Source organism: Bacillus sp. FJAT-27986 (genome assembly GCF_001685035.1).
GTDB lineage: Bacteria > Bacillota > Bacilli > Bacillales > Pradoshiaceae > Pradoshia.
The window spans coordinates 288,358-474,659 of record NZ_MAYV01000014.1; the positions used below are offsets into that span (position 1 = coordinate 288,358).

The window sequence follows — 186,302 nt, forward strand, 5'->3', positions numbered from 1 at the left end:
TAGTAGTAAACCTTCCCATCCAAGTCCTATAACAATTAAAGCTCCCAAAAGAAATGCTGCGAGAGCACCGGATTTACTCAGAGCTTTAAGCCGATATGCCCCGTAGGAGCCGACAGCAACAGCGCCGTAAATAATTAAGTTACCCACAATTTATTACCCCTTGTTCTGTGAATAGATAGTCGACAGGGATGTCGAACTCTTCTGTATGGATATCATCTCTTATTTGCATCATAAACGCCAGCGAAAGTTTGATTCCATAAAATGATGCCAAATAACGATCATAATAGCCGCCGCCAAATCCAATCCGATATCCAGTTGTTGAGAATAGGAGTCCCGGAACTACCATTATATCGATTTGGTCGGATTCTATCTTTTGTGTTTTATCCGGTCTGGGCTCTTTTAAACCACTATAAACTGACTCAAGTATCGTATTTGGACGATAGTCATAAAATTCCATATGCTTTGTGTGTGGATAGCATTTTGGAATCACGATATTCTTTTTCTCTTTCCACGCTCTCTCGATAATCTCTTTCGTTTCAATCTCAGGATGCCGAGAAATTGTGATTCCGATTGTCTTTGCATTCTTCCATATGTCATGACTAAATAAGTATTCAACAATTTTAGATGTATATGTATCCCGCTCGTATGACGGAAATTCCGCTAATAAACTCCGATAAGTCGATCTTAATTCTCCCTTTAACATTGCGTTAAATCCCCTTAAATTCTATATAATCCCAAAAAAAAACAACAGGAGAGAACCTCCTGTTGTTTTATTTTGTTTCGCGGTGTGCAGTTGTACGCTTCTCTCTTGGGCAATATTTTTTAAGCTCAAGACGATCAGGATTATTACGTTTATTTTTTGTGCTGATATAATTACGCTCACCGCACTCTGTGCAAGCTAAAGTAATGTTTACACGCATGTGAGTCCCTCCAGTTCATTCAAAACTTCATTTTATACGACTTTTCTATAATATCACCTTTCACTAATAAATGCTAGTCTGATTTTTGACCAAGTAATCAAACAGCATGACTTCCTCTTTATTCTTGCCTGTAATTATCCAATTAGAAACCCCCATTTTCACTCCGGGCTCCACTAGAAGCTTGTACATCGTTGTACAGACAACTAGACCTCTGGCTAAAGGAGAGTGGATAATTTGGCCATTTTCCATTAATTCGTACACCGCTTTTTTATGTTTTCGTTCCATTATCGATATAGATGCACAATCATTTCCATTTAATAAGCTTATCGTATTCTTACCATATAAATAGATTAAAGAATCCGCAGGACTATAAAAACTTGCTGATACTTCACTAAAGGCCTCATGAACAAAAAATATCTTAATTTCAAGTGGTCGATCCCCATCATTTTTGCAGACTACATCTACTCTATCGAAATAATCATTATTTGTTAACTGTACTGCAGCAGATATCCCCTCTTGATCTTGATCGTTTTTGCACCAAAGATAGGGTACGATTAATCCGGATTTATCATCAACAAGCCTTTTACAGCTGGCTTTTTTAGTACTTTTATTTAAAGAGTCTAACTGGTCCATGCGGTACCACCCCTTTCATTTATCTTACCTGCTTTAGCGAGCCACTAATATCTTCCATTAAATCCTAACACTCCCTGAACTAGATGACAATGAACGCATATTGTCGAAGAACCACTACCTACTTCCAAATTATGAGCAACACTTCCTTTTTCATATATTTTTACCAAAATCCAGTGAAAATTGTTGTACAATAGGGATTGTAATTTAATTTGGGAGGGTATTCATGATAATCATTTTGATTTGTTTATTTTCTCTATCTGCCTTACTGTTCTTACTATCGTTATTTTATAAAGGACAGGAAACTAAAGTAGAAAAAGAGATTGAACAGCTTTCATTAGAGCATGTACAAGAAATGTATATAATTAAAAAACGAATTCGTGCACTTGAGGAGGAAATCCTGCACGAGGAATCGTTTTCGGAGGTATCTTTTTTAACTAATTCCTCGCCCATACACGAGGTTATTCAAAATCAGGTCATTCATTTGTACAAACAAGGATTATCGATTGAACAAATTTCCAGGCAATCTGCATTATCAAACAATGAGGTAATTAGGAGCCTTGAAAGTCAGGGAGGCGATCTTCATTGAACCGACTATACATATCTGGAGCAGCTGCAGGTATTTTTTTAGCCACAAGCGTATTTACGGCATATTATCTTGCCACAGATGAATCAGCAGCTAAAAAGGTGCCCCTTTCAAGCGAGGACGCTCAAAAAACTCTACAGGAGGATGGTTATCATGTTTTATCAAAAAGTGAGTGGGATGACTATCAAAAGAACCTTCAATCTATTAATCAACTAAAAACAGAAAATCAACAAAGTAATAAAGAAGAAACTGTAGCCATTAGATTATCGATTAAGCCTGGAATGGCTTCCGACGAGATTATCAGCCTATTAAAAGAGGAGCGCGTGATTGAAGATACCGATAAGTTTTCTACCTACTTGAATAATCGGGATCTCACAAAAAAGATTCAGACTGGGACCTATACAGTTTATAAAAACATGGACTATGCTGCCTTATCTGCCATTTTAACGAAGGGTAAATAGTGCATCAAAGTGGCAGCTTTTAAACTGGGATGACCTTTGCAATAACATCCCAGATTTTTCTGTTTTGATCAATACTCTCTTCCCCTGAATCGATAATATCGGCCTTTTCAATTAAATTATTCATCGCATGATCAACAAAGCCGGGTAAAGGCAGTTCTTTTATAGCTTTGGCCATTTTTTCTGGATAAATATGACCATAGATTTCAATAGCCATAGAGAGCTCAGATACCGATAATTCCCTTCCGTATTTCTTTTGATAGTTTGCTTTCAGTTTCCTTGCCAGCTTAATGGCTGTTTTAGGGTTTGGGATGATGGATTCCAATTCTTTATTATTGTCTATATGAACAGCTTTTTCACTCAGAAAATAGGTTATAGGTACTCCGTCCACTTCTACTGTCTCTTTTTCCTTCATTCTCTAATCCCCCTTTTATTAATAAATGTTATTTTCTTATATCCAAGTCACCAATTTATAAACCTCTTTAAGGATTGTCCGTTAGTCGGATAAAGCTAGAATTTTAATTAAACGCTTTTTACAACCTCAATAAAACTGTTATACATACTTATCCACTTTTCTTCATAATATGTACAAGTTACTAATACATAAGAAGATGGAGTGAAAGCGTGAGCGGACATATTATGTTTAGTTATTTTTTGTTAGGAATAACATTGGCGGCACCCATTGGTCCGGTTAACTCAGCCCGAATTGATAAGGGGATCAAAAACGGTTTTTTACACGCCTGGGTAGTAGGCGCAGGATCTATGATTGCGGATGGAATATTCATGTTATTGGTCTATTTGGGTTTTGTACAATTTATTACGATTCCATATGTCCAGATTTTCCTTTGGCTCTTTGGAGGATTTGTTCTTATTTATACCGGAATTGAAAGCATTTTGAGGGTCCATACACTTTCATTGGAAGATTATCGTACGAAAGACTCGTTATCGAAATCTTTTTTAACTGGATTTATAATGTCCATTACAAGTCCATTATCCATCCTCTTTTGGATAGGAATATATGGGTCGGTTCTCGCTAAAACAGTTACTTCGTACGGTACAAGCTCTCTTCTCGTGTACAGCTTGATGATTTTTCTCGGGCTAACTTTTTGGGACATTACCGTTGCCTTTCTAACAACTGGGTTCAGAAGATTTCTGAATGACACTAGCTTGAAAGCTATTTCAGCCTTTTCTGGAATTTCTCTGGTCGGTTTTGGAGTATATTTTGGTTTTCAGGGCATAAAGACATTATTTTTTTAAGCATTAAAAATAGGCACAAGAAAAAATGGAGTTCCCTATATGGGAATCTCCATTTTTATTATCACAATTCTATTCATTTAAATGATAGTGTCTTCCTTTAATCATATAAAGGGTTTCTTCCGCCATATTAGTTATATGATCGCCTATTCTTTCATAGTGGCGGACAATAAACAATAACTGAGAATTTTCGTTAACCGTAGCAGACTCAGGATGCTTCATTTCAAGTATTTTACGGATTTCCTGTCCATATAAATCATCCACTGTATCATCGAGCTCTGCAAGTTCCTTAGAAAGGACAATATTTTCCTCCATAAAGGATTTATTGAACATATCAAGCATTTTCATACAAGTAGCGTGCATTTCGCCTACAGCCTCATTAACAAAGGGCTTTTCTTCCTTTGATAATCTAATCGCAGTTTTGGCAACATTCTTTGCATAATCACCAACCCGTTCAATTTCAGAACCGATTTTAATAGCTGAAACAATATGCCTTAAATCCGTTGCAACAGGCTGCTGCTTTGCAATCATCAAGATAGCCAGTTCATCAAGCTCTTCTTCCATTTTATCAAGCTTTTTATCATCCTCTATAACAGAAAGTGCTAGCTCTACATCATTTTTCAGCAATGCTTGGTACGATTTATTCAAGGCAGATGAAGCAAAACGTTCCATATCTATTACTTTAAGCTTTAATTCCTTTAGCTCGCTCTCGAATTTTTCTCTTAAAACCATTTTTTATTCTCCCTTCAAAATGATCTGGCTTATCCGAAACGTCCTGTTATATAATCTTCTGTTCTCTTATCATATGGGTTTGAGAAAATCTTATCTGTCTTGTCATATTCAATGACTTCACCATTCAAGAAGAAGGCAGTTTTGTCAGATATACGAGCTGCTTGCTGCATATTATGCGTAACGATAATAATACTGAATTTCTCTTTCAACTCTTGTACGAGTTCTTCAACCTTTAATGTTGAAATTGGATCTAATGCGGAAGTCGGTTCATCCATTAATATCACATCAGGAGAAACGGCAAGGCATCGTGCCAAACAAATACGTTGCTGCTGTCCGCCTGATAGTCCGTTGGCGTTTGTATGCAATCGATCCTTAACTTCGTCCCAGATTGCTGCACCACGCAAGCTTTTTTCTACAATTTCATCCAATTCTTTTTTGTTTTTAATACCATGTATTTTAGGTCCGTATGCTACATTTTCATAAATAGACTTTGGAAAAGGATTTGGCTTCTGAAATACCATTCCAACTTTTGTCCGTAATTCTTCCACTTGAAAATCTTTATCAAAGATATTCTGTCCCCGGTAAAATATATCACCAGAAGTACGAACACTTGGAATAAGTTCAATCATTCTATTTAATACTTTAATATAAGTAGATTTCCCACATCCAGATGGGCCAATAATGGCTGTAACCTCATTTTCATTAATGGCAAGATTAATATCCTTTAAAGCATGGTGATCACCATACCACAAATCCAAACCCTGTGTATCGTAAACAAGTTTACCAGACTTTTCCGTATTAGCCGGGTTGGCTTCTTTTAATTCTATCATCTCAATTTCCCCCTTGGTAATGGTGATTTCACTTAAGACACAGATGCCTTTTGTTTTGTTTTACTTTTGCCGCCTTCAAAATGTTTTTGGATAATTTTTGAGAATAAACGTGCAAGGAGATTAAAGATTAATACCATTATAATCAATACTGCTGCTGATTTAGTCGCGATTGCCGTTGCATCCGGAACAATTCCTTCAGAATTTAATTTCCAAATATGAACAGCCAATGTCTCTGCAGGTCTGAATATATTAAAAGGATTAACCGGACTTGTTAGATCGGCTGCTGTATTCAAGATTGGTGTTGTCAATCCTGCTGTAAAAATTAACGCTGCTGCTTCACCAAAAATACGACCAGCTGCCAGGATAACTCCCGTTATAATTTGAGGCATTGCTGTAGGAAGAGCAATTTTTACAATTGTCTGCCATTTGGTAGCCCCAAGTCCCAGACTGGCTTCTTTAACACCGGCTGATACCTCTGTAATTGCCGCTTCACTGACACGTGTTAAACTCGGTAAATTCAGAATCGTAATTGCTAGTGCCCCTCCGATAATGGTGTACCCCCAACCTGTAGCTGTGACAAATACCAATAAACCAAATAAACCAACTACAATGGACGGGAGAGAGGCCATCGTATCAATGCATAATCGGATAAACGTTAATAACTTTCCGGGTTTGGCATACTCCGCCAAATAAATACCTGCGCCTAAGCCAAGCGGTACAGAGATTATCAGAGTAATAATTAACATATAGAAAGAGTTAAATAGCTGATATCCGATTCCCCCACCAGCATCCATATTGCTAGAACGACCAGTCAGAAAAGATGGGTCCCAGAAACCCCAGCCCTTTTTGAGTATTTCAAATACTAAATAACTCAATAAAATAATGACAAAAATAGCAACGATATAGAAAATACCCGTCCAGATTTTATTTACTGTTCTAGCGCTCATTTCTGTGCCCCCCTATTCCCGATAAAACGAATAATCATGATGAATAAGAATGACATGATTAAAAGTATTAGCGCGAGGCTCCATAATGCATTATTCCATGCAGTTCCATTCATTGTATTAGACATGTCCATCGTTAAAATTCCAGTTAACGTTGCCGTGGGATCATTTAAGCCAGTCGGCAATTTAACCGTATTTCCGATAACCATCTGAACGGCAAGTGCTTCACCAAAAGCACGTGCAAGCCCCATAACGATTCCTGTAAAGATGCCATTCTTTGCGGCAGGAATGATTACTCGGCTGATTGCCTGCCATCTCGTGGAACCGAGCCCATAGGAGGCTTCCAGAAGCTGTGGCGGGACATTTTTTAACGCATCTGTTGCCAAGCTTGCAATAGTCGGTAATATCATGATACTAAGTACAATTATCCCGGCTGTTAAACTGAATCCTACTCCGCCGAATGTGTTTCTAAGTAGGGGAACTAATAAAGTCACACCTAGCAAACCATAAACAACGGATGGAATACCAACCAGCAATTCCAAAACCGGCTGCAAGACCTTTTTTCCGAATTTCGGGGAAATAAAGTTCGTAAATATTGCTAGAGCTATTGCAATAGGTGCACTGATAACAATGGCACCAATTGATACAAGTATAGAACCGATGATAAATATCAAAGCTCCATATTTCCCATCATTGGGACTCCAGTTTGTTGAGGTCAACATCTCCACTATAGAGATATTACTGTTTGTAAATGACTGAATACCCTTTCCTGTAATAAAAACGATAATAGCCAAAGTTGTTACAACGATTAATAGTCCACATAATGTAACAAGAATCCGTCCGATATATTCACTTTTCCAATAGTTGATTGGTTTATGATCATTCAAGCCTTTTCGCTCCTTCCGGCAAACAGATGATAACCAGGCTGTTTGACTTCCTGTTTACTTCATCCTTGGAATTATTCTTTATTTTCTAGCTCTAACATTGGAATGTATCCCATTTTCGTAACGGTTTCGGCAAACTCATCACTCCTAATGAAATCCATATAACCTTTAACAGCTCCGCCTATTTCGCCTTTCGTTACCATATATTCATAGGACCAAAAAGGGTAGCTGTCATTTACCACATTCTCAATTGTGGGTTCAGCCCCATTAATAGTTACCGGTTTTAAGGATGAGCCTTTCCCCTCAGCGAGGTAGCTCATAGCCAGATAACTAATAGAACCAGGTGTGGAATTAATCGAGTTTTCTACAGCACCGTTAGAATCCTGAGTTGTTCCAACCCCTGTATTCATGCTGACATCCTTCATGATTGTTTTTTCAAAGGCATATCGGGTACCTGATGATTCTGGTCTGTTCACGACATTTATTTCTGAATCAGCTCCGCCAACCTCTTTCCAGTTTTTAATTTTTCCGGAGAAGATTCCTTGGATTTGTTCAATTGTTAAATTATCTACATTGGCATCATCATTCACCACTATGCCAAACGCAATACCGGCTACTTTATAATCGACCAGTTCTTCTGCTAATTTCTCATCTTCAATTTTATCTGCTGAAGGTAGATCAGAGTTTCCGATATTGACTGCACCACTCGCCACTTGATTTATACCTGTTCCGCTTCCACCGCCTTGAACAGTAACCGATACATTTGGATTTTTCGCCATAAATTCAGTTGCTGCTTCATCTGCCAATGGTAGTAAAGCTGTAGAACCAGCTGCATTTATGATTCCTGTGTATCCTTCTTCTTCAGAGCCGCTTCCCGCCTTTGCTCCTCCTCCATTATTACTGGTACAAGCTGCCAGCAATCCGATTATAAGTATCAAAGTAATCATAAATGCTGTTTTCCTTCTACGCATTTCCAATCCTCCCATATACTTTGGCTATTTATTTGTAATTTTTAATTTTCACCCTTTACATTTTCTATAGTAAAGATAAAGTTTAAATACTGTGTTAAAGAATTGTAAACGTAGTGTAAAAAATCAAAAGTTTATTGTAAAGATGACTGCAAAATCCTAGAAACCGCACTATTTATTTGTAATAATAATCCAAAAGAATGATACTTACCTAAATTATGCTGGCAGTAAATAAAAAAAGGTCTGCCCCATAAATCAAGGCAGACCCAATTTTCTATTAATCTTTTATTTTTGTTTAGCTCGTTCTTCTTTTAATTCATAATATTTTTCATAAACTTCTTTTGCGATTTCGAGGTTCATTTTATGTCCTGACGAATTTTGGTAAGCCCATGGTACTACTACACTCATGGCAATTTCCGGGTTATCGGCAGGAGCATAGGTAACAAAGGTTATATTATAGGTTTCTGGCTGTACAGTACCCTTTTCCCATTTAGGTCCATCATAAAAGGCTTCCGCTGTCCCTGTTTTACCTGCTGGTTTATAGTCAGCATTTCCAAAATAAGAGTAGGCGGTTCCTCCGGTGGATTGGGTAACTTGTCTAAATCCTTCCTGGACACGTTCAATCCATTCAGTTTTCATTGGAAGAGTATTCATCACTTCTGTTTTAACCTCTTTAATAACCGGTCCAAGCGTATTATCTTCATCATCATCCACTGGCTCACGGACTTGTTTTAAAACATGCGGTTTTATACGGTTACCTCCATTTGCAATGGTAGAAACATATTGAGCCAACTGCAATGGAGTATACGTATCGTATTGGCCAATGGAAAAGTCCATTAATAATCCGGCACCCTGCGAGGATCCTTTATAGCCGATTTGTTCACCAGGTAAGTCTATACCTGTTTTAACACCTAAGCCAAATTGACTGTAATAATTCCTCATTGTGCTGAATGCTGAGTTATTAACTTTCAGAGAGCCTCCCGGAACATAGTTTCCTTTACCAAGAGCAATCGCTGTTTTAAACATGTAGACATTGGAGGATACTTTCAGTGCTTCAATGTCACTAATATTCCCAAAATTCTTCCATGATTTTTTAATTGGCGTGGCTTTAATCTTCATTGGTCCATCATAAATGACTTGTCCAGGTTTTATTGCACCGGTCTGGTATCCCGTTAAAATAGTTGCTCCTTTAACTGAAGAGCCCATGGCATAGGATGAAGTAAAAGTTCCCAATGCCATATCATTCATTTGCATTTTTCCATTATCATCGGCTGCATATTGTTTACCAGCCAGAGTTAGGAGTTCACCAGTATTAGGATTCGTTACAACAACAAAAGCACGATCGAGATATTTTGTATTCCCGCTTGCTTTCTTTTCCTTCAATTGCTTTTCAATAATTTCTTCTGTGGCTATTTGAAGATCCATATCAACTGTTAATACAAGATCCTTACCTCTTTGTCCTTCAGAAATAACCTCCGTGCTGACAATATCGCCGGATGTATTCGTTACATTTCTAATTTTCTCCTGTTGACCGCGTAATAAATCTTCATATTGCTGTTCTAAGTAGGAGGTTCCAACTCTATCATTTCGACTGTAGCCCCGAGCTAAATAATAACTTGTTTTATCAGAGGGCAATCCTTCGCTGGCACTTGATACTTTACCTAAAACAGATTTAAGCGTATCGCCATACGCATATTTACGTTCCCAATCTGTTGTTGTATCAACGCCTGGAAGAGATTCAATCTGCTCATTAACTCTCGCTACCTCTTCATATGTCGTTCCTTTATTTTTCACAATTTGCGGAGTTAAATAGTAACCGGCAATAAACTTGCTATAGATCGCCAGCACTTCCAACTCACTTTGACTGTAATCTATTTCTTTTTCAGTAATTCGCTCAAGCTGTAATTTGTATATATCATCATCTGTCAGCTTTCCATCACTTAATTGCTGATATTCTTTTTCTGTTACTTTCTTTTTAGCAGCTTCTGGGTTATTTAAAATCCAAAAGTCTTTCATATCCCTTTCACGAACTTTATCAGTATCAACCTCAATTAGCTTGGAAAGTTTTTCAGCAGTTTCAAGCATCTCTTTGCTTGAGGTTTTTTGTGTACGTGTGTAAGTTATCGCATATAAAGGTTGATTATCAACGATGATTTTTCCATTTCGATCATATATTTTTCCCCTCGGCACAGAATTGCTCACAGTTACATCCTCTGTCCGCTCTATTTCACGCTTATAGTCATCTCCATATACAATCTGAACAATTCCTAAACGGAGTATTAATGCAGAAAACATTACAAATACTGCAAAAAACAGTAGATTCAGGCGAACAGGTACATGTTTTTTCTTTTTCTTTTTTCTGACTTTCACTGTCCCCATCCCTTCTAATACACATTTCTTATCATTTTATTATCAATTTTTAAAGATTAACAGAAGTAAAAGATTCCAGCAACTTTTAGTTTCTTACATCTTGATGTCTTTTACAAAATAATAAACAAACAGATGTCCGGACCCTAATAATAATAGCAATATTTTGATGCCGGTACTCTCCGGCAAAATTTTAATGAACAATATAAACATAAGAATCGATGCGGCTCTTCCCATATTTAAAAATAATTCCCGGATTACCACATATTCGATACGATGTTCCCCCGCTTCCCAGGATCGTCCTATTACATCATACGTGACAGACATATAGGGGACAAGCAATAAGGGATAAGCTACTGCAAGAATAGACGCATATGTAAGCAGTTTAGTGAATGACACTTGATATATCAGAAAAAAGATTGAACCATAAAGGAAAATGGCCCCCACCAGCATCGACCATTTTCGGTAACGAACCTTTATATATCTGCTGACTAAAAAATAAGCAATAAATGATACCCCTGAACTAATTAATCCATATGTACCTAAAGCCATTTCGCTACCCGTTTCGACAAATACAAAAACGGAAACAACAAAGAGAAACGTCCCTTCCCTTAGCCCCTGCGAAAAATTAGCATACGTAATTCTTCTCCAATCTTTATTATTTTTTCTTTCATCAAGAATACGCTTCAGCATATACTTCCCATTAGCTGCTCTGCTTTTTAATAAGAAACTGACAAGTACTGCCACGATAAACAAACACAGGGAAACTCCAAAAATGAACAGATAACCATTGTTATCAGTCAAAACCGTAATAATATATCCCGCAAAAAAAGGACCAATCATTCCGCCGATAGACCCAGTTATCCCTTGGAGCCCATTAAATGTATCTCTAGTTTCAGGTTCGGTAATTTCGAATGTCATGAGATTATATGCAAGCCAATAGAATCCATATCCTATTCCAAGTAAACCACCAATCAGAACAAGATAAAGGTGAGAGGTAGAACTGAATGTCAGGACCGCTATATAAAATGCAGCTAAAAACAAGATTCCAATCCTCAGTACAATAATACGATCTATGCGTTTAGCCAATTTCCCAGCTAAAATAAAGGTAACTCCCTGTAGGATTACAACGGACAGATTATAAATCCCCAGATTGATCAATGCCTCAGACTGTTTCCATAAATAGATATTGACAAAAGTATTGGAAAGAGCCGTACTCAATGAATAAAGTGCTCCAATTAACAAAAGGATATAAAGTTCTTTATTTGTTTTTATTTTATTGACAAATTGATTATCCATTTTCATAAAAACTCCCCTTCACTTCCGGTTAGTTTTCCTGTAGATAATCCTCTTATGTAGAATTAAATCATTTGGTATTTGTTAACAGCACAATCCTTTATTTTTTGCACAAAAAAAAGATACAGGAAACGAATCGGATTCATTTCCTGTACCCACACTTATTATACGATTATTTTGCTGCTGCGTAGCGCTTAGAAACTTCATCCCAATTTACAACATTCCAGAAAGAATTAATGTATTCAGGACGACGGTTTTGGTAGTTTAAGTAGTATGCATGCTCCCAAACATCAAGACCTAGGATTGGTGTTTTACCTTCCATTAATGGAGAATCCTGATTAGCAGTGCTGGAAAGTTCTAACTCACCATCTTTAACAGTAAGCCAAGCCCAACCGGAACCAAAACGAGTTGTAGCAGCTTTCGCAAACTCTTCTTTAAAGTTTTCAAAGCTTCCAAATTTAGCTGTTAGTGCATCAGCTAATTCACCTTCTGGTTGTCCGCCCCCATTAGGAGATAGAATATTCCAGAATAATGTGTGGTTAGCATGTCCACCGCCATTGTTTCTAACAGCAGTACGAATGCTTTCAGGTACAGAGTCGATGTCAGCTAAAAGATCTTCCAAGCTTTTTGCTGACAATGTTTCCTGTCCTTCTAAAGCATTGTTTAAGTTAGTCACATACGTGTTATGATGTTTTGTGTGATGAATATTCATTGTTTCTTTGTCGATATGAGGCTCCAACGCATCATACTCATACGGTAATTGTGGTAAAGAATAAGTCATAATTCTCTCCTCCTAATAATTGTAAGAATAAGTACTTTCGGGCAATTCTGTAAGTTCGTGTGTTACGAAAGTCTTTATCTTTAGATTAGCAATTGAAACCGTTTATTTCAACCTTTATGCCTTATCAAAGCACTCGGATAAAGAAATACACAATCATAATGGTCTGAATGATAAATTTGGTTATCACACTGCCGACAAATCCAACGACAGAACCCATACCAATTTTCACTGCATTTTTTAGCGACTGTTTATGTACCAACAATTCAGCTATGACTGCACCTAAAAACGGCCCCAGTATAATACCAAGAAAAGGAATAACAAACGGTCCAATCAGCAATCCTATCGTACTACCCCAAACACCTGCTTTTGAACCCCCAAATTTCTTAACACCAAAAAGATTAACCAAATAATCTGCACCAAACAAAAGTAAAACAAACATTCCCTGTACAATCCAAAAAAACCACGAAAACGGTTCAAATGAAAAGAATACCCCATATAAAAGCATTCCACCTACTATAAATAGAACGCTTGGAATAATAGGATATATCAATCCTACAAACCCAATAATAAATACCAGCCAAATAATAAGCCAATTCATCCAATCCATCTTCGACACTCCTCTCAAATACCCTAATTCAATACACACTTAACACTTTTTCGATTTGTTTCGCTATAATAAGCAGAACTTTCTTGTCTTATCGACATAAGCCAGATAGAATAAAGAATGAATTTAAAAAAAGGTGTTGTAGCCCATGAATATATTCTCACAATTTATTAAAAGTCTATACTCGCCAAAGCATATTGCGTCCTTTCGCTTTCAGGGTATAGGGAAAGCCATCCTCTATGCTTTTTTATTATCTCTAATAACTATTTTACCATCATCGATCTATCTTACAAATGCAATCCTAGATGGGGCAGATCATATGGCAAAAACATTAACAACAGATTTTCCTGAATTTGAAATTAAAGATGGCAGACTTCATTCAGATGAATCATTACCTGTCATTATTAATGATGATGTAGCTACGTTCCATTTTGACAGCACCGGTAGTTTGAATGCAAATGATATCACCAGCCCTACCGGAGTAGACTTTGGAATTCTAAAGGATGAATTTGTCATTGCTGCAGACGGGGAATCACAAACAATTCCTTATTCTATGATACCCGGTCTTGAATTAACCAATGAAAAGGCCAGCGATTATATTAAATCTGCAAAAACATCTTTATACATAATAATCGGTCTATGTATGTTAGTCATGTATCTATTTACAACAGCAATATTCTTCTTGGAGATTACACTTCTAGCCTACCTTACCGGCTTATTTGTAACTTCCATGAACAGAAAAGCTACTTTTGGACAGCAGTGGAGGATAGCCACTTACAGCTTTACATTAGCCGTAACGTTCTTTACGTTTATGAATTTTATTCAGGTTCCTGTAATAGGTGATGTTTATGTCAAATGGTTTATTACACTAATGATGATCTACCTGACTATTAAAGAAATGCCTATTCCAAAAAGTAAACAAAAGACCATACAATCATAAAGTGTAGCCCTTCCGAATTTCTGCGGAAGGGTTTATCTTTAGCCTCTAGTATTAAATGCGGGTCATCCAGGTCAACATTTCCTCTATTCTATCTAAACGTTAGCTCTAAAAAAATCCTTCAAAATCAATTCTATTATCTCTACTAACTTCATATACTCTAGTAAAAGATGGAGGGAGTGCTAAAAGAGATGAAAAGAATAATCCTGTTTATCGGCTTTTGTATAGTAGCTTACTCGATATATTTTGATATAAGTGTAGGCACCCTTCCTGCCTACTCCTCCGAGAATATGGATAAAATGAATGAAAACTACTATAATATAAAAGTAGAGCCGGGAGATACCGTTCTTTCTATAATAGAGAAAAATGAAGGTACTATCCCAGTACCGATTGATCAAATGATTGAAGACTTTTCTTTATTAAATAACGGAATGAAACCGGAAGAAATAGAAATCGGACAAACTTACCGATTTAAAAATTACTAAAGCCAATTCATAATCAACTTTATTGTTATTTTAGCTAAAACGCTGATACAATAATTTAGAAGATAATATATTTATTGGTATTGAGGCAAACAGCCTAAAAGGAGAGAATGACCAGTGAGTGAACTAATACATCGTACAAAAACCCGCCCCGTAAAAGTGGGACCACTGACTATCGGTGGCAACGATGAAGTTATAATACAAAGTATGACGACAACGAAGACACATGATGTAGAAGCAACAGTCGCGGAAATAAATCGTTTAGAAGAAGCGGGCTGCCAAATTGTACGTGTAGCTTGTCCTGATGAACGGGCTGCTCATGCAATTTCTGAAATAAAAAAACGCATTAATATACCTTTAGTAGTTGATATTCACTTTGACTATCGTCTTGCTTTAATCGCGATTGAAGGCGGAGCTGATAAAATCCGTATTAACCCGGGCAATATTGGCAGACGCGAAAAAGTGGAAGCCGTTGTAAAAGCAGCTAAAGCGAAAGGGATTCCAATTCGTATCGGGGTCAACGCAGGATCTTTAGAACGTAAAATCCTTGAAAAATACGGTTACCCAACTGCAGACGGTATGGTTGAGAGTGCTTTACATCATATAAAAATTCTAGAAGACTTAGACTTCCATGACATCATTGTATCAATGAAAGCATCTGATGTACGCTTGGCAATTGAAGCCTATGAAAAGGCAGCACAGGCCTTTGATTATCCACTTCACCTTGGAATCACAGAATCCGGCACGTTATTTTCAGGAACGATTAAGAGTTCTGCCGGCATAGGTGCCTTATTAAGTAAAGGTATTGGGAATACTTTGCGTATTTCTTTAAGTGCTGATCCGGTTGAAGAAGTCAAAGTAGCCAGAGAGCTGTTAAAAGTATTTGGTTTATCAGCCAATTCCGCTACCTTAATATCATGTCCGACGTGCGGACGTATAGAGATTGATTTAATTTCCATTGCTAACGAAGTGGATGAATATATTCAAAAAATTAAAGCTCCAATTAAAGTGGCGGTATTAGGATGTGCCGTTAACGGACCTGGCGAAGCAAGAGAAGCAGATATCGGCATTGCTGGTGCTCGCGGAGAAGGTCTATTGTTCCGCAAGGGTAAAATCGTTCGTAAAGTACCAGAAGAAATAATGGTTGAGGAACTAAAAAAAGAAATCGATATCCTTGCTGAAGAGTATTACGAAAAACAAAGAATTGAAAAAGAAAAAGCAAGCATGTCTTAAATTAAGCAGAAGCAATTCAGGTTCGAACCAAAAACTTTAAACTTTATTAAAGGTATGAGAATTTATTCTTTTGCCTAGTATATGTAAACAAAGAACTTCAAAATAATAATTATTTTGAAGTTCTTTGTTTTATATCTGTTATTTATGATTGGAGGGATTGGATAAAAATCCAATCCCTAAACTATTTGAGATTTGAAAGCCCATAAACGATAGCAGGCCTACTGTATTAGAAAAAGGGATATACCAAAAGACCAGCAACAACAGAAAATACACCAATTACTATTGCTGCTATCCCCATCATACGCGATTCAGTTTTCATCGCAAAAATCCCTGCGACAATGCCAATTGTTCCAAAAATCACCGGCATAAAAAATAGAGAGGCAATTGACAAGGCTAACGCCACTATACCAAAGCTGCTAGCTTTAGAAGTGGTCTTATTATTATTTCCTGTTTGACTATGACGTCTGTATTCAGCAGAATCCATAAATTCTGCTCCGGTCTCCTCATGATAATTTAGCTTTTGACACACGACTTCATTTTTAAATTTATCTCTTTTATTTCTTGCATTCCAATGTCTTTTTGAGGCTGACAATAGCATTCCCTACCTTCCTTTATTGAAGCCTTCCTAGTTTGCTCCATAAAAGGCTTACTCATAAGCAGAGATTGTTGCATGAATCTACAAAATTTAGAAAAGCAATTTGTCGCATTTTGATGTAAACTACATACAAACATATTTTGGAGGAAATGCTTCATGTCAAAACCTAAACGTTTTGGAATAGATATTGATGGTACCATCACTACACAGGATTCCATGCTTCCTTATATCAACAAAGCCTTTCGCTTACAATTAACATTAGAGGATATTAACCAATATGAATTTTATCCGTTTGTAAATGTTCCGGAGCATGAATTTGATCTTTGGTTTCAAAAACACGAACCCATCATCTATTCTGAATCACCTATGGCAAAGGATGCCAAACGAGTTTTACAGGAATGGAAAGAAATATATGAACTGTTTTTCATCAGTGCCAGAAATCAAACTTTATTGCCGGTTACAAAGGAGTGGTTCAGTAAAAACGATTTACTGTATCACCACATCGAATTAATCGGTACGCATAATAAAATTGCAACGGTAAAAAAACACGAAATCGATCTTTTCTTTGAGGATAAGCACGATAACGCTGTTGCAATTGCTGAAGAATGTGAAATTCCAGTCATCTTATTTGACGCACCTTATAATCGAATGGCTATCCCAAACAATGTGATCAGGGTGGAAAATTGGGCAGAAGCCTATCAGTGGGTAAACCATTGGACTAAGGAAAATCGGTAATAAAAAGGAGCCACTCTCCAATCGCAGAATGGCTCCTTTCTAGTTACTTTGTTGTATATTCTCCTGCAAACAATCTGGACATCTTCCGTATATTTCAAATTTATGTCCTGAAATATCATATCCTTTAAAATCCTCTGTTATTTTTTCCATTGGACATAACTCTACATTACGAGTTTTTCCGCATTCCATACAAATGAAATGATGATGATGATGATTTCCAACACAAGCAAATCGGAATCTTTTTTCACCAGATAACTCAGTGGTTTCTAGAATCCCTAAGTTAGCATACAAGGATAAATTTCGGTATATCGTGTCATAGCTCATACCTGGGTACGAACTTTTCAATTTTTCAAGGACTTCTTTGGCTGTTAAATAACGATTGCTCTTCGAAAAAAGTTCAAGCATGTCTTCACGCTTCTCAGTGTATTTGTAGCCCTTATCTTTCAAGAGTTGTATTGCTTCTTTAACATCCATCTTCAGATACCTCCTTACGCAGTCATTCTCCATTTCTTGATAAAAATTGTGATTAAAAGAATGATAATTGCCAATACAACGATTGTACCACCCGGAGCAAGATTTAAGTAATAGGATGTGAATAATCCGCCTATTACAGCCAATTCTCCAAACAGAATGGAAATAAAAATGGTTTGTTTAAACCCCTTCGCTACTTTTAAGGCAGCCGCTACCGGTAAAGTCATTAATGAAGAAACAAGCAGGACACCCACAATTCTCATAGAAATGGCAATGACCAAAGCAACGAGCACGATAAAGATAAAGTGAATCGCTTTAGCCGGTATTCCGGAAGTTTTAGCATGCTCCTCATCAAAGGATAAAAGGAATAATTCTTTATATAAGAATATAACAATTGCGATAACAGCAATACTGATTGCCAAAACAATCCATAAGTCTGTCCGACTTACCGCACTGACACTCCCAAATAAATATCCAAATAAATCAGTCGTGAAGCCATTAGCGAGCGAGATAAAAATCGCTCCCAACCCTACTCCTCCGGAAAGAATGATTGGAATGGCAAGTTCCTGATAATGTTTATAGACTGAACGCAGTCGCTCTATAAAAAGCGATCCCGTTACCGAGAAGGCCATCCCCATATATAAAGGGTTGATAGGACCCAGTGCAGGCACTTCCTTACTTAGTAACAAACTGAATGCAATTCCAGTCAGGGTTACATGGCTAAGGGCATCTGCAATTAAGGAGAGTTTTCGAACTACAATAAATACACCCAACAGCGGAGCAATAATACCAATCACAATCCCCGCTAGAAAGGCATTTTGTAGAAATTCATACTGAAACATTGATAACATACTACTTCCTCCAAATTAATGATCATGTGTTAATGTATAAACATCATGGCCATAAAAAGCTGACATATCCTTATCATCTAAATGTTCATATTCACATGTATTCCCGTGAAAATGCAATTGTTTATTTAGACATGCAATATGAGTGACCTTTTCTGTAATGGTACCAGTATCGTGAGTAACCAAAATAAGTGTCAATCCAAGGTTACGGTTTAAATCGTAAAGCAGGTCATAAAAATTAGTAACATTCTTTACATCTACACCAACTGTAGGTTCATCCAGTATTAACATAGCAGGATCGCTGACCAGTGCTCTTGCAATGAATACCCGTTGTTGCTGACCGCCCGATAATTCTCCAATTGGTCTTTTGATGAAATCCTGCATTCCTACTTCTTTGAGCGCTTTCACCACTTTTTGGCGATGAGTTTTATTATAGAAACGAAAAAGTCCTATTTTCTTCGTTAATCCGCTTGCTACAACTTCTTCCACTGTAGCTGGGAAACCACTGTTAAAGGAATTGGCCTTTTGTGATACATAGCCAATTTTCTCCCAATTTTTAAATTTGTTTATTTTCTCACCGAATAAGAAAATTTCTCCTTGCTGTACTTTATTTAATCCAAGCATCAGCTTCAGCAATGTTGATTTGCCAGAACCGTTCGGTCCGACAATAGCTAGAAAATCTCCATCCTTGACGGATAAATTAATATCTTCCAGAACGTTTTCTCTCTCATATTTATAAGTAACATGTTCAATTTTAATTAAGTCATTATTCATAATCGGCCACCTGTTAATAAGAATGATTACGATTTACCTCAAGTAGTATACAGGACAATTTCAGTAAAGTAAACACATTTACTTAATATTGTATAATTTAGTTCATTTTTTTCTGTCCTTTTCATATGGTAAACATGGGGTGGTAATTTGAAGCTATTTGAAAGCATTGTTAACTTAAAAATCAATCGTATCACTGCCAGTGAATTGCTTGATTTTGCCGGGCAGAATGGTTTAACTTTAACAAAAACGGAAGCTGAGGAAATAACCAAACTAATCCGGGGGAAATCCGTTAATATTTTTGATCAGACTGAACGAAAACAGCTTTTAAAAAATATCGAGAAAATTACCGGTGCTGAGAAAGCGCAGAAAATCGAGAAAATATTTTATAGCATGATCGGAATTTAAAAAGGAAGCAGTACATCTGTACTGCTCCCCTTCTCTTTATACCGTTTGTCCAAGCATGGAAGCTTGAAAATCTACCCAAGCTCCATCTCTTAGCATATCAATTTCATGTTTATACGGTGCTTTTTTGTTTGTTTTATCCGTACCTACAAATGGAGTCTCCAATATTTTTGGTACAGAGCTTAATTGTGGATGATGGACAATGTAATGAAGTGGCTGAAAACCAATCTTTCCATACCCGATATTTTCATGTCGGTCTTTTCTCATTCCACATTCATTTTTACTGTCATTAATATGCAGCACTTTAATACGATCTACACCGACAGTTTTATCAAAATGATTTAAAACGCCATCAAAATCATTCACAATATCATAACCCGCATCATGCGTATGACAAGTATCAAAGCAAACACTCAGCTTATCATTGTGTGTAACTCCATCGATAATCATCGCTAATTCTTCAAAACTTCTTCCACACTCTGAGCCCTTGCCGGCCATCGTTTCTAATGCGATTTGGACTTTTTGATCAGGGGTAATGACTTCATTTAATCCCTCGATGATCTTTTTAATACCTACTTCTGAACCTTCTCCGACATGAGCACCTGGATGCAATACAATTTGGTAGGCCCCCAGAGCTTCCGTCCGTTCGATTTCCGAACGAAGAAAATCAACACCCAATTGGAAAGTAGCGGGATTTACTGCGTTACCGATATTGATAATATAAGGAGCATGGACAACGATATCGCTCATTCCATTTTCCTCCATATGCAATAGGCCTGCTGCAATATTTAAATCCTCGATTTTCTTTCTTCTTGTGTTTTGAGGAGCGCCTGTATAAATCATAAATGTATTGGCACCATAAGAAGCTGCTTCTTCACTTGCGCCTAAAAGCATTTTCTTTCCGCTCATGGAAACATGTGATCCAATTTTAAGCATCCATTTGCCCCCTTTTATCTTTTCTTTAAGCGTCTTTCTCTCTTTTTGATTTTTTCTACTTCTGCTTTAACTTTCTTTTTATAGCCAGGCTTTACTTTACGTAAATGCTTAGAGAATTTACCATAATTCTTTACCTCACCGGCTGCTTTAGGTGAATTTTTACGTTTTTTACGCTTATTGCGGTCATCAATTTCAACCCATTCACCTTTTACTACGTCACGGTTGCTGAATGTTACACCCATGGATTCGAGTTTATTCAGAGCTTGATCATCCTTCTCTTCATAAAGGGTAACAGCGACTCCGGACATACCTGCGCGCGCTGTACGGCCACAGCGATGGATATAGAAATCCAAGTCCTGAGGAAGTTCATAGTTAATCACATGACTTACACCTTCAATATCAATACCTCTTGCTGCTAGGTCTGTCGCTACAACATATTGATATTTAAGAGCATTAATCTCTTTCATAACCCTTTTTCTTTCTCTTGCCGGTAAGTTACCGTGTAGTCTTCCTACCTGCAATCCCTTTTCAAGGAGGGCATCTGCCAGCTCATCTGCGTTTTGCTTTGTGTTAGCAAAAATAAGCACAAGGAAAGGATTTTGAAGTTCAATAATTGACTTAACCAATTGAACCTTGTCTCGGTGTCTAACAGGAACGAGAATGTGCTCCAATTTTTCTACAGACACTTTTGTCGGATCCACATGGATATGTTTCGGATTGTTCATATACTTTTTCAAGAATGGCTGTAGCTTTTCTGGAATTGTCGCAGAAAATACTAGCATTTGCAGCTTAGGAGCCATCCTTGAAGCGATTTTATCCACATCTTCCATAAATCCTAAATCAATCATTAAATCAGCTTCATCAACTACTAAAATATCGGCAGAAAAAACACTCAACGCATTTTCTTCCGATAAATCTTTAATACGACCAGGTGTACCGATCACAAGCTGTGGTTGAACGGTGAGCTTGTCAATTGAACGTTGTTTATCTGTTCCACCTACATAGCTTTTTATATGAATTTGTTTATCTTCAGGAAATTTCTCATTCAAAGAAACAGCAGCTTTATAAATTTGGGCCGCTAATTCTCTCGTCGGTGCCGTAATTACAGCCTGTACTTCCATCTTTTCCTGATTGATTTTAGCCATGATCGGCAATAGAAAAGAATGGGTTTTTCCAGTGCCAGTTTGTGACTGCCCTATAATACTCTTACCGCTAAATACAGCTGGAATGACTCTTTCCTGTATGATTGTCGGCTCCTTAAATCCTACCTTCTCAACAGCTTCCAATACATATTCGGGTAACTTAAACATTTTAAATGAACTCATTTTTTACCAACTTTCTGACATGCTTACAAGCTTTTTAGCAACTATCCTTCTCATATTACCTTATGTGAAGGACTAATAACAAGTTTTTGTAGATTAAAAGCCTATTCTTTCATATATTCGCACTTTACCGTCCCTAACTGACATATTCTATTATGGGAACTTAAGTAAAATATTGAATAGAAAGGAGGGTTAAATATGCCGCCTATGAGACCACCCATTTTCGGCCCGCCACGAGGACCAGGCTTTATCAGAGGTTCTGCCCCACCACAATTTAATACAAGAGGATTATTCGGTCCACCTATGCCAAGGAGAGGAATTCCTTTTGGAGCAGCAAGTGCTCCCAAGCAAGGAGGAGGATTTCTGGCTTCTTTGTTTGGCAGAGGAGGAGGTTCCGGCTTGGCACAGGGTGCCGGTACAGCTGCTAAAGCTGCCGGAGGAGGTTCCACTTTAACAAATTTTATGAACAGTACGCAAAAGGTGTTAGCAGCAGGGGAACGTGTGGTACCAATGGTTCGCCAAGTTCAGCAATATGGACCTTTAATTAAAAATTTACCATCCATGTGGAAAATTTATCGGGGATTAAATGCAACTACAGCAGAAGATCAAGAAGAAGCTATCGATCAGGTCGACTTAAACATTTTGGAGTCATCCAACCATATAGAATCTTCAGCTTCTCTTAAAAGCTCTAAAAAGGAAAAGAATGATTCTAGCGAAATAGACTATTCACACGAGCTTCCTGGAAGCACAATAATAAAATCGAAACCTCAAAATGTGAAACCATCCCTGCCAAAGCTTTTCATCTAACTATACAGCGCCCCTAAAAGGAGCGCTTTTCTACATATGCAATATCTCCCGAAGGATTTCTTTTTGTAAGTTTTTAATCACTCGCTTATAATATAAGAAACACTCCATCTGTCAAACAGACATGGAGCAAGGAGGTTTTTTTGAATTAATGAAAGTAGTTAAAATTTCCCCAAGAGGATATTGTTACGGCGTTGTTGATGCGATGGTTATCGCCAGAAATGCCGCTTTAGATAAAACTTTGCCACGCCCTATTTATATTCTGGGTATGATTGTTCATAATCAGCATGTAACGGAAGCGTTTGAACAAGATGGGATTATCACCCTCGACGGCAAAGACCGTAAAGAAATAATCGAGAAGGTTGATTCCGGCACTGTCATCTTTACTGCTCACGGTATCTCACCTGAAGTAAGAGAAATTGCCAAACAAAAGGGGCTTGTAACGATTGACGCAACCTGTCCGGATGTAACAGCAACTCATAATTTAATTGAAGCAAAAGAAAAAGAAGGATATGATATCATTTATATCGGTAAGAAAGGCCACCCGGAACCTGAAGGCGCCGTTGGTGTAGCCCCGGATATCGTCCATCTCGTTGAGTCCAAACAAGATATTGATGACCTCACAATTGAAAACGAGAAAATCATTGTGACCAACCAAACAACTATGAGTCAGTGGGATGTTGCCGACTTAATAGATGAAGTTAAGAAAAAATATCCTGCAGCAGAAATTCATAAAGAAATTTGCATGGCTACTCAAGTCCGTCAGGAAGCTGTTGCTGAGCAAGCAAAAGACCTTGACGTTCTTATTGTAGTTGGAGATCCTAAGAGTAATAACTCAAACAGATTGGCACAGGTATCGGAAGAAATCGCCCATACAAAAGCCTATCGAATTGCTGATGTCAGCGAGTTGGAAATAGAATGGATTAAAGATGCTCAAGTAGTTGGTGTAACAGCTGGAGCATCCACACCAACACCTATTACCAAAGAAGTCATTACATTCTTGGAACAGTTCGACCCGGCTGATTCATCGACATGGAAAACGGAAAAGAAAGTACCTCTTTCCAAAATATTACCTAAAGTGAAAGTGAAATAATGCAATAGCTACAAAGAAAAAAGGACCCAGGGGTCCTTTTTTCTTTTTATTACTCTATCTTCAGGCCTTAACCGCTCGAGTCATCATAAGACAGGACGTTTTGGTCACAAAGACGTTGCCACACAACGTGGCGTTCTTAGTCTTTGTTCCTCAACCAATCGTCTCAACTTTTTAGTCAATCCAGCTTCGACGGCTAGAAGCTCAGGACATAAGCATGACCTCTACAGGAGGAAAGAACACCTCCTTCCGAGCCCCTGTCTTATGCTCCTCGCGGGCCTACAGGATGTAGGTCATGAAGACGTTGCCACAGGACGTGGCGCTTTTAGTCTTCGTTCCTTTTACAGCCCTTCAGCTTTTTATTTAATCTAGCTTCGACTCCTAGTCCCTCGAGTCATAAGGATAGCCTCTGCGGGGGAGGAACATCCCCTCCGAGCCTCTCTCTTATGCTTTTCGGAGGCCTACAGGATGTAGGTCTGGCGTTCTTAGTCTTTGTTCCTCAACCAGTCGTCTCAGCCTTTTAGTCAATCCAGCTTCGACGGCTAGAAGCTCAGGACATAAGCATGACCTCTACAGGAGGAAAGAACACCTCCTTCCGAGCCCCTGTCTTATGCTCCTCGCTTCTGGGCAAGCCGCCTCAGCTTTTTAGATTACCTGGAATGGGTTTGTGTCTATTTGAGATGCTATGAATTCTATTTCATAGCCGGAGTTTTTGCATAGGGATGTCATTTTTTTGGCGACGCCCTGTTTCATAATTTTTTCAACATTATGGCCAGGGTCAATGATATTCATGCCTTCTTGTTTAAAATCAACGGCTGTATGGTAATAAATATCTCCAGTAATAAATACGTCAGCACCAGCAAATTGAGCTGTTCTTACAAATTTATCACCGTCTCCGCCTAAAACAGCTACCTTCTTCACTATCGCGTCCAGATTCCCGATTACACGAACAGAAGTTACATCCAGTGCCTGTTTGACATGCTCTGCATATTCTCTTAAAGACATAGCCTCTGAGATAGCACCTACTCGACCTAAACCAAATTCCTTACCTGACTCGTTTTCAAGAACATACAAATCGTAAGCGACTTCTTCGTAAGGATGAGCTTTGAGCATTGCTTTTACGACTTTGTTTGTAATAGATTCCGGAACAATTACTTCTATTTTTACTTCTTCTACGTGTTCAAACTCGCCAGAAGACCCAATATACGGATCTGCCTCTTGATTTGGCTTAAATCTACCCGTGCCTGATAGGGTAAAACTGCAATGACTGTAATTGCCCAAATTGCCTGCACCAGCTTTTCCTAATGCTTCACGCACTTCAGTTTCAGCTGAAGTAGGCGTATATACGGCTAATTTGTAAAGTTTTTCTCGATGGGTAACCTTCAAAACAGAAGTATTCTCTAGTCCCAATGCATCAGCAAGCATATCATTGACCCCGCCCTCCGCGATGTCTAGATTCGTATGCGCTGCATACAGAGCAATATCATTTTTAATTAATTTTTCAATCGTTCTCCCTGCAGGCAGATCAGGGATGATTTTTTTTAATGGCCGAAAAATTAACGGGTGATGTGCAATTATTAAATCTACACCTTGATTTACAGCTTCATCAACCACTTCTTCCGTTACATCCAATGCCACAATAACTTTCTTTACTTTTTTAGCAAGACTACCTACCTGCAATCCAATTGGATCTCCATCCTCAGCTAAATATTTGGGAGAAAAGCTTTCAAAAAGCTGGATGACTTCATAACCATTCGGTGTTTTCATTATTGAAGCGCCTCCTCTACCAACTCTATGGATTTTTGGATTTCTTCTTTCTTTTCCTGAGTCCGTTCGTTTTCACTGGACTCTATTTGTTTCAAAATCTTATTCCAATGCTTTAACTCCATTGTCCACTTTTTCATAAAGATAGGATTCTTTTCTTTCAATAAAAATGGCCCCATTAATTCTGCTGCTTCAAAAGGTAATTCTCGATAAGACTTCAATGGCTCTCCTTTTTCCGCTACTAAAATTTCATATATTTTTTCGTCCTCTTCCAGGATTTCTTCCGCTTTCAATTCCCAACCCTCGGCAATCAGCCATTTCCGGATAAACTGAGCACCAATATTGGGTTGAAGAATTAAGGTCTCCCGTCCTGATAGTTTAGATTTTCCGTTTTCTAAAATACTCGTTATTAAAGACCCACCCATACCGCATATTGTAATGGATGTTACTTCTCCATGAGATATGACTTCCAGCCCATTTCCTTTACGAACGGATATAGAGTCTTCTAGCTTAGATTCCCTCACCTGGCTTAACGCAGATTGAAACGGACCTTCCACTACTTCTCCTGCAATAGCTTTTTGCACGATGCCTTCTTTAACTGCATAGCAAGGCAAATAAGCATGGTCAGATCCAATATCAGCCAAAACACTGCCCTTTGGCACATAGGAGGTTACTCGCGTTAATCTTTTTGATAATTTATCTACATTCATTACTTCATACTCCACTCTTAATAGGAATTCATTTATTTCTTTAGTATAAGAAAACTCATCCCCTATTGCAAAGGACTTTCTTCAGAACATATTTTTCAGCCAAAATATTCCTCCTTGTTTCAATATTTTGGTTTAATAGAGATAGGAACGTGAAAACTGAAACTATATCAACATCCAAACTATAGTAAAGCAGGTGCGTAAATGAGAAAAAGGTGGGTAACCGGTACAATCCTTATCATTAGTTTACTGACAACGTTTCTATTACTCGTTGGCTTTATTCAGGGTACCAGGGCAGTTATAAACCCTAAGGAGATTAATCAGTATAAAACGGTAAAAGAGAAAGAGCCGCTTACTAAAAAAGACACCACAAAATTGTCTATTGTTGCTCTTGGCGATTCTTTAACTCGAGGTGTTGGCGATGATAGCGGAGATGGATATGTAAAAAGATTAAGCACCAAATTAACAGAGGACTATAATCAGAAGATTAGCTTGTCCAACCTCTCAATCAGCGGAGCTAAAACAACCGATTTACTAACCCTTCTTGATACTTCAGGCACCAAGCATACTCTTAAGAATGCTGATTTAATAGTTATGACAATTGGAGGAAATGATCTCTTTCCCGGTGTCGAAACATTAACAACCAACCTCGCTGAATATATACCAGATACAAATACTTTTGTTAATAACAGCAAGAAAATTATCGAGATAATCCGGTCAAATAATGCGGATGCACCTATCTATTGGATCAGCCTGTACAATCCCTTTGAAGAATTCAAGGAATTAGGGGACACGTCTAAGTTTGTTATTGACTGGAATCACCAGCTGCAAACATTAGCTACCCAATACCCCGAATTACATATCATTCCGGTATTTGACTTATTTCAGGGTCAAGGAAAAAACTTTTTGTACACGGATCATTTTCATCCAAATAAAAAAGGCTACGAGGCTATATCAGAACGATTAATCCAGTCCATCGCAAGCCAACAACAGTTGGGAGGGGATTGATTAATGAGTCAATCTGTATTAAAAGTAGATCATTTAACCAAAGTCATTAAGGGAAATCACCTTGTTGAAGATATCAGCTTTGAAGTGAAGCATGGAGAAGTTTTTGGTTTTTTAGGGCCTAACGGTGCAGGTAAGACAACTACCATCCGAATGCTGGTCGGTTTAATTAAACCAACAAAAGGAACCATTACAATTGCTGGTTACAACCTGCGAACATCATTTAAGCAAGCCATGCGCCAGGTAGGCTCGATTGTAGAAAACCCCGAGCTCTATACGTATCTGACAGGCTGGGAAAATCTCAAACAGTTTGCCCGGATGCTCGGAGATGTCCCGGATAACAGAATCGAGGATATTATAAGGCAGGTAAATCTTGAAAGCAGAATACACGACAAAGTTAAAACTTATTCTCTTGGGATGAAGCAACGCCTTGGAATTGCCCAAGCGTTACTAGGAAATCCGCAATTATTAATATTAGATGAACCTACTAATGGCCTTGATCCATCGGGAATACGGGAATTACGTGAATTTGTCCGTTATTTAGTTGAAACAGAAGGTATCAGCGTATTTATATCCAGTCACTTATTAAGTGAAATCCAATTAATGTGTGACCGGGTAGCCATTATCAATAAAGGAAAAATGATCACCGTTTCTACGGTTAAGGATTTACTTGATCATTCCAGAGACAGGGTCGAGTGGAAGGTCACTCCTATAAGAGAAGCATATGACCTATTGAAAACAAAAGAAAACATACAAGATCTACAAATAAAAGATAATCTGCTGATTTGCAGTTTACAATCGGATTTAATCAGTACATACAATCGATTATTGATTGAAAATGGGATTAACGTACATTCTGTTTATGAAAAGACATTAACCTTAGAGGATCTATTTATGGAGCTGACAGGGGGAATCAATCATGATTGAGTTCGGTAAACTCGTATTTAACGAAGCAGAAAAAATAATTAAAAAGCGGCGTATTGCGGTTATCATCCTAATCCTGTTAGTTCTGATTCCAATTTTCCTTTATGCTCAAAACCAACAGACAAAAGAAACTGAGAAACGGATGGGTACAGATGACTGGCGCGTTGTTCTTCAGCAGAGAATTGTCGAAGGTCAGAACCGCCTTAGCAGTACCGGGATATCAGAAGAGTGGAAACATTATTTAAGCATTCAGGTTAAACAGCAACAATACTATTTGGAGCATGATATTAATCCAAGCTCTCCGGGTGCTCCAACATTTGTAAGGGAGTTCCTAAAGCAGGGAATCGGCATGTTTATACCTTTACTCGTGATGATAGTGGCGATTGATATAATCAGCGGAGAGCGCAGTGACGGCACAATAAAATTATTGCTAACCCGACCTGTGAAAAGGTGGAAGATTCTTTTAAGCAAATATGTGACACTGCTCCTATTTATTTCATTAATTGTTTTAATTGTTATAGCTATGGCTTATTTGTTAGCTGGAATATTCTTTAATTTTTCGGGCTGGAAATTACCGATAGCGACAGGGTTCGAATATGCTAATGGCAACTTGATTACTGATTCCATCCGGCTCATTCCACAGTGGCAATATATTTTAATGTCAGCAGGACTCGTTTGGTATGTCAGCGTTATCGTAGGTACAATCGCTCTTATGGTCTCTATACTGATTCGTAACACGCCTGGTGGTATGGGGGTTATGTTTGCTTCCCTTATTGCAGGCGCTATTTTAAAAGGATTTGCAACGGCCTGGGATGGGGCAAAATATATTTACAGTGTGAATATGGAATTAATCGACTATCTATCAGGTAGTATGCCCATGGTTGATGGAATGACTTTACCTTTCTCCTTGTCCATTTTAGCAATATGGGGACTTGGCGCCCTGCTTGTTTCCTTTATTGTATTTACCCGACAGGATATGCTTAGCTAATGTAAAGAACTTTCCACTTAAGCAAGCTTATTCTCAAATAACAGAAAAAGACAAAAACAGGCTAAGGAAAACGAAATCGTTTCCTTAACCTGTTTTTAAAATAGGGAACCTCTTTTAGAGTCCCGCTCGTATACTTATTTTAAGCCAGCTATAAACTCAACCATATCGTCAACTTTGTCTTCTGGGACAAGTCCGCCAGGCATCATGCCTTTACCATTTACGATACGATCTTTAATAAGCTCTTTATCCGTAACCCCAGTTAGCTTCGGACCTGCTCCACCTTCATAATTACCGCCATGACAAGATAAGCATTGTGCTTTATAAATGTCTTCAGGTTTATCAGCACTTGCTGTTTCTTCTGTTTTTCCACCTTCTTCTTTCTCCTTGGCCATTTTATCAGCATCCCCAAGGCCCTTAATGGATAAGAAAAAGACTAGTGTAAGACCAATCACCATAATTAAAATGTATGGCATAAATGCATTGTTTTTCATAGTAGTTCCCCTCCCCTATGTAAATACTAATTAACCATCAACTTACATTTACCCTTCTTTATTTTACTGTAAAAACCAATTTTGGAAAAGTTATAACTTGCATTTTCTTCAAAGTTTTCCATAGTTTCTACAATTCAAATCAATTTTCGGGATAACATTCCCAGTCAATGACATGGTATTTCTCTATATTCCACCCCACTGAAAACTCTTTACATACACTCCCCTAAGCCAGTTTATTGATTTCAAACAACATTAATATGTACTGATAAACCGAACCACTCGAGGTCAAAATGAAAAGGTCTACTTTATTACAATAAAAAAACAGCTCTACTTAGAAAATCCAGTAGAGCTGTTTTATTTTCAAACCAATTTATGGTATATTCTATTCTAAGAAATCCTTAAGACGTTTACTGCGACTCGGATGGCGTAATTTACGAAGAGCTTTCGCTTCGATTTGTCGAATACGCTCACGTGTTACACCAAATACTTTACCAACCTCTTCCAATGTACGGGTTCTGCCATCATCTAACCCAAAACGTAAACGAAGAACATTCTCTTCACGGTCTGTTAAAGTATCCAATACATCTTCCAGCTGTTCTTTCAATAATTCATATGCTGCATGATCAGAAGGAGATGTGGCATCCTGGTCTTCAATGAAATCTCCCAGGTGAGAGTCATCTTCTTCACCAATTGGTGTTTCTAATGATACAGGTTCTTGAGCAATTTTTAAAATCTCGCGAACTTTTTCCGGTGTTAAGTCCATTTCTTCAGCTATCTCTTCTGGAGAAGGCTCGCGTCCTAAATCTTGAAGGAGCTGTCTTTGGACCCGGATTAGTTTATTAATGGTTTCTACCATATGCACCGGAATACGGATTGTTCTGGCTTGGTCAGCAATAGCACGAGTGATAGCTTGTCTGATCCACCATGTTGCATACGTACTGAATTTGAAACCTTTACGGTAGTCAAATTTCTCAACTGCTTTAATTAACCCCATATTACCTTCCTGAATCAAATCAAGGAACAACATGCCGCGTCCTACGTATCTTTTCGCAATGCTGACAACGAGACGAAGGTTAGCTTCCGCCAGACGTCTTTTCGCTTCTTCATCGCCTTCTTCTATACGCTCTGCCAAAACAATTTCTTCTTCAGCAGATAATAGATCAACACGACCAATTTCCTTTAGGTACATGCGTACAGGGTCATTAATTTTTACACCTGGAGGAACACTTAGATCATTTAAATCAAACTCTTCTTCTTTTTCAAGTTCCTGAGTCCCTGGATTATCATCAGCATCACTTTCATTCACTATATCAATACCCTGTTCTCCAAGATATTCATAAAATTCATCCATTTGTTCTGAATCAAGCACGAAGCTGGAAAGTCTCTCTGCTACATCCTCATAGGTAAGGCGGTTTCGCTTTTTCCCTAGCTCTGTAATAAATTCTTTTACCTGATCTAATGTCATTTCTGTGTTGTTATCTACTTCTTTTTCTTTGGAACGTGCTGACTTTTCAGCCATTTGTTCCCCTCCTTCTCAATCCACTTCTTATTTAAAGTCATAAAGAATTTCTTAACGAGATGAGCTCGATTCCTAATTCGACAGCACGGCTTGTGTCCTGTCTTCTTGTGGCCTCAAGTAGCTCTGCCTCTTTTTCCTTAATGACTAATAATTTTTGATATTTAGTGATTTGGTGGACATAATCATTTAATTCCTGTTCACTCGGATCGTGATTATAGGTCATCATTTCGATTTCTGTTACAATCTTACGTAAATTTGGATCCGGAAGAAAATGCAGAAACAAACTTGTATCAGCTTCGTGGTCTTCTTCATAAAAAGCAAATAAATACGTAATAATGGCCTGGTGATCATCCACTATCATCTGATTTTCTCCAAGCATTTTTTGAATACGAAATGCAAGTTCACGATCATGGAGCATTAAAGCCAGCAAAGTCTCCTCTGCTTTTATATAAGCAGGTTTCATCCGATTATCCCTACGCACAGTAGCAAATGCTTGCATTTGGTTATTCGGATTAGGAGAGTTTTTTGCCTTCTTATTATGTTTACCCACTTTGCTCTGTTGATTAAGCAAAGAATCAAGAGAAAGTGTGAATTCTGTAGCAATTTGCCTCAAATAAAATTCTCTTTCCACTTCACTATCAAGCTTTGCTGTTTCACGAAGGACTTGATCGATGTAGTCCATCTTATCTCCTTCGTTTGCAAAGTTCTTCCCTCTTTTATGGTAAATCATTTTAAAAGAGATATACGTATGAGCGGCCCCTATTATATCATTTTGGAATTTTTCTTCTCCAAATTCCTTGATATAGTCATCGGGATCATACCCATTAGGCATGACTGCAATTTTCACCTGACAGCCGCTCTCCCGGATCAAATCAGCCGTTTTATTTGCTGCCTCTATCCCCGGGGCATCCGAATCATAACAGATGATAATGGTATCTGTACTTCGTTTAAGCAATTGAAGGTGCTGTTCCGTTAATGCTGTACCCATCGTTGCAACACCATTGTGTACCTCTGCACGATCTGCAGATATACAATCAGCAAATCCTTCAAACAAGATAGCTGCGCCTTTTTTTCTTATAAACGGGCGAGCCAGATGATAGTTATATACTATTTTGCTCTTGTTAAATAGAGGTGTCTCAGGACTATTTAAATACTTTGGTTCATCACCGGCTGCAAGCGCTCTTCCAGAAAAAGCAATTGTTTTACCTTGCCTGTCAAAGATCGGAAACATAATTCTATTTCGGAATCGATCGAAATAATTCTGTCCGTCTTCCCGTTTAACCAGCAAACCTGCTTTTTCCATACGTTCGATTGAAAAGTTTCGCTTCTTTAGGAAATTATGCACATAATCCCAGGAATCCAATGAGTACCCTATCTGAAATTTTTCTATGGATTCCATTGTAAATCCACGACTCAGCAGATATTCCAGGGCGTCCTGACCCTGTTTTGTATTTACAAGCAAATGATGGTAAAATTTCCTTAACAGCTCATGTGCTTCCTTCATATCATCGAGTTCATGACGGGGCTTTGTCCCATCCGAAGATTCATTTTCATGAATATCTAATGGTATATTGGCCCTCTCAGCCAAACTTTTTGCAGCTTCTGTGAAGGAATATCCTTCTATGTCCATTAAAAATGTAAATACATTCCCTCCGGCACCACATCCAAAACAATGGAAGATTTGTTTATCAGGGGCTACAGAAAATGATGGACTGTTTTCATTATGAAATGGACATAGACCAAAGTAGTTTCGACCTTGTTTTTTTAGCTGAACATATTCACCAACGACATCAGCGATATCATTTTTATTGCGAATTGCGCTCACTGTTTCTTCTGGTATTAATTGGTTTTTCAAATTTTAACACCTGTTTCATAATAAGCATGAATAACTTAATTCTATATCGGTCCCTGAAATCCTTCAATTTTCGACAATATTTTTTGTAATGCTTCCGAAAATTTATTTTTATCAAGGTCCTTTATTTTCCTTGGCCCTTTTTCATACTTGCCGGATCTCCTTGCTTTTGCATTCAAATGCCTGGTTTCAAGAAATGAATCAATTTCATTATCTGTTATCTCTTTACCTCTTGATGTTAAGACGTAAGCATGTTTAGCAAGACATCCTGCAGCCAATCCTATATCTTCAGTAATTACAATATCATGCCGCTTTAAATGATTTAATATATATAAATCTGCCGCATCTCTTCCCGGTTCTACCCATTTCCAGGTAACATCAGGATAACGGTCGGTAGTATTGGTATAGGCTGCCACAAAGTTAATATCTACTTCATATGGTTTGCATACGCTCAAAACCTCTTCTTTAACCGGGCAGGCATCCGCATCTACAAAAACCGTTAAACGACTCTTCCTTTGTATTTCTACATCTCTCATCTTAATCCTTCTTTTTTCCAGGCTGATTATCCATTTGTCGAATTATTTTTTTTAGGACTTCTTGACTTTTTGTTTTTTAAAAGCTTATTCTAGTTTATTCCTTTATAAATAACTCTAAACCTGATGAAAGGTATTTTATCACGATTTTTTATTATAAAATAAATCTTGTCAAATTGCCACACTTTTCACTCGTATAACATAATCCTATATTTTACATGTAAAAAACATGCTTCCGCATGCCTTTTTTATTGTTGTTTATTTACGATATTAACAATAATATTTGCAGTTTCTTCTACGGCCTTATTAGTTACATCAATAACTGGGCAATTTAATTTATTAACAATTGCTTCAAAGTAAGCTAATTCTTCTTTTATGCGATCCATATTTGCATAAACCGCACTATCATTCAATCCAAGAGACTTTAAACGTTCTTTTCTGATATTGTTTAATTTTTCACTGCTAATCGCCAATCCAATGCACTTATTAGGATTTATCTTGAATAATTCTTCAGGAGGTTCAACTTCTGGAACAAGCGGGACATTCGCCACCTTAAATCGTTTATGTGCCAAAAATTGAGATAAAGGAGTTTTTGAGGTACGTGATACACCCAATAGTACAATATCAGCCTTGACAATTCCTTTTGGATCTCTTCCATCATCATATTTCACTGCAAATTCAATTGCCTCAACACGCTTAAAATAATTTTCATCCAGCTTTCTAACCAATCCAGGTTCATTTAAAGCTTGTTCTCCAAACTTATTTTCAAGCGTATCGATGAAAGGTCCAATTATATCAAAGGATACGATCTCTTTTTCTGCAGCTTTTTTAGCCATATACTCGCGTATTTCCGGCTTTACCAATGTATAAGCAATAATTGCATTATCCATTTCAGCTAAGCTCAATACCTCATCAATGGTCGATATATCTTCCACGAATGGTATTCGCTTAAGCGTGATATTATGATTACTAAATTGACTCACTGCTGCCTTTGTCACAAGGTCAGCTGTTTCACCCACTGAATCCGAAACCACATATATGATAGATTGATTCATTGTCTCCTCCAGTAATGAATAATTTCTCTTTTATCTGAATTGGTTAATGGTCGTCTCTCGCCAAACCAACAAACGCCTTTGTAATGTTTGTTTTAGTTAACCGACCTGTGACTTCAAAGCCTTTTGGACTCTTTTTAACAACCGGTAGGGCATCAATCTGCTTATCGATTAATTTCTCTGCCACATCAATCAGCAAATCTTCTTTCGTACATATCGTAATATTAGGCATCCTTGTCATAATAATATGTACCGGAATACTGCTTAATTCCTGTTGACCGAGACTAGCTCTTAACAGATCTTTCCTGGAAAGAACACCAACAAGAAGCGACTCTTTATCCACAACAAATAAAGTACCCACATCTTCCAAAAACATGGTGCATATTGCATCATAAACAGATACACCTTCACTGACAACAATCGGTATAGACTGATAATCTCCGACCAATAGCTTTTTAAGATTATCCGTGAGCAATTGGGTTTCCGTCCTGCCTGTGTAGAAATACCCTACACGCGGCCTTGCATCCAAATAACCAGCCATTGTCAGAATCGCTAAGTCTGGGCGCAATGTTGCACGTGTTAAATTTAATTGTTCGGCAATATTTTCGCCTGTAATCGGCCCATTATCTTTAACAATTTGAAGGATCTGTTCTTGTCTTTTGCTTAGTTCGATCTTACTCACCACCCTAAAGTGCCCATATACTTAAATTATATAATTTAATTATAAACTATTTATCCATGAAGTGTAATAAATCCACTTAATTTAAAATAAGCCTGCCCAATAAGGGGACATCGCATTCCTTATTGAGCAAGCTTTACCTTAAAATTTAATTTTTGCTTGTAAAAAGGCTGGAAGTTCTTCGATACTGATACGAGTTTGCTCCATTGTATCACGGTCACGTACAGTTACTTGCTTATCCTCAACTGAATCAAAATCATATGTGATACAGAAAGGTGTTCCAATTTCATCATGACGACGATATCGTTTACCGATAGAACCAGCTTCATCATAGTCTACCATAAAGTCCTCTGACAGTTTGGCAAATACTTCTTTTGCCCCCTCAGAAAGCTTTTTGGACAACGGCAATACTGCAGCTTTGTATGGCGCCAGTGCCGGATGAAGATGCATTACCGTACGGGAAGTACCATCTTCAAGCTGTTCTTCTTCATATGCATCAATTAAGTAAGCCAATGTAACGCGGTCTGCTCCCAGAGATGGCTCAATACAATAAGGAATATACTTTTCGTTTGTCTCAGGATCCAAGTAGTTGAAGTCTTCTCCTGAATACTCCATATGTCTCTTTAAATCAAAGTCTGTACGAGAAGCAATCCCCCAAAGCTCTCCCCAGCCAAATGGGAATTTATATTCAAAATCAGTGGTTGCATTACTGTAATGAGATAGTTCTTCCTCCTCATGGTCACGAAGGCGGAAGTTTTCCTTTTTCATACCTAATGATAACAGCCAGTTTTCAGCATAATCTTTCCAATATTGGAACCATTCCAGTTCAGAACCTGGTTTGCAGAAGAATTCCAATTCCATTTGTTCAAATTCACGTGTACGGAATGTAAAGTTACCTGGTGTAATCTCGTTACGGAAGCTCTTACCAACCTGAGCAATACCAAAAGGCAATTTCTTTCTCATTGTACGCTGTACGTTTTTAAAATTAACAAAAATACCTTGTGCTGTTTCAGGACGAAGGAAGATTTCATTTGTACTTGTTTCAGTAACACCCTGGAATGTTTTAAACATTAGGTTAAATTGTCTAATTTCCGTAAAATCCTTTGCTCCACAATCTGGACATGCAATATCATTCTCTTGAATCAATTCTTGCATTTTATCAAAAGATAAGCCATCCACGATCATTTCTGTACCTTTAGCTTGCAATGCATCCTCAATCAATTTATCCGCACGATGACGAGCTTTACATTTCTTACAATCAATCATTGGATCATTAAAGTTTCCGATATGACCGGAAGCCTCCCACGTACGTGGATTCATTAATATTGCAGAATCAAGGCCCACATTGTATGGTGATTCTTGAATAAACTTCTTCCACCATGCTTTTTTAATATTGTTTTTTACCTCTACGCCAAGAGGGCCATAATCCCACGTATTCGCAAGTCCTCCGTAGATTTCGGAGCCGGGAAAAATAAATCCTCTATGTTTCGCGTGTGACACAATTTGATCCATTGATACTGTCATATTCGTTCTCTCCTTTGTACAAATTAAAAAAACTCTCGTCTCTATGCTTTTTAAGAGCATAGGGACGAGAGTTAACCCGCGGTTCCACCCTATTTGCCGGTTTTCCGGCCACTTTGTATGCGTTACTCCAGACTGCCTTCTTTGGTTGATATGTTCCGGCTTACACCAGCCCCGGACTCGCTTGGCATATCGTAATCCAAATACTACTTTCCTTCACTGTAACTACATATTAATTTATCTCACATTCTATACAATAACGACCTACATTGTCAATACAATCATATAAAGGAAATGATTAAAAATTCCCTTTAAATTTATTCATTTGATTTAAAAAACGCTTTGCCTTTAATTCTACACCTAAGTACTCGCCATAGTACGCATCCAGGACTTTTCGGATTTCCTGTTTGGTCTCATCTTTAATAGATATGGTACCAAGGCGATTTAAGTCCATGTAATACAAGATACGCAAAATCCTAACGACAGCCGGTGATATCTTAATTTTATAAGGATCAATATGCTCGCATCGATGACATAATAACCCGCCTTCTCTTACAGAAAAGGAAAATGTACCGTCCTGTGCTCCACAATTCACGCATCGGCTTAACTCAGGTCCGAATCCAAAAACGTTTAACATCTTCAATTCGACTATATTCATAATGACTTCCGGATCATATTCCTCATTGATATAATGGAGCGATAAATAAATTAGGTCATATAAGGATGGGTGAGGTTTTCTCTCCTCTGTTCCTTTATCCAGTAATTCAGCGATAAAGGCAGCATAGGCAGTTAAGAAAATATCCTCACGAATGGAACGGAAGGATTCTTTGGTCTCCGCTTGCTGTAATTGACCCAGCCCACGGCTCGCCTGAAATAAATATGTACCATAATGAAACAACTGAGTGACAGCTGAGAAGCGGCTGTTTGGCTTTTTCGCTCCTCTAGCCATCACTCCAATTTTTCCAAATTCTCTGGTATATAACGTAATAATTTTATTTGTTTCACCATAGTCAGTACTGCGAATGACAATTCCTTCGCACTTTGTTAGCACGTCACTCACTCCAATATGACGGCAAGATTATTAAATTATAGGGATTTCCATTTCTTCGTGATCCTCTTTAATCACATCAGGTTGGCCTTCATTCTGTCTTTCAAGTTCCTTAAAAAGAAGATAAGTATCCACACTGCCGGTTTGTCTAAAAACATTCCAGGTAAAGCTAATCATACTTATTCCACCTTTCGTTCATAGAAACGCTAATTGTCTCCCCTTACCTAACATTAGCTTCACCAACCTGAAAAAAATCATGTGATTAAAAATTTACTAATTCCGTTTCCCTATATTGCCGAATAAAATTATTTTTCAATGGAAAAGCCTGAAGGAAGCAGGTTATGAAGACTTGGCCACAGGATGTGGCGTTTTTAGTCTTTGATCCTTGATTCAGACCCTACGTCCTGCTTTTTACGCAATTGAGCTTCGACTCCTAACTCCTCGAGTCATAAGTGTAGCCACTGCGGAGGCCTACACGATGTTGGTCACAAAGACGTTGCCACACGATGTGGCGTTCTTAGTCTTTGATCCTTGATTCAGCTCCTACGTCCTGCTTTTTATGCAATCGAGCTTCAGGGCCTAGGAGCTCGAGTCATAAGCAAATACTCTACGGGAGAAAAATCCTCCCTCCGAGTATTCGTCTTATGCTTGTCGCGGGCCTATAGGAAGTAGGTCATGAAGACGTTGCCACAGGACGTGGCGTTTTTAGTCTTCGTTCCTTAATTGAGCCCTTCAGCATCTTGGTTAAAATCGAGCTTCGACGGCTAGGAGCTCAGGACATAAGCATAGCCACTGCGGGGGAGAACCTTCCCCTTCGTGCCTCTGTCTTATGCTCCTCGCTCCTGACCAAGCCGTCTCAGCATCTTAATAATCATCTTCCCTAAATCCTATGTCCCTTAAGTGGGAGGCTTTGTTTCTCCAGTCTTTTTGGACTTTTACCCATAGTTCTAGGAATACTTTGGAGCCTAGTAGGTTTTCGATGTCTGTGCGGGCGCGTTGTCCTATTTCTTTTAGCATCGCGCCTTTTTTTCCAATAATGATTCCTTTTTGGGAGTCACGTTCTACAATGACAGTTGCCATAATGTGGACGGTCTCTGATTTTTCTTTTCGCTCAATTTTATCAATCACTACTGCAAGGGAATGTGGGACTTCTTCTCTTGTTAAATGCAGCGCTTTTTCACGAATCATCTCTGAAATAATAAAACGTTCTGGGTGATCTGTTATTTGATCGGCTGGATAATATTGCGGTCCCTCTGGCAAATAAGCATTAATTTGCTTTAATAAAGTTTCTATGTTATTTCCTTCAAGAGCAGAAATAGGAACAATTTCAGCAAAATCGTATTTCTCTTTATACGTATCTATGATGCTGAATAATTCATCGGGATGAATCTGGTCAATTTTATTAATGACAAGGAAAACAGGTGTCTTACATGTTTTTAACTTTTCAACAATAAATTCCTCACCGCGCCCAAAGCCCTCCTCGGCGTTTACCATAAAGAGAATAGCATCAACTTCCTGCAACGCAGTTGAAGCCACTTTCATCATAAAATCACCAAGCTTGTGCTTTGGTTTATGAATTCCCGGTGTATCAATAAAAATGATTTGACTTTCATTTGTTGTTAATACACCTTGAACTTTATTACGTGTGGTTTGCGGTTTATCGCTCATAATGGCAATTTTTTGCCCAATAACTCGGTTGATAAAAGTCGATTTACCCACATTTGGTCTTCCAATAATAGATACAAATCCTGATTTAAATGGTTTATTAGTTTGATTAGTCATGCATTTCCTCCGGTGTAAGGCTCCGGATAACAGCTCCTGATCTTTCAAATCCTCTTTTGTCACACCTTGTATTAGCTTAAAATTACCTACCGGCAGCTCCACAAGAAGTAACAGGATGATCAGTATCAGCTGCTATCGCCAATTTTTTTATATTTGGTTAATCCATGAGAAAAAGACTGAAAAAATGCTTCTTGCACAGCCATACATAGAATAAGCTGCACTTTTATGTAACAGCAATGAATCAGTCACCTTTTCCGGCATCTGCTTCCAATAGGGTTAGTGCATATATCTTACCGCGCTTTTTACTCAATAATTAAACCTTGATTATCCATATCTTACTTTCTCTTCTTCAATTAAACAAGCATGCTCCAGATCTTAGGCAGAAAAATTATAAAACCGATAATAGCCGAAAGAATAGCATACACCAATACTGCTCCGGCAGCTAAATCTTTTGCTGCCTTTGCTAGCGGATGATATTCTCCTGTTACTAGATCCACCACTTTTTCTATCGCTGAATTAATAAGCTCTAACGTCAGCATACCGCCAATCGCAATAAGGACAAATAACCATTCTATTTTTGTAATAGAGAAGTAAGAAGCCGCTATACAAACAACTATAGCGGCAGTCAAATGGAACTTGAAATTTGCTTCTTTTTTTGCTCCATAGAGGATTCCCTGCCAAGCATAATAAAATCCTTTAAAAAAACGGTACAATGGTTTCTTATCTTGTGAGTCCATACTGTTCCAACAATTCTCTTTGTCGTGAAAACATTACTTTTTCGTCCTCTTCATTCATATGGTCATAGCCCAGCAAGTGAAGGAATCCGTGGATTGCTAAAAAACCAAGTTCACGTTCATAAGAATGGCCATATTCTTCAGCCTGTTCCTTCGTACGGTCAATAGAAATAATAATATCCCCTAAGACTGCCGGAACGTCCTCTCCGATAATTTCAATTTCTCCCTCTCCCATTTCTTCCATAGCAAATGAGATAACATCGGTTGGCGCATCTTTTTGACGGTACTCTTTATTAATTTCATGAATACGTTCGTTATTTACAAAAGTTAGAGAAACTTCGCTGCCTTCTGTCACCTTTTCCTGAATAGCTGCAAATTCAAGCAATTTTGTGACGAGCTCCTGTTGTTCTGGAGTTACTTGCTCCGTTTCATCTAAGATATCAATGGTTAAACTCATTTCTTTCACCTACTCTATTCTTTTTCTAATTCTGGATATTCAATGCGATTATGAAATATACCAGCTAACGTTTCACACAAAGACTGACTTACTTTATTCAATTCCTTAAACGTTAAATCGCACTCATTCAACTGTCCATCATTTAGTCTATCAGCAATTATGGACTTTACAAGCTTTTCGATTGTAGCCTGCGTAGGAGACTTTAAGGATCGCACAGCTGCTTCTACACTATCCGCTATCCCAATAATTGCTGCTTCCTTCGTTTGTGCTTTCGGCCCTGGATATCGGAAGTTTTCTTCCTTAACCTCGCCCCCTGCTTCACATGCTTTGTGGTAAAAGAACTTTAGCAGGGTTGTCCCGTGATGCTGCTCAACAATATCGACAATCTCTTTCGGCATTTTATATTTTTTCACCAACTCAGCACCATCAGTCACATGGGAAACAATAATTTTTGTACTTTTCTCCGGTGATAGATGATCATGCGGATTTTCAATATTGACCTGATTCTCGATAAAATAATACGGTCTCTTCGTTTTCCCTATATCATGATAGTAACATCCAACCCTCGCAAGCAATCCATTGGCTCCAATCGCTTCACAAGCTGCTTCAGCAAGATTAGCAACCATCACACTATGATGATAGGTACCGGGAGCCTCCGTTAATATTTTTCGCAAAAGCGGATGATTCGGATTTGATAATTCAATCATCCTCATAGAAGAGAAAATACCAAACCCTGTTTCAATAAAAGGAAGAATTCCAATCGTAAAGACAGCAGAGATGACCCCTGAGGCAATCGCCGCGACAAGAATCATAATGTGATTAATACCGTTTCCGCCGATCCAGATCAGGCCTAATACCACTATCAAATTAATAATTGCATTAATCATACCTGCTCTTAATATGCTAGTACGCGCTATCCCTTGTTTTAATAGAAGGATTCCCGAGATGCCGCTTACAAGAATATAAATCCCCATCGTCACATGTACAGTTCCCGCTAATTCCTCTTTAAACATTATACTGCCGATAACGGAAAGGACAATAGTTATTCCCACAGCATAGCGCTCTCTCATGAGGATTGTTACAAGCATTGCCGCCATCGCTGCGGGAAAGAAATAAGCGATTGATTCCTGGCTTAACCCAACAAATATATGAATTATCTTCATAAGTAGTAATGCCAGCAGATAAACAATACTGAAGATGAATAGATTATCCCGATAGTCTTCATGTTCTTCGTTTCTGATTGTATTACCAAACATTACATAGACACCAGCAAAAACTAACACAATGACTGCAGCCAATCCAACATACGGAAGAAGGGAATCCTCACTATTCAGAAGACCAACTAGCTTTAATTGGCGATAAACATCTGCGTCAATTAAATATCCTTCCTCGGCAATGATCTGTCCCTGAAGAATCCTGACAGGTTCAACGGATTCACTTGCATTTTCCCTTGCTCTCTCTGTTGACTCAGGATCAAAAAACACGTTTTGAATGATTGCATACCTTCCTAAATCAATCGAAGCAGATTTTAATCGAACAGGGAGACTTGAGTATTTTATCCCCTCTTCGACCTTCATCTTGGCATTTTCCACCTCATTTGCCCTTATGCCATCCTTCATGGTTTCATTAATGCTGGTCATCGTAATATCCTTAGCTATCGATAAGTCAGATAAGGATGATCCCAGTAGATTAATCAATGTTTCATCAGTTAGATCTTTATTAACATTATCAGATAATTTCCCTCTTAAATCAGATACATAATCTGATGGCTTCAAGAGTGTTTGTGCCGTATTTTTCTCATCTTTCTCCACCTCTTGATTTTTCAAACCGGCACTAACCACACTCTCTGCCGATGTATAGATTTCATTTATTAAATTAACTCTCTTTTTCACATATTCTTTATTAACTGTATAAACATCCTCAACACTATTAACTGCTTTTTGCTGCTTTTCTTTTGTTTCGACTGGATCTTCTATTGTCTTCGGAGACCGAATTGTCGTTTCAGCAACATTGTAAAGTTCAACATTAAGTTTTTCCGGTTTAACACTGTCAAACAAAAAAATAAAGGAAATGAACGCCATTAATAAAAGAACACCTATCTGCGAAACTGGTTTGGATACCCAATTTTTAAAAGAGCTGCCTATGGTTTTGAATTTCATACGTTTCCCTTTCCGGCGGAGGATTTTATTTATATATAATTTTCTAACACTTTCTGTAATAATAACAGGTTTTATTGTTCCTTTCACTTACAATTGTAAGAATAACAAATTTATAATAAAAAAAGCCACAGTTGATTCTGTGGCATGTTTCTTAACTTTATTATCACTGTTGAGTTGGTCCAAAATTTTCATATGCCTGAATGATTTTTGCAACAAGCGGATGCCTGACCACATCAGTTTGATCTAGGTGGATAAACTTAATGCCTGAAACATCTTTTAATATTCGTTCAGCTGCCCTTAACCCTGATTGGACACCACGTGGCAGATCTATTTGTGAAGTATCACCCGTAACAACTATTTTAGAGCCAAATCCCAGTCGAGTTAAAAACATTTTCATTTGGGCCTGTGTTGTATTTTGAGCTTCGTCCAGGATTACAAATGCATCATCAAGCGTTCTTCCCCGCATATAGGCTAAGGGAGCTATTTCGATTGTGCCACGCTCAATCAGCCTGGTTGTTTGTTCTAATCCTAAGATGTCATGAAGAGCATCATAAAGAGGTCGTAAATATGGATCCACTTTTTCTTTTAGATCTCCCGGTAAAAAGCCCAAGCTTTCACCTGCTTCGACAGCTGGCCTTGTTAAAATAATTCGTTTAACATGTCCATTTTTCAACGCAGTCACAGCCATAACAACAGCTAAATACGTTTTTCCTGTTCCGGCAGGTCCAATTCCAAATACTAGATCTTTTGCTCTAATAGCAGAGATGTATTCTTTCTGGCCCAATGTTTTTACACGAATTGATTTACCTTTAGCGCTTCTGGCAATTTCCTCATCATATAAATCAGAAAAATACTCCAATGTACCGCTATTGGATAAATTTATGGCATAAACAACCTCACGAGGTCCGATTTTAATTCCTTTTCGTATAATGACTAAAAGCGTTTGCAGAATCTCATCCGCTTTTTCTAAGTTCTCAGGATTACCGGACACACTTATTGTTTCGCCCCTGGAAACAATACTGACTCCAAGCTCGCTTTCCAATATCTTCAGATTACTATCATGTACACCAAATAGTTCAACTGCCTCATTTGGTGATTCCAATTGTAAATTAATCAATTTAGACTTCTCTGACATTCCTTAGTCTCCTTGAATCATCGGTTGTCCGATTGCAATATTTTCTAAAACTTTATAATGTATAGTCATTTTAACTTTACCATTGTCAAGCTGGTTTTTCAAAATTTTTTCATTCAAAATAGTTGCATCATCAGGGGCATTCTTTAGAACATCCTTTTTCCCCATATTCATCGCCTGCTTCTCCGCCTCGATTTTTGTATAGATCCGTGTCACCTTTTCTTTACTGCGATAGATCTTTTTATGAAAGGCAATAGGAACCTCCCACTTCAAAAATTTAAATGTTTTTTCATCCTCTTCCACTTCATATTCTTTGAAGTTATGTTCACCAAATCCCCATATCGGCACATGGGCATTTCCAAAACTTAGACTGTATTTATTTTTAGCATCACCATTAAACACATATAAATTCGTTTCGAGCGGAACCTCCACGCTTGTTTTATACCAGGCTTCACCCATGACCTTTCCTTTAGCTCCTACAAATTTTTGATTATCCTCTTTACCAATAAAACCGCTAACCAGGATTTGCCCCTTGCTGACAACCTGATGCTTTTCTACTAAGCCTTGTCCTCTTTCAACCATCGTTTGGACAATGGTCGCTTTTTTTGCGGAAATGAGATTCACATATAAATCAGCAGAATTCTTTTTAGGCTGCTTTTTTTCAACAACCTGAAAATGAAAGGTCGTCCCTTCCAGCTGTACGCCAATCCAGGTAATGGACGGTACCCGTTCACTGAGCTCCTTTTGTATATCTTCCATATCCCCAACAGCAAACTGGAGCTTCCCAACTTTTATATTCATATCATCCAATTCTTTACTGATTTGATGTTCAATTGCCGGACTGGCTCCTTCTATTTTTATCCCCCAAATCATATTGGATAGAATAAAAATGATCATAAAAAACATCATCACACCGACCACGAGACCACTGTACCTTTTCAGCTTTAAGGCAAAAAAAGGCCCTCCTCTTCTTTCTAAAAAAGAGACCTTACAGCCGCTGTTTCTTACTGCCTTCCTCAATTGAGGAACGTCAGATAGCTTCATATAAAAAACAACTGTTTCTGTGCCCATATTTTTCGCATCCCAAACTTGAATACCCTCTTTAAGCATTCTGTTTATAAATCGTTCTGTACCTTGTCCCTTTATTTTCACTTTAATATAGCCAGTAATAGTATTCGTCCATTGGTTTTTCATAAGAACCTCCTATTAGGTTATTCTTCGAGGAATATAACTTGATCAATTTTCCCTTCAAGTAAGATTTCTTCCGGAAGAATAGTTTTTAATACAAAAGCCTGACCTTTGACAAGGAGTTGTCCGTTCTTAAGCAGCAATCTTAATTCCTGGTCTGAAAATGTAAGTAAGCCTTTATGATTCTCTATGTAAATATGAATTTGACCCACCATCGTAATCCTTGGCAAATCCATCATGATATCCTGGGGCAGGTCCATTGCGGCCGTGACCCACCTCTTCAAACGATACCCCCATGCACGAGCCATAAGGAAACCTCCCTTTCCGCCGGTTAATATCTTCGTAATCGTTACAGGCTGTTCTGTAAAATCACCTCATAATCATACTTATTCGTTAAGAGGTCATTAAATGCTTAATTAAAACGTTCCGTTATCAATAATCTGACGGAGAGAAGACGTTGTTATCATTTATAATCCGATGTACATTCTAACGTTTACTTGATTAGCAAATAGTGTTGTAGAGTTTGATTGGTCAGATTTCATCTGTTTAAATCAATCAAGTAAAAGCTATGACCAATTACCATAGAAAGAATTGGGATTAAATGTTAAAATATTTTGTAAAAGTTAATTCAGACTATTCAATTAAATAACCTAAATCATGTAAAAGTGGACTTTCAACTATATAATTGAGGGTAAATAAAGGAGCTGACCGGAATGCCAAAATCTAATGCAAGACCTAAAATACACATACCGAAAACAAAAAGTGAGAGGATATGGGATACTATTGGTTATTCATGTTATATTGGATCTTTACTTTTTTTAATCTATATTTGGGGTGAACTTCCAGATAAAGTACCAGCTCATTTTAATGCTAAGGGCGAAGTTGATCGTTGGGGTTCAAAACTAGAACTTCTTATTTTGCCTATTATAGGTGCATTTCTTGCTGTATCAATGCATTTTGTCGAGAAATTTCCAGAATCACATAATTATCCTCAACGATTAAACAAAGAGAACGCTAAAGAATTTTATTTAAATAGCAGAAAAATAACAAATCAATTAAAAGCTATTTGTCTCATTATTTTTACATTAATTATTATTGAATCCGTTTCAATCGCGTTAGAATGGGGCGACGGACTTGGAGCATGGTTCTTACCAGTATTAATAGTGGGTGTTTCTATCCCCATCATATTAGGCATAATTAAACAAAGTAAGATTAGATAGCCAAATTCTCGATTTCCCTTATTCTTGATAGACGCCAAACTCTCTGCGTTGATCTATGTAATTCTGGAAAAGTTTCATTTTTAACAATAAAAAAACTGCAGACGAAAACTTCAAAAAGTTTCTGTCTGCAGGCACTATAAGTAACTTTTATCTAATCTGTTTCCTTTTTGAACGGGGAGGACCCAATATTTCTGACATAACAAACGCTTCCTGCAGGTTGATATTCCGTACATCAAATCCCTGTTTAGAAGGCTTGACATGTCTTTCTGTTGCTTGTTTTACTGCTTTTTGAACTATTGGCTTGAATTCCCTCGGGACAATTACATCAACCGGGGTTTCCTTTATAACAACCGGCTTCTCAGCTTGCTGTACTTTCTTCTTCTGAGCTTCGTACTGCTCCTTTATTGTTTGAGCAAGAGAGGTTGCTTCTCTTTGCAAATCAGGATGCCCGCTTAATTTCTTTTTAATTTCTCTTTCGCGTTCCTGGATTTTTTTCCGGATATCATCATCCTGTTTCCCCCCAATAGGTTGTGATTGTCCCTTAACAGGTTCACTTTTGTTTTTTGGAGGAGATGTATATTTTCTATTTTGCGTTTCATCAGGCTTCTCTGTACCTTTATCCCTTTGAAAGAACCAGCTTATTAAAGTTATAATCAAAAACAGGATAATGGGATTATCCCATATAGCTCCCATACTCATGGGCAGGACCTCCTTTCCCAGCAATCAGATAGGGAAATTATTCATCATCTGTATTTCGATCATCCTTGTTGGCTTTGCTTATGGATTCTCTCATATGTGTATCAGATGCAAGGTTTTGATAGTTCATATAATCCATAACGCCCATATTCCCCGCTTTGAAAGCTTGAGCCATTGCAAGCGGTACTTCGGCTTCAGACTCAACAACTTTTGCACGCATTTCTTCTACTCTTGCTTTCATCTCTTGTTCTTGTGCAATCGCCATAGCACGGCGCTCTTCAGCTTTTGCTTGCGCAATTTTTTTATCTGCTTCTGCTTGTTCTGTTTGCAGCTCTGCACCAATATTTTTGCCGATATCCACATCAGCTATATCAATAGATAAAATCTCAAATGCTGTTCCGGCATCCAGACCTTTACTTAAGACAGTTTGAGAGATACGTTCCGGATTTTCCAACACAGTTGTATGACTTTCACTGGAACCAATGGTGGAGATTACACCCTCACCAACCCTCGCGATAACAGTCTCTTCACCTGCACCCCCAACCAAACGCTCAATATTGGCACGTACAGTGATTCTAGCCTTTGCTTTAACCTCAATCCCATTAATAGCAACACCCGCAATAAACGGCGTTTCTATGACTTTAGGGTTAACACTCATTTGTACAGCTTCCAGCACATCACGTCCTGCAAGGTCAATAGCTGCACAACGTTCAAATGTCAAATCAATATTGGCACGATGAGCCGCAATTAGCGCATTAACAACCCGATCTACATTACCACCGGCTAGATAATGACTTTCCAGTTGATTCGTTGTTACATTTAGACCTGCTTTTGACGCTTTAATTAAAGGATTGATAACACGGCTTGGAGATACTCGACGCAATCTCATCCCAATCAATGTAAAGATGCTTACTCTCACTCCTGAAGCGATTGCTGAAATCCAAAGCATAACTGGTACAAAAGTGAATAGTACTGCCAATAAAATGATAACTAAAGCAATGCCCACAAGAGCAAAAATAGATGCTGATGTTAATACCATTTGTTTATAACTCCCTTCATACTTCTAATTATTATGAATCTAATGGTCGTACTACTATACGGGAACCTTCTGTTTTAATTACTTTGACATGCGTTCCCTTCGTTACAAAACTACCTTCACTTACCACGTCAATTCTTTCCCCTTCAAGCGAGAGTGTTCCAGAAGGACGCAGGTCAGTGACAAGAACACCTACTTTTCCAACTAAATCATGACGATTAATATTGGAAACATATCCACTCTCCGTATTCGTAGAATCTGTGAGTATAATCCTATTAAAGGCTGTCATTTTCTTTCCAAATACTTTAATTAATATCACACTTGCTATAAATCCTGCAATCAATGCAATTAATATTGCGATTGCCATATGCTCCACATCCCCCGCAGCAAGAAAGAAGCTTGCTATAATTGCCATAAAACCAATAATTCCTACAATACCGCCAGGAAGGAATAATTCCAGTAATAGGAATGCTATTCCAACTATAAATAAGATTAACGGTTCATATCCGGCCAGACCTGATACCATATGTCCATAAAAAAACAATAACAGAGACGTAATACCGGCAAAACCAGGTAAGCCAAAACCAGGTGAATAAAGCTCAACGACAAGACCTATTGTGCCAATCGACAATAAAATAGGAATCACAATAGGATTCGTAAGGAAACGGGCTACTTTATCAGCAAAGCTTTCACCAAATTGAATTAATTCAGCTTTTTCATATCCCAGCGTTTTTAATAATTCCTTTTGATTTCCAACTGTACCTTCACTATAACCAACCTTTACAGCCTGGTTTGCTGTCAGCGTAAGCAGCTCTCCTTTTTCCGCTCCATACTCTGGCAAATCAATATCCTCATCAGCCATTGCTTTAGCATATAACGGATCTCTTCCACTTGATTCAGCAGCCTTTTGCATATTTGCAAGCCAATAGGATTGCGCTTTTTTATCAGCTGCATTACCATCAGATGTTATGACAGCAGCTGCACCCATTGTTGCACCGGGTACCATATAGATCTCATCAGCATTTAAAGAAATAAATGCACCGGCAGATAGGGCTCGGTTATTAACAAAGGCTATTGTTTTTAATTTAGTATTTGCAAATGTTTCACCGATCTCATCTGCTGCATCTACCGCCCCGCCAGGTGTATTAATATCGAATATAATCGCTTCTGCCCCATCCTTCTCAGCGGTTGCTATTGCTCTTTTCAGGAAGTTAGATAGACCTTTTTCCACCTCATTTTGCAGAGGGACTATGTATACTTTATCAGTATTCGCATTTCCTGACGGCGGACCTGCAATTCCAATTAAAAAAAATGCAAAGATGATCATAATTGACCACCATCTTTTCCTCATACCTGTTCACCCCTCCTTTCTTCTCCATTTTTGACGTCTTAATTCATTATACGTTATTTACATGCATAAGTTTCACAATACTTTGATATTCATCATATAATTAATTTACGGGATATAAAAAACCCGCAATTAAAATTGCGGGTTTTAAACGTCTTATTTTGTAAGATTTTGCAGTACAAGTTTATTGACTAAAGATCCATCAGCTTTACCCTTCACTTTTGGCATGACTGCGGACATTACTTTGCCCATGTCAGCCTTGGAAGTGGCATTCGTCTCGGCAATCGCTTGAGTAACAATCGCATTTAACTCATCCTCGGATAATTGCTGTGGCAAATATGCCTCGACAATCTCGATTTCTGATTGAAGCTTTTCGACCAAATCTTGGCGTCCTGCTTTATCAAATTCCTGGAGGGAGTCTTTGCGTTGCTTTAATTCGCGAGAAAGTACGGTTAACTCTTCATCTTCGGATAATTCTTGTTTACCAAGCTTTATTCCTTCATTTTGAAGAGAAGCCTTCACCATTCGGATGACGGAGAGCTTGTCTTTTTCTCTGTTCTTCATAGCTTGTTTCATATCGCTGTTTAAACGCTCAACAAGACTCATTTAAGGGCACCTCTTTTAGAACTTGCGTTTTCTCGCAGCTTCAGACTTTTTCTTACGTTTTACACTAGGTTTTTCATAGAATTCGCGCTTTCTTACTTCCTGCATAGTACCTTGCTTGGAAACTGTGCGTTTGAAGCGTCGAAGAGCATCTTCAAGCGATTCGTTTTTCTTAACGACTGTTTTAGACATCTCTTTCCCTCCCTCCGAGCACAACAACTCTAATTTCCTACACATAGAAGGAAACCATGTACCTTCAAATTATAATATATGTGTCGTTCAAGGTCAACTGTTATTCCTATAATCGTGTAGGTTAATTAAATGATATTTATAATACAGATTTAAACTCTCCAATCTTCCTATCTATATATACCTCATTTTAAAAAAATAAAAACGGGCTGATGCAATCTGCACCAGCCCCACTGCCTAATATTATGAATTAACTACAGCTTGTTCGACTATATCATCCATCACACGGACAAATTGTCCTTCATTGTATGGATATCCGGCTTTTGTAATTTTTACTTTCACAATCTTTCCAACCATATCTTCCGTTGCAGGGAACACGACTTTCAAATAGTTATCTGAATATCCTTGATAGAGTCCTTTTGTCTCTCCATCTTCATATAGTTCCTCTGGAATCACTTCTAGAACTTCATTTTCATAGCTGGAAGCATATTCTTTCGCAATTTGCTCAGATAGTGAAATCAAGCGATGCACTCGATCGTTTTTAACATCCTCATCCACTTGATCTTCCATGCGGGCAGCTGGTGTACCAGTACGTTTGGAATAAGGGAATACATGCAGTTCAGAGAAACGATGATCTTTTATGAAATTATATGTTTCCATAAACTCTTCCTCTGTTTCACCAGGGAACCCAACAATCACATCTGATGTAACCGCTAAGTCAGGAAGTACTTCACGCAATCTTTCCAGTCTTTCTGCAAAGAATTCAGTAGAATACTTACGACGCATACGTTTAAGGACCGTATTAGAAGCTGATTGTATCGGAATATGCAAGTGAGGCACTACTTTATCAGACTCACGCAATACTTCAATCACTTCATCTGTTATTTGAGAGGCTTCAATGGATGAAATACGAATTCGTTTCAAACCTGCCACTTTTTGATCGAGTTCTCTCAATAGCATAGCGAGATTATAATCCTTCAAGTCTTCACCATAACCACCTGTATGAATACCTGTCAGGACAATTTCTTTATAGCCCGCTGCGACAAGCTGCTGAGCTTGACGAATAACTTCCTGCGGATCACGGGAGCGTAGCAATCCGCGCGCCCAAGGAATAATACAGAATGTACAGAAGTTATTACATCCTTCCTGAATTTTCAGGGAGGCACGCGTACGATCTGTAAAAGCAGGTACATCCATTTCTTCATAAACTCTCGTTTTCATGATATTTCTTACGCCATTAATAGGCTGTCTTTCAGTTAAATACGTATCGATATAACCTATTAATTTATCACGGTCCTGCGTTCCAACAACTATGTCCACTCCTGGAATCGCCATAATTTCTGCCGGTGAGGTTTGTGCATAACAACCCGTTACACAAATAACAGCATCAGGATTCTTACGCACTGCCCTGCGAATAATCTGCCGGCTTTTTTTATCTCCTGTATTCGTAACAGTACATGTATTAATAACATAAACATCCGAGCGTTGTTCAAAATCGACTCTTTCATATCCTGAAGCTTGAAACAGCTGCCATATCGCTTCTGTCTCATAATGATTCACTTTACATCCTAATGTATGGAACGCTACAGTTGCCATTCCCTTCACCTCGCTAATTCTAATTGATAAGATATGGCTGACAATGCGTATAAAGGAGCAGTCTCTGTACGTAAAATACGCGGTCCAAGACTGCATGTTTGAAAGCCATTTTCTAAAAGTTGATTCACTTCCGCGGTATCCAAGCCGCCTTCAGGGCCAAATACCATTAAAAGAGACTGCCCTGGTACCATCCCTCTAATTGTTTTCGCCAATTGCGAAGATTCCCCTTGCTTAGCGTCTTCTTCATAAGCAACTAGCTTATAATCATAGCTTTCAGCAAGATCTAACAATCTGCGAATATCTACAGGATCGTAAACACTGGGTATTTCAGTACGATGGGATTGTTCTGCAGCTTCCTTCGCTATTTTCCGAAGCCGTTCTGTTTTCTTTGCAGCTTTTTTAGAATCCCATTTTACAATAGAACGAGTTGCATTAAAAGGGATAAAGGTATTTGCACCCAATTCTGTCCCTTTTTGGATAATCAATTCTAGTTTATCCCCTTTAGGCAAACCGTTCACAATGGTAACTTGAATGGGCAGTTCTTTTGTTCCTTCTATCCAATCAATAATGCGGCCAGTCAGAGCTTTATCTTGAATGGATTCAATTTTGACGATCGCCGTTTTTTTATCAATAACTCCATAAAATGTATCACCTGGATTCATTCGCATGACCCGGGTCATATGGTGAAAATCATCTCCGGTTATCGTTACTTCAAATTGATTTTCTAATTTCTCAATAAAATATCTCTGCATGGCCTGCACCTTTCTATCCTTAAAATCAATAACGCCTAAAGCATTATTGCGGCGGAAAAACGTTTAGGCTCCTGCCTAATAATCCCTTACGAAATTCCGGTCTTCCGCTAGAGTCCTTAACTTAAGTAAGTGGGAGTTTGAACTCCCACTATACTCTAACATCCACCTTGATGTGGTGATTTCACTTAAAACAAGTAAAACTTATAATTTACGAGCTGTAATGGAGACCCAGTCTTCCATTGTCATGACATCCTCAATTACAAGTCCGGCTTTCTGAATAGCTTCTTCCACTTCCCGGCGTTTTTGCTGGATGATGCCGGAAGATATAAAGGTTCCGCCTGGTTTAAGCACTCTGGCTACATCTTCTGTACAACGTACAATAATTTCAGCCAAAATATTGGCTACAACTATATCTGCTTCAAATTCAATTCCTTTTAAAAGGTCATTTTGTTTAATTGTAACTTTATCATGTACCTTATTTAATTTACAATTCACCCTGGCACTGTTCACAGCTACCTCATCCAGATCAAGCGCCAAAATAGACTCGGCGCCAAATTTAGCAGCAGTGATTGTAAGTACCCCTGAACCAGTCCCTACATCAATGACCTTCATCCCAGGTTTGACTGTTTTCTCAAGTGCTTGAATACAAAGTACAGTTGTAGGATGTGTACCTGTACCGAATGCCATGCCTGGATCCAATTCAATAATTTTTTCATCTGTATGAACCGGAGTGTATTCCTCCCACGTCGGAACGATTGTGACTTGTTCCGAAATCTTTACTGGATGGTAATACTTTTTCCATGCAGTAGACCATTCTTCCTCATTAACCTCACTGATGGTTACTTTATTATGACCTAGATCGATATCATATTTTATTAGATTATTGATAAGGTCCTTAATGCCATCTACTGTGTCACCAAGGAAACTTGTGACAGGGAGATAAGCTTTAATAAGTACGCCTTCTTCAGGAAAATCAGCAGGATTAAGTTGATAGATTTCTCCGAATACATTCTCCCTTTCACGAACCAATTCAAGCGGATCTTCAATCACTACCCCGCTTGCACCAGCCTCATGTAATATATTCGATATTGGTTCGATCGCTTCATTCGTTGTATGAATACATAATTCGGACCATTTCATTTTCTACCAACTCCTACCTGTTTATTCACCTTTTATTGCTCTTTTAACTTTCGAAAAAAAACCTTCATCATGTTCATCTAATTGTCCTTGACCACTGATTTCAGCAAATTCGCGAATTAATTCTTTTTGTTTATCGGATAATTTGGTTGGCGTTACAACTAAAATACGGATGTGCTGATCACCTTGACCATATCCTCTAACATTAGGAACACCTTTTCCTTTTAAGCGGAAGCGAGTACCTGTTTGTGTTCCAGCCGGCACTTTCAGTTTCACTTTACCATGCATGGTTGGAACTTCAATTTCATCACCCAATGCAGCCTGTGCAAAGGTAATAGGCATTTCACAGTAAATATCGTCACCATCACGCTCAAAGAATTCATGCGGTCTGATTTGGAACACAACAAACAAGTCTCCCGGAGGGCCGCCATTAATACCAGGTTCACCTTTACCAGGAACACGTAATTGTTGACCATCATCAACACCTGCAGGTACTTTGATTTGAATTTTATTCCGTTTTTTCACAGAACCTTTACCGTGACAGGTAGCACATTTCTGCTTAATAATTTTTCCTGTACCACTGCAATGTTGACATACTCTGCGGTTCACAATTCGTCCGAATGGAGTATTTTGTTCTACATTTAATTGGCCTGTACCATTACAGTGAGAACATGTTTCCGGTTTTGTGCCAGGTTTTGCTCCTGACCCTTTACATGTATCACACTCTTCCTCTTTCGGTATTTCAATGGTCGTTTCTGTACCAAATACAGCTTCATCAAATGATAATGTCATTGTATATTGCAGGTCTGCACCTTGACGGGGAGCATTTGGATCTCTTCTTCCCCCTCCGCCAAAGAAAGAATTGAATATATCTTCAAAACCACCGAAGCCTTCGAAACCAGCTCCGCCTCCACCAAATCCCTGTGTTGGATCTTCGTGGCCAAATTGATCATATCTCGCTTTCTTTTGATCATCGCTTAACACTTCATAAGCTTCCTGGATCTCTTTAAATTTTTCCGTAGCATCTGCTGCTTTATTGAGGTCAGGATGATATTGCTTGGAAAGGCGGCGATATGCTTTTTTTATCTCATCCTTCGAGGCATTTTTGCCAACCCCCAACACCTCATAATAATCCCGTTTGCTCATTCCTCACACTCCTGATTCTATATAATCCGTCGTTTCACATAAAAATCATTGTACCACTTGACTAAGCTGCGGCGCAATATAAACAGAAAATGTCCAATTTGTTAAAAAAAGTCAAAGTCAAGGAGATCCTGACTTTGACTTTTTTACGTTCAATCATTATTTTTTGTCGTCGTCAACTTCAGTAAATTCTGCATCTACGACATCATCAGCCTTGCCCGCACCATCTTGACCTGGTTGTTGTTGCGCAGCTTGAGCAGCTTGCTCATAAAGTTTCACGCTAAGAGCTTGCACAATTTCCTGCAATGCTTCTTTTTTCTCTTTCATTTCAGCAAGATCATTCTTCTCAATTGCTGCTTTTAAAGCATCTTTAGCTTCTGTTGCTTTTTGAACTTCAGCTTCTTCTACTTTACCTTCAAGATCTTTTAATGTTTTTTCTGTTTGGAATACTAAAGCATCAGATTCGTTACGTAATTCAGCTTCTTCCTTACGTTTTTTATCTGCTTCTGCATTTTCTTCCGCTTCTTTAACCATGCGATCGATTTCTTCATCGCTTAAGCTTGTAGCTGATTGAATCGTAATCGCCTGCTCTTTATTTGTACCAAGATCTTTTGCACGTACATTAACGATACCGTTATTATCAATATCGAACGTTACTTCAATTTGCGGGATTCCGCGTGGTGCCGGTGGAATATCAGTCAATTGGAAGCGACCAAGCGTTTTGTTATCTGCTGCCATTTGACGTTCCCCTTGAAGAACATGGATATCTACTGCTGTTTGGTTATCAGCTGCTGTAGAGAAAATTTGAGATTTGCTAGTTGGGATTGTTGTATTACGGTCGATTAAACGAGTAAATACTCCACCCATTGTTTCAATACCAAGAGATAAAGAAGTTACATCAAGTAATACAACATCTTTAACGTCACCGGAGATAACTCCACCTTGGATTGCTGCACCCATAGCAACAACTTCATCAGGGTTTACCCCTTTATGAGGCTCTTTACCAGTTTCTTTTTTAATTGCTTCCTGAACAGCAGGAATACGAGTAGAACCACCAACTAAGATAACTTTATCAATCTCAGCCGGAGACAAGCCTGCATCACGAAGAGCTTGGCGAGTAGGTCCCATTGTTCTTTCTACTAAAGAAGCAGTGATTTCATCGAATTTCGCGCGTGTTAATGTTAAATCCATGTGCAATGGACCTGCTTCACCCGCAGTGATGAACGGCAAGGAAATTTGTGTAGATGTTACACCTGACAAATCTTTTTTCGCTTTTTCAGCAGCGTCTTTCAAACGTTGAAGAGCCATTTTATCTTTAGATAGATCGATTCCATTTTCTTTGCGGAATTCTTCGATTAAATATTCCATTACTGCGTTATCGAAGTCATCTCCACCCAAACGTGCGTCACCAGCTGTTGAGCGTACTTCGAATACACCGTCACCTAGCTCAAGGATGGATACGTCAAATGTACCGCCGCCAAGGTCGAATACAAGGATTTTTTGATCTTCTTCAGTTTTATCCAAACCATACGCTAATGCAGCAGCAGTTGGTTCGTTGATAATACGTTCTACTTCTAAACCAGCGATACGGCCAGCATCTTTTGTTGCTTGACGTTCAGCATCGTTAAAGTAAGCAGGTACTGTAATAACAGCTTTTGTTACTTTTTCTCCCAGGTATTCTTCAGCATAGGATTTTAAATATTGAAGAATAATCGCAGATACTTCTTGTGGAGAGTAATCTTTTCCTTCGATATTTACTGAGTAATCTGTACCCATATGGCGTTTGATGGAGCTGATCGTATTCAGGTTTGTGATAGCTTGGCGTTTCGCTACTTCCCCAACTTGACGTTCTCCGTTTTTAAATGCAACAACAGATGGAGTGGTTCTATTACCTTCTGGATTTGGAATAACTTTTGGTTCTCCGCCTTCTAATACGGATACACAAGAGTTGGTAGTTCCTAAGTCAATACCAATAATTTTACTCATTTACTTTTTACCTCCCATTAATTATGTAGCCTATGTGTTTGATTACTGATTCACTTTAACCATTGATGGTCGAATAACCCGGTCTTTTAATTTATAACCCTTTTGGAATTCTTCCACAATGATATTTGAACCGTATTCTTCGTTATTGTCCTGCATAATCGCTTGATGAACATGAGGGTCGAATTCTTGACCTACTGATTCGATTACCTCTACACCTTCTTCTTTCAAGGCAGATAAAATACTTGTTAAAACCATATTCATTCCTTGAAGAAGCGGTTTTGTTTCATCTGTTTCAGTTGTACTATTTATCGCCCTATCAAAATTATCTAAAGCAGGCAAAAGATTTGTTACAAGAGATTGAGCTCTATATTTTTGCGCTGCTTCAGCATCCAATTTAACACGGCGGCGATAGTTATCAAAATCTGCATAAAGACGAACATATTTTGCTTCAGCTTCCTGCAATTTCTTTTCTAGTTCAGCTACTTTGCTATCCCCATCATTTTCGGAAGCTTCCTCAACAGGTTCACTTGTTTCAGTGGTTTCCTCAGAGGCTGTATCATTCATTTTATTTTCTTCTGCTTCATCAAATATTTCTTCAATATTATCTTGATTTTTTTCAGACACTGCTTCTCACCTCCCTGAAAGTGTTGTTCTATATACGTTAAAGCAGTATTACTACTATTACCGTTACTTTTTATTTTGATACTGTTTTGTCAGCATCTCAGTTAAGTCATTCGCAAAAAATGACAATAAACTCATCACTCTGGAATAATCCATCCGAGTAGGTCCAAGAATAGCTATAGTTCCAAGATTCTCGTCTCCAATGGAGTAGGTAGTGCTGATAATACTGCAGTTTTCAAGCGCCATATTATTATTTTCGGTGCCTATTTTCACATTGATTCCTTCATGTGTTTTACTGACCAACTCATACAAGTCTCTTCCCTGTTCCATGATTTTAAAAATTGCCTTTACTTTTTCAATATCATGAAATTCAGGCTGGCTTAGCATATTCGCCTTACCGCCAAAGAAAAGTTTCTCGTTCTCCGGCAATTGCAGAGATGTTGCTAGCATTTGCAGAACCATATCATAATTTGTAATATGCTGTTTTAATAATACAGCTACTTCCCTGAAAATCTTATCTTTAAGCTGCACCAATGGTACACCGCTCAAGCGATCATTCAGGATATTTACCACTCTCTCCATTTCATTCATATCAAATCCTGGAGGAAGATAAATCATTTTATTTTCAACATGACCAGTATCCGTCACGATGATAGCAATTGCCTTATTTGTATCAAGCGGTACAATTTGGATTCGACGTAAGTGATTTTCTAAAACAGCAGGTCCAAGCATAATCGCCGTATAATTCGTAATTTCGGATAGTATGCCGGCAGAACGTTGCACTATCTTCTCTAACTCAAATAATCTCTCTTTAAAAACAGATTTAAGCTTAAGAACATCATCCTTTTGCAGCTGCTGAGGTGAAACAAGATGATCCACATAGTACCGATACCCTTTTTCAGAGGGAATACGCCCTGAAGAGGTATGTGTTTTTTCGAGATACCCCATTTCCTCTAAATCAGCCATTTCATTTCTGATTGTGGCAGAACTTAGCGAAATGCCTTCTTTTTTGGAAATATTTCTGGACCCCACAGGTTGGGCGGTAGAAATAAAATCATCGATGATCACCTGTAAAATTGCCAGTTGTCTATTTGTTAACATCGATAATCACCCCTGTTAGCACTCTTTACTACTGAGTGCTAAGTCTATAAATAAAGTAACAAAACCGTCGTTATGTGTCAACGGTTATGATTATGTTTTCTCTCTCATTTTTAAACTATAATAAAAATGCCTGGAACACTTCGTTCCCCATTAATTTACCCGGATGTGTCAGTCGGACTCTTCCGTTTACCAACTCCAATAACCCCTCTGAAACCATTCTTTTTATTGTTTCCCCAAATACGTCATTTATGTTTACAGAAAATCTCTTTTGGAAATGTTCCAGAGAAACTCCCTCCATTTTTCTAAGCCCCAAAAACATCTCTTCTTCCATTTGTTCCTTTCGCGTAACGGTTGCTTGCTCAACGATCGGCTTCCTGCCATCCTGAATAGCATTCATATATTTCTTCAAGGGTCCATGATTATGATAACGGACAGCATCGAGGTATCCATGAGCACCAGCACCAAGACCATAGTATTCTTCATTGTTCCAATATACGAGGTTATGCCTGCTTTCAAATCCTTTTTTTGCAAAATTTGAAATCTCATATTGATTGTAGCCCACTTCTACTAAACGTTCCATGACATATTCATACATAGTAGCCTCAGCATCCTCACCCGGTAAGGATAATTTACCTTTATTGAGCATGATATAAAACACAGTCTTCGGTTCAATAATTAAAGAGTAAGCTGAAAAATGCGGAAGATTTAATTGTAAAGCGCGATCTACTGTATCCTCTAAATCACTGAGTGTTTGACCGGGCAAGGAATAAATCAAGTCAATGCTAATGTTGTCAAAACCTTCTTCTCTTGCCATATCAATGGTCTCATACACATCTTTGACATTGTGCGCACGGCCAATCTTTTTCAATAGTTCTTCGTTGAATGATTGAACACCCAGACTTAATCGGTTGACGCCTGCTTCCTTCATAATTCTCAATTTATCCTTTGACAAATCACCTGGATTGGCCTCAACTGTGTATTCATACCCTGGCGCAAGCGTAACTTTTTCTTTCATGGAAAATAACAATTGTTCCAGCTGCAGAGGTTCTAAAGCAGATGGAGTACCTCCCCCAATAAAAACAGTGGATAAGGGTTCATTTTGAGACAGATTATATAAATCCATCTCAGTCAATAATGTTTGGATATATTCATCCACCGGCTGGTTCTGAATAAAAAATTTATTAAAATCACAGTAGTGACATATTTGTGTACAAAATGGAATGTGGATATATAAACTTTTAACCAATTCCAACACCCCTTTCTAAGATCGAAAAAAAACGTTATATCTATCATAATAAAATAGAGGCCAGAACAAAAATGTCTGGCCTGCTTTTCTTACTATTTTATTTTTTTGAATTGGAGTCATCCATCTTCAGAACTGCCATAAACGCTTCTTGCGGAACTTCTACAGAACCAACTTGTTTCATGCGTTTTTTACCTTCTTTTTGTTTCTCTAATAGTTTACGTTTACGTGAAATATCTCCACCGTAACATTTTGCAAGTACATTCTTCCTCATTGCTTTAATCGAAGAACGTGCAATGATTTTATTGCCGATTGCTGCCTGTATAGGCACCTCAAATTGTTGTCGAGGAATAAGCTCCTTCAACTTTTCTACAATAATTTTTCCACGCTCATATGCAAAGTCTCTATGAACGATAAAGCTCAATGCATCAACGGTTTCACCGTTTAATAAGATGTCCATTTTAACCAGTTTAGATTCTTGGTAGCCAATTAACTCATAGTCAAAAGATGCATATCCTTTTGTATTTGATTTTAATTGGTCAAAGAAATCATAAACAATTTCGGATAATGGCAGTTCATAAATGATAGTTACGCGGTTCTCATCAGCATATTGCATATCGATGAAATTCCCACGCTTCATTTGACAAAGCTCCATAATTGCACCGACAAAATCATTTGGTGCCATCAAGGTAGCTTTTACATATGGCTCCTCAATACTTTCAATCTTTTGCGGGTCAGGCATGTTAGATGGATTATCGATATTAATCTCACTGCCATCTGTCATCTTAACCTTATAAATTACGCTTGGTGCCGTTGTAATCAAATCAATATTAAATTCACGTTCAATTCTTTCCTGGATAATTTCCATATGCAATAATCCAAGGAATCCGCAACGGAAACCAAATCCAAGCGCCTGAGAGGTTTCTGGTTCATATTGCAAGGAAGAATCGTTTAGCTCCAGTTTTTCAAGTGCTTCACGTAAATCGTTAAATTTTGCTGTATCAATTGGATATAGACCGCAATAAACCATCGGATTCATACGGCGATACCCCGGTAATGGTTCTGTTGCTCCATTTTTAGCATTGGTGATTGTGTCCCCGACTTGTGTATCGCCGACATTTTTAATGGCAGCTGTCAGGAATCCAACATCTCCTACTGTTAGTTCATCGCATAGAGTTGCTTTTGGAGTATGGACACCCACCTCGAGAACTTCAAATTCCTTACCTGTCGCCATCATTCTGATCTTATCACCCGGTTTTACCGTACCCTCCATCACTCGAATGGATACGATGACTCCACGATATGCATCATAGATTGAATCAAAAATCAATGCTTTCAGAGGAGCTTCGGGATCTCCAGTTGGAGCAGGTACTTTTTCCGCAATTTGTTCGAGGATTTCTTCAATCCCGATACCAGCTTTAGCAGAGGCAAGAACAGCTTCAGATGCATCCAGCCCAATTACATCTTCAATCTCACCACGAACGCGTTCCGGGTCAGCACTAGGCAAATCTATTTTATTAATGATTGGCAAGATCTCCAAATCATTGTCTAATGCCAAATAAACATTGGCCAAAGTTTGCGCTTCGATTCCCTGTGCAGCATCGACCACTAGCACAGCACCTTCACAAGCTGCCAAACTTCTGGATACTTCATACGTGAAATCCACGTGTCCCGGAGTATCAATTAAATGGAAAATATATTCCTCGCCGTCTTTCGCCTTATATTTCAATTGAACAGCATTCAATTTGATTGTTATTCCGCGCTCTCTTTCCAAATCCATGGAATCAAGAAGCTGGTCTTTCATCTCTCTGGAAGTAAGAGCATTCGTTTTTTCTAATATTCTGTCCGCTAATGTCGATTTCCCATGGTCAATATGAGCAATAATCGAAAAGTTACGGATTTTACTTTGTCGTTTTAGCCGTTCCTGATTATTCATTCTGTTCACTCCTGTTACTTTCAAAACACAGATATTACTGATTATAGCAGAAATAAATTCAAACCGTAAACGGTTTAGGAGAAATGAGGGAATTAAATAGATAAATAAAGAAAGCTCGCGGAGTTTTAATCAGCTCCGTACGAGCTCGCTTGGATTATATTATTCATCTGAAATCATTCCTGCCATCCCTTTAAATAAACTTGTTAAGGTATCAGATATGCCTTTCCCTGCACTGGATAAAACATTAAATGCCTTCCATTCTTCCATTTCCTTTTTCTTTTCCTCCAGGTCAGTTGTCGAAACCTGATTTCCGAGAACCGTAGCGTTAATGTCTCCGTCATCCTGTTTATCAATTGTAAAGGCTTCATACATTTTTGGATCATCATATCCCTGCATTTTTTTCATATTTTGATTGGCCAGCTGCATTCCCAGGATGACCCCAAAGAGAAGGAGGAAAAGAAGCATACTTATTTTTAAAATAAATTTACCCATCTTGGCATTCTCCTTTATTTATTTCTCACTCTGCAGCATTTCCCTGTACTGGCTCGGCATCCCAATAATGCTCAGCTAATACATCAGCTAACACTTCCATTGAAGCATTTAATTCGTCCAATGTATTATCCACACCGCCAGCTTCAACTAACATGGCATTTCCGGATAAATCTTGATTAAACTTCCCATTCGTCCCCGCACCTCTTTTTTCAAAGACACCGCGACTTAAACCAGGATATTTTTCTGAAATTTTCTTGTGCATCTCCTCTGCCAACTTTAAGTTCTGTTCATAATTTGGATTTTCACCACCAATAATGAAGCATAATCTAGCATAAGCTTTTCCGTTAATTGAAATAGTCGTCACTTTTTTTCGCTGCGAATCACGGTGAACATCAATAAAATATTTCAAGTTTTTGTCGTTAGCCATAACCTCTTGGACAAGACTTCGCGATTGGCTGTATGAACTGCCATATTGCAGCCCTTTCTTGTTCAATATGGCATTAACATCTGTTTTATCTACCTTTGTCCCAATGCCTTTCGCTTCAAGCGACTTCTTGAGCTTCTCACCGACAAGCGTGACATTTGCTTTTGAATGAAAGGCAGAATTAGGATTTGTCACACCTTTTAATAAAGGAAGATACGATTCCCTTGTATGTGAGAAATAGATGTACATCACTTCTTCTTTCGTTTTCTGAGTACCAGCCTGTTCTGGTTTAACAGGTTCTTCTTCATCCACGATTTCCTCAGTCTCTGTATCTTTTTCCATAGCTTCCTCTGATGGAGGAGACTCAATTGGCATATTTGTGTAATTAGTACCCTCACCTGCCACTAAAATCTCCCCATCAAACAAGGAATATCCCGGTAGCTCATGTCCCAATAAACTCCGTGGATCATTTAATGAGATATTTGTCAGTGATTGGAAAATCTGCCTCGAAACAGACTCTGTCTCCTCTTCGGGGAATGATTGCAAAAAGTACTTATTCCCTTGCCCTAAATACTTATATAAAATTTTACCGGGAACTTGTCCAGTCGCTTCATTCACCGAATCTGAACTTGGTCGAAATTCTGGTTTAAGCGATGTCAATAATCCGGTTATCAAAAATATAAAAACCATCGTAACAAGTATAATCAGTATGAAACGAATGATGGTGGCTGCTTGAAGTGCAACTACAACAAAACTAGGTTTTTTTGCTTTCATGGTTCCACCCTTTCAGAAGCATTCTAGTAAAATGTATGCTTTGATAGAGTAACTAGAACCATACTCGGAGATTAATGTGTGTAATAGCCTGTATTATCTTGATTTATGGCCTCATGCAGAGCTGCATTCATACCATTGGCTATCAAGTTTGCCATTTCCTCTATGAATACATCCACTTCCTTAGGCGTAACCATTAAATTATGTCCCAAAGGAGCGAGCACTTCACGAATCAGCATTCTCTTTTCCTCATCGGATAGTGTGCCTACAATACCAAGAAATGTCTTTTTGTGCTCTTCTTCCGGTAAGTCTTCTTCTGTTAATTTACGTTTCTTTCCAAATGTCATCCCGGCCGGAGCAAGAGCTCGGCGAGGACGGTCTCCCTCTTTTAATTCACGTCCAAAATGCTTCAATATATAATCAATTGTATCAGAGGTAATCGATACAGCATCCACCACTGTTGGTACACCAATCGAGATAACTGGCACTCCCAATGTTTCCTTACTAAGTTCTTTCCGTTTATTGCCCACACCAGATCCAGGATGAATTCCGGTATCTGTAATTTGAATGGTAGTATTTACACGTTCAATAGAACGAGCTGCCAGTGCATCAATAGCAATGATGAAATCAGGATGAATATTGTCTACGATTCCTTTAATAATATCGCTGGTTTCAATTCCCGTCACACCCATAACCCCTGGTGAGATGGCACTGACCGGACGAAATCCTTCAGAAACAGATTCAGGCTGAAATTTAAACAGATGCCTAGTTACGATTAAATTATCCGTTACCGTAGGACCAAGAGCATCCGGTGTTACATGCCAATTTCCCAATCCTACAACAAGACAATGTGCATCTTTTTTTAATCCAACTCGGTCTATTAGATAGGCCAGTTGTTTAGCAAACACAACCTCGACTTTTTTTTGCAGCTCAGAATCCTGCTCACGAATTCCTTGAACTTCCAGTGTTATGTAAAAGCCAGGCTTTTTTCCTACCTGTTTTTCGCCTTCTTTCGTTATTTCAACATGCGATAATTTAATCCCATCCATCTCTCGCTCTTTAAAAATTACACCTTCGATATTCGATGTGTCCGGTGCGTCAGATAGCGGAATAGCCAGTTCCCTAGCCTCAATAGCCAAATCAGTCCTTATTTGATACTGACTCATATCTAAATCTTTATTCAAATGATTACCCCCATGAAATGATCTTTAGGAGCTATTTTCCCCGTATTTCTTTCTTCTCATTCTTTTAATATGTAAAGAGCTTTGTTTAAACAGAAAAAACTACTTATCACTATGGTTTTTTTTGATTTGATGCATCTGAGTATTGCATAAAGACATACATTTTGATAGAATATCATATGTTGTGAATGTTATTTGATTAGAATATCGAGTTGACATAATCTCGGTTCTTCTGGAGGTGAAAAGAATGGCTAATATCAAATCAGCTATTAAACGCGTTAAAACTAACGAAACTGCTAGAGCTAACAATATTGCTCAAAAATCTGCTGTACGTACAAACGTTAAAAAAGTAGAATCTGCAATTGCTCTTAACGATGCTACTGCTGCTAACGAATCTATCGTTGCTGCTGTTAAAGGACTAGATAAAGCTGCAACTAAAGGCTTAATCAGCAAAAATGCTGCTGCTCGTAAAAAATCTCGTCTTATGAAAAAAGTAAACAAGTTGAACGCTTAATGAAACGTACCCTCTAGAGGGTCGTTTTTTTTTGTGTGATTTATTATGAGAATATGGATTATTTCATTGATGGGAAATCACTTTAGAGATGATTACCAGTTGAATTTTGGGAGCTTGAACGAAATTAGTACACAACAGAAAGCTGCAGGAGCAGCATTGCAGCTTCCATTTTAACTTTTATAAAGACGAACCCTGTATAACACCCTCACTTTTTCAGGCCTAAAAAAAAGGAGCCTGATAGCTCCTTCCGATAAAAACTCTATTTAGCCTTCAACACTGTCTTCTACAGTATCTGTTTCCGGTTGCTTTGCCTGCATATATATTACTGTTGCACAAACTAGTAATAAGATTCCAATTAAGCTAAATTGCGTGGATATAGAAGCTGGTATTAATCCGAGACCTGATGATCCGGCAACAACCCCTAATGAAAATAACGCATAAAAATATCCATATGCCTTCCCGCGCATCCTTTTAGTAGTCGATTGAACCAATAATGAATTTACGGCAGGAAATAAGAAAGCAAACCCAATCCCGTATAAAACCATTATAGAATAAAGAACCATTAGCTCACTTGATTGCCCCAGTAAAACTTGGCTGATCCCCATACATGCTAATCCAATCGAAAAGCTAACCAAGGGCGGAATTCGATCAAAATATTTATTCGTCGGCAGAATAAATATAGCAACAGCAACCAATCCAAATATACTCATTAAAGTACCGCTTAATCTTGAACTATAACCTAATACATCAATGTGCAAGGGCAGCAAATACGCAAGTGCCCCTTGTGAAAACATTAAAAAGAATGCTCCGGTGTAGGCTTGGAGTATCCCTTTATTAAAGATAAGTTTTCCCCTCTTCTCCGTCTTATGCTGTTTCGATTCAGAATGAGTTCTCAAAAACAACAATGTTGCAAGCAAAAGAATAATTCCACACGCAGCAATGGTCGTAAAAACAAATGGCACAGATGTCCTGCTAGCCATAATACCGCCATATGCAGGACCGCAAATAGCTGCGATTCCAATAAATGAACCTGTCACAGCACTTTGGCTGCCTTGCTTCTTACTATCCATTTGGTTAGCTAAGTACGTAAAAGCAGCAGGTACAATTAATCCACCAAGGAAGCCATGGAGGAAACGTACGATGATCAGTTCAGGTACATCATTTACAAAATTATAAAGCAGTAAAGAAATGCTCGTCATAAGCAAGCCTGTACAAAGTACAATAAAAGATCCATATTTATCCGTAAAAATCCCAGACAATATATTCCCAAAAGTATTCGTCAATGAATACATTCCCACAACAACCCCTGCAATCATTACACTTGCGCCAAGCGAAGTAGCATATGTACTCATAACTGGTAGCTGTGTAAATAAATCGATAAACGTAAACATGATAATGGCATATACAATCCACAGCTTCGGTAAGGGTTTTACATCGTACAATGATTGATGCTTTTTCAGCCACACATCAAAACAAAAATTACCGAATGGGATGAAAGCAACAAGGAAGGCTAACAGAGACCAGCCTATTTTCCACTGTATTCGAATTTGAGTATAAATAATGGAAGCTATATATCCAATAAATATCCCACCGTGGATTGAACCCGCAAGAGTAACGGCAAAGGGTAAATCTGCCCAGTATTTAAGCGGCATGGCTATGCCCAATAATAAAAGCAGTGAGATACCATCCAGTATTCCCGTAATCCGTAGTATGGTAATGGGATGCAATCCCTTATACTTCTTATTTAACACAATTTCACTCCTCTATGATGCAACAAACTTCACATTTAAATTATAGTCTATTTTTTATACCAAATTAATTCGAATAGCAAACTTCCATGTTCTAAATATGAACAAATAAAGAACTTTCTATTTTATCCTCTTGCATAGACCAATATCCATTTTGGTTATTCTTATTCCTTCCTCTACATACATTTAATATAATTAGCCACCGAAAGGAGAAAAGAAATGCAAATACATGTTGTCAGACAAGGAGAGAGTATCTATTCCATTGCGCAGACCTTTAATACTACTCCTGAACAAATTATCTCTTCAAATCAATTAGAAAATCCAAATGATTTGGTTATAGGTCAGGCACTTGTTATTCCGATTACAGGGAGCTATTACTTTGTGCAACCAGGAGATAGCCTATATACAATTGCCCGGAGGTTTGGAAGAACTGCTCAAGAAATTGCAGAAGTAAATAATATTTCATTAAACACACCATTAACTGTAGGATTAAGGCTGTATATCCCTCCAATCCCTAGACGTGAAGCTGAATTTAATGCCTATGTGGAACCAAGAGGAAATACTGTTTCTCCCAATCTGGAACGAGAAGCAAGAATTGCAGTACCTCACCTTACATACTTATCACCGTTCAGCTATCAAGTTCAACGCGACGGTACGCTAAAACCGCCTCTATTAGGTGAATTTCCGGCCATAGCCAGGAGCGCGAACAATGTACTGGTCATGGTTGTGACAAATTTAGAGAATGATGCGTTCAGCAGTGAACTCGGGGAGGTTATTTTAAACAATACGGATATCCAAAATAATTTGCTTTCCAACATTGAAGATACTGCCAAAGCTCAAGGATTTAGAGATATTCATTTTGATTTTGAAAGTCTTAGAGGGGAAGATCGGGAGGCTTATACAAATTTCTTACAAAAAGCAAAGGAAAGATTTTCACCGCAAGGCTGGCAGGTTTCAATTGCGCTGGCTCCAAAAACAAGCGCCACCCAAACGGGCAAGTGGTATGAAGCACATGATTACAAAGCACAGGGTGCAGTTGTAGATTGGGTCCTCATTATGACCTATGAGTGGGGTTACAGCGGTGGGCCAGCTCAGGCTGTATCTCCTATAGGACCTGTTCGCCAGGTGCTTACCTATGCGATTTCAGAGATTCCATCACGTAAAATTATGATGGGGCAAAATCTGTATGGCTATGATTGGACACTCCCCTTCGTACAGGGTACTACAGCCAGAGCGCTCTCCCCTCAGCAGGCCATTGATCTGGCACGACGTAATAACGTACCAATTCTTTATGACAATAATGCTCAGGCACCCTATTTTAGATACAGGGATGCCGAAGGAAGAGAACACGAGGTATGGTTTGAGGATGCTCGCTCCATACAGGCAAAATTTAATCTACTAAAGGAATTAAATCTTCGGGGGATGAGTTATTGGAAATTAGGATTATCGTTTCCGCAGAACTGGCTCCTAATAGAAAACAACTTCACAACCATTAAAAGATAGGATTACAAAAAGGTATCATGCACTCGCCATGATACCTTTCGTTTTACCAGGTACTGTTATGATTTTAATATAAATAGCTCTAAAAGGATTTCTTTGTCTCCGGCACCGCTCTTCATTTTATAGTCCAGCTCTGCCAATTCAGAGAGAGCACGCATCAATTTCATTTCTGTAAAATCATTCACACGCTTCAGTGCAAGTTTTACCGGATAAGGGCTCATTTTTAATTTAGATGCTATTTGCTGGGCATTGTAGCCCTGTCCTGATAGTTTTTTAACCTGAAGTATAATCCTGTATTGCCGTGCAATGGCTGCTAATATACGAATTGGCTCTTCCTTTAAAATCAGAAGCTCTTTATATAACTGGATAGCTTCTTTTTTTTGGCCATTCATAATATAATCGACCAAATCAAATACATTTTGGTCAAAGGTCTTGGGAACAAGTTTATTTACCATTGCCTTGTCAATTTCCTGTTCGACCGTCGCATACAAAGCGAGCTTTTCTAACTCACTTGCAGCCATCATTAAGTGATTCCCCGTCAGAGATAATAAAGTTTCTACCGCCTCAGGTGTAATTTTCACTCCTAAGGATTTAGCGTTGGCAGTGATCCATTTAGATAATTCCTTTTCGTATAGCGGTTTCGCTTCCAAGACTGCAGAATTTCTCTTTAATTCCTTCGTTATTTTCTTACGCTCGTCCAGCTTTGGATATGGAGCTATAAAGATGGCAATTGATGTCGGTGAAGGATTAGCCAGATAGCTTTCCAATCTTTTTAGATCATGCTCAACCTTTTCCTTCTTTCTTTCGGCTGTCAAAAATATGGGATTATGTAATATAACAACCCTGCGCTCCCCGATAAACGGTAAGGTTTCCAATTCCTCGATTGCCAACTCTACAGGTGTTTCCTCCAGATCAATAGTAGCCAAATTAAACTCTGCTTCATCCTCTGATAAAGCATGCTCGCAGATTAAAGCCTTTGTTTTTTTTATAAAATACTCTTCTTCGCCAAATAAAAGGTAGACAGGACTAAACCGTTTACTTTTAATTGTATTCCATAAATCCATTACCAATATAATCGCCTCTGTTTATAAATTCCTTCTTTCATCCTAATCCCCACCATCAATTTTGACAAGTCTTTCAAGAGGAACCGGAAAAAATAACCGGTTCCCAGAATCTATATCAACGCCTTCTTGCCGGACCCGGGATACCTAACAAAAAAGCGAAAAAGCGCTATAGATCAGTTACCATTTAAATGACTCTTTCATGTACTGAAATGTTTATTTGGAAAATAGCAGGATAATAATTATATAAATTTGGAGATTGTGGATTTTTTTTACTAAATGTTCTATGATAAAAGAGGTCGGGGGGTGGATTAATGAACGAGTTTGAAAAGAATGTACAATCAAAAACAAATGACGTATCAGATTCCATCATGGGATTTGTTGTATCATTTGGTTTTTTCGCTACCATGTTTATTATTGCCATGGTCATCCAATTAATCGGTGCATAGTTCATTTTTTCAAGCGGCCTCATGGCCGTTTTTCATTTCTTACACATACTATGGACTTTGAATAGAAATCGTTCCATCTTTTTTGTTCGTATACGTATATTGAATACTGCCCTGTAAATCTGTTCTGTAAATAATAATATTTTCTTTATCAAGCAAATGAATGACTTCCTCATGCGGGTGGCCAAAACGATTATCTCTTCCCGATGAAATGACAGCTATTTTAGGATCTACCTCTCTTATAAAATCTATTTGGGAAGAGTTTCTGCTGCCATGGTGTCCCACTTTTAAAATATCAGCCCTTAGGTTCATTTTATTTTGCAAAAGCTTGTCTTCTCCGAGTTCACCTAAATCTCCAACAAATAACCAATCTACCTGATTAATACTTGCTTTTATAACAATTGAAGACTCATTCTTTTCCTCCACTTTCTCTACTGGCGATAAAATGGTAAATTTAGCATCTCCCGCAGTCCACCCCATTCCTGCTTGAACCTCTTTAACGGGGATTTTCTGATCAATCGCTTCCTTTATTACTTCCGTCTCTCTAAACTCCTTACGCTGTTCAAATGGTATCAATATCTCACCAATCTTCAATTCCTCAACAATGGCTCTTGCTCCTCCGACATGGTCCTGATCAGCATGCGTAAGGATTAGTTTATCAATGACTTTAATTCCTTTACTTTTTAAAAATGGTAATATAGTATCTTTTCCAGGATCGAACTGGCTATTATGTACTGCCCACTCCTCCTTTCCAAACAGAGTGGCTCCACCTGTATCAATAAGATATGTTCCATTATCACCAGGTAATTGAATGAACGTTGAATCCCCCTGCCCTACATCTATAAAGGTTATCTCTCCATTTCCTGAAAAAAACTGACTGTTATATTGATAAAAGAGCATTAAAATCGTGATTAGACACGTATTAAACAGGTGTTTCGAGCGGATTTCTATTCCAATAAGAATAGAGATAAAACAAACCACAATACATACCATTACCAGTTTGGATGGCTTACCAAATATAAGAGTGGAGGAGGGCAAGGCAGACATAAGCTCTGTAGATTTCTCCAATAAAGAATAAATAAAATTGAGCATCAGCAATCCCGGCTCAACAAGAATTTCAAGGATTATCAGCAAATAAACACCAATGGTTAAAGGAAATAATAAATAAGTAAACAACGGTACATAAAGTAAGTTAGAAATAAAACTAATGAGGGAAATTTCATAAAAATGATAGATGATGATTGGCGTGGAGATGATTTGGCATATTGCCGTCATAATAAAAAGACTGAAAACAGGTGAATGCGGCGATTTTTGAAGGATTTTTGTTGAAAGTATTAACCCATAAGTCAGCAAAAAGGATAACTGAAAACCGATATGGAAAATTTGATACGGATTAATAAGTAGATATCCCATTAGACAAATCGTTATTGTTTTAAAAGCTGTCAACCGCAGTCCGATAAACTGACCAAACATAAATATGGAAGCCATCATGCATGCTCTGACAATCGAAGCAGACAATCCGGTGATGACCGCATAAAAAGGAAGTAAACAAGCTAGCAGCAAAAAGGTTTGCCTCCGAGTAAAGCCGATTCTTAAGAATCCATAAAATAAAATAGCAGCCACTAATGCAACTTGCATCCCTGACAAAGCCAAGATATGGACAATCCCCAGTTTCTTAAATTGGTTATACATATCCTCTGATATACCACTTTGTTCACCAAATATGAGTGCTTTAGTAAAGCTGCCAGCGGTTCCTAAGTATAAATGATCAATCCGCTTAATTTCCCGCTCTCTCATTTGTGCCAGTTTTACAAACAAATTGCGGCTATCTTTGGATATATCTTCTTTATTTTCGATTTCCAAAATCCAATGCGCTCTATTAAACCTTAGATAGGTTCGAAAATCAAATCCATTCTCGACCGTTGCACGAGTTGGTTTTGTCAGATTTCCGTTTACGCGAAAGGACTTTCCCGTTAGAATCGTATTTTTTAAGACATTTGCCTCCTCTTCATTGTTAATCCGGTAAGTAATCCATATTTTCTCGTTATCTGAGAGTTCAGCAAGACCACTAACCCGGTCCCCTTTAATCTGGGGATAGGATGTAAAATGGATTAAAAGCTGAGTTTCAGCCCCGGTCAACTGGCTGGTATTTGAACGATCCCAAAAAAAGCTATGGACACAAAATATTGAAAAGATAATATACAGGAGAATCGATTGCTTAATTGGAAATTTGTTTAGAATGTAACAAAATACGAGGACTATTAGCAGAAGAAAAGTTTTACTTAAGTAAATGGGTGCTGTAATCCCTGAAATAGCAATTACAGCACTATAAAATAAAAATCGGTTGCTCATATCAGTCAAATTGCGGAAATAAACTTGCTGCATCTTTCAGATAGCGTGCAAGATCAGATTCAGAAGCTCCTCTTTCTTTTAGCTCATTAATAAGCTCCATGACAAAATTCATTTTCTTTTCATCATGGAAATCAACCCACTTTTCATCAACAATCACCTGTTTAACACGCACACCTGCCTGTTCAAATAATTCTTCAGCATATGGATGATTCTTATAGGATTCGGCATAATAGATTGTTTTAATTCCTGCTTGAATTAAGGCTTTACAGCATTGCAAGCAAGGGAAATGAGTAACATAAATCTCAGCCCCCTCAGTTGGTACACCAAATTTAGCACATTGCAACAAGGCATTCATTTCAGCATGGATGGTTCGAACGCAATGGTTATCAATAACATAGCATCCTTCGTCCACACAATGCACACCTCCAGCAATTGATCCGTTATACCCGCCGGCAATAATGCGATTATCCCTTACGACTGTCGCTCCAACCATTAACCTTGTACATGTGCTTCTTAATGCAAGTAAGTGGCTTTGCGCCATAAAATACTGATCCCATGAAATACGTTCCATTTCTCTCTCCTCTTTCAATGAACTTTCCTTCACTTTAACAAGAATTGTATCCTTCCTACAACTATTCTTTTCTTACTTAACAGTTATTAATTCCCTGAGCTTTTCAAATGTTTTATCACCTATGCCTGTAACTTCCTTCAAATCTTCAATCGTTTTGAATGATCCAAGTTCTTCCCGTTTTTGTAAAATCGCTGTCGCTTTACTCGGACCGATTCCCGGAAGTTCCTGCAGTTCTTCAGATGTTGCTTTATTCAAATTAATTGTACCATCCCCCTTGGCCGCTGAGACTGTATTCCCTGAACTTTCCCCAGCTGTATGATTAGAAGCCTCTGCTGTCTCACCCTTGATTGGGATATAGATGACCATTTCATCCTCTACTAATTGCGCCATATTCACTTGCTTACTATCAGCCCCATTTTTCAATCCACCTGCTTTTTGAATGACATCCGTTACTCGATCCCCCTTCAAAAATTCATATACACCAGGTTTTTGAACGGCACCCTTCACATCAACCTTATAAGTAGCACTCACCTCAGGTTCTGCCACCAGTTTTTCCGTATCTTCATTCTTTTTTTCTATTGCACTCTCCTCCGTCCAATTTATTTCACTTTGTTCGATTTGCCCATCTTCAGATTGCATATTCCAAAAGAAGAGTGCAGCACAGGCTACTCCTGCACCTGCTAGTAGGATTCCATTTCGCCTGATAAACTGTACGATTTTCTCATTCATTTAATTTACGCTCCTCTTCATATTTGATATTTACTTGCATAAATTTGTTATAAGGAATAGTGGATATCGTGATATTTATCCAATAAGGAGGATTTATAATGATTACCGGCATAATTGGCACAGGTAATATGGGAACCATCTTAATTCAAAGTTTAATTGGGTCTTCGGCCGTTGCAGCAAAGGATGTAATCATCATGAACAGGACTAAACACAAAGCCCAATCCCTGGCTGTTGAATTACCAGGAATCCATACAGCACACACAAGTATTGAACTTGCAAAACAAGCGGATTTAATCTTTTTATGTGTAAAGCCGCATGAAATGTATCCATTAATTGAAATTCTTGAACCTCATCTAAGTTCGGATAATTGCATTGTTTCCATCACAAGTCCAATCTCCATCAAACAATTGGAAGCTGTCGTCCCCTGCTCATGCGCTAGATTTATTCCATCTATTACCAATCGCGCCTTGGCAGGCGCAACACTGCTGACATTTGGTGAATCCTGCAGTCCATATTGGCGGAACCAACTTCAGCAGATGGCAGCAGCAATTTCAAAGCCGCTCGAAATCGACAACAAATATACCAGAGTATCCTCAGATATTGTTAGCTGCGGTCCGGCTTTTTTTAGTTTTATTGCAAGAAACTTTATCGAAGCTGCGGTTGATCATACGGGAATAAGCACTGAAGAAGCCACCCAGCTAACCGAATCAATGCTGATTGGGCTCGGTGAATTATTACGTCAGCAGCATTTTTCATTGCCTGCTTTGCAAGAAAAGGTGTGTGTGAAAGGCGGTATTACAGGTGAAGGTATCAAAGTGCTGGAAAGTGAATTAGGTGAGGTTTTTAGTCATGTTTTTCAGGCTACGCATCGGAAATTTGAAGAGGATTTAAAGGGAATTGAAAATCAGTTTGGGGTTTCATATCATTAATTCTAATCATATTATAAAAGTCCTTTACGAAAACAAAGGTATTTATGAAAACATTGTGTCAATATAACTAAAAAACCAGGAACATCACGTTTCCTGGTTTTTTTACATTATTTCCTTTTACAAACAAAGAAGATTCGATCGGCCTCATCAAGGGAATTTCCTCCGAAGTCACCCATCAGTTCCACAAGCTCAAATCCAATCTCATCAAGCCAAGTTTTATACATATCGATCGGGTATGTACGTTGAAAATGATCTTCATCAAACCGGTTATACGCATCAAGCTCATGATCATAAACATAGAAAGTCAACTCATGTACGACACTGTGAGGAATATCTGTCCCTTTCCACGCATTCCAGATATAGGAAATATCATCTCCATTATCTGCATAGGTTTGATCACTAAAAAAAGTGGACATTTTTTTCACAGAATGAACATCAAAGATAAATAAACCATCCTCTTTCATATGGTTCAAAACACCTTTAAAAGTATCCTTTACATCATCCTCATCACCAAGATAATTTAATGAGTCACAAAAGATGACAACTATATCATATAGATTCAATCCTTCTAAAGCTCGCATGTCCTGGTGATAAAACGGGATGTCATGCTGATTCTCGCTTGCTTTTTGAATTGCCACAGCCAGCATTTCTTCTGATAAATCAACGCCGGTTGGCTGGAAGCCTGCTTCTTTCAAACGAATAGCAAGCTCACCAGTCCCACATCCAATATCAAGAATTGATTTTTCATCTAATTGATATTTTCGGGCAATTTTTTTTAAAAACTCAACCCATTCCTGATAGGGAGCATCTTTCATTAAGTAATCATAAACATAAGCAAAGTTTTGATAACTTACATTCATATATTAAGTTCCTGCAATGATACTTCTGGGGCATCTCCCCATAATCTTTCCAATTTATAGTATGAACGATCATCTTTATGGAAAATATGCGCTACAACATCGCCCATATCAACTAGAACCCAACGCGCTTCATCAAAGCCTTCCATTCGGCGGACTGTCGCTCCGTTTTCTTCGACTTTTTCCTTCATTTCGCGTGCAATTGCTTGTACTTGTTTGTCTGAGTTACCGTGGCAAATAATGAAGTAATCAGAAATCAACGAAATTCCCTTCATATCCAAAACGAGTATCTCTTCTGCTCTTTTGTCATCAGCTGCTTTTGCAGCTACCTCTAATAATTCTTTACCATTCATTTAATTGTTCCTCCCTATCTGCTTTGCAAGATCGTTATAGGCATGGAAGGTATCCGGATAGATTGTTTGATTTTTTTTAATCAAAAATGTGATTGTATTTCCCATTGCCTGAAGCACAGCTTTATCCAGGCTTAGTAAGGACAACGCTCTCACTTCATCTACTCCAGGGAAACTTCTCCCAGGCTCTATATAATCAGCCAAATAAATGATCTTATCAAGCATACTCATTCCGACACAGCCCGAAGTATGGTTTTTGATTGCTGAAAGGATTTCTTCATCATGAAGATTTGCTTCTTTCTTAACTAAAACCGCTCCAACCGGTGCATGCCATAATTCAGTATTATATTCCAATAAATCCTGGGGTAATTGCTCATTCTTAATGATTTGTTCCATCTCATCCAGAGGACGATATTTGGCATAATCATGAAAGATTGCTGCCAATTTAGCTTTTTCTATATCTGCACCGTACCGTTCTGCCAATTCCTGAGCACTTTCCAATACACCCAATGTATGAATATATCGTTTATCAGGTAATTGCTGCCTAACGATTTCCAATGCTTTTTGTTGATCCATATAACTGATTCTCCTCAATATATATCTTTACCGCATCAGGAACCAAATATTTGATTGTCTTTCCATTGCTTATTTTTTCACGAATCCACGAAGAGGAAACAGCGATTTCCGGAATATCCACCAATGTGACAGGATAGGATGTCTCAGTACTGTAACCAGGGCGTTTAACACCTGTAAAGCGGACTAATTTACTCAATTCATCTATTTGTTTCCACTTCGGTAAATATTCAATCATATCAGCACCGATAATGAAATAAATTTCTGAGTTTGTATCCCGTTCTTTCAGGAGTTTAATGGTATCTATAGTATATGATGGCCCATTTCTTTCCCATTCTATTGTATCAATCATAAAACATGGATTACTACCGATTGCTAATGTAAGCATATCCAAGCGCTCTTGATTAGACGTTGAAGTTTTGGTTTTATGCGGGGGCACATTATTAGGCATAAAACGTACCTCATCCAAATCTAATTGCTCCCTAACCTCATTTGCAATAATTAAATGACCGATATGAGGGGGATCGAATGTTCCGCCTAAAATACCAATTTTTTTCATATAGTGTGCCCCCTTCCCTAAATAGGAATTTAATTATGATGGAAGAATAATTTGTTTGTTTTCTCTTGATTCTTTATATAAAACAATCGTATTACCAATGACTTGAACCAATTCCGCACGTGCACCTTTTGAAAGCTGTTCAGCCACCGTATCACGGTCCTCTTCGCAGTTTTGCAAGATGCTGACCTTGATAAGCTCACGAACTTCAAGAGCCTCACCAATTTGTTTAATCATATTTTCATTCACTCCGCCTTTTCCAACCTGGAATATCGGTTGAAGGGAATGTGCCTTCGAACGCAAAAATCTTTTTTGTTTACCTTTTAACATTTATGATCCTCCTAATTGTTGTAAAACTAATTGTTTCATTCTTTCTGTATCCGGCATAACACCTGTCCATAACTCGAAAGCCAGTGCTCCCTGGTTTACAAACATATCCACACCGTTTTGAACCTTATTACCACGGTCTTTTGCCTCTTTTAAAATTTTGGTTTCAAGAGGGTTATAAATAATATCACACACAACCGCATTTTGATTTAGTTCTGTCAGAGAAAGTGGTGATGCATGTACGTCTGCTAACCCAACCGAGGTTGTCTGAATAATAATATCATATTGGCCGAGAGAGCTCTCTGCTTCTTTCAGGCTAATTGCTCTCGAATTTATATTCCCATGATAATCTGCCAGCAACTGTTCTGCTGAAATATGAGTCCGATTGGCGAGATCGATTTTTGCTACACCTGTTTTAGCCAGTGCAAAATAAATTCCTCTTGCCGCACCGCCTGCACCAATAATCAAGACATTTTGACCATCTATACGATCGGTTATAGTCAGCAGTCCTTTAATAAACCCAGGACCATCCGTATTGTACCCATATAACAGTCCATCCTTTATGACAACAGTGTTAACAGCACCAACTTCATTTGCAAATTCGTCTAAGACATCGATATAAGGAATAATGCGACTTTTAAAAGGTACCGTTACATTAAATCCGCCGGCCCCCAAAGCTTTCATTCCCTCGACTGCCTGTTGTAGCTCATTATCCTCAACATAAAACGGCAAATATACTCCATCTACAGAATATTTATCAAATGCGTCATTATGAATAAGCGGAGACATTGAATGCTCAATTGGATTCCCTAATACCCCGAACAGCTTCTTCATTTTACTCTCCTTTAAATCAATGATTTACGGATCGTCACTTGCACTCCTTTAGGAACATGTGCGGAAATCACTGCTCCCGGCTTGTTAATCGTTACCCAGCCCAGGCCAGAAAATACGATGTCTGTCTTCCCTTCTTTTATAGAGAATTGGTGAGCTACTAGCGGTGGAAAATCATCTAATTCAGAAGGATGCGGCGGTACCAATAATTCGCCTAAATGTGTTTTGTACAGCTCGTCTGCTTTTTCTAATTTCGTCCGGTGGATATTTAACTCATTGGACAAATAACAAGTAAATGAATTCCGTTCACCCTGAATAAAGTCAAATCGAGCCAAGCCACCGAAAAAGAGAGTTTGGCCAGCATTCAATTGAAAAACTCTTGGTTTAATCTCTTTCTTTGGAGTAATCACTTTTAAATCTTCTTTACCCACAAAGTGAGCCATTTGATGGTGATTAATGATTCCAGGCGTGTCTATTAACGCTCTTTCATCATCCAGTGGAATTTCGATAATATCCAGAGTTGTTCCTGGGAAGTATGAAGTCGTAATCACATTTTCTTCACCACTGCCCTGTTTAATAATACGGTTGATAAAAGTGGATTTACCGACGTTTGTACAGCCCACGACATATACATCACGTCCCTCACGCAATTCCTCTATACGCTCCATTGCTTCTTCAATTCCATGTCCTTTAGCACCGCTGACAAGCATAATATCAACAGGATGTAAGCCAAGTTCAACCGACATGTGCTTCATCCAGGTAATTAGCTTATTAGGCTTGACTGATTTCGGTAATAAATCACTCTTATTACCGATTAAAACAACTGGATTATGGCCGACAAATCGTTGAATTCCTGGCAGCCAGCTTCCATTAAAATCAAAGATATCCACTAATTTGACGATTAAAGCATCCTTACTTCCAATTCCATTCAGAATTTTTAAAAAGTCGTCATCAGTTAGGGATACATCTTGTACCTCATTATAGTGTTTAAGTCGGAAACATCTTTGGCAAATGATTTGTTCTTTTTGAAGTGAGGAAGATGGTGCATATCCTATTTTTTCAGGATGCTCCGTTTGAATAGTCACACCGCATCCCACACAGCTAATTTGTTCTTTTTCCAAGTCTAGTCCTCCCATGTTATCTGTCCTTTTTTACGGAACCATGTTAATATTCTGCGTTCAATTTTACGATTTATTTTAGTTGTCCAGCCATCTGTTTGAGCAACAGGAACGACAAGGATTGTTTGAAACCCGTTACGATTGCCGCCCAACACATCGGTTAAAAGCTGGTCACCGATCACGACTGCTTCTTCTCTTTTAATACCCATAATCTCTACAGCTCTTCTGAATGCAGCTCCCATAGGTTTTTTCGCTCTAAAAATAAAGGGGATTTGAAGTGGATCAGCAAAGGACTTTACACGTAGTTCACTGTTATTGGACACAATTGTCACTTTAATACCATGTTGCTTCATCATTTCAAACCAAGCAATCAGTTCTGGCGTGGCAAGAGGACGATCCCATTCCACAAGGGTATTATCAAGGTCTGTAATAATCCCCTTTATACCATTATCTTTTAATTCCTGAGGTTTGATTTCATAAATACTTTTAACATGCTTGGAAGGTAAAAATGCTTTTATCACTCTATACACCTCTATTAATTCTTTTTCACCGCTATCCATCATAACGGATATTTTAATTTATGTCATAGCCAAATAGCTAAATTTGATGAAAAGTGCAGTCGAAATATAAAACCTTTCGACACATTGCGCCATTATTTAAATCTGTGGATAAGTTTATGCACATCACTAACAGATCATTTACCTTTTTATACGATACGTTTTCCCGATAAAAATTATAGATACACACAATTTACCCACAAGTTATACACCTATCCCTGTGGATAACAGAACGGTTGTTCCATCCTCTTGATTCTGTTAAATTAAGGGTACACCAAGGCAAACTACTAATATATTGTCGTTGCCACCCATTTAGAACAGTAAATTGGAGGTGAAGCCGCAAGGCAAAATAATGCAAAAACTACCAGATGATCTTTTAATTGAATCATATTACAAAGCCAGGCATTTAAACTTAAGCCAAGAATTTATCCGTCTAATTGAAAGAGAAATTGACAGGAGATCCTTATCTTATAAAATATTTTAAGCAGAGCCAAACTCATTTGTATCATGCGCCCTGGTTAAGATCCAGGGCAATTTTTTTGTATTATTATTTTATATACCCTATTGTCTCACCGACATGTACTGGTTGCGGCAAAGCACCTGTTATGTATGGAGTAAAGGTTTCCTTCTCAAATAATAGAACCACGGTTGAACCGAAAGAAAAATACCCGATTTCTTCCCCTTTATGTAGAGTATCCCCCGAATGTGTTCTCTCTATTGAATTAACAAACATGGCACCAACCTTTACAACAGATAGAAATCCTCCGGCATGCTGGATTTCTGTGATTTCACGGTAATTTTTTGATAGAGGGTATTTACCTAATGTCATCCCCCACTTGTTGACTGGATATGACTTTCGTCCAAGAGTACTTTTCCGTGTAACCAATCCCTCAACTGGAGAGTGAATACGATGATAATGGCTTGGACTTAAATATAGTACCATATATCTGCCGCCTAGATATTTTTCTGTATCTTTTGTGTTCCCAAGCATTTCCTCAACTGAATATACCTTCCCTTTCACCTGGAAAGAAGAATCTTCATGGATGGGCCCACTATCCTCCAATACGGCATCTACAGGACTGACAACAGTCCCCTCCTCATGATTAATTTCGCGCGCTCCATTTATTAAAGCCCTTGTAAAAAAGTCATGCAGGGATGTGTATTCCTGAATGGGACGATCCATCTCAGTCAAATTAATTTTGTATTGCTTTGCAAAAGATGGGATTATCCGCCTGCTTGCTTTAGAGTTTGCAAATTTTCTTAAAAGGGAAGAAGTCCATCTGCCATTGGTTAATTCGATTAATAATTGATATACCTTTTCCTTCACTTTCTTCACCTATTTTCTTGTTATATAGCTACTCACATTTAGCTATCTTTCGATTGGATATAAAATTAACAAAAACACCCATGACGATTGAGGGTGTTTGTCTCTACTTAGTTTACTATTCCTTTAAAGGAAGGGAAAGATTTTTCTTACTGATACAGTCAAGTATATCATCATTTCAATTTAAATCGTCTCTTCATACTCGGAAACCACCAATTCCATTTTCCCATCATTTTCAAGAGGATTGGAACAAGGATTAACCTAATAATCGTCGCATCCAATAAAACAGCAATCGCTAAAGTAAAGCCCAGCTGTTTAATTTCTAATACGCGTGTCAGGATAAATGAAATAAAAACAATGATCATAATTAAGGCAGCCTGGGTAATAAAAGGACCTGTAGATTCGATTCCCCTTGCTATTGATTCTTCATTATCGTGGGATGATTCCCATTCTTCTTTAATCCTTCCGACTAAAAATACCTCATAGTCCATAGAAAGTCCGAACAAAATTGCGAAGGTTAATACAGGCAAATAAGACTGTATAAATCCTGGAGAAGTAAATTGAAGATACTCTTCTCCCCATCCAAATTGAAAGACTAAGACTGTCATTCCGCATGCTGCTGTTACACAAATAATATTTAATAGAATTGCTTTTATTGGAATAAAAATGCTCTTAAAAGCAATTACCAAGAAACAATAGGAAATCATTAAAACAACCACAATGACGATGGGTGTTTTTTTTGCTGTTTCTTCATGCAAATCATTCACTTGAGCTGTAAGCCCTCCAATATAAAGGCTCCCTTCATTCACCTGTTTCTCAAACCGTTCATTTAGCTTAGAGACAAAAGTTTTTGCTTCAGTAGAATCTGGGGCATATTTCAACGTAATCATTAAAGGGGCTACATTAAAATCGTCATTAATCAAAAAACTGGTATATTCCTTAAGTTCAGGTAGTTTTATTAATTCTGCTACCTCATTGTATGTATCATCATCACCTAAAAGATTGTCAGTCAATTCTGTAATGGATGAAACCATTTGGACCTCATCAAAGGTTTTGAGGATATCTCCAACAGTCGAAATTTCCTTAAGCTCTTCCATACTGAACCGACTACCTGAAGCCTTCTTTACCAGGAGAACCGGTGAGTATAGACCGGACACAAACTTATCCTCTAAAAGCGTATTTCCTCTTCCAGATGGATAATCCTTTAAGGCATCTTGATTAAGCCCTATTCCCAAATGCATCTGCAATAATGGAGCGGTCAATGCTGCTAGAATAAGCAAACTCCCAATTAAATAAGGAAGTGAGTACTTCATGATATGCTTTGTCCATCGATACAGATATTTTCTCTGATTAGTCTTCTTTTTATATGGTATGGAGAAACTGTTCAGACGATGTCCAAGCAAACATAATAATGAAGGTAAAAAGGTAAGTGTCAGCAACAATAATATAAATAAAACAGCAAATGTGCCCACTGTTAAATTAAGAAATAATTTTGCATGAACAAGAGGGAGTCCGATTAATGAAATCATAACCGTCAACCCAGATAAAAATATAGACTTTCCGCTTGTGGCAATGGCTATGGCGATTGCCTGATGAGAATCATTTTGTTGAAGTTCCTCCCTATATCTAATAATCAAAAATAAAGAATAATCAATTCCTATTCCCAGTCCAATCATCGTCACTACACTTGGTACAATAATGTCAAAATCCTGATATCCCGAAAGACTTAAACATGCAAAGGTAAGAACTACCGCCATTCCTCCTAACATAATCGGGATTAAAGCCGCTGTAAGAGAACCAAATGCAAATAAAAGAACCACAAGAACAAAAGGCATGCCCAATTTTTCCGCAAAGGTAAGATCCCGCTTTTCCATATGGGTCAAATCCTTTATTGTCGGAGTGGCCCCTGTCAAATATAGTTCAAGCCCACCCTTCTGCGCATCCAAATATTCACTAAGTACATCAATCGTTTCTAAAACCCGACCTTTATTCCCTTCAATAAAAAGTAACGCGTAACAAGTGTGCAAATCCTTTGAAACTTGATTCTCCCCCTCCAGCAGAGGGTTCTCCATCGGATTTGCAACTACAGTTACCCCTTCTATCTTTTGGATTTCAGCCAGAACATTATCTACCGGTTCGTAAAATTTTTGTTCATTTACTTTCCATTGATTCGAATGAAAAACAAGAAAATTTTGTTCACCCATATCATCTGCAAAGTTATGCTCCATTAATTTTTGAGTTAGTTCTGATTGTGAACCTTTTACATTTAATTGCGGTGGTGAAAGATGGTTAAAAAAAGATGGTATTAGCATTATTCCGCCAAGAAACAGTAATCCCCAAACTAGCAGGATAACTTTATAATATTGAATGACCTTACAGCCAAAACGGTAAAAATAAGAAGAATTATGTTGGGGTTTAGATTCGTGCATATTGACACCTCAATTTTTTGAGCGTGACAATATTATTTCCTTTTAACGAAAAAAACGGACAAGTATCTTTTGCCCGTTTTGACTATTTTTTCTTCCTTTTTTCTTTCTCTGCTCGATAAAATTCATGGAACATTTTCATTAATGCTCTCTTTTCAATTCTTGAAACATAGCTGCGAGATATACCCAGTTCTTTCGCTATCTCTCTTTGTGTCTTTTCCTTTTTTAGATCTAGGCCAAACCTGCCAACAATAACCTCCTTTTCACGGTCCTCAAGCACATCAATATACTTCTTCACTTTTTCAAGTTCCATATTAAGCTGAATTGTGTCAATTACATCCTCAGACTCAGACTTCAATATATCAAGCAATGAAATTTCATTTCCCTCTTTATCTTGGCCAATCGGGTCATGCAACGAAACATCTTTTTTTGTTTTTTTTATCACTCTTAGATGCATCAAAATTTCATTTTCTATACAGCGGGCCGCGTATGTAGCAAGTTTCGTGCCTTTACCTGAGGAATAAGATTCGATTCCCTTGATTAAGCCAATCGTTCCGATTGAAATGAGATCCTCAGTATCTTCCCCAGTATTTTCAAACTTCTTTACAATGTGAGCTACAAGCCTTAGGTTATGTTCAATTAATAAATTCCTTGCTTCCGCATCTCCTTCCGCCATTCTTTCAATACATTCCCTTTCTTCCTTTGCTGATAATGGTTGAGGAAATGCATTGTTTTTAACATAGGAGACGAGAAAAACCAATTCTTTAATAAAATAGCCAAACGTTGCTAAAACTCCTGCCAATTAAATCAGCTCCTCACTGTTTCCAACCAGTTAGACTATTAGATATGTATGACAGCAGCCTCTATCCCTTGCCTGTCCTTCTGAAAATAAGATATTTGATTTATGCCCAACCATATAAGCAATCATCCCATATTATAATAATAATCTACGGTATATAAGGAGGTGCACCTATGTATCCTTATCATTTTGGAGGACCCAGTTGCGGTTGGGGCTATCCTCCTCCACCATGCCGAAATGGGTATGGCGCCGGATTTGCGATCTTAATTATTCTATTCATTTTATTATTCCTCTTTGGCTTTTGGGGTTTCTGGAGCGGGGGATACTTTGGTCCTAAATAAAGAAAAAAACTTATGCTCTGCATAAGTTTTTTTCTTCTTTTTATAATTCTATAGTTGTGATATCAGCTACAATGACAAATGTGATTGTAACGGCAGTAGCAACCCCCATTACGAATAATAACATGGTAACCAACCCCTTATTCTTCCCATTTACCTAAATTTAACATAATAAAGGAGTGTCCCAAGCGACGTGATGTGAAGAATAATTGACTAATTCTTTACAGGAATGTGAACAGTTCGTTATGCACTATCCTTATTAATCCAGAAAAATTTTGATGTCTTTACTATCATATTGCTAGTCATATCTATCGCCTTCCTTCCGATTGAGCAAATTTTTTTGGACCGGTCAACCTTCGCATACTCGAGTATGGAATATAATTAATAGAATTTATTAATTATAGTTGTTTTTCGATCAAGTATTTCATTTTCCGCCTGACGTATTGAAACGTATTCAGACCTGCCCAATTTATTTGACTTGATTGTAACCGTGAACAGAATCATATTAAAGGTCATGCAATTACCTCCTTAAGCTTCAAATCATCGGTGTTTTTAGCACACTTTATCAATATATTCATCACACCACCAATATAGAACTAAAATTGTATAAAAATCCTATAGTTTAATTTACTATTTTTCACCAAAATATAGACCATTACAGACCTTTAGAAAACCAGAATGGGTAAGTATCTACATATCATAAATTTTAAACAAAGCAAAAAGCCGCAGAAAATTATTCTGCAGCTCTAATGCCAGGCTTATATAATGTTTTGTCCAAGTTGTTCATGAACCGACAAGTGTTTAAGTGTGTCTTGATATCATCCCACTGCCTATATTACACATTCTTACAATGCTGGCATTCCATTTCGTTTATTTGTCCATTGCTCACTTCAAAAATACGGTCTGCCATAGCCAGTACCTCCGGATGATGGCTGATGAGAATAACAAGTTTATCTCCCGCATGGGCTTTAATGGCCTGAAGAATGGAGGATTCATTCAACGCATCAAGATTGGTCGTAGGTTCATCCAGGATGAAAACCGAGGCATCATCCAGGAATAATCTGGCCAACGCTAATCGTTGGAGCTGTCCACTTGAAAGATTTTCACCAAATTCCTGAAGATGTGTATCCAATCCTTCTGGAAGACTTTTTATAAATTGATACAATCCTGCTTTCTCACAAGCATCCCAAATTTCTTCATCCTTATATTTTTTATACATCGTCAGATTCCGGCGCAATGTATCCGAAAATACAATTGTATGAGCATCAACCATACTGAAATGATTCCGGTAAGAATCGGCATCATACTCCTCGGCTGGCACTCCATTTAATAGTATGGTACCTTTCGTAACTGGAATATCCCGCAGCAGTAATGAAATCAATGTTGATTTTCCCGTACCATTATCTCCCCTGATGCCAATAATTTCTCCTATTCTCCATTCAAAATTAACGTTTTTATATAAATGTTTGCCTTTTTCATACTCAAATTGAACATCTTTATATTTAATATTACCAATATGGACGAGTTCACGACTGCCTCCCTCATTTACCTCAGGAGTAATATTCATGATTCCTAAGACACGTTTAGCACTGGCAAATGTATGAACAAGGCTCGAGCTAAGCTGCGATAAAGCTAGTGCAGGACCAAAGGAAGAATAAAGCAGCAGCACAGCTAAAAGCCCTGTACCTGCATCCACTTTACCAATTCCGTATAAATAAATGGATATACCAATTTGTATAAACACTGAAAGGTATAATGCCCCATCCGTCAATGCCTTGAGTAGACCTTCATGTTTCTTAAGGGACAAAGTAGAATTATTTAATTCCTCACTATATTCGTCAATTTGATTAATTGTCTGTTGCTCCTGTCCAAAAATGTACAGTTCCTTCAACCCTTTTAATCGATCAAGGATATATTGACTTTGCATGCCAAATTGAACACGATAAGCTTCTCCTGCTTCTTGTCCGCTTCTGTACACACTTTTCGGAACAACATAGCTTATTAACAAATATGAGAACAACGCTGCAACAGCATAAAATGGATGAAAAGACCAAAAAATCGCCAGATAAACAATTCCTGTGATAAAGCTAATACAAACAGGAGCTACTGTGTGCGCATAAAACACTTCAAGCATTTCTACATCCTTAGTAATAACATTCATAAGCTCCCCTTTTTGAAAGCTCATTAATTGCCCATTCCCAAGCTTTCCAAGGGATCTAAAGATATGAGACCGGATAGTAGCCAGAAGACTAAATGCAATGTAATGGGTCATATATTGCTCGCACAGACGAAAAACAGCACGCATTATACCTGCTGTAATAATCATAATCAGCAACAGTCTTCCATTTCCAAAGTCCTTAAGGCCCATTACATCCAAGAAAGCCATCCCTCCTATAAGACTTATGGCTGAAACCGCCAAATAACCTAATGTACCAAGAAGGATTGTCAGCATCATATGTGGAATAAGCGGCTTTAATATTTTCATTAATTGAATCAAATTCTTTCCGCTGCTAATCATACTGCACACCTTCCGATTGATTGTTGTTCTTCAAATAGCTCTGCATAAATGTTCCCATTGTTCATAAGTGTTTGATGATTGCCTTGTTCAGCTATTTTTCCATTGGAGAATACATAGATTTGATTTGCATCTACTAAACGCTGCAAGTGATGGGTAATCATGATAACCATTTTTCCCTGACGGCTGATTCTTTGAATAATATCAAGAATATCATCTTCACTACTACGGTCGATATTGGCAGTAGCTTCATCAAAAATAAACACTTTAGGATTCTTTAACAGCATTCGGGCAATTGCTAATTTTTGGCGCTGTCCGCTTGAAAGATTCGTCCCTCCGCTTTGAATTTTATAATGAAGGTTAGCAGCAAATTGATCTAGCTTCACAAACCTAATAATCTCTTCTGCCTCTTCTACCTCCAAAGTTGGTTTAGCCATCATTAAATTAGAAAAAATCGTACCTTCAAAAATATAGGAACGGTTACTGACACAGCCAATCAATCGATGCACCTGATCAATAGGCAGTTCCGCTAAAGATGTCCCACCGATTTCAATTGTTCCATTTTCCGGTTCAATGAAACGTTGCAGAATATGTGTAATAGTCGTTTTTCCTGCACCAGAAGCACCTGCAATTCCCGTCACCTCGCTTTGCTTGATGACAAGATTGCAATCCTGCAAAGCCGGTTTTTCAGCATATGGATAAGTATAGGTTATATTTTTAATGCATAAATCTCCTGTGATATCCTTATGAACAGCTGGTTCTTCTTTTTGCGAGTCAATTTTTAAAATGGAGGATAATAAATTCAAGGCACTCGTACCATTCATACCTACATGAAAATAGGATCCCAACAGTCGAAATGGTACAAAAAATTCAATCGCCAGCAGAGAAAAACAGATAAAGCCAGTTAAACTTAAGTTTCCATTTTTATAGGCAATCACTGAGCAGACGATTCCCAAAGCTGCTCCTAAATAGGCGATTAAATCCATAATGGTGATAGATTGCAATTGCATCCTAAGCACCTTCATCGTCATATAGCGGAATTCCTCTGCTTCCTTATTCATAATCTCTCCGTATGCCTTTTCTCCGTTATAAATTTTTAAGGTGCGCAGTCCCTCTACACCTTCAACGAACTTTTTACCAACATCCAAGTATTTATTCCAATATGTTTTAAAAATTCTCTTTCCAATTTTTACGCCGGCCACAATGGCAACCGGAATTAAAAAACCACTGATCAACAACATAAGCGCAATTTTCCAATTCAATTTTGCCATTACCACAAATAGCAGGACAGGAGTCAACAGGCTATAAAAAAATTGCGGCAGATAACGACTGTAATAAACATCGATATTCTCGATACCTTCTACCGCGAGCTGGCTAATTTTACTGATTTCCAGTTTGGTAATCTCTTGAGGGGTCAGTGAAAGAAGCTTTTCAAACAGTTCTCTCCGCACCTTATGCTTTAGCTCAAATGATGTATAATGTGTGAGCTTTGTCGAGTAATAATGACAGCCGAACTTTATAGCTATAATCAATCCAATATATAAAATGTAGTACATATCCATAACGATATTATGAACATAGAACAAGGCAGAAAATAATTCCGCAATCTCAAATACAATCACTATATTTATAACAACATTCAATAATTGCAATAATGTAACTTGAACCAAAACAGGGATGATTCCATACTTTTTTGCATAAATCATCATTTCTTTTTGAATCATATTTGTTGCACTTCCTCTTGATTATTAATCGTAGGAATTTTTATAAAAACAATCAATTTAACAACTGCCAACACGCATAGAACAATGCGAACGTGCAAATGATTGACCATTAAACCGCTGATTAGAAGTAATAAATACACGGTTAGTAAAATCGTTAATTTTCTTCTTAAAGTAAGACCACCATCCCTTTGGTAGCTCACTACATATTTTTCGTAAAATGACTGTTTCTTCAGCCAGTTTTCACATTTAACTGAATTACCAGCGAATAAAATTGCTGTCAGTAATAGTAAAGGTGTCGTTGGTAAAATAGGAACTGCGATTCCAATTAAACCAAACAATAGAGATATCCATCCCAATCCCAGTAAAATTAGTTTTTTCATCTGTCTTCCCCCACTAAATATGTATCAATACAAGCCATACTATAGAGCCTAACCCTCCAACTATATGAACGGCCGTACAATTTTTTTGTTTCTTTAAAAAAGGAATTATTGCTGTCAGAGCAATGATAAGCATATAAATGATATAACCAAATAAATTAGAACTCATTTGAAATAAATATATAAATATACTTATCAAGGCTATACAACCACTCCATCTATGAGTAAGTTTTATCGGTCTATTCTTTTTAAACAGGTGTAAAACCCCAAAGAATAAGCAAATAAAAAAAGAAAGTTTATGTAATGTCAACAATATCATTAGAAACCACCCGTACATTATTATTTTGATATATTAATATTATTGATAATGATTATCAATGTCAATGATAAATTTATCAAGTACCTGTAAAGATTCTTGATTAAAAGATTATAAAAAAAAGCCAACTCATTAAATGAGTTGACCTGTATTTTATAGAATTTATTCTTCGTCTTGTATTAACTTCCCATATTTCTTGGATAAAGCAAAAAATAATGCGGATAACGCCAATACTCCAGCAGTAGCAAAAGTTAAGTATTCCTTTACTACTTCACTCATACCTTCCTTTGGCAATATGGATCCTAAAAAAAGAAATACAGCAAACATTAGGAGAGTTGTACCAAAACGTTTATAATCTATCATTTTCTCTTTCAAGGAAACTACCACCTTTCAAATAAACTAGTAATACAGTAACACGATATTCCTCCCTATGCTAATGTAAATAGTGGCAGGCGAACCACTAAAATATATGGACAGAATGGTATCAATAGTTATGAACAATCACATTATTTTTTTAAGAAAACAAAAAAGTTCTGTCTTAGTATTTCGACAGAACTTAAAAATTTTATTTTAATTCTTTTACAATTCCCATTGCCAGTTGAGCTGAATGCAATGCAGCCTTTTCCAGGAATTGATCAAATGATAAATCTGACTCTTTGCCAGCAATATCACTTAATGCGCGCGTTACTACAAATGGAACATTAAACTGATAAGCCACCTGCGCAATAGCGGCTGCTTCCATTTCAACTGCCTGCAGCTGTGGAAACTTTTCTCTTACAAATCGAACACGTTCAGGATCAGACATAAATACGTCACCGGTTGCGATTAACCCTTTTCCAACTCCAACCCCGTCTATGCCTGCGGCCACTTTCTCTGCAAGTGATACAAGCTTTTCATCAGCAATAAATGCTGCAGGTAATTGTGGAACCTGTCCGTATTCATAATCAAACGCCGTAACATCCACATCATGGTGACGTACCTCAGTTGAAATGACCATATCTCCTACATTTAATTCTGGGTTATAGCCACCTGCTGAGCCAGTGTTGATGATAAAATCAGGCTTGAACTTTTCAAGAAGGACAGTTGTTCCCATGGCAGCATTCACTTTGCCAATACCGGATTTTAACAAAATAACATCCACACCAAACATCTGTCCAGTTGTATATTCTGTATTAGCAATGACAACAGACTCGGCACTTTCTATATTCTCACGCAAATAAGCAACTTCTTCTTCCATTGCGCCAATAATAGCAATTTTCATCAGTATAACTCCTTTATTACAAAAATTAAAATGACATGTACCATTTTACCATAAATCATCTGCATAAACAGACCACTAATCCTTTATTGGAACTAGAGTATTCCAGGCATTTTTGGTAGACTTAGTTTGAAAATGAAGGAGGCAAAAAAAGTGGAATTTAAATTAGAACTAATTGAAGACAAAGTTGAATTTTTCGAGGCATCCTCAATTCAAAACCTTGAAAAACAAATCCAACAAAAAATAGATCAAAACAAAGCAATCATGCTATCCGTACACCACATATCCCACCAAATCCACACCACCCCCGAAGGCAAACCCATATACACAGCCGTAGTACACTATAAACTAAAAAGCTGAAGGGCCTTGTTCAGGAGTGAGAAGCATAAGACATAGGCTCGAAGGGGATGTTTCTCCCCCGTAGAGGCTATGCTTATGTCCCGAACTCCTAGGCCCTGAAGCTGGATTAACTAAAAAGCTGAGACGACTGTTCAGACCCGAAAAGCATAAGACGAATACTCGGAGGGAGACGTTTTTCCCTCCCGCAGAGTATTTGCTTATGACTCGAGGGACTAGGAGTCGAAGCTGGATTAACTAAAAAGCTGAGACGACTGTTCAGGCCCGAAAAGCATAAGACGAATACTCGGAGGGAGACGTTTTTCCCTCCCGCAGAGTATTTGCTTATGACTCGAGGGACTAGGAGTCAAAGCTGGATTAACTAAAAAGCTGAAACGGCTCATGTTAAGGAACGAAGACTAAAGGCGCCACGTCCTGTGGCAACGTCTTCATGACCAACATCCTGTTGGCCCGCATAAGACATAGGCTCGAAGGGGATGTTTCTCCCCCATAGAGGCTATGCTTATGTCCCGAACTCCTAGGCCCTGAAGCTGGATTAGATAAAAAGCTGAAGGGCCTTGCTCAGCCGCGACAAGCATAAGAGGAGTTGCGTAGGGAGAACGCTTTTTTCTCCCGCAGCAGCTACACTTATGACTCGAGCGGTTAGGCCCTGAAGCTAGATTAACTAAAAAGCTGAGACGACTGTTCAGGCCCGAAAAGCATAAGACGAATACTCAGAGGGAGACGTTCTTCCCTCCCGCAGAGTATTTGCTTATGACTTGAGGGACTAGGAGTCGAAGCTGGATTAACTAAAAATCCAAAAACGGGTATATTAAGGAACAAAGACTAAAATCGTCACGTCCTGTGGCAACATCTTCATGACCTACATCTTTTAGGCCTCCGAAGCATAAGAGGAGGCACCGTAGGGAGCTTATTAGGGATTAAAGGCTTAAGTACACTACTTCGTGCGGCAACGCCTTTATGACCTGCAGAAATGAATAATAGGAGGTGCTATATATGGGGAGAGAAATAAAGTTTGATGACGATAAGCATGAACTGATTTTAACTCTTACAGGTTTAACAACTTTTTTTGCTTTAAAACGAAAGATTCAAATGCCCTACCCTCTAATAAAAAATGTTTTAGTAGATTATTTCGACGCTCCTACACGGATGATACGGATGCCTGGTTCTTCTATTTCATTCTTAAATATTTATGAAGGAAGTTATAAATATCAGAATGAATGGTATTTTCTTTCATACAGCGGTAGGATACCGTTGGTCATCATAGAATTGCAAGGACATAAAAAGTATAGATATATTATTTTCCAATGTGAAAATCCCACAAAAACCGCATCCGAGATTCGAACACATTTAAGAGATATTGACTGACATGATACATCCTTTTTGAAATGGCTACGATTACCTCTTTGTATTTCCACTCTTCAAATTATCTGGATTTCCCTTAAAAGTAACAATCAAAAAAGCTGCCAAACACGGCAGCTTTAAAAGTATTTTTATTTGGTTAACTAGCTTTGTCATTCTTTATAAGTTTTTCTACCTTTGTCGGTTTCCATCCTTCACCATCAACCCATTCGATATATACACGATACGTGCTTGATCCATCTTTAGGTGATACAGTACCAATTGCCTTATTCGGTTCACCGCCATTTTGTAAATACCATAAGGTCATATTACTTTGTTCTATGCCAGCTCCATAGGCAATGGCTTGCTCCATTTCATTCCAATCAGTGGAACCTTTCTCGTATTGTGTAACATGCTCTCCACTTTGTTCCGTACCTACTGGCTTCCATGAAGGATCAGAATACGCTTCTTCCACATTTCCATCAGAAGCTGTTTCTTCAACTTTCTCAGACTCTACTGCATCTTCAGATTCAGAGGAATCTTGATCAGCGTTTTGGTCTTGATCTTGGCCCTCTTCGTCCTCATTCTCAGATGCTTGCTCATCTTCATTCATTGCAGTTTCTTCTTTGTCAGCTTCCTCTTTGTCAGCTTCGTCTTCTTTATTGGTTGCCGATTGATTACTTTCAGGATTGGTATCAGCCTTCTGACTTGCCGGTTCATCATTATTACCTAAAAATATAGTAGCTCCCACAACGACAATAAGGAGAACGACAACTGTAATCAGTATATTGTAGACTTTGTTTACCTTTTTATCCTGACGTTTATCCATACGCGAAGGATATTTATCTTGCCTATCCATATACACTTCCTCCTCAAATTTATAATAAAGATTATTTTAACATGGATAGGTAATCACTAAAAGTTATTCAATTTTTCGTCATATTTTTTATTCCAGGCCTCTTTTTTGATTAATTGCATGTATCCCATTGACCATTTGTAAGTATAAAGGAGTTACCGCACCCGACTTGCTCGCTGTATCCAGATTTACAATCACCATCGCATATTTAGGTTTTTGAAAAGGAAAATAACCTGCAAACCATTTATTGTACATCTGTTTTGTTTTATCTTCCTTGGCCCCAATTTCTGCTGTTCCTGACTTACCAGCAACATCGTACTTGGCTGTATGTAGATTACCCGCAGTGGCATATTTCCCTGTTGTTGTTACTACTCCTCTTAATAATTGCTGTAGCTTGCTGGCTGTTATTTTTGAAATGGCTTTACCTTCTATAGGCTGCTCTTTGAAGGTGGCAATGGTTAATCCGTCATCATCGACCGCTTTAGTGGCAGCTCTAGCCATCATTCTTTCACCGCCTCTGGCAATCGTGGCCATCATATTGGCGATGGCAAGCGGAGTTACTTTTACATTTAGTTGACCAATCGATGTATTCGCCACAAAATTCTCATCCTTCTTCATGGAGGATTCTGTCCATATGACCCCAGATTTTTCTTCCGGCAGTTGTTTAATGAGAGATGTATGGAATACACTTCCATTCCACCCAATTGGTTGAATTAAGCCAAGCCGCTCAGCATACTCTTCAATAAGATTCGGATTTTTATCTGCCAATTCCTTTCCCAGAACTCCAAAAACTTGGTTGCTGCTTAATGCAAACCCTCGCTTAAAATCAACCATTCCTAGCAATCTTCCTGTATTTTTATCAACAGGTCGCCCTAAATGATCCAAATTACCGTTAAATTCTCTTCCATTCAGGTTTAGGCCTTCTTCTATGGCAGCAGCTGCTATAACCGTTTTAAATACGGAACCAGGAGTCTGTGGAGTAATCATTTGATTATGGTTACCCTCATTGTTTACATCTTTATTTACAAGCGGTGTGGAAAACATAGTCAGAATATCATTAGTCTCAACATCTAAAATGATGATTCCGCCTTTTTTCAGCCCACTATCATCAGCAACTTGTTCTGCAAGTTTTTGATAGTCCTGATCCAAAGTAGTCTGTATATTAATTCTTTCACCAGATTGACCTTCGTCCAAATAACGGATATCCACTCCAAACATTGGCAGTCCATTGGCTGCTTTGTGATAAACTAGTTTTTTACTGCCATTACCCTGCAGGAAGATCTGAAAGGCTTTTTGCAATCCTGTTTTCCCTACTTTTGTTTGATAATCAACCGGTGTATAGCCTATTTTATTAGCTTCATCTATTTCATTCTTATTTAATGTCAGGGACCCTAGAAGATGGCTTGCTGAAGGATTTGCTATAACCTCTCTCTTCTTTACACCTATAATACCTGGAATATGAAGATTGTTAATTTGCGCAATTTGGCTATCTGTTAATTCTGTTATACCTTTATTTTCATAAATAAATGGTTCCTCTTCACTCTTTAGCCTTTGTAGTAGTATTTCTTTCTCTATCTCAAGAATGTCTGCCACTTTATCTGCAGGCCAATCTAAATGTTTAACAAATGGAAAGAGTACTAACACCGATTTGTCCTGATAGGATATCGACTTACCTTCTCTATCAAGAAATCCACCTCTCCCATCATCCAAAGTGATTTCGTCAATTCTTTGTCTCACACTATTCTCTAATAAATTTACCCGGTGTTTGGAATATTCCTTTGGCTTCACTATCTGTATATGTACCAGCTTGGCTATTAATAAAGTAAACAGCAATAGAAAAATAATTCCTGTCCCCAATATTCTTTTTTTCATTTAACACACCCCTTACTGTTACCAGTTTCGACGGGGCTTGCCTATTTCAAACTATAATTGAACAAATAAAAAAGGCACCTAAAATAGGCGCCTTGCTGGTTCTTTCTTAAATTTCAAATTATTGAACGGATACGATTACGACTTCCATATCTCCACCTGGAGTAGAAACCGTTACTTCATCACCTGGTTTTTTTCCCATTAAACTGCGGGCAATAGGAGAATCATTTGAAATTTTATACTCAAATGGGTCAGCTTCTGCAGAACCGACAATTATATAAGTTTCTTCTTCACCATCAGGTAATTCTTTAAATGTTACGGATTTTCCTAATGTAACCGTTCCATCCTGAGATGCACCTGACTCAATAATTTGTGCATTTCTAATCATATTTTCAAGTGTAGTGATTCTTCCTTCAACAAATGCTTGTTCTTCTTTAGCAGAGTCATACTCAGAGTTTTCGGATAAGTCACCGAAACTGCGTGCAATTTTAATTCGTTCTACAACTTCTTTACGTTTAACCGTTTTTAAAAGTTCTAATTCTTTCTCTAATTTTTCTTTTCCCTCTTTAGTCATTGGGAATACTTTTTCAGTAGCCAAAAAATTTCACTCCTTCTGTACTTTCACCATGCAGCACCAACCGCTCCATGTGATCATGTGTATATATATGCACTTAATAACTATGTATATACCTTTATTGGTATAGGAATTGCGCGTTCTCAATCGAACGCGCAATTTACACTCATTGTTAGCTTAATTTCTTTTTATCGATTTGTCTATTAATTTTATCAAAATTTTTTCAAAAATGAGTAACTTTTTTGTTATTTTTATGGAAATTGGTGTAAAAACAAAATATTCCTATAAAAGGGATTTTTGCTCCAAAATCGTTTGGATTTTAGTACCAATTACATCAATAGCCACGTAATTGTGTCCGCCTTCAGGAATAATAATATCCGCATAGCGCTTAGTAGGCTCAATAAATTGGTTATGCATAGGACGTACCACAGATGTGTATTGTTCAATGACTGAATCAATTGAACGGCCCCGTTCTTTTATATCACGCATTAAACGACGTATTATACGAAGATCTGCATCGGTATCAACAAATAGTTTAATATCCATTATATCGCGTAATCTCTCATCTTCAAGTACCAAGATTCCCTCGAGAATAATAACGTCCTTAGGTTCAACAGGAATTACATCCTCAGAGCGTGTATGCATAGCATAATCATAAACCGGCTTTTCAATTGCTTCATAACGAAGCAATTTGTTGATATGCTCCAGCAATAGATCATTATCAAAAGCCAATGGATGATCATAGTTTGTCTTTAGTCGTTCCTCAAAAGGAAGATGGCTTTGATCCTTATAATAATAATCTTGTTCTAGAATCATGATGGAATGACCCTTGAATTTTTCATAGATTGCTTTTGTTACACTCGTTTTCCCTGAACCCGAGCCACCTGCAACCCCAATTACAATTGGCTTAGTCATTTTTAGTTGTTCTCCTTCCTCATCATATCATATGGATGAACCGGTTGATCGACTTTTAAGCGGACAGTCATAAGCGGATGTCTTGCAGCATCTAATTCATTGCCGTCCTCATCCCAGATTGTTCCGACTGTTTGCGTAAAGTTTTCGATATTAGGTCCGAAAAATTCAATTTCGTCTCCCGGTTTAAAGTAATTTCTTTGCTGTAACGTGACTATAGATGTATTTTCATCATACGATAAGACAAGCCCGGCAAAGTCATGCGTTGTTTTGTTATTATGATTGCCAAACATTTGCTCCTTATGGCTTGGTACACCTTCAAAGAATGCGGGAGCTGTTTCCCGATTCGCACACTTATTGAGCTCTGTAATCCATTCCTCTTTGAAAACAAAATTGTCCGGATCCGCACAATAAGTATCTATAACCTTGCGATAAACACTGACAACTGTTGCAATATAATGAATGGATTTCATACGGCCTTCGATTTTTAAGCTGTCGATTCCCATCTCTATCATAGTTGGGATGGATTCAACCAGTTTCAAATCTTTAGGACTCATCGCAAACGGTTGGTCTTCATCTTCAAATAATGGTTTTTCACCATCTTCCGTATTAGCGAATAAATGATAATCCCATCTGCATGATTGGCAGCAGCCGCCTCGATTAGAATCACGGGCTGTCATATGGTTAGATAGCGTGCAGCGCCCTGAATAAGCAATACACATCGCCCCATGAATAAAGGTTTCAATTTCAATATCAACCTTTTCTTTCATTAGCTTGATTTCTTCTCCACTCGTCTCACGTGCCAAAACAACACGATCCAGCCCTTCTTCTTTCCAAAACTGTACAGCTTTCCAGTTTGATAAGGATTGCTGTGTACTTAAGTGGATTTCCAGCTTTGGAGCAGCCTTTTTACAGGTCTCAATTATTAACGGGTCAGCTACTATAATACCTGTTACTCCAGCTTCTTCAATCCCTTTTAAATACTCCGGAAGTCCATCGATGTTCTCATTATGAGCAAAAATATTAGTGGTCACATATATTTTAGCGCCGTATTGTTTAGCAAACTCCACGCCTTCTTTCATTTCTGCCAATGAAAAATTTCCGGCATTGGAGCGCAATCCATATTCCTGACCGCCAATAAATACGGCGTCGGCACCATAACGGACAGCGATTTTTAATTTTTCCAGGTTACCGGCAGGAGCCAGTAATTCCGGTTTTTTTACAATAACGCGTTTTCCGTCAATAATCTCGGAAATTTTATTTTCTGACACGGACATTCGGTCATCCTCCATTCCCTGTTAATAAACAGTCTCCTTGAAAAAGAAGCCTGTATCCAGCGATCTGTTTGCCGGTTGAATTTCTTCAGCTTTCTGCAGCAGTTCTTCCTTCTTATCTTCGTATAGATCCGGATTCTCTGCATATAAATCAATTGCCTCGCGATACAATTTGGTTACTTCAATAAGATAGTCAGAATCCTTTAAGATTCCATCAATTTTAAAGGAGTCTACCCCAGCATCGAGCATTTCTGCCAATTCATCAATAATGCAAATATCATTCGGACTCATAATATGAGTGCCGTTTTCATCTTCAAAGATTGGGTATTTAGCGTTACGCTCAGGATCGTGCAGGAATAAGCTTTTTTGATCCTCCAGGCTATCCACTTTCATATTGCGGCCTTGGTAATTAAAGTAATTCCCGATAAGCGTCCGTTTTGACTGAAACATGGCTGTCATTCCATGCACCTGTACTTCAATCTCGACTTTGGCATGTTCTTTAATTTCAATGATAGCGTCCATATTAATTTCCCGGGCAAGGACTGCACGCTTAGCTCCTTTTGTTCCCCAGTAATTACACGTGAACCAGTTGGTCGCTGTTGTTTCTGTATTCCAATGCAGTGGCAGGTTCGGAGCTGCTTCACGAGCAGCCATCAAAACAGCTGGATCTCCAAAGATGACAGCATCAGCTTGATTGGCATCTAAGAAACGCAAATAATCGGACAGCTCGTCCACTTTCTCATTATGGAAGATGGCATTCATAGCCACATATACTTTCTTTCCTTTTGAATGGGCTAGCTGGATTGCTTCTTTAACAGCCTCTCTGTTAAATTCTCCAGCCAGTCTCAGTCCATAACGTTGTTCCCCTATAACAAATGCATCTGCACCTGCATCAATTAATGGGATGATATCTTCAACCTTAGTAGGTGTTAGTAATAGCTCAGGGGTTTTCATGCCTTTTCACCTCGTTTAATACTGATAGCCAAACCATCCCCGACAGGGATAATGACAGTATCAAAGTTTTCCTTATTCATGAGCCATTCATTATAGCCTTTTATTTTATTAACTAAATTTTTTGTTCGTTTAGATTCAATCTCTTCCTGTTCAAGAGCCACCAAGCCTTTAAAGAGAACATTATCGGAAAGGATAATTCCTCCCTCTGCCAAAGACTTTTCATATATTTCAAAGAAACGTTTATATTGTCCTTTAGCTGCGTCGATAAATATACAATCAAAAGGTCCTTCTGGAGAGACAGCTGATTCTGTCTCAAGGGCGTCACCTTTTATAATCTTTATTCTACTCTTCATGTCCGCTCTTTCAATAAAATGATGAGCTTTTTCAATACGTTCCTCATCTCTTTCAATTGTCAGTATTGAAGCTTCTGGCAGCGTATACGCCATTCGTAAAGCAGAATAACCAATTGCTGTTCCAATTTCTAAAATTTTTCGCGGCTTTTGGATTTTTAGAATCTGTAACATAGACTCCATACCGGTTAATTCCATAATCGGAACACCATTTTCCCTTGCATACTCTTCCATTTCACTTAATAAATCATTTCGGGAAGGTACAAGAGTCTGTAAATAGTGATCAAGATTCTTATTCATCCTTATTCCTCCAAACCCTGTACTTTGCTTAATTCAAAAAAATGAGAAAGCCAGGTGGCTTTCTTTAAATACATACACTATTTTTATGCACTTCGAATATTTTAGCATATTTAGGGGAAAGAAGCGAAACGTTTCTTCTCTTCCATAGTTCCCCTCCAAATGCTTAATTATTCGTTATATGTTTTGCCTTATCTTTATTATGTTCTTCTAATGTTTTATTAAAGATGACTTCTCCCGATTTAGTAGCAAGGAAATATAGGTCATCAATATCTGCAGGGTTTAATGCCGCCTGAATAGAGGTTTCACCTGCATTGGCAATTGGTCCAGGGGTTAACCCCTTATGTCGATAAAGATTATATGGTGAGTCGACTTCTAAGTCTTTGTATGTCACCCGATCTTTATGCTCTCCCAATGCGTACAGAACAGTTGGATCAGTTTGCAATCGCATATCCTTCTCCATCCTGTTTTTAAACACAGCAGATATTTTATCCCTATCCACCTTCTCAGTTGCTTCTTCTTCAATTAAGGATGCCATTGTTAATAGTGTATGCGGTGTCCATTTATCCTTGGACATTTCATCCTTATACTTCGCTAAGATTTCGTTGGTTTTTTTTACCATATCGCTAACAATTGACTCTATTGTTGGATCTTCCTCATAAAATGAATACGTTGCTGGATATAAATATCCTTCCAATGGATATCTGACATTCTCGGCAAGAATATCATCAGTTAATAAATCAGGATACTTATTCATCATTTCTTTAATAAATCCATTTTTATTTATAACGGCTAAGACATCTTTTGACTTTTTGCCTGTTTTCTTGGCAATAATTTCTGAAATTTGTTCCAGATCTCTTCCTTCCGGAATAGTAATTCGATAGGTCTCAGCTACAATTCCATTTTTGATTTGATCGATGATTTCCTGAATTGTCATAGATGGTGATAAATTATAGGTTCCAGCCTGGAAACCAGATTCATTTTTAAACTTGACATAGTATTTAAATACTTTCGCGTTTTTAACGACTCCATTATCCTCTAATGTTTGAGAAATCAAACTAATTCCTGAACCACGAGGGATTTCCACCTTGATTGCATCTTTATTATCTGGGTCAACAGGTTTTAATGCGGAGGAGATATACAAATACCCACCAAGTCCAACAAGCGTCATGACAAGGATGACAGCAACTAACGAAACAGTAACAATTTTCCGTACCACTCTAGCTTCACTCTGTCTTTCAAGTAGCTTTATTTTCATTTGCTCTTTCTTCCAATTTTTATCATTATCCAAAAGTGATGCCCCCCTAAGGCATTTTATTACAAGCCCTCTTTATTTATTGCAAACATTAGCGGAATCTGTCAATGATTATCATAAAACTTTTTCTTAAACCGCTTGATTATATAATAAATTTCATGAATTGACCATTACTTTTTTATAACATGCTCTATTTTTCGGAGAATTTACCTAAAATCTCTTGAATAATCATCCTTTCACCATTCCTTGTAAAACCATTTCATCATTATTCCACAATACTTAAATCTACACATAAAAAAACTCCCCCGATAAAACCGGGAGAGCTATATTTTCAGTTTATTCTTCTTCGTCGAAGAATGTATTAATGACTTCTTCAACTAGAGCCCATTCTTCATCATCTTCTATATCATTTAATGTTCCGACTTCACCTGTTTCATCAGGAATATAAGAAGCTACATGGATGAGGTCTTCATCTTCTTCGCCTTCGTTTCCTACTGGTGCAAATACAACGTATTGCTTATCATAATCATCCAATTCGAACGTAAGTAATATTTCGTGTAACTGCTCGTTACCATCTTCATCAACAATTGTTATCATATTTTCTTCCATGTCTGATCACCTCTAAATTATTTGCCGCCACTATCTAAATATCCTTGCAGAATTAAGACAGCGGCCATTTTATCTATAACTTTTTTGCGTTTTTTACGGCTTACATCTGCATCTAATAAAACCCGTTCTGCGGCCATTGTGGTTAAACGTTCATCCCACAAAACGACCGGAACCTTATATCGTTTTTCAAGCTTTGAAGCATAATACTGACTTGCCTCGCCTCGCGGACCTACAGTTCCATTCATATTTTTCGGCAAACCTACGACAAATTTATCGACTTTATAAGGTTTAAGGATTTCATCTAAACGTTTCAGGCCAAGCTGATTTTTTTCTTCGTCAATTGCTATGGTTTCCAAACCTTGAGCAGTCCAGCCCATTTCATCACTGATGGCGACTCCCACAGTTTTACTACCCACATCAAGACCTACAATTCGCATATTATCCCTCTCGTTGCTGCTCTAAATAAGATTTGACCAGAACTTCTATAATCTCATCTCTTTCAAGCTTTCTAATAAGATTTCGTGCATCATTATGACGCGGAATATAAGCAGGGTCTCCTGACAAAAGATAACCTACAATCTGGTTAATAGGATTGTAACCTTTTTCATTTAGAGCATTATAGACTTCCATTAAAACATGGCTAACGTCATGCTCAAAAGAATCCTCCGGGAAATTAAATTTCATTGTTTTATCAAATGAACTCATTCCAACGCACCCCGCTTTCATTCAAAAAGCTATATTTCCATTGTTCCTCTTATTGTACACTACTTAAACCTAATAATAAAATTCGAATGATAGTTTTGGCTAGTCAATACTATCCATGCCAAAATGATTAGATTCAAAAAGAAGGGGGGCAAATCCTTTGCCCCGTTTTTATTTGTTAACCAAATCTTTTACCAGTTCAAGTGCTGCTTCTAAATCAGCAGGGTTCTTACCGCCGGCCTGAGCCATATCAGGACGTCCACCTCCGCCACCACCGCAGCGTGCCGCTACCTCTTTAATGATTTTACCGGCATGGTATCCTTGGTCTATTAAATCTTTTGTAACTGCAGCAATTAAGTTTACTTTTTCTCCTTGCGCACTTCCAAGGACAATGATGGAGGACCCTAGCTTTTGCTTTAAGTCATCAGCCATATTTCTTAAATTATTCATATCCTGAGCCTCTACCTTCGCTGATAAAACCGTTACACCATTAATTGTTTCAGCTTTGGATTGAATATTTCCTGCCTCGATATTGGAAAGCTTGGCTGCTAATGATTCATTTTCTTTTTGTGCGTCTTTTAATTCGCCTAATAGGGAATCAATTTTAACAGGCAAATCTTTTGGATTAGCTTTAACTTTAGCTGCTGCTTGGCGAAGAACACCAATTTGTTCTTTTAATTGAAGATACGCAGATTCGCCCGTTACTGCTTCAATCCTTCTGGTACCAGCCCCTATTCCACCTTCAGAGACAATTTTGAACAGCCCGATAGCAGAAGTATTAGGAACGTGGCAGCCACCGCAGAGCTCAAGGCTATAATCTCCCACTTGGACAACACGTACGATATCGCCATATTTTTCACCGAATAGAGCCATTGCCCCCATTGCTTTTGCTTCTTCAATCTGTTTATTTTCAATCGTTACATCAATACTCTTCCAAATTTTATCATTCACGATTTGCTCAACCTGTTCTAGCTCTTCTTCTGTAACTTGTCCAAAATGAGAAAAGTCAAAACGAAGTCGGTCCGGTCTTACTAAAGAACCCGCTTGGTTGACATGCGTGCCCAGTACATCCTTTAATGCTTGATGCAGTAAATGAGTTGCCGTATGGTTTTTAATGATTTTACGGCGATTTGCTTCATCTACAACCGCTTTCCCATACGCACCTTCCTTCAGTAATCCATATTCTACGATAACTGTATGCAGGTTTTGGCCATTTGGAGCTTTTTGAACATCCTTCACGAATACTCGTAGGTCTTCAGATTCAAAGAATCCTTTGTCCGCAATTTGTCCGCCGCTTTCAGCATAGAAAGGTGTTTGGTCAAAAATGATTTGAACTTCTTCTCCCGCCATGGCATCGTCCGCTTTTTCACCATTTTTAATGATTACTTCCACTGTTGCCGGGCATTCAAGGGTTTCATATCCAACAAATTTACTTTGTACTTTTATGTCACCTAAAATACCGCTTTGTACTTGCATGGAGTCTACATCCTGGCGAGCAGCACGTGCACGTGTCCGCTGAGCTTCCATCTCTCTTTCGAAACCTTTACGGTCGATTTTCATGCCTTCATCTTCAGCATACTCTTCTGTTAATTCAACTGGGAATCCATAGGTATCATAGAGACGGAATACATCAAATCCGTTTACTATATCGCTGCCCCTTTTCTTCTCAGCCTCAATAACTTCCGCAAGTATAGCTAACCCGTCATGAAGAGTTTCATGAAAACGCTCCTCTTCATTACGAACAACCTTCGCTATGAAGTCCTGTTTCTGTTTAACTTCTGGATAATAATCTACCATGATATCCGCCACAACTGGAACCAATTCATACATAAATGGCTTATTGATACCAATTTTCTTAGCAAAACGAACAGCTCTGCGCAGCAATCTGCGTAAAACATATCCGCGTCCTTCATTGGAAGGAAGTGCTCCATCACCTATTGCAAACGCAACCGTACGGATATGGTCAGCAATAACACGAAATGCTACATCTTTATCCGCACTTGTTCTATATTGTTGACCTGAAATTTCTTCAGTTTTATGGATAATCGGCAGGAATAAATCCGTATCAAAGTTCGTGTCACCATTTTGGAAAATGGATGCCATCCGCTCTAATCCCATCCCTGTATCAATATTTTTCTTCGGTAATTCAGGATACTCACTGCGCGGTATTTCTGGATTTGCATTAAATTGAGACAATACGATATTCCAGATCTCAATATAACGATCATTTTCGATATCTTCTTCAATTAAACGAATGCCGATATCTTCAGGATCAAATTTTGTACCGCGGTCAAAGAAAATTTCAGTATCAGGTCCGGATGGGCCTTCACCAATTTCCCAGAAATTGTCCTCAAGCGGAATTAAGTGACTATCCGGTACGCCTAAGCTTTTCCATACCTTAAGGGTATCAGTATCTGCTGGATAGTATGTGATATAAAGCTTGTCTTTTGGCATAGCAAACCAGCGTTCATCTGTTAATAGCTCCCATCCCCATTTGATTGCTTCCTCTCTGAAATATTCTCCAATAGAGAAGTTACCCAGCATTTCAAAGAAAGTATGGTGTCGAGCTGTTTTTCCAACATTTTCAATATCGTTTGTTCTAATCGATTTTTGGGCATTCGTAATCCTTGGATTTTCAGGAATAACTCGTCCATCAAAATATTTTTTTAATGTTGCAACTCCGGAATTAATCCATAACAGTGTCGGATCTTCCACCGGTACTAACGATGCACTCGGTTCAATTCTGTGACCTTTTTCCTGAAAGAAATCTAAAAACATTTGGCGAATTTCTGCCCCAGTCATGTACTTCATAAGATTGAATCCTCCTTTTTTATACACAAAAAAGCCCTCATCCCTAAAAACAGGGACGAGAGCTTGACTCGCGGTACCACCCTGATTACGAAACATCTAAAAAGTTTCGTCACCTCAGAAACCTTAACGCGGTTTAAACGGCGGGTTTTTGCCCGCACTCCGGACTAGCTTTCTGTCTCTCTTCTTCCAAAGTCTCTTTCAGCCATGGAGACTTCTCTCTTTCATGTAAATAGGATTTACATTCGGAAGGGCTTAAACATACTCGGTCCATCAACATATTTCAATATATTCCGTTATAAGTTGGATTATAGTCATAAGTGTTTTCTTTGTCAATGTTTCAGGAATTGTTTAAGGGTTATTCCTTAATATTTTACTATGAGTAATAGCAACCTTCAAAAAGGCTAAAATAGGGACAGCAAGAATCAGGCCTAGTATTCCGCTAATCTCACCACCGACAAGCAAAGCAAAAATGATAATAAGCGGGTGCAGCTTTAACGTTTTCCCCATGATAATTGGTGAAAGGACATTCCCCTCCAGAAATTGAATCACAATAATGATAATGGCCACCTTGATGACCATGCCCGTTGACATAGTGATCGCTACGAGCAATGCCGGAACCGCTCCAATCAGAGGTCCGAAATAGGGAATAATATTCGTTACCCCAATAAAAAGGCTCAGCAATAAAGGATACTTCATACCAAATAACCAGAAAAGTATAGCGGCAAAGGATCCCACAATCGTACAGACCAAGAGCTGTCCGCGAAGATATCCGCCCAAAGAATGGTCGATATCCTTCAAGAACTTTTTCGTTGTGTCTCTGCTTTTTTTAGGAAATAATCTTAAACCAAAATCAATAATCTTTTCAGCATCCTTCAGTAAATAAAAGGATATGAGAGGGATGAGTAACACAAAGATGAAAAAATCCGACAGCCCACTTAGCGCTTCTATTAATACAGTTATAGAAGAACTCAGTTTCATTTCTATAGAGCTGATGATTTGCTCCAAACGATCATGCAGACCAAACGGCCAGCTTGAGGTTTGTGAATGAAAACGAGCTATGTAACCTCGATATAACTCTGCCATTTCTGGTGCTCTTTCTGCAACATCAATCATTTGGTTAATGAATACTGGAATTCCTTTATACAATCCATAGCCGACTGCCCCAAAAAACACCAGATAAATCAAACCGATTGCCAAACCTCTATGCAAACCTTTCTGATGAACTTTTTCCACCAGGGGATGAAGGAGGTAACTAATAAGAGCGGCTCCAATAAATGGTGATAATGCAGTTAGAAAAACCTGTATAACAGGAAACCATATTGGTCTGAGCAAGTAAAACACAAATAATACGATAAATAATAATAATAGAAATCCAAGTCGATAAAACCACTTTATCTGTATGTTCAAAAATCCCACCTCTGTACTATTTTCTTTATGTTAAAAGAAAATATGTATGGGGATTCTGCAGGCATACACTAAAAAAGGTTTAAAAGGCAGAGAATCTACCTTTTAAACCCTTAACTTCCAATCAAAATGACTTCATGATTGTTCGTTTAATCTTTCTCATATTACGGCCGGATAGCATTCCATTATTGGACATACTCCGATAGATCGCCATTCCCGCTCCTAAGGTTATTAACGACGAAACCATTTTATTCATAGCAACTCACCTCATAATTTAGGAAGTACGAATCAAAGACTCATCTGTCGGTCTTCTTCGCTAAACAAATCATCTAAAGAACTTAACACTCCATCCTCCTCCACCTGATGGACATGCATAATTCCTTTTTGGATAGATAATTCCACAAAACAATTCCAGCAATAATATTGATTCACGCCAATCTTGCCGATATCTTTGCTGGAGCAATTCGGACATTTCATAGCAATCACCTCATAAAAAAATATCTCTGTAATTGCCAGTTTGTCCATTGTATGCAGAATTCATTCAGCTTAAAGACCGACATTTGTATTTTAACCGCGTATCATAAAATCATAAGGCGTAATGTTTTCCATCCCAATCATTGGATCTGTTTGGAATATTTTTTGCTCATACGTCAAGCCGTCTTCATTGGAACTTTCATTTTCAGTAACTGGATTTTCAGGTTTGGAGATAAGTTCCTTATCACGGAACCCTTCCTGCAGTTTTTCAAGTAGAGTTGTTCGCCGTTCCTCCTCACCACTGCGACCGACGCCGTATCGTAAGGCTTCCTCTTCACCGCATACAATCAGGAACTGTTTGCTCCTTGTTATAGCCGTGTAAATTAAGTTCCTCCTTAGCATGCGGTGATAGCTCTTAACAACTGGCAATATGACGATTGGGAATTCACTTCCCTGGGATTTATGAATGGAACAACAATAAGCATGAGTTATTTGATTGAGCTCCTGGCGTGTATACTTCGCTTCAATGCCATCAAATGAAACAAAAATCTGATCCTGCTTATCTTCATTTTCCTTTGCATAGATAATCGCAATAATTTCACCCATATCACCATTGTAAATCCCATTTTCAGGCTGATTCACTAATTGGAGAACCTTATCTCCAACCCGATAAACCACATCCCCAAAAGTCAATTCCCTTTTCTTCTTATCGCGATTATCATTAAGAATGCCCTGCAGGAGGACATTGAGGGAATCAATTCCGGCACTCCCTCTGTACATTGGAGCCAAAACCTGAATATCACGGGCTGGGAACCCTTTTTGGCGGGCATTGGTTACAACCTGCCTAATCACATCTGCTACTTGATTAGTGGAACAAGAGAAAAATGAACGATCGCCCTGCGGTTTCCGAATATCTGGCGGCAGCTGTCCGTTTTTTATCGCATGCGCGAGCTGAATAATGGAAGAACCATCTTCCTGTCTGAATATCGATTCCAGACGGGTTACAGGAATAACGGAAGAGGCAAGTAAATCCTTCAATACCTGACCTGGTCCAACTGAAGGCAACTGATCCTCATCACCAACGAGGATGACTTGCATATCATTCGGCAATGCTTTAAAAAGCTGATTGGCCAGCCAAATGTCTACCATAGACATCTCATCTACAATTAAAAGCCTTCCGCTGATTGGATTATCTTCATCACGCTGAACATCCGACCCATTCCAGCCCAATAAACGGTGGATAGTTACGGCGGGAAGCCCTGTGGATTCCTTCATCCTTTTTGCCGCGCGTCCTGTTGGAGCTGCTAAAACAAATGGAAATGGATTTTCATTATTATAATCTTTTGGATTAAGGGACAAACCATGTAATTCTGAATATAATTCAACGATTCCTTTAATAACGGTTGTTTTACCGGTACCAGGACCTCCTGTCAGGATCAGCATCGGAGAATGTAAGGCTTTAAAGATTGCATCCTTTTGCTCCTCAGCGTACTCCATCCCAATTCGCTCTTCTAGTTTGCCTAGCTCCAATAAAAATTCAGATTCAGGAAATTGATCGGCATATGAGTCCTGAGACATAATCCGTTTAATATTCGTTACAATCCCTTTTTCAGAAAAGTAGAGGGACGGCATATAAAACCTTTTCTCTTCTCCAATGATTTTTCCCTCTTCACCGAGTTGGATAAGTGATTCCGTAATTTGCTCAAAAGTGATGGTCACATTTTGATTTTGTTCCAAGAGAGTTTTTACGCTGATCAACAGTTCCTCAGCCTCGGTATACGAATGCCCGTCCTGTACACAAGATCTGTCAAGTGTATAGAGAATCGCTGCCTTAATCCTGGATGGATGGCTTCCTCCAATGCCGAGCTGCAGTCCGATTTCATCTGCGCGAGTAAATCCAATTCCCTCAATCGTTTCGACTAGCTGGTATGGATTTTGCTCAATGATGGAAATCGTGTCCTCTTTATAAGCCTGATAAATTTTCATCGATAGCTGAGGTCCAAACCCCAGGCTGGATAAATTAATCATGATTTGCTCCAGGCCCTGATTGGCTGCCAGAGTATCATACAATTGCTTTGCCTTTTCACCGCTTAGCTTAGGAATTTGATCGAGCAATGATGGATTCGCTAAAATTTTGGAGATTGCCTTTTCGCCAAGTTTTTCGACAATCGATTCTGCAATCTTTTTACCAATCCCTTTAAAAAGAGATCCGGATAAATAAGCAATCACACCCTCCTTTGATTCAGGAACTTCACGCTGGAAGGTATCTACATGAAATTGAATCCCAAAACGGGGATGTTCTTTCATTTTCCCATAAAACGTGTATATTTCTTCCTCATGAATAGGGGGGAAATACCCGGTAATAACAGCTTCTTTTTCATCGTAATTCAAATTCGTTTCTTTCACTCTGATTCGTACAACCGAGTATAAATTTTGTTCATTATGAAAAATGGTAACCAAATGTGTTCCTTTGATGAAAGGTTTGTCATTGTCGGAGAAGACGAACGACTCTTGTTCCACAAGAAGCACCTCCCGTTTATAACAGTTCTTTCATTTGTTTTAACCCATTCAAAGCAAGGATGTGATCAGGCTGGATTTCAACCGCTTTTTCAAAATAAGCGATTGCTTTATCTGCATCTCCCTTAATCCCACCGTAGGCCACACCCAGGTTAAAATACGCATCTGCATGTGACTCATCAATTTCAAGCGTCTTATTCCATGCATCAATCGCCATATCATACATTTCAGCACCTGCCAAAGCCAGTCCATAATGGAACTGAGCTTCTGCATCCGACGGATTTAATTCAACACTTCTTTGGAAATAAGGTAATGCCAGCTTCGGCTGGTCTAAATGAAGCAGACATAATCCCAGCATAAACATCACATCTGCTGTTTCAATTCCTTTTTTGATAGCCAGCTCAAACTGGTCCTTCGCCTTCACTAAATCATCGAGCTCATAATAAATGCTGCCCAATCCATAATAGGCAGTCGCAGCTTCCGGATCCAGTTCAATAGCTCTTTCAAAAAATTTAATCGCACGTTGATTGTCGTTCATCGATGCCAATACATTGCCGAAATTGATAAACCCTACTGGGTCATTTGGATTTTCTTCAATCATTTCGGTGAATACTTTTGCAGCATCCTCCCATTTTCCTTGTTCCATATATTGAATACCTAATTTATTTTTATCCATACTATTCACTCCTACATTCCTAACTGAATGGAAATAGTATACCACAAAGTGATAGTCCGTTGTCCCAGAGACAAGCATCTGGGCAAGCAGCGCGCCATCATTTATAAGTTATAGTAAATCCCACCAGTTTACCTTCCTATTTATGACTAGGTTACTCTCTTAATCATATAGATTAAAATATTACACTTTTTGTTAAAATTCTTTGATTTTAGGGTAGAAGTATATCTATGGGAGTGAGAGATATGAAGAAACTACACTATGCAGCTGGACTTTTACTAATAATCGGACTGATTTATATCGGATATACCTTCTTTTTAGATGAAAAGATAAAAGCCGATCAGGAACATGTCATTATGGCTTTAGGTGATTCCTTAACCTATGGGGTGGGCGATCGCCATGAGGAAGGCTATGTCGGTCAGCTTGAAAAAATTTCAGAAAGCGAATCCTCAAATAAAAATTATAAAATCAATAATTATGGAATTCCGGGTCAGGAGTCAGAGGGAGTTATCAAACAATTAGCGAATCCTACAATAAGTGAGAAAGTGAATGAAGCTGACTATATTATCTTATTTATAGGCACTAATGATTTGCGTACAAGTTTGGGCGGTGATTTTCAAACCATCAATCAAGCCGCTATAAAGAAAGGAAAAAAAGATTATCTTGATAATGTAGATGACATTTTGAAAAGCATTCGCATGGTTGACCATGATGTCCCCTTTATTGTTGTTGGATTATATAATCCATTTCCTAATGACGACCGCCTTGACGAAATTCTAGATGACTGGAATCACGATCTAAAAGAAACGGTCAGTAACTACTCATCTATCACCTTCGTACCAACAGATGATTTGTTTCAGGATAAAACAAAAAAAGACTATTTCAGTGATAGCCTCCATTTAAATGACAAGGGATATCGCCTGATTGCTAATCGAATCAGCGAAGAAATATAGAAGGCTATGGAGCTTAATCCATAGCCTTTCTTTTTTCATAGTATCTTAAGAAGCCCTTAACAATTTCATTTACGACAATGGTTCCAATTGTACAGAAGAAGATTAGGATCCATTCCCTTAAGCCTATCGGTTCAATCTTGAGTAATTTGGCAAAAGGTTCGATATAAACAACTGCCAATTGTAACAAGATGACACCTATGACAGACCAATTTAAATATTTATTGCTAAACACATCTGTTTTCCAGATTGGTTTACGTAAATGTCTGACATTATATACTTGCATGTAGCTAATAAAGGTTAGTGCCATAAAGGCAACCGTTTGTCCGACTCTCAGTTCATGGTCTGTAAGCTGATTAAATTGTAAATCGAATATGGAATCAATTCCAGCAGCCCATTTCAACCCAATTAGGAAGGCTAGGAGAGAAGCTACACCAATCAACAAACCATTTAAAATCAGGAAGATGACTGAATCCCTCGTGAAAATCCCTTCTTTTTTAGGCCTTGGTTTATCCAGCATAACATCCTTATTCTTATCTACACCAAGCGCAAAGGCTGGAATAGAATCACCAACTAAATTCAGCCATAAAATATGGACGGTCAGTAACGGTGTCGGCCAGCCAAGCAAGATGGCAAAAAAGAGCACTAGAACTTCACCAAAGTTACTTGTAACAAGGAAAAGCACAGATTTTCGTATATTAGCAAAAATATTTCTACCCTCTTCAACCGCTTTTATAATCGTGGTGAAATTATCATCCATTAAAACCATATCAGAGGCACCCTTGGCAACATCTGTCCCAGTTTGTCCCATAGCAACCCCAATATCAGCTGTTTTTAAGGAAGGAGCATCATTAACACCATCACCGGTCATTGAAACAATATGCCCATTTTCTTTGAAGGCCTGAACGATTTGGACTTTATGCTCCGGTGATACCCGGGCGAATACACGAGTATCGACTGCTGCTTCCTTCAATTCTTCAGGTGTCATTTGATTCAATTCGGCACCCGTGATAACTTTATCGGATTCCGTTATCCCTAAACGGTGCGCAATCGCAATCGCTGTTTGCGGATGATCACCTGTAATCATCGTTACTTCAATTCCTGAACGATGAGCTCTTTCAATTTGAAGTTTTGCCTCCGGTCGAGGCGGATCCATCAAGCCTACCATTCCAAAAAACGTCAAACCATTCTCTATTTCTTCTTCATTCAGTTCAGAAATCGCTTCGGCCGAAACTCTTTTTCCCGCCAAAGCCATTACACGAAGAGCGCGGTTGGACATCTGCATCACAGCTTGATTAATTTCAGTTATGTATTCCGGCGTCATTTTTACTATTTCGCTATCTAGTTGAATAGTGGTTATTCTCTCTAGCAGGATATCTACTGCACCTTTTGTCAGTACAATGTATCCATCGCCATCTTTATGTATGGTAGTCATCCTTTTTCTCGTTGAATCGAACGGAATTTCGGCTACACGCGGAAATTCTTTATCTAAATCAGACTTTGTGTAACCATTCACATGTGCTGCTTTAACAAAAGCCACTTCTGTCGGGTCGCCGGTTTCTTCCGGTTCATAAGTGGCATCCGAGCATAATGCCAATTGATTAATCAACCTTTGGTCATCCGCAGAATATGGTACATCTTCCTCTATAACTTTTAAATTAACATAACGCTCAACGACACTCATTTTGTTCAAAGTCAGTGTTCCTGTTTTATCTGAACAAATCATGCTAACCGAACCCAAAGTTTCAACTGCCGGAATTCTTCGTATAATTGCCTTTTGCTTAATGAGGCGCCTTACCCCTAGCGTTAAAACAATTATGACCATTGTCGATAAACTCTCAGGTATAGCCGAAACAGCAAGACTTGTGGAAATCATAAACATTTCTCCAGGATTCCGTCCCTGCATTAATCCTACAATGAACATAACGACACAAACGATAATGGCACAATAACTTAATTTTTTCCCAAGCTGATCAAGATTTTTCTGCAAAGGAGTTTTGCTGGATTCAGTGCTGTGAAGCATTTCAGCTATTTTCCCAACCTCTGTATTCAACCCGGTTGCAGCCACAATTCCAATCCCTCGGCCATTTGTAACTTGAGTAGACATGAATGCCATATTAAGATAATCACCAAGTGGCTGATCAGGATTTTCCAAATTCCAATTCTCGTCCTTATCTACTGGAAGGCTCTCCCCCGTTAAAGCAGACTCTTCAATTTTCAAGGAATGGGATTGAATGATACGAATATCAGCCGGTACTGTCCTTCCGGCTTCAAGTAAGACGCAGTCACCAGGTACGAGCAAGGATGCATCTATTTCCCTGACATTTCCTTCTCTTTTTACCAAGGCTTTCGGTGCTGCTAACTTTTTTAGTTCGTCCAATGCATTTTCTGCCTTTTTCTCTTGGACTACACCAATAATGGTGTTGATAATAATCACAAATGTAATAATTAAACCGTCACTCACTTCACCCACTATAAATGAGAATAAAGCGGCAACCATCAATATGTAATTAAGTGTGTTATGTATTTGTAAAGCAATCATTTTTAACAATGAATTTTTTTGCTCCACTCCGAATTCATTTTTTCCATAGTCTTTTAATCTCGCTTCGGCTTCTTTTTCCGTTATCCCCCTTTCTGCATCAGTTTCAAATACTTCTAATACCTCTTTCTTGGAAAGTGAATAATCGTACTTCTTCACATCCATCTTCATCACCTGCATATGTATATTTTACAGAACGTAAATAGCCTGTTTCTCTACGAAACAGACTATCCACATTCAATTGGCTATTTTATTTACCCAACATAATCAAGTTTTAAACCTTTTTTATAAACTTTATCGATGGTACCTCCACCCAAGCAGACTTCACCATCATAAAATACTGCAGCTTGCCCAGGAGTCACCGCTCTGATTGGCTCAGCAAAAATTACTTCTGCCTGATTGTCATCCAATACTTTCACTGTTACCTTATTATCTGCCTGGCGATATCTGAATTTAGCTGTACACTCAAAAGTATCACCTGGTTTCCTTTCGGAAATCCAGTTCATTTTGTCAGCGATAATAGAATCAGAATAGAGGCTGTCATGGTGAAAACCTTGCTCTACTAATAGAACATTATTTTCTAAATCTTTCCCAACCGCAAACCACGGTTCACCGCTTCCGCCAATTCCAAGTCCATGACGCTGTCCCAATGTATAATACATAAGGCCGTCATGCTTACCCTTCAGTTCACCACTCATCGTTCTCATCTCACCAGGTTTAGCCGGCAAATATTGCCCAAGAAATTCCTTAAAGTTACGCTCGCCGATAAAACAAATGCCTGTAGAATCTTTTTTAGTAGCCGTTGGCAGGCCAGCCTCCAAGGCAATTTCTCTAATTTTTGGCTTATCATACTCACCAATCGGGAACATAACCTTGCTTAATTGCTCCTGAGTTAATTGGTTTAGAAAATAAGTTTGATCCTTATTATTATCCAACCCTCTAAGCATTTTATATTCTCCGTCTTGGTAAGCCACACGCGCATAATGGCCTGTGGCCAAATAATCTGCACCTAGATCCATGGCATGCTCAAGAAATGCCTTAAATTTAATTTCTTTATTACACATCACATCGGGATTTGGTGTACGTCCCGCTTTATATTCCTCAAGGAAATAAGAAAACACTTTATCCCAATACTGTTTTTCAAAATTGACTGCATAGTAGGGAATTCCAATATGATTGCAGACACGGATGACATCTTCATAGTCCTCCGTAGCTGTACAAACACCATTTTCATCTGTATCGTCCCAGTTTTTCATGAAAATTCCTACAACGTCATAGCCCTGCTCTTTTAAAAGATAAGCTGCAACAGAAGAATCCACTCCACCGGACATTCCGACAACAACTCTAGTTTCCGCCGGGGATTTCATTATACACTTCACCTCATACCTATTTACTTCACTAATCGATTTATCACATTTACAGCAATCTTCGCTGCTTTTTCTACTTCTTGTTCCGTATTGCCCTGCCCAAAGCTGAAGCGAATTGAATTCTTTGTCCGCTCTGAATCTTTTCCAAACATCGAGACAAGAACATGCGATGGTTCAATCGATCCAGCTGTACAGGCAGAACCGCTTGAAACAGCCACCCCTGCCAAATCCATATTGACTAAGAAAGCCTCAACACTCGTTCCTGGAAAACTAATATTCAATACATGCGGCAGTGAATCATCCAGCTTTCCATTGATGGAATAATTAATACCTGCTTCGTCAAATACATGGAGCATTATTTCTTTAAAGGCTCTATACTGCTTCGCTTTCTCCTCACGTGTGTTAGACATCAGCTCAGCCGCCTTTGCAAAGCCTGCTGCCCCAGGCACGTTTTCAGTTCCTGCCCGGCGTTTTCTTTCCTGCTCACCGCCAAGTAGCAATGGCTTAAATGGTACGCCTTTTCGCGCATATAAGAAGCCAATACCTTTCGGACCATTAATTTTATGTGCAGACACACTTAAGAAATCCACAGCTAACTCATGAACCGATATAGGAATGATTCCGTATGCCTGTACCGCATCTGTGTGGAACAATGCCTGATGGTCAGCCAAAAGCCTGCCAATTTCCTGAATAGGCTGAATAGTGCCCACTTCATTATTTCCGAACATGATTGTCACTAAAACTGTATCATCTCGTAATGCTTCCTGAACAGCACTCACAGTTACCTGTCCTTCTTCATTGACAGGCAAATACGTAACCTCGTATCCCTCTTTTTCAAGAGCCTGGCATGTATGCAATACGGCATGATGTTCAATTTCTGACGTAATAATATGTTTGCCTTTATTCTTCATAGCTTGTACACTGCTATAGATTGCGGCATTATCTGCTTCTGTACCACCGCTCGTGAATATAATTTCATCTATTTGTGCACCAATACTTTCAGCCAGCACTCTTCTTGCATCATCAATTAGCTTTCTCGATTCTCTGCCGAATTGGTGAATGCTTGATGGATTTCCGTAAGTCTTCTTCATAACCTCCGTCATCACATCAATAACTTCTGGATGCATAGGCGTTGTCGCTGCATGATCCATATAAACCCGTTCCATGGCCTATACCTCCTTTGCCTAAACAAAATTACTTTATATTAAATGTAGAACATATATGATTGAGTGGAGTCGTCCTCTTCTTCATAGGATGCCAAGTCTTCCAAAGTTGTATTATCCAAAACATCCTTTACAGCATCTCTGATTTTAATCCACAATTGCCGTTTAACAGGTTCTTCGTCCTCAATGCCTTCAACCGGTGTAATTGGGCCTTCAAGCACCTTGATCACATCACCTGCTGTAATTTCATGTGGATCTTTCGTTAGTTTATAGCCGCCATAGGCACCCCTTACACTTTTAACAAGTCCTGCATTACGCAAGGGGGTAACCAATTGTTCCAAATAGTGTTCGGACAAATTATTTGATTGTGCTATCGATTTTAGGGAAGTAGGACCTTCTCCATGTTTCTTAGCTAAATCAATCATAATGGTAAGTCCGTATCTTCCTTTGGTAGATATTTTCATTACTTAGCACCTCAGCCTTACATTTAGTCTACAAAAGTATACCATACATTAAATCATTGCCTATTTTCAATGACTCAGTACAATTCTTCTTAATTTTTTATTTTCTATTTAATCATAGTAAAAAAAACCAGTTTCGACTACAGGAAATCTCATGAAAGGATAAAATTCGCAGCTCTTACGCAAAAACGAAAATATAGGAATGTGAAGCGTTTATCGATATAATGAAAGCATCCTGAAGCTTATTTGTGGAGGTTAGTTAGTTGAATACTGAACCACTCGCATTTCGAATGCGACCTAAGAACTTAGATGAAATTATTGGCCAGAACGAAATCATCGGCAAACAAACCAGTTTATATAAAATGATTAAAAACGGGCATGTCCCTTCTATGTTATTATATGGTGAACCTGGCATTGGAAAAACATCCATTGCTTATGCAATTGCGGGAACCACCAAAATACCGTTCATTGCTTTAAATGCAACTACAGCCGGGAAGAAGGATATCGAAGCAGTTGTTGATGAAACACGTCTGACCGGGCAGGTTATCCTCTTTCTTGATGAGATTCACCGATTCAATAAAGCTCAGCAGGATTATCTTCTGCCACATGTAGAACGAGGCGATATCATTTTAATCGGTGCCACAACGGAAAACCCATTCCATGATGTCAATCCAGCTATTCGGAGCCGCTGCGGCCAAATCAAGCAGCTTACCCGCTTATCTGTCGAAGAAACCATCACACTGCTCCAAAGAGCCCTTTCTGATGAAAAAAATGGTCTGGGAAAAATGGATATCCAAATCACCGAGGAACAAATAAAAAAAATTGCCCTTCACTCAAATGGAGATGCAAGAAAATCATTAACGCTGCTGGAATCAGCAGTTTTCTCATCAACCAGGGATGAGGATACGTATATCATAGAAGATGAAGTCATTGACGATTTAGGCGGGAATGTAGGAGTTTATGGAGATAAAAAAGGCTCAAACTTCTATAACCTGTTATCCGCCCTGCAAAAAAGCATAAGAGGAAGCGACGTTCATGCTTCTTTATATTATTTAGCTCACCTTCTTGAGGTTGGTGATCTGGTTGCAGTCAATCGGAGACTTTTAGTGATTGCTTATGAAGATATCGGACTGGCAAATCCCTCCGTCGGAAATAATGTGTTGGCAGCTGTTACCGCCAGTGAACGTCTCGGTCTTCCCGAGGCGCGCATCCCGCTTTCAGTGGCTGTTGTGGAAATGTGTCTATCCTCCAAATCAAATTCTGCTTATAAGGCATTGGATCAAGCCATTTCGGATATTCGAAGCGGCAAAGTCGGGGATATCCCTAAGCATTTACGTGATGCCCATTATTCAGGCTCAAAAGACCTCGGGCATGTTGGTTATAAATACCCGCATGACTACCCTATCGGCACTTTCGGTGGCTGGGTCAAACAAGATTATCTCCCAGGCAACTTAAAGGGAACAAAATACTATGATCCGATTGAATCCGGCGAGGAGAAACGATTAGCTGCTATATATGAAAGACTGGAACAGTTTAAAAATAAGCAGTAAAAAAGATTGGCTTCTATTAGCCAATCTTTTTTACATGCAGGTAACAATTCACCCATAACGTTAATCATTCACTCGTTTGATTTTAATTTCCTTCAATGCTTCTCTTACTACCCAGCTTGCTGCAATCAATCCTGCCGTAGATGGTACAAACGCATTAGATGAAGGCGGGAATTTAGCCTTACGAATATCTGCATCCTGGTTGCCCACCACTTTTGTCACTTCATCAAAAGGCACAATTGGGCTCTCATCGGAGAAAATGACTGGAATCCCTTTTCGAATGCCTTCTTTCTTTAATTTTGTACGGATCACTTTAGCTAATGGATCTGTATGTGTTTTAGATATATCCGCGATTTGAAAGCGGGTTGGATCCATCTTATTGGCTGCGCCCATGCTTGAGATGATAGGAATATTCCTTATCAAACATTCTTTCATCAAGTGAATTTTGTAAATAATCGTATCGGAGGCATCGATTACATAATCCGGTTTATAGGCGAAGAAATCCTGATATGTTTCCTCTGTATAGAACATTTTTAAAGCAATTACTTCGCAATCTGGATTGATGTCAAAAATACGCTTTTTCATAGCATCTACTTTTTGCTCTCCAACAGTGGATAATAACGCATGAATTTGTCTATTCACATTTGTTATATCTATATCGTCCTTATCTACCAAGATTAACGTGCCCACCCCGGATCGCGCTAAAGCTTCCACGGCAAAAGAACCCACTCCGCCAATACCTAGAATCGCCACAGTTGTATTTTTTAATATTTCCAAGCCATCTTTCCCGACAGCCAATTCATTACGTGAGAATTGATGCAACATGAATAGCTCCACTCCAATTTCATTTTGTTAGTAAATGTAATTACCTATTTTTATTTTCCTAAACATTTCTGTTCATCTATACGCGCTTAACTCTTTGATTGTATTTTAAACGAAAGCATTTATCGATGTAAAATACAGTTTCAGCTGATTCAGCAGCAGGCCACGATTATCTACCAATCCCTTTACTTGCTATTCTTTCGCTTAGACAATTGAGATAAACCATTGATTAACAGCCACTGCAGTATTGTATCGTTCTAAAATTATGTACCTTTTCTTCATTAGCTGTTCCGTCGTTTCGATTTATGATACCATACTTTCCTACTAGGAATGAAAGGATATATTTTTCATCGATAAAAATAAAAAACTCATTGCAGCAGCTGCAATGAGTTATAACAATTCTTCATAAGTATAGACGCCCCAAATTGTGCCGTTTGATGCCTAGTGCTTTGGCCCGCCCTCGGCAGGTGGGTGTCCTGTTCCACTTTGTTGCAAGTCCTTCACGAAAAAGGCATTTGCGCAAGCGGTAAACTCCGGACTCCCGTTAAAAGAAATGTTCGGTCAAAACAAAAAGGATGCATAACGTACACTTCAGGACGTCTATTAATTGATTTAATCATATCAAAAGCAGGTTACTTTTTCAAGCCCGATTCCATTTTTGAGACCTTTAGACTAAGCTCTTTAAGCTGGCTTTCAGATACTTCACTCGGTGCATCTGTCAACAGGCAGCTCGCGCTTGCAGTCTTAGGAAATGCAATCGTATCACGTAAGTTTGAACGGCCGGAAAGTAACATGACTAAACGATCCAATCCCAAGGCAATTCCACCATGTGGTGGAGTACCATATTCAAAGGCTTCCATTAAGAAACCAAATTGCTCGTTAGCCTCTTCTGGTGTGAATCCGAGGACCTCAAACATTTTTTCCTGAATAGCACGTTCAAAGATACGTAAGCTTCCTCCACCCAATTCATAACCATTTAACACAAGGTCGTAAGCAATTGCTTTTACTTCACCAGGGTTTTCGTCAAGCAAAGAAATTTGTTCTCTAACAGGCATTGTGAATGGGTGATGAGCTGCATAATATCTTCCATCTTCTTCTTTATATTCAAGAAGCGGCCAGTCAGTTACCCATAAGAAATTAAATTTACTTTCATCAATTAGGTTTAATTCTTTTCCTAATTTATTTCGTAAATTACCCAATGCGTCTGCGACTACGGATTTCTTATCAGCAACAAAGAGCAGCAAGTCTCCAGCTTCAGCACCAGTAACCTCGATTAAACCTTTTCCGTCTTCATCCTGGAAGAATTTTGCGATTGGTCCTTTTAGACCTTCTTCCTCCATCTTCATCCATGCAAGCCCTTTTGCACCGTAGCGGGCAGCAAATTCACCCAATGCATCAATATCTTTTCTGGAGTAATTAGAAGCAGCACCTTTTACATTCAATGCCTTAACCTGTCCGCCGGATTCCACTGCACCTGTGAAGACTTTAAAGCCTGAATCTTTAACGATATTGCTAATGTCAATTAATTCCATCGCAAAACGAGTATCAGGTTTATCAATACCATATCGGCTCATCGCTTCATCATACGTCATTCTCGGTAGTGGTAAAGAAAGCTCGATTCCTTTGACTTCCTTCATCACTTTAGCCATCATGCGTTCAGTCAAATCCTGAATATCCTCTTGGCTCATAAAGCTAGTTTCAATATCGATTTGTGTAAACTCAGGCTGACGGTCTGCACGTAAGTCCTCATCACGGAAACAACGTGCCACTTGATAATAGCGTTCAATTCCAGAAACCATCAATAATTGCTTGAAGATTTGAGGCGATTGCGGCAATGCATAAAATTCACCTTCATGCACACGGCTTGGTACTAAGTAATCACGCGCGCCTTCTGGAGTGCTCTTAGTTAAAATAGGTGTTTCAATATCAAGGAAGCCTTCTCCGTCTAAGAAGTCACGGATTGCTTTAGTCGCTTTATGTCTCATTTTAAACGTTTCGAACATAACCGGACGACGAAGATCTAAATATCGGTAAGATAAACGAAGGTCCTCAGATACTTCTTCGTTATCTGTAATCGCAAATGGAGGTGTTTTGGATTCATTGATAATGATTACCTCTTCTGCCTGAACTTCAATACTACCTGTTTTAAGGTTTTTGTTTATCGTTCCCTCTTCACGCGCTACCACTTTTCCCCGTACGCTTAATACATATTCACTTCTGATTTTTTCAGCTAGACCTAGGGCTTCAGGTGATAAATCTGGGTTAAATACAACTTGGACAATGCCTGTACGGTCTCTTAAATCGATAAAAATTAACCCGCCAAGGTCACGTCTTTTTTGGACCCACCCTTTGACAGTGATTTCTTCTCCGATTGCTGTTACCGGTACTTCTCCGCAAAAATATGTTCTTCCGTACACTGTAATTCCTCCTATTATCTTCCCAGTTTAGTTTTTAATTCTGTTACTAACTCAGCGAGCCCCACTTGCTGTTGCTCACCGGTTTGCATATCTTTTAAAGAAATTTTATTTTCTTTCAGCTCATCTTCTCCAAGTACAGCCACGAATTTGGCATTTACACGATCCGCCGCCTTAAATTGGCCTTTTGCTTTGCGATCGGAATAATCCTTTTCAGCTGAAATTCCGTTGCTGCGCAACTCATCTACCAGTTTCACAGAGTAATCCTTTGCTTCGTCGCCAAGTGAAACAATAAAACAATCTACACTTTTTTCAATCGGAAGCTCAATATTTTCGACTTCAAGTGCAGATAGCAATCTTTCAATACTTAAAGCAAATCCAATCCCAGGGGTTTCAGGACCGCCCACCTCTTGAACAAGTCCGTTATAACGGCCGCCTCCACAAAGAGTAGTAATTGCCCCAAATCCTTCAGAATCGAGCATGATTTCAAAAGCTGTATGATTGTAATAATCAAGTCCGCGAACCAAGCCTGGATCCACAACATAAGCAATTCCGATCGCATCCAAGTACGCTTTTACTTTGTTAAAATACTCGGTAGACTCTTCATTTAAGTAATCGATAATGGACGGTGCGCCAGACATTAATTCATGATTACGGTCCTCTTTGCAATCTAGTATTCGTAATGGGTTACGTTCTAAGCGATTTTTACAATTTGGACAGAATTCCTCAATCCGGGGCTTAAAGTGCGCAATCAAAGCTTCTCTGTGTTTTGCACGGCTTTCCTTGTCTCCAAGACTGTTGATCACTAGCTTCAGATTCTTTAACCCTAACTTTTTATATATATTCATGGCTAATGAAATTACTTCTGCATCAATTGCCGGATCGGAACTCCCTAAAGCTTCCACACCAAACTGTACAAATTGTCTGAAACGCCCTGCCTGTGGACGCTCGTATCGGAACATAGGCCCAATATAGAACAACTTAACAGGTTGAATAGCATTCCCATACATTTTATTTCCCACAAAGGAACGAACTACCGCTGCCGTACCTTCCGGACGCAAAGTTAAACTGCGGTTTCCCTTATCCGTAAATGTATACATTTCTTTTTGTACAATGTCTGTTGTATCTCCCACACCTTTTTCAAATAACTCGGTACTTTCAAAAATTGGTGTACGTATTTCTTGATACTGATACACTGAGCAAATTTCTTTTGCTACGTTTTCGATATACTGCCACTTTTCTGATTGACCAGGAAGGATATCCTGGGTTCCCCTTGGTATTTGAACGGCCATATCAAAATTCCTCCTTAAAATGCAATCTATAACCATTTCCAATTGGCATGGCTTGGTAATTTTAGGTAAAATAAAAACAACTCCCAGTCCCATGCATATGCAAGGGACGGGAGTTGTTACCCGCGGTGCCACCCTAGTTGGAGCATAAAAAGCTCCCACTTTTACAGTTAACGCCTGTTTAACGTTCATCCCCTACTAGAAACTAACGTTTTTTCAGGGCGAAACCTACGGTGTGTTCGTTCATATGGGCACATGCAGAAGTGTTTGCAGCCTAAGACACTTCTTCTCTGATCATGTGTGATCTATATTACTCTTCACCATCATTGGAATATAATATGTATTTTTATTTAATTAATATTACGAAGTAACTTCCTAGTTGTCAACCCTTAAGAACGTCCAAGTTTCTTTTTTAGTTGTTTCACGTCTCTGACGGACAGGCCAAATTCCGAAGCAAGCTCCACCATGGAATTATTCTGTTCTTTAACCAAAAAATCATGAAAATCCACTCCGAATATTTGTTTACCGGCATTTTGTGTGATTAATCCCTTTTCACTGTATCTCATATCATGAACACCCCTTATTTATTTAAACTACAGATTGTCTTAATCAGTATTCCCGACTGTGTAAAGTATCTTTCATAAAAAATATTTTTTCTTTAACAAACGCCTGGCCCTGATTTTTAAAGAAGGAGCGATTATTATCTTGCTAAAAAAAATTTTGGTTTTTCTATGTGTAACCCTACTGCTTGCGCCGATGAAAAATTCTATACCAACCGCACATGCAACGATCGATAAAATTGTGGTTAATGAGCCATCTATTTATGTCCGGGAGGAGGCAAATATAAAGGCATCCATCATCGATGAAATCCAGGCGGGGAGTGTTTATGATGTCCTGGAAATAGATGAAGATTGGATTAAACTAAAGCTCAGTGACAAAAAAACAGGATGGGTAGCCAGCTGGCTCGTTACAGGCTATAAAGAAGCGGATCTTACCTCCGATTCCGGTATTGTTACTGCAGACGGTCTACGTGTTCGAAAAGGCCCAGGCACAGAGTTTAAGGTACTCGGCAATCTTCCTATCGGAACAGTAATTCACATAATAGAGAAACAGGATAGCTGGATTTCTTTCACCTATGAGGACCATATAGGCTGGATCCACAGCAACTACATACATCAACATCAATTACAAAAATCCTTAAAGAAAATCCGTATAACAGCTTCCGTACTAAATGTACAAGCATCAGATAAGCCAGATGCTTCAATCATTGGAACAATAAAAAAAGATGAGGAATATACCGTTCTCAAAAAAATTAGAAACATGCTTAAAATTGAACTTCCATCTAAAAAAGAAGGATGGATCCCAAGTTGGTATACAAAATCAGAGAGTGAACGGAATTCAAGTCTTCAAAGGAATGAGTCATTAATGGGGAAAACGATTATCCTTGATGCCGGACATGGAGGCACTGACGGCGGAGCATCCGGACCAGCTGGCACTTTAGAAAAAAGTCTAACGCTTCAGACCGTTAAACTGGCATACGAGAAGTTACGAACAGCCGGAGCGAACGTGGTCATGACTCGTTCCAGCGATCGGTATGTAGCGTTACATGCAAGGGCCAATCTTGCAAATATGAATAGAGCCGATGCCTTTATCAGTTTCCATTATGATAGTAATCAGAATGGAGATAAAAGTGGTATTAAAACATATTATTATCATTCCTATCAAAAGCAACTAGCCTTAACTATTCAAAAATATTTATTGCAAAACGAGACACCGTTAAATGACCAGGGAGTAAAGCAGGACAACCTGCACGTTTTACGAGAAAATCTTCGACCGGCTGTTTTATTGGAATTAGGCTATATAAATAATCCTGCTGAGGAAGCTCTTATCCAAACAGAATACTATCAGGAGACCATCACAGATGGTCTTGCAAATGGATTAGCTGCCTACTTTTCTGATTTAGAAATTTAGCGTCCCGAAAAGCTATGATTTATGAAACACGTTGTAAAGATCAACAGATTTATTCTTAATAACTTGGATCCTCCCTTTATGCTTTTAATTGATAGCATAAAGGGAGTTTTTATGGATAATTCTTTGGGTGGAGAATGTAAATTACTTAGAGGTATTGGCTGGTTGAATTATTGGTGTGTTTGGCTGGATTATCGCTCAGTTCGGCCTGTTTTTCTCTGTATCGGCTAAATCGCTCAGTTTAGCTGATTTCAATCCTGAAATATAAATTCAGCTAGATCACTAATTATTGATTTACAAAAAAAAACACCTCCATATGTCTGAAATAACTCAGATATATGGAGGTGTACGGTTTTAAAGAAAGCTACTGCGCTGCTTAACTTTTAGTTTTTGCTTTCGAGAATAAGCGTCACAGGTCCGTCGTTAATGAGCTCGACATCCATCATCGCCCCGAATCTGCCTGTTTCCACTTTCAACCCTTTTTCTCTCAGCATTTCATTAAACATATCATACAATTTTTCAGCTTCATCGGGCTTGGCTGCTGCCATAAAGTTTGGGCGCCTTCCCTTGCGGCAATCACCATATAAGGTAAATTGGGAAATCGATAAAATTTCACCGCCCACATCAAGCAAGGAATGGTTCATCTTCATATTCTCGTCTTCAAATATGCGCAGATGAACGATTTTATCAGCAAGGTAACGGCAATCCTCTTCCGTATCCTCATGAGTAATTCCAACTAATAACACAAACCCGGAGGTAATGGCGCCGATTGTTTCACCATCGACACGCACTGATGCTGCCTTTGAACGTTGCAATACCACTTTCATTTTTTTACCCCTAACTCATAATTCTTCTGACAGAATAAATATCGGAAATTTGCTTAATCCGTTCAACTACTTTATGCAAATGACTTACATTATAAATTGATATAGACATGGTAATTGTCGCACTTTTGTTCCTGTCTGTACGACCTGATACAGCCGTGATATTGGTCTTCGTTTCACTAACAGCTTGAAGCACTTCATTTAACAAGCCGTTCCGGTCAAATCCATTTATTTCGATATCAACATTGTATTCTTTTCGAACGCTCTGACTGCTTTCCCATTCTACCGGGATAATCCGTTCTTTACTTTCTTCATCCAATACATTGACACAGTCTGCCCGATGGACCGAAACACCGCGTCCTTTTGTAATGTACCCAACTATTTCATCACCAGGAACAGGATTACAGCAGCGTGATAATCTGATTAACATATTGTCAATCCCTTTTACACGGACCCCGGAATCCTTCTTCTTCGTTTTCGGAATCATACGCAACTCAGAGACTGCATCAAGCAAGCTTACTTCCTGATCTTTTTCTCTCTTTTTACGAAGCTTATCTGTTAACCTTGTCGCAATTTGAGCAGCTGTTATTCCGTTGTAGCCCACTGCTGCATACATATCATCTTCATTGGCAAAATTGAATTTTTCAGCGACTTTCCTCAGGTTCTCAGTAGTACAAACTTCTTTCACATCATATTCCATTGCCTTGACTTCTTTATCAACTAATTCTTTGCCTTTTTCTATATTTTCTTCTCTGCGTTGCTTTTTAAAGAATTGTCGTATTTTATTTCGCGCTTGTGAAGTTTTTGCCAGCTTCAGCCAATCCTGACTTGGGCCATAGGAATGTTTAGATGTTAATATTTCAATAATATCGCCGGTTTTCAGCACATAATCAAGCGTAACCATTTTGCCGTTTACTTTAGCGCCAATCGTTTTATTGCCGATTTCTGAGTGGACGCGGTAGGCAAAATCAATCGGTACAGATCCTTTTGGCAGCTCATACACATCACCTTTTGGTGAAAAAACAAATACCATATCCGCAAATAAATCCAGTTTGAGAGATTCCATAAATTCCTCTGCATTGGTAGAGGCATCCTGGAATTCAACAATCTCTCTGAACCAATCCAGCTTTTTATCCATTCGTTGTGTCGATGTTAGATCTTTGCCTTCTTTATAAGCCCAGTGTGCCGCAATCCCGAATTCAGCTGTTCGGTGCATTTCTGTCGTACGAATCTGTACTTCCAAAGGTTCACCCTTTGGACCAATAATGGTCGTATGAAGAGATTGATACATATTTGCTTTCGGCATAGCTATATAATCCTTGAAACGACCAGGCATTGGCTTCCAGCATGTATGAATGATACCAAGAACTGCATAGCAATCTTTAATACTATTTACAATAATACGGACTGCCGTTAAATCATAAATCTCTTCAAACTGTTTATTTTGAAGAGCCATTTTCCGATAGATACTGTATATATGCTTTGGTCGTCCAAATATATCAGCCTGAATAGAAACTTCCTTCAGCTTTTCCTTCATTCGGTCGGTGACATCTGATAGATACTCTTCTCGCTCCGCCCTCTTCTTTTTCATCAAATTTACAATTCGATAATATTGCTGAGGATTTAAATAGCGGAGAGCTGTATCTTCAAGTTCCCATTTAATCGTTGAAATACCGAGTCTATGCGCAAGCGGTGCAAATATTTCGAGCGTTTCATTCGCAATCCTACGCTGTTTTTCAACAGGTAAATGCTTCAGAGTACGCATATTATGCAGCCTGTCAGCTAATTTAATCATGATTACACGAATATCCTTAGCCATTGCGATAAACATTTTACGGTGATTCTCAGCTTGCTGCTCTTCCTTTGACTTATATTTAATTTTTCCCAGCTTTGTTACACCGTCAACCAAAAGGGCTACTTCTTCGTTAAAGGTTTCCTTAATGTCTTCCAGTGTTACGGAAGTATCTTCTACAACGTCATGCAAAAATCCGCCCGCTACTGTAAATGTATCCATCTCTAAGCCCGCCAGGATGGCAGCAACTTGAATTGGATGGATAATATACGGCTCACCGGATTTACGATATTGCTCCTTGTGAGCTTCTTTGGCGAATTCATACGCTTTTTCTAAGAATGCCACATCTTTATCATTCATATAGTTTCTTGCTTTATCAAAGACCTGCTCAGCGGTATAAATTTGCTCATTTGCCATGAAATCACCTTTTACTCCGTATTTCCACGTTTTTTGCTTATCGTTATCTATGTTAAACCATATAGGTTAATCGTTAAAAAGAGGATTGTTTCTATTATCATCAAAAAAAGTTTTCTTGTAAAGTAACGAACAAGATTTTATCTGTTGTTTCGCTATTATTCGCAATTTGATAATATAAAAAGCGCTCTAATAATTAGAACGCCATTACTATATGCTTAATATTCCATTAATGTGAGTATATCATAGCCGGCAAGTTTTTTCCTGCCCTCAAGGTACGTTAACTCAACTAAAAAAGCTAATCCTGCTACAACTCCGCCAAGCTCTTCAACCAATTTAATAGTCGCTTCCATTGTTCCGCCTGTAGCCAATAGGTCATCAGTAATCAATACTCTCTGACCTGGTTTGATTGCATCTTTATGAATGGTTAACACATCTTTACCGTATTCCAAACCGTATTCAACTTTAAAGGTTTCTCTAGGCAGCTTGCCTTCTTTACGCACTGGCGCAAAGCCAACTTCCATTGCATAAGCTACAGGGCAGCCGATAATGAATCCACGTGCTTCCGGTCCTACAATAATATCAATTTCTTTCTCTTTAGCAAACTTTACAATTTGATCTGTTGCATATTTATATGCCTTCCCGTTATCCATAAGTGGGGTAATATCTTTAAATTTAATCCCTGGCTTAGGCCAATCTTCTACGATCGCTATATATTGTTTTAAATCCATTGCTCAGTTTCCTCCTTGTTTTCCATGTGGGATCGAATCAACTTGCCAAGGTATTCATAAAGCTGATTGAATGAAGCGTATAGAAGCTCTTGTTCCAACGCCATTCTTGCTTGTCTTTCTTGATAGGTTTTAGATTCTTGGAGATCCCGTTTCATACTGGTCCTTACCAAATCAATGAGTCCGTTATTTATTGTAACAAACTCGAGCTCAAAAAACACCTTTGTCATAAAATCAATATTTTCTTTTGACCAGCCTTTATGAATATTCAGCATGGAACGCAGTTCTTTATATGAAATAGGTCCTTTTTTTGCCAACAAGGCATAATACCATTTAAATTGGTCTCTTGTTGGAAACGCTGAGAAATAATCATTTTGAGTGGTACGAAAGTAAACATACACTCTTTTAGGCAATTTTCCAATAAAAAGTGCTTCAAATATATCTTTTTGTGAAGGTAAATCTGCTAAAACTACATGATAGCCGTCTAAAGTTTCCTGTTGAGCTGCTTCTAAAGAGGTAATATGGATAATTTGATCATTCTCTTTAGTAAATTCCGTCAGCCACACCCTACTCTCTTCCTGAAATAAGATGATTTTGCGTGGAGACGGCACTGTCTGAACATGTATTTTCCCCTTATCGCTGCGACAATCAAATAACTGCCACCCTGGTACAGAAAGATCCTGTAAAAACAATTGGGGCTTTTTTATATTATTCCATTCATTTATCGCCAATTCCCCAATTACAGATACCTTGGCCTGCGGAGATAAATGATCAAGGAACTCTCCTAATCCAAACCCAATGCTATCTAACCCAGCGTTATTTTGTTCGAGCTGAAGTTTAAGATGAGTTTTATCTGCCCCAATTTTCCTGGAAGTTGTTATTGAGGCATCCTCAATCAAAATCCTCGGTTTTGGGTTTTGCATCCCGTACGGTGCAAGCTGGGACATTTGCTGAATAAGCGTTAATGAAATTTCATCAATCGCAACTAAGCTATCTATCTCAGTAACAGGCTGGAAATCTTCTTCTGTTAGAATTTCATTAGCCTGATTGATCAATCGTTGTCTCAATTCCTCAACATCTTCTATTTTCAATGTCATACCAGCAGCCATAGGATGGCCCCCAAAATGAGGCAGCAGTTCTCTGTTTAAAGATAAGTTTTGAAAAAGATCAAATCCTGGAATACTGCGTGCAGATCCCTTTGCTGTTCCTTTCTCACGATCAATACTTAATACGATCGTCGGACGATAATACTTTTCTACAAGCTTACTGGCTACAATCCCTACTACACCAGTATTCCATCCTTCACGGGCAATAATTAGGACCGGATTGGTTTCAGGTGGATAGTTATTCTCCACTTCCTCAATCGCTTCCTGGGTCATTTCTTTTACGATTGATTGCCGCTCTTTATTCAATAAATCTATTTCGTCGGCTATCGAATCAGCTTCTTCCTGACTTTCTGTAAGTAAAAGCTCTACAGCTGGATCTGCCGATTCCAATCTTCCTACAGCATTTATTCTCGGTGCCAATCCAAATCCAATGGAATCCTCATTTAAGGAATCGCGCTGAATACCTGCTTTTTGACAAAGGGCAAGGATTCCCGGTCTCGTTGATTTCTTTAATGCCTGAATCCCTTTAATCGCAATTAATCTATTTTCATCATGAAGAGGAACCAAGTCAGCTACTGTTCCAATTGCAGCAATGCCAATCAACTCATCAGGCAACTCACCAAGTAAAGCATGGGCCAATTTCATTGCCACACCTGCACCTGCCAACTCTGAAAACGGATAAGTTTCACCCGGCTTTTTGGGATGAAGGATAGCTAATGCCTGCGGTAACTCAGGACCCGGTTCATGATGGTCCGTCACAATATAATCCATTCCCAATTCTTTCGCCACTTGAGCCTCATGAATGGCCGAAATGCCACAGTCTACTGTGATAAGTAACGTAGTTCCCTGTTCTTTTATGAATCGAAAAGCCTCTTCATTTGGGCCATAGCCTTCTGTAAAGCGATTTGGAATATACCATGACACATGTTCTGCTCCCATTATTTTAAGCGTGAGCATTAAGATGGTCGTACTGCTGACCCCATCGGCATCATAGTCTCCGAATATAGTAATCTTTTCGTTGTTTTTTACAGCTTTCACAATCCGTCTCACAGCTTCTTCCATACCTGATAGTAAAAACGGATCATAGAAATCCTGCTGGGCTGCATACAAAAAAGACCGCGCTTCTTCTACGGTCTTTATTCCTCTGTTGACCAATAATGTAGCCACAATACGAGGCTGTTCAAGTTCTTGCATGAATAGATTTATAATGGTTTCATCAGCTTTTTTTAAAAGCCAACGTGTTTTTGATTGTAACATATTGTCACCCCTGACCTATCTATTATAAAAAATATCTATCAAAGGTTCAATGAGTGATTCTAAATATTTATGATTTTGGGTGAGTGTTAAGATCATTGTCAGCCAATTCATTATAAGCGATCCGTTCATTTGTTAGTTCTTTTATCTGCTTAGTCAGAGAGATAATACGGACTGCCATTACAGAACCAACAATGATTCCACCCATGGCAACAGATCCTAAAATAACCAAAATCAAGGGCCAATGAGCCGTTCCAAATACATAATTAACATCCACCTTATCCACATTAACAACAGCAAAAATAGCAACGATAAGAGCAAATACTATCCCAAGAATCACGTACCACTGAAGTTTTTTCATATTCCTACTCCTTTATAAAGTATTATGAAAAATTTTAATAAATCATGTATATAGTCTTAATCCCCTTATCTTACAAAGAAAAAACGTACTCCATGTTTGTTAGTCTATTGTTTACCTTTACTAGATCTTGCATACACAACAAAAAAAGCACACAAAATAATCAGTTATAACACATAAAGTCTTTTTGTGAACTGGTGTAAGCTACCATAAAAACAGCCCGCTTCTCAAGAAAAAGAACCGGGCTGTTTTGTATGAAACATCATTAAACTTGTGGTTGATCGTTGTTTACGCGCTTTTCTTTATATGTTTTGATAACACCTTTCTTCTTCAGCTCTTTGCCTTTTAGGATTCCATAAATAGGGGCTGCAAGCAGAATAGAAGAATACATACCAGTTACCAAACCGATTAATAGAGCAAGGTTAAAATTAAAGATTGATTCGCTTCCAAGGAACATCATCGCCAACACAGTAACTAACACAGTTAGAACAGTATTGATAGACCTGACCATTGTTTGGCGAACACTGATATTGATAATCTCATTAATTTCTTCCTGAGTCTTAATGCGTTTTTTCATTTGCATATTCTCACGAATACGGTCAAACGTAACGATTGTATCATTGATCGAATACCCAATGATGGTTAATACAGCGGCTATAAAGGTTAAATCCACTTCGATTCTAAAAATACTAAATATCGTTATTATCATAAACGCATCGTGCAGGAGCGCCAATATAGAAGGTAGAGCCATTCTCCACTCAAAGCGTAGGGTCGCATAAATAACAATACCAATTGAAGCAATCGCTACCGCAATCAGCGCATTTTTGGCTAACTCCTTACCTATTGTCGGGGATACCGTACTTATATTCGGATTATGCCCATACTTGGAATCAAAGTAATTGTTTAGCTCTGCAATTTCATCTTTTGAAAAGACATCTTTCGTCCGCACAACAGCCGACTTGTTACCCTCACCTGCCATAACGATATCTTGCGAATCAATTTCGTTTTCAGTAAGATCTTTTTGGATTTCATCTACTGATAGTTCTTTATCAGCATTGATTTGAATTCTGGACCCACTGGAAAAATCGATACCTGTATTTAAACCATTTACAAATAAGGATCCTACTCCAATTATGGTTAATATAATAGAAAAGATAAAGAATTTCTTTGCAGGCTTAATGAAATCCCATTTATCAAACTTCGTAGGTAAATATTTATCCTTTTTAAATTCGTTTAAATCATGAATGTCGCTTTTCTTAACCCCAAACCAGCCTGGGCGATTGTTAAGGAAGTTACTGTTCACCCATAAGGACATAATCAATCTTGTACCATACACAGCCGTTATAAAGCTGACTAATATACTGACAATCAAACTGGTCGCAAAGCCTTTGACTGAACTGGTTCCAAAATAAAACAGAACAGCTGCTGCAAGTAAAGTGGTAATATTGGCATCCATTATTGTAGACAAGGAGTGCTTATTCCCCTCTTTATAGGCTGCCTTAATGGAACGTCCTTTACGAATTTCGTCCCGGATCCGTTCATTTGTAATAATGTTCGCATCGACCGCCATCCCCACCCCAAGTATGAGGGCTGCTATACCTGGCAATGTAAGAACAGCATTCATCCAATCAAATACGAGAATGATTAAATAAATATAGGCAGACAATGAGACAACTGCAATCGCGCCTGGGAATCGGTAATAAGCAACCATAAAGATAAAGATAGCCAGGATCCCAACAATTCCAGCTAATAGCGTTTTATTTAATGCTTCTTCACCGAATTTAGCACCTACAGATGTTGAATAGATCTCATTCAGTTTAACCGGCAGGGCACCTGCATTTAAAATTTCAGCGAGGTCTTTAGCCTCTTCTACAGTAAAGTCACCTGAAATAACGGCTGTATCTGAATTGATCACTTGATTCACGTTTGGTGCTGAAATAAATTTAGGATCTTCTTTTGTGATTTCTTCTTTATAGGAATCTTTTCCTTCTTCAAAATCCAGCCAAATAGCTAGTTGATTCTCTGGCGCCATGGCTAAAATATCCCTTGTAACTTGTCCAAATTTATCTGCATCTTTTAATTGGACCTGTACAATAGGTTGATTGGTTTGGCTATCAAAAGATTGGCTGGCTCCTCCTTCTTTTAAATCCCCGCCATCCATTCTTACTTTATCGTTCACATCACGGAAAGTTAGATTGGCTTGCGTTGATAAAAGTTCCCTTGCTTTCTCCTGATCATCTACGCCTGCTAGCTGTACACGGATCCGATTATTGCCTTCAACTTGAATGCTCGGTTCACTGACACCGAGAACATTAATTCTTCGGTCCAATGCGCTGGCAGTAGCCGCCATTGCTTTTTCATCAATTTTTTGTCCATCTTTTGCTGGCTCCACTTTATAAAGAACTTCAAACCCGCCCTGTAAATCAAGGCCCAGCTTAATGTTTTGCATGATATTAGATGTTGTACCAACAAAGGTAACTCCTAATACGATTACAATAAGGAAGAAAGCCAGGATTCTACTTCTCTTAACCATTATGTAAATAGCCCCCTAATCATAATATCCCGATTGAAGCAGCATGGAAGGACGCTACTTTAATAAAACGTGATTATCCGATTTACTCGGTTCCTATGTTTTATTCCAGTTGTTTCAATCTTTTAAAATTTGATTTTACCGTTCTTATTATGAAAGATAGAATACAAAGTGTCAATTTGATTTCATATGAATTGGAAATTAATGCATGGATATATACCGCTTATATTTCTATAAAATCATGAAAATAAATCTTTGAATTCTTCAAGCCCTGAAGCCATATTTTTCTTCATAGCCTCACCTTCTTTTAATGCCTCTATTGTCGCATAATTCATATAATGTGCCACTTTGACACTCATAATATCTTGAAAAATTTCATATGCCCTTATTTCAGGATTAGGTTTCTTCCATTTTTTATTCGTTAAATACATCCAAATATCGTTTCCCTGAACCTCCGGATAACCTAACAATTGAAATTCTTCTTGTTTACTTTTTAAAGCTGGTAACATTTCTGAACGAAATTTCTCATACGGATGCTGTCTGTCCAATTTAATCGTCCTCCAACCCTCATTTTTCATAGATATTCACTTTTTCTGTGAAGCTTGTCATGGTTAGTCCATTTGCATGCATATAGATAATTGTATATGATTGCTGCTTGTTTGAGAAGGAGGGGAATTGAATGTCCAAGTTTATAAGGGGAACTGTTATCTTATTGATTGCAGGATTCATTACGAAGATCTTAGGATTTATTAATCGAATTGTGATTGCCCGCTTTATCGGTGAAGAGGGCGTCGGTCTATATATGATGGCATTGCCATCATTATATCTAGTGATTGCAATCGTTCAGCTTGGAATGCCCATTGCAATCTCAAAATTTGTGGCAGAGGCAGCAGCAAAAGGGGATCATCATAAAACAAAGAAAATACTGGTTGTGTCCTTATGTGTGACCGGAAGTCTTTCTCTAATTTTCACCCCATTACTATTTATGTTTGCTCCATACTTATCAACTCATGTATTCACAGACTCCAGAACTTTACTGCCTTTATTGGCGATTGCACCAATTGTACCAATAACGGCTGTTTCAGCTGTCTTGCGCGGATACTTTCAAGGGAAACAAAATATGAAGCCCTATGCGATTTCAAATATTATTGAACAAATTGTACGTATTTCAATGATAGCCGCATTGACGAAAGCCTTTTTGCCCTATGGAATTGAATATGCAGCTGCCGGTGCCATGGTAGCCTCAGTCATTGGAGAAATTGCCTCTTTGCTATATTTAATGTTGATGTTTAAATTTAAAAAGAGTTTCAGAATGAGAAAACAATTTTTCAACTATGTTTCATCTGGTAAAGATACATTAAAGGAGCTTTTATCCATTGCCATTCCTACTACAGGAAGCAGGATGATCGGATCTATTACTTGGTTTTTTGAACCGATTGTTGTGGCAAGGAGTCTTTTGGCAGCAGGGGTTGCGACTGGCGTCGCTACTGCACAATATGGTGAACTGGCAGGGTATGCCGTACCATTACTTATGCTTCCTTCCTTTATCACCCATTCACTGGGTACATCATTAGTCCCTGCTGTCAGTGAAGCCTATTATAAAGGAAATATCAAACAAGTGATTCACCGGCTGCAGCAGTCGCTCCGATTTGCTTTTTTAAGTGGCTCCCTAGCCGTGGTCACTCTATATGTACTTGCTGAACCAGTCATGCAGGTCATGTATCATAATGACCATGCCAGCATATATGTACGATTTATGGCACCCTTTTTTCTGCTCTTCTTTTTTCAAGGTCCTCTTCAGGCTACGTTGCAGGCTCTTAATATGGCCAGAGCGGCTATGTTTAACAGTCTAATTGGATCAATAACAAAAATCATCTTAATCCTCACACTCGTAACACAGCCGAATATCGGGATTATGGGAGCTGCTATTGCCATCTGTGTATCTACTGTGCTTGTTACTCTTTTACATTTCGCTACTGTTATGAAGAAAATCCACTTAACCATTTACTTGCATGAATACATCATGGCTCTTGTCGTCATGTCCATCTCCGGATTAATCGGACACATGCTCTATGAACAATGGTTAATCGGAATACCTATGATTCAGCGTTTGATTATTTCGATAGCCGTTATCGTAATTGTTTTCGCAATCGGTTGTTTATTGACAGGCTTAATACGAAAAAAGGAAATCAGGAGAGTTCCTATTATTGGCCCTCTATTATCCAAGATTGCATTATTTCCATAACAATGAACTACTCACTGTTATTAATATATAGGTCGTCATCTTCTAAACTGCAAAACAGAATTTGTTTTACGTCTGTATAACCTTTTTTAGCTAATTCCTGAATTAGCCAGCTCTCTGATTTTCCAATCTCTCTAAGATTTTGCTTTTGTATCACTCCATCTTGAATGAGAGCAAAGATTGGACCTGGCTGTTTATTTTTTTTAATTGATTTTTTCTTGTAAATCGATAATTTCCCGGAAGGCTCAAAAATGGCAAATTCAACATCACTCATTTTTTCTACTTCTTCATCGCGTAACTGTATAAGCAAATCATCAAAATTATAACGCAGCATTCTCATTGCATTTTTGTCAATTTTTCCATTATGTATAATAATAGATGGCTTTCCATCAATCAGTTTGCGGATGAATGGCACTTTAAGTGATATAAAGGCAAGTATAATTTGAATAATGGATATGACTGCTATCGGCAAAATCGCTTTCCACATACTATCATCAGGATTTTCAATAGCTATAACAGCTATATCCGCCATCATCATAAAAACGACTAAATCTAGAAGACTTAGCTCTCCTATTTCCCGTTTCCCCATGATCCGAAAAACCAACAAAATAATAACATATAAAAGGCTAGTACGCCCTATAATTTCCAAATATTCAAGCAACCTATATTCCCTCCAATCAAATACATCTGTTAGTTTGCTGTTAAATAGAAAAAAATAGTCATTTGATTGACTGGTTGTACAAAAATACATTCTAAATAAAAATAAACAGAATAAATTATTTATAGAGATCCAATAGAAGATAAGGAGGTTGACCATAATCGAAACAAAAAACATAGGTTCTGCCATTTTGTACGGAGTTGTAACCATCTTTATTATGGCTGCTTTGTTCAGCTTATTATTTTCTTTGCTACTTAGATTCACCAGCATTTCTGAATCTTCTCTAACGTATATCATCATGGCTCTCTCTTTTTTAACTTTGTTTATTGGGGGATTTATATCCGGTGGAAAGGGGAAAAAACAAGGATGGCTGCTCGGAGGCAGTACAGGCCTAATCTATACTTTAATTGTTTTCCTCTATCAATATCTGGGGCTTGAGACCGTATTTACATCCACGCAGCTAATCTATAATGGCTGTTTTATTATCACGGCTATGATGGGTGGAGTACTGGGGGTAAATATGAACGGCGGATCACGAAACTAAAAAAACCTAGCCATTCGGCTAGGTTTTTTCATATTAATCTTCTTTCGTTGTTGTTACTGGACTTTCTTTTTTCTCAACTACTTGAGAAACAGATCTTCTATCAAATGTTAGACGAGAACCGTCTGGACTCTTGATAATTACTGTACCTTCATTAATAGAATCAACAGTTCCGTGAAGACCGCCGATCGTCACGACTTTATCTCCTCTTTGTAAGGCAGCTTGCATTTGTTCAGTTGCTTTTTGTCTCTTTTGCTGAGGACGGATTAAGATAAAGTAGAAAAACACCAACAGCAAAATCGGTAGCAAAAATTGGGATAATACCATATTATTTTCACTCCTTTCATTACATTAGTAAGAATGGTTAGAAGTTTTTTGCATTTGGTTTATTGAACCCATAATTCTCAAAAAATTCTTCCCTAAAGTCTCCAAGCCGGTCTTCCCTGATGGCTTGTCGAACTTGCTCCATTAAGTTTAGCAGAAAATATAGATTATGATAAGAGGTTAAGCGAATTCCGAATGTTTCGTCACATCTAATAAGGTGGCGAATATACGCTCTTGAATATGTTTTACAAACATGACATTCACAATTCGGATCCAATGGGCCAAAGTCCATAGAATATTTGGCGTTCTTAACTACTAGTCTACCTTCAGAAGTCATTAGTGTACCGTTACGGGCAATTCTTGTTGGCAATACGCAGTCAAACATATCAACACCACGGATTGCTCCATCAATTAGGGAGTCCGGAGAACCAACACCCATTAAATAACGTGGTTTATTGGACGGCAATAACGGAGTGGTGAATTCAAGAGCACGATTCATGACATCCTTCGGCTCCCCTACACTTAATCCGCCAATAGCATATCCCGGAAAATCCAAAGATACTAAATCACTGGCACTTTGACGGCGGAGATCTTCATATTCTCCACCCTGTACGATTCCAAATAGCCCTTGATCATTCGGTCTTTCATGCGCCTTCAGACAGCGCTCTGCCCATCTGGATGTTCTCTCAACGGATTTCTTCATATATTCATGCGTTGCAGGATATGGAGGACATTCATCAAATGCCATCATAATGTCAGAACCTAAAATATTTTGGATTTCCATAGCCTTTTCAGGAGATAAAAATAATTTATCACCGTTTAAATGGTTACGGAAATGCACGCCCTCTTCTTCAATTTTTCTGAATTGACTCAGACTGAAAACCTGGAAACCGCCGGAATCAGTTAAAATTGCACGATCCCAGTTCATAAATTTGTGTAACCCGCCTGCAGCCTTAATGACCTCTGTACCTGGTCGCAGCCACAAATGATACGTATTGCCTAATATAATATTGGCACCCATTTGTTTCAATTCTTCTGGTGACATCGTTTTAACTGTAGCCAAAGTTCCTACAGGCATAAACGCGGGTGTTTCAAAAGTACCATGAGGTGTATGAACCCGTCCCAGTCGGGCTCCTGTCTGTTTACATGTTTTAATTAATTCATAACGGATTGCTGTCAATCGTGATACTCCTCTCAAAAATCTTACTTAATAAACATTGCATCGCCAAAGCTGAAAAATCTATATTTTTCACGAACGGCAGTATTATATGCATTTAATACATGTTCACGCCCAGCAAGAGCGCTAATCAACATAATCAACGTGGACTTAGGAAGATGGAAATTCGTAATCATTCCATCAATAGCTTTAAATTCAAATCCAGGATAGATAAAAATATTAGTCCATCCACTTGCCTCAGCAAAGCTTCCATTGTGATCGCGGGCAATCGTTTCAAGAGTACGTGTGGAGGTAGTTCCCACCGAGAATATATTACCACCCTCTGCTCTAACCCGATTTAATAGCTGAGCTGTTTCAGCATTCATTTGATAAAACTCAGAATGCATATCATGCCCTTCAATTGTATCGGATGAGACAGGTCGGAAGGTTCCAAGTCCAACATGAAGCGTGATAAAAGCTAAATGTACACCCATTTCTTTAATCTCTGCAAGCAGTTCTTCCGTAAAATGCAGTCCGGCTGTAGGGGCAGCTGCTGAACCTTCTTCCCGTGCATATACAGTTTGATAGCGGTCTTTGTCCGATAACCGCTCTTTAATATACGGAGGCAAAGGCATTTCGCCAAGTTCCTCTAATACTTCATAAAAGATTCCGTCATATTTAAATTCAAATTCCCTGCCGCCATGCTCCATCTCTTTTACACAAACAGCTGTAAGCTGGCCGTCACCAAACACAACCTCTGTTCCAACGCGAATACGTTTCGCTGGTTTGGCAAGCGTTTCCCATACGTCCCCTTTAATTTGCTTCAAAAGAAGAAGCTCTATATGAGCACCTGTATCCTTCTTCTCGCCGTGCAACCTGGCCGGCAATACCTTTGTATCGTTTAGAACGAGGCAATCTCCAGGTTTCAAGAATTCTTTAATATGCTTAAATTGCGTATGATTCACATCACCTGTCTCTTTATCAAGGACCATCAATCTGCTTTCTTCGCGTTTTTCAAGCGGAGTTTGCGCAATTAATTCCTCAGGCAGATGAAAATCAAATAAATCTACTTTCATGGTGACACTTCCATTTCTTTAACTAGTAATCATGCAGCACACTCAAATGGCGGAATTTACATCTCTATCTATGACGACAACATTTAATTCATTTAAAACGGCTGATGATATAAAAAAATACTGATAATAAGATACTGACAATAATAGACGTCATAATAGGAAAATAAAATGTAGTATTTCCTTTTTTTAATAAAATATCACCCGGAAGCCGTCCAATTTTAATGAATTGCATTAAAAAACCAACCACAAAAATGGCCACACCTATCATCATAATCGTTTTTGGTAAATGATTCATGAATTTGGCACTTCCAAATTGAAATGGCGATACACATGTTCAGTCACAATCCGGCCGCGAGGGGTACGCTGCATAAATCCAATCTGCATCAAATAGGGCTCATACACATCCTCTATCGTTCCGGATTCTTCCCCAATTGTAGCTGCAATCGTATCCAGCCCTACAGGTCCGCCTTTAAACTTCTCTATAATTCCAAGCAATAACTTTCTATCAATCTGGTCAAGTCCAACCTTATCAACCTGCATTAATTCCAAAGCATAATCAGCTAAACCAAACTGAATATCTCCGTCGCCACGTACCTGTGCAAAGTCACGCACTCTTCTAAGCAATCTATTTGCAATCCTTGGCGTGCCCCTGGACCTGCGGGCAATTTCGCTCGCCGCTGATTCCTCAATAGCCGTATCCAGTACCTGGGCTGTACGTGTCACAATTTCCCGCAGCTGTGACTCAGTATAATACTCCAACCTGGATATGACACCGAAACGGTCACGTAATGGTGCTGATAAAGCACCTGCTCTTGTTGTGGCTCCCACAAGGGTGAAAGGAGGCAAATCCAATCGAACAGAACGCGCTCCCGGTCCTTTACCGATTACGATATCGAGGCAAAAATCCTCCATCGCTGGATACAATACCTCCTCAACAGATTTTGGCAGTCGATGGATTTCATCAATAAATAAAACCTCACCAGGCTGAAGAGAACTTAAGATAGCAGCTAAATCGCCAGGGCGTTCAATAGCAGGTCCAGATGTAGTCCGAATTTCCACTCCCATTTCATTCGCAATGATTGTGGCCAATGTCGTTTTACCAAGTCCCGGTGGGCCATACAGCAGCACATGGTCAAGCGCCTCTTCTCTCATTTTGGCTGCTTCAATAAATACACGTAAATTCTCTTTTACTTTATCCTGCCCAATATATTGTTCAAGTGAATGGGGTCTCAGACTATATTCAAACGTCTCATCCTGATTTTGTGCATGCAGGTCCATGATTCGCTCTTCCAAGTTGTCCACCTCCTATTTCAACATAAGCTGTAATGCACCTTTTATATATTCTTCCGTTGTTTTCTCCTCTTTTTCAAGCTTCGGCACCAATTTCTTAACTTCTTTCTCGGAGTAACCAAGTGCCTGCAAAGCAAGCAATGCTTCTTCCAATGCAATATTCTTGGTGGAGTAGCTCAATTCTTTTCCATCTGCTGTTTGGAATAAATCAGGGAATGCATCTGGAGAAACATCTTCAAGCTTCCCTTTTAGGTCAAGGATCATTTGTCTTGCGGTTTTCTTTCCAATGCCCGGAAATTTAACAAGAAACTTCTCATCCTCAGATTCAATGGCTTCCACAACCTGATCGACTCTTCCACTCGCGAGTACAGCAAGCGCACCTTTTGGCCCGATACCTGTGACATTTAATAATTTTATAAACAGTTTCTTTTCTTCTCTTGAACTAAAACCGTACAGTGCCTGTAAGTCTTCACGTACATAGTGATGTACGTATATTTTCTTTTCCTCGTTCGTTCCGGAAAATACAAATGGATTTGGCGCATGAATTAAATAACCAATCCCGTTATTCTCGACTACTATATATTCAGGACAGACATAGTCTATCCGACCTTTTATAAAATCGTACAACGTTTACCTCTCCTCTAATTCGACTGTAAACCATTGTACCATACTACATTTAACCATTATACACTACCAGCACAAATGTTTGATTTTTTGATTTTTAAGAAAACAGCCAAAAGAGCTGTCGCAGGCAAACGATCAGCTCTTTTATAAATTATTGAAGCGTTTTAGACGTCGGTGTTGAATAAGATTTATAAACTTCCAAGAACTTAAGATATCTTTCTTTATTTACGATTCTAACACCATTCTGCAATTCAGATTTTTCAGTGGATTCCAGCTTCTTTAAATCAATTTGATAGAAAGATTGAATGATTTGATCCCTGGCAGGCTTGCCGTTAAAAATAGTAATCGTTCCATCAGATTTAATCCCAAAATACCCATTTCCCTTTAATAAGGGAGAAATATCATCAACATACGTTTGGAATACAAGCTGCTGATCGTTTTGGTCCACCAATAGCCACTTATCATATTTTCTCCAAAAATCATCCATGGAAATAATCGTTTCCTCGATTTTTTCTTCACTCATCTCTCCATCCAAATATACTCGCTGAAGAATGACTGTTCGCTGGATTGGAGCAATTCCAAGGACCGGACTATCCTGACCGGCATCGTTTCTAACCGCAACACCTACGTGATCATTCATACCTGGAATGACTATTAAACAAAACAAACAAGCCACCAGGAAAAAGTACCGTCCATTCATCTAACCCACCTCACTAAGATGTAAATCAACTCTCCACCAGTATCCCCAAAAAATTGAAATTAATACGAAAAGCTGAGGCGACTGTTCAGGAGCGACAAGCATAAGTAAGAGGCACGCAGGGGACGTCCCTTCCCCGAAGTGGCTATATACTTATGACTCGAGGGCCTAGGAGCCGAAGCTGGATCTCACGAAAAGCTGAGACGACTGCACTAAGGACCAAGGACTAAGAACGCCACGTCCTGCAGCAAAATCTTTGTGACTATTGTTTTCTAGAGAGCGGTCCGCTCTTTGTTTATATGTTACCGAATGACATCTTCGTAAGTTACTTGACCTTCTTTTATTCTAATTACATAACCTCTTAACAAATCTATTTCATGAGAGCAAGCGCAATTAAATACATAGGTGTCACCTAATTTGTCCGCTCCAAAATCTTCATGAATATGACCACCTAAATAAATGAGGGGGTTCAGGTTCTCTATCTCCATGCGTAACGACTGGCTTCCCACTCGCTCCCCTCCTGTTATTCTGTCCTGTTTCTCGAATAGCGGAGTATGAGCCACGATAACCAACGGTTCTTTACTTTTTAGTTGTAAGGTGTTTATTTGCTTACGAAATGCTGTTTTCAGTTGATCCTCAGAAAGCTCTCGATTTGTGAAAAAAGGTGTTTCCTTGATATATTCAAAGCCCGTAAAGTGAATACCCATATTCTCAACGACTTTACCGTGTAAATTTATGCCGCTCTTTATTTCCGAGTCTACCCAGTCATCGTTTCCTAACACATAATATATTGGAATATCCAAATGTTTAAAAAGACTCGAGATTTCTTGGGCAGATTCCTCCTGGATTGCTTTAAACATCTCAAAAGTGACACTAAATGGTTTTGGATATAAGTCACCCGGGAGAATTAACACATCAACATCTTTTTCTCTTATGACTTCTATGATATGTTTATAGATGTTTCTGTTACCGTGTATATCAGCGACCGAAAGTATATTCATATTGATTCGTTCTCCTCTATCTATTCTAATCATTTGGTTTATTATACTGATTTCAGCTGATTACTGCGGTCTTTTCTGCTCATATTCATTAGTAAGTATCCTTAGCCTTCAGACAGATATCGCTTCTTTCCAAGCTCATGACAAAAAAGATGAACATCCACGACGCTCATCTTTCAATTATCTATTGGTTATTTCACTATTCCTTACATTTTTGCACGATTAATTTTTACAAAAGCCCTATCTTCGACTTCAATTCTCTAAAAAAATAGATTCTCTTTGGTAAATCTTCCACGGTAATATCCCAAAGGGAGTCGAGACGACGGTTGGAACTCCATAATTGATCACGGCAGATGCGATTCCATTCTCTATAAATATCTGTTGGAAAACTAAGCCCAATCAAAAAGAAAGGATTATCCCGATATTTTTTAAACTGAGGAAAAGTAAGAATCTCTTTCAATGAGCAATTATTAAAAATTAGCAATCTGTTGGCATACTGTAAATAATCTATCATAGGCGGTGCTTCAGCCATCAAATCAAAATCAATAAGGAGAAGCTCACCATCATCTTTTCTAAAAAAATTGTGATGTGCCAGGTCGCCGTGAATGATAACAGGATCTTCATCCACTTCCTCAAGCTCGTATGAACCCAGCTTATCCAATGCCCATTCTCCCATTCTTAAATACTCGGTCAGCATCGAGTCGGGAATAACTCTGTTGAGCATATTCCTATTAGATGTAAATTCTCCTAATCGTTCTCTCCATTTTGACACTTGTGAAAAAGTGTGTTTTTCCACTGTCAAATCATTGATGATCGTAGCAGAGGCCTCATGCATCTTATTTAACAATGTCAAACCTTCTAATCGCTCCGAATAATTTTCATACGTAAAGCTTCTTGGATGCTTCGTTAAATATTCTATAAAACCGATTGATTTACCTTTGCATTCAAACGGTTTAATTTCATCGGAAAACACATAAGCTCCATTGAACCCTGCTTTTCGCAGCTTTTTTAAAAATTCGAGTTGCATGAGTAATCTTTTTTGATTTACAAATTGTTTGGCGATAAATATACCCTTATTTGTACTAACCTTAATCAATCTTGGTTTGATAGCTTTCATCTCATAAACTACGATATTTTGTTGACTTAAATAAGCAAGGAGGCAGTCTTTTAGACTGCCTCCCTCCTGCTCCCTCATCATGATTGACCTTCCTGCTCACTGCTTTCTTCCTGTGTCCTTGGCATATCAAATGCTGCCGGCTCGATATGCGGTATCACATGCTGGCCATCGGGATTGTAGGAAGGAGATCCTGTTTCAAACTGCTGACCCCCATACCTTTGATGAAATTGGGAATCCTGAAAAAACGGTTGTTGAGCAGCATGCTGATACATAGGGTGACTCATGCCTTGCTGTTCATACTGACCCATTTGTTGACCCATTCCTTGTTGGTCATACTGGCCCATTGAATGACTCATACCTTGTTGGTCATACTGACCCATTGGCTGACTCATACCTTGTTGGTCATACTGACCCATTGGCTGACTCATACCTTGTTGGTCATACTGACCCATTGGCTGACTCATACCTTGTTGGTCATACTGGCCCATTGAATGACTCATACCTTGCTGGTCACACTGACCCATCGATTGACTCATACCTTGCTGGTCATACTGACCCATCGATTGACTCATACCTTGCTGGTCATACTGACCCATTGGCTGACTCATACCTTGTTGGCCATACTTGCCCATTGAATGACTCATACCTTGTTGGTCATATTGATTCATTGGCTGATAAAAAGACCCCTGTGCTCCTGTATCAGAACAGCCGCAGCCTTTCGGTATATACCCATCAAACGGAATATATTGCTGTTGTTGCTGTTGCTGTTGATAATGATGATCCATCATATGGCTTGACGATTCCATCCCATAATGGGAAGATTCATATCCATGATACCCAAATCCTGGATGTTGATAGTAGCCTTGTGTTCCCTGTACAGGGAATTGGCCATACGGGGACATCGTTCCGCCTTGATGATACCCTTGCTGCTGCGGATAATAATCCCCATGGTGGCCTCCCATCTTATGGCTTGATTCGTGGTGCCCATAGTGAAAGCTTGAACTGTCTTCCATTCCGTCTCCATGACCCCAGTAAGGCTGGTGGAAAGACGGTTGGTGATAAGACGGTCCAGTCATATATGACTGATTAAAATAAGGCGTTGGATAGGCCATGCATGGATGCATCATAACTGGCGGGCAGCATGGATCATAATATGGAATCATAGGCGGACAATATTCCGGCATATACTGCGGCATTGGCTGCGGTTTCGGCATTGGCATGGGCTGTGGCTTCGGCATTGGTTTTTCCATTTTCTTCGGCTTTTCTTTTATGATTGGCTTTTCTTTTATGACTGGCTTCTCTTTAACTTTAGGTACCTCCTTAATAATAGGCATAGGAGGAGGTGTTTGCATTTCCATTTTGGCCATATTCATTAAATAATAGTTGTTGATATCAATTTCTGGTACAACAGGTTTTACAATGGCCTGTGGGGCGACATACGGCATTTTAGGCATTTCTTTAACAGGCTTTTCTTTTTTAATATCCATCGGTTGTATTGGCATCTCCTTCACTGCTGGTGGTGGTGACACAATCGGCATCTCTTTCGGTTTACTCGGAACTGTCTCGGTCTCTGCTTTTATACTTTCCTTCACATTTGAACTCCCACCTGAAATAGGAACTTCCTTTACGGTTCCAAAATTAATCTTTGTATTGCCTCCTTTTTTTACAGATGGAGACGTATTATCGGGTATTTTAATTTTCATGCCAGGCATCAGCATATCCGGATTGCTGAGCTGTGAATTCATTTTCTTTAATGTTTCAAAATTCACTCCATATTTCTTAGCAATCTTCCATAATGTGTCGCCCTTTTGGACGATGTGTATTTTCACGCATAATCCCTCCCTACGCATATGTCCATATATACTATGATTGATTGGGCAGATTGCTATTGATTTAAGAAAATTTATGCGGAATTATTCTGGTTTATGAAGGAAATCCCTCTATGTTACAATAAAGACAACCAGTATTTTAAAATAACACCTAAGCAAGGAGGGCATAAGTGATGACCCAGAAAAAATATACAACAGAAGAACGGCGTAAATATATCCTATCCATTTTAAAAGAACGTCATGAACCGATTACAGGAAGTGAGCTCTCTATTATTTGCTCAGTCAGCCGCCAAATCATAGTTGGAGATATTACCTTGCTTAAAGCACGGAATGAACCAATCATAGCCACGCCAAGTGGGTACATTTATATACATCAAATCGATCCAAAATTGGAACGGAAAACAAGGATTATTGCGAGTTTCCATGCACCTGAACAAGCAGAAGAGGAACTACTGCTTTTAGTGGACTGCGGTGTTACGGTGAAGGATGTAAAAGTGGAACATCCCATGTACGGTGACTTAACAGCATCCATTATGGTCAGCACCAGACAAGATGTCCGGCAGTTTATCGCCAATCTAAAAAATACAAATGCCTCTCTCTTGTCCCAGTTAACAAATGGTTTACATCTTCATACCATTGAAGCTGCAAGTGAAGCGGAGCTCGAGCAAGCAGTACAGGCATTAAGAAATGCAGGTTTTTTGAAAGAATAAAAAGATATGCTGCGCAATTTTAATTATGTAAAAGAATAAATAGGACCCCTGCTGAATATAGCAGGGGTCCTTCGTTTAATCTTGAGTGATAATTAATAACTATAATAACTGCCCATAACCGTGACTTGGCAACCCAAGGCTTCCATTTCGGCAATGGCACCAGGCAACAGAATATCATCCATCTTTTGTTCGATATCGATAATGAAGAAATAGTTGCCAAGTCCTGTTTTTAATGGTCTGGACTCGATTTTGGAAAGGTTAAGCTTCCTCCACGAAAAGGCTGATAACACTTGATGGAGAGCTCCGGCATGGTCAGCTGGAAGCAATACCATAATCGTTGTTTTTTCTCCTTTTTGTTGAATAGGAATCATTTTTTCCGATAACGGCTTATGGCCCAGAATAACAAATCGTGTATGGTTATGAGAATAGTCGTGTATATCCCATTTTACAATCGAAAGTCCATATTCTTCAGCAGCCATTTCATTTGCAATCGCTGCTGTCATCTCATCCGGATGCTCTTGAATATAGTGAGCGGCTGCAGCAGTGGAGGTAATACTTTCACATCGTACGCCTTTCATATCTCCATGCAGGAATTTATGACATTGGGCTATCGCATGACTGTGCGAAATAATCCGATCAATCCTGGTTAACTCATTGACATGAGAAGGATGAACCATTAAATGCTGGCGAATAGGGGCGGAAAACTCTGCAACTATCGGAATCGGGACTTCATGAATCAAATAATCCAGTGTGATATTGACTGATCCCTCCAAAGCATTTTCTAATGGAATAACCGCATAATCAACCAGCTTAGCTTCCACAGCATCCATACATTCAGGAATTGTCATAAATGCCTGCCTTTGTCCATAGGGAAATAATTTTGATGCTGCCAAATCACAAAATGTAGCTTTTGGCCCTAGATAGGCAATACGTATGTCCAAAGTGTTCTCCCCCTGCTCTAAACCTCTCTGTTTCTCTATCTATGTATTTATTTTTCAAGCTCCTGAGCCTAATATTTCAACCTTATCCACGAATTCAAGCCTTTTTAAACGGTTTATAAATTCGTTCATTTCCATATGCATCTCACCTGTATTTAACGATAAGGTTACATTTGCACGTCCCTGAATCGGAATGGTTTGATGGATGGTCAGCACGTTGCATCCCGAGGATGCAACGATACCGAGTAATTCAGAAAGCGTGCCTGACCTGTCTTCCAAATGGAAAAATAGCGTAATAATTTTTTCTTTTACCACTGAATGAAAAGGAAAAACTGTATCTCTGTACTTATAAAAAGCACTTCTGCTTAAATCGACGCTTCTAACAGCCTCCCAAACAGAAACAGCCTTTCCTCTTTCAATCATTTCTTTAGCCTGCAAAGTTTTTTGCATCGCCTCAGGCAATACATCTTCCCTGACTAAATAAAATTTCTTATCAGCTTTATTATGCAAGCAAGTTCACCCTCTTTGGAACCATCCTTAAACTTTGTGCTTAATCTACAAATTCAAATTCATATTCCATTAAACGAACAATATCTCCGTCAACTGCTCCGCGCTGTCTAAGAGCTTCATCCACACCCATTGCTCTAAGCTGGCGGGCAAAGCGTTTAATAGATTCATCACGGCTGAAGTCTGTCATCTTGAATAGTTTTTCAAGCTTATCGCCAGTAACAACAAAGGTACCGTCCGATTCTCGTGTAATAACGAATTCTGCTTTTTCTGCCTCATGTTTATAGAGAACACGATGAACACCGCTTGTCTCTTCTTCATGCTCAAGCGGGAATTCCGGAGTTTCCTCAATTTTATCGGCAACAGCAAACAGTAATTCACGCAAGCCTTCATGAGTAACCGATGAAATCGGGAAGACTGGTACATCATCTTCTAGCTGTTCTTTAAAAGCCTTTAAATTCTCTTCAGAATCAGGCATATCCATTTTACTTGCTGCGATAATTTGCGGCCTTTCCGTTAGGCGTAAATTATACTCTTCAAGTTCCTTATTAATTGTCACATAATCTTCATAAGGATTACGGCCTTCCTGACCGGACATATCAATGACATGGACGATTACACGCGTACGCTCAATATGGCGCAGGAATTGATGACCCAGCCCAACACCTTCATGAGCCCCTTCAATCAGTCCAGGTAAATCTGCCATGACGAAGCTGCGTCCATCTCCGGTTTCAACCACACCTAGATTAGGGACAATCGTAGTGAAATGGTACTCAGCAATCTTTGGCTTGGCAGCTGAAACAGACGATAGCAATGTGGATTTACCTACACTCGGAAATCCAACCAAGCCTACATCTGCCAGTAATTTCAATTCCATAATTATATCACGTTCAACCCCTGGTTCACCCTTCTCAGATAGTTCAGGAGCTGGGTTTGCAGGTGTAGCAAAACGAGTATTACCACGTCCGCCTCGTCCGCCCTTCGCAATAATGGCACGCTGGCCGTGTTCGGTTAAATCTGCAATAATTTCACCAGTATTGGCATCTGAAACAACTGTGCCCGGAGGAACTTTGACAATCATGTCAGCTGAATTCTTACCATGCTGATTTTTAGACATTCCATGTTCCCCTCTGGGTGCTTTAAAATGCCTTTTATATCGGAAATCCATTAGTGTGCGAAGTCCTTCTTCTACTTCAAATACAACATTTGCTCCATGGCCTCCGTCTCCACCGGCCGGACCGCCCTTAGGTACATACTTTTCTCTTCGGAAAGCGACCATTCCATTGCCGCCATCTCCACCTTTAACGTAAATCTTGACTTGATCCACAAACATGGGTGGTAACACCTACTTTCTGCTTTTGCAACTCTTTGATTGTTATCTTACCGTTATTTCAAAATAAAAAGAATTAATATCCTCTGTAATGCCCGATATTTTTAAAGGCTCTTTTACCTGAAACATTTTTATTAATTCTTCTTTATTGTTTACTGGTCCCTGAAAATCAAAACCAATCTTTAATGAATCCTCATCTGTTTTGCTGAGCAGGATGGTTAAATGCAGGATATCTAATGCTTCTATTTGCCTATTCACTTCATTGAAAAACTTCTTCATCCAATTGGTTATCAATTCATCCAATTCCGGATAGCCTTTTATATCATCCATAATTTCATATGTAATATGGAATTTGTAATGAAGCCACTTACCTGTCAATAAAAGTTCGGAAAGCATCGGCATATTCATATTTGAGATTTTCGCTTCCTGTTGTGCTTCAATAATAATTTCATCTACAAGACCAGATACTCTATCCATTTTACCTAATGCCATATTTCCTTTAATCAGCTGTATTTTGTTTAACCAATCATGACGTGCATGCCTCAGTAATTCTACAGTCGTCCATTTTGTTTCCATCTTAATACATTCTCCTGTCGGATTGGAATAATGAGGTCCTGGAAAAATCGCAAATCATCTATTACAGTATAACAAATTTAGCGGAGTTTCAGGAGAGGAATATATTCGCCAGCAGTAAATAACTTGGGGTACATACGGAAGTATAATGGTTTTAACCAAAAAAACTCATATCTAAAAAAGAAAACTCCAACCAACAAGGTTAGAGCTTCTTTTGACTGTTACTTATTATGCTTCTTGTGCTACTGGGTAAACGCTGACTTGTTTCTTGTCACGACCCAAGCGCTCAAATTTAACAACTCCGTCAATTTTAGCGAAAAGAGTGTCGTCTCCACCACGGCCAACGTTCAAACCTGGATAGATTTTTGTACCACGTTGACGGTAAAGGATAGAACCACCACTTACGAATTGTCCATCAGCACGTTTAGCGCCAAGACGTTTAGAAATGGAGTCACGACCGTTCTTTGTAGAACCTACTCCCTTTTTGGAAGCGAAGAACTGAAGATCCAATCTTAACATGTATTCCACCTCCTGTTAGCTAAGAATAATTTTCATGTATCTACCATAGTCACGTTCAATCGTTTGTAAGGAAACAAGCATGCCTTCGAGTAACAATTGTACCTTGTCATCGCTATCCGTTTCCGGAAAATGGACTTCAAGAAAACCGCCATCTTTACCTGCCTGTTTAATGATGGGTTCAACAGTAGTTAAACTCATCACGGCATTTACAGAGCCAAAAGCTACTGCAGATACCCCTGCACAAACGATATCCTGACCTTTTTGTGCAAAATCGGCGTGTCCTGATATACTGAACGAAGAAATTCGCTCATCAGCTCGCACTACCTTTACTTTAATCATACGCGTCGCCTTAGAAGCTAATCTTTTCGATTGTTACTTTTGTGTAAGGCTGACGGTGACCTTGTTTTTTACGGTTGTTCTTTTTCGCTTTGTATTTGAAAACGATGATTTTCTTTTGTTTGCCGTGTTTTTCAACTTTACCTGTTACAGTAGCGCCTTCAACAACAGGGCTTCCAACTTTCACATCTTCTCCACCTACAAAAAGAACTTTATCGAAAGTAACGATGCCACCTTCTTCAACGTTCACTTTCTCAACGTAGATAGATTGACCTTCTTCTACTTTCACTTGCTTTCCACCAGTTTCAATAATTGCGTACATACCTGCACCTCCTTAATTGTCTAAGACTCGCCGACGGCAGGCGCCATAATGGACTTATTACCTGACGTGTGCGGTTGTAGCATGGGTGCTACAAACTTAACATAAAAATACTATCATAATCAGACAAACATTGTCAATCATGATTTACTAACATACGGATAATAGGCTTGTTTTTTATTCCTTCCTCTGTACGCTTCAAACGCTCTTCAAGATCCTTCTTATTTCCGAGGGCTCGAATTTCAAAACGATTGGCCCCTGTCATTCTTCCCTCCGTCACAAATATATTTTTAGTGCCTGACAGGATATGTATTTTCACCGCATGAATATTGTCCTTGATATACGTGTAAAAGGATGAATCAACCACAACCCATACAGAATCATCCAAGCTGTATTTTAATGCCTCTAACTGACGTTCCAATTCATATATCGCGCTCTGACGGCTTTTTATTAATCCTGTTCCGCTGCATTCCAAGCAGTCTTCTTGAAGAATTTCATATAAATCCGGACCTTCTTTTTTTCGTGTTATTTGCATGAGTCCTAGTTCGGTAAACCCAATGACCACAGAACGCAGCGGATCATCTTTTAAGGCTGTTTCCATTGCTGCCTGTACTTGATGACGATGCTCAGGGGATTTCATATTAATAAAGTCAATTACAATAATCCCGGATAAATTGCGCAGAATCATCTGTCTTCCTACTTCTGTTGCGGCGAGTATATTTGTATCCAAAATTGTTTTATTTATGTCGTGCTTTCCAGTAAACTTACCCGTATTTACATCTATCACATGCATGGCTTCTGTTTTTCCAAAAAGTAAATACGATCCGTTCGAAAGCCAGACTACCTTTTTGACTGCTTTCTCCAATTCTTCAGTAACGCCGTGGGAATCATACAGACCCACTTTATCCTTTTGAAGCTTTGCTTCCCATGTTTCAGGTAGTACAGAACGGAGTAATTGCATTCCTTCTGCAGAATTAGTCCAAAGGTCCCCAGTTGTCCCTGTTGTCCAGCTTTCTATCAGATTCAAAATGCGATTTTGATCGCTTATAAGCGCTGGAGCTTTACTTTTTGACGCTTTTCTTTGTAATTGCTCATAACGTTCACGCAACTCGCTAAGCTTCGAGATAAAGGCTTCTTCATCCGCATCCAAGAATGATGTACGAACAATCACACCTTCATCTTTTTGCAGATGCTTGGCTGTTATATGTTTCCACTTCTGAACAGTCTTCCTATCTGCTTTTTTAGAAGTACGGACAAAATGTTCACCCCTTATATAAACAATTTCCGGCGAAGAAACTTCAATTAACGCACTTATTTTAGCGCCTTTCGTTCCTTCTGGATCCCGCAGAATGCGTACAAGCAGCTTTTCACCTTGCTTTACATATGTTTTTGCCTCAGGGTCTAAATGGTAGTTCGGCGTTTCTTCAAATGGCAAATAGGCATTTTTATCAAACCCAATATCCACAAAAGCTGCGTTCATACCCGGTACAATTTCCCGAACAATTCCAATGTAAACATTGCCGGCAAATGGGCCCTGCCCTTCTCTTTCAATATGTATCCTCATCAGCTTATCATCTTGCAATAAACCGAGACGTCGTTCCGTTCCTTGAAAATCAAGCACTATTTTTTTCATTAAAAAAATCCTCTCGTTGGCTCATTAATCTTACTTTAACGAGTCAGGAGAGGAGCGTCAATAAGGATACAAAAGTTCTCCAATAGGCCGATATGCCAATTTTGATGTAAAACAGGCATGTAAAACCTCCGCTTCATCCAGCTTCCCTAATTCTTCATCCTTGTTTTTCACGATTATAATATGCTTATTGTCTCTACGGAAATCCTCAAGTATTTTATAAATCTTTATATCCTTTTCCGCTTCCAGCCGTGATATCGCTCTAATATCCTTATTATGTCCATAATGTCTTTCCATCAAAAAGCGTAAAAATACAAATTGACGGTGTTTCCACTCCTTCCATAAAGAAAAGATCAGAAAGCCAACAACCATCCACCAATTCATATTTAGCGGATTAACAGCGACCAATCCGATTAAAGCAAGAAACAGACTGACACCGGAAATGATAATAATTAGACGGTGCGCATGCAGGAAGGGCATCCGCTTGCTTAATAAAACAAACAACGCTTTTCCTCCATCCAGGGGCCAGATAGGGGCTAAATTTATAAATAAAACAATAAAATTATATAGAATTAAACTGGTATAGATATAATCTGATATAAAGCCAATTGTGTAAAAAAGATAAGTCAGCAGCAAAATCCAAACATGCTGCAAAGGACCGGATGCCAACACAATTAATTCCTCATGCCATGGCCGGTTTCCATGCTCATCTGTCTCCAGCTCTCCGCCAAAAGGCAAAAGTGTAACTGATTTTATCCTCCAGCCAAATAACTGCGCAGCAATAGCATGACCCAGCTCATGACATAATACGATTGCAAACATTAAAAGCAATTCAGTAAACCTGGCTGTCAACACACCAAGAGCAAGTAACAACCAGGTTAATGGATGAATGCGTATTTTCGTAAGCACAGGCCATATTTTATTCAAACGAGATCACCTCATTAGGATCAATAAACTTTCCATTGGCTTTCAATGCAAAGTAAAACTCCCCCTTGTCCGGCTCATCCGACGGCGATACTATTCCTACCTTCGTTCCTTTCTTAATTTGTTCATACAAATTGACGTTTATCTCCTGCAGGTGAGCGTACCATGATTCACTCTTATCCGGATGCTGGACAATAACTGTTTTTCCGTGTGTCTCCTTCTCACCTGCGTAGATAACGACCCCCTCTTTAATCGTGTCAACCGATGTATTATTGGATGTTTTGATTAAGACCCCCTGTCCATCCTTCACAAAGCTTTTCATAATGGTGCCTGTTGCCGGCGTGGCAAAACGATTATCAGCAGCATTATTATTTTTAGATTCATTCACCGATTCCTCAGGCAAAAAAGCAAATGGCTTTCCGACTGTATCCTCAAACCAGCTAGATACTGACGCAAATTGAAATTCCTTCTGATAGACTTGGTCAAGGGTAGTTTTCGCTGTCTGGGTCCATGGAGCAGAAGTTCGATAAATAATGGCCATGCACAAAACCAAACAAACAGAAGCAAGGATACGAAATAAGATCCAATCTTTGTTTATAATAGGCGGCTTTTTATGCTCACTCACCCCTTCTTCATATACGAAAACATTTTCAGAACCCCATTCTTTCTCATCTTCCATTTCCGGCCATGTCGGTCTTTCATTCCTCTTACTGGCATTCCGATTTTTTCTTCTCTCGGCAATGCGCTTACGAACTTCTGAGCTACTTTGGCTGCCCATCCTTTCACCTCTCTTATACAGCTCTTTTCTAAAAGATATGTATAGTCGGTCCAAGCTATGCCATGCAGACATACAAAAAAAGGACTTCTAATCAGTTTGATTAGAGGTCCTCACTTACTATTACTTAACACCAAATAATTTTTTTATCCGCTTAAACATTCCTGTTTTCTCATCTTCAAGTGGTTTTAGCGGAATGGATTCACCTAAAATACGTCTCGCAACGTCTCGATAGGCAACAGATGCTCGATTATTCGGGTCAAACACAATCGGCTCTCCCTGGTTTGAACCCTTAATTACGTCATCATCATCAACTACAATCCCAATCAAATCAATGGATAGATGAGTAGTAATTTCATCAATATCTAGCATATCGCCCATTTTTAGCATATGATTTCGAATACGGTTGATGACTAGTTTTGGAGATTCGACATTTGGTTCCTTCTCCAATAACCCGATAATCCGGTCCGCATCTCTGACTGCAGATGTTTCAGGTGTCGTTACAACAATTGCTTTATCAGCGCCAGCCACTGCATTTTTGTACCCTTGTTCGATACCGGCTGGACAATCAATAATGATATAATCAAAATCTTGTTTCAAAGTATCAATTAACTGCTTGACCTGTTTTGGATTTACGGAGGTTTTATCCGCTGTCTGTGCTGCAGGCATTAAATAAAGACGATCATCAAAACGCTTATCTTTCACAAGCGCCTGATGGATTTTGCATCTTCCTTCAATCACATCTACCAAATCGTAGATAATACGATTTTCAAGGCCCATTACTACATCCAGATTTCTCAAACCTATATCAGTATCGACCAAACAGACTCTTTTCCCCATTAACGCTAAGGCAGTTCCGACATTGGCAGTAGTAGTCGTTTTCCCTACTCCACCTTTACCGGATGTTATTACTATGGCCTCTCCCATGGCTATACGCCCTCCTCAAATAAGGATAAATTAGGTCTCACTTTACATAAAACTTGTAATCTATCAAAAATCATCTCACCAGATTGATCTAAATAAGCACATTCCATTTTGTGGTCATCCTGCTCATCATAATCAAAAGAGTTATATAAAACATCTCCAATAACGATTTGGGATGGCTTAAACACAGATGCAGACACGACACATTCTTTATTGCCGTGTATACCTGCCAGCGCCTTCCCCCGCAGTGTACCCATAATAAAGATATTACCGCCGGCTTTAACGGTCGCACCGGGATTTACATCTCCTATTAAGAGCATGTCACCCTTCACTTCCAAAACTTGACCCGAACGGACAATCCTCACGATTTTTGTCACAGCCACTTCTTCAGCCAATCTTTTGGCTTCTTCATGCAAAATAACATTAGATTCAACATTATTTACAACCATGTATCCCTTTTTTTCTACTAAATCGACCAAAGCTTTCGCTTGTTCGTCCGTTAAATAACGATTACCGGTATGTATGGTGACATGAATACTTGATGTTGTTTCAATCGTTGAATTATGAATAGACAATTTTTCATCCAAATCTCTTAAAGCTTCAGAAATAGATGAATGATCATCAATCACAATCGTTAAACCTTGTTTACTTCCTTTGATCATAACATGCTGAATATTCTTCTTTCCCATGACGTCGTGCTCACCTCAATGCAATTTAATTCGACATGAGCGCTGACAATTCCTTTTTTTATAGAATCAATACCGTTTAATTATCTTCTTCAACAGTCCATTTTTTAATCCACTTAGCAAATACATAAGCGAACAGGAGTAGGAAGATTAGATTCAGAATTAAGGTAGGCAGCAATCTCATACGTGCAAATTCAATGAACGTCAATGAAGTATAACCAATTAAGGTATTCACCTCATAGACGATAATTTCTAAAATAGATATAGCAAGCAAACATACAGTTGAGACTATCCCAAGATTAATTTGCAGTACTTTCATCAGTTGAGTTGAGAAGTACACCATTAACGGCAAAGTGAATAAATAAACACCCAATACTTCTGTATAGACGACATCATAGAAGATTCCCATAACAAAAGCATATATGATTGCCATGTTCCTTTTTCCGTACACCCCTAAAAACACTAGAAAGATAATAATAAACCTTGGCACCAAGATGTAGGGTGTTGTATATAATTTCGCCGAAAATATTTCAACAAAAATCCCTTCAGATATAAAAACAAGGACAGCTAAAAGGAAGATTTTAAACCTTATCACAGGTCATCCCCCTCAGTGCTATCTGTATCTACAGTAGTCATTGTACGTTTTACAATCATTACGTTATTCAAATCATAGAAATTAGCTGCCGGCTTAACCAAAGCTGTTTGGGTTAATCCGTATTGATCGATAACGACCTCCTTAACCGTACCTATGACTAAACCTTCTGGGAACACCCCTCCAAGCCCGGATGTTGTCACATTCTCACCTTTTTTAATTTTAGCATCATAATGGAGACCTGTTAATAGCAAGGCTTGCTTATCTTCGTCATATCCTTGGATAAATCCATATGATTTTTCTTTACTTTGCACCATTGCTGAAATACGGTTTTGCGGATCAAGAGCCGTCATTAATTGTACTGTAGAGGTAAATTGAGAAACACTTTTGACCTTTCCAATCAATCCCTCAGCAGTAATTACAGCCATATTTTTCTCAATCCCATTTACACTGCCCTTCGAGACCGTCAATGTTTCATGCCATCTCTCCGGACCTCTGCCAATGACAGTTGCATGAGAAACTGTATGATCACTTAAATCTTCTTTTTTCTTAAGTATATTGCTTAATTCCTCATTTTCTTTTTTCAAATCATATATCTCTGTTTCCAACTTCACATATTCTTCCAGGCGTGATTTAAGATTCTTATTTTCTTCATATGTATTCCTTAAATCTGAAAGATTCTCAAAAAAGCCCGCTACAGCAGAAGCGGGCTTATGGAAAATTGTTTGAACAAAGCCGGCCGAGTCCTTCATAAACTGTTCAGGCCAGCTCAATTCATCCCTTTCCCGAAGTGAGAACCCAATCAAAGCCACCAGAAAGATGATGCTAATCAGCAAGATAATCAATTTTTTGTTTAAGAAAAATTGTGGCATATCCTTGCTCCTCTATCATTATTATCCTCTTTCAGGATTTTTGCGTTCTATTATATTATCTTGAATCTTTTACTTTTGATTTGAACAAATGAATATGATCAAGCGCCTTACCAGTACCAATTGCTACACAATCCAATGGATTTTCAGCAATTAGAACAGGCATTTTTGTTTCTTCACTGATCACTTTATCCAGGTTGCGTAATAATGCGCCACCACCTGTTAGAACGATTCCGCGATCCATGATATCAGCAGCAAGCTCAGGCGGAGTTTTTTCAAGCGTATTTTTAACCGCATCTACAATCGCATACACTGTGTCATGAAGAGCTTTTGCAATTTCATCAGCAGTGATTTCAATTGTTTTTGGTAAGCCTGTTAATAAGTCACGGCCGCGAATCTCCATGTTTTCAATATCTTCAGGATCACCAGCTGAACCGATTTCAAGCTTAATAGCTTCAGAAGTTCGATCACCAATCATCAGATTGTAGTTTTTACGGATATAGTTAATAATCGCTTCATCCATTTCGTCTCCTGCGATACGAATAGATTGGCTAGTCACAATACCGCCCAAAGAAATAATCGCGACTTCAGTTGTACCGCCACCGATATCTACAACCATGCTGCCTGTTGGTTCCCAAACAGGTAAGTTTGCTCCAATAGCAGCTGCAAACGGTTCTTCAATTGTATAAGCATCACGTGCCCCGGCTTGTCTAGTTGCGTCAACAACAGCTCTCTCTTCAACGGCTGTAATTCCGGATGGAACACATACCATTACATATGGCTTACGTGCAAATAAACCTTGGTTTTTTAACGCTTGTTTCATATAATATTTCATCATGGTTGCAGTCGTATCATAATCAGCAATAACGCCATCTTTCATAGGGCGCAAAGCCACAACATTACCAGGTGTACGGCCGATCATATTTTTCGCATCATTACCGACAGCAACAATGGATTTTGTATCTGTTTGAAATGCAACAACGGAAGGCTCACGTACTACAATGCCTTTTCCTTTAACATAAACAAGTGTATTGGCGGTTCCTAAATCAATTCCTAAATCTCTATTTCCAAGCATCTTTTAATATCTCCCTTTCTGAAACATATTCCATATTAGGTACGAGTTTTTTTATTTTCTTTTTCATATCATAAAGTTAAGTTCTTCAGTAATGTAATGAAAAATAAATTCTTTAAAAAGCATACGTAATATTATAGCTCATCCTCATGTGAATTCCTAGTATTATAAATATCCTTTTTCTTTAAGACTTACATATTTTTTCTCTCCGATAACCAAATGGTCTAAAAGTTCTATTCCCATAATTTTCCCACATTCAGCTAGACGTTTGGTTACTTCTATATCTTCTCGACTTGGAGTGGGGTCTCCTGAAGGATGGTTATGCAAGCATATTATAGATGCTGCTGATCTGCGGAGAGCTTCTTTGAAGACTTCACGGGGATGGACAATTGAGGCGTTTAAACTGCCGATAAAGATTGTTTGTTTATGGAGTATTTGGTTTTTCGTATTTAAATATATACATACAAAATGTTCCTGTGATAAAAAACGCATATCATTCATACAATAATTGGCACAGTCCTCTGGCGAACGAATCACGTACCTCTCTTCATTCGTCAAATTGCTGATTCTTCTTCCTAATTCCATAGCTGCAGAAAGCTGCACAGCTTTTGCTTCCCCAATACCTTTAATGCTAGTCATTTCTTCAATACTTGCCTCTTTCAAAAGACGCAGCCCGCCAAACTTAGCCAAAAGTTGGTTAGCCAGATTCATCACTGAATCTTCCTTTGTTCCAGTCCTTAAAAGAAGTGCCAGTAACTCTTGGTTTGACAGACTTTCCGGTCCAAATTGGATAAACCGTTCTCTTGGGCGATCATCCTTTGGATAGTCTCTTATCATGATTTGCGTTGTATCCATCCATATTCTCCATTCCATTGACGGAGTGAGGCTGTTCTTAAGGATGTACTAACTTTTCAAGTTCCCTCTTAAGTCTGGAAACCGGGAGCCCTACAACTGAGAAGTAGTCACCTTCGATTCTCTTCACCAGCAAGGAACCAAATCGCTGTATCCCGTAGGATCCCGCTTTGTCAAACGGTTCTCCGGTCAATACATATTGTTCAATTTCTTCTTTTTTTAATGGCCAAAATTCTACATCTGTTTTTTCATAAAACAAGATAGAATCTTGCCCTCTTAATAAGGCAACTCCTGTATAAACCTGGTGTACATTACCGGATAAACGATTCAGCATGGAAATTGCTTCATCTTTATTTTTCGGCTTACCAAGGATGTCACCATCCATTACTACAATCGTATCTGCGCCTATCACAACGGAATCACGGTTAGTTTCAGCGATAACAGTTGATTTTATGCGTGCTAATTCCATCACTATTTCGTGAGGATCCATTCCATCCTGATAGGTTTCGTCTGCATAACTTACTTTCACCTGAAATGGTGTGTTCAGCATTTCAAGCAATTCTTTTCTCCTTGGGGAAGAAGAAGCCAAGATTAAATCCAATCCTTTTCGCCACCTGCCATAAGAATTTATATAGATAGGGAGATACATATTCATCCTAACAGAATACGACACCATTCTCAATTCTTAAAGCAAAATAAAAAAGAGTACCCCGAAATGTGAAGTACCCTTTTAAACACAAATTGTATTTTTTATTTCCCGGAAAATACATTATAATCTATACCATTCATCAAAAAATTGCAGTATACATTTTTGAAGCTGCATTAAGGATGCTTCTTCTGGTTTAGATTGATAGGTAGACCAAGTTTTATTCATACTTTCACTTAAATTATGGAGATTTTGTAATTCTTTCGGAATATTCTCTAAATTAATAGACTTTATATCTGGCTTTTCTTTCGTTTCACTTTGTAATAGGCCCTCTGAAGCCAATTGTGTGTATTGACCGGTGTTGTGTATCATATTATGGATGACCTCTGTTTCTTTTGGTGTATAAGCTTTTTTTGTTTGGCCCTGAAAACGAATTTCCTTCCAATACGTATCGACACCTTCTCCTCTATATAAAAGTGCCAATTTCTTTGTATCCTGCAATGTAGCCGCTGCTCCTATATAAATAAAATATTTATCCTCCTGTTTAAGAATGATAGCAGGAATTCCATCCCCTTCAATAAGAGAGGCACGTTGTTCTGCTGCCTGTTTACTCGAGTAGACGCCGCCCTGAACGACAAAAGCATTCATATCCTTGACCATTTGCTTCTCTTCCTGAGGCGCTTGTTTATTGGAACCAAGCAAAGGAACAGAGTCCGGTACTTTAACAGTTTCCTCTCCGCCGCCGAATAGGACAATTTTTAAAATTACAACTCCAAATAATGTCCCGATTATAAGTGCTACCAATACAGGAATTCCTGCTGCAAGAACCGGTAATTTATTCATTTTTACATGGTCAAGAAAAGCCGTTTTTTGTGTCGGCTTTGTTTTTGCCTCGTTTTTTTTAACAGGTTTTTCTTCGGGTGCTGCCCAAAGAGACGGTTCTTGTTCATCCTCAACCGTGCTGGCAATTTCTTGGATCGTATCCAAAGTATCTGGATCTTCACTTGGAATCCATTTGTATTCCTTTTTTTCGCCATTTATGTTTACGATGATTGTTCGTTCCCGGGTTGGCTTATCCATTCCTTTGCCTCCGCGTTTTTTGTTCATCTTATCATTCTGTAAAAAAAAAAGAACAAGACTCTTGTCGTCTTGTCCAAAAAGGTTTCGCCAAATTTCTAGGATTCTCTATCCTCAACATTCTCTTCACGTATTTGATCAAGAGGCAACGGCAAATAACCTTCACCTTGCTTTTCACCGCATAATTTACGTTTCATTCCAATTAAACAGATGGATACCGCTTTCCCATCCTTAAATAGTACATAGGAATCTGTATGATTTAATCCCCATTTATCTCCTGTATCCGGACCAATGATGACATCCAAAAAACCTGAGGTAACAAGTTCGTTATATGTTACTGGATTTACTAACGGTTCTTTATTGAATTCTTTATTCTTATAATAAACCGTACTGGCATTACGCATGATATAGGCCTTAGAGACGAAGGCCTGCTTTCTCGCCTTTTGTATGACATCACCAATCACCAGGACAGCCATTGAAGCTATAATACCCAATATGACAATAACCGCCAATAACTCAATTAAGGTAGCTCCATTTTCATTAGACTTCCTATTTATATTCCTTATCATTTAACTCACAACCTGAATGCTTCTATTAAACTACTCATCATCTTTTTTTGAATCCTCATATACATCCGGTGCAATGCTTAATGGATTATCTTTATTAGCTGGAGGAGGCACCTCTATATCCGGCAATTGGTTTTGCAAATCTAATCGCATTCGTTATGATTTCAGTTGATGATAAATCCTTTAGATAATAGGCCGCTTCTTCTGCTTTATCAAACCGTACTTCGAGTTTAATAGCACCATTTTCCGCATAAGAAAAGGTTTCAATAAATCCTCGTTCCGACAAAAATCCAATCAAATGTTTTAAAAGAAGTACAGTTTTAACAGGGTATTGGTTTGCCCATTTAACCTTTTCTGTTAATTGAGCAACAGAATTGCTATTCTCCTGAGATACAACCTTCTGCTGTTCCACTTCAATCATTTGAGCAGTCATTTCATATTCTTGTTCTAATGCATTCAACTGGCTTTGATTGCTCTGATATTGCCAAAAGTAAAGGATTCCGCAGAGAATACCGAGAAACACTGCAGATAAGATAATCAGGAGTACACCACGGTTTTTGCGCTCTTTTTTTGGCAGCAAGTTAATTTCTACAAGCATCATCTCACTCCTTTAAGAGCCAATCCCCCGGCTAAAAAAAGGACTCCGGCAATTCAGGTTCCTTATTGGTTTGTATATATCCCTTTGGAATACTCACCACAGTTTGATCATATCTATTTTTTATGTCAGTGATCACTTCAGTTAGATAAGGATGATCACCGGTTATGATTATTTTAGTGACCTGATGCTGCTCATGGCTTAAGGAATATTGATAAAAGCTTAGCACCCGATCAATTTCTGTATAAGTATCCTCCAACAATTGCATATAATCTTCTTTGTCACTGGAATATTCCATGATTTGCTGATCTTCATTTATACGCAATAGTTCCCATTCACTACTTTGCCCTGTAATAGGGATATTTTTCATAAAGATCGGCTTATCATTTACAAAAACACTTGTGTTGACGGTATGCAAATTAAATTCAATCAGTAAGAGATGGTCTTTCGAATCTCTTTTTCCTGCATGAAAAAACAGCCTGTACAGCGACAAAGGCGAAATATCTGCTTCTATAGGATAAAGCTGAGATTTTTCAAGCAAAGTGGCGTACTCCGATACCACCTCTTCTTCAGCAGCGAATAACAGAATTTCCTTTTTTCCTCCGTCTCTTCCAACAGAACCACATCAAAAATGGGTTCCTCAAATGGAAGATGTATACTCGTTCCCATTTCCAAATATAAGTAGCCCTTGATTTCATCATCTTTAATATCCTTTGGAATGGCAACCTTACGAATGACCAAACGGGAGTCTGGTACTAAAAACCGCACCTGACGTTTCTGTATTTTTCATTTAACAACACAATCACCTAAAATATCCTTTAGAAGGTCAAAATCAGTAATAATGCCGTCCTTTATAACACCGGCAGGTAAAAAATGCTCACCGCATTTATGAACAATCGGTGGGTCCAGCTGTTTAAGTTCTACATAACGAATCACATGGTCTTTTAATACCAGGTTCACAACCCGATTGCTGCCTGAAAATAAAGTAAAAGCCATTATAACTTCTCCCTTCCAAATCAATCACAAAAATTGTAAATACCAGTCTAGCAAGAACTCCCCAAAAAAGTAGGCCACCAGTGTACCAACGACGATGAACGGTCCAAATGGAATCGGCTTCCGCCGCTTCACAAGACCGATTAACATCCCAATGACTCCAAAGACAGCTCCAAAAAAGGTGGAGAATATAAAGGCGAGAATAACTCCCTTTACTCCCATCACAAATCCAATTAAACCGAATAATTTAATATCTCCGCCACCCATGCCGCCTTTGCTGATTACAGCGATAAAAAATGGGATTCCAAACCCGACAATAGCACCAGCTATACCGTCCCACCATGGGTCCAAAGGAATAAATACCCGAATAAACAAAAAAACAACTGTAAAAAACAGCAGAATTTTGTTCGGTATAAGCATGTACGTAATATCCGATATAAAAATAATGATTAGCAGGGAAATAAGTGCCCATGCCACAAACAATTCAGCAGTCCAGCCCAGCAGCATCGGAGCTGCCATAAATAGAATAGCCGTTGTCAGTTCCATCATCGGATAAATAGGTGAAATGCCCGCCTTACACTTACGGCACTTCCCCCCTTGAAACAAGTAAGACAATACAGGGATAAGCTCTATCGGTGTCAATGTATGGCCGCAGGCCGGACAAGCCGACCTCGGAGCCACAATCGATTCCTTCGCTGGAATCCTCAAACCTACCACATTATAAAATGAACCAAAGATGAGACCGGTGAGGAAGATTAAGAGATAGAGAGTAAACATTACAATCATGTAATATTTTCCATCTAATTCTTCTCGAAGTGCTACAAATTTTTTCATTGGCATTGACGTATATTCATATTGGGTATCCCCTAAAAGATCCTCAAGCTTTGTCGGGTAATAATTTTTATTATCGTAAATCTCCAAAACTCTTATTTTTGGAGTGCTTTCCGCTCCATGTGTTACGTTAGGAGCCTGCAATACCGTTGGAAATAAAATAATAATAGCAATTGCTAGTTTTAGCCGTCTTTTCATATACCCACCCCTCTACCCTGTATTTTAAATAGAATCTATTCTTCACTCATACAAATTACCTATATTATCACTTATTATACATTCTTTACCATTATATTGTATATTTTTCAATAAATTATCTGCTCTATTTATAAATATTAATCTTATAGGATATTGTTGATTTACAGAGATAGGTAGATTTAACCTCATCTTTTTATCAAAATAGTAATAAATCCTTGAATTACTTCGATTTCTCTTTCAAAACTTTTATCAGCTGTTCCATATATGAAACTCACTTCCAAACAAGTAGCTTTAGTCTATTTCTCTTGAACAAAAAAGACGTATTCCTCCTCTCTAGTAGTCGGAATACGTCTCTTTTATTTAATATATTGCGCCACTTTGTTACGTCCGGCGCGTTTTGCTCCTGTATACATAGCCCGGTCTGCATGACGGATTAATGAGTGAGGATCATCCGCATCAATTGGAGCGGTTGAAACTCCAATTGATGCAGTTACTCTTACATGAACCCTCCTGCTTTCACTACCTAAATCAGATACTAATTCATACGGCTTTGTTCCAATTTTTCTGACGTACCAGTTCGGCAAATTTATAGCCTTCCTCCACTCCTGCACCAGGGAGGACAAGCACAAATTCTTCACCGCCATATCTGGCTGCAATCCCTTTAAATTGTACGAAGACAAACGTTCTGCTACCTGGCATAAAACTTCGTTCCCACCCAAATGTCCGTAAGAGTCATTTATTGACTTAAAGTGATCCAAGTCTATTAAGATAAGAGTTAATGTATCCAGCTTTCTTCCCCTTATCAGGATAAATTGTTCTTTTAAGTAATCTTCCAGAAAATAGTTGTTATATAGATTTGTTAAAGAGCAGCGTTCACTTTTGGCTTTTGTTTCTTCATAATGCTTCGCATTTTCAATAGCTGAAGCCAGATATGTAGAAAGAATATCTGCAATCGTTATCTGACTGTTTTCAAAAAAGTTTCTTTTCGAAGATATATGAAGGACAATCCCTTCCATTTGCTCTGCATTTAAAACCGGAACAATCAAGACGCTTTCTGCCCAATCAGGAATACCATGGTTTTCGTATTTCTTCAGGGAGGCAGAGCTCTGAATCAGCAATGTTTTTTTTGATTTCCATACTTCTCCTAACAAGCTGTCTGTTGCCGAGATTAAATTCAAATGGGGCATACCAGTCTCATTTTTACTTTCATAACGAACCATACGAAGGCGATTATTGGCTTTGCTATCCACACTAAGAATATAGGTTTCGTCCACTGGGAAAATCCTTGAAATTTCACCCAAAAATAAATCCAGTACTTGCTTGACTTCTAATCTTTCTGTCAATCTGTGACCAATTTGGCTCGCTTTTTGCAAATCTTCATTCATATGGTCAGCCCGATAATACAGTCTCATCACAAGAGCCAAACTCACAAGCGGTACGCCAACAATAATAATGGCTACCACCCCCAGCTCCTGATAGGTTGAATACAATAATAAACCGATTGGAAAGATGATAATACTGGATACGATATCCGCAACCTGATCTTTTGCAACAAACTCTACTTTTGCCTTATATACAAACACATCTATGAGTAAAGCACAAATAAAATTAGATAAGAACCAGACAATTTGGTGGATTACAATTAATGAAAATACACTTATATCCGATAAGTCCAAATTAGAATGCTGACCGCCAAGCAAATAATAGATTAATCCGCTTGTTAATGAATTAATAAAAAACATTAAAGAATTCATCGGAATGCGGAAAAGCTCATCCTTGCTTATTTTTATTCTATAGAGCAATGTTATTACTCCGATTTGCGAAAGGATTATTTCAACAAATAATCCGTACTCAAGGAATAGAGCCAAGGATACACCCTGAAGGAGAAAAATTGGCAATCCATTTATCATAATAGGGTAATACGTAATAATACAAAGCAGTAATAGGAACAGAAGAATATCAATCGAAAAAAAGCTTCCTAAAATAGGATACTCCGTATATGAAATATATAAACTTGCAGGGACGATCAATAACCAAAGTATCCAAATAATGAAGCGTTTTTGTTTTGTAACCATTACCGCCCCTCCGTTCAGGAATTTCATCCATCTTATGTCAAATTTTATCAAAAATTCCGACATCTGTCACACAAGTATTTACAAAAACAGGTCTTATGGAGGATTGTCATGAACATCATTACTTTTACATGAATTTAGTTATGACTTTCGAATAATTTCATTGACGATATATGGACGAATAGACGCCAAAAAATATAAAGAGCCTGTGACCAATAGCATATCTCTGTCTTTCATTTTGGCTAATATCTCATTTATTCCTTCTACCCAATCTTTTTTTACATCCTTATGAGGGTGTCGGCTATGTTTAAAAAGCTCCTCTGCCTCATTCATTCGTTCTAATGGAATCTCCGTAAAAGTTATACTTGCTGCCTTTTGTTCAATCATCTGAATCATCTTTGTATAATCCTTGTCCTTTAAGGCCGCAAACAAAATATGTATATCACAATTTGGGTAACGATCATCAATCGTTGAAAGCAGAGAGTTTATACCTGACACATTATGTGCGCCGTCCAGGATGATTAGCGGCTGGTTCGACACAATCTCAAAACGCCCTTTCCATCTGGCAGATGCCAGTCCTTTTCTGATACTTTCTTCCCGAATCGAAAAGCGATACGTTTCACTAAGTAATATTGAACTGATGACAGCAAGCGCTGCATTCTCAACTTGATGGCTTCCAAGCATGCTAATATGTAAATTCTCCAGTAAGTATTCTCGCCATTTAACCGTGAAAACTTCCTGATTTTCAGGGTGAGAGCGGTTTAAAATCTTAAATTCTTTTCCTAGCGTATATAAAGCAGCATTCATTTTCTCTGCCTGTTTTGTTAGGGGCTCTAATGCTTCCTCATCTTTTACACCTGTAACAACTGATGTTCCATTCTTGATAATACCTGCTTTCTCTGTTGCAATTTCACCCAAAGAATTTCCGAGAATGTTGGTATGCTCTAAAGAGATGCTGGTAACGATCTCCAAAAGCGGTTCAATTACATTAGTGGAATCAAGTCTCCCCCCAAGTCCGGTTTCAATAATAAGAATATCCGGTTGCTCATTTTTAAAGTGCAGAAAAGCTAATATAGTCGTTACTTCAAAAGCAGTTAGATAATCCCCTTTTTGCTCTGATTCATTTATTACAGGGAGGAGGTAATTTAATAATTCAACTAGCTTATTGTCCGAAATCATTTCCTCATCAATCATAATTTGTTCGTTCAGCTTTTCAAGATAGGGAGATGTAAAGGTACCTACCCGGTAGCCCTCTGCCACCAAAATATGTTTTAAAAATGTAAGCGTAGAACCTTTGCCATTTGAGCCTGCTATATGTATACAAGGAATGCTGCGCTCCGGATTTCCCAATTTACGTAAGACTCTTTCCATTCTTTCCAGGCCAAAATCCATCCCAAGTTTTGCTGTACGGTCTGCAAGAAATTTCTCTGCCTGTTGATAATCCTGTATCATTTTTTTCACTCCTCAACCATTGCGCTATGTATTAGTATGTCATGATTGAACAAAAACACCCTGTTCAAATGCTTCGAACAGGGCGCAATAAAATGTCTTAAGCCAATTCTTCTAAATCCTTCAGGCGGCTTTGTACAGCCTCACGTTTTTCAACATAGTCTGCCAGCTTCGCTTTTTCTTCTTCAATCACCTTTTCAGGCGCTTTTTTCATGAAGCCTTCATTGGATAGCTTTTTCTCAATTCTTTCTACTTCTTTTTTCCATTTTTCAAGTTCTTTTTGAAGACGTTTTTGTTCCTCTTCAATATTTAATAGACCTTGCAATGGAAGAATTAATTCAACACCCGTTACGATAGCTGTCATCGCTTTATCATCAGCAGGGATGTCTGTACCAATTGTTAATTCCTCTGGATTACAGAAGCGCTCGATATAGCTGCTGTTTTTCTCAAGAACAGCTTGTGTTTCTGCATCTTTCGCCTTCAAAGAAAGCTTGATTTTTTTGCTGAGCGGCGTGTTCACTTCTGCGCGAATATTACGTACTGTACGAATGATTTCGACAAGCAATTTCATTTCATCAGAAGCTTTTTCATCCGTTAAGTCCGGATTTACAACAGGCCAAGATGCTGTTGTGATGGACTCCCCTTGGTGAGGAAGGTTCTGCCAAATTTCTTCAGTGATGAATGGCATAAATGGATGTAACAATCGCATCGTTTGATCCAATACGTACGCAAGGATAGAACGTGTTGTAAGTTTAGCTTCCTCGTCTTCTCCATATAGAGGGAGCTTCGCCATTTCAATATACCAATCACAGAAATCATCCCAAATGAAGTTGTATAATGCACGGCCAACTTCACCGAATTCATATTTATCTGCCAGTCTTGTTACAGTTTCAATCGTTTCGTTTAGACGAGTTAAAATCCATTTATCCGCAACTGATTTTTCGCCTGTTAAATCAATCTCTTCATATTTCAGCCCATTCATATTCATCAAGCAGAAACGGGATGCATTCCAAATTTTATTGGCAAAGTTCCAAACAGATTCTACTTTTTCATAGCTGAAACGTAAATCCTGACCTGGTGAGCTTCCAGTTGTTAAGAAATATCTTAATGAATCCGCACCATATTTCTCAATAACCTCCATTGGATCTACACCATTGCCAAGAGATTTACTCATTTTCTTGCCATGCTCATCACGTACAAGTCCATGAATCAATACATCTTTGAATGGACGCTCTCCAGTGAATTCAAGTCCCTGGAAGATCATTCTTGATACCCAGAAGAAAATAATATCGTATCCAGTCACAAGAGCTGCTGTTGGATAATAACGTTTAAAGTCTTCTGAATCTGTATCAGGCCAGCCCATTGTGGAAAACGGCCATAACGCAGAACTGAACCATGTATCCAATACATCTGTATCCTGCGTCCAGTTTTCGATATCTGCAGGATCTTCCATTCCTACATATACCTCGCCTGTTTCCTTATGGTACCAAGCCGGAATGCGGTGACCCCACCAAAGCTGTCTGGAGATACACCAGTCATGGATATTATCCATCCAATTCAAATATGTTTTCTCAAAGCGTTCCGGTACGAATTCTACTTTACCTTCAGTGGATTGCATTTCAATTGCACGCTCTGCCAATGGTCCCATTTTAACAAACCATTGTGTAGATAAATAAGGCTCTACAACAGATCCGCTTCTTTCAGAGTGTCCAACCTGATGGATATGCTCTTCAATTTTGAACAACACTCCCTGATCCTGAAGATCTTTCACAATTTGCTTACGGCAATCGAAACGGTCCATACCTTCATATTTGCCAGCCTTCGCGTTCATCGTTCCGTCTTCATTCATAACTAGAATGCGTTCAAGATTATGACGATTACCTACCTCGAAGTCATTAGGATCATGTGCTGGTGTAATTTTTACAACGCCGGAACCAAAATCCATCTCTACATAATCATCGCCAACAATCGGAATTTCTCTTCCTACGATTGGCAGGATAACCGTTTTTCCAATCAGGTGCTTATAACGGTCATCTTCCGGGTGAACTGCAACTGCTGTATCGCCAAGCATTGTTTCCGGACGAGTTGTCGCAACTTCAATATGCCCGCTGCCATCTGCAAGTGGGTAGCGCATATGATAAAAAGCACCCTTAACCTCTTTATGAATTACTTCAATATCAGAGATCGCTGTTTTTGTACTTGGATCCCAGTTAATAATATATTCACCGCGGTAAATAAGGCCTTTTTCATAAAGTTTTACAAACACTTCACGAACAGCTTTTGAAAGTCCCTCATCTAAAGTAAAGCGTTCACGAGAATAATCAAGGCCCAATCCAATTTTTGCCCATTGCTCACGGATATGGGATGCGTATTCCTCTTTCCATTTCCATGTTTCTTCAACAAATTTCTCACGTCCCAAATCATAACGTGAAACACCTTGATTGCGCAGTTTTTCTTCTACCTTCGCTTGAGTTGCGATTCCCGCATGGTCCATACCTGGCAGCCATAATACGTCATAACCCTGCATTCTCTTCATTCTTGTCAAAATATCCTGAAGCGCAGTATCCCATGCATGACCTAAATGCAGTTTACCCGTTACGTTTGGAGGAGGAATTACAATCGTATAAGGTTCTTTTTGTTTATCCTGTCCCGCTTCAAAGAATTTACCCTTTAACCACCAATCATAGCGTCCTTTTTCGATTGATTGAGGATCGTATTTGGTTGGCATACCAATATCCGTTTGTTGCTCCATTTTTCATTCTCCTTTACTTTCATAATTGGTGAAAAACGCAATAAAAAAACCGCTTCATCCTCTATATAAAAAGGACGAAACGGTATGTCTCGCGGTACCACCTTTGTTCCAATACAAATAACTGTTATATCGGCACTTCATTTCGTTAACGGCTCTTCACCGGTTATCCGCTACTATTGACGTTCACGGAAACAGCTCCCGGGCGACCTTCTGCGATTACGGTTACTGAAGGAATCTTACAGCCGATGGATTCCTCTCTCTTACAGTCTTAATCACATACTCTTCCCATTCAAAGCTTTTCATTGTTATTTTGGTTTCTCATAATCGGAAATCATTTTTTAATACTGTTATCATACATAAGTATGCATCTACTCGTCAATCATTGTTTCCCATTTTTCTATATTTTATTCAAGCCTATGTCCAAGGTGTCATCGTCAATTCTCAGTCTTAGACGCTTTAAATATTACTGTACAGACACCCATTCAGGGGTAATTTTATATTCTATCATAAAGGGGGAATTTACATGCGAAAAAAGGTAACTCAATACAATATGCCTCCGTGGATTCGAAATACAAGAAATGTCTTACAGCAATTCTCCATTCCCTTTGCCGTTTTTCAAGGAATCCGGACATTCTTTTTTCCGACCACTTTTGATTTATTTCTGCTATTATTACTGATTGGTCTTGCTTTAGCCTTCCACTTTGATATTCTGTAATCTTTTATAACTATTCATTTAGACCAGGTAGGTTTGCCTGGTTTTTGTTTGATACAGCCTATCATTTTATTATGTTGATGCCATATCTTTTATTTCTCTTCCTTCGCCTTTTTGCTTTCTTCTATTTGTTCCATCCTCATAATAATATATTCAATGTTTTTTAATAACCAATACTGCCTTTGGAATCTTCGGCAAAATTGTATTTCATCCTGTTTACCTTTTTTTCTGGAGTATTGTTCTACTACCTTGATACAATTAGCCGGATAGGCTAAATAGGATAAGAATAAACGCAGCTCACCCTCCTTGTAGGGAAAATACTTCAGATAAAGATAGATCCACTCAACTATTTCTTCACCCTGGATTGGATAAGTTTTTAACTGCTTAACGACAAAAGGCAATAAGTCGAAATAGGCAGGTGCGGTTTTACTCTGTTCAAAATTGATAAAATGGCCATAACCATTTTCACTATATAAGAAATGATGAATTGAGATATTTCCATGGGTCACCACACTGCGTACTTTTTCTTCTTCCTTTGTTAGGTCAAACCACTCCTTCAGTTTATTTAAGGAATACGTCAGAGCCTGAGACAAGTCATAAAAGCACATACTAAACAACTGCTCAAACGGAGACATATACCACTTCTTTTCGATGGTTGTTACCATTTCACGAATAAATTCCTTTTGCTCCTCCCACTCCTTGACTGTTTTTTCATAATGCTCTTCCCGTTCCTCTTTCGTAATGTTAATTTCCTTGCCAGATAGCGTATGCATTCTTGCCAGTTCCCTGAACATCTGCTGGTGTCGTTCTGCCCGTTCCTCTATATGTTCATCCGGTAGCCAAGGCATAAGGTAACTGATTTTGTCATGAGTTAATACTCCATATCTGCCATCAACTGTTGGAAAAATCGGAACAATTCGGTTATATCCATTTTGATATAGGTTCTGCACATTTTTGATAAAATCAATGCCTTTGGTTGCCATGATGGTTTTAATCGCAAATATACCATTGTTCGTATATACTTTTTTTACTTTTCCAAAATCCTCGTAAAATTCAAGTTCCAATTGATAGTTTCTTAGAAACTCAGATATCCACTCCTGATCTTTTCTTAACATTCCTCTGGCACCCTTTCTGCATGTGCCCTTTTTGGAAACCAATGAAATCTATTTCAGCTGCCCTATCATAAGTCATTATTTTTTTAATGAGCTATGCAGCCATGTTTCTCACAGTTAAATTGCATTGTACTATTCCTATTAAAAAAGCAGAGCATATAATGCTGTGCTCTGCTGTTAACTAGACCTATTATTTATAAGAAGCAGCAGCTTCAGGAATATAAATTACCTGACCAGCTTTTAGATCGGATGTTAATTCCAACCCGTTTATTCTCGCGATATGCTGAACGCTCGTTTTATATCGATCTGCCAGAACATCAATATTTTCTCCATTTTGGACAATACAGACTCTTACTTTTGATTGTTGTGATTCTTCCTCCTCTGTAAATAAATCGTATAACAAAGATTTAGACTTACCTTCAGTTTGATCTTCGTTCTCCTTCCCATTCTTTCTTTTAGAATCAGACGATTGATACTTTTTCTCTACATACTGATTGGATGTTTGTTCTTTTTTCTGTTGACGTATGCGAGAAACATTTGTTTCCGGTTCTACTGCAGCTTTATTCAAATCTGGTGCTACATTCGCTTGAGATTGGTGCGGCTGTACTCTGTCATATTCAGGACTTTCCTCTTTTTCATATTCTGAACTTTCCTCTTTTCCATACTCGGCAGTAAAAGGAACGACTTCCATTAATTCCGGAGGACCCTCATCAAATCTATTATCATATGGAATGGAAAAAGATTGGTTTTCATCTTTTTGCTTTTGTCTGTCAACTAATTGGTCCGGTTCAAAAGCAAAAGGGCTATAGTCCTTGTCTGTATGATCTGACTCATCATTCGGCTGTGTTTCTTCATAATCGGCTGGTTGATGCAGTCGGGGTGACAATTTAGTTTCAACATAAAAATGGTCATCCTGGTTATGATTACTCTCTATATAAGAAGTTGGGTTCTTGAGATAAATCTCAGGCGAATCTGCCAAATCCTCCTGCTCCTGATCCTCATCCTCAGAATTTTCCCGATATAAATGCACCTCTATCTGTTCTTCCTCTTGCTCATTATGGACTTCTGCCTGAATAGTAATCTCCTCTGCTGACTCCTCAAAATCTTCGTTGATTTTATTCCATGTATGAGTATGATGCTCTTCCTGAAATCGCCCGGATGTTCCATTTTGATAGTTTGAAGTCTCTTCCCGTTCCTCTGTCTCTGTCACTTGCGTCTGCTCTTCAGGCAAATTATCGTAAACTCCACCAATCCATAAATCTGCTCTAATTTGCAGATATCCCTTTTCTGGAAGCTTATAATCAAAGGTATGCACACCTATATTAAGCTCATCCATTTCCCGAACTCTTTCTGCAGGAATCGTTATATCTACAGGAAATTGCTGATGGAATTCAAATAAATGATGCTCCCTTTGTTCGATTACAGAAACATAGCGCCGAAACGGATCTTCTGCTCCTTCTTCCTGTCCTGTTGCCTCAGTGGCCTTATATTCCCCCATTAAATCCAGAGTCCCTTTAAGAATCACATACTGTTCTACTTGATGAGCTGAAACATTTGGTTCAAGCGAAATGGAATACAGTTCCTCAACTTCCTGTCCCCTTTGAAACCACACACTCTCTTCTAATGAAAATCGTAATGACGATGCATGATCCTCAGACACCCAATTTCCTCCCTTCAGCCCTTTTCATCTAAATGCCATTATCAGCCTATGCTGCAGATACAGAAAATATGTGCTTTGTTAAACGTATGTCTGGAGAATAAAAAAATTCCCCCGAGAGCATACTCGGGGGAATCTACTAATCACTTTATCTCATTCAAACTGGAGCATGGACTCTCGCCTAAAACAAAGGTAAGCAGCAGTAAGAAGTCGATTAGTTCAACTAATGCTCCGTGTGGAATGAAAGTAATTCCTCAACGGACATTGTTTCACTTTATCGTTTAATTGCTTTAAACGCTTTTTGGGCAGCCTGTATAGTCTTTTGAATATCTTCATTACTATGTTCAACTGAAAGAAAGATTCCTTCAAATTGAGAAGGCGGCAAGAATACACCATTTTCCGCCATTTCTTTATAATAATTCGCAAAAAATTGAAGATCTGATTGTTTTGCAGACTCGTAATCTTTAACCTGTTCATTAGTAAAGAAGAAGCCAATCATAGACCCTGCTCGATTACATGTTAAAGGTACTTGGTAGGTTTCAGCTGCTTCCTTAAACCCTGCCTCTAAGAGATCTGCTTTTTTAGTAAACTCTTTATACGTATCCTCATTAAGCTGGATTAACGTTTCATAACCGGCTGTCATCGCAATCGGATTTCCTGATAATGTACCGGCTTGATAGATGGAACCGCTTGGCGCAATTTGGCTCATGATCTCTTTTTTACCGCCGAATGCTCCTACTGGAAGTCCTCCGCCAATTACTTTTCCTAGACAAGTTAAATCTGGAGTAACATCGAAATGACCTTGCGCACATTGATAATCAACACGGAAACCGGTCATAACTTCGTCAAAGACTAATAAAGAACCGTGATTTTCAGTAATTTCTCTTAATCCCTGCAAGAAGCCTGGCAGTGGAGGGACTACTCCCATATTTCCCGCAACTGGCTCTACAATTACAGCTGCTATATCTTCGCCATATTGGTCAAAAGCAAGTTTTACACTCTCAAGATCATTGTATGGAACTGTAATGGTATTTCGCGCAACGCCCTCTGGAACACCAGGGCTATCTGGTAAACCAAGTGTAGCAACGCCTGAGCCAGCTTTGATAAGCAATGAATCTCCATGTCCGTGATAACATCCTTCAAATTTAAGAATCTTATCCCGTCCTGTATATCCTCGTGCCAGACGAAGTGCGCTCATGGTTGCTTCTGTACCGGAGGAAACCATCCGTATCATTTCAATTGATGGGACACGATCAATTACAAGCTGTGCCAATTTATTTTCCATTAAAGTTGGAGCACCAAAGCTTGTACCAGTTTCAGCAACCTTTTTAATCGCCTCTACTACCCGGTCATTTGCATGGCCAAGAATCAGCGGTCCCCAGGAAAGAACATAATCAATATATTCATTGCCATCAATATCATAGATTTTTGAACCCTTTCCTCTTTCCATAAAAATCGGATCCATATTTACAGATTTAAAAGCACGGACAGGGCTGTTTACGCCGCCCGGCAATAAATTGATGGATTCCTGGAATGCTTTCTTAGAATTTTCATATGAACGCATATGTTGCAATCTCCTTTATATATGGAATTAATTTGATTCTTTTAACCATTTTGCTGCATCTTTTGCAAAGTAAGTAATGATTAAATCTACACCGGCACGTTTCATACCAGTTAGCATTTCCATCACAATAGCTTTTTCGTCAATCCAGCCATTTGCACCTGCTGCTTTAACCATGGAATACTCTCCACTTACATTATAAGCTACAAGAGGCAGATTTACCGTATTCTTCACATCGCGAATGATATCAAGGAAAGCAAGAGCTGGCTTCACAATGATGAAATCCGCTCCTTCCTGAACGTCTGATTCAGCTTCACGCAGGGCTTCAATCCGATTGGCATAATCCATTTGATAGGACTTTCTATCACCAAATTGGGGTGCTCCGTTTGCTGCTTCACGGAATGGACCATAAAATGCGGATGCATATTTAACGGCATAGGACATGATTGGAATGTGCTGATACCCTGATTCATCAAGACCCTGGCGAATCGCAGCCACAAATCCATCCATCATATTGGAAGGAGCAATAATATCCGCTCCTGCTTCCGCCTGGCTGACAGCTGTTTTAACCAAAAGCTCCAGACTTTCATCGTTTAAGATTTCATCATTTTCAACCATACCGCAGTGACCGTGGCTTGTATATTCACATAAACATGTATCAGCTACAACAAGAATTTCAGGATAGTTTTCTTTTACAAAACGAATCCCTTTTTGGACAATCCCATGTGTATGAAAAGCACCTGTCCCACATTCATCCTTATTTTCCTGATCCGGTACTCCAAAGAGAATGACAGATTTGATACCAAGTGAAGCCACTTCATCCATTTCCTCTTTCAAACGATCCATGGAAAATTGATAGATTCCTGGCATAGAAGTAACCGGGTTCTTTTCATTTGTACCTTCCGTAATAAAAATCGGATAAATAAAGTCTTCTACATGTAAATGTGTTTCACGCACAAGCGCTCTCATAGATTCATTTCTTCTTAATCTTCTGTGTCGATTAAATTCAATATTGGCCATTTTAAGGTCCTCCTCCATTACGAATAATACTGCCTTAATTCTTTCATCATTTCATCAACGGTATATTGCTCTGGACATAATGTGACAGCCACGCCCAGCTCTTCGACTCTTTTCCTCGTGACCGGTCCGATTGCAACTGTCACTTTATCTATTAAACAGTCAAATAAATGATATTTTTTCACGGTCTTCATAAAATGATTTACTGTCGAAGGACTCGTAAATAATAGAATATCTATCTTTTTATTTGTGAGTACATCCACCAAGGCTTGTTCACTATCTTCTGGCATACGGTTGCTATAAATAACGGACTCCTCTGTATGTATACCTGCAGCTATCAGTCCATTAAATAGATAATTCCTCGCCAAATCACCCTTTATAATGAGGACAGATTCGCTCATATCCACTACCTCCAAAAAGGCAGGTAAAAAAGATTCAGCTACATATTTCGGTGGTATAAAAGTAGGCTGCAGACCATGTTCCTGCAAGGCTGCTTTCGTTTTTTTACCAATGGCTGCTATTTTAGGATAGATTCCTTCAAATTCCATTTCGTTCAGCATCTCACAAAATAGATCAACACCCGGCTTGCTTGTAAAAACGATCCAATCAAAGGATTCCAGCCTGCTCAGCTTTTCTTTTACTGATTCAAGCCTATCTGCATCAACCTTTTGGAACGAAAGAAGAGGCACCTTAATTGGTACCCCTCCATGCTCAGCAATCATGGTACACAATTGTTCGGCCTGCGCTTCTTCTCTTGTTACCAATACGCCTTTACCCGAAAGAAACAAGGAATGCTTCATTTAGCTTTCCATCTCCTCTTTAACCTTTTCAATTAAAGTCTTTGCTCCACGTTCGATTAGGCGATTGGCAGCTGTTATACCTAAGCTTTCAGGATCATCTCCTGAAATTTGTTCACGATAAATGGTACGCCCATCAGGCGTTCCGACGAGCGCCTGGAATTGTAAGGTCCCTTTCTCGTCTTTATATGCAAAACCTGCAATTGGAACCTGACAGCCACCCTCCATTTTATTGAGGAAGACACGCTCCGCTGTAACAGCTTCTTTTGTATCCTGACAAGTTAATTTAGCTAATTCCTGCAACAGCTCATGATCGTCTGCTCTGCATTCAATTGCCAGCGCCCCTTGGCCAACTGCAGGTATGCAAGTATCTTCATCAAGGAAATCACTGACAACATCCTTTTTCCAGCCTAATCTCGAAAGACCTGCTGCCGCCAATACGATTGCATCATATTCTTCATCTTTTAATTTTTGAATACGTGTATCCACATTCCCTCTAATCCACTTGATTGTTAAATCCGGACGTTTTGCCAACAATTGAGCACTTCTTCTTAAGCTGCTTGTACCGACAATCGCACCTTCCGGAAGTTCTGCAAGCGTTAGATTATTTTTTGAAATCAACACATCACGATGATCCTCACGCTCTGGAATACAGCCAATCGTTAACCCTTCTGGAAGCTCTGCCGGCATGTCTTTCATGCTATGAATGGCCATATCAATTTCTCCATCAAGCATGGCTTGTTCAATTTCTTTTACAAAAAGACCCTTTCCTCCGACCTTGGAGAGAGTTACGTCTAAAATCCTGTCACCCTTTGTCACAATCTCTTTCAATTCAAATTCAAACGGTAATCCCAGATTTTTCAGCTGGTCAATAACCCAATTAGATTGTGTCAATGCTAATTTACTTCTACGTGAACCGATAATGATTTTTCTCATGATTTACCCTCCATCAATAGACATGAAATGCTGATATGCTGCCGAAAAAGAAGAAATTCACTAGCACTAACAAGAATGAACCAATATTCCAATAAGCAAGTGATTTCCCATAAATCCGGTTGTTAACTTTAAGATATAAATAGATTCCATATATAATTAGGCAGGCAAATGAGCCAAGAATTTTACTATCATACCAATTAATATCCGAAACGATTATATAGGCCCATTCAAGACCTAGTATTAATGATAATAATAACAGAGGTACACCGATTGCTACCAGTATATAAGACAGCTGTTCCAGTTTCGCCAGATCTCCCAGCCTGTTCAGCCTTTTCCCCCATTTCTTTCGCTTTAATAAATCGTACTGTATTAGATACAAAATAGAGAAGACAAAGGAAAGAGCAAAAGCTGCATAAGATAGAATGGCAACTGTAATATGAATCATGGATAGCTCAGATAACACCTTAGTTTGCGCTTCTGCCGTAGAATAGGATTCTAATGTTGAGAATATATGAATGACCATCAAACCAAACCCTATTACATTTGTAAAAAACATAAAAAAATCTGTCCGTATTATCCGGTTTAGGATGAGTGAAAAGGTAATCAATATCCACACGTAAAAATATAATCCTTCAAATAAGGTAAGAACCGGGAATCTTCCCACTTCAAACATATATAGACATAAAAAAATTGTTTGCATCAACCAAACAATCGAAAGAAACCAGAAGGCTGCCTTATGAGCCTTCCGATTATTTTGTAAAAAATCTATGAAATAGAATAAGACACTAAGTCCATATAATATAATTGTAATTTCTTGCAATCTATTTAAATTAATATCAATCATATATCCCATCCTTGCTTAATATGGTTGTGACACCACTTTCAAGACAGGTCTATTTTGCTGGACCGATGTTTTAGATTGGAATGGCATTGCCGCCTTAAATTCCTGTTCTTCTACAAGCTCCTCAATATTGAAGATCGAGACAAATGCCTGTAAAGCAGCCTCTGGATTCTTCATTTCTGCCATATCTTTTGCATAAAGAATCGGATCTTTAAGCATCTGATTAATGATGCTCTTCGTATGCTTATTAATAACCTTCCATTCTCTTTCACTTAGGCCTGGTAATTTACGCTGCATACTCTCCATTGTTTCTGCCTGAATATCTAATGCTTTCTCGCGCAATGCAGAAATCACAGGAACAACACCAAGCATTTTGATCCATTGATTGAATTCAACCAGCTCACTTTCAATCATGATCATAATTTGTTCTGCTGCTTCTTTTCTTTCTGCCAGGTTCGCCTGAACGATACCTTCTAAATCGTCTATATCATAAAGAAAGACGCTGTCCAGTTCCATTAGTTTAGGATCTAAATCACGCGGTACGGCAATATCAACCATAAAAATCGGACGGCCTTTTCTTAAAATGTTGATATTTTCCATCATTTCTTTTGTAATTACATATTCCTTTGATCCAGTCGAACTGATTAATATATCTGCATCAAGCAGGGCACATTGCAATTCCTGAAGCATTTTTGCCTGTCCAGAGAATTTAGATGCCAATATTTCGGCTTTTTCCAAGGTTCTGTTAATTACCGTTACTTGATTGGCACCATTGCTATATAAATTTTCAATGGCAAGCTGGCCCATTTTCCCGGCACCGACTACGAGGATTTTCTTATCCTGAAGCGAACCAAAGATTTTTTTACCAAGCTCAACCGCTGCATAGCTGATTGATACCGCATTTTTATTGATTTCCGTTTCAGAGTGAGCTTTTTTGGCAAGCGTAATCACCCGTTTAAACAGATTATTAAACAATACTCCGACGGTATTTTCTTCCTGTGCCTGCTGGAAGCTTTTCTTCACCTGTCCAAGTATTTGAGTTTCTCCCAATACCATGGAGTTCAATCCACAGGCAACCTGGAATAAATGATTAACTGCTCCGTCCTGCTCATAAACATATAAATAGGAGGAAAGTTCATTTTGGTCAACCGCGAACCACTCTGCTAAAAATTCTTTAATATAATATCTGCCCGTGTGCAGCTGATCCACTACTGCATAAACCTCTGTCCGATTACAGGTGGAAACAATGATATTTTCAAGGATACTTTTTTTCTTACTTAATGATTTCATCGCTTCCGGCAGCTGTCCCAATTCAAAACTGACTTTTTCACGGATTTCAACAGGAGCAGTTTTGTAATTAAGACCGACAACAATTATATGCATTTCCCCTGTCACACCCCCATCTGAGCATATTCTTTTGCAAGTATATCATTGGTGTATATGAAAAATTTTCCACAAATTGTGAACATTATCGTAACTCTATATCAATTAAACATGTAAATGAGAAATTCTCATGAAATAAAAACCTGATATAATTAATGTATAATAGGTTAAATCTTAATTGCCAAAATGTTTCTCTGACAGTATTATGTGTAAATTAAATCACTAATTGTACATTATCAAAGATTAGAATAATTATCAATAATAATAAACCGGGAGACTACATATGAAAGAATATCGTTATTTTTCAAGCACTATTTTGATTGGCTTTGGTCTTTTTTATTTTTTAAAATCAATTAACTTTTCCCTATTGTCACCTTATTATTCATGGGGATCTCTTTGTATTATTATCGGATTAGCCTTTCTTGCTGAAAGCAGGTTTGGCAGTCATTCTGATTTTATACTGCCTGGAATCTTGCTCACTGGATTCGGTTTACACCAATACATAGCCGTCCATTTGGAAAACTGGCCAGCTGAGCATACAGCCCTATTTTTATTTATTAGTTTGGGTCTTTTATTGCTTCATCTAAAAAAAGGAGTTGGTAAAGGCCCGGGGATTTTATTCCTTGTTGTCTCTATCATCTTTATATTCCATGAGAGAATCTTAACTATACTGGGCTTGGTTCATTTTGTTGATTTCTTTAATCACTACTGGCCTGTTCTTTTAATGCTCATTGGCGGATTCATTCTATTTAAGAAAAAATAAAAGCAGATAGCATGGCAACCCTACCTATTGTGGTCAGGGTTGCTGCATTAGGCTATCTGCCTTTCTTTTTTATAATCTCTTTTCGTAACTTGTTACTATTAGAAAAAAAAGAGAGACAACTTTTACTGTCTCCTTGTTTCACTAAAGCCCTCATAGTTAACGTACAATTGTTCATGATCCTTGGTAAGCAATAGGCTGCATTCTTAAAGATTCCGTTTCCACTCTCTTACATTTATCTAGATGAAAAAGCCGCTTCCAATAAGGAAGTGACTTTCTTGTTATTCCGCTAAAGCCCTTGATAGTTTAAGTACATTCTTTCACAATCATAGTTAGTTTTACACAATTAATCAGTGCATTCAATACAGGAATACTGCCCCGTTTATCGAGTAAGAAGGTGCCTGTTATAGAATCAACACATCCAAATGAAGAAGAGAAAGAAAACATTTTTTGCTTGCTTTCAAAGCCTTCAACGTATGACGGACAATATGGGTGATTTAAAGTAATGAAAAAGAAAGTAAGAAAAAGAAAAAAAGTGGGATAGGCATACCTATTCCGCTTTTGTTCTTTGCAACACCTAGTTAACAATAGTTGTCAGTGTGTTGGGATTATTGGAATTATTTTTTGCTATAGTGATATAATGAAAGAGAATCAGGTGCATATATAATTGGCTTCGCTGATAATGTTATTTGCCTGCAAAAACTAAGAAAGGAAGTGTGTAAGGTGTATAAGAGAAAAAGGTGGTTGAGTGTTGTAGTAAGCTTAGCTCTAGTTCTTAGTTGTATTGCTCCTGGTTTTGTTGATGCAGCAACCGACAAGACCAAACCGACGATTACAGGGGCAAAGAATGCAACCGCTTACTTGAATCACTCGTTTAATCCGAAAAAAGGCGTCGTAGCAAAAGACAATGTTGATGGAAACATCACGAGCCGTATCAAAATATACGGAAAGGTGAATACGAAAAAGACGGGTAAATACACGCTGACGTATAAGGTAACTGATAAGGCGAAAAACACCCAGACAGTAAAGCGTGTCGTAACAGTTAAGAAAGATACAACAAAACCTAAAATCACCGGTGTATCAAATAAAACCGTATACAGAGGTTATTCTTTCAATCCTAAATTGGGTGTAAAAGCAACTGATAATGCGGATGGAAACCTCACTTCCAAAATTAAAGTAACTGGGAAAGTAAACACTAAAAAAGTCGGAAAATACAAAATTAAGTACACTGTTACAGATAAGACCAAAAACAAAAGAACGGTCACTCGAACTATTACCGTAAAGAAAGATACAACTAAGCCTACTATTTCTGGTGTTTCTAATAAGTCTATCTTTGCTGGTACAACATTTAAGCCTCTTTCTGGTGTTACGGCCAAAGATAATGCTGACGGAAATATCACTAAAAAAATCAAAGTCACCGGTAAAGTAAATACTAATAAAATTGGAACCTACAAACTAACTTATTCTGTGTCAGATAAAACGAAAAACAAAAGAACAGTTACACGTAAGATTTATGTTAAAAAGGACACAGTTAAACCAACTATATCCGGTGCTAAGAATAAAACCATTAACATTGGTACTTCTTTTAATCCACGTACCGGTGTAACTGCGAAGGATAATGTTGATGGCAGTATTACAAAGAATATTAAGATTTCTGGAACGGTAAATACTAAAAAAGCTGGTTCTTATAAACTTGCCTACACTGTTACAGATAAAGCAAAAAATAAAACTATCGTTTATCGTACCGTTAAGGTTGTAGATAATGTAAAACCTGTAATTAACGGCGCTAATAACACTCAAGTTGCTCTTGGAGATGCTTTTGATAGTTTAAAAGGTGTTTCCGCTTCTGATAATAATGATGGTAATTTAACAGCGAAAATCAAAGTCGAAGGTACAGTTAATGTCAATAAACCTGGAACCTATAAGCTAACGTATACTGTTTCAGACAAAGCAGGCAACAAAGCAACTAAACAGCGCAATGTAACGGTTGTTGATAAGGTTGTTCCTGTTATCAATGGCGTTGAAGATGTCGAACTCCCTTTTGGACAAGAGTTTGATTCTCTGAAAGGTGTTACGGCTACTGATAACTATGATGGGGATTTGACTTCCAAAATCAAAGTGGAAGGCACAGTTAATGTAGAAAAAGCTGGGTCCTATCCCCTTACTTATTCAGTTACCGACCAATCAGGAAATGAAGCAACTGTCAAACGTACTGTAACGGTCATTGATAGTACAGACCCTATCCTTTCCGGTGTGAAAGATTTAGAAATCAATTTTGGAGATGAATTTGATCCTTTAAAAGGGATTACCGCTTCTGACAACAACGATGGGGATATAACTTCTAAAATTAAAGTAGAAGGAGCCGTCAATGTAAACAAAGCTGGAAGCTATAAGCTAACATATTCAGTGTCTGATGAGTCTGGCAATAATGCGACTGCTGAAAGAACTGTAACTGTAATTGATAATGTTAAACCGGAATTCTCCGGAGTATCAAATGTAACTATTGGTCTATATACCGATTTTAACGTAATGAATGGGGTTACCGCTTCTGATAATAATGATGGCGATCTTACATCAAATATATTGACAGAAGGTACAGTGGATACACAAAAAGAAGGTGACTATACTGTCACGTATACAGTTTCCGATGCAGCTGGAAACACTGAAAAAGTCACAAGGGTTGTAACGGTTCAAAAAATCCCTGTCTCTAATATTACTATTAGTGCTCCTTCTAAATTGAGAACTGGTAAAACCCAACAGTTAACAGCTACAATCACACCGACAGATGCTACAGAACAACAAGTTACTTGGACTAGTAGTGATGAATCTATTGCTACCATCAGTGAGGAAGGCACACTAAAAACCATTTCCGAGGGTACAGTCACCATTACAGCAACTGCCGATGGAATTAGTAGTTCGAAAACTATCGTCGTTGCAGATACTAAACCATCTATGTATTTTTCATCATTTGGAACAGGGGTTGTAAATGGTGTAATCAAGAACTTCTCATTTACGTTGCTTAACCAAGAGTCTACAGAAACTGTATATGTCGAGAAAGTTGAAGTTTATGAGAATAACTCTCTATTTACTTCCTATTCTGCTAGTGACATACAGAATGCAGGACTAAGTACCGAGATTTCACCGTACAGCGGCTGGAGATTTGGTCTTAATTTTAAGGTGGGAATTTGGGAAGGTCAAAGCAAAGTTGTTGTCACAGTTAAGGAAGAGAACGGGAAGATCTATCAATACTCTCGAAGCTTTTAAGAGGATGATTTAAAAGTTTTTACCTAACATAAAAGGTGAAAGTGCGTAAAAATGTAGATTAGCCTAATTTGTTGCTAACCTACCTTTTTTGAGTGGAATCTTTGGTCAAACTAAGTACAAATTAGTTACCAAAAAAGTTATCTCTCATTTTATTTTTCTTTATGTATTTCAACATCGATAACATTCTCCTTATGCTGCTAACCTGCCCCTTTTGTTCAAGAAGGTACTCCCCAATCAATTGTACCGTAAGATGGATAGCAGCTTCCCTGTTTATTCAAAAGCAACAATCTTTACGAAAACAGCCATTTAAAAAGATCAGCATCATTGCTGATCTTTTTTGTTGGCTTTTTCTTTGAGAATTGCCTTTGCTTTTCTGGCCAGTTCCTTTCCGTTTTCCCAATTGACCATATCTGCACGCGTCTCTATCAGTAATTCAATTTCAATCTCCTCGAACTCATCTTCCGTTAGGCAAGAGTATTTGAAGAGAATGCCCGCCTCCTTGAGTTCACCTGCCAATAATGCTTTCTTGATTTTCTCTCTATCGCTCTTCTTTTCAAATTCTTTGAATATCTCGTTCATTTCCTGGCTAAAAACATTATCCATACACTAATCACCCACCCCTTTATAAAAGAGAAAATCAGCATTACTGCTGATTTTCTGGTTTATCTTCCGGTTTAATTGTATCTAATCTATCATATAAAGCAGCGATACGGCTATCATATTTTTCTCTAAGTTCATCGGCGTGTTTGTTCAACTTCTCGATCTTCGCTTCATACTTATCTTTTAGTTCGTCTGTAGCAACCTGGCATTCAGCTTTTGCTTTGACAATAGCTTGATCGACCGCTAATTGTTGTTCAACTTCAGCTTGCTGTTTCAATCTATTGATTTCAACGTCTTTTGAAGCAAGTTTGTCTGCCATTTCTGCCTCTTTGTCTGCAAGTTTATCTTGTAAGACTTGTAACTGACTTTCTAGACGTTCATTCTTCGTTTGCACGTCTTCGAAAGTTCTGATTGCTTCTGCTAAAGCTGAATCTTGCTGTTGCTTTTTCGCTTCGAAATCAGCTTTGATTTTATCAACATTGTCTTTGAATGGCTTGTATTCACTTACAAGCGAAGAAAGGTTTTCAATGTCATTCTTGTATTTTTCAATCAAATTTCCATTGTTTTCTTTGTCTTTTTCCAATGTTTTGACTGTGGCGTTTGCTTTATCTAATTCCTCTTTTTGTTCATT

General features: G+C 38.5%; 187 protein-coding genes, 1 other RNA gene and 3 other annotated features (1 of these 191 running past the window's edge). Of the genes, 31 read left to right on the forward strand and 157 right to left on the reverse strand.

Annotated elements, in window-relative coordinates; translation table 11 throughout:
• From A8L44_RS10070 to A8L44_RS10085, 4 genes are all read right to left on the reverse strand, one after another.
• On the reverse strand, window positions 1–147 hold the start of the coding sequence (locus tag A8L44_RS10070; RefSeq protein WP_077248066.1) for a DUF92 domain-containing protein. The gene continues 642 nt to the left of window position 1, outside the view; 147 of the gene's 789 nt are visible here — the first part of the coding sequence; the start codon lies at window positions 145–147; its stop codon lies off the left edge, out of view.
• Window positions 140–703, reverse strand: a complete 564-nt coding sequence (locus A8L44_RS10075) for a 5-formyltetrahydrofolate cyclo-ligase (RefSeq protein WP_066105107.1) — start codon at window positions 701–703, stop codon at window positions 140–142. The genes A8L44_RS10070 and A8L44_RS10075 overlap by 8 nt, the downstream gene beginning before the upstream one ends.
• Window positions 704–770: 67 nt before the next feature.
• Window positions 771–920, reverse strand: coding sequence for a 50S ribosomal protein L33 (rpmG, locus tag A8L44_RS10080; RefSeq protein ID WP_066105110.1), 150 nt, complete (start codon window positions 918–920; stop codon window positions 771–773).
• A gap of 63 nt (window positions 921–983) precedes the next feature.
• Window positions 984–1,553 carry a hypothetical protein gene (locus A8L44_RS10085; RefSeq protein ID WP_066105112.1) on the reverse strand — a complete coding sequence of 190 codons (570 nt, stop codon included), beginning with the start codon at window positions 1,551–1,553 and terminating at the stop codon, window positions 984–986.
• A 223-nt stretch (window positions 1,554–1,776) separates the two neighbouring features.
• Here A8L44_RS10085 and A8L44_RS10090 point away from each other — a divergent pair, with 223 nt between their 5' ends.
• Entirely contained in the window at window positions 1,777–2,139 is a 363-nt protein-coding gene (locus A8L44_RS10090; protein WP_066105117.1) for a hypothetical protein, read from the forward strand.
• Window positions 2,136–2,597 carry an endolytic transglycosylase MltG gene (locus A8L44_RS10095; RefSeq protein WP_066105120.1) on the forward strand — a complete coding sequence of 154 codons (462 nt, stop codon included), beginning with the start codon at window positions 2,136–2,138 and terminating at the stop codon, window positions 2,595–2,597. Before A8L44_RS10090 ends, A8L44_RS10095 begins: the two co-directional genes overlap by 4 nt.
• Before the next feature lie 19 nt (window positions 2,598–2,616).
• Here A8L44_RS10095 and A8L44_RS10100 read toward each other — a convergent pair whose 3' ends face one another.
• A complete protein-coding gene (locus A8L44_RS10100; protein ID WP_066105123.1) occupies window positions 2,617–3,009 on the reverse strand; it encodes a hypothetical protein in 393 nt (130 codons plus the stop codon).
• A gap of 224 nt (window positions 3,010–3,233) precedes the next feature.
• Between A8L44_RS10100 and A8L44_RS10105 the strand changes: the two genes are divergently transcribed.
• On the forward strand, window positions 3,234–3,851 hold the full coding sequence (locus A8L44_RS10105) for a LysE family transporter (RefSeq protein ID WP_066105670.1): 618 nt from the start codon (window positions 3,234–3,236) through the stop codon (window positions 3,849–3,851).
• Window positions 3,852–3,920: 69 nt separating this feature from the next.
• Here the strand turns inward: A8L44_RS10105 and phoU are convergent, their stop codons facing one another.
• The 9 genes from phoU to A8L44_RS10150 all read right to left on the reverse strand — a co-directional run bounded on the left by phoU (window position 3,921) and on the right by A8L44_RS10150 (window position 13,257).
• Window positions 3,921–4,580, reverse strand: coding sequence for a phosphate signaling complex protein PhoU (gene phoU / locus A8L44_RS10110; RefSeq protein ID WP_066105126.1), 660 nt, complete (start codon window positions 4,578–4,580; stop codon window positions 3,921–3,923).
• 29 nt (window positions 4,581–4,609) lie between these two features.
• Entirely contained in the window at window positions 4,610–5,410 is an 801-nt protein-coding gene (gene pstB / locus A8L44_RS10115; RefSeq protein ID WP_066105128.1) for a phosphate ABC transporter ATP-binding protein PstB, read from the reverse strand.
• A 32-nt stretch (window positions 5,411–5,442) separates the two neighbouring features.
• Window positions 5,443–6,357, reverse strand: a complete 915-nt coding sequence (gene pstA / locus A8L44_RS10120; RefSeq protein WP_066105131.1) for a phosphate ABC transporter permease PstA — start codon at window positions 6,355–6,357, stop codon at window positions 5,443–5,445.
• Complete coding sequence (pstC, locus tag A8L44_RS10125) at window positions 6,354–7,241, reverse strand: phosphate ABC transporter permease subunit PstC (RefSeq protein WP_066105134.1); 888 nt, start codon at window positions 7,239–7,241, stop codon at window positions 6,354–6,356. Before pstC ends, pstA begins: the two co-directional genes overlap by 4 nt.
• Window positions 7,242–7,312: 71 nt before the next feature.
• Window positions 7,313–8,209, reverse strand: coding sequence for a phosphate ABC transporter substrate-binding protein PstS family protein (locus A8L44_RS10130; protein WP_066105135.1), 897 nt, complete (start codon window positions 8,207–8,209; stop codon window positions 7,313–7,315).
• A 282-nt stretch (window positions 8,210–8,491) separates the two neighbouring features.
• On the reverse strand, window positions 8,492–10,576 hold the full coding sequence (locus A8L44_RS10135; RefSeq protein WP_254654710.1) for a peptidoglycan D,D-transpeptidase FtsI family protein: 2,085 nt from the start codon (window positions 10,574–10,576) through the stop codon (window positions 8,492–8,494).
• A 93-nt stretch (window positions 10,577–10,669) separates the two neighbouring features.
• Window positions 10,670–11,878 carry an MFS transporter gene (locus tag A8L44_RS10140; RefSeq protein WP_066105141.1) on the reverse strand — a complete coding sequence of 403 codons (1,209 nt, stop codon included), beginning with the start codon at window positions 11,876–11,878 and terminating at the stop codon, window positions 10,670–10,672.
• 163 nt (window positions 11,879–12,041) lie between these two features.
• Window positions 12,042–12,650, reverse strand: a complete 609-nt coding sequence (locus A8L44_RS10145; RefSeq protein WP_066105144.1) for a superoxide dismutase — start codon at window positions 12,648–12,650, stop codon at window positions 12,042–12,044.
• Between the two features lie 124 nt (window positions 12,651–12,774).
• On the reverse strand, window positions 12,775–13,257 hold the full coding sequence (locus A8L44_RS10150; RefSeq protein ID WP_066105145.1) for a DUF456 domain-containing protein: 483 nt from the start codon (window positions 13,255–13,257) through the stop codon (window positions 12,775–12,777).
• A 145-nt stretch (window positions 13,258–13,402) separates the two neighbouring features.
• On the opposite strand from A8L44_RS10150, the gene A8L44_RS10155 reads away from it, so the two are divergent.
• The 3 genes from A8L44_RS10155 to ispG all read left to right on the forward strand — a co-directional run bounded on the left by A8L44_RS10155 (window position 13,403) and on the right by ispG (window position 15,906).
• The gene (locus tag A8L44_RS10155; RefSeq protein ID WP_066105149.1) at window positions 13,403–14,194 is read left to right on the forward strand and encodes a DUF1189 domain-containing protein; all 792 of its coding nucleotides are present in this window, start codon (window positions 13,403–13,405) and stop codon (window positions 14,192–14,194) included.
• A gap of 188 nt (window positions 14,195–14,382) precedes the next feature.
• A complete protein-coding gene (locus tag A8L44_RS10160) occupies window positions 14,383–14,676 on the forward strand; it encodes a hypothetical protein (protein WP_066105152.1) in 294 nt (97 codons plus the stop codon).
• 114 nt (window positions 14,677–14,790) lie between these two features.
• A complete protein-coding gene (gene ispG / locus A8L44_RS10165) occupies window positions 14,791–15,906 on the forward strand; it encodes a flavodoxin-dependent (E)-4-hydroxy-3-methylbut-2-enyl-diphosphate synthase (protein ID WP_066105155.1) in 1,116 nt (371 codons plus the stop codon).
• Window positions 15,907–16,132: 226 nt separating this feature from the next.
• Here the strand turns inward: ispG and A8L44_RS10170 are convergent, their stop codons facing one another.
• Window positions 16,133–16,504 carry a DUF308 domain-containing protein gene (locus A8L44_RS10170; RefSeq protein WP_066105160.1) on the reverse strand — a complete coding sequence of 124 codons (372 nt, stop codon included), beginning with the start codon at window positions 16,502–16,504 and terminating at the stop codon, window positions 16,133–16,135.
• Between the two features lie 153 nt (window positions 16,505–16,657).
• On the opposite strand from A8L44_RS10170, the gene A8L44_RS10175 reads away from it, so the two are divergent.
• Window positions 16,658–17,236 (forward strand): 5' nucleotidase, NT5C type, encoded by a 579-nt coding sequence (locus A8L44_RS10175; RefSeq protein WP_066105163.1) that lies wholly within the window; start codon window positions 16,658–16,660, stop codon window positions 17,234–17,236.
• Between the two features lie 39 nt (window positions 17,237–17,275).
• On the opposite strand, the gene A8L44_RS10180 is transcribed toward A8L44_RS10175, so the two are convergent.
• Genes A8L44_RS10180 through A8L44_RS10190 form a run of 3 tightly spaced genes read right to left on the reverse strand, consistent with a single transcriptional unit; the run spans window position 17,276 to window position 19,329 of the window.
• Window positions 17,276–17,710, reverse strand: coding sequence for a Fur family transcriptional regulator (locus tag A8L44_RS10180; RefSeq protein ID WP_066105166.1), 435 nt, complete (start codon window positions 17,708–17,710; stop codon window positions 17,276–17,278).
• 14 nt (window positions 17,711–17,724) lie between these two features.
• A complete protein-coding gene (locus tag A8L44_RS10185; protein WP_066105169.1) occupies window positions 17,725–18,558 on the reverse strand; it encodes a metal ABC transporter permease in 834 nt (277 codons plus the stop codon).
• 15 nt (window positions 18,559–18,573) lie between these two features.
• Complete coding sequence (locus tag A8L44_RS10190; RefSeq protein ID WP_066105172.1) at window positions 18,574–19,329, reverse strand: metal ABC transporter ATP-binding protein; 756 nt, start codon at window positions 19,327–19,329, stop codon at window positions 18,574–18,576.
• Window positions 19,330–19,476: 147 nt separating this feature from the next.
• Between A8L44_RS10190 and A8L44_RS10195 the strand changes: the two genes are divergently transcribed.
• Window positions 19,477–19,734, forward strand: coding sequence for a DUF2624 family protein (locus A8L44_RS10195; RefSeq protein ID WP_066105175.1), 258 nt, complete (start codon window positions 19,477–19,479; stop codon window positions 19,732–19,734).
• Between the two features lie 36 nt (window positions 19,735–19,770).
• Here the strand turns inward: A8L44_RS10195 and A8L44_RS10200 are convergent, their stop codons facing one another.
• Window positions 19,771–20,667: a deoxyribonuclease IV gene (locus A8L44_RS10200; RefSeq protein ID WP_066105178.1), complete on the reverse strand. Its 897-nt coding sequence runs from the start codon at window positions 20,665–20,667 to the stop codon at window positions 19,771–19,773.
• Window positions 20,668–20,681: 14 nt separating this feature from the next.
• Window positions 20,682–21,977: a DEAD/DEAH box helicase gene (locus A8L44_RS10205; protein ID WP_225983608.1), complete on the reverse strand. Its 1,296-nt coding sequence runs from the start codon at window positions 21,975–21,977 to the stop codon at window positions 20,682–20,684.
• A 210-nt stretch (window positions 21,978–22,187) separates the two neighbouring features.
• Between A8L44_RS10205 and vrrA the strand changes: the two genes are divergently transcribed.
• Window positions 22,188–22,796, forward strand: coding sequence for a VrrA/YqfQ family protein (vrrA, locus tag A8L44_RS10210; protein ID WP_066105182.1), 609 nt, complete (start codon window positions 22,188–22,190; stop codon window positions 22,794–22,796).
• Window positions 22,797–22,944: 148 nt separating this feature from the next.
• Window positions 22,945–23,886 (forward strand): 4-hydroxy-3-methylbut-2-enyl diphosphate reductase, encoded by a 942-nt coding sequence (locus A8L44_RS10215; protein ID WP_066105183.1) that lies wholly within the window; start codon window positions 22,945–22,947, stop codon window positions 23,884–23,886.
• Between the two features lie 642 nt (window positions 23,887–24,528).
• Here the strand turns inward: A8L44_RS10215 and A8L44_RS10220 are convergent.
• Window positions 24,529–25,650 carry a Nif3-like dinuclear metal center hexameric protein gene (locus A8L44_RS10220; protein WP_066105186.1) on the reverse strand — a complete coding sequence of 374 codons (1,122 nt, stop codon included), beginning with the start codon at window positions 25,648–25,650 and terminating at the stop codon, window positions 24,529–24,531.
• The gene (locus tag A8L44_RS10225; protein WP_066105189.1) at window positions 25,650–26,357 is read right to left on the reverse strand and encodes a tRNA (adenine(22)-N(1))-methyltransferase; all 708 of its coding nucleotides are present in this window, start codon (window positions 26,355–26,357) and stop codon (window positions 25,650–25,652) included. Before A8L44_RS10225 ends, A8L44_RS10220 begins: the two co-directional genes overlap by 1 nt.
• Window positions 26,358–26,558: 201 nt before the next feature.
• Here A8L44_RS10225 and A8L44_RS10230 point away from each other — a divergent pair, with 201 nt between their 5' ends.
• Genes A8L44_RS10230 through A8L44_RS10240 form a run of 3 tightly spaced genes read left to right on the forward strand, consistent with a single transcriptional unit; the run spans window position 26,559 to window position 29,271 of the window.
• Entirely contained in the window at window positions 26,559–27,362 is an 804-nt protein-coding gene (locus A8L44_RS10230; protein WP_066105191.1) for a GDSL-type esterase/lipase family protein, read from the forward strand.
• A gap of 3 nt (window positions 27,363–27,365) precedes the next feature.
• Complete coding sequence (locus tag A8L44_RS10235; protein WP_066105192.1) at window positions 27,366–28,286, forward strand: ABC transporter ATP-binding protein; 921 nt, start codon at window positions 27,366–27,368, stop codon at window positions 28,284–28,286.
• Window positions 28,279–29,271: an ABC transporter permease gene (locus A8L44_RS10240; protein WP_066105195.1), complete on the forward strand. Its 993-nt coding sequence runs from the start codon at window positions 28,279–28,281 to the stop codon at window positions 29,269–29,271. Before A8L44_RS10235 ends, A8L44_RS10240 begins: the two co-directional genes overlap by 8 nt.
• A gap of 134 nt (window positions 29,272–29,405) precedes the next feature.
• Here the strand turns inward: A8L44_RS10240 and cccA are convergent, their stop codons facing one another.
• The 16 genes from cccA to yqfC form a co-directional block, all read right to left on the reverse strand.
• Window positions 29,406–29,762, reverse strand: coding sequence for a cytochrome c550 (cccA, locus tag A8L44_RS10245; RefSeq protein ID WP_066105198.1), 357 nt, complete (start codon window positions 29,760–29,762; stop codon window positions 29,406–29,408).
• 382 nt (window positions 29,763–30,144) lie between these two features.
• Window positions 30,145–31,281 (reverse strand): RNA polymerase sigma factor RpoD, encoded by a 1,137-nt coding sequence (gene rpoD, locus A8L44_RS10250; protein ID WP_066105200.1) that lies wholly within the window; start codon window positions 31,279–31,281, stop codon window positions 30,145–30,147.
• Window positions 31,282–31,318: 37 nt separating this feature from the next.
• On the reverse strand, window positions 31,319–33,136 hold the full coding sequence (dnaG, locus tag A8L44_RS10255; protein WP_066105203.1) for a DNA primase: 1,818 nt from the start codon (window positions 33,134–33,136) through the stop codon (window positions 31,319–31,321).
• 41 nt (window positions 33,137–33,177) lie between these two features.
• Window positions 33,178–33,669, reverse strand: coding sequence for a YaiI/YqxD family protein (locus A8L44_RS10260; RefSeq protein ID WP_066105206.1), 492 nt, complete (start codon window positions 33,667–33,669; stop codon window positions 33,178–33,180).
• Window positions 33,670–33,914: 245 nt separating this feature from the next.
• Window positions 33,915–34,721 (reverse strand): pyruvate, water dikinase regulatory protein, encoded by an 807-nt coding sequence (locus A8L44_RS10265; protein WP_066105209.1) that lies wholly within the window; start codon window positions 34,719–34,721, stop codon window positions 33,915–33,917.
• A gap of 43 nt (window positions 34,722–34,764) precedes the next feature.
• Window positions 34,765–35,400 (reverse strand): helix-turn-helix transcriptional regulator, encoded by a 636-nt coding sequence (locus A8L44_RS10270; protein ID WP_175354274.1) that lies wholly within the window; start codon window positions 35,398–35,400, stop codon window positions 34,765–34,767.
• 138 nt (window positions 35,401–35,538) lie between these two features.
• Window positions 35,539–36,921 carry a glycine--tRNA ligase gene (locus A8L44_RS10275; protein ID WP_066105215.1) on the reverse strand — a complete coding sequence of 461 codons (1,383 nt, stop codon included), beginning with the start codon at window positions 36,919–36,921 and terminating at the stop codon, window positions 35,539–35,541.
• A 295-nt stretch (window positions 36,922–37,216) separates the two neighbouring features.
• Complete coding sequence (recO, locus tag A8L44_RS10280; RefSeq protein ID WP_066105218.1) at window positions 37,217–37,969, reverse strand: DNA repair protein RecO; 753 nt, start codon at window positions 37,967–37,969, stop codon at window positions 37,217–37,219.
• Between the two features lie 30 nt (window positions 37,970–37,999).
• Window positions 38,000–38,143 (reverse strand): YqzL family protein, encoded by a 144-nt coding sequence (locus tag A8L44_RS10285; protein ID WP_066105219.1) that lies wholly within the window; start codon window positions 38,141–38,143, stop codon window positions 38,000–38,002.
• Between the two features lie 687 nt (window positions 38,144–38,830).
• Window positions 38,831–39,748: a GTPase Era gene (era, locus tag A8L44_RS10290; protein WP_066105222.1), complete on the reverse strand. Its 918-nt coding sequence runs from the start codon at window positions 39,746–39,748 to the stop codon at window positions 38,831–38,833.
• A gap of 353 nt (window positions 39,749–40,101) precedes the next feature.
• Window positions 40,102–40,485: a diacylglycerol kinase family protein gene (locus A8L44_RS10295; RefSeq protein ID WP_066105225.1), complete on the reverse strand. Its 384-nt coding sequence runs from the start codon at window positions 40,483–40,485 to the stop codon at window positions 40,102–40,104.
• The gene (ybeY, locus tag A8L44_RS10300) at window positions 40,469–40,939 is read right to left on the reverse strand and encodes an rRNA maturation RNase YbeY (protein WP_066105227.1); all 471 of its coding nucleotides are present in this window, start codon (window positions 40,937–40,939) and stop codon (window positions 40,469–40,471) included. Before ybeY ends, A8L44_RS10295 begins: the two co-directional genes overlap by 17 nt.
• A gap of 14 nt (window positions 40,940–40,953) precedes the next feature.
• On the reverse strand, window positions 40,954–43,098 hold the full coding sequence (locus tag A8L44_RS10305; RefSeq protein WP_066105230.1) for an HD family phosphohydrolase: 2,145 nt from the start codon (window positions 43,096–43,098) through the stop codon (window positions 40,954–40,956).
• Between the two features lie 163 nt (window positions 43,099–43,261).
• On the reverse strand, window positions 43,262–44,233 hold the full coding sequence (locus tag A8L44_RS10310; protein WP_066105233.1) for a PhoH family protein: 972 nt from the start codon (window positions 44,231–44,233) through the stop codon (window positions 43,262–43,264).
• 3 nt (window positions 44,234–44,236) lie between these two features.
• Window positions 44,237–45,424, reverse strand: a complete 1,188-nt coding sequence (gene yqfD / locus A8L44_RS10315) for a sporulation protein YqfD (RefSeq protein ID WP_066105236.1) — start codon at window positions 45,422–45,424, stop codon at window positions 44,237–44,239.
• 17 nt (window positions 45,425–45,441) lie between these two features.
• Window positions 45,442–45,726 (reverse strand): sporulation protein YqfC, encoded by a 285-nt coding sequence (yqfC, locus tag A8L44_RS10320; RefSeq protein ID WP_066105239.1) that lies wholly within the window; start codon window positions 45,724–45,726, stop codon window positions 45,442–45,444.
• 405 nt (window positions 45,727–46,131) lie between these two features.
• Here yqfC and A8L44_RS10325 point away from each other — a divergent pair, with 405 nt between their 5' ends.
• Window positions 46,132–46,638: a DUF1648 domain-containing protein gene (locus tag A8L44_RS10325; protein ID WP_066105242.1), complete on the forward strand. Its 507-nt coding sequence runs from the start codon at window positions 46,132–46,134 to the stop codon at window positions 46,636–46,638.
• Between the two features lie 147 nt (window positions 46,639–46,785).
• On the opposite strand, the gene A8L44_RS10330 is transcribed toward A8L44_RS10325, so the two are convergent.
• The 17 genes from A8L44_RS10330 to gpr all read right to left on the reverse strand — a co-directional run bounded on the left by A8L44_RS10330 (window position 46,786) and on the right by gpr (window position 64,878).
• Complete coding sequence (locus A8L44_RS10330; RefSeq protein WP_066105245.1) at window positions 46,786–47,337, reverse strand: hypothetical protein; 552 nt, start codon at window positions 47,335–47,337, stop codon at window positions 46,786–46,788.
• A 37-nt stretch (window positions 47,338–47,374) separates the two neighbouring features.
• The gene (floA, locus tag A8L44_RS10335) at window positions 47,375–48,373 is read right to left on the reverse strand and encodes a flotillin-like protein FloA (protein WP_066105247.1); all 999 of its coding nucleotides are present in this window, start codon (window positions 48,371–48,373) and stop codon (window positions 47,375–47,377) included.
• A gap of 31 nt (window positions 48,374–48,404) precedes the next feature.
• On the reverse strand, window positions 48,405–49,721 hold the full coding sequence (locus tag A8L44_RS10340; protein ID WP_066105250.1) for an NfeD family protein: 1,317 nt from the start codon (window positions 49,719–49,721) through the stop codon (window positions 48,405–48,407).
• Between the two features lie 153 nt (window positions 49,722–49,874).
• A complete protein-coding gene (locus A8L44_RS10345; RefSeq protein ID WP_066105252.1) occupies window positions 49,875–50,324 on the reverse strand; it encodes a GatB/YqeY domain-containing protein in 450 nt (149 codons plus the stop codon).
• Between the two features lie 15 nt (window positions 50,325–50,339).
• Window positions 50,340–50,513: a 30S ribosomal protein S21 gene (gene rpsU, locus A8L44_RS10350; protein WP_066105253.1), complete on the reverse strand. Its 174-nt coding sequence runs from the start codon at window positions 50,511–50,513 to the stop codon at window positions 50,340–50,342.
• A 240-nt stretch (window positions 50,514–50,753) separates the two neighbouring features.
• Window positions 50,754–52,106 (reverse strand): tRNA (N(6)-L-threonylcarbamoyladenosine(37)-C(2))-methylthiotransferase MtaB, encoded by a 1,353-nt coding sequence (mtaB, locus tag A8L44_RS10355; RefSeq protein WP_066105256.1) that lies wholly within the window; start codon window positions 52,104–52,106, stop codon window positions 50,754–50,756.
• Window positions 52,107–52,111: 5 nt separating this feature from the next.
• Entirely contained in the window at window positions 52,112–52,858 is a 747-nt protein-coding gene (locus tag A8L44_RS10360) for a 16S rRNA (uracil(1498)-N(3))-methyltransferase (RefSeq protein ID WP_066105259.1), read from the reverse strand.
• A gap of 201 nt (window positions 52,859–53,059) precedes the next feature.
• Window positions 53,060–53,998: a 50S ribosomal protein L11 methyltransferase gene (prmA, locus tag A8L44_RS10365; RefSeq protein ID WP_066105262.1), complete on the reverse strand. Its 939-nt coding sequence runs from the start codon at window positions 53,996–53,998 to the stop codon at window positions 53,060–53,062.
• A gap of 21 nt (window positions 53,999–54,019) precedes the next feature.
• Window positions 54,020–55,141, reverse strand: a complete 1,122-nt coding sequence (gene dnaJ / locus A8L44_RS10370) for a molecular chaperone DnaJ (RefSeq protein WP_066105265.1) — start codon at window positions 55,139–55,141, stop codon at window positions 54,020–54,022.
• 156 nt (window positions 55,142–55,297) lie between these two features.
• Window positions 55,298–57,124, reverse strand: coding sequence for a molecular chaperone DnaK (dnaK, locus tag A8L44_RS10375; protein WP_066105268.1), 1,827 nt, complete (start codon window positions 57,122–57,124; stop codon window positions 55,298–55,300).
• Window positions 57,125–57,166: 42 nt separating this feature from the next.
• Window positions 57,167–57,748, reverse strand: coding sequence for a nucleotide exchange factor GrpE (grpE, locus tag A8L44_RS10380; protein ID WP_066105271.1), 582 nt, complete (start codon window positions 57,746–57,748; stop codon window positions 57,167–57,169).
• A gap of 63 nt (window positions 57,749–57,811) precedes the next feature.
• Window positions 57,812–58,846: a heat-inducible transcriptional repressor HrcA gene (hrcA, locus tag A8L44_RS10385; RefSeq protein ID WP_066105273.1), complete on the reverse strand. Its 1,035-nt coding sequence runs from the start codon at window positions 58,844–58,846 to the stop codon at window positions 57,812–57,814.
• Window positions 58,847–58,961: 115 nt separating this feature from the next.
• Window positions 58,962–60,092, reverse strand: coding sequence for a radical SAM family heme chaperone HemW (gene hemW, locus A8L44_RS10390; RefSeq protein WP_066105276.1), 1,131 nt, complete (start codon window positions 60,090–60,092; stop codon window positions 58,962–58,964).
• Window positions 60,093–60,189: 97 nt separating this feature from the next.
• Window positions 60,190–62,025 (reverse strand): translation elongation factor 4, encoded by a 1,836-nt coding sequence (gene lepA, locus A8L44_RS10395; RefSeq protein ID WP_066105279.1) that lies wholly within the window; start codon window positions 62,023–62,025, stop codon window positions 60,190–60,192.
• A 159-nt stretch (window positions 62,026–62,184) separates the two neighbouring features.
• Window positions 62,185–62,517, reverse strand: a complete 333-nt coding sequence (locus tag A8L44_RS10400; RefSeq protein ID WP_066105283.1) for a DUF3679 domain-containing protein — start codon at window positions 62,515–62,517, stop codon at window positions 62,185–62,187.
• A 25-nt stretch (window positions 62,518–62,542) separates the two neighbouring features.
• The gene (spoIIP, locus tag A8L44_RS10405) at window positions 62,543–63,715 is read right to left on the reverse strand and encodes a stage II sporulation protein P (RefSeq protein WP_066105286.1); all 1,173 of its coding nucleotides are present in this window, start codon (window positions 63,713–63,715) and stop codon (window positions 62,543–62,545) included.
• A gap of 71 nt (window positions 63,716–63,786) precedes the next feature.
• A complete protein-coding gene (gene gpr / locus A8L44_RS10410) occupies window positions 63,787–64,878 on the reverse strand; it encodes a GPR endopeptidase (RefSeq protein WP_175354282.1) in 1,092 nt (363 codons plus the stop codon).
• Between the two features lie 262 nt (window positions 64,879–65,140).
• Here gpr and rpsT point away from each other — a divergent pair, with 262 nt between their 5' ends.
• Window positions 65,141–65,407, forward strand: a complete 267-nt coding sequence (gene rpsT / locus A8L44_RS10415) for a 30S ribosomal protein S20 (protein WP_066105290.1) — start codon at window positions 65,141–65,143, stop codon at window positions 65,405–65,407.
• A gap of 263 nt (window positions 65,408–65,670) precedes the next feature.
• Here rpsT and A8L44_RS10420 read toward each other — a convergent pair whose 3' ends face one another.
• The gene (locus A8L44_RS10420; protein ID WP_139063838.1) at window positions 65,671–67,158 is read right to left on the reverse strand and encodes an MFS transporter; all 1,488 of its coding nucleotides are present in this window, start codon (window positions 67,156–67,158) and stop codon (window positions 65,671–65,673) included.
• 216 nt (window positions 67,159–67,374) lie between these two features.
• Between A8L44_RS10420 and A8L44_RS10425 the strand changes: the two genes are divergently transcribed.
• A complete protein-coding gene (locus A8L44_RS10425) occupies window positions 67,375–68,658 on the forward strand; it encodes a LysM peptidoglycan-binding domain-containing protein (protein ID WP_066105291.1) in 1,284 nt (427 codons plus the stop codon).
• A gap of 56 nt (window positions 68,659–68,714) precedes the next feature.
• On the opposite strand, the gene holA is transcribed toward A8L44_RS10425, so the two are convergent.
• A complete protein-coding gene (gene holA / locus A8L44_RS10430; RefSeq protein ID WP_077248089.1) occupies window positions 68,715–69,719 on the reverse strand; it encodes a DNA polymerase III subunit delta in 1,005 nt (334 codons plus the stop codon).
• A gap of 311 nt (window positions 69,720–70,030) precedes the next feature.
• Between holA and A8L44_RS10435 the strand changes: the two genes are divergently transcribed.
• Complete coding sequence (locus A8L44_RS10435) at window positions 70,031–70,165, forward strand: YqzM family protein (protein WP_066105296.1); 135 nt, start codon at window positions 70,031–70,033, stop codon at window positions 70,163–70,165.
• 48 nt (window positions 70,166–70,213) lie between these two features.
• On the opposite strand, the gene A8L44_RS10440 is transcribed toward A8L44_RS10435, so the two are convergent.
• From A8L44_RS10440 to A8L44_RS10450, 3 genes are all read right to left on the reverse strand, one after another.
• The gene (locus A8L44_RS10440; RefSeq protein WP_066105299.1) at window positions 70,214–72,547 is read right to left on the reverse strand and encodes a DNA internalization-related competence protein ComEC/Rec2; all 2,334 of its coding nucleotides are present in this window, start codon (window positions 72,545–72,547) and stop codon (window positions 70,214–70,216) included.
• The gene (locus A8L44_RS10445) at window positions 72,516–73,085 is read right to left on the reverse strand and encodes a ComE operon protein 2 (protein WP_066105301.1); all 570 of its coding nucleotides are present in this window, start codon (window positions 73,083–73,085) and stop codon (window positions 72,516–72,518) included. Before A8L44_RS10445 ends, A8L44_RS10440 begins: the two co-directional genes overlap by 32 nt.
• Window positions 73,086–73,157: 72 nt before the next feature.
• Entirely contained in the window at window positions 73,158–73,814 is a 657-nt protein-coding gene (locus A8L44_RS10450) for a helix-hairpin-helix domain-containing protein (protein ID WP_077248068.1), read from the reverse strand.
• A 98-nt stretch (window positions 73,815–73,912) separates the two neighbouring features.
• On the opposite strand from A8L44_RS10450, the gene comER reads away from it, so the two are divergent.
• Window positions 73,913–74,743: a late competence protein ComER gene (gene comER, locus A8L44_RS10455; protein ID WP_066105304.1), complete on the forward strand. Its 831-nt coding sequence runs from the start codon at window positions 73,913–73,915 to the stop codon at window positions 74,741–74,743.
• 107 nt (window positions 74,744–74,850) lie between these two features.
• On the opposite strand, the gene A8L44_RS10460 is transcribed toward comER, so the two are convergent.
• From A8L44_RS10460 to A8L44_RS10495, 8 genes are read right to left on the reverse strand one after another with little or no spacing between them, the layout of a single operon-like run.
• Entirely contained in the window at window positions 74,851–75,603 is a 753-nt protein-coding gene (locus A8L44_RS10460) for a class I SAM-dependent DNA methyltransferase (protein WP_066105308.1), read from the reverse strand.
• Entirely contained in the window at window positions 75,600–75,953 is a 354-nt protein-coding gene (gene rsfS / locus A8L44_RS10465; protein ID WP_066105311.1) for a ribosome silencing factor, read from the reverse strand. Before rsfS ends, A8L44_RS10460 begins: the two co-directional genes overlap by 4 nt.
• Window positions 75,954–76,526, reverse strand: a complete 573-nt coding sequence (gene yqeK / locus A8L44_RS10470) for a bis(5'-nucleosyl)-tetraphosphatase (symmetrical) YqeK (protein ID WP_066105314.1) — start codon at window positions 76,524–76,526, stop codon at window positions 75,954–75,956.
• Window positions 76,495–77,082, reverse strand: coding sequence for a nicotinate-nucleotide adenylyltransferase (locus A8L44_RS10475; RefSeq protein ID WP_066105318.1), 588 nt, complete (start codon window positions 77,080–77,082; stop codon window positions 76,495–76,497). The genes yqeK and A8L44_RS10475 overlap by 32 nt, the downstream gene beginning before the upstream one ends.
• Before the next feature lie 33 nt (window positions 77,083–77,115).
• Entirely contained in the window at window positions 77,116–77,409 is a 294-nt protein-coding gene (yhbY, locus tag A8L44_RS10480; RefSeq protein WP_066105322.1) for a ribosome assembly RNA-binding protein YhbY, read from the reverse strand.
• Complete coding sequence (gene aroE, locus A8L44_RS10485) at window positions 77,410–78,240, reverse strand: shikimate dehydrogenase (protein ID WP_066105324.1); 831 nt, start codon at window positions 78,238–78,240, stop codon at window positions 77,410–77,412.
• An 11-nt stretch (window positions 78,241–78,251) separates the two neighbouring features.
• Entirely contained in the window at window positions 78,252–79,373 is a 1,122-nt protein-coding gene (yqeH, locus tag A8L44_RS10490) for a ribosome biogenesis GTPase YqeH (protein ID WP_066105326.1), read from the reverse strand.
• Window positions 79,361–79,915, reverse strand: a complete 555-nt coding sequence (locus tag A8L44_RS10495; RefSeq protein ID WP_175354283.1) for a YqeG family HAD IIIA-type phosphatase — start codon at window positions 79,913–79,915, stop codon at window positions 79,361–79,363. Before A8L44_RS10495 ends, yqeH begins: the two co-directional genes overlap by 13 nt.
• 349 nt (window positions 79,916–80,264) lie before the next feature.
• Here A8L44_RS10495 and A8L44_RS10500 point away from each other — a divergent pair, with 349 nt between their 5' ends.
• A complete protein-coding gene (locus tag A8L44_RS10500; protein WP_066105330.1) occupies window positions 80,265–80,396 on the forward strand; it encodes a sporulation histidine kinase inhibitor Sda in 132 nt (43 codons plus the stop codon).
• Between the two features lie 63 nt (window positions 80,397–80,459).
• Here the strand turns inward: A8L44_RS10500 and A8L44_RS10505 are convergent, their stop codons facing one another.
• The 3 genes from A8L44_RS10505 to sigK form a co-directional block, all read right to left on the reverse strand.
• The gene (locus tag A8L44_RS10505; RefSeq protein WP_066105333.1) at window positions 80,460–81,239 is read right to left on the reverse strand and encodes a phosphatidylserine decarboxylase; all 780 of its coding nucleotides are present in this window, start codon (window positions 81,237–81,239) and stop codon (window positions 80,460–80,462) included.
• Window positions 81,240–81,409: 170 nt separating this feature from the next.
• Window positions 81,410–83,665, reverse strand: coding sequence for an MMPL family transporter (locus A8L44_RS10510; RefSeq protein ID WP_066105336.1), 2,256 nt, complete (start codon window positions 83,663–83,665; stop codon window positions 81,410–81,412).
• Window positions 83,666–83,747: 82 nt separating this feature from the next.
• Window positions 83,748–84,464, reverse strand: coding sequence for an RNA polymerase sporulation sigma factor SigK (gene sigK / locus A8L44_RS10515; protein ID WP_066105338.1), 717 nt, complete (start codon window positions 84,462–84,464; stop codon window positions 83,748–83,750).
• 170 nt (window positions 84,465–84,634) lie between these two features.
• Between sigK and A8L44_RS18960 the strand changes: the two genes are divergently transcribed.
• Entirely contained in the window at window positions 84,635–84,802 is a 168-nt protein-coding gene (locus tag A8L44_RS18960) for a hypothetical protein (RefSeq protein WP_175354276.1), read from the forward strand.
• A gap of 378 nt (window positions 84,803–85,180) precedes the next feature.
• Here the strand turns inward: A8L44_RS18960 and A8L44_RS18545 are convergent, their stop codons facing one another.
• The 6 genes from A8L44_RS18545 to mtnN all read right to left on the reverse strand — a co-directional run bounded on the left by A8L44_RS18545 (window position 85,181) and on the right by mtnN (window position 90,992).
• Window positions 85,181–85,315 (reverse strand): YrzI family small protein, encoded by a 135-nt coding sequence (locus A8L44_RS18545; protein ID WP_077248070.1) that lies wholly within the window; start codon window positions 85,313–85,315, stop codon window positions 85,181–85,183.
• Window positions 85,316–85,634: 319 nt separating this feature from the next.
• Window positions 85,635–87,317, reverse strand: a complete 1,683-nt coding sequence (locus A8L44_RS10520) for an amino acid ABC transporter ATP-binding/permease protein (RefSeq protein WP_066105340.1) — start codon at window positions 87,315–87,317, stop codon at window positions 85,635–85,637.
• Entirely contained in the window at window positions 87,314–89,038 is a 1,725-nt protein-coding gene (locus A8L44_RS10525; protein ID WP_066105343.1) for an ABC transporter ATP-binding protein/permease, read from the reverse strand. Before A8L44_RS10525 ends, A8L44_RS10520 begins: the two co-directional genes overlap by 4 nt.
• A complete protein-coding gene (locus A8L44_RS10530; RefSeq protein ID WP_066105347.1) occupies window positions 89,035–89,418 on the reverse strand; it encodes a DUF454 family protein in 384 nt (127 codons plus the stop codon). Before A8L44_RS10530 ends, A8L44_RS10525 begins: the two co-directional genes overlap by 4 nt.
• 475 nt (window positions 89,419–89,893) lie before the next feature.
• On the reverse strand, window positions 89,894–90,106 hold the full coding sequence (locus A8L44_RS10540) for a YrhC family protein (protein WP_077248071.1): 213 nt from the start codon (window positions 90,104–90,106) through the stop codon (window positions 89,894–89,896).
• Window positions 90,107–90,296: 190 nt separating this feature from the next.
• Window positions 90,297–90,992 (reverse strand): 5'-methylthioadenosine/S-adenosylhomocysteine nucleosidase, encoded by a 696-nt coding sequence (gene mtnN, locus A8L44_RS10545; protein WP_066105353.1) that lies wholly within the window; start codon window positions 90,990–90,992, stop codon window positions 90,297–90,299.
• Window positions 90,993–91,142: 150 nt separating this feature from the next.
• Here mtnN and A8L44_RS10550 point away from each other — a divergent pair, with 150 nt between their 5' ends.
• Window positions 91,143–91,349 (forward strand): DUF2536 family protein, encoded by a 207-nt coding sequence (locus tag A8L44_RS10550; RefSeq protein WP_066105356.1) that lies wholly within the window; start codon window positions 91,143–91,145, stop codon window positions 91,347–91,349.
• Between the two features lie 993 nt (window positions 91,350–92,342).
• Window positions 92,343–92,714 carry a hypothetical protein gene (locus A8L44_RS10555; RefSeq protein WP_066105359.1) on the forward strand — a complete coding sequence of 124 codons (372 nt, stop codon included), beginning with the start codon at window positions 92,343–92,345 and terminating at the stop codon, window positions 92,712–92,714.
• A 133-nt stretch (window positions 92,715–92,847) separates the two neighbouring features.
• On the opposite strand, the gene A8L44_RS10560 is transcribed toward A8L44_RS10555, so the two are convergent.
• The 17 genes from A8L44_RS10560 to A8L44_RS10635 form a co-directional block, all read right to left on the reverse strand.
• The gene (locus A8L44_RS10560; protein WP_066105366.1) at window positions 92,848–93,546 is read right to left on the reverse strand and encodes a YrrS family protein; all 699 of its coding nucleotides are present in this window, start codon (window positions 93,544–93,546) and stop codon (window positions 92,848–92,850) included.
• Window positions 93,547–93,633: 87 nt separating this feature from the next.
• Window positions 93,634–95,415: a penicillin-binding transpeptidase domain-containing protein gene (locus tag A8L44_RS10565; protein WP_066105371.1), complete on the reverse strand. Its 1,782-nt coding sequence runs from the start codon at window positions 95,413–95,415 to the stop codon at window positions 93,634–93,636.
• A gap of 118 nt (window positions 95,416–95,533) precedes the next feature.
• Window positions 95,534–96,010 (reverse strand): transcription elongation factor GreA, encoded by a 477-nt coding sequence (gene greA, locus A8L44_RS10570; protein WP_066105374.1) that lies wholly within the window; start codon window positions 96,008–96,010, stop codon window positions 95,534–95,536.
• 258 nt (window positions 96,011–96,268) lie between these two features.
• The gene (udk, locus tag A8L44_RS10575; RefSeq protein WP_066105382.1) at window positions 96,269–96,901 is read right to left on the reverse strand and encodes a uridine kinase; all 633 of its coding nucleotides are present in this window, start codon (window positions 96,899–96,901) and stop codon (window positions 96,269–96,271) included.
• A 2-nt stretch (window positions 96,902–96,903) separates the two neighbouring features.
• Window positions 96,904–98,175: a peptidase U32 family protein gene (locus tag A8L44_RS10580; RefSeq protein ID WP_066105385.1), complete on the reverse strand. Its 1,272-nt coding sequence runs from the start codon at window positions 98,173–98,175 to the stop codon at window positions 96,904–96,906.
• 21 nt (window positions 98,176–98,196) lie between these two features.
• Window positions 98,197–99,126 carry a peptidase U32 family protein gene (locus tag A8L44_RS10585; RefSeq protein WP_066105387.1) on the reverse strand — a complete coding sequence of 310 codons (930 nt, stop codon included), beginning with the start codon at window positions 99,124–99,126 and terminating at the stop codon, window positions 98,197–98,199.
• A complete protein-coding gene (locus A8L44_RS10590) occupies window positions 99,123–99,776 on the reverse strand; it encodes an O-methyltransferase (RefSeq protein WP_066105391.1) in 654 nt (217 codons plus the stop codon). Before A8L44_RS10590 ends, A8L44_RS10585 begins: the two co-directional genes overlap by 4 nt.
• A 163-nt stretch (window positions 99,777–99,939) precedes the next feature.
• Window positions 99,940–101,064: an endolytic transglycosylase MltG gene (gene mltG / locus A8L44_RS10595; RefSeq protein ID WP_225983611.1), complete on the reverse strand. Its 1,125-nt coding sequence runs from the start codon at window positions 101,062–101,064 to the stop codon at window positions 99,940–99,942.
• A gap of 300 nt (window positions 101,065–101,364) precedes the next feature.
• Complete coding sequence (locus tag A8L44_RS10600; protein ID WP_066105394.1) at window positions 101,365–101,637, reverse strand: DUF1292 domain-containing protein; 273 nt, start codon at window positions 101,635–101,637, stop codon at window positions 101,365–101,367.
• Window positions 101,638–101,654: 17 nt separating this feature from the next.
• On the reverse strand, window positions 101,655–102,074 hold the full coding sequence (ruvX, locus tag A8L44_RS10605; RefSeq protein ID WP_066105397.1) for a Holliday junction resolvase RuvX: 420 nt from the start codon (window positions 102,072–102,074) through the stop codon (window positions 101,655–101,657).
• 1 nt (window position 102,075) lies between these two features.
• Window positions 102,076–102,342, reverse strand: coding sequence for an IreB family regulatory phosphoprotein (locus A8L44_RS10610; protein WP_066105399.1), 267 nt, complete (start codon window positions 102,340–102,342; stop codon window positions 102,076–102,078).
• 168 nt (window positions 102,343–102,510) lie between these two features.
• Complete coding sequence (alaS, locus tag A8L44_RS10615; RefSeq protein ID WP_066105403.1) at window positions 102,511–105,150, reverse strand: alanine--tRNA ligase; 2,640 nt, start codon at window positions 105,148–105,150, stop codon at window positions 102,511–102,513.
• A 348-nt stretch (window positions 105,151–105,498) separates the two neighbouring features.
• Window positions 105,499–106,566, reverse strand: a complete 1,068-nt coding sequence (locus A8L44_RS10620; protein ID WP_306821560.1) for an AI-2E family transporter — start codon at window positions 106,564–106,566, stop codon at window positions 105,499–105,501.
• Between the two features lie 112 nt (window positions 106,567–106,678).
• Window positions 106,679–106,810 carry a YrzQ family protein gene (locus A8L44_RS18550; RefSeq protein ID WP_077248072.1) on the reverse strand — a complete coding sequence of 44 codons (132 nt, stop codon included), beginning with the start codon at window positions 106,808–106,810 and terminating at the stop codon, window positions 106,679–106,681.
• Window positions 106,811–106,842: 32 nt separating this feature from the next.
• The gene (locus tag A8L44_RS10625) at window positions 106,843–107,031 is read right to left on the reverse strand and encodes a hypothetical protein (protein WP_066105409.1); all 189 of its coding nucleotides are present in this window, start codon (window positions 107,029–107,031) and stop codon (window positions 106,843–106,845) included.
• Window positions 107,032–107,121: 90 nt separating this feature from the next.
• On the reverse strand, window positions 107,122–109,548 hold the full coding sequence (gene recD2 / locus A8L44_RS10630) for an SF1B family DNA helicase RecD2 (RefSeq protein ID WP_225983612.1): 2,427 nt from the start codon (window positions 109,546–109,548) through the stop codon (window positions 107,122–107,124).
• 16 nt (window positions 109,549–109,564) lie between these two features.
• Complete coding sequence (locus A8L44_RS10635; RefSeq protein ID WP_066105415.1) at window positions 109,565–110,221, reverse strand: tetratricopeptide repeat protein; 657 nt, start codon at window positions 110,219–110,221, stop codon at window positions 109,565–109,567.
• A gap of 242 nt (window positions 110,222–110,463) precedes the next feature.
• Here A8L44_RS10635 and A8L44_RS10640 point away from each other — a divergent pair, with 242 nt between their 5' ends.
• On the forward strand, window positions 110,464–111,171 hold the full coding sequence (locus A8L44_RS10640; RefSeq protein ID WP_175354277.1) for a GDSL-type esterase/lipase family protein: 708 nt from the start codon (window positions 110,464–110,466) through the stop codon (window positions 111,169–111,171).
• 13 nt (window positions 111,172–111,184) lie between these two features.
• Here the strand turns inward: A8L44_RS10640 and A8L44_RS10645 are convergent, their stop codons facing one another.
• From A8L44_RS10645 to cymR, 4 genes are all read right to left on the reverse strand, one after another.
• A complete protein-coding gene (locus A8L44_RS10645; RefSeq protein ID WP_066105420.1) occupies window positions 111,185–113,872 on the reverse strand; it encodes a cation-translocating P-type ATPase in 2,688 nt (895 codons plus the stop codon).
• Window positions 113,873–113,961: 89 nt separating this feature from the next.
• Window positions 113,962–115,074 (reverse strand): tRNA 2-thiouridine(34) synthase MnmA, encoded by a 1,113-nt coding sequence (gene mnmA, locus A8L44_RS10650; RefSeq protein ID WP_373925494.1) that lies wholly within the window; start codon window positions 115,072–115,074, stop codon window positions 113,962–113,964.
• 23 nt (window positions 115,075–115,097) lie between these two features.
• Complete coding sequence (locus tag A8L44_RS10655; protein WP_066105423.1) at window positions 115,098–116,240, reverse strand: cysteine desulfurase family protein; 1,143 nt, start codon at window positions 116,238–116,240, stop codon at window positions 115,098–115,100.
• A 38-nt stretch (window positions 116,241–116,278) separates the two neighbouring features.
• Window positions 116,279–116,701 (reverse strand): cysteine metabolism transcriptional regulator CymR, encoded by a 423-nt coding sequence (gene cymR / locus A8L44_RS10660; RefSeq protein WP_066105425.1) that lies wholly within the window; start codon window positions 116,699–116,701, stop codon window positions 116,279–116,281.
• A 260-nt stretch (window positions 116,702–116,961) separates the two neighbouring features.
• Here cymR and A8L44_RS10665 point away from each other — a divergent pair, with 260 nt between their 5' ends.
• Window positions 116,962–118,248 carry a replication-associated recombination protein A gene (locus A8L44_RS10665; protein ID WP_066105428.1) on the forward strand — a complete coding sequence of 429 codons (1,287 nt, stop codon included), beginning with the start codon at window positions 116,962–116,964 and terminating at the stop codon, window positions 118,246–118,248.
• 60 nt (window positions 118,249–118,308) lie between these two features.
• Here the strand turns inward: A8L44_RS10665 and A8L44_RS10670 are convergent, their stop codons facing one another.
• From A8L44_RS10670 to A8L44_RS18965, 5 genes are all read right to left on the reverse strand, one after another.
• On the reverse strand, window positions 118,309–119,070 hold the full coding sequence (locus tag A8L44_RS10670) for a tRNA threonylcarbamoyladenosine dehydratase (protein WP_066105431.1): 762 nt from the start codon (window positions 119,068–119,070) through the stop codon (window positions 118,309–118,311).
• Between the two features lie 410 nt (window positions 119,071–119,480).
• Window positions 119,481–119,668, reverse strand: a non-coding RNA gene (gene ssrS, locus A8L44_RS10675) — 6S RNA.
• Window positions 119,669–119,699: 31 nt separating this feature from the next.
• The gene (aspS, locus tag A8L44_RS10680; RefSeq protein ID WP_066105434.1) at window positions 119,700–121,484 is read right to left on the reverse strand and encodes an aspartate--tRNA ligase; all 1,785 of its coding nucleotides are present in this window, start codon (window positions 121,482–121,484) and stop codon (window positions 119,700–119,702) included.
• 14 nt (window positions 121,485–121,498) lie between these two features.
• On the reverse strand, window positions 121,499–122,773 hold the full coding sequence (gene hisS / locus A8L44_RS10685; RefSeq protein WP_066105436.1) for a histidine--tRNA ligase: 1,275 nt from the start codon (window positions 122,771–122,773) through the stop codon (window positions 121,499–121,501).
• A 99-nt stretch (window positions 122,774–122,872) separates the two neighbouring features.
• Window positions 122,873–123,106, reverse strand: a binding site (T-box leader).
• A 53-nt stretch (window positions 123,107–123,159) separates the two neighbouring features.
• The gene (locus tag A8L44_RS18965) at window positions 123,160–123,336 is read right to left on the reverse strand and encodes a hypothetical protein (protein ID WP_175354278.1); all 177 of its coding nucleotides are present in this window, start codon (window positions 123,334–123,336) and stop codon (window positions 123,160–123,162) included.
• A 139-nt stretch (window positions 123,337–123,475) separates the two neighbouring features.
• Between A8L44_RS18965 and A8L44_RS10690 the strand changes: the two genes are divergently transcribed.
• A complete protein-coding gene (locus A8L44_RS10690) occupies window positions 123,476–124,741 on the forward strand; it encodes an N-acetylmuramoyl-L-alanine amidase (RefSeq protein ID WP_066105440.1) in 1,266 nt (421 codons plus the stop codon).
• 380 nt (window positions 124,742–125,121) lie between these two features.
• On the opposite strand, the gene dtd is transcribed toward A8L44_RS10690, so the two are convergent.
• From dtd to A8L44_RS10725, 7 genes are all read right to left on the reverse strand, one after another.
• Window positions 125,122–125,565, reverse strand: coding sequence for a D-aminoacyl-tRNA deacylase (dtd, locus tag A8L44_RS10695; protein ID WP_066105443.1), 444 nt, complete (start codon window positions 125,563–125,565; stop codon window positions 125,122–125,124).
• A gap of 10 nt (window positions 125,566–125,575) precedes the next feature.
• Window positions 125,576–127,771, reverse strand: a complete 2,196-nt coding sequence (locus A8L44_RS10700; protein WP_066105445.1) for a RelA/SpoT family protein — start codon at window positions 127,769–127,771, stop codon at window positions 125,576–125,578.
• 215 nt (window positions 127,772–127,986) lie between these two features.
• Complete coding sequence (locus tag A8L44_RS10705; protein ID WP_066105448.1) at window positions 127,987–128,499, reverse strand: adenine phosphoribosyltransferase; 513 nt, start codon at window positions 128,497–128,499, stop codon at window positions 127,987–127,989.
• Window positions 128,490–130,859, reverse strand: coding sequence for a single-stranded-DNA-specific exonuclease RecJ (recJ, locus tag A8L44_RS10710; protein WP_066105451.1), 2,370 nt, complete (start codon window positions 130,857–130,859; stop codon window positions 128,490–128,492). Before recJ ends, A8L44_RS10705 begins: the two co-directional genes overlap by 10 nt.
• A gap of 67 nt (window positions 130,860–130,926) precedes the next feature.
• Entirely contained in the window at window positions 130,927–131,217 is a 291-nt protein-coding gene (locus A8L44_RS10715; protein ID WP_066105454.1) for a LapA family protein, read from the reverse strand.
• Window positions 131,218–131,479: 262 nt separating this feature from the next.
• Window positions 131,480–133,747, reverse strand: coding sequence for a protein translocase subunit SecDF (secDF, locus tag A8L44_RS10720; RefSeq protein WP_066105457.1), 2,268 nt, complete (start codon window positions 133,745–133,747; stop codon window positions 131,480–131,482).
• 236 nt (window positions 133,748–133,983) lie between these two features.
• Window positions 133,984–134,292 (reverse strand): post-transcriptional regulator, encoded by a 309-nt coding sequence (locus A8L44_RS10725; RefSeq protein ID WP_139063839.1) that lies wholly within the window; start codon window positions 134,290–134,292, stop codon window positions 133,984–133,986.
• Window positions 134,293–134,423: 131 nt separating this feature from the next.
• Here A8L44_RS10725 and spoVB point away from each other — a divergent pair, with 131 nt between their 5' ends.
• Complete coding sequence (gene spoVB / locus A8L44_RS10730; protein ID WP_066105462.1) at window positions 134,424–135,989, forward strand: stage V sporulation protein B; 1,566 nt, start codon at window positions 134,424–134,426, stop codon at window positions 135,987–135,989.
• A 7-nt stretch (window positions 135,990–135,996) separates the two neighbouring features.
• On the opposite strand, the gene A8L44_RS10735 is transcribed toward spoVB, so the two are convergent.
• Entirely contained in the window at window positions 135,997–136,647 is a 651-nt protein-coding gene (locus A8L44_RS10735; protein WP_066105465.1) for a DUF421 domain-containing protein, read from the reverse strand.
• 148 nt (window positions 136,648–136,795) lie between these two features.
• Here A8L44_RS10735 and A8L44_RS10740 point away from each other — a divergent pair, with 148 nt between their 5' ends.
• Entirely contained in the window at window positions 136,796–137,188 is a 393-nt protein-coding gene (locus A8L44_RS10740; protein WP_306821561.1) for a TIGR04086 family membrane protein, read from the forward strand.
• Window positions 137,189–137,221: 33 nt separating this feature from the next.
• Here A8L44_RS10740 and yajC read toward each other — a convergent pair whose 3' ends face one another.
• The 10 genes from yajC to safA all read right to left on the reverse strand — a co-directional run bounded on the left by yajC (window position 137,222) and on the right by safA (window position 146,296).
• Entirely contained in the window at window positions 137,222–137,512 is a 291-nt protein-coding gene (gene yajC / locus A8L44_RS10745) for a preprotein translocase subunit YajC (RefSeq protein WP_066105468.1), read from the reverse strand.
• Window positions 137,513–137,549: 37 nt separating this feature from the next.
• The gene (gene tgt, locus A8L44_RS10750; RefSeq protein WP_066105471.1) at window positions 137,550–138,689 is read right to left on the reverse strand and encodes a tRNA guanosine(34) transglycosylase Tgt; all 1,140 of its coding nucleotides are present in this window, start codon (window positions 138,687–138,689) and stop codon (window positions 137,550–137,552) included.
• Window positions 138,690–138,712: 23 nt separating this feature from the next.
• Window positions 138,713–139,741 (reverse strand): tRNA preQ1(34) S-adenosylmethionine ribosyltransferase-isomerase QueA, encoded by a 1,029-nt coding sequence (gene queA, locus A8L44_RS10755; protein ID WP_066105476.1) that lies wholly within the window; start codon window positions 139,739–139,741, stop codon window positions 138,713–138,715.
• 88 nt (window positions 139,742–139,829) lie between these two features.
• On the reverse strand, window positions 139,830–140,036 hold the full coding sequence (locus A8L44_RS10760; protein WP_066105478.1) for a DUF2905 domain-containing protein: 207 nt from the start codon (window positions 140,034–140,036) through the stop codon (window positions 139,830–139,832).
• A complete protein-coding gene (gene ruvB / locus A8L44_RS10765) occupies window positions 140,033–141,019 on the reverse strand; it encodes a Holliday junction branch migration DNA helicase RuvB (RefSeq protein WP_373925499.1) in 987 nt (328 codons plus the stop codon). Before ruvB ends, A8L44_RS10760 begins: the two co-directional genes overlap by 4 nt.
• Window positions 141,020–141,046: 27 nt before the next feature.
• Window positions 141,047–141,658 (reverse strand): Holliday junction branch migration protein RuvA, encoded by a 612-nt coding sequence (ruvA, locus tag A8L44_RS10770; RefSeq protein WP_066105483.1) that lies wholly within the window; start codon window positions 141,656–141,658, stop codon window positions 141,047–141,049.
• A 148-nt stretch (window positions 141,659–141,806) separates the two neighbouring features.
• Complete coding sequence (locus A8L44_RS10775) at window positions 141,807–142,355, reverse strand: intercompartmental signaling factor BofC (protein WP_066105486.1); 549 nt, start codon at window positions 142,353–142,355, stop codon at window positions 141,807–141,809.
• A gap of 299 nt (window positions 142,356–142,654) precedes the next feature.
• Window positions 142,655–143,353: a metallophosphoesterase family protein gene (locus A8L44_RS10780; protein WP_066105491.1), complete on the reverse strand. Its 699-nt coding sequence runs from the start codon at window positions 143,351–143,353 to the stop codon at window positions 142,655–142,657.
• 226 nt (window positions 143,354–143,579) lie between these two features.
• The gene (locus A8L44_RS10785) at window positions 143,580–144,548 is read right to left on the reverse strand and encodes a phosphotransferase (protein ID WP_066105494.1); all 969 of its coding nucleotides are present in this window, start codon (window positions 144,546–144,548) and stop codon (window positions 143,580–143,582) included.
• Window positions 144,545–146,296, reverse strand: a complete 1,752-nt coding sequence (gene safA / locus A8L44_RS10790) for a SafA/ExsA family spore coat assembly protein (RefSeq protein WP_066105497.1) — start codon at window positions 146,294–146,296, stop codon at window positions 144,545–144,547. The genes A8L44_RS10785 and safA overlap by 4 nt, the downstream gene beginning before the upstream one ends.
• A gap of 170 nt (window positions 146,297–146,466) precedes the next feature.
• Between safA and A8L44_RS10795 the strand changes: the two genes are divergently transcribed.
• Window positions 146,467–147,006 carry a transcription repressor NadR gene (locus tag A8L44_RS10795; RefSeq protein ID WP_139063840.1) on the forward strand — a complete coding sequence of 180 codons (540 nt, stop codon included), beginning with the start codon at window positions 146,467–146,469 and terminating at the stop codon, window positions 147,004–147,006.
• A gap of 92 nt (window positions 147,007–147,098) precedes the next feature.
• On the opposite strand, the gene pheA is transcribed toward A8L44_RS10795, so the two are convergent.
• From pheA to A8L44_RS10920, 26 genes are all read right to left on the reverse strand, one after another.
• A complete protein-coding gene (gene pheA / locus A8L44_RS10800; RefSeq protein ID WP_066105689.1) occupies window positions 147,099–147,941 on the reverse strand; it encodes a prephenate dehydratase in 843 nt (280 codons plus the stop codon).
• A gap of 60 nt (window positions 147,942–148,001) precedes the next feature.
• On the reverse strand, window positions 148,002–148,454 hold the full coding sequence (locus A8L44_RS10805; RefSeq protein ID WP_066105503.1) for an ACT domain-containing protein: 453 nt from the start codon (window positions 148,452–148,454) through the stop codon (window positions 148,002–148,004).
• Between the two features lie 40 nt (window positions 148,455–148,494).
• Window positions 148,495–149,784, reverse strand: a complete 1,290-nt coding sequence (gene obgE, locus A8L44_RS10810; protein WP_066105509.1) for a GTPase ObgE — start codon at window positions 149,782–149,784, stop codon at window positions 148,495–148,497.
• Between the two features lie 42 nt (window positions 149,785–149,826).
• Window positions 149,827–150,357 (reverse strand): Spo0B domain-containing protein, encoded by a 531-nt coding sequence (locus A8L44_RS10815; protein ID WP_066105512.1) that lies wholly within the window; start codon window positions 150,355–150,357, stop codon window positions 149,827–149,829.
• Window positions 150,358–150,582: 225 nt separating this feature from the next.
• On the reverse strand, window positions 150,583–150,873 hold the full coding sequence (rpmA, locus tag A8L44_RS10820; protein ID WP_066105513.1) for a 50S ribosomal protein L27: 291 nt from the start codon (window positions 150,871–150,873) through the stop codon (window positions 150,583–150,585).
• 15 nt (window positions 150,874–150,888) lie between these two features.
• On the reverse strand, window positions 150,889–151,212 hold the full coding sequence (locus A8L44_RS10825) for a ribosomal-processing cysteine protease Prp (protein WP_066105516.1): 324 nt from the start codon (window positions 151,210–151,212) through the stop codon (window positions 150,889–150,891).
• 10 nt (window positions 151,213–151,222) lie between these two features.
• A complete protein-coding gene (gene rplU, locus A8L44_RS10830; protein WP_066105519.1) occupies window positions 151,223–151,531 on the reverse strand; it encodes a 50S ribosomal protein L21 in 309 nt (102 codons plus the stop codon).
• Between the two features lie 13 nt (window positions 151,532–151,544).
• Window positions 151,545–151,617: a sequence feature (ribosomal protein L21 leader region), on the reverse strand.
• A 47-nt stretch (window positions 151,618–151,664) separates the two neighbouring features.
• Window positions 151,665–153,161: a ribonuclease E/G gene (locus A8L44_RS10835; RefSeq protein ID WP_066105523.1), complete on the reverse strand. Its 1,497-nt coding sequence runs from the start codon at window positions 153,159–153,161 to the stop codon at window positions 151,665–151,667.
• A gap of 57 nt (window positions 153,162–153,218) precedes the next feature.
• Window positions 153,219–154,085 (reverse strand): M50 family metallopeptidase, encoded by an 867-nt coding sequence (locus tag A8L44_RS10840; protein ID WP_066105525.1) that lies wholly within the window; start codon window positions 154,083–154,085, stop codon window positions 153,219–153,221.
• The gene (locus A8L44_RS10845; RefSeq protein WP_066105529.1) at window positions 154,078–154,860 is read right to left on the reverse strand and encodes a M23 family metallopeptidase; all 783 of its coding nucleotides are present in this window, start codon (window positions 154,858–154,860) and stop codon (window positions 154,078–154,080) included. The genes A8L44_RS10840 and A8L44_RS10845 overlap by 8 nt, the downstream gene beginning before the upstream one ends.
• A 120-nt stretch (window positions 154,861–154,980) precedes the next feature.
• Window positions 154,981–155,784 carry a septum site-determining protein MinD gene (minD, locus tag A8L44_RS10850; protein WP_066105532.1) on the reverse strand — a complete coding sequence of 268 codons (804 nt, stop codon included), beginning with the start codon at window positions 155,782–155,784 and terminating at the stop codon, window positions 154,981–154,983.
• Window positions 155,785–155,786: 2 nt separating this feature from the next.
• Entirely contained in the window at window positions 155,787–156,470 is a 684-nt protein-coding gene (minC, locus tag A8L44_RS10855) for a septum site-determining protein MinC (RefSeq protein WP_066105536.1), read from the reverse strand.
• A gap of 76 nt (window positions 156,471–156,546) precedes the next feature.
• The gene (mreD, locus tag A8L44_RS10860; RefSeq protein ID WP_066105539.1) at window positions 156,547–157,062 is read right to left on the reverse strand and encodes a rod shape-determining protein MreD; all 516 of its coding nucleotides are present in this window, start codon (window positions 157,060–157,062) and stop codon (window positions 156,547–156,549) included.
• Window positions 157,059–157,931: a rod shape-determining protein MreC gene (mreC, locus tag A8L44_RS10865; protein ID WP_066105543.1), complete on the reverse strand. Its 873-nt coding sequence runs from the start codon at window positions 157,929–157,931 to the stop codon at window positions 157,059–157,061. The genes mreD and mreC overlap by 4 nt, the downstream gene beginning before the upstream one ends.
• A gap of 55 nt (window positions 157,932–157,986) precedes the next feature.
• A complete protein-coding gene (locus tag A8L44_RS10870) occupies window positions 157,987–159,003 on the reverse strand; it encodes a rod shape-determining protein (protein ID WP_066105546.1) in 1,017 nt (338 codons plus the stop codon).
• A 162-nt stretch (window positions 159,004–159,165) separates the two neighbouring features.
• On the reverse strand, window positions 159,166–159,855 hold the full coding sequence (radC, locus tag A8L44_RS10875; RefSeq protein WP_066105548.1) for a RadC family protein: 690 nt from the start codon (window positions 159,853–159,855) through the stop codon (window positions 159,166–159,168).
• 37 nt (window positions 159,856–159,892) lie between these two features.
• Complete coding sequence (locus A8L44_RS10880; protein WP_077248076.1) at window positions 159,893–160,507, reverse strand: Maf family protein; 615 nt, start codon at window positions 160,505–160,507, stop codon at window positions 159,893–159,895.
• Window positions 160,508–160,621: 114 nt separating this feature from the next.
• Window positions 160,622–161,578: a hypothetical protein gene (locus tag A8L44_RS10885; RefSeq protein WP_066105555.1), complete on the reverse strand. Its 957-nt coding sequence runs from the start codon at window positions 161,576–161,578 to the stop codon at window positions 160,622–160,624.
• Between the two features lie 95 nt (window positions 161,579–161,673).
• A complete protein-coding gene (locus A8L44_RS10890) occupies window positions 161,674–162,144 on the reverse strand; it encodes a type II secretion system protein (protein WP_077248077.1) in 471 nt (156 codons plus the stop codon).
• A 94-nt stretch (window positions 162,145–162,238) separates the two neighbouring features.
• Window positions 162,239–162,739, reverse strand: coding sequence for a hypothetical protein (locus A8L44_RS10895; RefSeq protein ID WP_066105558.1), 501 nt, complete (start codon window positions 162,737–162,739; stop codon window positions 162,239–162,241).
• A gap of 31 nt (window positions 162,740–162,770) precedes the next feature.
• Window positions 162,771–163,277, reverse strand: coding sequence for a hypothetical protein (locus A8L44_RS18555; RefSeq protein WP_077248078.1), 507 nt, complete (start codon window positions 163,275–163,277; stop codon window positions 162,771–162,773).
• Between the two features lie 245 nt (window positions 163,278–163,522).
• Window positions 163,523–163,732: a hypothetical protein gene (locus A8L44_RS18565; RefSeq protein WP_077248080.1), complete on the reverse strand. Its 210-nt coding sequence runs from the start codon at window positions 163,730–163,732 to the stop codon at window positions 163,523–163,525.
• 24 nt (window positions 163,733–163,756) lie between these two features.
• Window positions 163,757–164,506, reverse strand: coding sequence for a prepilin peptidase (locus tag A8L44_RS10905; protein WP_066105695.1), 750 nt, complete (start codon window positions 164,504–164,506; stop codon window positions 163,757–163,759).
• Between the two features lie 608 nt (window positions 164,507–165,114).
• A complete protein-coding gene (locus tag A8L44_RS19225; protein ID WP_254654711.1) occupies window positions 165,115–166,833 on the reverse strand; it encodes a sensor domain-containing diguanylate cyclase in 1,719 nt (572 codons plus the stop codon).
• 138 nt (window positions 166,834–166,971) lie between these two features.
• The gene (locus tag A8L44_RS10915; RefSeq protein WP_066105561.1) at window positions 166,972–168,282 is read right to left on the reverse strand and encodes a bifunctional folylpolyglutamate synthase/dihydrofolate synthase; all 1,311 of its coding nucleotides are present in this window, start codon (window positions 168,280–168,282) and stop codon (window positions 166,972–166,974) included.
• Window positions 168,283–168,379: 97 nt separating this feature from the next.
• Complete coding sequence (locus A8L44_RS10920) at window positions 168,380–171,031, reverse strand: valine--tRNA ligase (protein WP_066105564.1); 2,652 nt, start codon at window positions 171,029–171,031, stop codon at window positions 168,380–168,382.
• A gap of 67 nt (window positions 171,032–171,098) precedes the next feature.
• Window positions 171,099–171,333 (reverse strand) — a binding site (T-box leader).
• A 221-nt stretch (window positions 171,334–171,554) separates the two neighbouring features.
• Between A8L44_RS10920 and A8L44_RS10925 the strand changes: the two genes are divergently transcribed.
• Window positions 171,555–171,746, forward strand: coding sequence for a hypothetical protein (locus A8L44_RS10925; protein ID WP_066105566.1), 192 nt, complete (start codon window positions 171,555–171,557; stop codon window positions 171,744–171,746).
• Window positions 171,747–171,835: 89 nt separating this feature from the next.
• Here A8L44_RS10925 and ysxE read toward each other — a convergent pair whose 3' ends face one another.
• The 8 genes from ysxE to hemA all read right to left on the reverse strand — a co-directional run bounded on the left by ysxE (window position 171,836) and on the right by hemA (window position 181,047).
• The gene (gene ysxE / locus A8L44_RS10930; protein ID WP_066105569.1) at window positions 171,836–172,858 is read right to left on the reverse strand and encodes a spore coat protein YsxE; all 1,023 of its coding nucleotides are present in this window, start codon (window positions 172,856–172,858) and stop codon (window positions 171,836–171,838) included.
• A 187-nt stretch (window positions 172,859–173,045) separates the two neighbouring features.
• On the reverse strand, window positions 173,046–174,515 hold the full coding sequence (locus A8L44_RS10935; RefSeq protein WP_066105571.1) for a LysM peptidoglycan-binding domain-containing protein: 1,470 nt from the start codon (window positions 174,513–174,515) through the stop codon (window positions 173,046–173,048).
• Window positions 174,516–174,786: 271 nt separating this feature from the next.
• A complete protein-coding gene (gene hemL, locus A8L44_RS10940) occupies window positions 174,787–176,076 on the reverse strand; it encodes a glutamate-1-semialdehyde 2,1-aminomutase (RefSeq protein ID WP_066105575.1) in 1,290 nt (429 codons plus the stop codon).
• A 27-nt stretch (window positions 176,077–176,103) separates the two neighbouring features.
• Complete coding sequence (gene hemB / locus A8L44_RS10945; RefSeq protein ID WP_066105578.1) at window positions 176,104–177,093, reverse strand: porphobilinogen synthase; 990 nt, start codon at window positions 177,091–177,093, stop codon at window positions 176,104–176,106.
• A 17-nt stretch (window positions 177,094–177,110) separates the two neighbouring features.
• A complete protein-coding gene (locus A8L44_RS10950; RefSeq protein ID WP_066105584.1) occupies window positions 177,111–177,890 on the reverse strand; it encodes a uroporphyrinogen-III synthase in 780 nt (259 codons plus the stop codon).
• Window positions 177,891–178,823 (reverse strand): hydroxymethylbilane synthase, encoded by a 933-nt coding sequence (gene hemC, locus A8L44_RS10955; protein WP_066105588.1) that lies wholly within the window; start codon window positions 178,821–178,823, stop codon window positions 177,891–177,893.
• Between the two features lie 13 nt (window positions 178,824–178,836).
• Window positions 178,837–179,667 carry a cytochrome C assembly family protein gene (locus tag A8L44_RS10960; RefSeq protein ID WP_066105591.1) on the reverse strand — a complete coding sequence of 277 codons (831 nt, stop codon included), beginning with the start codon at window positions 179,665–179,667 and terminating at the stop codon, window positions 178,837–178,839.
• A gap of 15 nt (window positions 179,668–179,682) precedes the next feature.
• Window positions 179,683–181,047: a glutamyl-tRNA reductase gene (gene hemA / locus A8L44_RS10965; protein ID WP_066105594.1), complete on the reverse strand. Its 1,365-nt coding sequence runs from the start codon at window positions 181,045–181,047 to the stop codon at window positions 179,683–179,685.
• Window positions 181,048–181,330: 283 nt separating this feature from the next.
• Between hemA and A8L44_RS10970 the strand changes: the two genes are divergently transcribed.
• The gene (locus A8L44_RS10970) at window positions 181,331–181,810 is read left to right on the forward strand and encodes a hypothetical protein (RefSeq protein ID WP_066105598.1); all 480 of its coding nucleotides are present in this window, start codon (window positions 181,331–181,333) and stop codon (window positions 181,808–181,810) included.
• 741 nt (window positions 181,811–182,551) lie between these two features.
• On the forward strand, window positions 182,552–185,071 hold the full coding sequence (locus A8L44_RS10975; protein ID WP_139063842.1) for an immunoglobulin-like domain-containing protein: 2,520 nt from the start codon (window positions 182,552–182,554) through the stop codon (window positions 185,069–185,071).
• Window positions 185,072–185,392: 321 nt separating this feature from the next.
• Here the strand turns inward: A8L44_RS10975 and A8L44_RS10980 are convergent, their stop codons facing one another.
• The gene (locus A8L44_RS10980) at window positions 185,393–185,674 is read right to left on the reverse strand and encodes a hypothetical protein (RefSeq protein WP_066105604.1); all 282 of its coding nucleotides are present in this window, start codon (window positions 185,672–185,674) and stop codon (window positions 185,393–185,395) included.
• A 40-nt stretch (window positions 185,675–185,714) separates the two neighbouring features.
• Window positions 185,715–186,302, reverse strand: a 588-nt coding sequence (locus A8L44_RS18975; protein ID WP_217491081.1) for a hypothetical protein, incomplete at its 5' end; no start/stop codon positions are given.

What these genes read in the sequence shown, in the direction of transcription:
- A8L44_RS10075 (WP_066105107.1), bottom strand. Translation starts at nt 703, where the DNA reads ATGTTAAAGGGAGAATTAAGATCGACTTATCGGAGTTTATTAGCGGAA.
- rpmG (WP_066105110.1), bottom strand. Translation starts at nt 920, where the DNA reads ATGCGTGTAAACATTACTTTAGCTTGCACAGAGTGCGGTGAGCGTAAT.
- A8L44_RS10085 (WP_066105112.1), bottom strand. Translation starts at nt 1,553, where the DNA reads ATGGACCAGTTAGACTCTTTAAATAAAAGTACTAAAAAAGCCAGCTGT.
- A8L44_RS10090 (WP_066105117.1), top strand. Translation starts at nt 1,777, where the DNA reads ATGATAATCATTTTGATTTGTTTATTTTCTCTATCTGCCTTACTGTTC.
- A8L44_RS10100 (WP_066105123.1), bottom strand. Translation starts at nt 3,009, where the DNA reads ATGAAGGAAAAAGAGACAGTAGAAGTGGACGGAGTACCTATAACCTAT.
- A8L44_RS10105 (WP_066105670.1), top strand. Translation starts at nt 3,234, where the DNA reads ATGTTTAGTTATTTTTTGTTAGGAATAACATTGGCGGCACCCATTGGT.
- phoU (WP_066105126.1), bottom strand. Translation starts at nt 4,580, where the DNA reads ATGGTTTTAAGAGAAAAATTCGAGAGCGAGCTAAAGGAATTAAAGCTT.
- pstB (WP_066105128.1), bottom strand. Translation starts at nt 5,410, where the DNA reads ATGATAGAATTAAAAGAAGCCAACCCGGCTAATACGGAAAAGTCTGGT.
- pstA (WP_066105131.1), bottom strand. Translation starts at nt 6,357, where the DNA reads ATGAGCGCTAGAACAGTAAATAAAATCTGGACGGGTATTTTCTATATC.
- A8L44_RS10130 (WP_066105135.1), bottom strand. Translation starts at nt 8,209, where the DNA reads ATGCGTAGAAGGAAAACAGCATTTATGATTACTTTGATACTTATAATC.
- A8L44_RS10140 (WP_066105141.1), bottom strand. Translation starts at nt 11,878, where the DNA reads ATGAAAATGGATAATCAATTTGTCAATAAAATAAAAACAAATAAAGAA.
- A8L44_RS10145 (WP_066105144.1), bottom strand. Translation starts at nt 12,650, where the DNA reads ATGACTTATTCTTTACCACAATTACCGTATGAGTATGATGCGTTGGAG.
- A8L44_RS10150 (WP_066105145.1), bottom strand. Translation starts at nt 13,257, where the DNA reads ATGGATTGGATGAATTGGCTTATTATTTGGCTGGTATTTATTATTGGG.
- A8L44_RS10155 (WP_066105149.1), top strand. Translation starts at nt 13,403, where the DNA reads ATGAATATATTCTCACAATTTATTAAAAGTCTATACTCGCCAAAGCAT.
- A8L44_RS10160 (WP_066105152.1), top strand. Translation starts at nt 14,383, where the DNA reads ATGAAAAGAATAATCCTGTTTATCGGCTTTTGTATAGTAGCTTACTCG.
- A8L44_RS10170 (WP_066105160.1), bottom strand. Translation starts at nt 16,504, where the DNA reads ATGCTATTGTCAGCCTCAAAAAGACATTGGAATGCAAGAAATAAAAGA.
- A8L44_RS10175 (WP_066105163.1), top strand. Translation starts at nt 16,658, where the DNA reads ATGTCAAAACCTAAACGTTTTGGAATAGATATTGATGGTACCATCACT.
- A8L44_RS10180 (WP_066105166.1), bottom strand. Translation starts at nt 17,710, where the DNA reads ATGGATGTTAAAGAAGCAATACAACTCTTGAAAGATAAGGGCTACAAA.
- A8L44_RS10185 (WP_066105169.1), bottom strand. Translation starts at nt 18,558, where the DNA reads ATGTTATCAATGTTTCAGTATGAATTTCTACAAAATGCCTTTCTAGCG.
- A8L44_RS10190 (WP_066105172.1), bottom strand. Translation starts at nt 19,329, where the DNA reads ATGAATAATGACTTAATTAAAATTGAACATGTTACTTATAAATATGAG.
- A8L44_RS10200 (WP_066105178.1), bottom strand. Translation starts at nt 20,667, where the DNA reads ATGCTTAAAATTGGATCACATGTTTCCATGAGCGGAAAGAAAATGCTT.
- A8L44_RS10205 (WP_225983608.1), bottom strand. Translation starts at nt 21,977, where the DNA reads ATGTTTAAGTTACCCGAATATGTATTGGAAGCTGTTGAGAAGGTAGGA.
- vrrA (WP_066105182.1), top strand. Translation starts at nt 22,188, where the DNA reads ATGCCGCCTATGAGACCACCCATTTTCGGCCCGCCACGAGGACCAGGC.
- A8L44_RS10215 (WP_066105183.1), top strand. Translation starts at nt 22,945, where the DNA reads ATGAAAGTAGTTAAAATTTCCCCAAGAGGATATTGTTACGGCGTTGTT.
- A8L44_RS10220 (WP_066105186.1), bottom strand. Translation starts at nt 25,650, where the DNA reads ATGAAAACACCGAATGGTTATGAAGTCATCCAGCTTTTTGAAAGCTTT.
- A8L44_RS10225 (WP_066105189.1), bottom strand. Translation starts at nt 26,357, where the DNA reads ATGAATGTAGATAAATTATCAAAAAGATTAACGCGAGTAACCTCCTAT.
- A8L44_RS10230 (WP_066105191.1), top strand. Translation starts at nt 26,559, where the DNA reads ATGAGAAAAAGGTGGGTAACCGGTACAATCCTTATCATTAGTTTACTG.
- A8L44_RS10235 (WP_066105192.1), top strand. Translation starts at nt 27,366, where the DNA reads ATGAGTCAATCTGTATTAAAAGTAGATCATTTAACCAAAGTCATTAAG.
- A8L44_RS10240 (WP_066105195.1), top strand. Translation starts at nt 28,279, where the DNA reads ATGATTGAGTTCGGTAAACTCGTATTTAACGAAGCAGAAAAAATAATT.
- cccA (WP_066105198.1), bottom strand. Translation starts at nt 29,762, where the DNA reads ATGAAAAACAATGCATTTATGCCATACATTTTAATTATGGTGATTGGT.
- rpoD (WP_066105200.1), bottom strand. Translation starts at nt 31,281, where the DNA reads ATGGCTGAAAAGTCAGCACGTTCCAAAGAAAAAGAAGTAGATAACAAC.
- A8L44_RS10260 (WP_066105206.1), bottom strand. Translation starts at nt 33,669, where the DNA reads ATGAGAGATGTAGAAATACAAAGGAAGAGTCGTTTAACGGTTTTTGTA.
- A8L44_RS10265 (WP_066105209.1), bottom strand. Translation starts at nt 34,721, where the DNA reads ATGAATCAATCTATCATATATGTGGTTTCGGATTCAGTGGGTGAAACA.
- A8L44_RS10275 (WP_066105215.1), bottom strand. Translation starts at nt 36,921, where the DNA reads ATGACAGTATCAATGGATCAAATTGTGTCACACGCGAAACATAGAGGA.
- A8L44_RS10285 (WP_066105219.1), bottom strand. Translation starts at nt 38,143, where the DNA reads ATGATTAGCTTTACCTGGAATGTTTTTAGACAAACCGGCAGTGTGGAT.
- era (WP_066105222.1), bottom strand. Translation starts at nt 39,748, where the DNA reads ATGACTAATCAAACTAATAAACCATTTAAATCAGGATTTGTATCTATT.
- A8L44_RS10295 (WP_066105225.1), bottom strand. Translation starts at nt 40,485, where the DNA reads ATGGACTCACAAGATAAGAAACCATTGTACCGTTTTTTTAAAGGATTT.
- ybeY (WP_066105227.1), bottom strand. Translation starts at nt 40,939, where the DNA reads ATGAGTTTAACCATTGATATCTTAGATGAAACGGAGCAAGTAACTCCA.
- A8L44_RS10305 (WP_066105230.1), bottom strand. Translation starts at nt 43,098, where the DNA reads ATGAAATTCAAAACCATAGGCAGCTCTTTTAAAAATTGGGTATCCAAA.
- A8L44_RS10310 (WP_066105233.1), bottom strand. Translation starts at nt 44,233, where the DNA reads ATGTCAGAGAAGTCTAAATTGATTAATTTACAATTGGAATCACCAAAT.
- yqfD (WP_066105236.1), bottom strand. Translation starts at nt 45,424, where the DNA reads ATGAAAAACCAATGGACGAATACTATTACTGGCTATATTAAAGTGAAA.
- yqfC (WP_066105239.1), bottom strand. Translation starts at nt 45,726, where the DNA reads ATGGCTCGTGCATGGGGGTATCGTTTGAAGAGGTGGGTCACGGCCGCA.
- A8L44_RS10325 (WP_066105242.1), top strand. Translation starts at nt 46,132, where the DNA reads ATGCCAAAATCTAATGCAAGACCTAAAATACACATACCGAAAACAAAA.
- A8L44_RS10330 (WP_066105245.1), bottom strand. Translation starts at nt 47,337, where the DNA reads ATGAGTATGGGAGCTATATGGGATAATCCCATTATCCTGTTTTTGATT.
- floA (WP_066105247.1), bottom strand. Translation starts at nt 48,373, where the DNA reads ATGGTATTAACATCAGCATCTATTTTTGCTCTTGTGGGCATTGCTTTA.
- A8L44_RS10340 (WP_066105250.1), bottom strand. Translation starts at nt 49,721, where the DNA reads ATGAGGAAAAGATGGTGGTCAATTATGATCATCTTTGCATTTTTTTTA.
- A8L44_RS10345 (WP_066105252.1), bottom strand. Translation starts at nt 50,324, where the DNA reads ATGAGTCTTGTTGAGCGTTTAAACAGCGATATGAAACAAGCTATGAAG.
- rpsU (WP_066105253.1), bottom strand. Translation starts at nt 50,513, where the DNA reads ATGTCTAAAACAGTCGTTAAGAAAAACGAATCGCTTGAAGATGCTCTT.
- mtaB (WP_066105256.1), bottom strand. Translation starts at nt 52,106, where the DNA reads ATGGCAACTGTAGCGTTCCATACATTAGGATGTAAAGTGAATCATTAT.
- A8L44_RS10360 (WP_066105259.1), bottom strand. Translation starts at nt 52,858, where the DNA reads ATGCAGAGATATTTTATTGAGAAATTAGAAAATCAATTTGAAGTAACG.
- prmA (WP_066105262.1), bottom strand. Translation starts at nt 53,998, where the DNA reads ATGAAATGGTCCGAATTATGTATTCATACAACGAATGAAGCGATCGAA.
- dnaJ (WP_066105265.1), bottom strand. Translation starts at nt 55,141, where the DNA reads ATGAGCAAACGGGATTATTATGAGGTGTTGGGGGTTGGCAAAAATGCC.
- dnaK (WP_066105268.1), bottom strand. Translation starts at nt 57,124, where the DNA reads ATGAGTAAAATTATTGGTATTGACTTAGGAACTACCAACTCTTGTGTA.
- hrcA (WP_066105273.1), bottom strand. Translation starts at nt 58,846, where the DNA reads ATGTTAACAAATAGACAACTGGCAATTTTACAGGTGATCATCGATGAT.
- lepA (WP_066105279.1), bottom strand. Translation starts at nt 62,025, where the DNA reads ATGAATAATCAGGAACGGCTAAAACGACAAAGTAAAATCCGTAACTTT.
- A8L44_RS10400 (WP_066105283.1), bottom strand. Translation starts at nt 62,517, where the DNA reads ATGGGTAAATTTATTTTAAAAATAAGTATGCTTCTTTTCCTCCTTCTC.
- spoIIP (WP_066105286.1), bottom strand. Translation starts at nt 63,715, where the DNA reads ATGAAAGCAAAAAAACCTAGTTTTGTTGTAGTTGCACTTCAAGCAGCC.
- gpr (WP_175354282.1), bottom strand. Translation starts at nt 64,878, where the DNA reads ATGAGTCAGTATCAAATAAGGACTGATTTGGCTATTGAGGCTAGGGAA.
- rpsT (WP_066105290.1), top strand. Translation starts at nt 65,141, where the DNA reads ATGGCTAATATCAAATCAGCTATTAAACGCGTTAAAACTAACGAAACT.
- A8L44_RS10425 (WP_066105291.1), top strand. Translation starts at nt 67,375, where the DNA reads ATGCAAATACATGTTGTCAGACAAGGAGAGAGTATCTATTCCATTGCG.
- holA (WP_077248089.1), bottom strand. Translation starts at nt 69,719, where the DNA reads ATGGATTTATGGAATACAATTAAAAGTAAACGGTTTAGTCCTGTCTAC.
- A8L44_RS10435 (WP_066105296.1), top strand. Translation starts at nt 70,031, where the DNA reads ATGAACGAGTTTGAAAAGAATGTACAATCAAAAACAAATGACGTATCA.
- A8L44_RS10440 (WP_066105299.1), bottom strand. Translation starts at nt 72,547, where the DNA reads ATGCAGCAAGTTTATTTCCGCAATTTGACTGATATGAGCAACCGATTT.
- A8L44_RS10445 (WP_066105301.1), bottom strand. Translation starts at nt 73,085, where the DNA reads ATGGAACGTATTTCATGGGATCAGTATTTTATGGCGCAAAGCCACTTA.
- A8L44_RS10450 (WP_077248068.1), bottom strand. Translation starts at nt 73,814, where the DNA reads ATGAATGAGAAAATCGTACAGTTTATCAGGCGAAATGGAATCCTACTA.
- comER (WP_066105304.1), top strand. Translation starts at nt 73,913, where the DNA reads ATGATTACCGGCATAATTGGCACAGGTAATATGGGAACCATCTTAATT.
- A8L44_RS10460 (WP_066105308.1), bottom strand. Translation starts at nt 75,603, where the DNA reads ATGAATGTAAGTTATCAAAACTTTGCTTATGTTTATGATTACTTAATG.
- rsfS (WP_066105311.1), bottom strand. Translation starts at nt 75,953, where the DNA reads ATGAATGGTAAAGAATTATTAGAGGTAGCTGCAAAAGCAGCTGATGAC.
- yqeK (WP_066105314.1), bottom strand. Translation starts at nt 76,526, where the DNA reads ATGGATCAACAAAAAGCATTGGAAATCGTTAGGCAGCAATTACCTGAT.
- A8L44_RS10475 (WP_066105318.1), bottom strand. Translation starts at nt 77,082, where the DNA reads ATGAAAAAAATTGGTATTTTAGGCGGAACATTCGATCCCCCTCATATC.
- yhbY (WP_066105322.1), bottom strand. Translation starts at nt 77,409, where the DNA reads ATGTTAAAAGGTAAACAAAAAAGATTTTTGCGTTCGAAGGCACATTCC.
- aroE (WP_066105324.1), bottom strand. Translation starts at nt 78,240, where the DNA reads ATGAAGAAGCTGTTCGGGGTATTAGGGAATCCAATTGAGCATTCAATG.
- yqeH (WP_066105326.1), bottom strand. Translation starts at nt 79,373, where the DNA reads ATGGGAGGACTAGACTTGGAAAAAGAACAAATTAGCTGTGTGGGATGC.
- A8L44_RS10495 (WP_175354283.1), bottom strand. Translation starts at nt 79,915, where the DNA reads ATGGATAGCGGTGAAAAAGAATTAATAGAGGTGTATAGAGTGATAAAA.
- A8L44_RS10500 (WP_066105330.1), top strand. Translation starts at nt 80,265, where the DNA reads ATGCAAAAACTACCAGATGATCTTTTAATTGAATCATATTACAAAGCC.
- A8L44_RS10510 (WP_066105336.1), bottom strand. Translation starts at nt 83,665, where the DNA reads ATGCACGAATCTAAACCCCAACATAATTCTTCTTATTTTTACCGTTTT.
- A8L44_RS18960 (WP_175354276.1), top strand. Translation starts at nt 84,635, where the DNA reads ATGTATCCTTATCATTTTGGAGGACCCAGTTGCGGTTGGGGCTATCCT.
- A8L44_RS18545 (WP_077248070.1), bottom strand. Translation starts at nt 85,315, where the DNA reads ATGACCTTTAATATGATTCTGTTCACGGTTACAATCAAGTCAAATAAA.
- A8L44_RS10520 (WP_066105340.1), bottom strand. Translation starts at nt 87,317, where the DNA reads ATGATTAGCAGCGGAAAGAATTTGATTCAATTAATGAAAATATTAAAG.
- A8L44_RS10525 (WP_066105343.1), bottom strand. Translation starts at nt 89,038, where the DNA reads ATGATTCAAAAAGAAATGATGATTTATGCAAAAAAGTATGGAATCATC.
- A8L44_RS10530 (WP_066105347.1), bottom strand. Translation starts at nt 89,418, where the DNA reads ATGAAAAAACTAATTTTACTGGGATTGGGATGGATATCTCTATTGTTT.
- mtnN (WP_066105353.1), bottom strand. Translation starts at nt 90,992, where the DNA reads ATGAAAATTGCTATTATTGGCGCAATGGAAGAAGAAGTTGCTTATTTG.
- A8L44_RS10555 (WP_066105359.1), top strand. Translation starts at nt 92,343, where the DNA reads ATGGGGAGAGAAATAAAGTTTGATGACGATAAGCATGAACTGATTTTA.
- A8L44_RS10560 (WP_066105366.1), bottom strand. Translation starts at nt 93,546, where the DNA reads ATGGATAGGCAAGATAAATATCCTTCGCGTATGGATAAACGTCAGGAT.
- A8L44_RS10565 (WP_066105371.1), bottom strand. Translation starts at nt 95,415, where the DNA reads ATGAAAAAAAGAATATTGGGGACAGGAATTATTTTTCTATTGCTGTTT.
- udk (WP_066105382.1), bottom strand. Translation starts at nt 96,901, where the DNA reads ATGACTAAGCCAATTGTAATTGGGGTTGCAGGTGGCTCGGGTTCAGGG.
- A8L44_RS10580 (WP_066105385.1), bottom strand. Translation starts at nt 98,175, where the DNA reads ATGTCCGTGTCAGAAAATAAAATTTCCGAGATTATTGACGGAAAACGC.
- A8L44_RS10585 (WP_066105387.1), bottom strand. Translation starts at nt 99,126, where the DNA reads ATGAAAACCCCTGAGCTATTACTAACACCTACTAAGGTTGAAGATATC.
- A8L44_RS10590 (WP_066105391.1), bottom strand. Translation starts at nt 99,776, where the DNA reads ATGAATAAGAATCTTGATCACTATTTACAGACTCTTGTACCTTCCCGA.
- A8L44_RS10600 (WP_066105394.1), bottom strand. Translation starts at nt 101,637, where the DNA reads ATGGAAGAAAATATGATAACAATTGTTGATGAAGATGGTAACGAGCAG.
- ruvX (WP_066105397.1), bottom strand. Translation starts at nt 102,074, where the DNA reads ATGCGAATTGTAGGTCTTGATGTGGGTAGTAAAACTGTGGGAGTCGCC.
- A8L44_RS10610 (WP_066105399.1), bottom strand. Translation starts at nt 102,342, where the DNA reads ATGAGTTCATTTGATAAAACAATGAAATTTAATTTCCCGGAGGATTCT.
- alaS (WP_066105403.1), bottom strand. Translation starts at nt 105,150, where the DNA reads ATGAAGTACATGACTGGGGCAGAAATTCGCCAAATGTTTTTAGATTTC.
- A8L44_RS18550 (WP_077248072.1), bottom strand. Translation starts at nt 106,810, where the DNA reads ATGAATAAAATGGTTTCGTCGTTAATAACCTTAGGAGCGGGAATGGCG.
- A8L44_RS10625 (WP_066105409.1), bottom strand. Translation starts at nt 107,031, where the DNA reads ATGAAATGTCCGAATTGCTCCAGCAAAGATATCGGCAAGATTGGCGTG.
- A8L44_RS10635 (WP_066105415.1), bottom strand. Translation starts at nt 110,221, where the DNA reads ATGGATAAAAATAAATTAGGTATTCAATATATGGAACAAGGAAAATGG.
- A8L44_RS10640 (WP_175354277.1), top strand. Translation starts at nt 110,464, where the DNA reads ATGAAGAAACTACACTATGCAGCTGGACTTTTACTAATAATCGGACTG.
- A8L44_RS10645 (WP_066105420.1), bottom strand. Translation starts at nt 113,872, where the DNA reads ATGGATGTGAAGAAGTACGATTATTCACTTTCCAAGAAAGAGGTATTA.
- mnmA (WP_373925494.1), bottom strand. Translation starts at nt 115,074, where the DNA reads ATGAAATCCCCGGCGGAAACTAGAGTTGTTGTCGGAATGTCCGGTGGA.
- A8L44_RS10655 (WP_066105423.1), bottom strand. Translation starts at nt 116,240, where the DNA reads ATGGAACGGGTTTATATGGATCATGCAGCGACAACGCCTATGCATCCA.
- cymR (WP_066105425.1), bottom strand. Translation starts at nt 116,701, where the DNA reads ATGAAAATATCTACCAAAGGAAGATACGGACTTACCATTATGATTGAT.
- A8L44_RS10670 (WP_066105431.1), bottom strand. Translation starts at nt 119,070, where the DNA reads ATGTTGCATCAATTCTCACGTAATGAATTGGCTGTCGGGAAAGATGGC.
- hisS (WP_066105436.1), bottom strand. Translation starts at nt 122,773, where the DNA reads ATGGCCGTTCAAATACCAAGGGGAACCCAGGATATCCTTCCTGGTCAA.
- A8L44_RS18965 (WP_175354278.1), bottom strand. Translation starts at nt 123,336, where the DNA reads ATGAGATACAGTGAAAAGGGATTAATCACACAAAATGCCGGTAAACAA.
- dtd (WP_066105443.1), bottom strand. Translation starts at nt 125,565, where the DNA reads ATGAAAGTGGTATTGCAACGTTCAAAGGCAGCATCAGTGCGTGTCGAT.
- A8L44_RS10700 (WP_066105445.1), bottom strand. Translation starts at nt 127,771, where the DNA reads ATGGCAAATGAGCAAATTTATACCGCTGAGCAGGTCTTTGATAAAGCA.
- A8L44_RS10705 (WP_066105448.1), bottom strand. Translation starts at nt 128,499, where the DNA reads ATGGATTTAAAACAATATATAGCGATCGTAGAAGATTGGCCTAAGCCA.
- recJ (WP_066105451.1), bottom strand. Translation starts at nt 130,859, where the DNA reads ATGTTACAATCAAAAACACGTTGGCTTTTAAAAAAAGCTGATGAAACC.
- A8L44_RS10715 (WP_066105454.1), bottom strand. Translation starts at nt 131,217, where the DNA reads ATGAAAAAACTTCAGTGGTACGTGATTCTTGGGATAGTATTTGCTCTT.
- secDF (WP_066105457.1), bottom strand. Translation starts at nt 133,747, where the DNA reads ATGGTTAAGAGAAGTAGAATCCTGGCTTTCTTCCTTATTGTAATCGTA.
- spoVB (WP_066105462.1), top strand. Translation starts at nt 134,424, where the DNA reads ATGTCCAAGTTTATAAGGGGAACTGTTATCTTATTGATTGCAGGATTC.
- yajC (WP_066105468.1), bottom strand. Translation starts at nt 137,512, where the DNA reads ATGGTATTATCCCAATTTTTGCTACCGATTTTGCTGTTGGTGTTTTTC.
- queA (WP_066105476.1), bottom strand. Translation starts at nt 139,741, where the DNA reads ATGAAAGTAGATTTATTTGATTTTCATCTGCCTGAGGAATTAATTGCG.
- A8L44_RS10760 (WP_066105478.1), bottom strand. Translation starts at nt 140,036, where the DNA reads ATGAATCATTTACCAAAAACGATTATGATGATAGGTGTGGCCATTTTT.
- ruvB (WP_373925499.1), bottom strand. Translation starts at nt 141,019, where the DNA reads ATGGACCTGCATGCACAAAATCAGGATGAGACGTTTGAATATAGTCTG.
- A8L44_RS10775 (WP_066105486.1), bottom strand. Translation starts at nt 142,355, where the DNA reads ATGAATGGACGGTACTTTTTCCTGGTGGCTTGTTTGTTTTGTTTAATA.
- A8L44_RS10780 (WP_066105491.1), bottom strand. Translation starts at nt 143,353, where the DNA reads ATGAATATACTTTCGGTCGCTGATATACACGGTAACAGAAACATCTAT.
- A8L44_RS10785 (WP_066105494.1), bottom strand. Translation starts at nt 144,548, where the DNA reads ATGATGAGGGAGCAGGAGGGAGGCAGTCTAAAAGACTGCCTCCTTGCT.
- obgE (WP_066105509.1), bottom strand. Translation starts at nt 149,784, where the DNA reads ATGTTTGTGGATCAAGTCAAGATTTACGTTAAAGGTGGAGATGGCGGC.
- A8L44_RS10815 (WP_066105512.1), bottom strand. Translation starts at nt 150,357, where the DNA reads ATGGAAACAAAATGGACGACTGTAGAATTACTGAGGCATGCACGTCAT.
- rpmA (WP_066105513.1), bottom strand. Translation starts at nt 150,873, where the DNA reads ATGTTAAGATTGGATCTTCAGTTCTTCGCTTCCAAAAAGGGAGTAGGT.
- A8L44_RS10825 (WP_066105516.1), bottom strand. Translation starts at nt 151,212, where the DNA reads ATGATTAAAGTAAAGGTAGTGCGAGCTGATGAGCGAATTTCTTCGTTC.
- rplU (WP_066105519.1), bottom strand. Translation starts at nt 151,531, where the DNA reads ATGTACGCAATTATTGAAACTGGTGGAAAGCAAGTGAAAGTAGAAGAA.
- A8L44_RS10835 (WP_066105523.1), bottom strand. Translation starts at nt 153,161, where the DNA reads ATGAAAAAAATAGTGCTTGATTTTCAAGGAACGGAACGACGTCTCGGT.
- A8L44_RS10845 (WP_066105529.1), bottom strand. Translation starts at nt 154,860, where the DNA reads ATGGGCAGCCAAAGTAGCTCAGAAGTTCGTAAGCGCATTGCCGAGAGA.
- minD (WP_066105532.1), bottom strand. Translation starts at nt 155,784, where the DNA reads ATGGGAGAGGCCATAGTAATAACATCCGGTAAAGGTGGAGTAGGGAAA.
- minC (WP_066105536.1), bottom strand. Translation starts at nt 156,470, where the DNA reads ATGGGAAAGAAGAATATTCAGCATGTTATGATCAAAGGAAGTAAACAA.
- mreC (WP_066105543.1), bottom strand. Translation starts at nt 157,931, where the DNA reads ATGCCACAATTTTTCTTAAACAAAAAATTGATTATCTTGCTGATTAGC.
- A8L44_RS10870 (WP_066105546.1), bottom strand. Translation starts at nt 159,003, where the DNA reads ATGCTTGGAAATAGAGATTTAGGAATTGATTTAGGAACCGCCAATACA.
- radC (WP_066105548.1), bottom strand. Translation starts at nt 159,855, where the DNA reads ATGGATACAACGCAAATCATGATAAGAGACTATCCAAAGGATGATCGC.
- A8L44_RS10880 (WP_077248076.1), bottom strand. Translation starts at nt 160,507, where the DNA reads ATGAATATGTATCTCCCTATCTATATAAATTCTTATGGCAGGTGGCGA.
- A8L44_RS10885 (WP_066105555.1), bottom strand. Translation starts at nt 161,578, where the DNA reads ATGGATAAGCCAACCCGGGAACGAACAATCATCGTAAACATAAATGGC.
- A8L44_RS10890 (WP_077248077.1), bottom strand. Translation starts at nt 162,144, where the DNA reads ATGATAAGGAATATAAATAGGAAGTCTAATGAAAATGGAGCTACCTTA.
- A8L44_RS10895 (WP_066105558.1), bottom strand. Translation starts at nt 162,739, where the DNA reads ATGCTTGTAGAAATTAACTTGCTGCCAAAAAAAGAGCGCAAAAACCGT.
- A8L44_RS18565 (WP_077248080.1), bottom strand. Translation starts at nt 163,732, where the DNA reads ATGGCTTTTACTTTATTTTCAGGCAGCAATCGGGTTGTGAACCTGGTA.
- A8L44_RS10905 (WP_066105695.1), bottom strand. Translation starts at nt 164,506, where the DNA reads ATGTTTACTCTCTATCTCTTAATCTTCCTCACCGGTCTCATCTTTGGT.
- A8L44_RS19225 (WP_254654711.1), bottom strand. Translation starts at nt 166,833, where the DNA reads ATGGTTACAAAACAAAAACGCTTCATTATTTGGATACTTTGGTTATTG.
- A8L44_RS10915 (WP_066105561.1), bottom strand. Translation starts at nt 168,282, where the DNA reads ATGATACAGGATTATCAACAGGCAGAGAAATTTCTTGCAGACCGTACA.
- A8L44_RS10920 (WP_066105564.1), bottom strand. Translation starts at nt 171,031, where the DNA reads ATGGAGCAACAAACGGATATTGGTATGCCAACCAAATACGATCCTCAA.
- A8L44_RS10925 (WP_066105566.1), top strand. Translation starts at nt 171,555, where the DNA reads ATGCGAAAAAAGGTAACTCAATACAATATGCCTCCGTGGATTCGAAAT.
- ysxE (WP_066105569.1), bottom strand. Translation starts at nt 172,858, where the DNA reads ATGTTAAGAAAAGATCAGGAGTGGATATCTGAGTTTCTAAGAAACTAT.
- hemL (WP_066105575.1), bottom strand. Translation starts at nt 176,076, where the DNA reads ATGCGTTCATATGAAAATTCTAAGAAAGCATTCCAGGAATCCATCAAT.
- hemB (WP_066105578.1), bottom strand. Translation starts at nt 177,093, where the DNA reads ATGGCCAATATTGAATTTAATCGACACAGAAGATTAAGAAGAAATGAA.
- A8L44_RS10950 (WP_066105584.1), bottom strand. Translation starts at nt 177,890, where the DNA reads ATGAAGCATTCCTTGTTTCTTTCGGGTAAAGGCGTATTGGTAACAAGA.
- hemC (WP_066105588.1), bottom strand. Translation starts at nt 178,823, where the DNA reads ATGAGAAAAATCATTATCGGTTCACGTAGAAGTAAATTAGCATTGACA.
- A8L44_RS10960 (WP_066105591.1), bottom strand. Translation starts at nt 179,667, where the DNA reads ATGATTGATATTAATTTAAATAGATTGCAAGAAATTACAATTATATTA.
- hemA (WP_066105594.1), bottom strand. Translation starts at nt 181,047, where the DNA reads ATGCATATAATTGTTGTCGGTCTTAATTACAAAACTGCTCCTGTTGAA.
- A8L44_RS10970 (WP_066105598.1), top strand. Translation starts at nt 181,331, where the DNA reads ATGAAAGAATATCGTTATTTTTCAAGCACTATTTTGATTGGCTTTGGT.
- A8L44_RS10980 (WP_066105604.1), bottom strand. Translation starts at nt 185,674, where the DNA reads ATGGATAATGTTTTTAGCCAGGAAATGAACGAGATATTCAAAGAATTT.